The sequence below is a fragment of the Rhizobium sp. 01L410 genome, assembly GCF_056400165.1.
The window spans coordinates 54,127-253,708 of the sequence record NZ_JBFTST010000009.1; the positions used below are offsets into that span (position 1 = coordinate 54,127).

A 199,582-nucleotide genomic window follows, 5' to 3' on the forward strand; every position below is an offset into this window, starting at 1 on the left:
TTTCCTACGACCAGCTCGTCAGCCGCACCAAGGGTGTGCAGATCGACAAGTCGTCGCGCTTCACCGACTGGAGCCGCCGCCCGCTTTCCGAAAAGCAGCTCGATTACGCGCTGGCCGACGTCACGCATCTGCGCGACGCCTATCTCTATCTGAAGGACGAACTGGAGCGCGAAGGCCGCTCCTCGTGGCTTTCGGAAGAGATGGATGTGCTCGAGGCGCGTGAAACCTACGACATGCATCCTGACGATGCCTGGCAACGCCTGAAGATGCGCCTGCGCAAGCCGCAGGAACTGGCGATCCTGAAATATGTCGCCGCCTGGCGCGAGCGCGAGGCCCGCGCCCGCAATGTGCCGCGCTCGCGCGTATTGAAGGACGATGCCATTTACGAAATCGCCCAGCAGCAGCCCAAGGATACCGAGGCGCTCGGCCGCCTGCGAACCATCCCGAAGGGCTGGGAGCGCTCCTCGTCCGGCGCCGCTGTCCTCGAAGCCGTCAACGAGGCGCTGGCGCTGCCGAAGGCCGACATGCCGCATGTGCCGCGCCACACCCAGGCGCCGGAAGGCGCTGCGGCCGCCGTCGAGCTGCTCAAGGTCCTCTTGAAGCTGATCTCCGAAAAGCATGGCGTTGCGCCGAAGGTCATCGCCAATAGCGAGGATCTCGACAAGATCGCTGCCGAAGGCGAGAAGGCTGAGGTCTCTGCTCTGCATGGCTGGCGCCGCGAACTGTTCGGCGAGCCTGCGCTGCAGCTCATCAAGGGCGAGATCGCGCTGCGTTTTGCCGGCCGGAAGGTGGATACGGTCACTCTCTGAGGCTTCTTGCCTTTGAAATGCCTTGACCGGCCGCCTACATGGCCGGACACTATACGGCAAATCAAGGCGATAGCGCTGATGCGAGAAATATCACCGGTACAGAACTGGCTCCTGCTTTCGATTGTCATGGCCGGCAGCGGCGTTCTCTACGACGTGCTGTTCTATGGCGACAGCAGGCCGTTCATCGGGGCAACCTTCGCGCTGTTTATCGGCATGCCGATCCTCGCCTTCGAGCGCAAGGCGATCCTGCGTGGCCTCTCACGCCGGATCCAGCGGCTGCCGACGCTGACCTATTTCCTCGCGCAGCTGTTCATCTATGAAATCCTGATGAGCCTCGGCTTTGCCGTTGCCGGGCTTTTCCTGCGCGGCATCGGCGCCATCCCGTCGACATCCTGGGTCGAGGCGATCGTCCTGCCGTTCAACGTCTTCATGTATGCGCTCGTCGTCTGCGCCGCGGTCATCTTCGTCGTACGCGTCCGCGAACTGCTCGGCCGCGACGTCTTCCTTGCGATGCTGACCGGCCGCTACCGCAACCCTGTCAGCGAAGAGCGCATCTTCCTGTTCATCGACCTGGTGGATTCGACGCCCTTTGCCGAAAAGCATGGCGACCTGCGCGCCCAGCAGATGCTGAACTCGCTGTTTGCCGCCTTTGCAGAACCCGTCCGGCGCAACCGGGGCACGATCGACGATTATGTCGGCGATGCGGCGATCATCACCTGGCCGCTTGCCCGCGGCATGAAGAACGGCCGCTGCGTGCGTTGCGTCTTCGATATCCTGAACGCTATCGAAGACGAAGCGGAGGGCTGGCTGAAGCGCTACGGGCAGGTTCCGCGGTTGCGCGCCGCCCTGCATGGCGGCTTCGTCATCACCGCCGAGATCGGCGTCGATCATCACAAGATCACCTATTTCGGCGATACGGTGAACACCACGTCGCGGCTGGAATCGCTCTGCAAGGCGCTGAACCGGCCGATCCTCATCTCCAGCGAACTCGCCGGCCGGATGACGCTGCCGGATTTCGTCAATGCCGAGGATCTCGGCGTGCATGCCCTCAAGGGCCGCGGCCAAGGGCTCGGCGTCATGGCGCTGGCGCAAGCCATCCCGCTTTCGGCGCAGTCACCAAAGCTTCACTCAACAGTCAACTCGGCGACATAGATCGGCTGCTAATCGGGACCGCCACTTCATTTTTTGGGGGTCTCCATGAAAAAAGCTCTTTTCGCTTCCGTTTCCCTACTGCTTCTGATTGCCACGTCCGCTTCGGCCGACCAGCAGGAATTTGCTGCCACGCTCGCAGGCCAGGCAATCCTGCCTGCCAACACGATGACACCCGCTCCTGCCGATGCACCTGAATTCCTGAAGCATTCCGGCAAGTTCACGACTGTTGACCGCAAGCGAACCGAAGCGCTCGGCACCGTTCCGGGCAAAGATGGCGCCCGCGTCACCGACCTCAAGCTGCCGTTCGACGGCCAGCCGATCCAGGGCTTCTCCGGTATCAAGACGATGGCCGACGGCACCTTCTGGACGCTGTCCGACAACGGCTTCGGCTCCAAGTTCACCTCGTCAGACTCGATGCTTTTCCTGCATCAGATGAAGTTCGACTGGGCCTCCAACAAGGCCGAAGTCGTCAAGAACCTCTTCCTCTCCGACCCGAACAATATCGCCCCCTTCCCGATCGTCATGGAAGGCTCGGACACCCGTTATCTGACCGGCGCCGACTTCGACATCGAATCCGTGCAGCCGGTTGCCGACGGTTTCTGGGTCGGCGACGAGTTCGGTCCCTATCTGCTGAAGTTCGATGCCAAGGGCGCACTGGCGGAGGTCATCCCGACTGTTGTCGATGGCAAGCCAGTGATCTCGCCTGACAACGCGCTGATCCAGCTGCCGGGCACGCCCGTCGGCAAGAACCCGGTCTTCAACCTGAAGCGCTCCGGCGGCTTCGAGGGACTTGCGATGTCGAAGGATGGAGCCAAGCTCTACGGCCTTCTCGAAGGCGCGCTCTTCCAGGACGACGGCAAGATGGAGACGGTCGATGGCCATACCGCGATCCGCATCATCGAATTCGACGTCGCCTCAAAGAAGTGGACCGGCCGCAGCTGGTTCTACCCGTTCGAAGACAAGGGCGCGTCGATCGGCGACTTCAACATGCTGGACGAGACGACCGCTCTCGTCATCGAGCGCGACAACGGCGCGGGCACCAAGGACAAGGCCTGCGCCGATCCGAAGCAGCCGAAGCCGGATTGCTTCGAGGCTCCTGCAGAGCTGAAGCGTGTCTACAAGATCGAGTTCAACGATGCCAATGTTGGCAAGGCGGTCCGCAAGATCGGCTATATCGATCTCTTGAACATCAAGGACCCCGACAACAAGAAGAAGGCCGGCAGCAAGGACGGCGTCTACGACATGCCGTTCGTGACGATCGAAAACGTCGATCGCGTCGACGCCACGCATATCATCATCGGCAACGACAACAACCTGCCCTTCTCGGCCGGCCGCGCCGTCGACAAGGCTGACAACAACGAATTCAGCCTGCTCGAAGTGGGCGAGTTCCTGAACGCGAAGTAATTCGGGTCTCGAGATACGATGAGGGCGCCTGGTGAGAGCCGGGCGCCCTTATTTTATGGATTATGCGCCCTTGGCGGCTCCGATGCCGTCGAGCTTCGTCACAGCCTCGGCGGGCAGAACGATATCGGTGACCGCAAGGTTTTCGCGGAGATGGCCGCGCGACGATGTGCCGGGGATCAGCAGGATGTTCGGCGATCGCTGCAGCAACCATGCGAGCGCCACCTGCAACGGCGTTGCGCCGAGTTCGCTGGCGACCTCCGAAAGCGTCGATGACTGCAGCGGCGAGAAGCCGCCGAGCGGGAAGAACGGCACATAGGCCGTGCCCTCCGCGGCCAGCTGCGCGATCAGCGCATCGTCTTCACGATGGGCGAGATTATACTGGTTCTGAACGCAGACGATCTCGGTGATCTTTCGGCCGTCGGCAATCTGCCTGGCGGTCACGTTGGAAAGCCCGACATGCTTGACGAGGCCTTGGCGCTGGAGATCGGCCAGAACGGTCAGCGGCTCCTCCAGCGAGCCTTCCGCCGGACCGTGAACGTCGAACATCGCACGAAGGTTGACCACCTCGATGACCTCGCGGCCGAGGTTCTTCAGGTTGTCATGGATCGCCTGCGTCAGCGCTTCTTTCGAGAAGGCCGGATTCCACGAGGCATCGGCGCCGCGCGTCGCGCCGATCTTGGTGACGATGACGAGATCGTCCCGATACGGATGCAAGGCTTCCTTGATGATCTGGTTGGTGACGTGGGGGCCATAGAAATCGCTGGTATCGATGTGATCGACGCCGCTTTCGATTGCCTCGCGCAACACGGCAACCGCCTCGGCGCGGTCCTTCGGCGGGCCGAAAACGCCCTTGCCTGCGAGCTGCATGGCGCCGTAGCCGAGCCGCTTCACCTTGCGGTGGCCAAGAGCGTATGTGCCGGACTTTTCAAGATTGGACATGGTCTATCTCCGTTTGAATAACACGAGAGATAGGGCAAGCGGACCGAAGCGATAACCGCAGACAATCCGAACGGGCTGTCCGGATTTCCGGACAATGAATTACGCTTTCAGCGCAGCGACCTGCGGGCCGATAACCGCGGCGAAGAGTTCAGGCTTGTCCAAGGTCCGGGCGGAGAGCATGGCCCCGTGAACCGAAGCCATGAATATCTGTGCATGGGCTTCCGGCGAAGCGCTGAGGCGAAATGCATTCTGCCTAACCCCGGCTTCCAGAACCGTCTCCAGCCATTTGGCAAGATATTCGAAATGGCCGCGAACCAGTGCTGCGACATCAGGAGGAAGCATCTGGATCTCGCTTGCCAGCATGGCGCACATGCAGAATGGCAGCGAGGCATCAGCGATGCATTTCTGCCAATGGCCGACATAGGCATCCAGCTGTGCCGCAGGCTGCGGTATCTGCTCGAGCACTCCTCCGAGGCCGGACTTCACCTGCCCTGTATAGCGGCCGACAAGGGCGGAAACGAGTTCGGCCTTTGTCGGGAAGTGGTGATGGATGCTCGCCTTCCGAATACCGATCGCATCCGAAATATCCGCATAGCTGAAGCCATTATAGCCGCCGGCGATAATGCGGGATTGCGCGATATCGAGGATTTTTTCTGAGGTCGATTGCTCCATGAGCATCACCTACCTTTTGGTAGGCAAAAATGTCAAGCCGCCCACCCGTATCGAGAAAAACATCAAAACCATTGACTCCACAAGTTTGCCTACCTATTAGTTGGTAGGCATAAAAATAAGGAGCCTGACATGCAAGTTCAATCCTCATCGCAGACCACCTGGCTGCGGTCTTACTATTTCGCCCGCGCAATATTCTCGATTGCCTGGGTGGCCGCAGCCGTTGCCCTTGGTGCGTATCCTGCCATCGCGGCTATCCTGCTCGTCATCTATCCGGCCTGGGATGCCGCTGCCAATCTGGTCGATGCCAGAGCCAATGGCGGCCTCAAGGTAAACCCGTCCCAAAGCCTCAACGTCGTTGCCAGCACCGTCATGACAATCGTGGTCATTCTCGCGGTGATGAAGGACAATCATGCAGTTCTCGCAGCCTTCGGCATCTGGGCGATCCTGTCGGGGCTGCTGCAGCTCTATACCGGCGTACGCCGCTGGCGCTCGTACGGCGCGCAATGGGCGATGGTGCTGAGTGGTGCGCAATCGACGCTGGCCGGCGGCTTCATGATCAGCCAGTCTCTCGGCGCTCAGATGCCTGGCATCCTCGACATCGCGCCTTACGCAAGTTTCGGCGCATTCTACTTCCTCGTGTCAGCAATCTGGCTGACGGTCGCCGCCAATCGCGGGGCTGGCGCCAAGGCTTGAAATCCCTGCTGGAAAGAACAGTCTCGGCCGGTCTCCCGATACCGGCCGAAGACCCGCCCGCGAAGCGGACGGCAATCCACCTATGACAACGTGTCTCGCTCCTATATTGAACGGCAGTGACCGTGATCAGGGAGCATGTGATTGAGCCAGCGAATTTCCGATTTCGATTCCGGGCTGCTGATGACGCTCGATGCGCTTCTCAAGGAGCCGAATGTCACCCATGCGGCGGTCCGGCTGAATATCAGCCAATCGGCGCTCTCGGCACGATTGACTCGCTTGCGGCACCTGCTGAACGATCCGCTGTTCATTCCGTCTATTTCCGGCCGCGGCATGACCCCGACGCCGCACGCGATCGCCCTTCAGCCGGAGCTGGCGCGGCTGCTGGAGCGCTTCGAGGACTTCGTCAACACCGCCCACCTCTTCGATCCCCTGACGAGCAAGCGCGTCTTCCGGATCGCCGCAACCGACAATCCGGCGGCAATCCTGGCGCCCGATCTCATTCCGCTGATCAAAGCGCACGCGCCTGAGGTGAAGATCGCCTTTACCCTGCCCGACAAGTCGAGGATTGCCCGGCTGCTGGAACAGGGCGAGATCGACCTGTTCGTCGGGGCCGCAGAGGATGGCTCCAACGAGCTGATATCAAGCACATTGTTCGAAGAGAAGTTCATGACCGCCCAGCGGCGCGGTCATCCGCGCGGCGCGGGAGAGCTTGGTCTCGACGAGTTCTGCCGCCTCGATCACCTGCTGATCTCGACGACCGGCGGCCATTTTACCGGAATGATCGATAACGCGCTGGCGGAAATCGGCCGGGAGCGCCATGTTTCGGTATCGGTTCAGAGCTATGCAATGGCGCCTCTCGTGCTCGCCAGCACCGATTGCATCTGCACATTGCCGCTGCGGTTCCTCCAGCGCTTCACGCAATCGCTCGACCTGTTCGAGCCGCCGGTCGCGCTGTCCCCCTTCAGCATGAATGTTTTCTGGCACCCGAAGATGCGCACCGACCCCGCCCATATGTGGCTGCGCAAGATGGTGATGAGCGTCTCGCGGAAAGGCGGCACGTGAATGTCCGAAAGGCATCTATCCCGGCGCTAGGTGCGATCCACCGGATCGATTGGTAAGACGTCCCGGGCATCGGCATCTTCAGCCTGAACCTTCCATCGTCGAAGGTTGCGATCAGCGCTTATGAGGATTTCTGATGCTTGATTTCTATTTCCATGCGACACCGAACTCGATGAAGGTCGCGGTTCTGCTGCAAGAACTGAACCTTGCCTTCACCGTCCGCCCGGTCGATATCTTCAAGGGCGAGCAGCACGCGCCGGCATTTCTGAAGATCAATCCCAACGCCAAGGTTCCCGCTCTCGTCGATGACGGGGGCACGGTCGTCGATTCGCATGCCATCCTGCTGTATCTCGCGGAAAAGCACGGCCGCTTCATTCCAGTCGGCATCGGCGGCAAGGCAACGATGCTGTCATGGCTGCAGCTGGTGGCGACCGGCCTCTCGCCCTTCTCGGGACAGGCGATCCACTTCCTGCACTACGCGCCGGAAGATCTGCCCTATGCGAAGAACCGCTACGTCAAGGAACTGGAGCGGCACTACCGCGTCTTCGACGCCAGACTTTCGCAATCGCCCTGGCTCGCCGGCGACGAATACACGATCGCCGACATGGCCCTCTGGGGCTGGGCGGCTTCGGCCGGTTACGTGTTTGGCGAGAGAGGGCTTGAAGACTACCCGCACGTCGCGCGGTTCATGCAGCACATGGCGGAGCGGCCAGCCGTGCAGCGGGCGCTGGCGATGAAAGAGGACCATAGCTTCAAGCATACGCTGGATGAGGAAACCCGCCGCGCCCTCTTCCCGCAGAACGCGGCGTAACCGTCCAGGCGCCTACTCGAAAACGAAAGCCAGCCGCTTGTTGGTCAGCTTCGACAGCTGCTGCAGGCGGCCTTCGAGGCGTTCGCCGGTGAAGTCGTGATAATCGTGCGGGACGACCAGCTCGATATCGACATCCGGCTGTGAAGACTTGCGGAAATGCAGGTTCTTCACGACGCCGGGCATCGATGCCGAGAACAGATAGACGACCCTGAGCAGGCCGCCGAGCAGCTTGGCACGCTCGACGAATTGCGGGCCGGCGATCTTCGCCAGCGGCGCGGTCGAGCCATCGTCATGCAAGCCTTCGAAGCGGTAGTAGTTGGTGAGCGCGATGAAGGCTCTGCCCGGATGGCTGATACCGACAAAGGAGGAATGGGCGATCAGGTTCAGCGCCTGAAGGCCACGGTAATCGGGATGGGCGCGCCAGCTTATATCGGCGAGCAGACAGGCGGCCTGGCGGTAGCGCCCCTCTTCCTCCGTCTCCGAAATCCCGAAGGACGGGATCATCCGGCCGGTCCATTCGGCAAGCTCGCGGGCATGTTCCGGCGAGCGGGCGCGCAGGATCGCAAGTTCGCCTGCGGCCGCCAGCAGCGGATCGGCACGGCGTTCGCCTTCGGACAGCAGCGAATAGAGATAGCCTTCGCGCACGCCCTGCGCCGAGAAGGAAATGATCGAGGGCTTCATGGCGCTCAACACTTCCTTCATCGCCACGGCGCCGAAGGGCAAAAGCGCGCGGCGGTGTTTGGACACGGCCTGGAAAGCCGGATCCTTGCTGTCCCTTGCCACTTCCACCTGATCGAGAAACTGCATCATGCCTTCGAGTGTCACCTCGTATCCCTGCATCATGTGCAGCGGATATTGGCTGAGCTCCATATGCAGCTTGGCGATGTTTCGCCATGTGCCGCCGACGGCATAAAAGGTCCGGCCTGCCCCCTTTTCGAGGATCTTCCCGGCGCTGCGGACATGCTTGCGCGCGAAGGCGCGCGCCTTGTCGAGCGAGCCGCCGGCATATTCCGACAGACGAAGGCCACCGAGCGGCAGGGTAATACCCTTGCCGATCTCGCGCTCCCTGATATCGATGAGCTCGAGCGAGCCGCCGCCGAGGTCGCCGGCGATACCATCGGGATGGAAGAAGCCGCTGATGATGCCGAGCGCGGAGAAGCGGGCCTCTTCCTCGCCGGAGAGAACGCGCACCTTGCGCTTCAGAATGGTTTCGGCCTTGTGGATGAAATCGGGACCGTTGGACGCCTCGCGGGCCGCAGCCGTCGCCAGCACGTACATCGTCGCCGCACGCGCCTGATCGGAGAGAGCCTTGAAGCGATGAAGGGCGGCAAGCGCCCGTTCGACGCTCTGCTCATCCATCTTGCCGGTCAGCGCGATGCCTTTGCCGAGGCCGCACAGCACCTTTTCATTGAAAAGGATCGCCGGCGAGCGGGACATGCCTTCGTAGATCACCACGCGGATCGAGTTCGATCCGATATCGACGACGGAGACCGGGGCTATGCCTGGCAGGCGCCCCTGGGCTTCTGATTCAACCATGCAGGTCCAGTTATCTCTTGGTCCGGCCGGAAAGCAGACCGGCGATCAGCTTGGGCGCACTGGATTTCAACGCTTCACCGCGGCCGGAAAGGCTGGGGTTTGTCATGAAATACTGCTGCGCGTTGAACGGCTCCTCGCCCTTGCGCACCTCCATGCGCCTGGACGTTCCGTCGGGCAATATCTCGTAGCTTTGCTGATTGTCAATGATATTGCCCAGCATGATCTGGGACAGAACCTGTTCATGCACAGTCGGATTGGTGAGTGGCACCAGCGTTTCGACGCGTCGGTCGAGATTGCGCGGCATCATGTCGGCCGAGCCGATATAGACCAGCGCCTTGTCCGACGGCAGGCCGTAACCGTTGCCGAAGCAGAAGATGCGGCTGTGCTCCAGGAAGCGTCCGACGATCGATTTGACACGGATATTTTCCGACAGACCCGGCACCTGCGGCCGCAGGCAGCAGATGCCGCGCACGACAAGATCGATCTCGACGCCGGCATGGCTTGCCGTATAGAGCGCGTCGATGATCTCGGGGTCGACAAGCGCATTCATCTTCATCCAGATCGCCGCCGGGGCGCCGTTTCTGGCGTGCATGATCTCTTCGTCGATGTGACGCAGGATGCGCGAGCGTAGCGTATAGGGCGAGACCGCGAGCTTCATGCTCTCTTCCGGCTCACCATAGCCGGTGATGAAATTGAAGATGTTCGCCATGTCATGGGCGATGACGGGATTGCAGGTGAAGAACGACAGGTCGGTGTAGATCTTCGCGGTGATCGGGTGATAGTTGCCGGTGCCGAGATGGCAGTAGCTGCGCAGCTTGCCCTCCTCACGGCGTACGACCAGCGACATCTTCGAATGGGTCTTCAATTCGATGAAGCCGAAGACGACCTGCACGCCGGCGCGTTCGAGGTCGCGGGCCCAACGGATGTTGGCTTCCTCGTCGAAACGCGCCTTGAGCTCGACCAGCGCTGTCACCGACTTGCCGGATTCGGCGGCATCGATCAGTGCGCGCACGATCGGGCTGTCGTTGGAGGTGCGATAGAGCGTCTGCTTTATCGCCAGGACGTCAGGATCGCGCGCAGCCTGGAGCAGGAACTGGACGACCACGTCGAAAGACTCGTAAGGATGGTGGACCACCATGTCCTTTTCGCGGATGGCGGCGAAGCAATCACCGGCATGTTCGCGGACGCGCTCGGGAAATCGGGCGTTGTAAGGTTGAAAACGGAGATCGTCGCGCGGCGCCTTGGTGATCTCCGACAGCGTGTTCAGCGCCAGGAGACCTGGAAGAACGGCGACGCGATTGTCGGGAACTGCCATCGCCTGGACGACGAATTGGCGGAGCGAAGGCGGCATTTCGGAATCGGTCTCGATACGGATCGCCTTGCCGCGGCGGCGGCGCTTCAGCGCCGTCTCAAAGAAGCGCACAAGGTCTTCAGCTTCTTCCTCGACTTCGATATCGCTGTCTCTGATGATGCGGAAGGTACCAGAACCCTGCACCTCATATCCCGGGTAGAGCCGGTGGATAAAGATGTTCGCGACGTCTTCGAGCGTGATGTAGCGGATGGTGTTGCCGTCATCGGGCAGGCGGACGAAGCGGTCGAGCGCCGGCGGCAGGCGCAGCAGCGCCGTCATCGGCTCGCGGCCATGCTTGCTGGTCAGCTGCAAGCCGATCGAGAAGCCGAGGTTCGGAATGAACGGGAACGGATGCGCCGGGTCGATCGACAGCGGCGTCAGCACCGGGAAGATCGCCTGTTCGAATTCGGTCGCCAGCCACTGGCGATCAACGTCGCTCAGCGCGCCCGGGCGGACGATCAGGATGTCTTCGCGGGCCAGATATTGCTGAAGCACCGCGAGCGAGGCCTGCTGCTCCATCTGCAGATTGTCGATTTCCTGCAGGATGGCGTCCAGCTGCTCGGCCGGCGTCTTGCCGTCGGGCGTGCGGACCGCGATGTTCTGGCGGACCTGCGCCTCCAGGCCTGCAACCCGGACCATGAAAAATTCGTCGAGGTTGGCGGCCGAGATCGAAAGGAAGCGGACGCGCTCCAGCAGCGGATGCTCGGTATTCAGCGTTTCTTCAAGGACGCGGCGATTGAACTGCAGCCAGGAGAATTCACGGTTGATGAAGCGCTCCGGGCTTGAGAGCAACTCTTCCAGCGGGGGGACGGCGGACGGCGCTTCCGGCTTCGGTTCCTGATGCTCGGCAACTGCACTGTCCATATGTCGGTCCGTCCCGTTTATTCGTCCCTGCGAATTATATCAGTTTCACGACGGAACTGTGACAGTCAATCGAGCGGGCCTGAATTTCCCAATTCATTCAATACTTCAGCCGCCATCGCCCGGGTGATCTTAGTCCCCCGCGACCAGGCCAGCCGGTCGAGCCGCTCGACGATCGTCTGGGCGGCATTCAGCGAGCGTTCCATCCTGTTGACGATATAGAGCACGAGTTTGTCATCTATATTAAGCTGGCGGTCGGCAAACAGCTTGACGATGACCTGCGACAGCAGCTCTTCATCGGGTTCGCCGATCTCGACGACGGTCGCCGCCTTCAGCCGCGAGCGCAGATCGGCAAGCTCCACCGGCCAGGACATCGGCCAGAGGCGGCTCGTCATCATCAGGCTGTGGCCGTTTTCGCGCACGCTGTTGATGACATGGAAGAGCTCGGTATCGTCGAAGCCTTCGCGATCGACGTCCTCGAACAGCACCGGACCATTGGCGGCCGCGATCGCCGCCTGCGCCCCGGCCTTCGGATGAATGCTGGTGGCGTTGCTATGCTCTTTCCAGATGGTCGCCAGATGCGATTTCCCGGAGCCGACCGGACCGGCGAGGATGACGACCGGCGACGGCCATTGCGGCCAGGCATCGACGATGGTGACGGCGGCGCTCAGCCGGTCGGAGATCAGGAGATCGTCACGCCCGCTTGCGGTATCATGAGAAAAGACCAGCGGAAGCTGCTCTCCCGCCTTGCGCTTTACGTCGTTCATTTCGTGTCGGCTTTGGACTTGCGGATAACAGATGGCTTCGACTGACCCGCATAAAGATCGCTCTCAAGGTAGCGCGACAGCGCGAAGCGGACAAGAACGCCGACGGCGGCAGCGGCCGGTACGGCAATCAGCAGGCCGACGAAGCCGAACAGCGCACCGAAGGCAAAGAGCGCGAACATCAGCCAGACCGGATGCAGGCCGACGCTGTGGCCGACGAGCTTCGGCTGCAGGATATTGCCTTCGAGGAACTGGCCGCTGAAGAAGACCGCCAGCACGGCGCCGACCCAGATATAGTCCGGCCAGAATTGTACGATGGCGACGCCGACGGCAATCAGCAGGCCGAGCATCGAGCCGACGTAAGGGATGAAGCTGATCATCCCGGCGAAGAGGCCGATCAGCAAGCCGAAATTCAGGCCGACCAGCGACAGACCGACGGCATAATAGATGCCGAGGATCAGGCAGAGCGAGCCCTGCCCGCGAATGAACCCGGCAATCGCCTGATCGATCTCGCGGGCGATCTGATGGACGTTGGCGACGTAATCGCGCGGGATATAGCGGTCGATCTGCGCCACCATGCGGTCCCAGTCGAGCAGCATGTAGAAGGCGACGACGGGCGTGACGATCAGCAGCGAGATTAGGTTGACGACGGCGAGACCGGAGCTCCAGATCTGCGCGAAAAGGCCGGTCATGAAGCCGACGCCCTGCGACAGGATCTCGGAGAAATTGTTTTTGATGGTGCCGAGCTGGCTCTTGATCCAATCAGGTAGCAATGAATTCTGCGAGGTGGTGATGAACTGCTGCAGCTGATCGATATAGCCCGGGAATTTGCCGGCGAAGTCGGTGAACTGGCTGGCCAGGATCGGGATCAGCGTCATCAGCGCCACGACGATGACCAGAACGAAGGACACGAGAATGACGACCGTCGCCATCATGCGGCTGAGGCCGATCTTCTGCAGCCTGTCGGCGACCGGATCCAGGAAATAGGCGATCGCCATGCCCGCCAGGAACGGCAGCAGGATGGAGCTGAAAACCAGCAGGAAGAGGATGAAGAAAACGAGCACGCCGAGCCAGAAGAAGACCTGGCGCTTCAGACTCGTACCGCTGACCTGATTTGGCATCGATTACCCCGTTCATCCCGCATCGCGGCGCGATCTTGGCAGCGACCGCCTTTGAAGCACATAGGATGCGGCCCGGAAGATGGTCAACCCTGCTGCCGAAAAACCGCGCCGCGCCTATGAAAAGAGCGGGAAATTGGGGCTTTTCTCCATGCACCGCCTTGCATAAAGCGCACTCTCATGCAATTGCGACCCGCATGTGACACAGGGTTAAATCCCGCCTGAACCAGCCATCGGAGATCAGCATGAGCCAGTCTGGAAAAAACGGCCTGACCTATAGCGATGCGGGCGTCGATATCGATGCCGGCAACCTGATGGTGGAGAAGATCAAGCCCGCCGTGCGCTCGACGCGCCGCCCGGGCGCCGACGGCGAGATCGGCGGCTTCGGCGGTCTCTTCGATCTCAAGGCCGCAGGCTTCAAGGATCCGGTTCTCGTTGCCGCCAATGACGGCGTCGGCACCAAGCTGAAGATCGCCATCGACGCCGACTATCACGACACCGTCGGCATCGACCTCGTCGCCATGTGCGTCAACGACCTCGTCGTCCAGGGCGCCGAGCCGCTGTTCTTCCTCGACTATTTCGCCACCGGCAAGCTCGACCCGAACCAGGGTGCGGCGATCGTCGAAGGCATTGCCGCCGGCTGCCGCGACGCAGGCTGTGCGCTGATCGGCGGCGAAACCGCCGAAATGCCGGGCATGTATTCCTCCGGCGACTATGACCTTGCAGGCTTTGCCGTCGGTGCTGCCGAGCGCGGCGAACTGCTTCCGGCGGGCGACATTGCCGAAGGCGATATCATTCTCGGCCTCGCCTCCTCGGGCGTCCATTCCAACGGCTTCTCGCTGGTGCGCAAGATCGTCGAACTCTCCGGCCTCGGCTGGGATGCACCGGCACCCTTTGCCGAAGGCAAGAAGCTCGGCGAAGCGCTGCTGACCCCGACCCGCATCTATGTGAAGCCGCTCCTGAAGGCGATCCGCGAGACCAAGGCGATCAAGGCGCTCGCCCACATCACCGGCGGCGGCTTCCCCGAGAATATTCCGCGCGTGCTGCCGAAGCATCTGGCCGCCGAGATCGACCTGTCTGCCGTGAAAGTTCCGGCCGTCTTCTCATGGCTCGCCAAGACCGGCGGCGTCGAAGCCAAGGAAATGCTGCGCACCTTCAACTGCGGCATCGGCATGATCGCCGTTGTCTCGCCTGAAAACGTCGAAGCCGTCACCAAGGCCCTCGAAGCCGAAGGCGAAAAGATCGTCGTTCTCGGCCGGATGATTGCCCGCGCCGACGGTGCCACCGGCACGCAATACAAGGGTACGCTCGGCCTATGAGCACACCGCGCAAACGCGCTGTTGTCTTCATTTCCGGCAGCGGCTCCAACATGATGGCGCTGGTCGCGGCCGCCAAGGCTGCGGACTTTCCGGCCGAGATCGTCGGCGTCATCTCAGACAAGGCGGATGCGGGCGGTCTCGCCAAGGCCGCCGCCGAGGGCATCCCCACCTTCGCTTTCGTGCGCAAGGACTATGCCAGCAAGGAAGCCCACGAGGCGGCGATCTTCGAAGCCCTCGACACGCTGTCCCCTGATATCCTCTGCCTCGCCGGTTACATGCGCCTTTTGAGCGCCACCTTCATCCAGCGTTACGAGGGCCGGATGATCAACATCCACCCTTCGCTGCTGCCGCTCTTCCCGGGCCTCCACACCCACCAGCGCGCCATCGACGCCGGCATGCGGATTGCAGGATGTACCGTGCATTTCGTCACTGAAGGCATGGACGAAGGCCCGGTGATCGGTCAGGCAGCCGTACCGGTACTTTCGGGCGATACGGCAGATGCTCTGGCCGGCCGCGTGCTGACCGTCGAACACCAGCTCTATCCGCAGGCGCTCCGCCTGTTTGCCGAGGGCAAGGTGCGGATGGAAGGCGGCAAGGCTGTCGGCAACGGTAGTACGGCTTCGGCGGGGACAGATCGGGTGATTTCGCTGATTTGATGGATTGGCGGAGGCTTAGTCTCACACGGCAGCTACTTTTGCGCCAATGCTCCCGCCTCTTCCCTCATTCCTGTGCTTGTCACAGGAATCTAGCCACCGCGCGTCCGCGCGGTGAATGACTCACTACCCTTCAAAATAGTCTCCCGCGCCCCAGGACTGGGGCGCACTGGATTCCTGTGACAAGCACAGGAATGAGGGTGCGAGTGGAGTGAGCGCCTCTGGATAAGGCGCCCTTCTTCACCTGTCGGGAGGCCTGCTGCAGACCCTCAGGCCGCGATCGCCTGAAGCGGATGCAGCGTCCCGTCGCTATAGACGAACCGCCCCGCCCGGAACGTGGCGCGAATGCGGTGGACATCGCCCTTCTCCACCACCACCAGATCGGCGCGCTGGCCGATGGCGATCTCGCCGCGATCCAGAAGGCCCGCCGAACGGGCCGCGTTCGACGTTGCCATGGCAACCGCTGCCGGCAGATTGCCTTCCATCGCGTCGGCGATCTTGAAGATGCCGGGGACAAAGGCGGCCGGATGGTAGTCGGCGGCGATGACCGACAGGAGGCCCGCCTTGGCGGCATCGAGCGCGCTCAGATTGCCCGACATCGACTGACCGCGCAGCGCATTCGGCGCACCCATGAGTGTCCAGAGGCCGCGGCGGCGGGCTTCTTCAGCGGCATCGAGCGTCACCGGGAATTCGCTGATCGTGACGCCGAGATCATGCATTTCGGCGACCTTGGCGGCGCTGTCGTCGTCATGAGAGGCGAGGGACAACTTGTGGCGCAGCGACAGCGCGACGATCTCGCGCAGCTTGACGTCGATTGCCGGATCCTCGCGCATGGCGATGCGCTTCTGGACGACTTCGAGCGCCATTTCCCTGGTGATGGCGCGGCGCTCCGACATGCTGGTGACATAGGCTTCGATATTGTTGTATTGCCCCTGCCCCGGCGTGTGGTCGGTCAGCGACACCATGTCGACCTGATCGGCGGCGAGCAGCTTCTCCAGCGCTGGAGCAGCGCCGACATTGGTGATCTCGTAGCGGGCGTGAACCTTGTGGTCGATCAGCAGCGAATTACGCAGCCGGTTGATGCCTTCGATGACGGCGGAGGTTGTTTCCAGCGAACGGACGTGGCCATAGACACTTTCGCTGGCAAAGGAGATCGCCGCATAGGCCGTGGTGACGCCGGCGGCTGCGAGCTTCTTGTCGAGTTCATGAATACCGAAATCGATCGGCATCATCGCGTTCGGGCGCGGCGCGATCTCGCGCTCGATCATGTCGCCATGCAGATCGACGAAACCCGGCATCAGGAACCGTCCGCCGCCATCGATGGCAGCACCCGCGACAGCCTCGTCGCGAATTTCGGCGATGACGCCATCCTCGACCCGCACCGAGCCTTGGCTGATGATTTCACCGGGAAGGACGAGCGTGAAATTACTGAGCCACATGGTTTTCTCCTGATTGGGGCAAGGCGGGGACAAACCGCAGCGCATAGGCCGGATTCGTGACAGGCGGATGAAACGCCGGAGCGCGCCATTATTTTCCGGCTAACGCTACGTTCTCTCTGTTCATCGCTGCCCATTGCAGCAGGATGATCGTCTTCATATCCAAAATTTCGCCGCTTCCAATCATCGCCAGGGCGTCGTCGAGCGGGATTTCCAGCACTTCGATATCTTCATGCTCCTCCGCCAGCCCGCCGCCATCGGAAACGCGGTCCGTCGTGTCGATCCGGGCGGCGAAGAAGTGCACTACTTCGCTGTTGGAACCGGGAGAGCTATAGGCCTTGAACAGGAACCGGACGTCGCGGACCTGAAAGCCGGTCTCTTCCATCGCTTCGCGGCGGATCGCCGCTTCCGGTTCGTCGCCATCCAGAAGCCCGGCCGGGGCTTCAAACAGGAAGGGCGCCTCGCTGTGGAGATCCGGCGGCAGGCGGTATTGGCGCACGAGCACGACGGTGCCGCGTTTGGGATCATGGAGCAGGATCGTTGCGGCGGGCGTTCGGTGATAGACCTCGCGGTCGAGGCGCTGGGTGACGCCTTCCGAGTCCGTGTAGTCGATCTTGTACGCGCTGAGCTTGGTCCAGCCCCGCGAGAGCACGGTCTCGCTGACGATTTTCGCGCCAGCCTTCTCGAATTTCGTCATGCGGCGTCCTTGCGTAGCCAGACCTTGTTGTCGTGGACGGCAGCACCGCCATAGGGCGCAACAGGATCGGCGCCGGTCAGGACATTGATGCCCTCGCCGTCGACATGTGCCTTGTTCGGCCACAGTCCCTCGGCGATCAGAACGCCGGGCTTCACTTCCTCGGTGACCTTCACGTGGATACGCAGGTCGCCTCTGGTGTTGCCGATACGGACGAGATCACCGGCTTCCAAGCCATGTGCCAGCGCATCCTCAGGATTGACCATCAGTTCCGGGCGTCCCTCCTTCTGCCGCAAGGTCTTGGTCTCGGCGAAGCTCGAATTCAGGAAGTTGCGGGCTGGAGAGGTGGCGAGCCGGAACGGATGCTCGGCGTCGGCCAGTTCGATGACATCGACCTGATCCGGAAATTGCGGCAGCTCCTCGTGCGGGCCAAGGGCGCCGACGGCTGCTGGCGGCTTGTTCGGTGCGGCGCCGTTCACCCAGTCCGGACGGAAATGAAACTTTCTGTCGGCATGGGCGAAACCATTCAGGAAATGGGCGTCGTCGAAATCCGGCTGACGGTCGAACCACTTGTGTTCGAGGAAATAGTCGTAATCGGGAAGATCGCTGTCCTTGAGAACGCGATCGACCATGTCACGCGCCGTGAAGCCGAAGCCCGGGCGATCGGAGACGCCGAGTCGCTTGGCAAGCTCCTCGATGACGAAGAGGTTGCTGCGCACGGTTTCCGGCGGCTCGACCAGCTTGGGGCCGAGCAGGATGTGGTTCTGGCCGCCGGCGCGGTAGATGTCGTCGTGTTCGACGAACATCGTGGCGGGGATGACGATATCGGCCATCTCGGCGGTATCTGTCATGAACTGCTCGTGGACGGCAACAAAGAGATCGTCGCGGGCAAAGCCCTGCTTCACGAGGCGCTGTTCCGGGGCGATGTTCACCGGGTTTGTGTTCTGGATCAGCATCGCCGTGACAGGTCCGCGATGGCGAAGCGCCACGGCGTCGCCGGTCAGCGCCCGGCCAATCTGCGACTGGTCGATCATGCGGATATCCGCATCCTTCATCGACTTGCCGGTGAGTTCCGCGTTGTTCATGCGGAAGATATCGCTGTTCGAATGGAAGGCGCCGCCGCCCTCATATTGCCAGGAGCCGAGCACGGTGGCGATCGAGGCCGCCGCATGCATGGCGACCGCGCCGTTGCGCTGGCGGGTGAAGCCGTAGCCGAGGCGGAAGAAGGTCTTCCTGGTCTGGCCGACGAGGGCCGCGAACGCCTCGATCTCGTCGACGGAGAGACCAGTGATCGCAGCCGCCCATTCCGGCGTCTTGGTCTTCAGATGCGCTTCTAGACCGTCTGGGTCATCGGCATACTTCGCCATATAGCCACGGTCGGCATAGCCGTCGCGGAAGGCGACGTGCATGACGGCGCAGGCGAGTGCCGCATCGGTGCCCGGTCTGACGATCAGCGCCATATCGGCCTGCTTCATCGTCGGGTTGTCGTAGATATCGACGACGACGATCTTGGCGCCGCGTTCCTTGCGCGACTTGATGGCGTGGGTCATGACGTTGACCTGCGTCGCGACCGCATTGGTGCCCCAGATAACGACGCAATCGGTGCGGGCCATCTCGCGGGGATCCGGGCCGCGCAGCGTGCCGGTTGCCATGGTGAAGCCGGTCCAAGCGGGATTGGTGCAGATCGACGAGAAGAAGCCGGAATAGCGCTTGGCGTGGCGCAGGCGCTCGATCGAATCGCGCTGCACCCAGCCCATGGTCCCGGCATAGAAATAGGGCCAGACCGCTTCGCTGCCGTGCCTGGCTTCCGCCTTGACGAAGGCATTGGCGATTTCATCCAGCGCGTCGTCCCAGGAAATCTGCTGCCAGCTCCCTGCCCCCTTGGCGCCCTTGCGGCGCTGCGGGTGCATCAGTCTGTCGGGATGATAGAGCCGCTCCGCATAGCGCGCCACCTTGGCGCAGATGACGCCCGACGTGTAGCTGTGATCGCCCGCGCCGCGCACGCGCCCGATACGGCCGTCGTCCGTGATATCGACCTCCAGCGCGCAGGTGGAGGGACAGTCATGGGGACAGGCGGTGTGCCCGACCCGGGATTTGGCGTGAATGGGGGTCGCAATGTTCATGTGATTTCTATATGCCAACCGGAAAGCGGCCAAAAGCCGGAAAGTGCGCCGATCAGGCGAATTCATGACAGGCATCAGCAACGATGAACTACCGCCATATCTATCATGCGGGCAATTTTGCCGATGTGCTGAAACACGCCGTTCAGGCCCGGCTGATCCGCTATCTGCAGAAGAAGGACGCCGCCTTCCGCGTGCTCGATACGCATGGCGGCATCGGTCTTTACGACCTGTCTTCTGAAGAGGCGCAGAAGACCGGCGAATGGCAGACCGGCATCGGCAAACTCATGGAAGCCGATCTGGATCCGCAGGTCGCCGAATTGCTGGAGCCTTATCTCTCGGCGGTTCGCGAGCTCAATCCTGACGGCGGTATCCGCTATTATCCCGGTTCGCCGAAGCTTTCGCGCATGCTGTTCCGGCCGCAGGACCGGTTGTCGGCGATGGAGCTGCATCCCGAAGATTTCGCGCGGCTGCACCGCCTCTTCGAGGGCGATCATCATGTTCGCATCACCGAGCTCGACGGCTGGCTGTCGCTCGGCGGGCATCTGCCGCCGAAGGAAAAGCGCGGCATGGTTCTGGTCGATCCGCCCTTCGAAGAGGATGGCGAATACGACCGGCTGGTCGATGGACTGGTCAAGGGCTATCGCCGTTTTCCGGGCGGAACCTACTGCCTGTGGTACCCGCTGAAGAAGGGCGCACCGGTCAAGGAATTCCACGAGGCACTGCAGGCGACCGGCATTCCGAAGATTCTCTGCGCCGAACTCAGCGTGCGCAGCGACCGCGGCATCACCGGGTTGACCGGCTCGGGGCTGATCATCGTCAATCCGCCGTTCACGCTGAAGGACGAGCTGCACCGCATGCTCCCTGCCCTCAAGGATATCATGGCTCAGGACCGCTATGCGTCGCACCGTGCCTTCTGGCTTCGCGGTGAAGAGAAGGCTGTCGCAAACGATTGACCATGACGGCAGCGTGCGGAATAGTCCGCCGCGCCAATGCATTTTCACAGGTGAAACATGAAGCTTCTTTGCGCCACGACATCGCCCTACTCCAGCAAGGTGCGCATGGCGGCGCATTATCTCGAGCTCGATGTCACCGAGATTCGGGTCGACACCAATGCCGGTCCGGCGATCCTCGTCGATAACAATCCGCTCGGAAAGATCCCTACCCTTTTGACAGACGATGGCACGTCGGTTTTCGACAGCGTCGCCATCATGCACTATTTCCACCGGCTGAAGAAACGGAAGCTCTATCCGGAAAAGAACGGCAAGCGCACAGAGGCCGAGATTCTTGAAGCGCTCTGCGACGGGATCTGCGACTGCCTGCTCGCGATCGTCTATGAGCGCCGCTTCCGCGATGAGGAAAAAATCCACCAGCCCTGGATCGACCGGCAGTGGAAGAAGGCCGTCAGCGGCCTGAACCATATCAGCGCCCATCCTCCGAAACTTGGCAAGAAGCTGCATGGCGGCCATTTCGCTCTTGCCGCGACGATCGGCTATCTCGATCTGCGCTTCAAGGGACAGTGGGAGGCCGATCATTCGGAACTGATCGGCTGGCTGAGGACATTCGAGAAGAAATTCCCCACCTATTCCGATTTCAAGCCGCAATAACCAGACACAAAAAAGCCGAGGCAAAACCCCGGCTTTTTCGTTGATCAGATGATCTGGATTAGAACTTCACGCCGATACCGACCTTGACGCTCTGTTCGTCGTAGCCGCGCGATACGTTCGTGCCGCCCAGATTGTAGTCCTTGTCCTGGTAGTCGCTGAAGCGGTATTCGACGCGAGCCGTGATGTTGCTCGTGACGAAAGCTTCTGCACCAACGCCGACGGTGTAGCCGTAAGCCATCTTGCTATCGGAGTCGCCGAGACCGCTAACCTTGTTGTTGGTCGCAGCCAGACCGGCCGTGCCGTACAGCAGGAAGGGGTTCAGGTCGTAACCGACGCGGCCACGAACGGAGCCGTTGAAACGGTTCTTTTCGGTGATGCCGCCAGCCGAGTGATCAAGGCCGGAATAGCCGAGGTCGGCTTCAACACCGTAAACGATCTGGCCAGCCTGCCAGTTGTAGCCCGTGTACAGCTGACCGCCCATGGCGTAGCCGTTGCGGCTGTTGTTGAAGTCACCCATGTTGTAGGTGCCTGCACCGCCGAGGTAGAAGCCTTCCCAGTTACCGGCCGGGGTAACCGGCTCGTTCTGGGCTACCGGAGCTTCCGGGACCTGGTCAACTGCATCGGCAGCGTTTGCAGCGGTGAAGCCGGCTACGACGAAGGCAGAAGCCATCAGGCTAGCAATGAGTGTACGCATACTTGTCTCCTTTCAGTCTCGCGCTCTTCGTCAACTGTTTTACACCGAAGCATTCGCGAGCAATTACTAGATGTCCCTCTCGGATCGAGGGTGAAAGTGGAGCCCAATTGCGGATTTGAAAGAGCCAAATTGTGAAATGATTGTGGCGGCGGGGTGGCTGAAATTCGATGTTGCTATAGCGCAACAGACTGTTTGTTAACCATAACGAATGGTTAAATCATGAATACTTATTTTATGGATCTATATTCTCAAATAATACATAGAATATCACCACCCACAACGCAATCGCGGCACCCTATTTATCTAATGTGTACCCGCCCCTATATAGGAAGCACCTAGACTCACGGGTTAAGAAGGCAAGCTTTTGAGCGAGAAGAGACTTAGGGCAGCCCTGATAACGGGTGCAGCCAAAAGAATAGGACGCGCCATTGCCAAGGATTTGGCAGATAACGGCTTTTCGGTTGCCATCCATGCCAACGGCTCGCTCGCCGAGGCGGAGGAGTTTGCGGCGGAATTGCGGCAAAGTGGTCGTCGGGCCGTTGCGGTCCAGGGCGACCTCACAAAAATAAATGAGACGGAAAAGCTGATACAGAAGGCGTCCGACGCGCTTGGACCACTCGATCTGCTCGTCAACAACGCCTCGATTTTCCACGAGGATTCGCTGCGGACCTTCGATGCCGGCATTTGGGAAGAGCATTTTGCCGTCCATCTCAGGGCGCCGTCGATTCTCTCCGCGAAATTCGCCGAGCAGCTGCCGCAGTCTGCCGATGGGCTGATCGTCAACATCATCGATCAGCGCGTCTGGGCGCTCAGGCCGAGCTTCTACTCCTATACGCTGTCGAAATCGGCTCTCTGGACGGCGACGCAAACCATGGCGCAGGCGCTGGCGCCGCGCATCCGGGTCAATGCCATCGGGCCTGGACCGTCGATTCCAAGCGAGCGTCAGCTGCAAGAAGACTTCCAAGCGCAGGTCGCAGCCCTTATCTTGAAGAGGGGTCCTGAACTGGAGGAATTCGGAAGAACGATTCGTTTTCTGTTCGAAACGCCCTCGGTCACAGGCCAGATGATTGCACTCGACGGCGGCCAGCATCTCGCGTGGCAGACGCCCGACGTGCTGGAGATCAAGGAATGAATGCCAAGAAGCTGCCGGATGGCGGTGTTCTTTATGATGAGATCGACGAAACGGATGACGATATCGAGGTGGAGGGTGAACCTTCCGCCGCGCAGATTTCTGCCGGGATCGACTGGAACGAGGGCGGGATCAACGAGACCGGCCTGATCGGCCAGGAGCTGATCGGCGAGTTCGTCAAGCGGTTGCCGAACAGCCCCGGTGTCTATCGCATGTTCAATGCCGATGGCGACGTCCTCTATGTCGGCAAGGCGCGCAGCCTGAAGAAGCGCGTCAGCAATTATGCGATGGGGCGCGTCCACTCGAACCGCATCGCCCAGATGGTCCGCCAGACGGCCCATATGGAATTCGTGACAACCCGCACCGAAATCGAGGCGCTGCTTCTCGAAGCGAATCTGATCAAGCGCTTGCGGCCGCGCTTTAATGTGCTGTTGCGCGACGACAAGTCGTTTCCCTATATCCTGATCACCGGCGATCACCGGGCACCGGCGATCTTCAAGCATCGCGGCGCGCGTGCCCGCAAGGGCGAGTATTTCGGCCCCTTCGCTTCTGCCGGCGCCGTTGGCCGGACGATCAACTCGCTGCAGCGCGCCTTCCTGATCCGCACCTGTACCGACAGCGTCTTCGAGACGCGCACCCGCCCCTGTCTGCTCTACCAGATCAAGCGCTGTTCGGGTCCCTGCACCCACGAGATCAGCGATGCCGGTTATGGTGAGCTGGTGCAGGAGGCGAAGGACTTTCTCTCCGGCAAAAGCCAGAAGGTGAAGGCGCATATGGCGGAGGCCATGAACGCCGCCGCCGAGGATCTCGATTTCGAGCGCGCCGCCGTCTATCGCGATCGCCTCGCCTCGCTATCGCATGTCTCCAGCCACCAGGGCATCAACCCGGCCGGTGTCGACGAGGCCGATGTCTTCGCCATCCACCACGAAGGCGGGATTTCCTGCATCCAGGTGTTCTTCTTCCGCACCGGACAGAACTGGGGCAACCGCGCCTATTTCCCGAAGGCCGACCCGCAGCTGACCAGCGCCGAAGTGCTGAGCGCGTTCCTGGCGCAGTTCTACGACGACAAGCCGGTACCGAAACAGATCATGCTGTCGGAAACCGTCGATGAGATGGAGCTCCTGTCCGCCGCACTCGGCGAGAAGGCCGGGCACAAGGTCTCGATCCTCGTGCCGCAGCGCGGCGAGAAGCGCGATCTGGTCGATCACGTCGTCGGCAATGCCCGCGAGGCGCATGGGCGCAAGCTCGCCGAAACCGCATCGCAGTCACGGCTGCTCGATGGCTTCAAGACCACCTTCAACCTTCCCTATGTGCCGCAGCGCGTCGAGATCTACGACAACTCGCATATCATGGGCACCAATGCCGTTGGCGGCATGGTGGTCGCGGGGCCTGAGGGTTTCGTGAAGAACCAGTACCGGAAGTTCAATATCAAATCGACCGACATCACGCCCGGCGACGACTTCGGGATGATGAAGGAAGTGATGACGCGCCGCTTCTCGCGGCTGATCAAGGAAGAAGGGATTCCTGATCGTTCGCAGCCCGTTGCCGCAGGGATCGACGCCGCCGACATGCCCTTCCCGGCCTGGCCCGACGTTATCCTGATCGACGGCGGTCAGGGGCAGATGACGGCTGTCAGGGCGATCCTCGAAGAACTCGGCATCACCGACAGCGTGATCGCCATCGGCGTGGCCAAGGGTGTCGACCGCGAAGCCGGCCGCGAACGCTTCTTTCCGCCGGGCAAGGAAAGCTTCTCGCTGCCGCCGCGTGATCCGGTGCTCTATTTCATCCAGCGCATGCGCGACGAGGCGCACCGCTTCGCGATCGGTTCGCACCGGGCGCGGCGCAAGAAGGAGATGGTCAAGAACCCGCTGGACGAAATCGGTGGCATCGGGCCTTCGCGCAAACGCGCGCTGCTGCAGCATTTCGGTACGGCCAAGGCCGTCTCGCGCGCCGCGCTTTCCGATCTGATGGCGGTCGAGGGCATTTCGGAGGCCGTCGCGAAGGTGGTCTACAATCATTTTCACGACGACGCCGCGAAATAGGCCGTCACGGTCGCAAATTCCACGCAAAGGACAGCGAAAACCAGAAAGAATGTTGACGGTCGAGGGCCAAAGCCGTCATCTACGGGCACATCATTTCAGAGAACAGATTCATGGCATCGCGCGCATACAATATCCCGAACCTGCTGACCTACGGACGCATTCTTGCGGTGCCGCTGATCGTCATCTGCTTCTTCGTCGAGGGACGGCTGCAGAGCTCGGATCTCGCCCGCTGGGTCGCCTTCTGGATCTTCGTCATCGCCTCGGTCACCGACTTCCTCGATGGCTATCTGGCGCGCATCTGGAACCAGACGTCGAATATCGGCCGCATGCTCGATCCAATCGCCGACAAGCTGCTGGTCGCCTCGATCCTGCTGCTGGTTGCCGCCGACGGCACGATTGCCGGCTGGTCTATCTGGGCGGCGATCATCATTCTCTGCCGCGAAATCCTGGTCTCCGGGCTGCGCGAATATCTGGCCGCGTTGAAGGTCAGCGTTCCCGTGACGCGGATCGCCAAGTGGAAGACCACCTTGCAGCTGGTCGCCATCGCCTTCCTGCTGGCGGGCCCGGCCGGTGACGCCGTGCTGCCCTACACGACGCAGATCGGCATCGGCCTTCTCTGGGTCGCCGCCATCCTGACGATCTATACCGGCTACGATTATTTCCGCGCCGGCCTGAAGCATATCGTGGACGAAGAGTGATGACGCGTCTCGTCTATTTCGCCTGGGTGCGCGAGCGGATCGGCAAGAGCGAAGAAGAGATCGACCTCCCCGCCTCCGTCGTCACCGTCGCCGATCTTCTGAGTCATCTGAAAGGCTTGGGCGAAGAGTATGAGACCGCGCTTCAATATGAAAACGTCATCCGCGTGGCGCTCGACCAGGAGCATGTGGAGCACGACGAACCGATCGGCACGCCCCGCGAGATCGGGATCTTTCCGCCGATGACGGGTGGGTGAGAAGCGACGACTGCTCGCACCCGGAAAGCTGATGATGGGCAGGATCGCACACCCCAATCTCCCCCTCATTCCTGTGCTTGTCACAGGAATCCAGTGCGCCCAAGTCCTTGGGCGCGAGAGACATTTGTCTTCGTTCGGAGTCATTCACCGCGCAGACGCGCGGTGGCTGGATTCCTGTGACAAGCACAGGAATGAGGGAGAATCTGGCGAGCCCAGCGGATCAAGGCGAGAACTGCACTAATGACCACCTCCCCCACCATCCGCGTCCAGCGCGAAGACTTCGTCCTGCAGCGCGAGCTCGACCTGCTCTCCAAGGGCAAACCCGGCATCGGCGCCATCGTCACCTTCACCGGCCTCTGCCGCGACGAAGGGGGAACGCTGTCGGCGCTGGAGCTGGAACATTACCCCGGCATGGCCGAGGCCGAGATGCTCCGCATCGCCAATCTCGCGATCGAGCGCTTCGCCCTCAAGGGCCTGACCGCCATTCACCGTTTCGGCAAGATCGCCGCCGGTGAGAATATCGTCCTCGTCATCGCCGCCGCCCCGCATCGGCAAGCGGCCTTCGACGGCGCCAATTTCGTCATGGATTACCTGAAGACGTCTGCTCCCTTCTGGAAGAAGGAGCATGGCAAGGACGGCAAGACAGGCGAATGGATCGCCGCCAAGGACAGTGACGATGCCGCCCGCGACAAGTGGAAGTGACCGGGCTTCTTGCCTGAACGGCTCTAGGGAATCGCCCGCTCGCGCCTGCTCATGACCAACAGGAAGACCAGCAGCGAAAAGACGACGAAGTCGCGCCAGAGGAACGGGCCGTAGGCCGTCCAGAGGGTTTCGGCAAAGCCGATGCCTGCCGCCCCGCCCGCCGATTTCAACGGATCGGAATAGCCGCCTGCAGCCGAAATCATCAGCACCTTTAGGCCGAACAGCAGGCCGGCGCCGAAATCCATCGAGCCGTAATAGAAGGTGGTGAGGATGCCGCAGACCGTCGCCACGAAGGCAGCGGCGACATAAGCGACGAGGAATACCTTGCTGGCGCTGGTGCCGCCGAGTTCTGCGGCCATGGGATCGTCGGTGACAGCCCGCCAGATGCGCCCGAGCGATGTGCGGCGCAGGATTAGCGTTCCCACCGCGATCAGCAGCATCATCAATCCGGTATTGACCAGCTGGATATAGGTCAGCGTCACCTTGAAGGCCGCATCGCTCCAGAACACCACGGTACCATTCAGCAGCGGCGGCAGCCAGATCTCGCGGGTCTCCGATGCCAGCCGCGCCGTTTCCATCAACAGGATGGTGACACCGAGCGCGGCGACGATCACGGTGTTGGCGGAACGACGCACCAGCGGCTGCATGATGCTGCGGCCGATCCAGAAGCCGGTCAGCAGCGAATAGACGAAGGACATGGCAACGCCGATCGCCAGCGCCGCGGGCAGGATCAGCCACAGGCGGTTATAGGCAAAGTCGGTAAATAGCAGCAGCATCTGCCCGGCAAAGGCGAACATCGCACCATAGGTGATGTCAGCACGCTTGGTGACGCCGAAGGCGATCGCATAGCCGAAGGCCAGCGCGGCGTAGAGTGCCGCAAGAGGCACCGCATTCGCCAGCTGCTGCAGAAGATAGGCCATTCCAGTCCTCCGGATTTCCCGTAAAATAATAACTGGCAAAATGGCTTTTACCAGTTATATTTTCATCATGAGCTTTACATGGACCCAGCACCGCTTTTCCGGAGGCGCGCTCGCGCTTGATGTCGCCAACAGCGTGATCCTGCGCCATGACGCCGAACAAAGCATCGATCGCTTCGCAACGCCTGATCAGCTCGACAGCTTTCCGGCCGCCGCGGCGGCGTTTTGCGCCGAGCGGGCGCTGTTAGGTGATATGATGCCGGTTAAAGCAGCGAACCGCCCGGCCTTTATCGGCTTGCGCGAGGCTAGCGATCGCTATTTTCGCAGCCGCGTGGCCGGTGAGGATGATGATGGCCTTCTGGCCGATCTGCTCGAGCGGATTGCCGCCGCATTGCGCGGGGCTGCGCCCGGCGGGCTCGACGCGGCGACGGCGCATTCGGCGCTGCGGCTGATCGCCATGCCCGATCCCGAGAGAATGAAGATCTGCCGCAACTGCGGCTGGCTGTTCATCGACCGCAGCAAGAACAGAAGCCGCGCCTGGTGCGACATGACCGTCTGCGGCAACCGGGCGAAGGCCAGCCGCCACTACCGGCGCAAGAAGGAGGAGACGCCATGAAGATCAACGCGATTGCCGCGCTCGGCCTTTCGGCAATGCTGATCGCAGGCTGCCAGCGCGAGATGGAGAAGATGGTCGAGGTATCCGGCCACATCTTCGTCTTCAACTACCGCGTGGCGACCGCCACCTATCTGGTGACGCTGCGCAAGACTTCGCCGATCCCTGACGGCACTGTGGCGATCGCCGAATTTGAAAACCCGGCGGGCGGCGATCCGATCGTACTGCAGGAGAAGATCTTCCCCGCCTGGGACAAGATCACGCTGCAGAGCCCGGCGATCCATTGCGTGCGCAAGGACAAGCATTACGGCGCCAAGATCAAGCTGGTGGCCGCCGACGGCAAGACGCTGCAGGAACTGCAGACGCAGTTCGTCTCCGATGTCGATCAGGCGGCGATGCTGCCCAGCAAGCCGCTGGTGGTCGGGCCGTTCTACACGAAGAACCCGGACGTGTTTAAGGCCGACGGGACGGTGGATTATTCGAATACGGACAAGTGCCCGGCGGCTTGAGAGCTTTGCACGACGTCAAGTTCGCCGCGTCAGCCCAAACAAAAAGCCGGAGCAAAAGCCCCGGCTTCGAGAGTCATTTCAATCACATCAGCCCTCAGGCTGACATTCCGATTCAGCCGACGATTTCGGTGTCGGAGAACCAGTACTTGATTTCCTGGGCAGCGGTCTCAGGAGCGTCCGAGCCGTGAACCGAGTTCTCGCCGATCGAGAGAGCGTGAACCTTGCGGATCGTGCCTTCGTCAGCGTTTGCCGGGTTGGTCGCGCCCATGATTTCGCGGTTCTTCAGGATGGCGCCTTCGCCTTCCAGAACCTGAACGATGGTCGGGCCGGAGGTCATGCCTTCGACGAGTTCGCCGAAGAAGGGGCGTTCCTTGTGAACGGCGTAGAAGCCTTCAGCTTCGCGCTTGCTCATCCAGACGCGCTTGGAAGCGACGACGCGGAGGCCGGCATCTTCGAGCATCTTGGTGATAGCGCCCGTGAGGTTGCGCTTAGTTGCGTCCGGCTTGATCATCGAAAAGGTGCGTTCAATCGCCATTGGGTCAAATCCTCTGGTTTAGCGGGGAAAAGTGGGCGGTCTTTACCCGCCCCAACTCCCGAAAACAAGGGGGACGCGGCAATTTCACGCCGCTGTCACACCGCGTGCCCTGCCACCATGCAGGTCGAGGCAGCGATCGAGCCATGCGACGACCGGGTCATCGGCTGATAGCATCGACAATCCCGCCGTCACCCGCAGCCACTGCAGGGCGCCGAAGACGATGTAATCGGCAAAGAGCGGGCTCTCGCCGCCGATGAAGGGCTGGAACTTCAGCATGTGGCGCATGGGCTCGAGTTTGGCGGCAAAGGCCGCCTCTTCGGCGGCGCGTTCCGCGACGACATCCTCAAGCTTCCGGCCAAGCCGTTGTTCGCGGCTTTGGCGGAAATAAGCCTTGTCACCTTCGTCAAGCGCGCCGTGAATGTCCATCAGCGCCATCTTCATGATCGCCGTGTGGATCACCATCTGCGAATAGCCTTCGACCATCCGCGACAGCGCCTTGCCGCCCTCGCCGCCGAAGAGCGGCGGCCGGTCGGGATAGGCATCCTCGAGATAAAGCGCGATGGCAAAACTGTCGGAGACCAGATGGCCGTTGTCATCGAGCACCGGCAGGGTCGGCGAGAAACCGCCGCCGATCCTGACGATGCCGGCATAGGTCGTCGGGATCTCGTCGAATGCCAGCCCCTTGTGCGCCAGCGCCATCACCGCCTTCCAGCAATGCGGCGAGAAGAAATGCTGCGGCCGGGCGCCGCAGAGGGAATAGAGCGCAAGGGTCATGGCCGTCCTCTCGTGAATATCAGCCGCATTTCACGGCAAAGCGGCGCCGGGATCAAATGACGAAATCTGATGGGCGCCATCAGCTTCGGTGCTCGGCGCTTCAAGGTTGCATTAACCGCATTTTGCGCCTTTCCGGCGATGAGAGCCGGAGATACTGAAAATTCAAGCTATTTTAAAATCTGCAGTGCATAGCGAAAGGATAAGCCACCGCTAAAGCAAAGCCAGGGAACGGTGATGCAGACCACAACCAGAAATGCAGCACAGCGCGAGGGCGCCCGCCCTAGCCCGCAGAACGATGCGCAGAAGATCGCCGAGCATATGGCGCGGCTGAACATCGCCGGCCTGCCGCGGAATTACGAACTGCTGCACGAAGCCGTCTGCGTCCGCAACACGGCGCTTGCCACCGATATTTCCGCCCTCGGCAACCATCCGGCCCAGGCGCGGCTCGACGAACTCGGCCTCAAATACCGCCTCGTCAGCCATTGCGGCCTTGCCGCCGAAACCGCCGGCACCGAAGCGAGCAAGCTGTTGCGCGAAGCCGCCGACCGGCTGTCGGATGGGCTGAAGCAGAAATATGCCTTCGCGCGCGTCGCCGAGACGCTGCTGCAATCGCTCTCCGGCAATTCCGAACAGGGGCTCGATGCCTTCATGAGCGAGATGGAATATCTCGCCTCCTCGCTGGCGTCGGTCCTTGCCGCCGAGACCGAACTCGAAGCCAAGTTGCTCTCCGATGTCGAACGCATCGAAGCGCTGGAGCGCGGCGTGGCCGCGGTGCAGGCCGCCTCGGTCACGGATCCGCTGACCGGCCTGCCGAACCGCATCGCGCTCAGCAACGCCATCGGCGAGCTCTACGAGCGCGACGAAGGGGCTGCCGGCAGCGCGCTTATCATGGTCGATATAGACGACTTCCGGCAACTGAATGCCAAATATGGCGTGCAGGCCGGCAACAAGCTGATGAAGAAGCTGAGCAACCTGTTCCGCAAGTCGATCAAGAAGAACGACTTCGTCTCGCGTACCGAGGGCGACGAGTTCGCCTTCATCTTCGCCAATGTCGGCATGCGCGACGCTATCGCCATTGCCGAGCGGCTGCACCAGTCCGTCGAAGAGAACATGGTATTCGCGACGACGGACAAATCCGATCCGGGGACGCTCAGCATCTCGCTCGGCATCGCGCTCAGCGGCGATGCGGCAACCGGCGCGCAGCTGCAGGCCAATGCCCGCGTGGCACTGCTCGCCGCCCAATCCAACCGCCGCCAGCCCATCCAGGCCTTCGGCCGCTGACGGCGTCTGCCCCCTTGCCTTGACCGGCTGTTTCGGCCAAAACGCCGCGCATGATCACGATCACTGAAATCTCTGCCCGCATTGCCGGGCGCCTGCTTCTCGACCATGCCAGCGTGACGCTTCCGGCGGGCACCAAGGCCGGCCTTGTCGGGCGCAATGGCGCGGGCAAATCGACGCTCTTTCGCATCATCACCGGCGATCTCGGCGCCGAGACCGGGTCGGTCTCGATCCCCAAGAACGCCCGCATCGGCCAGGTGGCGCAGGAAGCGCCGGCCACCGAGCAGTCGCTGATCGAAATCGTGCTGTCGGCCGACAAGGAACGCGCGGCCCTTCTCAAGGAAGCCGAAACGGCGACCGACGCGCATCGCATCGCCGAAATCCAGACGCGCCTCGTCGATATCGACGCACACTCGGCCGAAGCCCGCGCTGCCAGCATTCTCGCCGGTCTCGGCTTCAACCAGGAAGCCCAGCTCAGGCCCGCCTCCTCCTTCTCCGGCGGCTGGCGCATGCGCGTGGCGCTTGCCTCGGTGCTGTTTGCCGAGCCCGACCTGCTTTTGCTCGACGAGCCGACCAACTATCTCGACCTCGAAGGAACGATGTGGCTCGAGGACTATGTGCGCCGCTACCCGCACACCGTCATCGTCATCAGCCACGACCGCGACATGCTGAACAACGCGGTCAATTCGATCGTCCATCTCGACCAGAAGAAGCTGACCTTCTACCGCGGCGGCTACGACCAGTTCGAGCGCCAGAAGGCGGAAGCTGACGAATTGCAGATGAAGGCCAAGGCGAAGAACGATGCGGCGCGCAAGCACCTGCAGAGCTTCATCGACCGCTTCAAGGCCAAGGCCTCCAAGGCACGCCAAGCGCAGTCGCGCGTCAAGGCGCTGGAGCGCATGGGAACGGTTGCCGCCGTGATCGAGGATCACGTCCAGCCGATCACCTTCCCCGAGCCCGAAAGACAGCCGGCCTCGCCGATCGTCGCGATCCAGGGCGGCGCCGTCGGCTACGAGCCCGGCAAGCCGATCCTCAAGAACATCACGCTGCGCATCGACAATGACGATCGCATCGCCCTGCTCGGCTCGAACGGCAATGGCAAATCGACCTTCGCGAAGTTCATTTCCGGACGCCTGGCGCCTGACGGTGGCGAGCTGAAAGTGGCATCGAACCTGAAGATCGGCTTCTTTGCCCAGCATCAGCTTGATGACCTCATTCCCAACGAGACGCCGGTCGAGCATGTGCGCCGGCTGATGCCGACCGAGCCCGAGGCCAAGGTCCGCGCCCGCGTGGCGCAGATGGGGCTGGCGACCGAAAAGATGGCGACGGCCGCGAAGGATCTCTCCGGCGGCGAGAAGGCACGGCTGCTAATGGGGCTGGCTGCCTTCCATGCGCCGAACCTGCTTATCCTCGACGAACCGACCAACCACCTAGATATCGACAGCCGCCGAGCGCTGATCGAGGCGCTGAACGACTATGAAGGCGCTGTCATCCTGATCTCGCACGATCGTCACCTGATCGAGGCGACCGTCGACCGGCTCTGGCTCGTCAACAACGGCACCGTTTCGAGCTTCGACGGCGACATGGACGAGTATCGCGACCTGATCGTCTCTTCCGGCAAGAAGAAGGACGAGAAGCCGCAGAATGCCGACGATCCGGCGACAAAGGCCGAACAGCGCAAGCTGAACGCCGACAAGCGCGCCTCCTTTGCGCCGCTGAAGAAAAAGATCAACGAAATCGAATCGTTGACGGCCAAGCTGGAGAAACAGATTCAGGCGCTTGATGCAGAGCTTGCGGATCCAGCGCTCTACGAGAAGACGCCGGCAAAGGCGGCCGAGAAGGCCAAGCAGCGCGGCGAGACGGCAGCGAAACTGGCCGCTGCCGAGGAGCAGTGGCTGGAACTCTCCTCCGAATACGAAGAGGCCATGGCAAGTTAGCCACAGACCCCTGAAAAGGCTGCGGCAGAACGGCACAAGTTAACGGCCGGGCATCCGATTTGAACCGATCGTTAACCATAATTCGAAAGGTTGTCTCAACATTCATTACTGATTTGTTGAGCCCCTTTCATGTCCCGTATCGCCCTTCTTTCGAGTGTCCTCATCTCGCTTGCCCTTTGCGGCTGCCAGACGACCAAGCAGCCTGCTCCCGACAAGACGATCAAGACGTCTTCGATCAAGACCGAGGAAAGCGAAGCCGGTTTCCCGAAGCCCGCCAATCTGGCCTTCGGCGAAACCCACCATCTGGCCGGCCGCGTGCTGACGGTTTCCTCGCTGAAGGATTTGAAGCTCGAGCCGAAGGAAGTCGTGCTTTCCTTCGACGACGGCCCGATCCCCGGCCGGACCGACCGGGTGCTGGCAACGCTCGACCGCTTCGGCGTCAAGGGCGCCTTCATGATGGTCGGCGAGATGGCCGCACTGCATCCGGAGCTGGCGCGCCGCGTTGCCATGGAAGGCAACACGATCGGCAGCCACACCTACAAGCATCCGAACCTCGACACATTGTCCTTCGACCAGGCGATCGCCGAGATCACCCGCGGCGAAGCAGCCGTGACCAAGGCGACCGGCACCGACGTCAATTTCTTCCGCTTCCCCTATCTCGCCGACAGCCGCAAGCTTCGCCGTGCCGTCGCGGCGCGCGAGATGATCGTCATGGATGTCGATGTCGATACCAAGGATTATTTCACCTCTACGCCGGAACAGGTTGCCGACCGGGCCATGAACCGGCTTCGCCAGCGCGGCCGCGGCATCATCCTGATGCACGACATCCACAAGCGCACCGCAGCGATGCTCCCTGCCCTGCTCGCGCGGCTGGAAGCCGAGGGCTACAAGGTGGTGACGCTGAAGTACAAGAAAGACAGCCGCGCCATCGAAATGGCCTCGCTTTGAGGGTGACATGACGGCTTGCCCGGCTGTAGCATTCTGATAAAACAAGCGCCCAATAAATCATACTTTTGAGCGAAACACCGGAGCGAACACCCGTCATGTCCCCCATCAACCTCGCCATCGTCGGCGTCGGCAAGATCGTCCGCGACCAGCATCTTCCTTCCATCGCCAAGAATGCCGATTACAAGCTCGTTGCCACGGCGAGCCGCCATGGCACCGTGGAGGGTATCCAGAGCTTTACGACGATCGAAGCGATGCTTGAGGCCGTGTCCGAGATCGACGCCGTCTCGCTCTGCATGCCGCCGCAGTACCGCTATGAAGCGGCCTACAAGGCGCTTTCGGCCGGCAAGCACGTCTTTCTCGAAAAGCCGCCGGGCGCAACGCTGAGCGAAGTGGCCGATCTCGAAGCGCTCGCCGCCAAGAAGGGTGTCTCTCTGTTTGCCAGCTGGCACTCGCGCTATGCCGCGGCCGTCGAGGCCGCCAAGGATTTTCTCGCCAAGACCGAGATCAAGAACGTCCACGTCATCTGGAAGGAAGATGTCCGTCACTGGCATCCGAACCAGGACTGGATCTGGCAGGCAGGCGGCCTTGGCGTCTTCGACCCTGGCATCAACGCTCTGTCGATCGTCACCCACATCCTGCCGCGGGCGATCTTCCTTACCGGCGCAACGCTGGAGTTTCCTGAAAACCGCGATGCGCCGATCGCTGCCGACCTGCATTTCCGCGACGCCGGAGCGATGACCGTCCACGGCGAATTCGACTGGCGCCAGACCGGCAAGCAGAGCTGGGATATCATCGTCGAGACGGCAGCGGGTCGGATGGAGCTTGCCGAAGGCGGCTCGAAGCTCTCGGTCAACGGCGAACTGACGTTCTCCGCACCGGAAGAGGAATATCCGTCGCTCTACCGCCGTTTTGCCGAGATCATCAAGGCCGGCCAGTCCGACGTCGATCTGGCACCGCTGCGCCATGTCGCCGATGCCTTCATGCTCGGCAAGCGCAAGTTCGTGGAAGCCTTCCACGATTGATCACAGAGCACTGCGGCCCATGCGCCGCATCTCTATCTGAAAGCGAGGGCGGAGATGGCCGAAAGCAAAGCGGAAATGACCGCCCTCCTCAAGGAAGTCGCAGACAGCCCCAAGCGCGACAACAGCGCCTATCACGCCGCCATGGCCGAGGCTCGGCACGCCTTCGAGAAGGCCGAAGCCGCAATCGGCGGGCCGGTGACGCTGAAAACCAAGACAAAGCTGAAGCGCAACGGCGACTATGTCGTGAAGTGGACGTTCAAGCGGGACGGCTGAGCGGCGCGGCTACGCCTTCTTCTCCCAGCGCCCCTCGGGCGTCTGCTGCCAGTATGTGAGGGTATGGCCCTCGCCCTTCAGCTTCTTCCACTGGGCGCGCGCGCCTTCAAGCTGCTCCTGATCGTAACCGTCGAACATGAAGACAATGCGCTCGTAGGTATCGGCCACCGGCGGCTCGGCGCCATCGACAATGAAGCGGACCGTGGCCTGGTTGGCGTTGTCGCCGGTTACCGTCAGGAGCACGGGCTGGTTTGCGGCCTGCTCGCTCTCATCCGTGCCGTGCGGCAGGAAGCTTTCTTCACGGTAGGTCCAGAGATGCGCATCGAGCGCATCACGCCGCGCCGGCTCCTTGAGCTGAATGGCGACGCGCCAGCCGCGCTCGACGCTCTTGTCGACGAGCGGCGGCAGGGCGTCTTCCAGCTTGGATTCCGTCAGATGGTAGAAAAGGACTTCGGTCATGCCTGCATTCCGGCCTGTGATCAGGCCTCGTAGTGGTCGCGGACGAGCTGGTCGAGCAGCCGGACGCCGAAGCCGGAGCCCCAGGACTGGTTGATCTCATCCTGCGGCGAGCCGAGCGCGGTGCCGGCAATATCGAGATGCGCCCAGGGCGTTTCCTGCACGAAACGCTTCAAGAAATGGGCGGCGGTGATCGAACCCGCATAGCGGCCGCCGGTATTCTTCATGTCGGCGAATTTGGAATCGATCATCTTGTCGTAGTCTCGCCCGAGCGGCATGCGCCAGAGCTTCTCGTTGGCCGTCAGACCGGCGGATGTCAGCTGCGCCGAAAGCGTGTCGTCATTCGAGAACAGGCCGGCATGGACATTGCCGAGCGCCACCATGATGGCGCCGGTCAGCGTCGCCAGATTAATCATGAAACGCGGCTTGAAGCGGTCATTGCAATACCAGAGGGCATCGCAAAGCACGAGGCGGCCTTCGGCATCGGTGTTGATGATCTCGATGGTCTGGCCGGACATCGAAGTGACGATGTCGCCCGGGCGCTGGGCGTTGCCATCCGGCATGTTCTCGACCAAGCCGATGATGCCGACGGCGTTGACGTCAGCCTTGCGGGCGGCGAGCACATGCATGAGGCCGATGACGGCGGCGGCACCGCCCATATCACCCTTCATGTCCTCCATGCCGGCAGCCGGCTTGATGGAAATGCCACCGGTGTCGAAGACGACGCCCTTTCCGATGAAGGCGATCGGCCGGTCCTTCGCCTTGCCGCCCTTCCAATGCATGATGGCAAGGCGCGGCGGGCGAACGGAGCCCTGCGCAACGCCGAGGAGCGCGCCCATGCCAAGCCGCTTCATCTCGCGCTCGGTGAGGATTTCGACTTCGACGCCGAGCTTTTCGAGCTCCTTGGCCTTGGCGGCGAATTCGACCGGACCCAAAACATTCGGCGGCTCGTTGACGAGATCACGGGCCAGATTGACACCTTCGGCAACCGCCTCGGAATCCGCCAGTGCCCTCTTGGCGCCGCTCGCATCCGCGGTGACGATGGTGATCTTCGCCGACTTGCCGTTGGCCTTTTCGTCTTCTTCCGACTTCTTCGTCTTGTAGGTGTCGAAGCTGTAGGCGCGCAACAGCATGCCGAGCGAGAAGTCGGCAGCCGCCTTGGCAGTGATGGCAGCGCCTGGCGCATCGATGAAGATAGTCGCCTTGTCGGCGCCCTTGATCTTGGCGGCGGCGATACCGCCGAGCTTCAGCCAATCATGAGACGTCAGGTCCTGCGGCTTGCCGATGCCGATGACGAACAGGCGGTCGGCGGGCGAGCCCTCGGGCGCGACGAGATCGAGCGCCGACATCGCCTTGGCCGAAAACTTGGCAATCTTGGAAGCCTTGGCAATGATGCCGGCCGGATCGGCTATGTCGGCACCGGCCGCCAGTTCGCCATCGCCTGCCTTCAGAAGGACGGCGAGACCGCCACTGATCTTGGCCGATTTCGCGAATGAAATATCGAATTTAACAGACATGTCTTCTCCCTGCGGATTCGCAAAGGAATCCCGTTTGGCGGCGATCATTCCGGGTTTCAGGGGCGAAAACAAGACGTGATCGGAAGCCCATGGACAAATCCACGCCGCCAAGGCAGAAAGCCACCGCGCCGCAGGAAGGCTCCGAGAACGGAAGACGTTACCAGTGATAGCAGCCCTCAAGACCTATATATCAGACCGGAGAATCGGCTTTCCGCCTGCAGCAACGGACATCTTCGTGGCGCTGTTCTGTCTCTGGTGGGTGCTGCTGATCATCTTCTCGGCATTCCCGCAGATCGACCTTGCCACCTCGCGCTATTTCTTCACACCTGCAACCTGCGACGCCACCTCGCAGGCCGGCGATATTTGCGGCGCGTTCATGGCGGCCAATAACTGGTTTCTGAAGAACCTGCGCATGATCTTCTTCCGGCTGCCCTATGTGGTCGCGATCATCCAGCTTTGTATGCTGATCGCCTGCTACACGCAGCATGGCTCGACCTTCAAGGCCGCACGGGCACGCAATCTGAAGATCGCATTGAGCTCGCTGCTGATCGGCCCGGGACTGATCGTCAATGTGATCCTGAAGGAGCATTGGGGCCGCCCTCGCCCTGTGTCCGTGATCGATTTCGGCGGCATGATGGATTTCGTGCGGGCCGGATCCTTTGCGGGAAAATGCGTCAGCAACTGTTCCTTCATCTCCGGCGAAGCGGCGAGCGCCGGATGGCTGCTCTGTCTGCTGATTTTCATCCCGCAACCGGCCAGAACAGGCCTTTTTCTGCCAATACTGGCGATTTCGCTGCTGACACCAGTGATGCGGCTTGCTTTCGGCGGTCATTTCCTCTCCGACATCGTGCTCGGCTGGCTGCTTGCGGTCGTCGTCTTTGCCGGGATCTATGCCTTCACAGATTCGTCACACCGGTCAAAAAATTCTGAAATTTGAATGAATTTTTCAAGCGGACAGGTCGCAAAAGCGAAACAAACATCGTAGATGGATTCCGCTGCAAGGCGCTCGCCTCGCAGACCGACCAAGGGCAGGCATGAAACTTCTCGAGATTTACATATTGCGGCGTGTCGGCCAGATGTTCCTCGTAGCGCTGTTGCCAGTGCTGGCGATCATCTGGACGACTCAGGTGCTGCAGCGCGTCAATCTCGTAACCGACAGTGGTCAGTCGGTTGGATCCTTCGCGATGCTCGCGACACTGATCCTTCCCTCGATCATTCCCGTCGTCCTGCCCTTCGCGCTCGTCATCGGGATTACCCAGACGCTGACGACGATGAACAACGATTCCGAACTGACGGTCATCGATGCGGCAGGCGCCAAGCGCAGCATCCTCGTGCGTCCCATTCTGCTGCTCGCCGCGCTGATCAGCGTCTTTTCGTTCTTTGTCGACAACGTCGTCGAGCCGAAGGCCAAGACCGGCGTGCGCCAGATGGTCGCCGAGACCTACGCCGACCTGCTCTCGACAGTCATCGAAGAGAAAAACTTCCGTAAAATCGATGACGGCCTCTTCGTTCAGATCTCCGAGCGCCTCGCAGGGCGCGTCTTGCGCGGCCTGTTCGTCGTCGATGAACGCGATCCCGCATTCGACATGATCTATTATGCCCGCGAGGGTGCCGTCGATCCGAGCGGCACGTCGCTGCTGATGAAGGACGGCGAAGTTCAGCGAAAGACGCGTGATGGGAACGTTTCGATCATTCGCTTCGATTCCTATTCGTTTGACCTGTCGGATCTGACTGAAAACCGTGGTCAGGCGACGCTGCGCGCCAGCGACCGGGACCTGGGATACCTGCTCAATCCCGATGTGACCGACAAGGATTATATCGCGAGACCAGGAGCTTACACTGCTGAGCTGCACCGGCGCCTGACGGATTGGACGCTGCCTTTCGTTTTCGCCCTGATATCGCTAGTGATTGCCGGCGATGCGCGCTCACACCGTCAAGCACGGCTCCACCCGATGATTGCAGCGCTCAGTCTTTCGTTTGCGCTTCGCTGGGCGTCCTTCTATGCGGCAAACGAGATCGATACCCGTCCCACATTTATCGCCATCCTCTATGGCATTCCGGTCATTGCGTCGGTGATCTCCATCGTGTTCATGAACCTTCACGGGCGCTTTTCTGTCGGCGGCGCGGTCGGGAGCCTTTGGCTTTGGATTCGAACGGCTGCCTCCTCCTATCTTCCCAGGAAGAATGGAAATTCGGGAGGGAACGCATGATTTTCGGGACACTCGGACGTTATTTCTTTCGCCGCTACATGACGACCACGATCTGGTTCTTCCTCGGCATCATCAGTATCGTCTTCCTGATCGACTTTAGCGAAACGGCGACGAGAATGTCCGGCCTGCCGGGCTATACGGTTGCCAGCGGACTTGTCATGACGGCTGTGCGGCTCCCTCTGCTGCTTCAGCAAACTATTCCCTTTATCGCACTGTTTGTCGGCATGACGGTTCTGATCGGGTTGAACCGAAAATATGAGCTTGTGGTGACACGTGCCGCCGGCATCTCGGTTTGGCAGTTCATGGCACCGTTTGCTGCCGGAGCCCTGCTGCTCGGCGCGTTCACGATCGCGGTCATCAATCCCATTGCCGCCTGGGGGCAGCGCCAAGCGGCATTGCTTGAGACTGATTGGCGCGGGGAGGACAAGATTGCCAGCGCGTCATCGCAGATTCCCTGGATTCGGCAGATCAGCGGCCAAGATGATGTGATCATCGGGGCAAAATCGATTGTCGAGAATGGAACGCTGCTGATGGACGCCGTGCTCGTCCACTTCAATTCCGATGGAGAAGTGATCCTCAGGCAGGACGCGAAATCGGCAAAGTTGGAAGATGGTTACTGGCTTCTTAAGGACGTCATCGAGCGTCGGCCCGGCGAAATCGTGCAGCGTAAGGATACGCTACAACTGCGTACCAATTTGAAGCAGGACTTTGTCAGAGAGCGCCTGACGCCACCTGAAACCATTGCTTTCTTTGACCTTTCAAACAGAATAGCGATCGCGAAGTCGTTCGGCGTACCGACCAAGGCGCTGGAGACCCAATTCCACTCACTGTTGTCGCAGCCACTGCTGCTGGTGGCGATGACTCTCATTGCTGCAACAGTGTCCCTAAAATTTAGCCGGTTCAACCAATCGAGGTCCGTGATTCTGGGTGGAATCCTCTCAGGCTTCGTGCTTTATGTGCTGACCGTGCTTGTAAAAGCATTTGGAAGCAGCGGAGTCGTGCCGCCTTTCGTGGCGGCCTGGATTCCAGTAGTCGTCGCGCTCGCATTCGGTGCAACGATTCTGCTTCATCAGGAGGATGGCTAGTGGCGGCAGGCAACCGCAAGACTTTGAGTAAACAGTTGGTTGCCCTGTTTGCAGGCGCAACTCTGCTTAGCTACTCCGGAAGCATTCCAGAAGTCTTCGCACAGGAAAATCAGGCATCGCAGACGCTCCAGCCAAAGGTTGAAGCTGGTCAAAAGCTTGTGCTTTCGGCCAACGAACTGATTTACAACAAGGACTCGCAGGTCGTTTCGGTGATCGGCGGCGTCCAGATCAATTACGCTGGCTACAAGCTTGTGGCCCAGCGCGTCGAATACAACCAGAAGACCGGCCGGATGATGGCGCTGGGCAACATCGAGATGATCAGTCCCGATGGTAACCGGATGTATTCTGACAAGCTCGATGTGACCGATGACTTCGCCAACGGTTTCGTCAACGCTCTGCGTATCGAGACGGCGGACAATACCCGAATCGTGGCCGAAAGCGGCGAGCGCGTCGGCGGCACCGAGATGATTCTTAACAAGGGTGTCTACACGGCCTGCCTTCCATGCGCCGAACAACCGGACAAGGCACCATTCTGGCAAGTCAAGGCCCGGCGCGTCATTCAGAACGGCGAAAAGCATACGATCCGCCTCGAACATGCGCGGCTGGAGCTTCTCGGTACGCCGATTGCCTATCTTCCCTGGATCGAAGTTCCAGACAACACGGTCAAGCGCAAGTCGGGCTTCCTGTTCCCGACCATGAGCACATCGGAGAATCTGGGCTTCGGCCTCTCTGTTCCGTATTACTACGTCTTCTCTCCGAGCATGGACGCAACGGTAACTGGCACCGGCTATACGCAGCAGGGCTTCCTGCTCGATACCGAGTTCCGGCAGCGCTTTGAAAACGGCACCCATACGCTTCGGATCGCGGGCATAAATCAGCTGAATCCGGAAAGCTTTACGCCAGGCACCAGCGACCAGCGCAGCGATCGCGGAATGATTGGCTCAAGTGCGAGCTTCAAGATCAATCCGCGTTGGAGTTTTGGCTGGGACGTCATGTACCAGTCGGACAACAACTTCTCGCGGACATACGAGCTGAAAGGCTATTCGGGATCGACGAAGACCAACCAAGTCTACCTGACCGGTCTTGGGAAGCGCAATTACTTCGATATGCGCGCCTTCTATTTCGACGTGCAAAATTCTGACCCTAAAAGCGAGTCCGAGAAGCAGCAGGCGATCGTCTACCCGACGATGGACTATCACTATGTAGCGCCGCAGCCGCTGGCTGGTGGCGAGTTGTCGCTCGATGTCAACCTGACCAACATCTCGCGCACGCACGACGACTTTTTTCAGAATCCTCTCGGCGAGGACCGTTTCTCGCTCAAGGGGCAATACAGCCGCCTGAGTGGCGAACTGGAATGGAAGCGTACTTTCGTGACGCCGGCTGGCGTTCTCATCACACCGTTGCTTGCTGCGCGTGCCGATGCCCTATCCGTGAATATGGATGGTCCCAATTCTATTGCTGGAGCCAATTACGCTGGCGACTTTGACAATGGCAACGCCGCAATGCGTGGGATGGTCACTGCAGGCATCGAGGCGCGCTATCCATTCCTGATCACGACTGCCAACAGCACGCATGTGATCGAGCCGATCGCGCAGATTTACGCGCGTCCCGATGAGCCTCTTTCAGGCGCATTGCCGAACGAAGACGCGCAGAGCTTCGTCTTCGACGCAACCAGCCTCTTCGATCGCGACAAGTTTTCGGGCTACGACCGCATCGAGGGCGGCACGCGCGCCAATATCGGCTTCCAGTATACCGGCTCGTTCGACAACGGCTACAAACTGCACGGCATCTTCGGCCAATCCTATCAGCTGGCCGGCGAGAACTCGTTTGCCAGCCCGGATCTGGTCAATGTCGGCAGTGAGTCCGGCCTTGAGACCGCACGTTCCGACTATGTCGGCCTCGGTGGCATAGAGACGCCACAGGGTCTGGCGCTGGCTGCCTCCTATCGTCTCGACGAAAAAGACCTGTCGTTCCGCCGTGGCGATTTCACCGCAGGCTTCCAGAATGACGCATTCCAGAGCCAGTTGATCTACACCCACATCACCGCGCAACCAGACTACGGTCTGTCCAGAGACGCGGATGAAATCCAGACGAAGGCGAGTGTCAAGTTCAAGGACTACTGGTCGATCTTCGGTGGTATTGCCTGGGATCTCAACAATGACGTCATTTCAAAGAAGAGCATCGGCCTCTCCTACGAGGACGAATGCACGATCTTCACGATCGCCTATACCGACAAGCGCGATACCAGCAATGAATCGGCAAGCGATTGGACAATCGGCGCACGGCTGACGTTGCGGACGCTCGGTGACATCAATCTCGGCGACTTCGACAACCCGAACACGAAAATCTATAACAACTAAGACAGATGACGTGGCGGCGAAAGAAAGAGAGCCTTTCTTTCGCCGCAACAGTTTTGCAGGACATTGCCGTCAGCAATTATCTGAGGCATAGGAAAGCATCATTTCTGCTGGAATGACTGTCCGGTTGCCGCGATGGAAGGAAATAGGCGCACATTGAACTGTGCCGTCTAGGGAAGGGTCGATAGATGTTTGGCGCCAGAAAGGCCGTAACGGCATTGTTTGCAGGAGCTGCGATGTGCTTCGCAGCGGCAGCCTACCAGCCCGCTTTTGCAGCGAGCGAAGTCAAGGCCGTCGTCAACGGGACGGCGATCACCAGCGGCGACGTCGCCAAGCGCGTCGCCTTTCTGCGGCTTCAGCATCAGAAGGCGGATGCAAAGACAGCGCAGGAATCCCTGGTCGATGAAACGCTGAAGCGTCAGGAGATCGCACGTATCCGCATGTCGGTCTCCAAGGATGAAGTCGATCAGTCCTTCGCGCGCTTCGCACAAGGCAACAAGCTGACCGTCGCCCAGCTGACCGATATTCTGACCAAAGCCGGCGTCGGCGCCGATCATTTCAAGCAGTTCATTGCCGTCCAGATGAGTTGGCCCCGGTTGGTCAACGCGCGCTACGGCTCCTCGGCCCGCATGTCGAGCAGCGATCTCGTGTCGCGCATGATGGACAACAACAAGCAGAAGCCTGAAACCACAGAATACATGCTGCAGCAGGTGATCTTCGTCGTCCCGCCGGCAAAAAAGGGCATCATGGCGAAGCGCAAGAGCGAGGCGGATGCGTCGCGTGCCAAATATCCGGGCTGCGATCAGGCCAAGGTCTTTGCGGCCACTATGCGTGACGTTTCCGTGCGCGATCTCGGCCGCATGCTGGCACCGCAGCTGCCGGCTGACTGGAAGCCGCTCATCGAGCAGGCGAAGGGCAACACGACCACGACACGCGTGACCGAGAAGGGCGTCGAGTATCTGGCGATCTGCAGCCAGCGTCAGGTGTCGGATGATACCGCTGCCGAAATGGTATTCCGCCAGGAAGATCTCGACAAGGCGAAGTCCAACAAGGAATCGCCGACCGACGATAACGCCAAGAAGTATCTCGACGAACTGCGCTCGAAAGCGCAGATCATCTATCGCTGACACCATGACAGTCCCGTTCTCGCGACCATTGGCGCTGACGCAGGGTGATCCGGCAGGTGTCGGCCCCGATATCACGCTGATGGCGTGGCTGCGCCGCCGCGAACTCGGCTTGGCGCCGTTCTTCTTCATCGGCGATCCGGATGTGCTTGCAGTCCGTGCACGGCAGCTGGATCTCACTGTGCCTGTCCGCCATGCCGATGCCGCGTCAGCGGCTGAGATATTCGCAGAAGCGCTGCCAGTACTTCCGATTCCTGCCGGTGTCGAAGTCGCTGCGGGTGAGCCGCATGTTTCCACGGCCGCCGGAACGATCGCGGCGATCGAGACCGCCGTGTCGCTGACCCAGAAAGGCGAGGCGCTCGGTGTCGTCACCAATCCGATCGCGAAGTCGGTTCTCTACGAAGCAGGCTTCAAGTTTCCCGGGCATACCGAGTTCCTGGCCGATCTCGCCGCACGCGCGATCGGAAAGCCTCTCACGCCCGTCATGATGCTCGCCGGACCGAAACTGCGCGCCATTCCCGTCACCATCCATATTCCAATCAAGGATGTGGCCCAGGCGCTCACTGGCGAATTGATCGCTGAAACCTGCCGCATCGCCCATGCCGATCTCAGAGACCGCTTTGGCATCGCGCAGCCGCGTCTTGCCGTCGCCGGGCTCAACCCGCACGCCGGCGAGAGTGGGCTGATGGGGCGCGAGGACGAGGATATCATCCATCCGGCGATCCAGCAGCTGCGTTCGGCGGGCATCGACGCCATCGGCCCCCTGCCCGCCGATACGATGTTCCACGACGAAGCCCGCGCCCGCTATGACGTCGCCATCTGCATGTATCACGATCAGGCGCTGATCCCGGCCAAGGCGCTCGGCTTCGACGATTCCGTCAACGTCACGCTCGGCCTCCCCTTCGTACGCACGTCGCCCGACCATGGCACCGCCTTCGGTATCGCAGGCAAGGGTATCGCCCGTGAGCACAGCCTCGTGGCAGCGCTGAAGCTCGCAGCACAGCTCGGGCGCAATGCCGAGAGCCATCGCTGATGGCTGCAATCGACGGCTTGCCGCCGCTGCGCGACGTCATCCAGCGTCACGGGCTCGATGCCCGCAAGGCACTCGGCCAAAACTTTCTTCTCGATCTCAATCTGACGCAGAAGGTTGCCCGCACCGCCGGCAACCTTGAGAATGCGACCGTCTTCGAGGTCGGCCCCGGCCCCGGCGGGCTGACGCGGGCGATCCTGGCGCTCGGCGCCAAGAAAGTGATCGCCGTCGAGCGCGACCCCCGCTGCCTGCCGGCGCTGGCCGAAATTGCCGATCACTATCCGGGCCGTCTTGAGGTCATGGAAGGCGATGCGTTGAAGACTGATTTCGAGTCCATGGCGCCTGAGGGTCCGGTCAAGATCATCGCCAACCTGCCCTATAATGTCGGTACGCAACTGCTGGTGAACTGGCTGCTGCCGAGACAATGGCCACCCTTCTGGGAATCGCTGACGCTGATGTTCCAGAAGGAGGTCGGCGAGCGGATCGTCGCGACCGAAGACGACGATCACTATGGCCGCCTCGGCGTGCTCGCCGGCTGGCGGACGCAGGCGCACATGGCCTTCGACATTTCTCCTCAGGCCTTCACGCCACCGCCGAAGGTGACGTCGACCGTCGTGCATCTGACGCCTCGCGAAAATCCGGTCCCCTGCTCCGTCACCAATCTGGAGCGCGTCACGCATGCCGCCTTCGGCCAGCGCCGCAAGATGCTGCGCCAGAGCTTGAAGCCTATTGGCGGAGAAGCATTGCTGGCCAAGGCCGGCATCGATCCACAGCGGCGGGCGGAGACGCTTTCCGTGGATGAGTTTTGTTTGTTGGCGAATAGCCTGTAAGGGGACTTTCTACGCCGTCCCCCTCATCCCTGTGCCCTTAGGGCTGCGGCCACGGGACATCACGGGGATCCAGTGCGCCCAAGTCCTTGGGGCAGAAGACACTTCTTCAAATTGGAAATGAGTCATTCACCGCGCAGACGCGCGGTGGCCGGATTCCTGTGACGAGCACAGGAATGAGGGAGGGAATCGGGCATGCCGTCGAAACCGGCGCTCCAGTCGACCTCAGAGAACCGGCGTCTCTTCCAGCAGCTTGGTGACGAAATCGAAGACGCCGTGGCCGCGGTCGCGGCGGAGACGCTCGGCCTTGACGATCGACTGCACGGAATCGAAAGCTTTGTCGAGATCGTCGTTGACGATCACATAGTCGTACTCCCGCCAGTGGCCGATTTCGGCGCGGGAATTGGCCAGCCGCTGGGCGATGACTTCTTCGGAGTCTTCGGCGCGGCGATGCAGGCGGGACTGCAGCTCGGTCATGGTCGGCGGCAGCACGAAGATCGAGACTACGTCGGCCGACATCTTTTCCTGCAATTGCTGGGCGCCCTGCCAGTCGATATCGAAGAGCATGTCGCGGCCCTCGCCCATCGCCTTTTCGACAGGCTGGCGCGGAGTGCCGTAGAAATTACCGTGGACCTCGGCCCATTCGAGCAGCGAATCGGAATCGCGCAGCACCTCGAATTCGCGGATGCTGACGAAGCGATAGTGGATGCCCTCGACCTCGCTCGGGCGGCGCTGACGCGTGGTGACGCTGACCGACAGACCGATCTGGCTATCCTGCGCCAGGAGCGTGCGGGCAATCGTCGATTTACCGGCGCCCGACGGCGACGAGATGACAAGCATCAGGCCGCGGCGTGCGATCTGAATGGGCGACGTTTTCGTCGGTTGCATGGATCACTCCAGATTCTGGACCTGTTCGCGGAACTGGTCGATGACGACTTTCAGTTCAATGCCGGCGGCGGTCACCGCCGAAGCATTCGATTTCGAACAGATCGTATTCGATTCCCGGTTAAATTCCTGTGCAAGGAAATCCAGCTTGCGGCCGACAGGGCCACCTTTTGCCAGCAATTCGCGGGCAGCGGCGACATGCGCCTTCAGCCGGTCGATTTCCTCGCGAAGATCGGCCCGCGTCGCCAGCAATGCGGCTTCCGCGTGAAGCCGGTCGCGGTCGAATGCGGCTGAACTTTCCAGTAGCAGGGAGACCTGCGCCTTCAGCCGCTCGGCGATTTCCTGCGGCGAGCGCGACGGATCGCTCTCGATAGTCCTGGTCAGTGTCTCGATGGTTGAGACATGATCGAGTAGGATGCGCGACAGCGCCGCGCCTTCGTGCTCGCGCATGAGCTTCAGATCGGCAAGGGCGGCAATGAGGCCGTTCATCACCTCAGCGTCGCGCGCCGCAACCGCTTCTTCGCTGTCTTCGGTTTCGCGGAATTCCACGAGACCGCGGATCGACAGCAGCGTATCGAGCTTCAGTGGCGCCGGATCGATGATGCCGGCCAGCTGATCGCGCATCGCCAGGACGGTCGCCAGCGCTTCCTGATTGAGGACGGTTTCGAAGCGGTTCTCACCGGCCGAGACGGAAAGGTTGGCCTGCATGTTGCCGCGGCTGAAGGCCTCGCCCGTCATGCGGCGGACATCCACCTCCATGCGCTCGAGGCCAGGCGGCAGGCGCAGGCGCAGGTCGAGGCCCTTGCCGTTGACGGACCGCAGCTCCCATGCCCAGCGCCAGCGGCCGCTCGTTCCCTCACGCCGCGCAAAACCGGTCATGGATTGCAAAGCCATCCGAATCTCCGAAATCAGTTGGTTTTCTTTTTCTTCTGGGCGGCAGGCGCATCCGCCTGTGCTTCGGGCTGACCGTCGACGGCGATGTTCGGGTCGGCGCCCTTGTCAGACTCCAGCTTGCGCCAGCGCTTGACGTTGGAATTGTGCTCGTCGAGCGTTGCTGCAAAGACGTGACCGCCTGTGCCGTCCGCGACGAAATAGAGATCCTCGGTCTTCCACGGGTTCGCAACGGCCTCCAGGGCATCACGGCCCGGATTGGCGATCGGCGACGGCGGCAGGCCCTTGATGATGTAGGTGTTGAAGGGCGTGTCCTTCTTCAGGTCCGACTGGTAGATCGGCCGGTCGGCCGGCTTTCCGTCGCCGCCGAAGAGACCGTAGATGATCGTCGGATCGGACTGCAGGCGCATGCCCTTGCCGAGACGGTTGAGGAAGACGGAGGCGACATGGGCGCGCTCATCCGGCACGCCGGTTTCCTTTTCGACGATCGAGGCGAGCGTCACCATCTCTTCCTTGGACTTCAGCTGCACCGAGGGGTCGCGCTTGTCCCAGATCTGGTCGAGCAGCTTGGTCTGGGCCGCCGCCATCTGATCGACGATCTCGCTGCGCTTGGTGCCACGGGAGAACTTGTAGGTATCGGGGCGCAGGCTACCTTCGGCCGGCAGCACGGTCGGCAGCTCGCCTTCCAGCACCTGGTCGTCATTCATGCGGTTGAACATCTGGCGGACGGTCAGGCCTTCGGGGAAGGAGATCGAATAGAGGATCGACTTGCCAGACTTCAGAAGCTCCATGATGTCGTTCATGGAGGCCTTGGCCTTGATCTCGTATTCACCGGCCTTCAGGCTCTCGCCCTCGTTCAGATGGGTCGCCGTCAGATAGCGGAAGATGCGGGCATCAGAGATGATGTTGTTGCGCTCGAGGTTGCTCGAGATCTCGGAGAGACCGGCGCCGCTGCGAACAATGAAATTGGTGTTGGTTTCCAGAGGACCGGGATCCTGGTAGCTCGAGATCGCGTAATAGAACGCGAAGACGGCCGCAGCGCAGCCGAGCACCACAATGGTCATGACGAAATTCAGGAAGATGACGACCTGGCTGCGAGCCTTCTTGGAGCGCTTCGGCGGCTCGGGAACGCGTTCCGGGCGCAGCGCTTCAGTCGGCGATTTCGGAATGATCCGGCCGTTCTGCGCCTGCTGGTCGCCCTGACCCGGCGTTTCGTTCCCTTGGTTCGTGTCGCTCACCCGGCAATCCTCTATATTTGGCCCCGTCTGCTTTTTAAGAAGCAATACGGCAAAAAACAGGTGGGCCGTCTCCACAAGGGGCCGGCCCTGCCTTCGTGCTGTGCCAAAAAGCGCCGTTACGCGCTGTAGCGGCGCAGAACCAGCGATGCATTGGTACCGCCGAATCCGAAGGAATTCGACAGTGCCACATTGATTTCCCGCTGACGAGCCTTGTGCGGCACGAGGTCGATCGCCGTTTCCCGCTCAGGGTTGTCGAGATTGAGCGTCGGCGGCGCGACATTGTCACGGATGGAAAGCGTCGCGAAGATCGCCTCGATGGCACCGGCGGCACCCAGCAGATGGCCGGTCGCCGACTTGGTCGAGGACATCGAGATCTTCGAGGCGGCATTGCCGACCAGCCGCTCGACAGCGCCGAGCTCGATCGTATCGGCCATGGTCGAGGTGCCGTGGGCGTTGATGTAATCGACATCGGCAGGCGTTAGGCCGGCGCGCTTCAGCGCCATGGTCATGCAGCGTTGTGCGCCCTCGCCGTCTTCCGACGGTGCGGTGATGTGATAGGCGTCGCCGGAGAGACCGTAGCCGACGACTTCGGCATAGATCTTGGCGCCGCGCGCGAGCGCATGCTCCAGCTCTTCGAGAACGACGATGCCCGCACCTTCTCCCATGACGAAACCGTCACGGTCCTTGTCGTAAGGGCGCGATGCCTTGGTGGGGCTGTCGTTGTGCTGCGTGGACAGCGCCTTGCAGGCGGCAAAGCCTGCGAGCGAAATGCGGCTGACGGGCGATTCCGTACCGCCGGCAACCATGACATCGGCATCGCCGAATGCGATCAGACGGGCAGCATCGCCGATGGCGTGCGCACCGGTCGAGCAGGCGGTGACGACGGAGTGGTTCGGACCGCGCAGCTTGTGGCGGATGGAAACCTGGCCGGACACGAGATTGATCAGACGGCCGGGAATGAAGAAGGGCGAAATGCGGCGCGGACCCTTGTCGCGCAGCGTGTAGCCGGCTTCGACAATGCCTTCGATGCCACCGATGCCGGAGCCGATCAGAACGCCGGTGGCGATCTGGTCTTCGTCGGTCTGCGGATGCCAGTTGGCATCCTTGAGCGCCATGTCGGCGGCCGCCATGCCGTAGATGATGAAGGGATCGACCTTGCGCTGCTCCTTCGGCTCCATCCACTCATCGACGTTGAATGTTCCGTTGGTGCCGTCGCCGACAGGAATGCGGCAGGCGATCTTGGCGGGAAGGTCTTCGACCTCGAATTCGGTCACCAGGCGGGCACCATTTTGACCTTCGAGCAGGCGCTTCCAGGTAATTTCAGTTCCGCATCCCAAGGGTGATACCATGCCGGTACCGGTGATAACGACCCGTCTCATCGAGTGCCCCCGCCTATCGTCTTTCTTTGAGTTGGGCCTAGCCCCAAATAAAAAGGGCGGACTCGTGGCCCGCCCTTTGAAAATCGCTCAGGATTAAGCCTGGGCCTTCTCGATGAACTTGACTGCATCGCCGACCGTCAGGATCGAGTCAGCTGCGTCGTCAGGAATTTCAACGCCGAATTCTTCTTCGAATGCCATGACCAGTTCGACGGTGTCGAGCGAGTCAGCGCCCAGATCGTCGATAAAGCTTGCGCCTTCGACAACCTTGTCGGCATCGACGCCAAGATGATCAATAACAATTTTCTTTACGCGTTCTGCGATATCGCTCATGTCGGTTTCCTCGACCTTATGTCCTGATCAGAGTGCCTTCTGGCACCCCTACCCTGTTTTCAGCCTACCGCGCCTTCTCGACGCGTTCAGCAAACTCGTTGGCCCGGCTTGCGGTGTCCCTGGCTGGCTGAAAGCCTGCCGGTTCGCCTTGTTTCCCGGGACGACTGTTCACAGTCATTGGCCCGCTTAACATGGTTTATGTCTGCCGCAAAGCCAGAAAATCAACCCCGCCAGATTGGTCAACACGCTATTGACGTGAAAATCGCCGAGAGGGGCGGTTTCCCGTTTCAGATCATGGCCATGCCGCCGTTTACGTGCAGCGTCTGGCCCGTCATGTAGCCCGCTTCGTTGGATGCGAGATAGGCGACGGCGGATGCCACTTCGGCGCCCGTACCCATGCGCTTCATCGGGATCGCGCCCATGATCGCGTCCTTCTGCTTGTCGTTCAGCTTGCCGGTCATGGCGCTTTCGATGAAGCCCGGCGCAACGCAGTTGACGGTGACGTTGCGGGTGGCGATTTCCTGCGCCAGCGACTTGGTGAAGCCGACCATGCCGGCCTTGGAGGCGCAGTAGTTGGCCTGGCCCGGATTGCCGGTGACGCCCACGATCGAGGTGATGTTGATGATGCGGCCGAAGCGGCGGCGCATCATCGGATGCGTCAGCTCGCGGGTCAGCAGGAAGGTCGAGGTCAGGTTGACCTGGATGACGCTGTCCCAGTCCTCATCGCTCATGCGCACGAACAGACCATCCTTGGTGATGCCGGCGTTGTTGACGAGGATATCGACGCCGCCGAGCTCTTCTTCGGCCTTGGCGCCGAGCGCCTTGACTTCGTCGCGGTTCGAAAGGTTCGCCGGGAAGATCTTGACCCGATCGCCGAGATCGGCCGCCAGCGCTTCCAGCTTCTCGACGCGCGTGCCGTGCAGGCCGACAATGGCACCCTGCTTGTGAAGGAGGCGGGCGATTTCCTCGCCGATGCCGCCGGATGCGCCTGTGACGAGAGCCTTGCGGCCGGTAAGATCGAGCATGGGGGCGTTCCTTATGTCTGGTGGGGCCGATCAGGCCATGAGGGCGGCGATGGCCGCGTCGATATCGGCGGCCGTGTTGACTGCGATGCCATTGACCGTCTTGTCGATGCGGCGCGCCAGACCCGTCAGCACCTTCCCGGAGCCGAGTTCATAGAGCGTCGTGACATTGTTGGCGGCAAACCATTCCACCGTTTCGCGCCAGCGGACCTGGCCAGTGACCTGCTCGACGAGCAGCTTGGCGATCTCATCGGCATTGGTGACCGGGGCTGCGCGCACATTGGCGATAACAGGCACAATGGGATCGGATTTGGAAACGCCGGCAAGCGCCTCGCGCATCGCATCGGCGGCAGGCGCCATCAGCGTCGAATGGAAGGGAGCGGAAACCGGCAGCAGGATGGCGCGCTTGGCGCCCTTTTCGGTGGCGAGCGCTGCCGCCTTTTCGACGGGCGCCTTCTCACCTGAAATCACCAGCTGGCCACCGCCATTGTCGTTGGCGATCTGCACCGAACCGAGGGCAGAGGCTTCTTCGCAAACGGCGATCACATCATGTTCGAGGCCGATGATCGCCGCCATGGCGCCGACGCCGACGGGCACGGCTGCCTGCATGGCATTGCCGCGGATGCGCAGCAGGCGCGCGGTATCGGCCAGCGAGAACGTGCCGGCGGCACAGAGAGCGGAATATTCACCGAGCGAGTGACCGGCGACATAGGAAACCTTCGACTTGAGATCGAGGCCCTTGGCCTGCAGCACGCGGATCACGGCCATGGAGACGGCCATCAGCGCCGGCTGGGCGTTTGCCGTCAGCGTCAGCGTCTCTTCGGGACCTTCGAACATGATGGACGACAGCTTCTCGCCGAGAGCCTCGTCGACTTCATCGAATACCGCGCGGGCTTCGGCGAAGTTTTCGGCAAGCTCCTTGCCCATGCCGACAGCCTGGCTGCCTTGGCCCGGAAATGTAAAAGCGACCGTCATTTCAATATCCCTATTATGTCATTTGGGCGATTTCGCCTCCAATTGACGTTCTTTCCTGAGGAGTCAATAGCCCGTCCGCGGTCTCCAGAGCCTTTTGCAGGTGCGAGAAACCGGGCTTTTTGCACTTGCGCTCGCTCAATTCCCGCCTAAATTTGCGCCGCCCTCCCGTAGAGTATCCCACTCTCACTGCTTTCAAGGTTTTCCGATGAAGTTCAATACATTAGGCCGTACCGGCATTTCCGTCTCGCAAATCTGCCTGGGCACCATGACCTGGGGCACGCAGAACAGCGAAGAAGAAGCTCATGAGCAGATGAATTACGCTGTCGAAAAAGGCGTAAACTTCTTCGATACGGCCGAACTCTACCCGACTACGCCGCTTTCGGCCGAAACATACGGCCACACCGAGCAATTTATCGGCAGCTGGTTCGAAAAGACCGGCAAGCGCAAGGACGTGGTTCTCGCCACCAAGGTTGCCGGTCATGGCCGCTCCTATATCCGCGGCGGCGAAGGTGCCGATGCCAAGAACATGACGCTCGCCGTCGAAGCGAGCCTCAAGCGGCTGAAGACCGACTATATCGACCTCTATCAGATCCACTGGCCGAACCGCGGCCATTTCCACTTCCGCCAGAACTGGCACTATGATCCCTTCAAGCAGGACCGCGCCAAGGCTGCCGCCAATATTCTGGAGATTCTGGAGACGGCGGGCACACTGGTGAAGGACGGCAAGGTGCGCGCCATCGGCCTTTCCAACGAGACGACCTGGGGCATCCAGAAATATCTGACGCTCTCGGAGCAGAAGGGCCTGCCGCGCGTCGCCAGCGTCCAGAACGAATACAACCTGCTCTATCGCCATTTCGATCTGGATCTGGCCGAGCTGTCGCATCATGAAGACGTAGGCTTGCTCGCCTATTCGCCGCTCGCCGCCGGCATTCTTTCCGGCAAGTACCAGAATGGCGAGAAGCCCGCGGGATCACGCGCCTCGATCAACGGCGACCTCGGCGGCCGCCTGCAGCCGCTACAGGAAGCGCCGACCAAGGCCTATCTCGAGATCGCCGCCAAGCACGGCCTCGACCCGTCGGCCATGGCACTCGCCTTCTGCCTCACCCGCCGCTTCATGGCCTCGGTGATCATCGGTGCGACGACGATGGACCAGCTGAAGACCGATATCGGCGCCACCGACATGAAGCTCTCGCATGAGGTCCTGGACGAGATCGAGAAGGTGCACCGGCAGTATCCGATGCCGCTGTAAGGCGCACTCTAGGTTATCGCAGATCGATCCCCTTATGCGGCTTTCTGTGTTCTGCGATAACCTGCTCAAGATCGATATCGTCCTCAACAAGATTTGCAAGGCGCCTATAAAACTGCTCGGCGGGCTCCCGCTGAGGCATGTCATCGTCCTGATTGCCTTTGCCGTCTTCGGAATTCTTCGTCTCGTTCAAGAGTGCCTCCCGCAATGCGCTTCGGACAGATATAGCACAGCCTGTCCATCAGCCCTTGCCTTCTCCCGAAAAACCCGTATAAGCGCCCCTGTTCGCAAACCCGGTCTTCTGGCTGGTGGCTGAACGGAGGGCCGGTTTCCGCGAGGGAATCGTCGGAACGGAAGCGTTCCAGCCTCCCGTGTCTCCGCTCTCGACCGTCTCGGAAACGCTTTTCTTGCCTGGGTTCGCCCATCAGGAGCAGTCGTTGAGGCTTAGCCGCCGAAGTTCGGGTTGAAACAAACGCAAGAAAGGCAAAGCTGTCATGGCTCTTTATGAACATGTATTCCTTGCCCGGCAGGATATTTCCGCTCAGCAGGTCGATGCCCTCGTAGAACAGTACAAGGGTGTCCTCGAAGCTAACGGTGGTAAAGTCGGGCGCGTCGAAAACTGGGGCCTCAAGTCCCTGACCTACCGCATCAAGAAGAACCGCAAGGCTCATTACGTTCTCGTCGACATCGACGCCCCGGCTGCTGCCGTGCAGGAAATGGAACGTCAGATGCGCATCAGCGAAGACGTCCTGCGCTACATGACGATCGCTGTTGAAAAGCACGAAGAAGGCCCGTCTGCCATGATGCAGAAGCGCGACCGCGACGACCGCGGCCCGCGTGAAGGCGGCGACCGTGGCCCGCGCCGCGACTTCGGCGACCGTCCGCCGCGCCGTGACGGCGACTTCCAGCGTGGCCCGCGTCCGGACCGCGCTCCCCGCGAAGACCGCGCTTAAGGAGATCTAATAATGTCTGAAGCTTCCTCCGCACCGGTTCGTCGCCCGTTCCACCGTCGTCGCAAGACTTGCCCCTTCTCTGGTGCAAACGCTCCGCGCATCGACTACAAGGACGTTCGTCTCCTGCAGCGCTACATTTCCGAGCGCGGCAAGATCGTTCCTTCCCGTATCACGGCTGTTTCGCAGAAGAAGCAGCGCGAACTCGCTCAGGCGATCAAGCGCGCCCGCTTCCTCGGCCTGCTGCCTTACGTCGTCGCCTAATCGGCTGACACGACCAAATCGAGGGAAGGCAGAAATGCCTTCCCTTCTCCCTTTCGCGATGGGCGCGGATCGGAACTCTTAAAACCCATGTTGAGGTCTTTCTGAAACCGATTCAGAAAAATCCCTCTAACTGCTTGATAAAGCAGGACAGCGATCGTGAACAAACTGAACTCTAAAACGCTATTGATCGGCGCTCTGGCCGGTTTGACCGCCGCACTTCTGGTGCTCGGCGCGAGCGTTCAATTGTCGTTCAGCGCCGTGCTTTACGCCGCTTCCGCGCTCCCCATTCTTCTCGTCGGCCTCGGCTGGGGCAATGCCGCCGCTATCTCCGCCGTCGTGACCGCCGGTGTTCTCGGCGCCGTAGCCATCTCGCCGACCTTCGCGCTGATGATGACTCTGGTGACGCTGCTGCCGGCCGGCTGGATCAGCCACCTCGCCAATCTCGCCCGCCCCGCCGCCGAACTTGGCGGCCCCGACAATCTGATGGCCTGGTACCCGCTCTCCGACATCCTGCTGCATCTCTGCGGCCTGGTGACGCTTGCGGTCATCGTCACCGGCTTCATGATCGGCTACGGCCCGGATCTCGTCAGCCAGATGGTCGATACGCTGTTCACCTCCTTTGCGCAGCAGCAGCCGGAGCTGAACATCGACGCGGCGGCGGCGGCGCAGACCAAGTCGCTGCTGGTGCTGATGCTGCCTGCCATCCAGGGCTCGATGTGGGTGGTTCTGCTGTTTGCGGCCTATTACATCGCCACGCGCATCGTGAATGCCTCCGGCCGCGCGCTTCGGCCGCGTGAAGACATTCCGTCGGCGCTGCGCATGAACCGCAATTCCATCTTCATCTTCCTCGCCGGTCTGGCCGCCACCTTCTTCGGCGGCGTTCCGGCGATGATCGGAGCAACCGTCGTCGGCACGTTCGGTGCGGGCTTCCTGCTCTCCGGCTTCGCCTCGCTGCATTTCCGCACGCGCGGCAAGGACTGGCGCCTGCCGGCGCTGATCCTTTGCTACCTGGCATCGCTTCTCCTGATGCTGCCAGCCTTTTTCATCCTGGTCGTCGGTCTGTCCGATACGCGCAAAGCGATTGCTCTGACCCCCAACAAGGATGGTGATGCCCCTAAACCAACAGATTCGAACATCTAAGAAAGGAACTCTAACATGGACGTCATTCTTCTCGAACGCATCTCCAAGCTCGGCCAGATGGGCGAAACCGTAAAGGTTCGCGACGGCTTTGCCCGTAACTACCTGCTGCCGCTTGGCAAGGCGCTGCGAGCCAACGAAGCCAACCGCAAGCGTTTCGAAGCTGAGCGTGCAACGCTCGAAGCCCGTAACCTCGAGCGCAAGTCGGAAGCCCAGAAGGTTGCCGACGTTCTCGACGGCAAGTCCTTCATCGTCGTCCGTTCGGCTGGCGAAACCGGCCAGATGTACGGCTCGGTCGCTGCTCGCGACGTCGTCGAAATCCTGGCTGCCGAAGGCTTCAACATCGGCCGTAATCAGGTTCACCTGAACACGCCGATCAAGGCAATCGGCCTGCACAAGGTTGCGATCCAGCTTCACGCCGAAGTCGAAATCCACGTCGAACTCAACGTTGCCCGTTCTGCCGAAGAAGCCGAACGCCAGCTCAAGGGCGAGACCCTGACCTCGGTTGACGCGATCTACGGCGTTGACGAAGACGCACTGCGTCCGGAAGACTTCTTCGATCCGGAAGCTGACGGCGTTGACGAAGACGAAGCATAAGCTTCGCATTCATCTGCTGATACGGAAAGCCCGGCCTTGCGCCGGGCTTTTTCGTTACTCGTTCTCCGCAACACTCTTCAGCGGTACGGCGCTCTTGTCGATGCGCACCTCCACCGAGAGGCCGGGTGCCAGATCCTTTGCCAGCTCCTGGCCGGGGTCGATGCTGATGCGGACACCGACGCGCTGGGCGACCTTGGTGAAATTGCCGGTGGCGTTGTCCGGCTTGATGACGGCGAATTCGGAACCGGCTGCCGGCGAGAAGCGCTCGACGCGACCGGTCAGGCGGTGATGGCCGAGTGCATCGACCGAGACGGATACTGGCTGGCCGACCTGCATGCCATCGAGCTGGGTTTCCTTGAAATTGGCGATCACCCAGACATCTTCGGGGACAATCGCCATCAGCTGCGTGCCTGACGTCACGTACTGGCCGATACGCACGCCGATCTCCCCGAGATGGCCGTCGCGCGGCGCAACGATCGACGTGTTCTGCAGGTCGATCTCGGCGAGCTGCACCGCTGCCTCGGCGCCCGCGACATTGGCTTCCAGAGAGGCGCGGTTGACGATGATCGTCGCCAGACTCTGCCTGGAGACCTCAAGAGCCGCCTGCGCCTGATTGAGCGCAGCCTTCGCCTGATCGAGGGTTGCCTGGGCGGCTTCGGATTCGCTGGCCGAGGCGATGCCGCGATTGCTGAGATTGTCGACGCGATCCCAGGCGAGCTGGGCACGTTTCAGCGCCGCGGTGGCGCTGTCGATCTGCGCCTGGCTGGAGGCGATCGTGGCCTGCGCGGAGAGTTCCTGCTGATGCGAATTGGCGAGCGAGGCCTTCTGGCCGTCGAGTGCGGCGCGCGACTGCGCCAGCTTCTGCGCATAGATGCGGTCGTCGATCTTGGCGAGGACCTGCCCCTGCTTGACGTGCTCGTAGTCCTTGACCGGGACGTCGACGACATAGCCGCTGACCTGCGGGCTCATCAGCGTGACGTAGCCACGGACATAGGCATTGTCCGTCGTCTCCACCGAGGTGACGAAGGGCGGCAGGCGCCAGGCATAGAGCACCAGCAGAATACCGGCGGCGCCGGCGATCAGCACGATCAGCGAGGTGGGCGAGCGGAGGGACTTGAACATGCGGACGGGGCCTCTGGCTCAGGATTGCGCAAGGGCTGCCTCCGGCCCGTTCTGCCAGGGCCGGCGCTTCCATGCGAGATGAAGAAGAAGGACGACGAGACCTGCCAGGCAGGACAGGAAGATCATGTAGAAGGCGTCGTTATAGGCAAGCACATAGGCTTCCCTCGTTACCTGCTGGCCAAGCAGCGAGAGGCCCTCGGCATTCAGCAGCGTCTTGTCGGTGATGACCTTGCCGTAGGCCGCCGAAAGCTGTGATACCCGCTGGGCGACGATCGGATCGGTGAGCAGGATATGCTCGACGAGAACGTTCGAATGAAACTTCTCGCGGATAACCACGAAGGTGCCGAGCACCGAGGAGGCAAACAACGAACCGATCGACTGGGTGAACAGGAAGATCACCAGGAAGTTGACGATATAGGGCATGCCCTTGGCGAGCACGGCGGCAAAGCCCTTGGACATCACCGGCGGCAGGAACATCGCCGCCCCGGCAGCGACCATCGCCTGGCTCAGATACATTTCCGGCGGGCGTGTCAGGCTGGTCGCCTGGCTGTCGATATAGGCACCAGCTGCAATCAGGATCAACGCCAGGACATGGGCGGTCTCGACATAGCGCGTCACCATCAGATAGGCGCAGAAGAGCCCGCCTGCGAGCGAAGACAAGAGAATGATCCCATAAAGGTGGATCGTCTGGTCGTTGAGCAGGCCGAGCTGCTGATAGAAATTCGCCGCCGTCGTCGATTGCTCCGAGGAGACGAAGCGGAAGAGCAGCAGCAGGCCGGCCATGCGCAGGTTCGGGCCTGACAGAACCCAACGCAGATCGATCATCGGATTGGCGCGCGGCAGCTCGATCAGGAACATCAGCGTCAGGGCGCCGATCGAGACAGCGAGCACGACGCCGAGCCAGGGCACTTCGAACCACCAGTATAGCCGCCCGAGCGTCAGAACGATGGCGAGGCAGCCGAAGCTTACGGCGAGCAGCAGATAGCTCAGGATATCGAGCCGCTGAATGACATTGGCGCGTGGCGGTGCCGTCAGCGACAGCAGGTAGATGACCGGCAGCGCAATCAGCGCCAACCCCATCTCGAACGTGTAAAGCGCGCTGTAACCGCCGAGATCGAGCAGCGAGGGAGAGATGATGCGGGCGATCGGCGCGGCAAACAGCGTGTTCATCAAGGCAAGGCTAAGCCCCACCGAAAGCTTCTTCTCCGGCGGGAAGGCTTCCAGCATATAGAGGAAGCCGAGCGTCGAGAGCGGAGCGGCCGCCATGCCGCTGATAGCGCGCACGACGATTGCCGAATGCAGATCGGTGATCAGCAGGTTCATCATCGAGGCGAAGAGGAAGCAGATGATGCTGAATTCCGCGAAGCGGCGAAGGCCATATTGCGTGCGGATCTTGAAGAGAGCGATAGCGAGGCTGGCATAGGGCGCCATATAAGCGGCGGAAAGCCAGGACACTTCGATCGTGGTCGCCGAGAACGAGCCCTGCAGCTGATAGATATTGGCCGTCAGCAGATTCATCCCCAACCCCTGGGTCAGGAAGAACAGCACCGACGACGCCATGTAGAGCGGCACCTTCCAGCGGACCAGCGGCGCCGGCAGGACAGGCGCTGCGGGCGGCGGCATAACGGCCTCTTCCTCGCCCTTGCGGGCAGGCCCGGCATTGTCATTGGCTGTCTCGGCGAGGCTCATGCGAGCATCCTCATTGCCCGCGAACGGCCGCCAGGTTTGCCTGCATCGCGCGGATAACATTCAAGGTAGTCCGGAGATCGCTTTCGGGAATACCGGAGATGATCTGGCCGCGAATATCCTCGGCCAGCGCCTCGACTTCGCCGGCAACCACCCGCCCGGAATCCGTCATGTAGATTTCCTTGGCGCGCCGATCCGAGCCGGCGACGCGGCGCTCGACATAGCCCTGCCCTTCCATGGCATCGAGAATGCGCACCAGCGTCGGGGTCTCCAGCTCCAGCCGGTCGGCGAGCTCGCGCTGGTTGATGCCGTCCTTCTTGTTGAGATTGAAGAACACCCGGGCGCGTGGCAGCGTCATGTTGCGCTCCCTCACCTTGGCGTCGAAAGTCGCTCTCAGCTTGCGGGTGAAGGCAGCGATGTCTTCGATCAGTTCGCGGCCAAGCAACTTATTCGCCATAGATTCCAGTCCATTTTTGTTAGTGCACTAATTATATTACTACTATCTAAATCAAAATTTGTATTTTTTCAAGTGCTAACTCCAGGCGCTTGCGGGTAAAATGACCGCTATGGAATAGGCGCCTGAGTCGCAGCCTTCCTGCCGTGTCCGCAGGGTGACACGATAGCATATTTTGTCCACAGGCTCGAAGCCGCTGTGGACAAGTCGAACAACGTGCAAAGCGCAATGGATTTTGACGACCGGCGGGCGCTGTTGCAGCCATGCACTTGCATTTGCGGGTGGCTGTCTTCAAATCCGGGATAGAAACGATAGAACGGATGACGATGAACGACGCAGCGCGAAAGATTGCAGCCGTTGCTCCTGCCGAGCAGCATTACCGCGAAGCCCCCAACAATATCGAGGCGGAGCAGGCGCTTCTGGGGGCGATCCTGATGAACAACGACGCCTATTACCGGGTGTCCGACTTCCTCAAGCCGATCCATCTCTACGAGCCGCTGCACCGGAAGATCTTCGAGGTCGCGGGCGACATCATCCGCATGGGCAAGATCGCCAATCCGGTGACGATCAAGACCTTCCTGAAGGCCGACGAGAAGGTCGGCGACATGACGGTCTCCGAGTATCTCGCCCGCCTCGCCCGCGAAGCCGTCACCATCATCAATGCCGAAGACTACGGCCGCGCCATCTACGACCTGGCGCTGCGCCGCGCGCTGATCACCATCGGCGAGGATGTCGTCAACATCGCCTATGACGCGCCGCTCGACATGCCGCCGCAGGCGCAGATCGAAGACACCGAGCGCCGGCTGTTCGAACTGGCCGAAAACGGCCGCTACGACGGCGGCTTCCAGTCGTTCAACGACGCCGTGGCGCTGGCGATCGACATGGCCGCCGTCGCCAAGGAACGTGACGGCGGTCTGTCCGGCATCTCCACCGGCATCCATTCGCTCGACGGCAAGATGGGCGGGTTGCAGCGCTCCGACTTGATCGTGCTCGCCGGACGTCCGGGTATGGGCAAGACCTCGCTCGCCACCAACATCGCCTATAACATCGCCGCCGCCTATGAGGGCGAAATCCAAGCGGACGGCAGCTACAAGGCGAAGAATGGCGGCGTCGTCGGCTTCTACTCGCTCGAAATGTCGTCCGAACAGCTGGCCACGCGTATCATCTCCGAGCAGACGGAAGTCTCCTCCTCGAAGATCCGCCGCGGCGACATCAACGACGCCGATTTCGAAAAGCTCGTCGCCTGCTCGATGATGATGCAGAAGGTGCCGCTCTATATCGACCAGACCGGTGGTATCTCGATCGCCCAGCTGTCGGCCCGCGCCCGCCGCCTGAAGCGCCAACGCGGCCTCGACTGCCTCGTGGTGGACTATATCCAGCTGATGACCGGCTCGGGCAAATCGGGCGAAAACCGCGTCCAGGAAATCACCCAGATCACCACGGGTCTGAAGGCGCTCGGCAAGGAACTCAATGTTCCGATCGTGGCGCTGTCGCAGCTGTCGCGTCAGGTCGAAAGCCGCGACGACAAGCGCCCGCAGCTCTCCGACCTTCGCGAATCGGGCTCGATCGAGCAGGACGCCGACGTCGTGCTCTTCGTGTTCCGCGAGGAATATTACGTGAAGAACCTCGAGCCCCGCGATCCCGCCGATCCGAAATACGCGGAATGGGAAGCGCTGTTCGACAAGGTCAAGGGCACCGCCGACGTCATCATCGCCAAGCAGCGTCACGGACCGACCGGCACCGTCAAGCTCGCCTTCCAGTCGGAGTTCACCCGCTTCGCCGACCTCGCCGAGCCTTCGTTCACACAGTACGAAGAGCATTGATCTTCGCCGTAATTTGACACTGAGCCCTCATGTTGGCACAATCGCCAACATGAGGGCTCAGTTGCTTCGGCGTTCGAAAACGATGCTGTCGGATGGTGCAATCGTCGAGATTGTGATCTGGAAATTGCCTCAGCCTCTGCTGGGAAGTCAGCATAGCTACAAATACAGCATGTTTTATGGATATCCGGGCAAACGTGTCGTCGGCTACGACAACGAAAGAGGCAAAGGCGACCACAAGCATCTCAAAGACCACGAAGAGCCCTATGACTTCACCACGATTAGGCAACTGATCGCTGACTTTCGTCGAGATGTAGAGATCAGGAGGCAACGCCGCCAATGACCACCGCTATCATCCGAATTCAACGGAACGACGAAACGGCTCTGCACGATGCGCTGGAGGGATTTGCCGCCGCGTGGGAGACCGGCGAAGAACAGGAACATGTCTTCAGCTTCGCCTCCCCTGAACAGTTGTTCAGCGTCTTGACGCCCAAGCGGTGGACGCTGATCGAGACACTGCAGAAACTCGGACCTTCAACCTATCGCGCCCTCGCCTCCGCGCTCTCCCGCGATATCAAACGGGTTCACGACGACACCGCGCCTCTCATCGAGTGGGGTCTCGTCGAACTTAATGACGAAGGCCGCATCCATGTACCCTATGACATCATCCACGCGGATTTCGACCTACGCAGCGTCGCGTGACGGAGATGACATTGCTGCGATGCAGCGCCGGGCTTCCCCTCTGACGTCATGAGCTTTAGACTGACCGGAGACTCCTCTCCGGCCTTTCTTTTTTGATGTGTGCGATGACCGATATTTCCGATGCCTTTGAAGACGATCATTTCGAATCCGCCGGTCTGCGGCTGACGGTGGATCTCTCCGCGCTGGCGCAGAACTGGCAGGACATGGCGCGGCGGTCCGGAAAGGCGCGGGCATCGGCAGTCGTCAAGGCGGACGCCTACGGCATGGGGATCGAGGATGCCGGCGAAGCGCTTTATCTGGCCGGCGCGCAGGATTTCTTCGTTGCTACTGTCGACGAGGGCGTGACGCTCCGGCTCTATGCGCCTGAAGCCCGTATTTTCGTGCTGTCGGGCATCTGGCCCGGGACGGAGCGGCGCTTCTTCGAGAACGATCTGGTGCCCGTTATCTCCTCCGAGGAACAACTCGCCTTCTGGATGGCGGTGCTGTCGGAATACGGCGACTATCCCTGCGCCCTGCATGTCGATACCGGCTTCAACCGGCTCGGCCTCCATATCGACGAGGCACTGGCGCTCGCCGCCGACGTGTCACGCCCGGCAAGCTTTGCGCCGGTCCTCGTCATGAGCCATCTTGCCTGCGGCGACGATCAGCTTTCGCCGATGAACAAGCAGCAGCTCGAATCATTCCGCAAGGTTACCGCCGCCTATGAAGGTATCGATTCAAGCCTGGCGGCCTCCGCCGGCATCTTCCTCGGCGACAACTACCACTTCGACCTGACCCGTCCCGGCATCGCGCTCTATGGCGGCGAGGCGGTCAACGGCATGGCAAACCCGATGCGTCCGGTCGCCACCGCCGAAGCGCGGGTGATCCAGGTGCGCACCGTGCGCGCCGGAGAGAGCGTCAGCTACGGGCGGGCGTTGAAACTCACCCGCGACAGCCGGCTGGCGATCGTCGCCGCCGGTTATGCGGACGGCTACATGCGCAGCCAGTCGAGCGGCGGCGTGCCGCTGCGCAATGCGCTGCCGCAGGGCGGCCAGGGCTTCTTCGAGGGATACACGGTGCCGGTTGCCGGGCGGATCACCATGGACCTGACGATCTTCGACGTCACCGACCTGCCGGACAATCTGATCCGCGCCGGAGACTATATCGAGCTGTTCGGCAAGAATATTCCCGTCGATGACGCGGCGCGTGCCGCAGGCACGATCGGCTACGAAATGCTGACCAGCGTCGGCCTTCGCCATGAGCGGAAATACGTCGTCGACGAAGAATAGCCGAACTTAGCGGGTGGTGAGCGCCAGGCGGACGCCGAGCGCCACCAAGAGCGCGCCGAGCCCGCGATCGAGCCACAGGCCGATCTTGCGATTGCCCTTGACGAGTTCGGCGAGCTTTCCGCCAGCAAGGATCAACGGCGGCTCGATGAGCATCGCCACCGCGATGATCAGAACGCCATGGACGGCAAGCTGTAGCCAGACCGGGCCAGCGCCTTCGACGACGAATTGCGGCAGGAAGGCGAGGAAGAAGATCGCCACCTTCGGATTGAGCAGCGAGACCAGCACGCCCTGCCGGTAGATCCGGTGCCAGCTCATCGTTTCCGCCGCCGCCTTGATGAAGCCCCCCTCGCCGCCCGACCGCAGAGCCTGAATGCCGAGCCAGACCAGATAGCCGGCGCCGACCCACTTGACCGCCGAAAAGGCAAAAGCCGATGCGGCCAGCACCGCCGACAGGCCGAAGGCGGCAAACAGCACATGCATGAAGGCGCCGCTCCAGACGCCGAAGACGGCAGAAAAACCGGCGCGCGTGCCGCTCTTGATCGTATGGCCGAGGATGAAGGCCATATCAGGCCCTGGCGACAGGTTCAAAAGAACGGCGGCTGTCAGGAAAGTAATCCAATGGGCGAGCGAATAATCGAGCATGAGCAATGTTCCATAAAATGAGCATTGCAACCTGCCACCGCGGCCGATGATAGGAAAATCATTAGTTTTGATTGGTGCCGCCAGCCTCAATTGAGGGAGCGCCGGCTGACGGCGGAGGCGGCGGGAAATAGGTGGCCGCGCTCTCGTGCGGCCACCCCGAATTCAGTTCTGGATTACTCTTCGTCCGAGCCGCCGTCTCCATCATCGCCAGAATCGTCGTCGCCGCCGTCATCGGCGCCGCTGGCATCATCCGCACTGGACTCGTCGTCCGTGGCAGACTCTTCCTGCGTCATCGCTTCTTCGACAACACTCTCCTCGCTCTCGTAGGAGGACTCGATGGTCTCCGATTCTTCGGACACGTATTCCGAATAGGAGAACGACGCATCGGAAGTGTCGCTTTCCCAGCTCGAAACCTCGGTTACCGATACGGCTTCGCTGTAGGATTCCATTGTGATGACGGCGGCAACCGCGACCACCGCGCCATCGCGCTCCAGCGAAAGCGCGACATCCGAATGACCTGCCTTCAGATCGCGACGAACCGCGACATCGACGTCGACTGGCTTATGAACCTTATGGCCATGGACCTCGGAAAGAACGTCGCCCGGCTTGATCCCTTGCTTGTCGGCAATGCCACCCGGCTTTACGGATAATACCAGAACGCCATGCTCTCCCTTGGCGAGCTTGAACTTCTTGACGACGGCCTTGTTGACCGGCAGCAGAAGCGCATCAAGCGCCTTGGAGATCGAGGGTTTCGGCAATCCGTCTGCAGGGGGCGTTGCAGCGGCTGCGGGATATATTGCGAGCGGCGAAGCGATGTTCGCGGCAATGACAAGCGCGCGAACAGCAAGGTATGATTTTCTCAAGTCAATCTCCACCATAGACACGAGCCGGCCGATGCCGGACTCCGCGTGCTATAAATGGCCCTCTCGGCTTAATAATTCGCCAATAGATCAGCAGATCATTAAACTAAAGTCGCATGCACGTGTGCTGCTCTGACCGCATGCCTATCGCCTGTTGCGTCGGGCGCCGAACGGACCGACATATGGATGAAAGAGCGAATCATCCGCGACCGGATGGCGGCGCCAACTCCAGAATTGAAAGTCCAACCTGATGGCGAAGGCCAGAACTCAATTCACCTGCCAGAACTGCGGCACGGTTCATAACCGCTGGGCCGGAAAGTGCGAAGGCTGCGGCGAGTGGAACACCATCGTCGAGGAAGATCCGATGGGCGGCATCGGCGGCGGACCGGCCAAGACGCCGAAGAAGGGGCGTCCCGTTGCCCTGACCGCGCTTTCCGGCGAGATCGAGGAAGCGCCGCGCATCCATACCGGCATCTCCGAACTCGACCGGGCGCTCGGCGGCGGTTTCGTGCGCGGCTCGGCCGTGCTCGTCGGCGGCGATCCCGGTATCGGCAAGTCGACGCTGCTGATGCAGGCGGCGGCGGCATTGTCGCGCGGCGGACACAAGATCATCTATGTCTCGGGCGAAGAGGCCGTCGCCCAGGTGCGCCTGCGCGCCCAGCGGCTGAATGCGGCCGATACCGCCGTGATGCTGGCTGCCGAGACCAATGTCGAGGACATCCTGGCGACGCTCGCCGAGGGCAAGCGCCCCGACCTGGTGATCATCGATTCCATCCAGACGCTTTGGAGCGACCTGGCGGAATCGGCGCCGGGCACCGTCACCCAGGTCAGAACCGGCGTTCAGGCGATGATCCGTTTCGCCAAGCAGACGGGAGCCGCCATGGTGCTCGTCGGCCATGTCACAAAGGACGGCCAGATCGCCGGACCGCGGGTCGTCGAACACATGGTCGACGCCGTCCTCTATTTCGAGGGCGATCGCGGCCACCACTATCGCATTTTGCGCACGGTCAAGAACCGCTTCGGACCGACCGACGAGATCGGCGTCTTCGAAATGTCCGACAAGGGCCTGCGCGAGGTTGCCAACCCTTCCGAGCTGTTCCTCGGAGAACGCAACGAAAAATCGCCGGGTGCGGCGGTGTTTGCGGGCATGGAAGGCACGCGGCCGATCCTCGTCGAGGTGCAGGCGCTGGTGGCGCCGACCTCGCTCGGCACGCCGCGCCGCGCCATCGTCGGATGGGACTCGGCCAGGCTTTCGATGATCCTTGCGGTGCTTGAAGCCCATTGCGGCGTGAAGCTCGGCCAGCACGACGTCTATCTGAACATCGCCGGCGGCTACCGGATCTCCGAGCCGGCAGCCGATCTAGCGGTCGCATCGGCCCTTGTTTCCTCGCTTGCCGGTATTGCTCTCCCGGCCGATTGCGTCTATTTCGGCGAAGTCAGTCTGTCGGGGGCCGTCCGACCGGTTGCGCACACCGCCCAGCGCCTCAAAGAAGCCGAGAAGCTGGGATTTTCTGCAGCGCTGCTTCCAACAGCGACCGCCGATCTGCCGAAGGGCACGGGCGGACGCTGGAACGAGATAGAGAGCCTGCCGGACCTGGTCGCGCGCATCGCCGGATCGAAGGGTGCGCTACGACGTGTGGAAGACGACGGTTGATCCTTTCATTGCCGCAAACGGTAGTGATATAGGATGCACACGAATGAGGCGCGGCCCGCTTGCGGAAACGTAAGGGCCCTGGAGTTGAATTTATATGCCCATTACGATTTTCGACGGTATTGTCATCGGCGTCGTACTCTTCTCCGCCGTATTGGCGATGGTCCGCGGTTTTTCCCGTGAGGTCCTGTCGATCGCAAGCTGGGGTGGCTCGGCTGCCGCAGCCTACTACCTCTACCACTACCTGGTGCCCTACGCGAAGAAGTACACCGATGACGACCGCATCGCGATCGTCGGCTCTGCCGCGGTCGTGTTCCTGATCGCGCTGATCGTCATCTCCTTCATCACCATGAAGATTGCCGATTTCATCATCGACAGCCGTATCGGCGCGCTTGACCGTACTTTGGGCTTCCTCTTCGGTGCTGCACGCGGCATACTGCTGCTCGTCGTTGCCGTCGCCTTCTGGAACTGGCTTGTCGATGCCGATCACCGTCCGGGCTGGGTCAACAACGCCAAGTCAAAGCCGTTCCTCGACTCGATGGTCGTGAAGCTGCAATCGGTCCTGCCGGAAGAATTCGCCCAAATGGTGCGCACGAGCGTGATGGACAAGGTTCTTCCGCCGAGCGAAAATACGGGCAACGCCAATGCACCGGCCGCCGATCAGGCGCCGGCGGACGATGCAGCACCGGCCGCACCCGCAGCCCCTGCGCAACCGCAGTCGAATTGACACAGTGTTCAACAGCTTGACCTGCGCAACGGCAATTGCCATTTGAGCGGGACGTACAGTAAAGGTCCGGCCGGGCAACCGCTCTGCCGGGCCTCAGCCGTTTAAAACGCATGATCACGGCGTCATGCTATGGAAAAGCCGATCCATTCTTGTGAGAGCAAAGGCCCGCATCGATGAACCAGTCCTATTCCCTGACGCTCAATGACGAACTCGACGGGGATACGCTCCACGAAGAGTGCGGCGTCTTCGGTATTCTCGGCCATCCCGATGCGGCAACGCTGACGGCGCTCGGGCTTCACGCCCTCCAGCACCGCGGACAGGAAGCCGCCGGTATCGTCTCCTTCGACGGACTGCGCTTCCATTCGGAACGGCATATGGGTCTGGTCGGCGACCACTACACCAATCCGACAACGCTGGCCCGCCTGCCCGGCAACATCTCGATCGGTCACAACCGCTATTCGACCACGGGCGAAGTGGCGCTGCGCAACGTGCAGCCGCTGTTTGCCGAACTCGAAGTCGGCGGCATCGCTATTGCCCATAACGGCAACTTCACCAACGGCCTGACCCTTCGCCGCCAGCTGATCGCCGGTGGCGCGATTTTCCAGGCGACGTCCGATACCGAAGTCGTTCTCCACCTCATCGCCCGCTCGCGCTACACCTCGACCGCCGACCGCTTCATCGACGCCATCCGCCAGATGGAAGGCGGCTATTCGATGGTGGCGATCACCCGCACGAAGCTCATCGCCGCCCGCGACCCCACTGGCATCCGCCCGCTGGTGATGGGCGAGCTCGACGGCAAGCCGATCTTCGCATCCGAAACCTGTGCGCTGGATATCATCGGCGCAAAGTTCATCCGTGACGTCGAGAATGGCGAAGTCATCATCTGTGAGATCCAGCCGGATGGCTCGATCACCATCGACGCCCGCAAGGCCGGCAACGGCCAGCCGGAGCGCCTCTGCCTGTTCGAATATGTCTATTTCGCCCGTCCGGATTCGGTCGTCAGCGGCCGCAGCGTCTATGTTGCCCGCAAGAACATGGGTATCAACCTCGCCAAGGAAGCGCCGATCGAAGCAGACGTCGTCGTTCCCGTTCCCGACGGCGGCACGCCGGCGGCACTCGGTTATGCGCAGGAGAGCGGTATTCCCTTCGAATACGGCATCATCCGCAACCATTATGTCGGCCGTACCTTCATCGAGCCGACGCAGCAGATCCGCGCCTTCGGCGTGAAGCTGAAGCATTCCGCCAACCGGGCGATGATCGAAGGCAAGCGCGTCGTGCTCGTCGACGACTCGGTCGTGCGTGGCACGACATCGCTGAAGATCGTGCAGATGATCCGCGATGCCGGCGCCAAGGAAGTGCATCTGCGCGTCGCCAGCCCGATGATCTACTATCCCGACTTCTATGGCATCGACACGCCGGATCGCGACAAGCTGCTCGCCAACCAGTACGAGAGCCTGGAAGCGATGTGCAAATATATCGGCGCCGATTCGCTTGAGTTCCTTTCGATCAACGGCCTCTACCGCGCCGTCGGCGGCGAAGACCGCAACAACGCCCGCCCGCAGTTCACCGACCATTATTTCACCGGCGACTACCCGACCCGCCTGCTCGACAAGGATGGCGAGACGGTAGGCCGCAAGGTCTCGCTGCTGGCGACCAACGGGTAAGGCTGGCTTCCCGGCCATCAGCCGGAGGTCATCACCCGGAGCCCCCTCACCCTACCCTCTCCCAAGGGGGAGAGGGGATTTGGCGCAAGCGGCTACCGCGGTTGTCCCTTCTCCCCTCGGGGAGAAGGTGCCCGAAGGGCGGATGAGGGGGCTGCAGATACTGACCTCTCCCTCTTGCATCATGAAAGACTCTCCTGCGCGCAAAGAACTTGCGCGCGCTGGATCCCTGTGACAAGCACAGGGATGCGGGAGGCGAGGTTGGCGGCTCGCCAGAGCGACCATTCAATCATCCCCACAAAGAACTCAAAGACGAGCCCGGCGCGGCATCAGGACGGCAGTATGACTATCAACCTTGAAGGCAAGATCGCACTCGTAACAGGCGCTTCGCGCGGCATCGGCTACTTCACCGCGCTCGAACTCGCCAAGGCCGGCGCGCATGTGATTGCCTGCGCCCGCACCGTCGGCGGCCTCGAGGATCTCGACGATGCGATCAAGGCGGCGGGCGGCAGCGCCACGCTGGTCCCCTTCGATCTTGCCGACATGGACGCCATCGACCGCCTCGGCGGCTCGATCTTCGAACGCTGGGGCAAGCTCGACATTCTCGTCGCCAATGCCGGCGTGCTCGGCGTCATCTCGCCGATCGGCCATGTCGAGGCGAAGACCTTCGAGAAGGTCATGAACATCAATGTCAACGCGACCTGGCGGCTGATCCGTTCCGTCGATCCGCTGCTGACGCGCGCCGAAGCCGGCCGCGCCGTGATCCTCTCCTCGGCCGCTGCCCACAAGTGTCGCCCGTTCTGGGGCCCCTACTCCGCCTCCAAGGCCGCCGTCGAGGCGCTGGCCCGCACCTGGGCCGGTGAAAGCCAGTCGACGCCGCTGCGCATCACCAGCGTCGATCCGGGCGCCACCCGCACCGCCATGCGCGCCCAGGCCGTTCCCGGCGAAGACCCGGCAAGCCTGCCGCATCCCTCCGAAGTCGCCAAGGCCATCCTGCCGCTCACCGGTCCCGATGTGACCGAAACCGGCAAGCTCTTCATCGTCCGCGAAAACAAGCTGGTCGACTATCACCTGCCGTCGTGAGCTAGCTCGACGGCCTGGAAAAATGCGGCGCCAACCCGCTCTCCGGGCATAGCGCGTTGAGATCGACCGCGCCCTTGATGCCTTCCACCTTCCCATCGTCGGCAAACTGCCAGAGCGACCAGCGGCTGCAATCCGGCCGGTGCGCGATGCTGCGAATCCAGAGGTCGTGCGGCGCGAAGCGGGTTTCGTTGCCGGCGAAATATTGCTCGAAGAAACTTTCGTTCATGTAGAACAGCGGCCGGCCGGGATAGCGGGTGCCGAGGCGCGTGTAGAAGGCCGATAGCTCGGCGCTGAGTTCGTCCAGCGTCGGCACCTTGCCGCAATTGCCGGTGAATTCGAGGTCGAGTGCCAGCGGCAGGGCATCAGCATCGGCGGGGATGGTGGCGAGTACGTTATCCGCCTGTTCTGCGCCCGGGCGGCAGAAGGTGAAGAAGTGATAGGCGCCGCGGATGATGCCTGCATCCTTGGCCGCCTGCCAATTGTCTGCGAATTTCCGGTCGCGATGATCGCCGCCTTCGGTCGCTTTCATGATGACGAAGCGGATGTTGGGTTGACCCTTCAGCCTAACCCAGTCGATATCGCCCTGATGGTGGCTGATGTCGATGCCCTGGATCGGATAGTCGGCAAGTGATGGCGGCGAGAATGGCGTCATGGCCCGATCGTATGCCAGATAGACGCTGGCGGCGACAGCCGTCAGGATGATGGCGGTGATGAGCAGGCGGAAGATGCGGCGCACGGGAATCTCTGCTTGGTTGGATGTGGTGATAGCATGAAATTGAGGCAGCGTTGACGCCCTGCCCTTCGCTTGCGCTTCGGGCGTTCGGCCCTGCGATCGATTCACAGGATCGATCGCTGCGGCTTTGCCGCACCGGGCCTCACCCCCCACTTGACCAATCACCGTTCCCGCGCCATAAAACGCGCCATGAAAACGGTTATCTGCATTAACTGCCGGAAGATTATTCGCTAGCGCGCTCGCTGGCCTGGCCGTTTTCGTCTCCCAAATACGCAAAGAGATAAACGCCCCGGCCCGCCGGTGGTGGCATTTTTCGGAACATTGCATTGGGAGAACAAGACATGGCCGGTCAGGCTGAACTTCGACTGTACAACACGCTGACGCGCGAAAAGACGGGTTTCGAGCCGATCGATCGCGATAATGTCCGCATGTATGTCTGCGGCCCGACCGTCTATGATTTCGCCCATATCGGCAATGCCCGCCCGGTCATCGTCTTCGACGTGCTGTTCCGGCTGCTGCGGCATGTCTACGGCGCCGACAAGGTCGTCTATGCGCGCAATATCACCGACGTCGACGACAAGATCAACGCCCGCGCCCTGCGCGACTATCCCGGCCTGCCCCTGAACGAAGCGATCCGCCGGGTCACCGAAAAGACCGAGACGCAGTTTCTGGACGACGCCAGATCGCTCGGCTGCCTGGAGCCGACGCATCAGCCGCGGGCGACCGAGAATATCGGCGGGATGATCGAGATCATCGAGAAGCTGCTGGCCAATGGCCACGCCTATCAGGCCGAGGGCGAAGTGCTGTTCGACACCCGATCGATGCGGGATTACGGCCAGCTGTCGAAGCGCAACCTCGATGAGCAGCAGGCGGGCGCGCGCATCGCCGTGGATGCCCACAAGAAGAACCCCGGCGATTTCGTGCTCTGGAAGCTCTCGTCGCATAACGAACCCGGCTGGGAGAGCCCCTGGGGCCGCGGCCGTCCGGGCTGGCATATCGAGTGCTCTGCGATGAGCCAGCGCTATGTCGGCGAGGTCTTCGACATTCACGGCGGCGGGCTGGACCTGATCTTCCCGCATCATGAGAACGAGATCGCCCAGTCGCGCTGCGCCCACGGCACCGAGGTGATGGCCAATGTCTGGATGCATAACGGCTTCCTGCAGGTCGAGGGCCGCAAGATGTCGAAATCCGAAGGCAATTTCGTCACCATCTATGAGCTGCTGCACACGGAAAAATTCGGCGGCCGTAAATGGCCGGGCGAAGTGCTGCGCCTAGCGATGCTGATGACGCATTACCGCGAGCCAATCGACTTCTCGATCAAGCGGCTGGAGGAAGCGGAGCGGCTGTTGGCCAAGTGGCCCGCGGCGGATGCCGGGGATGCCGAGGCGGATGCGGCGGTGCTGGCGGCGCTTGCGGATGACCTGAACACGGTTGCCGCAGTGCAGGCGCTGCATGCGCTGGCGCAAGGCGGCGATCCGGCAGTGTTTGCGGCAAGTGCGGCGCTGCTCGGTGTGTTGCCGGAGAAGACCGAGGTGGACGAGGCCGTCGCCCTCGACATCGACCGGCGCGTCGCGGCGAGGCTTGAGCTGTTGAAGGCGAAAAATTTCGCCGAGGCGGACAAGCTGCGTGACGAACTGCTGGCCGAGGGCGTGCAGCTGAAGGATGGCAAGGATGCGGCGAGTGGCGAGCGAGTGACGACCTGGGAGCTCAAGCGGTAAGATGGTTGGCGTTGCGGGCGTGTCTACCCCCCTCTGCCCTGCCGGGCATCTCCCCCTCAAGGGGGGAGATCGGCTAGACGCGCCCACATTGCCCAGCCATCACCGTTCTACAATCGTGTACGGAAAACTCCCGCTTGGATTGAGAACGAGGCATCGCTACTATCCAATCTCCTCCCTTGAGGGGGAGATGCCCGGCAGGGCAGAGGGGGGTAACCCACCCGCAACCGCCGCCAAGGAGCATGCGATGCCACATGCCCCTGTCCCATCCCAGCGGCGCGCCAACGCCCGGCGTATGCGCAAGGCGATGACCGACGCGGAGCTCAAGCTCTGGAACGAGCTACGTGCCCACCGGCTGATGGGACTGAGCTTTCGCCGGCAATTGCCGATCGCCGGCTACATCGTTGACTTTGCCTGCCCGGAGCATCGGCTGATCGTCGAGATCGATGGTTCTCAGCACGCAAACCCAGACAGCGCAGCCAATGACGCCGCCAGAACACATCGCCTCGAAGCCCACGGCTGGACCGTCCTCCGCTTCTGGAACGACGACATCCTGCGCGACATCGACAATGTCTGCCTGCACATCGTCACCGTCACCGGAAGGGATCGCGCATGACCAAGACCTACACCGGTGGATGCCAGTGCGGTGCCGTTCGCTTCCGGGTGGAGGGCGAGCTGACGCATTCGTCGATCTGTCATTGCCGCATGTGCCAGAAGGCGTCGGGCGGCTATTACGCGCCGCTGGTCTCTGTCCGCGGCGCCGAGCTCACCTGGACGCGCGGGGAGCGCAAGCGCTTCAAGTCTTCCAACTTCGCCTGGCGCGGTTTCTGCGGCGATTGCGGTACGCCGCTGACCTACGAGGCGCCGGATGGGCTGGCGATCACGGCTGGCGCCTTCGACGACCCGGCCGCGCTGCCGCCGACCATCCAATACGGCATCGAAGCCAAGCTTCCCTTTACCGACAGGCTGCATGATCTGCCTGGCATCCGCACCGAAGACGATCTCGAGGCGGCGGAGTTCATCAACGAGATCGTCTCCTACCAGCATCCCGACCACGACACCGATCATTGGCCCCTGGAGCATCAAGATGAGTGAACCCATTCGAACGGGCGGCTGCCAGTGCGGCGCGATCCGTTTCCGCATCTCCGGCAAGCTCGGCCGCCCGTCGATCTGCCATTGCCGCATGTGCCAGAAGCAGTTCGGCGGCTTCTTCTCGGCGCTGGTGACGGCGCCCGAGGACGGAATGGAATGGACGCGCGGCGAGATCAGCTATTTCCAGTCGTCGATCAATATCGAGCGCGGCTTCTGCAGCGATTGCGGCACGCCGATGACCTACCGGCATCCGGGCGGTCTGGAGCTGGCGATCGGCAGTTTCGACGAGCGGGACGATCTGCAGCCGCAGGTCCAGGTCAACCACGACGCCCGGCTTCCCTGGATCGAGAAGATCTTCGATGCGCCGGTTCACACGGACCCGGATTTCTACGCGCGCCAGGAAGCGATCATCTCCTTCCAGCATCCCGATCACGATACCGAAAACTGGCCGGCGAAAGGCTTCAAGGCATGACCGAAGTGTTGCGGACGCTCTATCCCGAAATCGAGGCCTATGCGTCGGGCCATCTCGATGTCGGTGACGGCCACAGGATCTACTGGGAGCGCTCGGGCACGCCGGGCGCCAAGCCGGCCGTCTTCCTGCATGGCGGCCCGGGCGGCGGCTTCTCGCCGGTTCATCGCCGCCTCTTCGATCCCAAGCTCTACGATGTGATGCTGTTCGACCAGCGAGGCTGCGGCAAGTCCACCCCGCATGCGAACCTTGACGCCAACACCACCTGGGATCTCGTCGCCGATATCGAACGGCTCCGCGAGATGGCCGGCGTCGACAAATGGCAGGTCTTCGGCGGCTCCTGGGGCTCGACGCTGGCGCTTGCCTATGCCGAAAAGCACCCGGAGCGGGTTTCGGAACTGATCGTGCGCGGCATCTACACGCTGACCAAGGCCGAGCTCGACTGGTATTATCAGTTCGGCGTCTCCGAGATGTTCCCGGACAAGTGGGAGCGCTTTATCGCGCCGATCCCGCCGGAAGAGCGCCACGAGATGATGCAGGCCTATCACCGCCGCCTCACCGGTTCGGACCGGGCGGTGGCGCTCGAGGCGGCGCATGCCTGGAGCATCTGGGAGGGCGAGACGATCACGCTCTTGCCGGAGAAATCGACCAGCGGCAAATTCGAGGAAGCCGAGTTCGCCTATGCCTTCGCGCGTATCGAGAACCACTTCTTCGTCAATGCCGGCTGGATGGACGAAGGGCAGCTGCTGCGTGATGCACACAAGCTGAAGGACATCCCGGGCGTCATCGTGCATGGCCGCTACGACATGCCCTGCCCGGCCAAATATGCGTGGCAGCTGCACAAGGCCTGGCCGAAGGCAGAGTTTCATCTGGTCGAGGGCGCGGGGCATGCGTTTTCGGAGCCGGGGATTCTCGATCAGCTGATCAGGGCGACGGACAGGTTTGCGGGGAAGGCCTGAGGTGGCCATCCTCGTCCTTCGAGGCCCTTCGGGCACCTCAGGATGAGGATGGAGAGCGCCTGCCAGGCGCCTCATTTCGAGGACCTTAAGCTTCGCGGGATGAGGATGGACGTTCGCGCCGCCGTGGATAGAGAGCCGGGTGCCACAGCGATCAACCCTCATGGTGAGGAGGCCCCAAGGGGCCGTCTCGAACCACAGGCCGGTGAGCGTGAAGACGACCAAGGTCATATCGAGGCCTGAGAGACATGCGTGCCCCAGGGCACAATGACCAGCCCTCATGGTGAGGAGGCCCGCAAGGGCCGTCTCGAACCACGAGGGCGGGTGACAGACACTCAACACCCGCTCAGCCGGGAGGAACGACAATGAGCAGAGAACGCATCTACCTCTTCGACACGACGCTCCGGGACGGACAGCAGACGCCCGGCATCGACTTTTCGGTCGAGGACAAGATTGCGATCGCGGCGATGCTCGATGAATTCGGCCTCGATTATGTCGAGGGCGGCTATCCCGGCGCCAATCCGACCGACACGGCGTTTTTCAGCGAGAAGCGCACCAAGGACGCCCGGTTCGTCGCCTTCGGCATGACCAAGCGCGCGGGGATCTCGACCTCCAACGATCCGGGACTGGCGACACTGCTGCAGGCCGAGAGCGACGCTATCTGTTTCGTCGCCAAGAGCTGGGACTACCATGTGAAGGTGGCGCTCGGCTGTACCAACGAGGAAAACCTGGAATCGATCGCCGAAAGCGTCAAGGCGGCGGTTGCAGCCGGCAAGGAGGCGATGGTCGATTGCGAGCATTTCTTCGATGGCTACAAGGCCAATCCTGAATATGCCATCGCCTGCGCCAAGGCCGCCTACGAGGCCGGCGCGCGCTGGGTGGTGCTCTGCGACACCAATGGCGGCACGCAGCCGCCTGAGATCCGGGCGATCGTCGAGGCGCTGATTTCGGCCGGCGTTCCCGGCGGCTGTCTCGGGATCCATGCGCATAACGATACCGGCCAGGCGGTCGCCAATTCGCTCGCCGCGGTCGAGGCCGGCGTGCGGCAGATCCAGGGCACGCTGAACGGCATCGGCGAGCGCTGCGGCAACGCCAATCTGGTGACGCTGATCCCGACGCTGGCGCTGAAGGACACCTACGCGACCCGTTTCGAAACGGCGATCGACGAGGAGCGGCTACTCAATCTCACCCGCCTGTCGCATGCCTTCGACGAGTTGCTGAACCGGTCGCCCGACCACCAGATGCCCTATGTCGGCGCCTCGGCCTTCGCCACCAAGGCTGGTATCCATGCCTCGGCGCTGCTCAAGGATCCCCGCACCTACGAGCATGTGCAGCCCGAAAGCGTCGGCAATTTCCGCAAGATCATGGTCTCCGACCAGGGCGGCAAGGCGAATTTCATCAATGCCCTGAAGCGCCGCGGCATCGAGGTCGGCAAGGACGATCCGAAGCTCGATCTCTTGATCTCCATCGTCAAGGAGCGCGAAGCGTCGGGTTACGCCTATGAGGGCGCCGACGCCAGCTTCGAGCTGCTCGCCCGCCGCACGCTCGGCACCATCCCGGAATTCTTCGGCATCGACGGTTTCCGGGTGATGATCGAGCGCCGCTTCGACAGCCTCGGCCGCGTGAAGATCGTCTCGGAAGCGGTGGTAAAGATCACCATCGATGGCCAGACGCTGATGTCGGTCGCCGAAGCCGAAGGCCCGGTCAACGCGCTCGACCTCGCGCTGCGCAAGGATTTCGGCAAGTACCAGCACGAGATCGACGACCTCGTGCTCGCCGACTTCAAGGTGCGTATCCTCAACGGCGGCACCGAGGCCATCACCCGCGTGCTGATCGAATCGGTCGATTCCAGCGGCGTCCGCTGGTGGACCGTCGGGGTGTCCGAAAACATCATCGACGCCTCGTTCCAGGCGCTGATGGACTCGGTCATTTACAAGCTGATGAAGAACCGGCAGCTGGCAGGCAAGATCGCGGCGGAGTGAGAGTTTTGGTTTCTGGCAAATCAAAACTCCTTCACATCCATTCACGGAAATGAATTGGCCTATTCATAGCGGTTAGGTTAGAGCGGGCTCCATAACGATAAATTATGGAAACGCCCCCATGTCCGTCGATGCGACCGCGCCGATCATCAAGAACGAAGACAGCCCGCGCGGCTTTGCCTTCGCGCTGACTGCCTATCTGCTGTGGGGGCTGCTGCCAATCTACATGAAGGCGCTGGCGCATATTTCGCCGGCCGAGGTTATCGCGCATCGCGTCCTCTGGTCGGTTCCGATCGCAGGCCTCGTGCTCCTGGTGCTTGGCCGCACGCAGGAAATCCGTGATGCGCTGCGCTCGCCGCGATTGATCGCCATGGCGACCCTGACCGCCGCCCTGATCACCGTCAACTGGGGCACCTATGTCTGGGCGATCGGCGCCGGGCATTCGCTGGATGCGGCGATGGGCTATTTCATCAATCCGCTGATCAGCATCTTCATGGGCTCGGTTCTGTTGAAGGAAAAGCTGCGGCCGCTGCAGATCGCGGCAATCGGCCTTGCTGCCGTTGCCGTCGTCGTGCTCGCCTTCGATGGCGGCGGCCTGCCGTGGATCGCGCTGACGCTCGCCTTCAGCTGGGCCTTCTACGCCTTCTTCCGCAAGACGCTGCCGCTCGGCCCGAACCAGGGTTTTCTGCTCGAAGTGCTGATCCTCAGCGTTCCCGCAATCCTCTACATCCTCTACCTGGAGCTTGTGACCGGCGAAGGCCATTTCATCGAGACCGGCTGGAGCGATACCGCCCTATTGCTCGGCTGCGGCCTCATCACTGCCGCGCCGCTGATGATCTATGCCAATGGCGCCAAGCTGCTGAAGCTCTCCACCATCGGCATCATGCAGTATATCGCCCCGACGATGATCTTCCTGATCGCCATCTTCGCCTTCCACGAGCCGCTCGGCACGGCGCGGATGATCGCCTTCCCGCTGATCTGGGCGGGCCTGGTGCTCTACACAGTGTCGATGCTGAATGCGACGCGCGGGCGCTGAAGCGCCCGCTCACCATCACATTTTCGAAAGAACCTCGTCCTCGCCGCCACGATCGGCGGCGATTTCGGCAGCCTGCGCCATGATCGCCGGAACGATATCGGCGATATTGTCGATGACCAGCGGCTGGACGCGATGGGCCGTGTGGATGAAGCCCTCGTCCGTCATGTGCTTCAGGAGCTCCATCATCGGATCCCAGAAGCCATTGATATTGGCGAAAACCATCGGCTTTTCGTGACGGGCGAGCTGCGCCCAGGTCATGATCTCGACGATCTCCTCCAGCGTGCCGATACCGCCCGGAAGCGCCACGAACGCATCGGAGCGCTCAAACATCATGTGTTTGCGCGCATGCATGTCAGGCGTTACAATCAGTTCGTTGAGCTGGCCGAGAGAATGGCGCGTCGCTTCCATGTCGATCAGGAATTCCGGGATGATCCCCGTCACCTGACCGCCCGCCGAAAGCACCCCGCTGGCAACCGCCCCCATGATGCCTTTGGTGCCGCCGCCGTAGATGAGCCTTAACCCATATTCGGCAATTTCCTTGCCGAGCGTGCGTCCGGCGGTCATGTATGCAGCGTCGCGTCCCGGCCTGGAGCCGCAGTAGACGCAGATGGATTTTATCGAGTGTGATTGATCGGTCATTGGGCCAAACAACTATTCCGGGGCTGAGCAGTCAAGAAAAATGAGGCAAAACCTACGTCTAAGCGTAGGTGACGGGCTTGGATGCTTGTGAAAAGCACAGGGAATCGCTAGCAATTTCTGATTACTACGGCACATTTGCCGCCTGGGGAGAATGAATGATGAGAAACCGCGCCGGCTTGCTGGCCCTCGCAGTGCTTGCAATTGCAATCCTTTTGATGGTCTTCGTGGTGATGCCCCGGATCGGCGGAGACGCGTCAAAAGTTGGTGATGCGATCAATCAGGCTGGCTCCGAAGTCAAGAATACGGTCGAAGAAGCCGGAAAGACGGCCCGTAACGCCGTTGCCGACGCTGCTGAAACCACCGGAAAGGTCGGCCGCCTGACGGCTGACGCCGGACAGTCTCTCACGGAACTTAAGGCGCTATTCGCCGACGGCAAGACCCCGGCTGCCGATGCGCTCACAGCCGCCAAGACCAAGGCGACCGGCGCGCTGCAGGCGATTGCCGATTTCGCCGCGCCTGACGGTATCGACCCGGCAACCTCTGCCATCATCACCAAGGCCAAGGATGGCGCTGCGAAGGCACTGGCGACGATCCAGGCGCTGCCTGAAAATGCTGCAGACGCGCTCGCCGCCCTCCTCAAGGCCGAAGCCGAACTGACAGGCGCTCCGGCGGCCCAGCCTGCCGCAACGCAGCCCACGGCCGACGCTACGGCCCAGCAGCCGGCAGCCGACGCGAATGCTCCGGCAACCGCGGCTCCGGCCGCCGCCGATCAGGCCAATGCCGGTCCGAAGGTCCCCGCCTTCGACGTTCTGCGCGTCGAGCCGGATGGTTCGACCGTCATTGCCGGCTCCGCTGAGCCGAACGGCAAGCTTGAAGTCGTTGATGGCGACAAGGTGGTCACCACGACCGATGTCGGCCCTTCTGGCGACTTCGCAGCCGTGCTCGACAATCCGCTCGGCCCCGGCGATCACCAGCTGGTTCTGAAGGTGACCGGCAAGGACGGCAAGGTTCAGACCTCGGAAGAAGTCGCGACAGTTTCCGTGCCGAAGGACGGCAGCGGCGCCGAGCTGCTGGCCATGGTTTCCAAGCCGGGTGAAGCAAGCCGCATCATCACCGCTCCGAAGGCCGAGCAGCAGACCGCTGCGGCAACGCCTGCAGCCAACGGTGCAACACCCGCCCTGCCCGCAGCTTCCACCGATATCGCCAATACGGCACCGGCCGTTCCGGCAACACCGGCTGAAGTCATGGTCAATGCCGTCGAGATCGAAGGCAACAAGATCTTCGTTGCAGGCACGGCCAAGGCCAATGCCAATGTGCTCGCCTATGCCGACGACAAGCTGATCGGCAAGGCGAAGGCCGGTGGCGACGGCCACTTCGTCATCGACGGCGCGATGGATCTCGCCGTCGGCGATCACAAGATCCGCGTCGATGTCGTCGATGGTGCCGGCAAGGTTCTCGTGCGCGCCGCCGTCAATTTCAACCGTCCGGAAGGCGACCAGGTGACCGTCGCGGCGCAGACCACGGCGCCTGCCACGGGTGCTGCGACCACCGCACCGTCGATGGTGCCGCTCGAAGAGGGTGAACTGACCAAGTTGCGCATGGATGCCGGCAAGGCGTTCGCGCTGCTGAAGGGTCTGTTTGCCGATGCCAAGGTGCCGGGAGCCGAACAGCTCGCCGCCGCCCGCTCTGCAACGGAATTCGCGCTGCGCTCGATCTCCGAGTTCCGTCCGTCGGTGGATGCAGGCGCACCGTTCAAGGAAACGGCAGCAAAGGCCTCGCAGTCGGCGGCATCCGCCTTGTCAACGCTGCAGGCCCTGCCCCGCGATGCGAAATCGGTCGGTGCAGCCCTCGAAAAGCTGTCGGCGATGATCGATACGCTGACCACCGTTCCGGCCGCGCCCGCAGCACCGGCTCCGGCGACAGCCGCCGCACCTGCTCCCGCCACCAACGAAGTGGCATCGGGCAACAGCGGCGAGCCGAAGACGATCGAACAGGCGCCGCTGACGACGAGCAACAACACCGTCATCATCCGCCGCGGCGATACGCTCTGGCAGATCTCGCGCCGCGTCTATGGCGCGGGCGTGCGCTACACGACGATCTACATGGCCAACGAGGACGAGATCAAAAACCCCGATCGCATCCTGCCCGGCCAGATCTTTGGCGTTCCCAAGGACGCGCTGCCGAATTCGGAAGAGCTGCACCGCAAGCTGAAGGCGGGCGAACACCTCTAACCAGTTCGAAAGATCTGCGACTATTGATAAAGGCCGGGCGAATATAGCGCCCGGCCTTTTCTCTTTGGCGGTTTGCCGTTGCATTCGCCGCCGTCAAATCCTATGTGGCGGGGGACGGCGAGACTGTCTGGCGGAGGCCCTCGAAAGGGCCGTTCCGCCTTTTGCAATTGCCGCTATCGAAACGATGCATTCGTGGTCAAAGCCCACCCCCGGGCTGGAGATGGGCATGGCAAACAAGACGGTTTCTGATTCCAATCTGCTGCGCACGCTGTTCAATCTCTGGCCCTATATGTGGCCGAATGAGCGGCCGGACCTTAAGATGCGCGTCGTCTGGGCGTCGGTCTACCTGCTGATCTCGAAATTCGTGCTGCTGCTCGTCCCCTATTTCTTCAAGTGGTCGACCGATGCGCTGAACGGCAAGACCGATCTCCACACCAGTCTTCCGCCGCTGCTGACCGGCGCAATCGCGCTGATCATCGCCTATAACCTGACGCGGCTGATCCAGCTTGCGCTCAACCAGCTGCGCGACGCGCTGTTTGCTAGTGTCGGCCAGTATGCGGTGCGCAAGCTCGCCTTCAAGACCTTCGTCCACATGCACGAGCTGTCGCTGCGCTTCCATCTGGAGCGCAAGACCGGCGGCCTGTCACGCATCATCGAGCGCGGCACCAAGGGCATCGAGACGATCGTCCGCTTCACGATCCTGAACTCGGTCCCGACGGTCATCGAATTCCTGCTGACGGCCTTCATCTTCTGGTGGGGCTACGGCTTCTCCTATCTCGCCGTCACCGCCTTCACGGTCTGGGCCTATATCTGGTTCACGATCCGGGCCAGCGACTGGCGCATCTCGATCCGCCGGTCGATGAACGACAGCGATACCGACGCCAATACCAAGGCGATCGATTCCCTCCTCAACTTCGAGACCGTCAAATATTTCGGCAACGAAGAGATGGAGGCCAAGCGCTTCGACAAGTCGATGGAGAAATACGAGAAGGCGGCGACCGACGTCTGGACCTCGCTCGGCTGGCTGAACTTCGGCCAGGGCGTGATCTTCGGCCTCGGCACCACCGTCATGCTGGTTCTCTCGGGCCTTGCCGTGCAGCGCGGCGAACAGACGGTCGGCGACTTCGTGTTCGTCAACTCGATGCTGCTGCAGCTTGCCGTGCCGCTGAACTTCATCGGCTTCGTCTATCGCGAAATCCGCCAGGGCCTCACCGATATCGAGCAGATGTTCGATCTTCTGGAGGTGAAGGCCGAGGTAACGGATGCACCGGATGCCAAGCCGCTCTCGATCGCGCAGGGCGCCATCAGCTTCAAGGACGTGCATTTCGCCTACGACGCGGCGCGGCCGATCCTGAAGGGCATTTCCTTCGACGTCCCGGCGGGCAAGACCGTCGCCGTCGTCGGGCCATCAGGGGCCGGCAAGTCGACGCTGTCGCGGCTGCTCTATCGTTTCTACGATATCCAGAGCGGGGCGATTACCGTCGATGGCCAGGATATCCGCGGCCTGACGCAGAAGAGCCTGCGCTCGGCGATCGGCATGGTTCCGCAGGATACCGTGCTCTTCAACGATACCGTGGCCTACAACATCCGCTATGGCCGCCCGGGCGCCAGCGACGCCGAGGTGAAGACTGCGGCCGAGATCGCGCAGATCGCCCATTTCATCGATCTTCTGCCTGAGGGTTTCGAGACCAAGGTCGGCGAACGCGGACTGAAGCTCTCGGGTGGGGAAAAGCAGCGCGTGGCGATCGCCCGGACCGTTTTGAAGGCGCCGCCGATCCTGATCCTCGACGAAGCGACATCGGCGCTCGACACGACGACCGAAGGCGAAATCCAGACGGCACTCGACGCCGTCTCGAAAAACCGCACGACGCTTGTCATCGCCCACCGCCTGTCGACCGTCATCGGCGCCGACGAGATCATCGTCTTGAAGAGCGGCGAGATCGCCGAGCGCGGAACGCATGCGGCGCTGCTCGCCAAGGACGGTCTCTACGCCTCGATGTGGAACCGCCAGCGCGAGGCGACACAGGCCGAGGAACATCTGAAGCAGGTGCGCGAGAGCGACGATCTGGGCGTTGTCACGCGCCTTGCTCCTGCCACTTAACCACCTGAACAAAACGGCCGATCCGCCGTTTTGCTGTTTAGAACCCTTTCATGAAGGCCGCCGCAGCGGCCACGGCATTGCCCCGGCCGGAGTTTTTCTATAACCAGCGGTAACGAAAAAACCGAGGAGACCGGCGCATATGAGCCTGCTTGATACCGTTCGAAACACCATCGTTCCGGTCCATAAGGAAGGCTATCCCTTTGTCGCCGCCTTCTTCGTCGCATCGCTGCTGCTTGGCTGGCTGTTCAAGCCGCTGTTCTGGGTCGGCCTGATCCTGACGCTGTGGTGCGCCTACTTCTTCCGCGACCCCGAGCGCATGACGCCGCAGGACGACGATCTGGTCATCTCGCCTGCTGACGGCAAGGTCTCGTCGATCCAGATGGTGACGCCGCCGGCCGAGCTCAATCTCGGCAGCGAGCCGATGCTGCGCATCTCCGTGTTCATGAACGTCTTCAACTGCCATGTGAACCGGTCCCCGGTGCGCGGCCGCATCGTCAGCATCAATTACCGCTCCGGCAGCTTCGTGAATGCCGAACTCGACAAGGCCAGCGAGGACAACGAGCGCAACGGCCTCGTCATCGAAACCGCCCATGGCAATATCGGCGTTGTGCAGATCGCCGGTCTGGTCGCGCGGCGCATTATCTGCTGGGCGAACACCAACGAGCCGCTGGCCGCCGGCGAGCGCTTCGGCCTGATCCGCTTCGGTTCGCGCCTCGACGTCTTCCTGCCTGCCGGTTCGGCGCCGCGCGTCGCGCTCGGCCAGACGGCGATTGCCGGTGAGACGGTGCTTGCCGAATTCGCCTCCGCCAAGGGTCCTGTCATCAGCCGCCGCAGCTAAGACGATCAGGAGCGCCACATGGAGACGCCTTTTCCGCCTTTCGAACCCAACGGCCCGAACGATTCAGCGCGCGGGCCGAGACTGCGTGAAATTCCGCTCCGGCTGGTCGTTCCCAATCTCATCACCATCCTGGCGATCTGCGCCGGCCTGACCGGCATCCGTCTTGCCTTCGAAGGGCGCTACGAGCTTGCCGTGATGATGGTGTTGCTCGCCGCCTTCCTCGACGGCATCGACGGACGTATCGCCCGGCTGATGAAGGCAACGTCGAAATTCGGCGCGCAGATGGATTCGCTGGCCGACATCGTCAATTTCGGTGTTGCCCCTGCCCTCGTCGTTTATGTCTATGCACTAGACCAAGCCCGCTCGATCGGCTGGATCGCGGCACTGATCTACACGATCGCGGCCGGCCTGCGGCTTGCGCGTTTCAACGTCATGTCGGAGCGCGAAAACCGTGCACCCTGGCAGTCGGAATATTTCGTCGGCGTGCCGGCCCCTGCCGGCGCCATGCTGGTGCTGCTGCCCGTCTATCTCGGCTTCCTGGGGATGGAGAGCGACCGGCTGTTTGCCTATATCTCTTCGGCCTACACCGTGCTGATCGCCTTCCTGCTGATCAGCCGCCTGCCGGTCTGGTCCGGCAAGCAGGAGGGCAGCAAGCTGCGCCGCGATCTGGTGCTGCCGCTGATGCTCGGCGTCGTTCTCTATGTCGCGCTGCTGATGAGCTTTACCTGGGAAATCATGGTCTTCACCGTGGTGATCTACCTCATCTCCCTGCCCTTCGGCGCCCACCGCTGGAAGAAGAAATACGGCACGCTGACGATCGAGGAACCCGGTGTCGGCGAAGACGACATGGGCCGCCACATCTGAGATTTAATTAGCACGCTACCCAAGCGTGCTTTTCTGCATCAAGCCTCGCGCAAAGTTTTCGCCTTACACACTTCCTGATGATCGATGCCTCTCTTTTGTCGTTTTTCGCGACAAAAGAGCAAATCAGAACACATCCAGGGAACACGTAAGGAGAGTATCGTGACCTCGAAGAAAACTGGTGCAGCGGAACAGCCGGCCAAGCAGGATCTCAGCACCCACTACCGCCCGCTCGGCCTGAAGGCCGTACTGGCAGCAGCTCTGATGCTGAAGAAGCCTGCCCTCATCAAGAAGCCTGCTTAAGCGGCCGCGAAGAAGCGCCAGAGCAGGCTGATTGCCAGCAGGCTCATGACGACGCCGATGATGACGTCGAGAACCCGCCAAGCGGCGGGTTTTGCGAAGACCGGCTGCAGCAGCCGCGCTCCATATCCCAGACCAAAGAACCAGACGAAAGACGCGATTGCGGCTCCCGCGCCGTACGCGGTCCGGTCCTGCCCCTGATAGGCGGCCGACAGGCTGCCCAGCAGCACCACCGTATCCAGATAGACATGCGGATTGAGAAAGGTGAAGGCGAGGCAGGTGGCAACCGCCGCCTTCAGCCCCAGCGCCTGCGGCGATCCCGCCTGCATGGCGCCCGGATGCAGCGCCCGGCGGAAGGCCATGAAAGCGTATGAGCCGAGGAAGACAGCGCCGCCGAGCGTCACCACCGAAATCAGCACCGGCGATTGCGAGACCAGCGTGCCCAGACCGCCAACACCGGCGGCGATCAGCAGCGCATCGGACAGCGCGCAGATCAGGCAGAGAATGAAGACATGCGAGCGCAGCAGCCCCTGGCGAAGAATGAAGGCATTCTGCGCGCCGATGGCGATGATCAGGGATGCGCCGAGGAAGAAGCCCGAAAGGGCAGCCGAAATCGAGATCATATTATGGTCCGGGAAATGAGAGAATTTGAGATCAGAAGAAGCTGAGCTGCCCGTCGCCGGGCTTGGCGGCAGCAGGCTTGGGGGGCTTTTCGAGGACGACAGGCGTCTGCAGGTCCTCACCCATGTTCGAAACCTTGTTGACCTTGTCGGACACCGGGATCGCTTCGAAGAAGTCTTCCTCCACCGGCCTCATCAGATCGGCAACCTCGCGCGGCTCCTGCGTCTTGCAATCCAGCCAGCGGGAAAATTCCTCCGGCTTGATGACGACAGGCATCCGGTCGTGGATTGGCGCGATCGCCGAATTGGCTGCGGTCGTGAGGATCGCGCCGGTATCGACTTCCGATCCGTCGGCGGAGGCCCAGGTTTCCATCAGTCCGGCAAAGGCGACGATGCCGCCATGCTTCGGCTTGATCCAGTAGGCCTGCGATTTCTCGCCGCTTTCCTTCGATGGACGATGCCATTCGTAGAAGCCGCTCGCGGGAACCAGAACGCGGCGATGACGCATGGCGGCGCGGAACGATGCCTTGCCGATCGCCGTCTCCGACCGTGCATTGATCAACAGTGGAAACTGCTTGGGATCCTTGACCCAGGAAGGCGTGAAGCCCCAGCGCACGAGGACGGCGCGGCGATCCGGCTGGTTGCTGCCCTTCTCCGGCGTCTCGCCTGAGACGACGACCAGGATCGGCTGCGTCGGGGCGATATTGTAGCGCGCCGGAAAGTCCTCCAGCTCGACCACTCCCAGCAGGTCCTGCAGCTCTTCCGGGGTCAATGTCAGGGCATAGCGTCCGCACATGAGATTGTCTTTGCACCCCGTCAGGCGACGGTCAAGGGTCGGTTGCGTCAGCTGCGCGGCGCAAAGAGGATGATCGCCGTGCCCGCCAGGCAGACCGCCGCGCCGCCGATATCCCAGCGATCGGGCACCCGGTTTTCGGCCAGCCAGAGCCAGAGGATCGAGGCTGCGATATAGATGCCGCCATAGGCCGCGAAGGTGCGCCCGGCCGCCTCGCTGGGCACGAGTGTCAGCAGCCAGGCAAACAGCGCCAGCGACACCATGCCAGGCGCCAGCCACCAGACGGACTTGCCCATTTTCAGCCAGGCCCAGAAGGCAAAGCAGCCGGCGATCTCGAAGAGTGCAGCAAAGGCATAGATCAGGTAGGTCAGCGGTCTTTCCTTCGAATCGAACGTCCGGTACTCAGGCTGATATCCACGTTCGGCGATCGGAACATGGGGCGCAACCTTGAAAGCAGCTGGGACATGACAGAGACGGCATCGACGGCCAAGGCGGCATCCTCTGCCATTCTCGAGCGTGACGGCAGGTTTCTGCTGGTGCTGCGCCGCAATCCCCCCTCTGCCGACATGTACGCCTTCCCCGGCGGCCGGGCGGAACCCGGAGAGACCCCGGATCAGACGGCGCTTCGCGAATTCCGCGAGGAAACCGGCATTGCAGCCCGCAATCCGAAGCTGTTTTCCGAGTATGATCTGAAGACCCACGCCCCCGACGGCAGCATCAGCAGCCATTTCTATCTTTCCGTCTTCACGGTGGAGGCAGATGCGGATGCAGTTGCGGAAGCTGCCGACGATGCGGCCGCAATCGGCTGGTACAGTCTCGACGAGATCCGGCGGCTGCCGGTTCCGCAATCGGTGCTCGAGTGCGTGGAACGGCTGGCGCTTCGACAATAACCGCGTGGAAACTTGGCGCTGCGCCTTGTTCCCGACATCGCTTGCGTATCAACTATCAGCATGATTCCCGTACGACGCGTTTTCTTGTCTCTGTTGTTATGCGCCGGTGCGGCCATGTCCGCACCTGTGTGGGCTCAGGGCAAGAAGGCACCGCCTGCGGTTCCCGAGGCGCCGCCGCCCCCACCGGCTGCTGTGCCCTATGACGACAAGCTGCTGCGCTTTGCCGAAGTGATCGGTTCGGTGCATTATCTGCGAACGCTGTGCAAGGCCCCGGGCGGGGACGAATGGCGCGATGAGATGCAGCAACTGCTTGATTCTGAAGCGAAAGACGAGCCTCAGCGCAAGGAAAGACTGACCGCGGCCTTCAACCGTGGATACCGTGCCTTCGCCTCCGTCTATACCGATTGCACGGCATCCGCGATCGTGGCAGAAGAGCGCTACCGTAACGAAGGTGCAACACTGGCTACAGAAATTACTTCGCGTTTTGGAAATTGACGTTTAATTAACCTGTTTTCACTCCCGCGCGTGTCGTTTTGGGAAAAGGCTGATAGAGTTGTTAACCAGGCAGTAAGGCATGCAGTTCGAGGAAAAGAAAATGGAACCAAGCCTCAACGACATCGACGACATGATCGTCCACGAAAAGATGCAGGCGGCTTTGGAGTACCACAACGAGGCTTGGGCTGACGGCATGGCCGACGGTATCGAGCCCGAAATCATTGCCGACACCGCCATCATCCATGCCCTGCGCGAGACGATTCGCCTCCACGGCGAGAACAACGCGGAAGCCTTGCTCGATTCGCTGCGCGAACGGATGCTTGCTGGTGAGTTTTCTCCCAACCGCAGACTGCAGTAGAATTAGAGAGCCCGATGCAAACCGGTAAGGACAAGGCCCCGCGGCGGCTGATGGCGCCGCTTCTCGTTGCTTTATGCGTTGGTGCCGGTGTTCTGCCAGCGCCGGTGGCGCATGCGCTTTCCGAGCTGCACAAGGCTCCGGGCCAGCCCGATCCGCAGGCGACCGATCAGAAAAACAGCCAGCAACAGCAGCAGACGCAGACCCCGCCGGCAACGGCGCCGGGCGTGCCGATGCCGGATCCGCTTGTTAACAAGGACAATGCCGGCAAGAGCACCGACAAGACGCCAGGCGCCACCGACGACGCCAAGCCTGTCGAGGTGATCTACGACATCAACAAGGCGCCGGAGCCGGTGCGCAAGATGCGCCAGCAGATCGTCGAGGCAGCGGCATCCGGCGATCTGGAGCGGCTTCGCCCGTTGATGGGGACCGGCGCTCAGCAGACGCAGGTGACTGTCGGCGAGCCGACGGACGACCCAATCGGAACGCTGAAGGATCTCTCCGGCGACCCTGATGGCGACGAAATCCTCGCCATCATGCTCGACGTCATCTCCACTGGCTTCGTACATGTGGGCGCAGGAACGACCGACGAAGCCTATGTCTGGCCCTATTTCGCCGAGAAGGACCTGAAGGCATTGACGCCTCCCGAGCGCGTCGAGCTTTTGCGCATCGTCACTGCTGGGGATCTCTCCGACATGCAGGAATTCGGCGGCTACAATTTCTACCGCCTAGGCATCACGCCTGACGGCAAGTGGAAGTTCTTCACCGCAGGCGATTGATCGCAAGCCCTCCCCCGCCGCTTGCAGCGGCGGCGCGGAAGACTTAACTCTGAGCGACAACGAACGCGACAGGTCTCACCATGCCATCCGTCTTTCTCCCGCACCGCGCGCTTTTCCGCATCGGCGGCGCGGATGCCGAATCCTTTCTGCAGAACCTGATCACCACCGATATCGTCTCGATGGCGCCGAACGAGGCGCGCCCCGGCGCGCTGCTGACGCCGCAGGGCAAGATTCTGTTCGACTTCATGATCTGGCGCGACGGCACGGATTTCATCATCGAGACCGATCGCGATCAGCATGATGCGCTGGTGAAGCGGCTGACGATGTACAAGCTGCGCGCCGCCGTGACGCTTTCGACCATCGAGGCCGATGGTGTGACCGTTTCCTGGGACGACGCGACCGCTGACGGCGCGGCCGACAGCCGCTTTGCCAAGGCTGGCATCACCCTGCGTCGCCGCGAGGGCAAGCATGGCGCGGATGACGCCTTGCTCTACGACGCCCTGCGGGCGGCACATGGCATCGTCACTTCGGGCCCCGATTACGCGCTGCAGGATATCTTCCCGCATGACGCGCTGATGGACCTCAATGGGGGCCTGTCGTTCAAGAAGGGCTGCTATGTCGGCCAGGAAGTCGTTTCCCGCATGCAGCACCGCGGCACCGCGCGCCGGCGTGTGGTGACCGTCAGTGCGGCTGGCGTCCTCCCAGCACCGGGCACGGAAATCACGGCCGCAGGCAAGCCTGTCGGCACACTCGGCACCGTCAGCGGCCGGACCGGCCTTGCCATCGTCCGTATCGATCGCGCCGGCGAAGCCATGGCTGCGGGTACGCAGCTGATGGCAGGCGACACCGCGGTGTCGTTGACGCTGCCCGCCTGGACCGGCCTTACCTTCCCGGCCGCCTCCGACGAGGCCAGCGCGTGACAAAGCCGCCCCGTGCCTGGCAACGCATGCTCTCCGGCAGGCGTCTCGATCTGCTCGACCCGTCGCCGCTGGATGTTGAGCTCAGCGACATCGCCCACGGCCTTGCGCGTGTCGCACGCTGGAACGGCCAGACCTCGGGTAATCATGCATTTTCGGTGGCGCAGCACAGTCTTGCCGTCGAGGATATCTTTCGCCGCCTCAATACAGCGAGCCCCGACGACTGCCTGATGGCCCTGCTGCACGATGCGCCGGAATATGTGATCGGCGACATGATCTCGCCGTTCAAATCCGTCGTCGGCGGTGGCTACAAGACGGTGGAGAAGCGGCTGGAAGCCGCCGTTCATCTGCGCTTCGGCCTGCCGCCGCACCCCTCGCGCGAGCTGAAGGACAAGATCAAGAAGGCCGACACGATCGCCGCCTATTTCGAGGCCACCTGCCTGGCAGGCTTCACACCAGCCGAGGCGCAAAAATTCTTCGGCCAGCCGCGCGGGATTACCCGCGAGATGTTACCGATGGAGCCGCTTCCGGCGGTCGAGGCGCAGCGGCTGTTCTGCGAACGGTTCGAGGCGATCGAAGCTCTCCGGAGCGCCAGGCCGTGACGCCCCATATCGTCGTTTCACCGCTCTCGCGGATCGCCGAGATGGCGGTGCGCCACGGCGCCCGCGAGATGGTGAGCCTGATGGCCAAGGAACAGGCCTTTCACCGGCCAGGCGTCATCGCCGCCGACCGCCATCTGCTGCTGCACATGAACGATATCGCCTTCAAGGGCACCGGCAATCTGGTCGCGCCCGATGAGGCCCATGTGCAGAAGATCATCGATTTCGCCGCCGGTTGGGATGAGAGCGCGCCGCTGCTTGTCCATTGCTGGATGGGCGTGTCGCGCTCGCCTGCCGCAGCACTCGTTGCCGCCCTTGCGCGGGTGCCCGATCAGGACGACCGGGAGCTTGTTCAGCGGCTGCGCACCGCCTCGCCCCATGCGACGCCGAATACCCGGATCATCGAGATCGGCGACGGGCTGCTGAAGCGCGATGGCAGGCTGATTTCCGCCGTTCGCGCCATCGGCCGCGGCGCCGATGCCGACGGCAACGCGCCTTTCGTGCTGTCCATTGCCCCTCATAAAACTGGTTGACGCCCCGGTACCCTGCCCCATCTAGCGAAGGGCAATGGAAATTCGAGGTATGACAGCAGGCATGGAACAGGCAACAGACGTCATCGTCGCAACGCGCACGGCGCTCAGCCAGGCAAGCGCGCTCGCAGTCCAATATTCCTTTTCGATTCTTGGCGCGATCATTCTGTTGATCGTCGGCTGGGCGATGGCGAGCTTTCTCAGCCGTTGGGCCTATGAGGGGATTTCCCGCGTTCGCGGCATCGACGAAACGCTGGCGCGCTTCTTCACCAATGTGCTGCGCTATGCGCTGCTCATCCTCGTCTTCATCACCGTGCTCGGCCAGTTCGGCGTGCAGACGGCCTCGATCATCGCCACACTCGGCGCTGCCGGTCTGGCCATCGGGCTGGCGCTGCAAGGCACGCTGCAGAATATCGCCGCGGGGATCATGCTGTTGATCCTCAGGCCGTTCCGGGTGGGCGAGTATATCGAAACCAGCAGCATCTCCGGCACAGTTCGTGAGATCGGCCTGTTTGCGACGGAGTTCAAGACCGGCGATGGGCTCTACAGGCTGGCGCCGAATTCCATTCTCTGGAACACGCCGATCACCAATTACAGCCGCGAACCGACGCGCCAGAACGAGGTGAAGGTCGCGGTCGCCTATGCCGACGACCTGGATGCGGCGATGGAACGGTTGGTGTCCCTGGCCAAGCAGGATCCGCGTGTGTTGAAATCGCCTGCACCCAGCGCTTTCGTCGATACGATCGGCGGCGCGACGATCAGCGTGACGCTGCGCTACTGGGCAAAGACCGGCGACTGGTGGCTGCTCAGCCGCGATATGGTGAAGCGGATCAAGCTCAGTTTCGACGAAGGCGGCCATCTGCTGCCGGTGACGGCGGCCAATGGCAACGCGCTTCCCGAAGCCGCTCCTGTCGAGGAGAAGACAACAGGTCCGAGCAGACGCGCAGCGGCCAAGAACCAGCCGTCTAGGCCATAGCGCGAACGGAACGTTTTGACTCGCTGCCGGTTAATCTTCCAAGGAGATTGATCGATGCCACTGCCGAACTACCGCGATACATTTTTGCAAAGCCTGCAGACGCTCAAGGGGCTGACCGGCGATTCCGGCGAGTATGTGCGGTTTCGCTGGCAGGCGATCTATCTGACGCGCGGCCAGTTCTCCTATTTCTTCCGCGGTGCGCTCGATGGCACCAGCGCCGGGTTTTCGGGCCAGCAGATCGACCTCGTCAGCGGCGAGGTCAGCGTCATCCCGGCGCAATCGGTCGGCCTCTATGGCGCGACCTTCGGGCTCAACGAAGCAATCACCGCCTATAGCGGGCCGCAGAAATCGGTCATCGAAGTCGCCCATGCCTTCACCGAGGCGAGCGAGATGGATTACCACCCGGAATTCTTCTACGTCAGGATGAACCTGCTACACACGTCCAACGACAGCAAGATGGGCTTCGCCCGCGACCCGCGGCTCAGGGAAAACACCAACCTGATCTTCGTCGGGCTGGAAGATCAGATGACGTCGGAACTGCTGGAGGAAAGCGACATCGCCCGCTGGGTGGCGCAGGAAAAGCCGATGGCATCGGCCGATTGGTATGCGGAGCGGTATTATTACGGATAAGGGAGATTATTTAATCACCCCACACGCCAGCCTCTCGCCCGCATCGCCCGACGGCTGGCTGCGATAGTCATCCGAATTTGCGTGGATCATCAGCGCCCTCCCGCGGATGCCGTCCTTCTTGCCATCCAGCGTCACCATGCTGTCGAAGACTTGGGCGCGAAGGATGCCGTCCTGACCGACATACTGGTTCGGCATATCGCCGGCATGCGGACCCTTTGCCGCCAGGAAGCCGTGTTCGGCATCTGTCGGGTTGAAATGCTTGCCGGCCGATTCGTGATGGGTGGCGGCGTCGCATTTGCCGGTTTCGTGGACGTGGAAGGCGACCCATTTATTGGCGGGCAGACCGGAGACCTCGACTTCGAGCATCACGCCGCCATTGGCGGCGGCGGTCAGCGTTGCCCGGCCGCTCTCCTTGCCCTTGCCGTCGACGAAATTGGCGGTCGCGGTCTGCTTGTCCTGCGCATTGGCGGCGAAGGCTGGTGCTGCGAGCGTCAGCGCAGCAATGACAATGGTCGTTTTCATGAGGGTTCCCTTCCGCTTGGCTGTCGTTGTCCAACGCCTCACTGCCGAAGGGGTTCCGGCAAAAACAAAAGCCGGCCAAATGGCCGGCTTCGTGAATACAATCTCCGTACGCCTCAGGAGGCGATATCGAGATCGTATTGGCCGTAGGTGCTGCGATAGAGATCGGGCGAACCATCATCATTGGATGCCGCGAAGGTCATATCGGTACCGGTCGTACGCATGCCCATCATCAGGGCAAGAACATTGTCGGTTGCTGTCGAGCGCGGCTCATGCTTCGGCTCTTCACTCAGTTCAGCGAGAATACCAGGCTTCTCGTCAGCTGCACGTTCGCCACGGCTCAAAACGCCGTCGCCATTCGTGTCGAGCCGGGAAAGCGTTGCCAAATAGGCATATGCCGTGTCTGAAACAGATGTAACTTGGGCCATACAAACCTCCGTCCACCGCCTTAATTCTTCGGTGCTGTCTGTACGCAATACAAATGGGGAAAATCGAACTGGTCCCGGGGATACCCCGAATAGTGAGTCGGGTCAACAAGCTGTTAACTTCCCATTAAGGAAGGTTGACAAAGCGTTCAGAGGTGATCCCGGCGCCGGGTTTTCCACGGCTTCGCCCCTCATGCGAAAGGCGCATTGCAACTCTCTGCCCGAAGCCCTATTCCGGGCCTCCATACCAACAATTGCGGTGACGAGAATGCATCAGGCCGAAGCCTTTGCCCCCTTCGAGAGCCTTGCGGCTGAGCTTATTCCATTTGCCACCGAGGGCGACGACGGTTCGCATGATCTGGCGCATGTGCTGCGCGTCTTCAAGAACGCCATGCGCATCCAGAAGAGCGAAGGCGGCGATGCGCGCATTCTGGCCGCTGCCGTGCTGCTGCATGATTGCGTCGCCGTCGAGAAGAGTTCGCCGCTCCGCTCCAAGGCCTCGGCGCTCGCGGCGCAGAAGGCATCCGGGATCCTGCAGAAGCTTGGCTGGACGGCAGAGGATATCGCAGCCGTTGCCCATGCGATCACCGCGCACAGCTTCTCCGCCAACGTGACGCCCGAGACGCTGGAAGCGAAGATGCTGCAGGATGCCGACCGGCTCGACGCGATCGGTGCTGTCGGCGCTGCCCGCTGTTTCTACATCGCCGGGCGCATGGTCTCCGGGCTCTACGACCCCTTCGACCCCGGCGCCAAAGGGCGCCCGCTCGACGACAAGCGCTATGCAATCGACCATTTCCAGACCAAACTGTTCAAATTGGCCGACGGCTTCCAGACCGGAGCCGGACGCGGGCTGGCGGCGGAACGCGACAAGCGGTTGCGTGATTTCCTCGCCGACTTCATGGACGAAATCTAGGCTTCAGGAGACAGCATGCAGGTCAGCGATCTCTTCATCTACCCGCTCAAGAGCGCCAGGGGCATTGCGCTTCCCTCTTCTGCGATCGACGCATTCGGCCTGCCGGGCGACCGGCGGGCGATGATCACGGACGCTGACGGACAATGCATCACCCAGCGCGAATTGCAGGATCTGGCGCGCATCGATGTCCGCCCGGAAGCCGCAGCGTTCCGTCTGCTGATGGATGGCAAGGGCGAGATCGCGGTTCCGCCGCCACAACCGGACAGGCGGATGGATGTCGTCATCTGGAAGACACCCGTGAATGCCGCCGTTGCCGATGACGGGAGCAACAGCAGGCTGTCAGAGTGGCTGGGGCGCGAGGTCAAGCTGGTGTTCTTCGACGCCGCCGCCGAGCGGATCGCCAGCCCCGAATGGGCCGGGCCGGACACGCCGGTGACCTTTGCCGACGGCTATCAGATCCTGGTGACGACGACGGGATCGCTGAAGGCGCTGAATGCCGATCTGGCCAGCCATGCGGAAGGCGAAATCGGCATGGAGCGTTTCCGCCCGAACATCGTCATCGATATCGACGAACCCTGGCCCGAGGACCGCTGGGCGGCGATCGAGATCGCCGGCATCAGGCTCGATCTCGTCAAGCCCTGCGCCCGCTGCATCATGACAACCCAGGACCAGGTCACCGGCTCGCGCGACGTGCCGAACCCGATGCCGGCGATGGGCCGTGTGCGCATGTCGGCGGACCGGCGCGTACCGGGGCCGCTGTTCGGCTGGAACGCAACGCCGCGCGGCACCGGCACGATCGCCATCGGCGACACCGTGACGGTGATCGAGGAACGGCCGGAAGGCTGGGCCTTCAAGGTGCGCAACCGCGCCTAGAGGCCGGAGAGCGCCTCGTCGATCCTGCTCATCACATCTGATGGCAACGGGCCCTTCGCCAGGGCGCCGGCATTTTCCTCGACCTGGGCGACCGTCCGGAAACCGGGGATCGGCAGGGTGCGGGGCGAGCGGGCCCAGAGCCAGGCGAGCGCGCCCTGCGTCAGCGTCCTGCCGCCATCGGTCAGGAGATTTCTGACGGCGGCGAGACGGGCGGCGAATTCGGGGGCGATCTTTCCGTCCTTGAAATAGATCATCCAGTCGAGGCTTGCGCCGCGGACGTCCTTTTCGCCGACAGTCTTGCCCGGCGTGAACTTGCCGCTGAGCAGCCCCATGGCCAGCGGGCCGCGGTTGATCGAGATCAGGCCGTTCTTCTCGATGAGCGCGATCATCTCCGGCACCGGCTCGAAGACATTCATCGTATGCTGCACGGAGACGAAGCCGTTGCGATCGAGATGGCGGGCCGCCCGGTCCGGATAGTCGGTGCTCCAGCCGAAAGCGTCGATCTTGCCCTCGGCCTTCAGGGTCTCGAGTGTCTCGAACACCTCGTCTGAGGCTTCCAGCGGAAAGTCGTTCAGATGGAACTGCAGCAGATCCAGCCGCTCGCGGCGCAGGCGACGCAGCGAGGTTTCCGCCGATTGCCGGATGAAGGCCGGGTCGGCAAAAGCGCCGGTCGCCTGCCTGGTCTTTTTGTCGGTCGCATGGCCGAACTTGGTGGCGATGACGATATCGTCGCGATTGCCGATGGCACGGCCGACCACCTCCTCGGAATGCCCTGCCCCGTAATTCGAGGCAGTATCGAAAAAGCGGATACCGAGATCGACCGCACGGTTGATGGCACGAATCGATTCGTCGTCGTCCACCTCCCCCCAGCCGAGCGGGACATCGCCGGCATAGAACGGCCCGCCGATCGCCCAGCAGCCCATGCCGAGGCGCGGAATATCACGTCCGTTCCAGAGAGTGATCGCGGTCGTGTTGTCAAGTTTGGTCAGCATATCGTTTTCCTCCACCATCTGCCGTTGCCGAAGAGATAGGGAGCCAGAGCGGCGTGGTAAACCGTCAAATCCGCAGCATATCTTTCACCGGTGAAAAACCGCGCTTCAGGCGGAGAGTTTGCCATCCGGCGGCAGGGCTGCTGCCGAGGCGTTGATCGCCTTCAGTGCCGACTGGATGAAACCGTCCCGGGCCGATGCCGCCTCGATGCCGCGCGGCTCGTAGACATGGCGGTGGAGAAAGAAGCTGGTCAGGCGGAAGGCGGCGGCAAGATTGTCGTAATCGGCGGCGTGATTGCCCTCGCCCGCCAGAAACGACGGCAGCAGCAGCATCTTGTCGGCATAGGGCCTGCCTGCTGCGCGGCAGACGGCGCGGCCGGATTTCGGCGAGACATAGGCGAGATCGGTCTTGACGCCGGTCGCCGCACATTCGCTGAGATCGATGCCGTAACCGAGGTCGTTCAGCACCGCGAGTTCGAAGCGAACGAAGAGCTCGCCGGCATCGGCGGGATTGTGGAGATTGTCGAGAATGACCTCAAGCGCGTCGTAGAGATGCGGATGCGGATCACGCTCGGGCAGCAGGCGCAGCAATGCACCCATCGCCTGCACGCCGTAGACGGCGGTGGCACTCTCCATCAGCCGCGCGGCGCGAAGCTGCAGCGGCTCGATCCTGAATTCGCCGAGATGCTCGTCGAGACGCGCGCGCCAGATGACATCGACTTCATTGCCCGGCTGCAGCACCGGCTGCATGCTTCGCGAACGGCCGGAGCGGACGAGACCGAGATGGCGGCCGCGATCGCGCGTCATCACCTCGGCGATGACGCTTGTCTCGCCGTGGCGCTTTACGCCCAGAACGATCGCATGATCCTGCCATTGCATCGGCAACAAACCTCAGACTTCAGGAATCGATCCTAGAGCAAGGCGTCGCAAATGTCATGGAAGCCGTCATTCGCCCGGAAAGAGCTTGTCCAGAAAATCGCGCATCGCGCCTTCGTCGAAGGGCTTTACGAGCAGAGGCACCTGCTGCAGGTCGGCTGGAAAATCCTGGCTGTCGGAATAGCCGCTGACGAAGCCGAAAGGAATGCCGCGGTCATTCAGATGGCGGGCAAAGCCGAAGCTCATGGATTCGCCGAGGTTCACATCGAGAAGCGCGAAATCGTAGCTCTCGGCGTTCACGGCCTCCATGGCCTGATCCAGGCTGTTGGCAATGTCGATTGTCTCGACACCGACGGCGCGCAGAATGTCTTCTGCTTCCATCGCAATGATAAGACTGTCTTCCAGAACCAGAACACGGGTTGCGTTCATGATTTATGCCCCTCGCTGTGCGCCGCTGACGGCGCGCACCGTCTTATCAAACCGCATTTTTACCTCAGATGCCCTCTTGGACGGGTGCTCGCCGCACCGGAGACGGTTCGGCCTGCAACCCGACGTCCCGTTCGCTCCATAAGACAGCGAACCGGGAGAAAAAGTGGCATGTCCGGACCTTATTTTCCATAGCACTGATTTGCATTTAAAAAAGACATAGTTGCTGAAACGCTTATATGAAAGGGCGTTTCCCGCCGGGCAGGCCTTCCCAGCCGGCGATATCCAGCAGCCCCTCGCCGTTCAGCACTTCGCAACCCCGTTCCTGCCAGCGGATCAGCCCCCGCTCGGCAAGCTTCTTCAACGTCTTGTTAGTGTGGACGATCGACAGGCCGAGCGTATCGGCGATGTGCTGCTGAGTGATCGGAATGAATTTCCGCCCGTTGAAGAGATTGAGCCGCTTGCCGCGTTCATAGAGGAAGGCGACGAGATAGGCGGCGCGCTCGAGCGCGGTGCGACGGCCGATGCTGAGCAGATGTTCGTCGAGGATGCGCTCCTCCTGCGCCGCGATCCAGGTGATGTCGAAGGCGAGCGAGGAATGCTTGTTATAGAGCGTCATCAGCTTATCGCGCTCGAAGACGCAGAGCGAGACCGGAGACAGGGCTTCGACGGAATGCTGCATCTCGCCCATGATCGTGCCCTGCAGACCGATCAGGTCACCAGGCATGATATAATTCAGGATCTGGCGGCGGCCGTCTTCCAGCGACTTGTAGCGGAAGCCCCAGCCCGAAAGCACCGTGAAGAGATGGGCGCTGTTGGCGCCCTCGACGAGGATCGTCGCACCGGCATCGGCGGCCAGTTCCCCCTTCTTGAAGCGCGAGACGAAATCCAGTTCGTCACCGCTGAATTCCCGGAAATGCGGCAAGGGCCGCAAGGGACACTGCTCGCACGGTGTCTTGAAGGAGTGTGTCGGTTTTGACGTTGCCATCCCAGCCCTGCGCCCGAAAAAGCGGCGCATCATGTCCAGCGCGCCGTTCAGGGCGCACAATGCGCGGGATGGCGGTTTTGTTCCGCGAACGGCTGGGATTTTTTATTGAAAAACAAGGATGTGGGTGGGGCTAGATGGTTTTCCTGCCAGCGGAGCGTGCGGAGCCCCCTCATCCGCCCTTCGGGCACCTTCTCCCCGCGGGGAGAAGGGATAGAGAGGTTGAGGCAAGTCCCCTTCTCCCCGGCGGGGAGAAGGTGGCGGCAGCCGGATGAGGGGGCTACTAACGCCAACTCACCTTTAACGCCGCTACTACCCCCTATCGCGGGAAATCCAGTCCCATTTCGCGGAACCGCTCGGGATCGTCGCCCCAGTTCTCGCGCACCTTCACGAACAGGAACAAGTGGACATTCTGCTCAAGGATTTCGGAGAGTTCGCGGCGGGAGGCAGACGAGATCGCCTTGATCGTTTCGCCGCCCTTGCCGAGAGCGATCTTCTTCTGGCTGTCGCGCTCGACATAGATGACCTGCTCGATGCGCACCGAGCCGTCCTTGCGCTCTTCCCACTTCTCGGTCTCGACGTGAGACGAATAGGGAAGCTCCTGATGCAGGCGCAGGAAGAGCTTCTCGCGGGTGATTTCGGCGGCCAGCTGGCGCATCGGCAGATCGGAGATTTGGTCTTCCGGATAGTACCAGGGTCCCTCGGGCAGGGTCTCGGCGAGATAGTTCATCACGTCGTCGCAACCCGAACCGTTCTCGGCCGAGATCATGAAGGTCTGGTCGAACTGGACCGTCTGGTTCGCCGTTGCCGCCAGCGCCAGAAGCAGTTCCCGGTTGACACGGTCGATCTTGTTTAGAACCAGGATCTTCCTCTGCGGAACGTCTTTCAGCCCTTCCAGAATGGCCTCGGCATCGCCGCGCAATCCGCGCTCGCTGTCGATCAGCAGCATGATGACGTCGGCATCCTTGGCCCCGCCCCAGGCTGAGGTGACCATGGCGCGGTCCAGCCTGCGGCGCGGCTTGAAGATACCGGGCGTGTCCATGAAGACGATCTGGGCGTTGTTGTGGATCGCGATGCCGCGGACAACGGCACGCGTCGTCTGCACCTTATGGCTGACGATTGATACCTTGGCGCCGACGAGGCGGTTCACCAGCGTCGACTTGCCGGCATTCGTCGGCCCGATCAGGGCAACGAAGCCGGAATGGGTCGGGCCATGCGTTTCTGCGGCGCCGTCAGGCGCGATGTCATTTTCTTCGGTCATTGTTCCGTCAATTCCCGGCAGAGGGTTTCTGCCAAATACCTTCACGTTCCAGCATCTTCGTCGCAGCCACCTGTTCGGCTGCGCGCTTGGAACGGTCCACGCCCGTTTCAGGAGCCACACCGGCCACTTCAACGGTCACTGTAAAGCGCGGATCATGATCCGGGCCGCTGCGTTCTTCAACACGATATAGGGGCGTCACGCCAAATTTCGCGTGCGCCCATTCCTGCAATTCGGTTTTCGCGTCGCGCCGGGCACCATCGGCCCTGACCGCACGCTTCTCCCAATACTTCAGAATGAAGCCGCGGGCGATCTCCAGCCCGCCGTCGAGATAGAGCGCGGCGATCAGGCTTTCGACCACGTCGGCGCGCACATTCATCATTCGCTTGCCGGTCAGCTTCTTCACATCCGAACCGGTGCGGATGAAAAGATGCAGATCGAGCTCGTCAGCAACGGAAGCGCAGGTATCGGCGCTGACCAGCTGGTTCAGCCGCACCGAGAGCTCGCCTTCCGCAGCATTGCCGAACGTCTTGAAAAGCAGCTCGGCGATGCAGAGGCCGAGCACTCTGTCGCCGAGGAATTCGAGACGTTCGTAATTGCCGCCCTTTTGCGTCCGGGCGCTGGCATGTGTCAAGGCACGGTCCAGGCGCCCCTTCTCGGCGAACTCATGACCGATCAAGCTTTCAAGCTTGGAACGGTCGGCCGCCGAGAGCGTCTGAGCCTTCGTCATTCAACAACCTTGAAGAGGCGGTCCCAACGCATGTTGGACGGCCATTTCCAGATTTCGCGGAACGACGTGTCGTTGCCGAGCGAGAAGAAGATGACGCTGGCGCGGCCGACGAGATTTTCGGCCGGAACGAAACCGACGTCGAAACGGCTGTCGAGCGAGTTGTCGCGGTTGTCGCCCATCATGAAATAGTGGCCTTCGGGGACGACGAATTCCTGGGTGTTGTCACCGCGCGAAACCGGCGACTGGTCGAGCGTGTCGTAGGTCTTGCCATCATCCAGCGTTTCGCGGAACACCGGAACGTCCTGGCCCGGATCCTGCGCATAGTCGGAATTGAAGGTGCCGTCGGCGACCTTCGGAACCGGCTTGCCGTTGATGAAGAGCACGCCGTTGGTCACCTGGATCTTGTCACCCGGCAGGCCGACGAGACGCTTGATGTAATCGACTTCCGGATTCGGCGGGAAGCGGAAGACGACGATATCGCCGCGCTTCGGCTCGCTTTCGAAGATGCGGCCGCTGAACAGGTTCGGCGAGAAAGGCAGCGAGTATTTCGAATAGCCGTAAGCGAACTTGTTGACGAAGATGTAGTCACCGACCAGGAGCGTCGGCATCATGGAGCCCGACGGGATGGTGAAAGGCTGGAAGAAGACGGTGCGGATCACCATCGCCAGCAGCAATGCCTGGATGATGACCTTGATGTTTTCCCACAGAGCGTTCGGCTTGGTTTCGGCTTTTTCGGACACGCAGTCTTATTCCTCAAAGGCGCCGAAGCGGCGCAATTCTATAGTTGCTTCTCTCTAGCGGCTTCGGCCGGTGGCGGCAATGGCGCGAACATTAAAAGCGACGACAGGCCGCGGCTCAGATGCCTTCCGGCAGCGCCTCGATGATCACGAATGCCTGAGCAAGCGGATAATCATCGGTTATTGTCAAATGAATGACCGGCCGGTGCGCTGCAGGCATCATTGCCTGCAGGATTTCGGCCGCCCCGCCCGTCAGGCGCATCGTCGGCTTGCCGCTCGGCAGATTGACGACGCCCATATCCTTCCAGAAGACACCCTGGGCGATGCCCGTTCCAAGAGCCTTCGAGCAGGCTTCCTTGGCGGCGAAGCGTTTGGCGTAGGATTCGGCCCGATTTGCCCGGCGGTCGGAGCGGGCCCGCTCGACATCGGTAAAGCAGCGGTTTGTGAAACGCTCGCCGAAACGCTCGATCGATTTCTCGACGCGCCTTATATCGATGAGATCGCTGCCAATGCCGATGATCATGAAAGGTCCTTCTGCGGGCGAGACGTCATACCGTCGGCACGTCATGCTCGGCGATGGCGAGACGGAGCTTGGCGCGATCCATCAACCGCGTGCGGCGGCGCGACTGAAAGCCACTGACGGTGTAGTATGTCAGCATATAAAGCACAACGGATGTGACGGCGGCGGGCGGGATGGCGCCGATCAGCATCGGCTCCAGCACCGGGCGCCAGAGCTCGGTGAAATGCAGCTGATGGAACATCTCGTGGAGATCGATCTGCTGGCCGGCCAGCGTATCCTTGCGCGCCAGCAGCAGATGCCCGATTTCCCAGGTGATGCCCCAGATGAAGGGATAGGTCAGCGGATTGCCGAAGGCGGCGCATCCGAGTGCGGCTGCCACCATGCTTCCCGACAGGAAGTAGGTGATGACGAAGGCCATGATGAAATGCACGCCGATGAATGGCGTCCAGGACACGAAGACGCCGGCAGCCACGCCCGCCGCAACGGCATGCGGCGAGGCCGTCAATCTGAGGACGCGCATCTTCAAGTAACGCATGGGGCGCAGAAAGCCTTTGCGGGGCCAAAAGGCCTCGCGCATTCTTTCTCGGAATCCTGCGGGTTTTCTACGGCGGAACAACATGGCGGCTATTTAGTGCAGGGCACCTCACCATGACAAGAGCGGCGAATAATCACGGTTACCGCCAGCCGCGCCGTCCAGTCTCTTCGCGCAGGGCGCACATCACATTGAGCGCCCCATCACAATTTCGGAAGTATTATTCGCAGATTAACGGGCGCGGAACAGACCGCGGTCAACCTGACGCTGACGATACTCAAGATCAATACGGTCATGCGAACCGTTCAGGTAGGCCATTTCACGTTCCTGGGCGCTCGGAGCGCGAAGGGCACGGGCGATTTTCTTGATAGGACCAAACATAGCGTTGTCTCTTTCTTTCGTTCATTCTCTGATGACACGGAAGATAGGTGCTGCAGCGCACAATTACCAACGCTCTAATACGAGTGCAGCCATGCGCCTTGCGCATACATGGCCTTATCGTCGTGCAATTTTGGTCACAAAACGATCATAAAATGTGCAGACGCCTCAGTCGTAGAGGCGCCGCACGGTGGCGATGCAGTCCAGTTCCTTGAGCTGAGCGAGCATCTGGTTCAGCTGGCGGAGGTCCCAGACTTCAATATCCAGCGTCATTTCGGTGAAATCGGCGGCAACACGCACCGTGTTCAGGATGCGGATGTTGACGTCGAGACCGCCAACCGTCTGCGCCACTTTTGCAAGGGTGCCCGGCTCGTTGAGGGCATTGACCAGGATGCGGGCCATGAAGCGCGACTTGTTGGCCTCGTCGAGATCCCAGCGGACATCGATCCAGCGATCCGGCTGGTCATCGAAATGCTGCAGGGCGGAGGACTGGATCGGATAGATGGTGATCCCCTTCCCCTTCTCCATGATGCCGACGATACGATCGCCGGGCACTGCACCTGTCGGCGCGAACTGGACGGCGATGTTGCTGGAGATACCGCGGATCGGAACCGCGTCGACACCGGGCTCGCCTGCGAGAAGGCCCGCTTCGGCGCCTTCCTTGTTCTTGCCCGGAACCTTGAAGATCATGCCCGAGGCGCTGCGGACGTTGAACCAGCCCTCGTCGCCGCTCGGCTTGACGGTGACGCGCTCGTCCTGGTGATCGGGATAGACGGCGCGCAGCACATCGAGCGACGACATCTCGCCGCGGCCGACGGCGGCGATCGCATCCTCGACATCCTTCTGGCCAAGGCGGTGCAGTGCAGGCTTCATCGCATCGCGCGAGAAGATCTTGCCGGCACGATCGAAGGTGCGCTCGAGAATACGGTGGCCGAGGCCGGCATATTGCTTGCGGATGGCCATGCGGGTGGCGCGGCGGATGGCGGCGCGCGCCTTGCCGGTGACGACGATCTCTTCCCAGGCGGCCGGCGGCACCTGCACGCCGGAACGGATGATTTCGACTTCGTCGCCATTCGCCAGCCGCGTCACCAGCGGCATGATGCGGCCGTTGATCTTGGCGCCGACAGTGGTGTCGCCGATATTGGTATGGACGGCATAGGCAAAATCGATCGGGGTAGCGCCGCGCGGCAGGGCGATCAGCTTTCCCTTGGGCGTGAAACAGAAGACCTGGTCCTGGAACAGTTCGAGCTTGGTGTGCTCAAGGAATTCTTCCGGGCTGTCGCCTTCGGCCAGCGCCTCGATCGTGTGGCGCAGCCAGGAATAGGCATTGGATTCACGCGACAGGATATCGCCGTCAGGCGTCGTCGCGCCGTCCTTGTAGAGTGTGTGGGCGGCGATACCGTATTCGGCGATTTCGTGCATGCGCTTGGTGCGGATCTGCAGCTCGATACGCTGCGAGGACGGGCCGACGATGGTGGTGTGCAGCGAACGGTAGTCGTTCTGCTTCGGCGTCGAGATATAATCCTTGAAGCGGCCGGGAACGACGCGCCAGCGGGTGTGGACGATGCCGAGCGCCCTGTAGCAGGCAGGGATTTCATCGACAAGGATGCGGAAACCGTAGACATCCGACAGCTGCTCGAAGGACAGCGACTTCGACTGCATCTTGCGGAAGACCGAATAGGGCTTCTTCTGGCGGCCCTTTACGTAAACGCTGGCCATGCCGTTTGCTACGAGCAGATCACGCAGTTCCGTCTCGATCTTCTTGACGAGGCCTTCATTGCGCTGGGAGAGCTCCTCCAGGCGCTTGGTGACGGTCTCGTAGGCTTCCGGGTTGATGTGGCGGAAGGAGAGCTCCTCGAGCTCGTCTCGCATGTCCTGCATACCCATGCGGCCGGCGAGCGGCGCATAGATATCCATCGTCTCTTCGGAAATGCGGGCGCGCTTGTCGGCGGCCATGTGGTCGAGCGTGCGCATATTGTGCAGACGGTCGGCCAGCTTGACGAGCAGCACGCGCACGTCGTCGGAAATGGCGAGCAGCAGCTTGCGTAGATTCTCGGCCTGCTTCGCCTTCTTGGTGACGAGGTCGAGCTTCTTGATCTTGGTGAGACCCTCGACGAGGCGGCCGATGTCTTCGCCGAACAGCTCGTCGATCTCGGCGCGCGTCGCCGTCGTGTCCTCGATCGTGTCATGCAGCAGGGCGACAGCGATCGTCGACTCGTCGAGATGCATGTCGGTCAGAATGGCTGCGACTTCGAGGGGATGGGAGATGTAGGGATCGCCGCTGGCACGCTTCTGCTGGCCATGCTTCTGCATGGCGTAGACATAGGCTTTGTTCAGCAGAGCTTCATTGGCATCGGGCTTGTATTTCTGCACCCGCTCCACGAGCTCGTACTGACGCATCATCCCGAAAATACTCCGACAAAAATAAAAGCGCGCCAATCAACGATTGGCGCACGGATCATCAATATTATGCCGTAGCAATAAAGGCGCAAGATTGACGATTGGTAATCGTCAAATCATTTGGCGCACCGGACAGGCAGCGACTTAGTAGTCGTCGCTCTTTTCCGGCGGCACGAGGCCTTCGATACCAGCCAGAAGCTCTTCTTCCGACATCTGGTCGAACGTGATGGTTTCCGGCTGATCGTCCTGATCTTCGCCATCGGCAGCCGATACGCCGCCGGCAGCAATCAGGCTGGCCGGATCGGGCTCGGGCTCGTCGACTTCGACATGCTTCTGCAGCGAATGGATCAGGTCTTCCTTCAGGTCGTCGGGAGACAGGGTCTCGTCTGCGATTTCGCGCAGAGCCACAACCGGGTTCTTGTCGTTGTCGCGATCGATGGTGATCGAGGCACCCTGGGAAATCAGCCGGGCGCGGTGGCTGGCAAGCAGAACCAGCTCGAAGCGGTTCTCTACTTTGTCGATGCAATCTTCAACTGTGACACGGGCCATTGCCTGTCCTTTGCGGTCGTGATCTCGGGATTGGTACGCCCGATACAATTAAAACCCGGCGAATTCAAGTTTTTCGTGCGTAAGCCTGCGGTTTACGGCCTATCCTGTTAAAATCGCACGGAGAATATGACATTTCCACCAATAGTTGCTTGGAATATGCCGAATCGTGCCCTAAATCTCCTGTATATGAATAATTCATAAATTACGGATTATTCCTCTCGCCAGTTAAGCCATTGTTTTTATGTGTTTTTGACGAGAGACTATTTGGATTACTCTAATTGGATTGGCAGGCGATGTTCGACCCACGGGAAAAAATTGCGCTCTTTATCGATGGCGCCAACCTTTATGCGGCATCCAAGAGCCTCGGCTTCGATATTGACTACCGCAAGCTGCTGAAAGCATTCCAGAAACGCGGCTACCTGCTGCGTGCTTACTATTATACGGCGTTGATCGAAGACCAGGAATATTCCTCGATCCGCCCGCTGATCGACTGGCTGGATTACAACGGCTACAAGGTTGTAACCAAGCCTGCGAAAGAATTCACCGACTCCATGGGCCGCCGCAAGATCAAGGGCAACATGGATATCGAACTCGCGATAGACGCGATGGAACAGTCCGAGACCGTCGATCACCTCGTCATCTTCTCCGGCGACGGCGATTTCACGACGCTGGTCGAAGCGCTGCAGCGCCGCGGCCGCAAGGTTTCGATCATCTCGACGATGGCAACCCAGCCGCCGATGATCGCCGACGATCTGCGCCGCCAGGCCGATCACTTCATCGATCTTCTGTCTCTCAAGGCGGAAATCGGCCGCGATCCTTCCGAGCGGCCGCAGAGGCAGGTCGAAGCTCCCGCAGCCGCCGAGACCGACGAATAAGGTCGGCTGGCCGGTTCACCCGCGTGATCCGGCTGCATCCTTCTTCCATGATGACTTTGTTCCATCGGACCGTGATCTTCGATTACGGTCCGATTGTCTTTATAGCGCGCGGGCAAGGCCCGAAGGCGCTGAGGATCAGCGATTGTCCTTGAGCAACCGGCTCTTCTGCCGGTTCCAATCGCGTTCCTTCTCCGTCTCGCGCTTGTCGTGCAGCTTCTTGCCCTTGGCGAGGGCGAGCTCCATCTTGGCGCGGCCCTGTTCGTTGAAGTAGATCTTCAACGGCACGAGCGTCATGCCTTCGCGGTTGATGCCGGAGCGCAAGCGATTGATTTCACGCGCAGACAGCAGCAGCTTGCGGCGGCGGCGCGGCTCGTGATTGAAGCGGTTGGCCTGCAGATATTCCGGCAAATACGAATTGATCAGCCAGATTTCGCCGCCTTCATCCGATGCGTAGGATTCAGCGATATTGGCCTTGCCGTCGCGCAGCGCCTTGACCTCGGTGCCCATCAGCATGAGCCCGGCCTCATAGGTATCGATGATCTCGTAGTTGAAGCGCGCCTTGCGGTTTTCGGCGACAACCTTCTTGACGATGCGCTGGCTGCCTTTGGGGGCCATGACGAAATTCCAACTGCTTGGGGCGCACGACGGCGCGCCCTCATTTCCTGCCACTTATGTAGGGGAACCACCCGTGCTTGTGAAGACGGGCGAGCCCGCCCTCACCTTTGGTTCAGTTCAACAGGCCGGCGTGACGGAGCGCTGCGTCCATGGCGGCTTCTGTGCCGGCTTCCAGCGAGGCGACCAGCGGCGAGCGAACGTTGCGGCTCATGCGGCCAAGCTTGGCCAGACCGTATTTCGCGCCACAGACGCCCGGCTCCATGAACACTGCCTTGTGCAGCGGCATCAGCCGGTCCTGATATTCCAACGCCTTGACGTAATCACCAGCTAGCGTTGCCGCCTGGAACTCCGCACAGAGGCGCGGCGCCACATTGGCAACGACCGAAATACAGCCGACGCCGCCATGAGCGTTGAAGCCCAGCGCCGTTGCGTCTTCACCCGAAAGCTGGCGGAAATCCTTGCCGCAGGTGATGCGCTGGTCGGAGACGCGCTCTATCTTGCCCGTCGCATCCTTGACGCCGACGATGTTCGAATGCGCCTTGGCGAGCGCACCCATCGTCTCCGGCGACATGTCGATGACCGAACGGCCCGGAATGTTGTAGATATAGATCGGCAGCTTGACCGCCTCGGCGATCGCCGAGAAATGCGCGATCAGGCCCTTCTGGGTCGGCTTGTTGTAATAGGGCGTAACGACGAGAACGGCATCCGCGCCTGCCTTTTCGGCATGCTGGGCAAGCTCGATCGCTTCGCGCGTGTTGTTCGATCCGGCACCCGCCATAACAGGAACGCGCTTGGCTGCCGCCTCGATGCAGAGTTCCACCACCCGTTTGTGCTCGGCATGCGACAGCGTCGGCGATTCGCCGGTCGTGCCGACAGGAACGAGGCCGCTGCTTCCTTCCTTGATCTGCCAATCGACATGGGCGGCGAAAGCCGCTTCATCGACATTGCCTGAATCCGTGAAGGGGGTAACGAGGGCGGGAATGGATCCCTTGAACATGCAGAACTCCCTAAGGCCGAAATCCACGCTTCGGCCGCATTCTTTGGATAAGAGTTGCGCACCATAGAGCGGTGAAAACGCCGCGACAAGCATGCTGAGATCGGTTTAGGGCAAATTCCGATATCAAATGTGAACGAAGTTTACCGGTTCCGGTAAGCTTTCATTAAGATGCCGTTTGCGAGACTTGGGGCCACGTTTTCGTTGCGAGTATCCCGGATGAGAAGAGCTGTCCTGACCCTGACCGCCCTCGGCCTGTCGGCCGCCGCGTGGAGCAGCGTCGCGTCGCCATTGCCGCAGACAGATGTTCCTGTCCCCGACGTCAAGCCGATCGGCTATGTGCCGCAGACATCCATGCCGGAATCGATCATGACCGGCGCCATTCCGCGCACGGTCGCGCCGGTCAGCGGCGATCTGAAAAACGGCCTCGACGCGCTGTCGGCCAAGGATCCGCAGCAGGCGATCTCCATTCGCGACGGCATGGCGAAGGGAACGCTCGACCGCCATATCCTGACCTGGGCGATCGCCATGTCCGGGCAGAAGGGTATCCCCTCCTACGAGATCGCCGGCGCCTCGCAGGAGCTGAAAGGCTGGCCCGGTCTTTCGCGGCTGCGCGCCAATTCGGAACGCGCGCTCTACGACGAAAACCCTGACCCGGCGGCTGTGTTTGCCGCTTTCGGCGATACCGCGCCGGAGACCAACGAAGGCGCCATCATCCTATCGCGCGCATTGGTTTCGGCCGGAAAGCAGGCGCAGGCGGCCAAATACATCCGCAAAGTCTGGCGCGGCCAGGGCCTGGACAAGCCAACCGAAGACAAGATCCTCGCCGAGTTTTCAGGCCTGATCACGCCTGCCGACCATAAGGCGCGCATGGACTATCTCATGTATCGCGGCCGCACGGCACAAGCCAAGCGCTTCGGCGACATGGGACAGGCGCAATCGCTCTACAAGGCCTGGGCGGCCGTCGCCGCCAAGGCGCCGAACGCCGCAGCTCTGCTCAACGGCGTCGACAAGACATGGGGCACCGACCCCGGATATCTCTTTGCCCGCATCGAATATCTGCGCAAACAGGAGAAATATGCCGAGGCCGCCAAGCTTCTGGCGCAGATGCCATCGAAGCGCGACGAGCTGGTGAATGCCGGCGAATGGTGGAACGAACAGCGGATCATCAGCCGCGGCTTGGTCGATCAGGGGCAGTTTGCCGCCGCCTATCGCATCGTTTCCAACAGCGTGGCGACGAGCCCGACAGATATCGTCGAGGCCGAATTCCATGCCGGATGGTATGCGCTGCGCGGCCTTCAGGACCCGAATGCCGCCGAACAGCATTTCCGTAAGATCCTGCAGATCTCCAGCGGGCCGCTCTCCGTGTCACGCGCCTGGTATTGGCTGGGACGCTCGGCGGAAGCCGGTGGCCCCGGTCAATCGAAGGAGTTCTACACCAAGGCTGCGAGCCTTCCGAGCACCTTCTACGGACAGCTCGCCAGCGAGCGGCTGGGCCGCAAGACGCTGAATGTTTCCTATCCGTCTCCGACCAATGAGGACCGTCAGAACCTGCAATCGCGCGAGGCGGTGCAGGCCATTGCGCGCCTAGAAGCGGCAGGTCACGGCTGGCGGGCCGCAGCACTCTATCTGGCGCTTGCCGACCAGATCCAGAGCCCCGGCGAACTGGCGATTCTCACCGCGCAGGCCGAGCGCTCCGGTGACCATCACCTGTCGCTGCAGATCGGCAAGATCGCCTATTCGCGCGGCATCGATGTCGCAGCGCTTGCCTTCCCCGTCGGCGTCATTCCCGCAAGCGCCAATATTTCAGGTTCCGGCAAGGCACTCGCCTATGCCATCGCCCGCCAGGAAAGCGCCTTTAATCCGGCCGCTGTCTCCGCCGCCAATGCCCGCGGCCTGCTGCAGCTCCTGCCGGGAACAGCCAAGGCCGTCGCCAAGCGGCACAACATCGCCTATTCCGCCGACAAGCTGACGGGTGATGCCGGCTATAACGCAACGCTCGGCGCCCATTATCTCGGCGAGCAGATCGACGCCTTCGGCGGCTCCTATATCCTGACCTTCATCGCCTATAATGCCGGGCCGAAGCGCGTTCCGGAGTGGATCGCCCGCTATGGCGACCCGCGCGGCAAGAATATCGACGAAATCGTCGACTGGATCGAGCGCATTCCCTTCCCCGAAACGCGCAACTACGTGCAGCGGGTGATGGAGAACTACGAGGTCTACAAAGCCCGCCTCGGACAGACGCCCGATATCGAGCGCGATCTGATCGGCGGCCGCTCCTCCTGAGATCGCTTGCAGAATGAAGCGCCGGCGCTAACCTCCCTGACAACAGGGAGATGGCGATGACGACGAATTTCGATAATGGTTTCACGGCCCAGACGATCACCACGGCCGACGGCCTTAGGCTGCATGCGCGAGATTACGGCAGTGCGCATGTAGGCACCCTCCCCGTCATCTGCCTACCCGGCCTGACGCGCAACTCCCGCGACTTCCACCAGCTGGCGACCATCCTCTCGACCAACCCGCAATCCCCCCGCCGCGTCATCGCCCTCGACTATCGCGGCCGCGGGCTCTCCGACTGGGATCACAACAAGGCGAATTACAACATCGCCGTCGAAGCGCGGGATGTGCTCACCCTCTGCGAGACCCTCGACATCCACCGCGCCATCTTTATCGGCACCTCCCGCGGAGGCCTGATCCTGCATCTGATTGCCGCAATGAAACCGGAACTGCTGGCCGGCGTGATGTTGAACGATGTCGGACCGGTGCTGGAGCTCGCAGGCTTGCGGCATATCCAGGACTATCTCGGCAAGGCACGGCAGCCAGATAGCTGGGACGACGCAGGAAGAATGCTGCGGGAGCTGCATGGCAGCCACTTTGCGGCACTCTCGGCAGCAGACTGGCAGGAGATGGCGCAGGCAATCTATCGCCAGACTGAAGATGGAATCGTGAGCGACTTCGATCCCGCTATCGCGGAAGCGATGACGGCCGCCGATTTCAGCAATCCATTGCCGGATCTTTGGACGCAGTTTGCGGCGATGACGGCTGCGCCGCTCTTGGTCGTGCGCGGCGAGAATTCAAAGCTTTTGTCCGAGGAGACAGTTACGGAGATGCTGAGGCGCCATCCTGACAGTGTGCGGTTGACCGCCCGGCAGCAGGGGCACGCGCCGCTGCTGCATATCGATTCCATTCCATCGCAGTTGGAGCGGTTTATCGAGGTTTGCACTTAGGCGACCATAGTCCACAGGCTCAGCGCTTAGATCTTGAACTACACAAAAGCAAAAAGCCCGGCTCGAGAGCCGGGCCTTCCTGATTAGACCGAAGTCAGATCAGATTAGAATGCGCGCTGCAGGCGGAAGAAGCCGTTTACGCCGTCCGTGCTGTTGCCAGCGCCGTCGTCAGCATTGCCGTAGTTGATTGCCAGCTTCGTGGAGAGGTTCTCTGCGATCTGGTAGTCGAGCGTTACGCCAGCGAGCCAGGTGTGGCCGTCGTCGTAGTTGCCGTCTGCGTCAAGTTCGGTGTTGCCGATGTACTGAACGCCAGGAGTGATGGTGAACTTGTCAGTAGCCTTGACAGCGTACTGAGCAGCAACCGACCATTCGCCAGCCGTGAAGTATGCGCTACGGCCGCTGGAGTAGATACCAGCGATACCGAAGGTACCTGGGCCGATGTCAGCACCGAGCTTAACGCGAACAGCGCCTTCTTCAGCGTCGATGTCGTAGCCGCCGATGACCTGGTACGTGAAGGCACCAGCAGTGCCGCCAACGCCAACGTCGATACCGACGTCGTTACCATTGGTTTCCCAAGCAAAGCCCTGGCCGCCGAGTTCTTCAACAGCGATACCAGCGTAGAAGTCGCCAGACTCATACTGGTAACGGATGGTGTTGAAGCTGGTCGTGCCGGAGTTCAGCGTGTCGAACTCGCCCGAGAAGTCATCATCCCACCAGTTAACGAACTTACCGACGCGGAGGCCAGCGATGTCGATGTAAGCGGTGTCGAGAACCGTCGAGTCCTGCGAGCCCTGATTGAGAGCGTCGCCAGCCGGGCGGTAGTTAGCCTGGTAGACGATAACGCCGGTGAGCGGGCCGTATTCGGTGTCGCTCTTGGCAGTGAACTGAACCTGACCGCGGGTGCGGACGTTCCAGTCTTCAGTCGCGCCAAGCGGTGTGCCGCTGGTTTCGTATGCGTCGCCGAAGCCGAAGTTTACGTCAAAACGAACGTAGCCTTCGATCTTGAGGCAGGTTTCGGTGCCCGGGATGTAGAAGTAGCCAGTGCCGTATGCGTCGCAAACGCGAACGTATTCTACTGCTTCCGGTTCAGCTGCAACGATAGCGTCGGCAGCCTGTGCACCGGATACTACTGCGAGAGCAGCAGCGGAGCCGAGAAGAAGGCTCTTGATTGTCATTGGTGACCTCCAATTCAAAGTTTCGATCGGGTCTGGGATTTTTCGCCGTTAGAGCAGCGTTCCCTGCCCCATCCCCATGTTTCAAGAAGTCGGACGATCAACCGCCCTCGCTTCCGAGGTTGAAAATACAAGACGCCGTCCGTCACGCAATCACCAACTGCCTCCTTTGTGCTGTTTGCATCTGCCTTCACAGACCCCTGTTGCTCAAAGGACACAAAATCGACATACGCCCCGCCGGCTTCTTTATACTTCGTTAAGAAACGCCCGGTTTTGCAGGGGTTTAGCGGCATCACACATGTGGATGAACCGGCGTTATGTGCCGCAATGATACCGATTTTCCGCCGGATTCGGGGCTTTCGGCACATCTTGCTTGTCGTGCCGGAGGATTTGGTTTGCGCCGATGACCAGAGATGGAGGCTGGTGAATCACATCCGGCCTGCGGTGATTCCCATTTTTGATTCTGCGGGGAACTGAATTCGATTCCATTTGAACGGCAAAACGCCCGATGCGGATTCGCAGCCGGACGTCACAAACGAAATGCTGAATGATCTGTTTTGGGAAGGATGGCGGAGAAGATGGGATTCGAACCCACGATACCCTCTCGGGTATACTCCCTTAGCAGGGGAGCGCCTTCGACCACTCGGCCACCTCTCCGGTTGGGAGCCTGATAGAGTCATTCGACTGGTGAATCAAGCGCTATTTCGGCTTTTCACAGTCGAGACCACAGGGCACCCGGTCTTTATGCCAAGAGCTGCTTCAGATCGGCAGCGCCGTCGGCCAGAATGGTCTTGTCCGGATTGATTCCGCTCTCCAGCATCTTCTTGCCCGTCACATAGGCCTTGGCATCGTTGATGGCATCGACGGCGATGAACTGGCCCTTGCGGAAATACCAGATCGAATGCGCGCCTTCGCGAGCGCCCGGGCGCAGCAGCGTTTCGTCGTAGCCGAGGTTGAAGCCGGCGATCTGCAGCTTCACGTCATACTGATCCGACCAGAACCACGGCTTCGGATCATAGGAGGCACTGCCGCCGGCAATCACCGCAGCGGCGGCATCGGCCTGGTCGACGGCGTTCTGCACCGACTCAAGACGGATCCTGCCGCCCTGCCAGGGAAGCACAGCGCAATCGCCTGCTGCATATATGGAGGGATCGGAGGTGCGGGCGAACTCGTCGACGATGATTCCATTGGCGACATCGAGGCCCGCTTCCTTAGCAAGCTGATCATTCGGGACGACGCCGATGCCGACGATGGCGAAATCGATGTCGATCACCGACCCGTCGGAAAGCTCGGCGCCGACAACACGGCCATCCCGGCCGATCAGATGCTTCAGGCCGGTCTTCTCGCGGATGACGACGTCGTGGGTTTCGTGGATGACACGGATGATGTCGGCTGTTTCCTTGGCGGCGACGCGCTGCAGGATTCGGTCGGCCATCTCGATGACGGTGACTTCAAGGCCAAGATGGCGGGCCACAGCCGCCGCTTCGAGGCCGATATAGCCGCCGCCTATAATAAGGACACGGCGGCCGGGGCGCATTTCGCCGGCAAGCAGGTCGGCATCGCGCTTGTCGCGGGCGACATAGACGCCTTCGAGATCGCCGCCGATGGCTGCCGGCAGCTTGCGCGGCGTCGAGCCCGTGGTCAGCGCCAGCGTTCCATATTCTATAGAGGAGCCGTCCTGCAGCAGCACCTGCTTGGTGTCGCGCTTGATCTGCTCGACCCAGGTCGACAGGCGGATCTCGACATTATTGTCCGGGTACCACTGCTCCGGGCGGAAGAGCAGGCGATCGAAGCTCATCTCGCCGAGCAGGTATTTCTTGGACAGCGGCGGACGCTGATAGGGCAGCACATCCTCGGCGCCGAGGATGGTGATCGGGCGCGTGTCCTTGAGGGCGCGGAGTTTCGCAGCCATGGCGAAACCCGCCTGCCCTGCGCCGATGATTACCAGTCTGTCCGTCACGGTCCCGCTCCCTGCAATCGTTGTTGGGGCGAGAGGTAGTCCCCGCCCCTTGCGCCGTCAACCGGAAGCGAATCTCTTCAGTCGATCTCGATCCAGCGGCGCTCGTGGAACGACTGTGCCATGGCGTGAACAGACTTCTCTATCCTAAGACCGTCTTCGAATGTCACCAAGGACGACGGCTCGCCCGAAATGGCGCGGATCAGTTCGCGGCATTCGATGATCTTCAGATCGTTGAAGCCGAGGCCGTGGCCCGGCGCGGGAATGAAGCGGTCATAGGGCTGGTGCGCGGGGGCCGCGAGAATCTTGCGGTAACCCTGCTCGGTGCCCCGTCCCGTCGCCTGATAGAGGTCGAACTCATTCATCCGCTCCTGGTCATAGGCGATCGAGCCCTTCGAGCCGTAGATCTGCAGAGCGATGCGGCCCTTGCGGCCCCAGGCGGCACGGTTGGCCATCAAGACCGCGGAGATCCCGCCGCCGAGGCGCATCAGCACATTGGCCGCATCGTGATTCTCGACGGCGCGGCGGCCGCCTTCCTTGACCGGACGATCAGCATAGGGCTTCACCATATCTGTAATGACGGCCTCGACATGGCCGAAGAGATACCAGAGCAGCGACAGCGGATGGACGGCGAAATCGTCGAGCGCGCCGTAGCCGGCCGAGAGTTCGCTCTTCCAATAGAAGAAGACATCAGGATCGGCCATGAAGTCTTCGTCCATCTCGACGCGGATATGGTTGACCGTTCCGATCGCACCTTCCTCGATCAGCGCCTTGATGTGCCGCATGATCGGGTTCTGGATATAATTGTAGCCGAGCACGGCGACCTTGCCCGATGCCTTGGCGACATCGAGCATGCGGCTGGCGTCCTTATAAGCAGGCGCCATCGGCTTTTCGCACCAGACGTGCTTGCCCGCTTCAAGCGCCGCGATCGCCATTTCGGCGTGAAACTGGTTGGGCGTCGTCACCGAGACGACGTCGACCTCAGGATTCGATATCAGCGTCCGCCAATCGGCGGTCGCCTTCTCGAAGCCGAATTCGGAGGCGCGCGAGCTGGCGAGATCGGGGTTGGCTTCGGCGAGATGCACGAGGCGCGGCCGCTCGACATCGCCGAAGACGGTCTTGACCGCATTCCAGGCCAGCGCGTGGCACTTGCCCATATAGCCGGTACCGATCAAACCTATGCCAAGTGGCCTCATTTTGCGTATCCTCCTCCGAAAGCGAGGCGATTTTTGGAATATTTAGATCATTTTGACAAGATGCTAATGTTGCGACATTTGCAGCATGGGCGCCGGATTTATGTCTAAAATACTGAAAATTAAGCAAATTAAAAACAATTAGAAACGCCGGGAGAAATCATCTATGGTGCGAAATATGGAATATATGTTTCATTTCTTGGATTGCCTGCATGGATAACGACGCCAAAGCGCAGACGCGCGTACCCCGCGATTTCGAGAGTCTGCGCAGCACGATCATCGAGCGGAAGGTGAGCATGCCGAAGCGCCTGGCGCAGGTCGCCGCCTTCGCGCTCAGCAATCCCGATGAAATCGCCTTCGGCACGACGGCCAGCATCGCCGCGGCCTCCGAGGTCCAACCGTCGACGCTGGTGCGGCTTGCGCATCATTTGGGTTACGAGGGCTTTTCCGATCTGCAGAGCATTTTCCGCGAGCGGCTGCGCGACCGGACGCTGAGCTATGAAGAGCGTCTGGTGACGCTGGAGCAATCCGGCGGTGACGATGAGGACGCCAATCTGCTGTCGGGCTTCATTGGCGCGGCCAGCCAGTCGATCAACCGGATGGCTTCGACGGTGCAGAGCGAGACATTCACCAAGGCGGTAGATATCCTGGCAAGCGCCGAGACGATCTACCTGATAGCCAAGCGCCGCTCCTACCCGCTGACGGCGCATATGACCTACGCCTTGTCGAAACTCGGCATCCGCCATCAGATCGTCGCCTCGCCGAATGGCGTCGACCCTGAAATGGTGCAGTTTGCAACGCCGAGAGATGCAGCGATCGCGGCAAGCTTCTCGCCCTACGCGGCCGACAGCCTGTCGCAAGCCGAAGCGCTTGCCGATCGCGGCGTGCCTGTCGTTGCCATTACCGATTCGGCCTTCTCGCCGCTGGCGTCCCGCGCCACCTGCTGGTTCGAGGTGGCGGAGGCGGATTTTGCCGGGTTCCGGTCGCTCTCGGCGTCGATGGCGCTGACCATGGCATTGCCGGTGGCGATCGCCGAGCGCCGGCGCAAGACACAGGGCCAAAAGCCGTCGAAAAGCAAAATGGAATAAATATTCCGAATTGACAACAAGACGGAACCGTTGTTTCATTATTGCCAATTCGCGGACATTTCAGACCGCATAAAAATGAGCGGGAGGACAATATGGTAGAATCGAATCCGGGTTCGCAGCCCGAGGCATCTCTCGATGTGATCACCATCGGCCGTTCCTCCGTTGACCTTTATGGCCAGCAGATCGGCACGCGGCTTGAAGATATCGGTTCCTTTGCGAAGTCCGTTGGCGGCTGCCCGGCGAATATCGCCATCGGCACGGCGCGGCTCGGGCTGAAATCGGCGCTGATCACTCGTGTCGGCAACGAGCAGATGGGCCGCTTCATCATCGAGCAGTCGGCGCGCGAAGGCGTCGAGACCAAGGGCATCAAGACGGATAAGGAGCGGCTGACGGCGCTCGTTCTGCTCGCCGTCGAGGCCGAAGGCGTTTCGCCGATGATCTTCTACCGTTCCGACTGCGCCGACATGGCGCTGGAAGAAAGCGATGTCGATGAGGGCTTCATCAAGTCGTCGCGCGCGGTTCTGGTCTCCGGCACGCATTTCTCCCGCCCGAACACCGAGGCAGCACAGCGCAAGGCGATCCGGATTGCCAAGGCGAACGGCCGCAAGGTGATCTTCGACATCGATTACCGCCCGAATCTCTGGGGCCTTGCCGGCCATGCCGAAGGCTTCGAGCGCTATGTGAAGTCCGACCGTGTCTCTTCCAAGATGAAGGAGACGCTACCGGATTGCGATCTGATCATCGGCACCGAAGAGGAAATTCTGATCGCTTCGGGCGCCGATGACGTGCTCGGCGCGCTCAAGGAAATCCGCCGCCTTTCATCGGCGACGATCGTGCTCAAGCGCGGCGCCATGGGCTGCATCGTCTATGACGGCCCGATCAGCGACAATCTGGAAGACGGCATTGTCGGCGAAGGTTTCCCGATCGAGGTGTTCAATGTTCTCGGCGCCGGCGACGCCTTCATGTCCGGCTTCCTGCGCGGATGGCTGAAGGACGAGCCGCTGAAGACCTGCGCCACCTGGGCCAATGCCTGCGGCGCTTTCGCGGTGTCCCGCCTGCTCTGCTCGCCTGAATATCCCACCTGGGCCGAGCTCGACTTCTTCCTGAAGAAGGGCAGCGAGCACCGGGCGCTGCGCAAGGACGAGGCGATCAACCACATTCACTGGGCCTCCACCCGCAAAGGTGACATTCCGCTGCTGATGGCGCTGGCGATCGATCATCGCTCTCAGCTCACCAGCGTCTGCGACGAACTCGGCGTCGATTACAAGAAGATCGTCGCCTTCAAGCGGTTGGCCGTCGAAGCCGCCGCCCGGGTTGCCAACAATCGCAGCGGCTACGGCATGCTGATCGACGAGCGCTTCGGCCGCGATGCCTTCTTCGACGCCGCGACCAAGAATTTCTCCTGGATCGGCCGTCCGGTCGAGCTGCCGGGTTCGAAACCGCTGCGCTTCGAGTTCAGCCAGGATATCGGCTCGCAGCTCGTCGAATGGCCGCTGAACCATTGCATCAAGTGCCTGTGCTTCTATCATCCCGATGATCCGGCCGAGCTGAAGCTCGAGCAGCAGGAAAAGCTGCGCACACTGTTCGAAGCCGCCCGCAAGGTCGGCCGCGAGCTGCTGGTCGAGATCATCGCCAGCAAGAATGCACCGCTGACCGACGATACCGTCTCCACAGCGATGGAAGAGCTCTATGCACTCGGCATCAAGCCGGACTGGTGGAAGCTCGAGCCGCAGGCATCGAGCGCCGCCTGGAAGAAGATCGATGCGGTGATCGCCAAAAATGATCCATGGTGCCGTGGTATCGTGCTGCTCGGGCTGGAAGCGCCCGCCGACGAATTGCTCAAGGGCTTCGAGGCAACACTGGCCGCTCCATCGGTCAAGGGCTTTGCCGTTGGACGGACGATCTTTGCCGATGCGGCTCGCAGCTGGCTGTCGGGCAAGATGAATGACGAGGATGCGATATCCGACATGGCGGGGCGTTTCCGCCAGCTGACCGAGGCCTGGCTGAAGACGCGCGGGCTGAACTGAGAATTTGAGGATTAGACCCCTCCTGGCCCTCTCGATTCGATGAGGGCTGGGAGGGGAAAAGTTAGAGCGAAGGTTCGGGAGGACCCGATGGGTAAGACAATCCGTTTGACGATGGCGCAGGCTGTTGCGCATTTCCTGAAGAAGCAGATGACCGTCGTCGACGGCAAGAAGGTGCCGATCTTCGGCGGCGTCTGGGCGATCTTCGGCCATGGCAACGTCGCCGGCATGGGCGAAGCGCTCTATCAGGTGCGCAGCGAACTGCCGACCTACCGCGCCCATAACGAGCAGGGCATGGCGCATGCGGCGATCGCCTATGCCAAGGCGAGCTTCCGCCAGCGCTTCATGGCCTGCACGACCTCGATCGGCCCCGGCGCGCTCAATATGGTGACGGCCGCCGGTGTGGCGCATGTCAACCGTATCCCGGTTCTCTTCCTGCCCGGCGATGTCTTCGCCAATCGCGCGCCCGATCCGGTGCTGCAGCAGATCGAAGACTGGGGCGACGGCACGGTATCGGCCAACGACGCCTTCCGCCCGGTTTCGCGCTATTTCGACCGCATCACCCGCCCCGAGCAGATCATCTCGGCGCTGAAGCGCGCCATGCAGGTGCTGACCGATCCGCTGGATTGCGGGCCGGTGACGCTTTCGCTCTGCCAGGATGTACAGGCCGAGGCCTTCGACTATCCGGAAAGCCTGTTCGAAGAGAAGGTCTGGGCTGTCAGGCGTCCGCAACCCGATGCCGACGAGCTTGCCTCGGCCATCGCGCTGATCAAGGCATCGCAGAAGCCGGTGATCATCGCCGGCGGCGGCGTGCTCTATTCGCAGGCGACCAAGGAACTGGCGGCCTTTGCCGATGCGCATGGCGTTCCCGTCGTGCTGACGCAGGCCGGAAAGTCGGCGATCGACGAGCGGCATCCGCTGGCGCTCGGCTCGGTCGGCGTCACAGGCACCTCGGCGGCGAATGCGATTGCCGAGGATACCGACCTCATCATCGCCGTCGGCACCCGCTGCCAGGACTTCACGACCGGCTCCTGGGCGCTCTTCAAGAATGACGGGCTGAAGATGCTCGGCCTCAATATCGCGGCCTACGACGCCTACAAGCATGACGGCCAGCCGCTGGTCGCCGATGCCCGCGAAGGCCTGAAGGCGCTGTCCAAGGGGCTTTCCGGCTGGAAGGCGCCGGCAGCACTTGCCGAGAAGGCAACGAAGGAAAAGAACGTCTGGATGGAGGCCGCCAGCAAGGCGATGGCTTCCACCAATGCGGCGCTCCCCTCCGACGCGCAGGTGATCGGCGCCGTGACGCGCTCGTTCGAGCTCGAAAAGGCGATCGGCCTTTGCGCCGCCGGCGGTCTTCCCGGCGAAATGCACAAGCTCTGGCCGGCAACGGCCCCGGGCAGCTATCACATGGAATACGGCTTCTCCTGCATGGGCTACGAGATCGCCGGCGGTCTCGGTGCCAAGATGGCGCATCCCGAGAAGGACGTTGTCGTGATGATCGGCGACGGTTCCTACATGATGCTGAATTCGGAGCTGGCGACATCGGTGATGATGGGCCTCAAGCTCAACATCGTGCTGCTGGATAACCGCGGCTACGGCTGCATCAACCGGCTGCAGATGGCAACCGGCGGCGCCAACTTCAACAACCTGCTGAAGGACTCCTATCACGAGGTGATGCCGGAGATCGATTTCAGGGCGCATGCCGAAGCGATGGGGGCGATTGCCGTCAAGGTCGCGTCGATTGCCGAGCTGGAGAAGGCGATCGCCGATTCGAAGGGCAACGACCGGACCTCGGTCTTCGTCATCGATACCGATCCGTTGATCACCACAGAAGCCGGTGGCCATTGGTGGGATGTCGCCGTTCCCGAGGTCAGCCCGCGCGGAGAGGTCAACAAGGCACATGATGCCTATCTGAAGGCCCGTCAGGCGCAGCGGGTCGGCTGATTTGAAACATTAGAGCCTGCAGCCCCCTCATCCCCGGCGCAACAAGTTGCGCCTGAGACCTTCGGGCACCTTCTCCCCACGGGGAGAAGGGGAAACGAGACGGCGCGGCATCGTCCCTTCTCCCCTCGGGGAGAAGGTGGCGGCAGCCGGATGAGGGGGCCGCACTCACTGATTTAAGAGAATGACGAGGAGAATACCAATGAAGGCCAAACTTGGCATGTCGCCCATCGCCTGGTGGAACGACGATCTTCCTAAACTGAGCGACGACGTATCGCTCGAAGAATGCCTGCGCCAGTCGCGCGGCGCTGGCTTTACCGGCATGGAACAGGGCCGTCGCTTCCCGAACAATCCCGGTGAAATGCTGCCGATCCTGCGCGCCGCCGACGTGACGCTCTGCGGCGGCTGGTTCTCGGGCACGCTCGTCAACGAGGAGCTTGCGGCCAACAAGGACCGCATTGCGCCAATGATCGAGCTGTTCAAGGCGGTCAACGCGCCCTGCATCGTCTATGGCGAAGTCGGCCGTTCCATCCAGGGCGACCGCTCCAAGCCGCTCGCCACCAAGCCGCGCCTTTCCGACGACGAAATGAAGGCCTATGCGGGCCGCGTGACCGAATTCGGCGAATGGTGCGCCGATCAGGGCATGCCCCTCTCCTACCACCACCACATGGCGGCCGTGGTCGAGACCGAACCGGAACTCGACGCCTTCATGAAGCATTCGGGCGCCGGCATTCCGCTGCTGCTCGACGCCGGTCACCTGGCCTTCGCCGGCGGCGACGTGCTGCGCGCCATCGACAATCACCACGCCCGCATCAACCACGTCCACGTCAAGGATATCCGCAAGCCTGTCGTCGATGGCCTCGACCGCAGCAAGCAGTCGTTCCTGGATGCCGTGGCGCTCGGCGCGTTTACTGTGCCCGGTGACGGCTCGCTCGATTTCGCCGCGATCGTCCAGCGCTTTGCCGATTACGGCTACGAGGGCTGGTTCGTCGTCGAAGCCGAACAGGACCCGCGCAAGGCGCCGCCGAAGAAGATGGCCGAGGTTGGCTATGCCGAACTGATGCGGGTGATGACGGCTGCGGGTTATACCGTGGAGACGGAAGGGTTCCCGAAGGGGTAATATCCGGCGCGAATTGCGGGTGGGGCACCCCCCTCTGCCCTGCCGGGCATCTCCCCCTCAAGGGGGGAGATCAGCTAGGAGCGTCCACTCGCTCCAACATTTATTGCCGACCGGGAGGTCAACACGAGTCGATCTCCCCCCTTGAGGGGGAGATGTCCGGCAGGACAGAGGGGGGGCCCCACCCTGAGTTCATCATATCGAGGAGAAACATCATGCCGAATCTCAAGGTAAAACCCGAAGGCACCAGCGGCCGCGTCACCCATGTGACGCCTGAAAGCGCCGGCTGGACCTATGTCGGTTTCGACATGTACCGGCTGAAGGCGGGCGAGACCGCATCGGGCGAAACGGGTGAGCGCGAGATCTGCCTCGTCTGGGTCAGCGGCAAGGGCAAGGCCTCGGCTGGCACCCGCGATTTCGGCACGCTCGGCGAGCGCATGAGCCCGTTCGACGGCGCACCGCATGCGCTCTACATCCCGATGGAATCGGCCTGGTCGGTGACCGCCGAGACCGATCTGGAACTTGCAGTCTGCTCGGCACCGGGCGGCGGCACCTATGAGGCGAAGGCGATCCCGCCGGGCACGCATCCACCGCTGACGCGCGGCAAGGGCACCAATGTCCGCCACGTCAACAACATCATGCCCGAGGACGATGCGTCGGCACATTCGCTGCTCGTCGTCGAGGTGATCACGCCGGGTGGGCACACCTCCTCCTACCCGCCGCACAAGCACGACCAGGACAATCTACCGAACGAGAGCTTCCTGGAAGAGACCTACTATCACCGTCTCAACCCGCCGCAGGGCTTCGGCTTCCAGCGCGTCTATACCGACGACCGTTCGCTCGACGAGGCGATGGTGCTGGAGGACGGCGACGTGACGCTGGTGCCGAAGGGCTATCACCCCTGTGCCGCGACGCATGGGTATGACCTCTATTACCTCAACGTGATGGCCGGGCCGAAGCGGGTGTGGAAGTTCTACAATGCGCCCGAGCATGAGTGGCTTTTGAAGGCGTAGCCCAGCCCTTCCCTCATTCCTGTGCTCGTCACAGGAATCCAGCCACCGAGCGTCCGCGCGGTGGAAAGAGTCTTTTCTGCCCAAGGACTTGGGCAGGCTGGATCCCTGTGACGAGCACAGGGATGAGGGAGACTGTGGTTAGCGCCGTGCGCCACCGCACCTTTTGCTCCTAACCAGCCGGCAACAGCCCATACCGCCACCCCAACCGCCGCGCATTCCGCGCCAGCACCGCAAACGCCAGCACGAACATGCAGGCCTCGGCAAACACAGGCACCATCCAGATCCCCATTTCGCCAAAGGCATGCGGCATCAGGAAGGTCAGCGGCAGGGTGAAGAGATAGGCGCGCGACAGGCCGAAGATCGCCGCACGCCTGGCATCGCCGATCGCCTGGAAGTAGCCTGACAGCACGATCATCTGGCCGAACAGGAAGTAGGCTCCGACAGTCCAGGGCAGGATGCGCGAGACCTCGGCGATCACAACGGGGTCGGCGACGAAGATGTGGCCGAGGCGGGTTGCCGAGAGCTCGACGATGATCTCCACGCCGGTGCAATAGACGAGCGCGGCGACCATCGCGATCTTCAGGCTCTGGCCGACGCGATCCCGCAGGCCTGCGCCGTAATTGTTGCCTGTGATCGTCTGCGAGGCGATGTTGAGGCCGAGCAGCGGCAGGTAGGCGACGGTCATGACGCGGGTGATGATGCCATAGGCACCGACGGTGGCGACATAATCGCCCTCGCCCCAGATCGACAAGTTGAAGATCACGGCTGCCGAGCAGAGCGAGATGCCGATGAAGCCGAGGCTCATCGGTGCGCCTAGCGCGAGGATCGGCTTCCAGTCAGAGAGCGGGAAGCGCGTTGAAGGCCGTAGTGCGGCAACGTTGCGCCACCGATAGATGATGACGGCCAGCAGGCAGATCGCCTGGGCGAGCACCGAACCCAGCGCCGAACCGGCCACACCCCAATGCAGCACCGCCATGAAGAACCAGTTGGCGGCGATGTTCAGCGCCGATGCGGCGAGCATGACCAGCGTCATGAAGCCGATCCGGCCTTCGCTGCGCAGAGCGTCGATGTTGAGCGACAGGAAGAAGGCGATGGGTGCGGCGCCGACCATGATGCCCATGAAAGTACGGGCGTTGGCCGCGACCGCCATATCGCCCACCGCGGCATTGCCGACGATCCGCCAGCCGATCGTCCAGTAGATCAGGTTGACGACGAGCACGACGGCGATCGCCAGCGCATGGGCGGCAGCGAAGGTGCGGCGTGCGGCATCGCGATTGCCGCCGCCGAGCTCGCGGGCCAGGATGCTGGCCATCCCGTTCGAGACCAGCGACTGCAGCGCCACGACCATCATCAGGCCGGGAAAGATCAGCGTTACCGCCGACAGCGCCCCGGCTCCGACATAGGCGCCGAGGAAATAGGCGTCGACCACGGCAAACAGGCCGTTGATGGTGGTGATCAGGATGATCGGCGCGGCCGTTCGGGCGAAAACCCTGGGCAGGGGCGCGGTGAGAAACGGATTGGCTGTGGATGCGGTGTTCATTGTTGATATCCCGGCCATCAGATATCGAGAACGAGCTGCGGCAGACCATTCGAGGTCTTGCGCGGCGAGATGCCGTTGCCGTCCACCTGCGCATTGACGCGCTGGCGGAACGCCGAGAAGCTCTCGAAGGTCACGACATCGACGGGTTCGTCGAAATGGAGGGTGATCTTGTGCAGTCCGCCATTGGTCTGCGCCAGCGCCAGCACCTTGCCTGTGAACGGCTGGTTCAGGTAGCGGCCGCGCACTTGGACGCCGACAGCGAGGAGCGAAATCGGTTCGGCATTCGGGCGGATGGCGAGCGCCGAGAGCGTGTTCCAGTCACGCGCGCCATATTGCTGGGCGATGAGTTCGAGCGCGGCACTATGGGAAATCGCGCTGCCGCGCGCTTCCATGGCCTGGCGCAGGCGCTTGGCCTGAGCCTTCAGCTCGTCGATGGATGGATAGGTCGTCGTCACAGGTTCAGCCTTTCGGAAGGCATGCCATTGTCGACTGTGAATGGGAGCTCGCCTTGCCGTCAGTCAGCATGCACCAAATGGCCGTGACTCATGTTTGCGAGGCTTCACCATGGACTTTCATCCGCGAGCGGCCGGTGCCTCGAACCGCAGCCTGTATGCGGCAGAGCGGCGGAACTGTCAAGAATGCCCCATAATGACCTGCCCGGCGGCGCCAGAAACGCCGGAAATACAGCGCTTTTCGCCGCCAGTCCCGCATAAGGCTCAAAATTTACCAATGCTTTTCACAACTTATCAGCATTCCCATATTACATTTCAACCAGACAACAAGCGGAGGCTGACATGGCCTTTCAGATGCACCTCAATGACGGCGATCAGGAGCAATCCTATCGTGACTTCCACTTGGACCGCCCCGGCAAGATCATCTTTGTCGGCCATCATCTCAGCACCGGCACACAGGTCCGCTGCCTGATCCGCACGATCAATCTCGGCGGCGCCGTGCTGGAAGTGAGCCCCTCGGTGGAGATGCCGAGCAATTTCTTCCTCGAGATCCTCGGCATCCACGACGAGATCGGCTCGACGGTGGTCAAGCGCGAGGGCGAGCTCGTGACGATCAGTTTCAACATGCTGATCAACGCCGAGTTCTTGCATCACGTACTGCGGCTGAGCTTCGAAACCGGCCTCTGATCTTCCCCCATGAAAACGGGCGGCCGAAGCCGCCCGCGATATCCTGCTTCGTTTCAGACGTTACGCCGCGAGGTGGCGCTCGATCTGGTCAACCGGCAGATTTGTATAGTCCTTTGCAACTTCGGCAGAGATTGCCGCCTGCGCACCGGCGCTGAGAACCGGGCGGAGCGTGCCGAGCGCCTTCGGCGGCGCGACGAGGACGATGCGGCGGGCATCCTTCTGATGCACAAGCTCATCGAGCTTGGCAGCGACCTGCTTCAGAAATTCGGCTTCCGCCCGGCCCTGCCAATCGGTTTGCTCGATGGCGCTGGCGCTCTGGCCATCCGGCGCCGAGGTCCGGCCCGGCTTGTCGGTGCCGAGTTCACGCGTCGGCTCGTTCGGCTGCGTCAGGGTTTCCTGAACCTGCAGGTTCATGATCTGGGCGTCGCCGGCATTCTGCATGAACAGCGCTTTCGCACCGTCGCAGACCACCACCCAGGACTCCCAAGGCACTCTGATATCAGCCATTTTTCATATCCTCTTGATTGTTTACCGAAGCGCGGAGCACTTCATCGACCAAGGCAAAACGCCTGGGAATTGAAAGAGTTCGCAGCCCGGGCCGAGAAAACGATTCAGTCAGGCAATCCAATTTCTCAATTCAGCGTAGAGATGATCAAACGGGAGAGACGCCGATGAAAACAGCGCTGATTGCCTATGCCGGGTCTTTCGCCACGCTGCTGGTGTTGGATGCGATCTGGCTCGGCCTCGTTGCCCGCACCTTCTACCGCGATCAGCTGGGCGACCTGATGCTGCCGCAGCCGGCACTCGGCATCGCGGCATTGTTCTATGTGTTCTTTGCAGTCGCCGTCGTGGTGCTCGCGGTGCTTCCGGCGGTCAGCGCGGCCTCGCTGACCACAGCCCTTGCCTATGGTGCCATTCTGGGACTGGCGGCCTACGGCACCTATGACATTACCAATCTGTCGACGCTGAAGAACTGGCCCGTGACAATGACCCTGGTGGACATGGCCTGGGGCACATTCGTCACCGCGGCAACGGCTGCGGGCGGCTATGCGGCTGCGCGGGCTTTTGGCGCATAGGCTTCCCGCTGCGGCACAGGACTGTGTCACGTAAGCACAAAATTCACATTCGCTAAAATTGTCTAAATCTCTTTGACGAATGCGCAAAACATTCATGTGAGGCTCTGCCAGAACGCGCCAGGATGACCTTGGCTCAGACGGAGGACTGCACGATGTCCATGGACCGGGCAACGCATCTCGCGACGGTGAAATCTGAGGTCTACGACCAGCGCTGGGAGCAATTCCAGGTCAGCCGGCCGGCGCGCATCATCGCGGTGCGCCCGTGTCTCACCGGCATGTCGCTTCGCAGTGCGGAGATCCTCGATATCTCGCGCGGCGGTGCCACCTTCCTCGTCGCGTCGACGGCCGGCCTTCCGAAACATTATTATCTGAACATTCTCGGGCTCGCCTACCGCATCGGCTGCGCCGAGGTGTACCGCAACAAGGAACGCATCGGCGTTCGCTTCATCAACGTGCTCGATCCGGAAGTACTGCGCCGCGTGGTGCGCGCCGACTTCATGGCCGGCAATGTCGAGGCGATCCAGGCTCGCCGCGCGGGCCGCATCACGGCGATGCAATAGGCCGGTTTCTGGAATAATCTTGCTTGCCTTGAAAAGAGCGGCGCCTATTGTTGGCGCCGCTTTCATTTTATCCGGGATTCAGCATTTCCATGTCCGCCTTTTCGCGCTTCACGCCGCTGGTCAGCTCCCTGCCCTCCACTGTTCCCTTCGTCGGCCCCGAAGCCATCGAGCGCCAGCGCGGCCTGAAGGTTGCTGCCCGCATCGGCGCCAATGAAAACGGCTTCGGCCCGGCGCCTTCCGTGCTCGCCGCAATGCGCGAGGCGGGCGGTGATATCTGGAAATACAACGATCCGGAGAATTTCGAGCTGCGCGAGGCGCTGGCCGCCCATCTCGGCGTCACATCAGCCAATATCGCCATCGGCGGCGGCATCGACGAACTGCTCGGCCAGATCGTCCGGCTGGTGATCGAACCCGGCATGCCCGTCGTCACCTCGCTGGGCGGCTATCCGACTTTCAACTTCCATGTTGCCGGTTTTGGCGGGCGCCTCGTCACCGTTCCCTATGTGAACGACCGGGAAGATCTCGATGGCCTGCTGGATGCGGTGAAGCGGGAGAATGCGCCGCTGGTCTATTTCGCCAATCCTGACAATCCGATGGGAAGCTGGTGGGACGCCGACAAGATCGTCGCCTTTGCCAGAGCGCTGCCCGAAACCTGCCTGATGGTGCTTGACGAGGCCTATAGCGAGACGGGACCGGCGAGTGCCCTGCCCTCGATCGAATCCCTGATCGACCTGCCGAACATCGTTCGCACCCGCACCTTCTCCAAGGCCTATGGTCTAGCCGGCGCCCGCGTCGGCTATGTGATCTCGACGCCGGGCACGGCGCAAGCCTTTGACAAGATCCGCAATCACTTCGGCATGAACCGGCTGGCGACTGCCGCAGCCCTCGCCGCCCTGAAGGACCAAGCCTATCTGACCAAAGTGGTCGGCAAGATCCACGCAGCGCGCGAGCGCATCTCCGACATTGCGCGGGCAAACCAGCTTTCGCCGCTGCCTTCGGCCACCAATTTCGTGGCTGTCGATGCCGGGCGTGACGGCACCTATGCGCGCGCCATCGTCGATGGACTGATGCAGCATGGCGTGTTCATCCGCATGCCGGGCGTCGCGCCGCTCAACCGCTGCATCCGCGTCAGTGTCGGACCGGAGCCGGATATGGACCGCTTCGAAGCCGCCTTGCCCGACGTCCTGCGCTCGCTCGACTGAAACAGAAAAAACCGCGCCGGCCTTGTTTCTGCCGGTCGCGGTTCCGTTCTCCTGGCGCAGGCCCGGTCAAGGTGCCCGCCATTCCCCTCGTTTCGAGGTTGTTATTCTTGTCTGATTTTTCGTTGCAGCTTAGTGGATGGTCATCCACTCGCGAGCGGCGCGGAGCGCCTCGACCAGCTGCATCTTGCTCATCGAAGCCGCGACGTCGGCGCGCAGGTCGACGGCCCGGTCGCTGCCCTTGATGGCGGCGATGTTCAGCCACTTGTGCGCGGCGACCAGATCGACTTCGCAGCCGCGGCCGGTTGCATACATCAGACCCATTTCGCAGAAGACGTCGGCGTTTCTGTCGCCACCCATGGTGGCCATTTCAGCATTGTGCATTTCAAAGCGTGCCATCGGTTTTATCCCTGTTTAGCCTGTTGTCGACTTGCCCTGTTTTACCCTCCAGGCCGTGCCGTCTATCGCAGCTTTCGGTCCCTTCGGTGCGGCGGGTTTGCCCCGCTCGTTTGATGGCTCCACTATGCCGCGGGGCTTTCAAAAAACGCCTAAAATGCATGATTAATTTGAGACAAACAAAGTCCAAACGCTTGGTAAACTTGGGTTTTTGTTAAACATCGCGATGCCTGCAAATTAAAGAGTTTCCAGACAATTTTACGAAAGATTCAGATTTGAAAATCAACGCTTCGTTCACCACGAAACGAGCTGCCCAAACGACAAATCGGAAAATCTGCAGCTTCAGCCCCCTTGAAAACCCGGCATTTCCCGGCTTTCCGATATTTACCTTTACGTTCGCGTCAGTTATTTTTCCCGCCGGTTTGGACATCAGGGAGGAAAAGATGATCCGCACATTTATTATCGCAAGCGCGCTGGCGCTTTCGGCAGGGCTCGCCCATGCGGACGAGCCGATCGTCGGCAATTGGAAGACAGCGTCTGGCGATACCGCCCAGATCGCGGCTTGCGGCGGCAGCTATTGCATAACGCTGAAAAGCGGCAAATTCTCGGGCAAGAAGATCGGCACGCTGGCGGGCACCGGCAGCACCTATGACGGCGAGATCACCGACCCCAAGGACGACAAGACCTATAGCGGCTCCGGCAGCGTGTCGGGCGATACGCTGCGGATGAAGGGCTGCGTGATGAAGGTGCTCTGCAAGTCGCAGACCTGGACGCGGCTGTAGGATGTGATCCGGGTCACGACCCTGTAACTTCCCTCATTCCTGTGCTCGTCACAGGAATCCAGTCGCCGCGCGTCGGCGCGGCGGGGAGAATCTTCAAGTTCGAAAGCAGGAAGGTTCATTCACGGCGCGGACGCGCCGTGGCTGGATTCCTGTGACAAGCACAGGAATGAGGGCTGAGCGGAAGGTTGCCCCGACCCCACTTCTCGAGCTTGCCCCACACCCACCCCATTTTCCTGAACGCCAAATGAACCGGCATCTCAGCACCCGTTCAGCCGCACCGTGTCAAAAGGAGGGCAACGATCAAGGGCGCATACGGGTTAGGGAACATGGACGTGCTCATTCTGGCAAGACGCTTCACCATCATCACACTCTCGGCAGCCGTCTTCGCGGTGGCGTTTTCGGCAGCGGTGGTTCGCGGTGGCGGCGGTGGCGCCCAGTCACATTTCGGGGCGAACTATACCTGCGCCGAAATCAGCAGCCCGTTCTGTTCAGGCGCTCCCAAATAATCTCATTTTCGCCTTCCGGGCGTCGCTTGCTTGTTAAAACCGGCGCTCTATAATGCGCCATGAGCACACGAATCTCTCCCCTAGCACCCCTCGACATCTCGTCTCCGCCCGCCTTTGAACCGCAAAGCTTCGACGATCCGGCCAAGGCCGTGGATGCGCTGACCGAGCTTTACGAGCGCAACACCGCCTTCCTGATCGAGAGTTTTGCGACGCTTGCCAAGGGCGCGCCGATCACCGCGCGGCACCGGGCCTTCTATCCGCAGGTCAGCATCGAGACGACGAGCTTCGGCCATGTCGACAGCCGCCTCTCCTATGGCCACGTGACATCGCCGGGCGTCTACACGACGACGGTGACGCGTCCCAAACTCTTCCGGCATTACCTCAAGGAACAGCTGGCGCTTCTGATGAAGAGCCACAATGTTCCGGTCATCGTCTCCGAATCCTCAACGCCGATCCCGCTGCATTTCGCCTTCGGCGAAGGCGCCCATGTCGAGGCCTCCGCATCGGCCTTCATGGATATTCCGATGCGTGATCTCTTCGACACGCCGGATCTAAACACCACAGACGACGAGATCGCCAACGGCGAATATATCCCGCCGCCCGGTGAGCCATCGCCGCTGGCGCCGTTCACCGCACAGCGCATCGACTATTCGCTCGCCCGCCTTTCCCACTACACGGCAACCGGCGCGCAGCACTTCCAGAATTTCGTTCTGTTCACCAACTACCAATTCTACATCGACGAATTCTGCAACTGGGCGCGTGGCGTGATGGCCAATGGCGGCGGCGAAGAGGGCTACACCGCCTTCGTCGAGCCCGGCAACATCATCACCCATGCGGGTTACAGCACGCCGGAAGGCGATGCGACGCCCGGCCGCCTGCCGCAGATGCCTGCCTATCACCTCAAGAAGAAGGGGCATGGCGGCATCACGATGATCAATATCGGCGTCGGCCCTTCCAACGCCAAGACCATCACCGATCACGTGGCCGTGCTGCGCCCGCATGCCTGGCTGATGCTTGGCCACTGCGCCGGTCTGCGCAACAGCCAGCGGCTCGGCGACTATGTACTGGCGCACGCCTATATGCGTGAGGATCACGTTCTCGACGACGACCTGCCGGTCTGGGTGCCGATCCCGGCGCTCGCCGAAGTGCAGGTAGCGCTGGAAGCGGCCGTTGCCGAAATCACCGGTTACGAGGGCTTCGAGCTGAAGCGTATCATGCGCACCGGCACCGTCGGCACGATCGACAACCGCAACTGGGAACTGCGCGATCAGGCAGGCCCGGTGAAGCGGCTCTCGCAAGCCCGCGCCATCGCGCTCGACATGGAATCGGCGACGATCGCCGCCAACGGCTTCCGCTTCCGCGTTCCCTACGGCACGCTGCTCTGCGTCTCCGACAAGCCGCTGCATGGCGAACTGAAGCTGCCGGGCATGGCGACGGCCTTCTATCGCACGCAGGTCAACCAGCATCTGCAGATCGGCATCCGGGCCATCCAGAAGCTGGCGGCCATGCCCCCCGAAACGCTCCATTCGCGCAAGCTGCGCAGCTTCTTCGAGACGGCCTTCCAGTAAGCTCAATCGTCAATGCTCCGGTCCGCAGTCATCTGTGGGCCGGTTTTCTCGCGCGGGACCATGTCCATCGCGCCGATGATGGCGATGAACAGCAGCACCGAGATAACACAGCGCGGCAGAAGCCATTGCTCTTGCTGCTCATAGAACTCGTCTGCCGTCATCTTCGGCTGACGTCTCGCCAACCAGCTGGCGATCGCGACCTCAAGAATTCCCATCGTCTCTGCTCCCTGATGTTATCGATGGAGCTTGTCGGCTGGCCGCTGCCGGTTTCGACATTGCGCCTCGAAGAAAGATTTTTTCTCCCGCTGTCGATTTGCGCTTAGTCTCGTCGTCCAGGAGCTGATGAGGCAGCCAGGAGGAAAGCCGCGATGCGATATCTGTGCCAGGTGTGGTTCGAGCCGTCGGTGCTCGAGCGGATGACGAATGAAGAAAAGCAGACGCTCGACCGAGATTCGGCGGCCTATGACCGCGACCTTGAAGCCAGCGGCCACATGATCCATGCCGAAGCTCTGCAGAAGCCGGGCGCGGCGGTCACCGTCAAGGTCCGCAACAGCGAAATGTCGATCACCGATGGCCCCTATGCCGAGACCAAGGAACAGCTCGGCGGCTTCATCCTCATCGAGGCGAAGGATCTGAACGACGCCATCCGGGTTGCCGCCGGCATTCCGCTTGCCAGATATGGCAGTATCGAAGTCCGCCCGATCCATGATTTCAAGAGCGGCCTTCGGGAGGCGACGCCATGAAATTTCTCTGCCAGATCTGGTTCGATACCGAGAAGAGCAAGCTGGTGCCCCAGGAAGAATGGGATGTGCTGACGCAGAAGTGCATCCTCAGCGACAACCGATGGCGTGACAGCGGCCATCTGATCACGGCGCTGGCGCTGCGCGATCCGGAAACCGCGGTTACGGTGCGGGTCCGCGATGGCGCTTTGTCTGCAACCGACGGGCCGTTTGCAGAAATCAAGGAGCATCTCGGCGGCTTCGTGCTGATCGAGGCGAAGGATATGAGGCAGGCCACCGAGATCGCCTCGGCCTTCCCGATCGCCGACTATGCCTCGATCGAGGTCCGGCCCGCCTATTCCATCCAGGACAGGGAGTGATCCGATGCGCTACGTCTGCCTGATCTACAATTCGGCCGATAGCGACGGGACGCTGACACAGGCCGAGACGGACGAATTGATCAAGGCGCATGTCAGTTTCGACGAGGAGCTTCGCAGCAAGGGCGTGATGATCCATGCCGACGCGCTGGAGATGCCTGACAAGGCGACGGTGCTGCGCGTGCGCGACGGCACGCTTCATGCGACCGACGGACCATATGTCGAGACCAAGGAGCATCTGGCCGGCCTCTACATTATCGAGGCATCCGACGACCACGCTGCCCGGCGGATTGCCGCGCGCATTCCCTCCGCCCGCTTCGGCGCCGTCGAACTGCGGCCGGTGCGGACGCTTGTGATCCCGGAGTAGCGCTTGGAGACTGTGATCGAGGAGATCTACCGGACGCAGTCGCGCCGGGTTCTGGCGACGCTGATCCGCCTGCTTGGCGATTTCGACCGGGCGGAGGAAGCGCTGCACGACGCCTTTGCGGAGGCGGCCCGCAGCTGGCCGCGTGACGGCGTTCCCGGCAATCCCTCCGCCTGGCTGATCTCGACAGGTCGATTCCGGGCGATCGATCACATCCGCCGCCGCGCCCGTTTCGATGCGTCGGCGAAGGACATCGAAGACAGCCTCTACGGCGCGGCGGAAACCATGGAGGCCGGCGAGATGGACGCGATCGGCGACGACATGCTGAGGCTGATCTTCACCTGCTGTCATCCCGCCATCCCCGCCGACGCGCAGATGGCCATGGCGCTGCGGGAAATCTGCGGATTGACGACGGAGGCGATCGCCCATGCCTTCCTGGTTCCTGCGCCGACGGTGGCACAGCGCATCGTTAGGGCGAAGAACAAAATTCGCGCGGCGAAGATCCCCTATGAGGTGCCGGAGCGCGCTGCGCTGCCCGAACGGCTGGATCGCGTCCTGCATGTCATCTATCTGGTTTTCAACGAGGGCTATTCGGCCTCATCCGGTAGTGAGATCGTCCGCGCCGATCTGACCGGCGAGGCGATCAGGCTCGCCCGGCTGATGACGACGCTTCTGCCGCACCCCGACATCGAGGGGCTGCTGGCGCTGATGCTGCTGCAGGATTCGCGCCGGACCGCGCGGCGCGGCGCGGATGGCGGCCTTGTCCTGCTTGCGGATCAGGACCGGGGCCTCTGGGACCGGAAAGAGATCGCCGAGGGCCTCGATCTGCTCGGCCGCGCCATGGCGCATCCGGAGATCGGCCTTTACACCGTGCAGGCGGCGATCGCCGCGGAACATGTCAAGGCCGGAACGCCCAAGGCGACCGACTGGCGGCGCATTGCCGCCTATTACGACCTCTTGATCGCGGCACAGCCCTCACCCGTTGCCGAGCTCAACCGTGCTGTGGCGATCGCCATGACCGAAGGCTATGCGCGCGGGATCGAAATCATCGACGGCATCCTGCAGGCGGGCGAACTCGAAACCTATCACCTGGCACATTGCGCACGCGCCGATTTCCTGCGCCAACTCGGCCGCAGGGAAGAGGCGATCAGCGCCTACCGGCGCGCCCTGTCGCTCTGCCAACAGGAGCCGGAAAAGCTGTTCCTCAGACAGCGGATATCAGAGCTTGCGGCGGCGGCCGAAGGGCAGTGAAATGGCCGTGCCTGTGAGGGCCGAGACAATGATCAGCAGATGCGCATTGACGCTCGCCTGCGCGAGGGCGGCAAGTGCTGCCTTTTCCCCGGAGGCACCGAAGGCAACGGCGCCGGCGGTGATGCCGGCCGGATAGGTGCCGACCCCGCCGGGTGCATGAACCGGGAGTACAGAGGACAACTCACCCCCCAGCGCGCCGCCGAAGCTTGCCGCTAGCGGCAGAACGCCCATGAGGCTGAGAGCCCAGGCGAGAACCAGCACCTTCACCAGCCAGTTCACCGCCGTCATCGCCCAGGCACGGGCAAAGGCGATGCCATTGACCGGAAGACCGTTTTCGATCTCGGCTAGAAAGCCCCGCGCTTTCTTCGGCGCCAGCTTGAAGCCCAGACGCAGCAGCGGCTTGCGAACGGCAAACGCGGCAACCGGCAGAAACAGGAAAGCGGCCCAAATGATCCATGCGATCAAGGCGTTGCCGGCCCCGCTTGCAAAACCGATTCCGGCTGCCGCAAGCAAAGCATGAAGATCGAGCAGCCGCATGACGAGCAGCGCGGAGGTGCCGCGGGCGAGCGGAATGCCGAACTCCGTGCGCATCAGCAGCGGGAAGCTGGTCTCGCCGCTGCGGAACGGCAGCATGATATTCAGGAGATTGTGGATCTGCGTGACGCGGAACAGTGTGCGGAACTGGCCCGCGGTTTCGCGTGGAAAATAATCGAGGATGCGCCAGGTGCGCAGGAAGTAGGTGCTGGTCAGCAGAACAAGCGCGATCAGGATCGGCAGCACGCCGACGGCAGCCCATTGTGCCAGGATCGAGGACCAGCCCCAGAACCATTCGATGAAAAGCGCATATGCTGCGACAATCACGACGGTCAGCAACGTCATGCGATTGCGTGCGAACCAGGATTGTCGGCTAGCGCCCGCCGGAGAGTTCATGTAGTAGGCATCCTGACTTTCGCGGCCGAAACAGCCGCCTGCTTGGCCATGACGGGCCTTTTAGGAGCAATAAGAGTTGCAGACAATGTCAGAGTCGCTCGTGAGCGCAAATGATACCCGCGCACCGCTTGAGCTTTCGCTCGTGGTACCGGTTTTCAACGAAGAAGAAAGCGTCGGCCCGCTCATCGAGCGCATCGTCGAAGCCATGGCCGGTTATGCGAGCCCGTGGGAACTGATCCTCGTTGACGACGGCAGCACGGATGCGACCCTGGTCAATGCGCGCCACTATGTCGGCCGCAACGGACTTGCCCTGCGCATCGTCGCGCTCCAGCGCAATTTCGGCCAGACAGCCGCCATGCAGGCAGGCATCGATGCCGCGCAGGGTCGCCTGATCGCCACCATGGACGGCGACCTGCAGAACGATCCGAAGGATATCCCTTCGATGGTCTCCGAGCTCGAACGCCGCGAACTCGACCTGCTGGTCGGCTGGCGGAAGAACCGTCAGGATGGCCTTTTGCTGCGCAAGATCCCCTCCTGGTGCGCCAATTACCTCATCGGCCGCATCACCGGCGTCAAGTTGCACGATTACGGCTGCAGCCTGAAGATCTATCGCGCCTCGATCATCAAGCAGGTCAAGCTGATGGGCGAGATGCACCGTTTCATTCCGGCCTGGGTCGCCGGCGTCGTGCCGAGCTCGCGCATCGGCGAAATGCCGGTTACCCATCACGCGCGTCAGCATGGCGTATCGAAATACGGCATTTCCCGCACGTTCCGGGTGATCCTCGACCTGCTCTCGGTGATGTTCTTCATGCGCTACAAGGCGCGGCCCGGCCACTTCTTCGGTTCGCTCGGCCTCGGCTTCGGCGCGATCGCAGCCCTGATCCTGTTTTATCTGTTCGTCGACAAATTCATCATGGGCCACGACATCGGCACCCGTCCGATGCTGATGGTCGGCGTCGTCTTCCTGCTGTCCTCGGTGCAGCTGATCACCACCGGCATCCTCGCCGAAATGATCGCCCGCACCTATTACCGCGACGACGCCTCGCCGAACTATATCGTCCGGCAGATCTTCGATGGAAACGAAGCTTGATCCATCAATGACCGCTTCAGGTCAGGCGAGGACAACAACGGTTCCCGCCTGGCTGTTTGCTCTGCTCGCCGCCTATTTCGCTGTCCACGTCGTCGTTCGCCTGATGTTGCCAGCTACGCTCGGCATCGACGAGGCCCAGCAGGTCTTCCGCCTGCAGTGGCTTGCAGCCGGCTATGGCGAACAGCCACCCTTCTACAATTGGCTCCAATACGCGGTTTTCTCCGCCGCCGGTGTTTCCGTGGCGACGCTGGCGATCGTCAAGAATGCGATGCTGTTTGGTGCCTATGTCTTCTTCGCGCTGACGGCACGGCTGTTGCTGCATGACCGGATGCTTGTCGTGGCCGCGACTCTGGGTCTGCTGACGATCCCGCAGGTCGCCTTCGAGATGCAACGCGATCTCACACACTCGGTCGCCCTGTTCTTCGCAAGCAGCATGTTCATCTACGGGTACGTCCTGACGCTGAAGCGCCCGAGCCTTGCCTCCTATGCGCTGACCGGCCTCGCAATCGGCATCGGAATGCTGTCCAAGTACAATTTCCCGCTCCTGCCGGCTGCCGCTTTTCTGGCAGCGCTGACCGGCAGCGGCATGCGGAAACGCATCTTCGACCGGCGGTTGCTGGTGACTGCTGCAATCGCGATCGCTCTGCCGCTGCCGCATGCGCTATGGCTGAAGGATCACCTGACGGCGGCATCCGAGGGAACGCTGGGCAAGCTGACGGAGAATGATGCCGCAAACTATCCGTTGCAGCTGCTGGCCGGGATGGGCTCGTTCGCAGAGGCTATTGCCGGATTTGTATTGGCCACAGCGCTGATCTTCGCAGTCACGTTCCGCAAAGCCCTGTTTAACAGCCTTACTGCCTCGTCACGCGACATCGCGCTCGTCGAACGCATTCTCTTGTTTTCGGCAGTCGCCATTCTCGCTCTGATCGTCTTCGGCCACGCCACCAACATCAAGGGTCGCTGGCTCATTCCGATTCTCTTCGTTGCTCCGCTCTATCTGTGCATGAAGATCGAGGCGGCCGGCGTTGATTCATCGCCGGGTGTGCAGCGGCTCATGGCCATCATCGTCTTCGCGATGGCCGCTCTGCCGATCGCCATGGCCGGGCGGATCGTGACTGCGGGTGTGACTCACAATTACGAACGAGGCAACGTCCCCTATCGCGGCCTTGCCGAGATGCTCAAGGCTCAGGGATCGCCAGGGCTGATCGTCGTCACCAAGGACTGGACGGGGGGCAATCTCCGGCTTCAGTTTCCCGATGTCCCCGTGATCTCGCCGCTCTACCCGCCAGGCGGCACGAAGATTGACGCCGCGGAAAACCAGCCAATGCTTCTAGTATGGAATATCGAAAGCAAGGATCAGCCGGTGATCCCGCTGAGCCTCAGGGAATGGCTCACATCGCAGAAGATCACGCCTGCCCCCCAGGCTGTCTCTGTCGACGTGCCATATCACTATGGGGCCGATGGCGACACCTATCGCTTCGGTTATGCCTGGGTGGACGGCTCGCGGAGCCGCTAGCCCCGCAACTCCTTCCACGCCGCATCGAGCGCGATCTTTGTGATCCTCGCCATCTCGTCCACCTCGGCGTGGCTGATCACCAGTGGCGGAGAGGCGAGCATGCGGTCGCCGGTGGCGCGAAGGATCAGGCCATTGGCGAGTGCGTGGTTGCGCACGAGGGCGCCGATGGCGTCGGGCTTTTCGAAGCGGGTGCGGGTCTTCTTGTCGGCGGTCAGCTGCAGCGCGGCCATGAGGCCGACGCTTGCGGCTTCGCCGACAAGGTCGTGATCGGCCAGTGCGGTCCAGGCCTTGGCGAAATAGGAGCCGATGTCGTCGCGGACGCGCTCGACCAGCTTTTCCTCTTCGATGATACGCAGGTTTTCGAGCGCGGCAGCGGCACAGACCGGGTGGCCGGAATAGGTGAAGCCGTGGTTGAAATCGCCGACATCGTTGATCAGCACATCGGCAACCCGATCCGAAACCAGTACGCCGCCGATCGGCAGATAGCCTGAGGAGAGGCCCTTGGCGATCGGGCAGAGATCGGGCTCGACGCCATAATATTGATGGCCGAACCATTCGCCGAGGCGGCCGAAGCCGCAGATCACTTCGTCAGTGACCAGCAGGATGTTGCGCGCCTTGCAGATGCGGGCGATCTCCGGCCAATAGGTTTCCGGTGGCACGATGACGCCGGCCGCTCCCTGGATCGGCTCGGCGACGAAGGCTGCGACATTCTCCTCGCCGAGTTCGTCGATCTTCGCTTCCAGCTCGCGCGCCACCTTGAGGCCGAATTCGGCCGGCGTAAGATCACCACCCTCGGCGTACCAATAGGGCTGGCCGATATGGACGATGCCAGGGATCGGCAGGTCGCCCTGCTCGTGCATGTACTTCATGCCGCCGAGGCTGGCGCCTGCTACCGTCGAGCCGTGGTAGCCGTTCTTGCGGGCGATGACGATCTTCTTGGACGGCTGGCCGATGGCGCTCCAGTAGACGCGGGCCATGCGGAACCAGGTGTCGTTGGCCTCGGAGCCGGAGCCGGTGAAGAAGACATGGTTGAAGCGCGGCCCGGCATGGGCGGTGACCTTCTCGGCGAGCAGCGTCGTCGGCGTGCTCGTGGTGCCGAAGAAGGTGTTGTAATAGGGCAGCTCGTTCATCTGCCTGGCGGCGGCGTCGGTGATTTCCTTGCGGCCATAGCCGACATTGACGCACCAGAGACCGGCAAATCCGTCCAGATATTTCTTGCCGCTGCTATCCCAGATATGGACGCCTTCGCCGCGCTCGATGATGCGCGTGCCGCCGGCATTCAGCTTTTTCATATCCGAGAAGGGATGCAGATGATGGGCGGCATCGAGGGCGGCGAGATTTGAGCGCTGGTAAGTATCGGACATGATTTGCGAAACACCTGCAGAGATTGAAAGGATCTTCCCAATGGGTTACGACCTTGGCCTGCTCAGAGGGGATTTTCAAGATCATGACGGCTGACAAGATGCACGGCAAAGCTGCGGCTGACGAGCCCTGGGTCGAAATCATGCTTGTCGGCATGAACGGCGACCTGCGCGGCAAGCGAATTCCGCTCGAGGCGCAGAAGAAAATCTGGACCGGCGACGTGCGCCTCCCCTCCTCGACGCAATCGCTTGATATCTGGGGCGACGACAACGACGACATTACCGGCCTGTCGCTGTCGATCGGCGATCCCGACGGAAACTGCATTCCCGACAAGCGCAGCCTGGCCCCGATGCCCTGGGCGCCGGAGGGATCGATGCAGGTCTTGGCGACGATGCACGAATTCGACGGTACGCCGAGCTTCATGGATCCGCGCGCCATCCTCGCTTCGGTCCTGAAGCGCTACGACGAGCGCGGCCTGACGCCCGTCGTGGCGACCGAGCTGGAATTCTACGTGGTCGAACAGGACTGGCTGGAGACCGGCTATCCCTCGGCGCCGAAGAAGCTCACCTATCGCGGCGAGCCGAACGGGTTCCAGCTTTACGACATGAGTGCCACCGATGCGCTCGACGATTATCTGCGGACCGTCCGCAGCTATGCGAGCGCGATGGACCTGCCGGCCGACGCGACGACGGCGGAATTCGGCCCCGGGCAATTCGAGATCAACCTGCTGCACCGGCCGGATGCGCTGGCGGCTGCCGACGACTGCATCTACCTGAAGCGCATCGCCGAGCAGGCCGCGAGACGGCACGGTTTGAAATCGACCTGCATGGCCAAGCCCTATTCCGATCATGCCGGGTCCGGCCTGCATGTGCATGCCAGCATCATCGACAAGGACGGCCGCAACATCCTGGATGCCAAGAGCGGCGATCCGAAGCGTCTGAAGTCCGTCACGGCAGGCATGCTGAAGACGATGCGCGAGGCGCAGCTGGTCTTTGCGCCCTTTGCCAATTCCTACCGCCGCTTCCAGCCGGGGTCCTTCGCGCCTGTCGACCTCACTTGGGGATACGGCCATCGCGGCACGGCGATCCGCATTCCGGATATGAACGGTCCGGCGGCGCGTGTCGAACACCGGGTCGCGGGGGCCGACGCCAATCCCTACCTGCTGCTCGCGGCCATTCTCGGTGGCATGCTGCTCGGACTCGACGAAGAGCTCGATCCCGGCGCCGAAACCACTCCGGCGCACGTGCCTGAGAATACCGAGCGCCTGACGCACGACTTCCTGACCGCGGTCGAAGCCTTCCGGGCCTCGCCCTTCATCAAGGACGTGTTCGGAGAGGGCTATCAGAAGCTCTATGGCGATACGAAATACAAGGAAGCGCTGATCTACCTGCGCACGGTCTCGGACTTCGACTACCGCACCTACCTGCCGCGCATTTAGACTAGGCGGCAGGCTCCCGGCGTTCGGTCTCGTGCTTCTGCGCGGCCAGCCCCTGGCGGACGAGAACCTTCAGCTCGCCCGGATGCAGTCTCAGCCGGATATCGCGCGCCAGCGGCAGCAATTCTCCGTCCATGACGCAATTGGCCTTTGCGCGCATCTTCGGGAAATGCAGGTTCACTTCGGCCGGATGCATGACCATGATATCGGCATTGTCGCGAACCTTGCCGCGCAGCATGTCGAAGGCGAGCTTGGCGACGCCGAGCGGCTTCAGCGGCTTGGCGGTGTAGAAGCCCAATTCGCCGCTGCGCAGATCGTCGGCATAAAGCAGCGCATTCTCGCCGAAGGGATTGTTGGAAACCGATACCGCCGAGACGCGGCGCCGTTCCCTCACCCCCAGCGCCTCGAACTCGACCTCGAATTCCGGCGGGTTCATCACTACGCCGAGGGCAGCACGGGTGCTGGCGCGCATCTTTCCGAGCCGGGAACGGAAACTGTAGGAATTGCGGTAGCGCACCATGCGCGCGTGCAGCCCGGCTGAAAACTGGTGGATGAAGGGCCGGTCGTTGGCGCTGGCGATATCCACATTGTCGACCTCGCCATAGGCCAGGACATCGAGTGCCTGCCAGATATCGAGCGGCACTTTCAGCGAGCGGGCGAAGAGGTTCATGGTGCCGGCGGGCACGACGCCGAGCGCCACGCCGTTCTTCCACGCGATAGACGCGGCCGCCGAGATCGTGCCGTCGCCGCCGCCGGCGACGATGCCATCGATATCGTCGCGGCGTGCTGCCCGCTCCATGGCCGGAACGATTTCCTTGCCCGGAAAGACGATCGCCTCGAAATCGTGGCCGGCTTCGCGGAACGTCGCCTCGGCCTTTTTCTCGTAGGCCTCCATATCTGTCGTCCGGAACGTTCCGCCATCCTTATTGAAAAAACCGACAAGCTTCATGCAGCGTTCCGTTCCCCGTGACACATCCCACCGATGTCACAGCTACAGATGGTCGCTAGCTCAATGATTTCAAGCGGCAAGGCGGCCGGGCTTAACACGGCCACACAGGTGAGGAATGCTAATATAGCAATGGACGTATGCACATAGCAGGACGCTGCACTGCAAAAAACGCACTCGACGCTCTAGGGCCAATCAGGGATAGAATGCAGAATGGAGGCACGTACCTCCCTTCCCGCCATAGACAGGCCGACATCCGCGCTGAACGCCCGGAATGAGAAGCCTTTGAGACATGCCCAGGAGCTCCCTTGAGCCAGATTGCCGTAAACGATTCTATTGATGCACCCGTTGCAGAAGCGCCGTCGCCGATGGCGGTCGCGCTGGTGCAGCTGGCGCTGGCCTGCGGCGGCTTCGGCATCGGCACCGGCGAATTCGCGATCATGGGCCTGCTGCCGAACGTGGCGAACACCTTCTCCGTCACGACGCCCCAGGCGGGCTACGTGATCAGCGCCTATGCGCTCGGCGTCGTCATCGGCGCGCCGGTGATTGCGGTGCTTGCCGCCAAGATGGCGCGGCGCTCGCTGCTGCTTCTGCTGATGGGCATCTTTGCGATCGGCAATATCCTCAGCGCGATGGCTCCGACCTTCGAGAGCTTCACCCTGATGCGCTTCATCACCGGCCTGCCGCATGGCGCCTATTTCGGTGTCGCGGCGATCGTCGCTGCCTCGATGGTGCCGGTGCACAAGCGGGCCCGCGCCGTCGGCCGGGTCATGCTCGGCCTGACGATTGCCACGCTGCTCGGCACGCCGCTCGCCACCTTCTTCGGCCAGTCTCTGGACTGGCGCGTCGCCTTCACCACGGTCGGCGTCATCGGCGTCGTGACGGTGGCGCTGATCTGGTATTACGTGCCGCGTGATCAGGTTGCCGAAGGCGCCAGCTTCATGCGCGAACTCGGTGCCTTCAAGCGGCCGCAGGTGCTGTTGACGCTCGCCATCGCCGCTGTCGGCTATGGCGGCATGTTCGCGATGTTCAGCTATATCGCCGATACGACGATGAAGGTTGCGATGCTGCCCGCCAGCATGGTCGCCGTGATGATGGTGCTCTTCGGCATCGGCATGAATGTCGGCAACGTGCTGGGATCCTGGCTTGCCGACAAGTCGCTGATGGGCACGATCGGCGGCTCGCTGATCTTTAACATTGTGGTGCTCAGCTGCTTTTCGCTGACGGCTGCCAATCCCGTGATGCTGGCCGCCTGCGTGTTCCTCACCGGTTGCGGCTTCGCGGCAGGCCCTGCCCTGCAGACGCGCCTGATGGACGTGGCAGCCGACGCGCAGACGCTGGCCGCAGCCTCCAACCATTCAGCCTTCAACATCGCCAACGCGCTCGGCGCGTGGCTCGGCGGCCTCGTCATCGCCTGGGGCTATGGATACGCCTCGACAGGCTATGTCGGCGCCTTCCTATCGTTCCTGGGGATCTTCGTCTTCGCCGCGTCGCTACGCCTGGAGCGCCGCAGCCGGAACGCCTGAGGCTTCGCGCAATTCCATGCCATCGGGGCGGCAGAACACGTGTTCGTCGCCCCAGGCTGCCAGCGCCTTGATGACCGGCTTCAGCGTTTCACCGAGCGGCGTCATCGCATATTCGACCCGCGGCGGCACGACCGGATAGACCTTTCGCGAGATCAGCCCGCAATCTTCCAGTTCCCTCAACTGCTTGGTCAGCATGCGCTGGGTAACCGCCGGCAGCTTGCGGCGCAGCTCATTGAAGCGCAGCGTTCCGTCCATGAGGTGGAACAGGATCACGCCCTTCCACTTGCCATCGAGAAAGCTCAGCGTCGCCTCCACCGGGCAGCCGGGAAAATTCTTCGTCAGCTTGGCACGGGGCAGAGACATTTGACGGTATCCTTTTGGGTACTACGTACAGAATTTGTGCATTCTTGCGTATCTTGAACATAAGACGCATTTAGCCTCTGTGCAACGAATACAGGAGTTTCCCATGCGCGCCGTCGCCTACAAGACGCCCCAGCCCATTGCTGCCGAAACCTCGCTCGTCGATGTCGAGCTGCCAGTGCCCGAAGCCAAGGGGCATGACCTGCTGGTCGAGATCAAGGCGATCTCCGTCAATCCCGTTGACGTGAAGATCCGCGCCAACGTCGCCCCTCCCTCGGGCGAACTCAAGGTCATCGGCTGGGATGCGGCGGGAGTGGTCACGGCCATCGGCCCCGATGTGACGCTATTCCAGCCGGGCGACGAAGTCTTCTATGCCGGCTCGATCACCCGCCCGGGGTCGAACGCCGAATTCCATCTCGTCGATGAGCGCATCGTCGGCCGCAAGCCGAAGACGCTCGACTTTGCCGCCGCCGCCGCCCTGCCGCTGACCTCGATCACCGCCTATGAAGCGCTGTTCGACCGCTTGAAGGTGCAGGATCCGGTCCCGGGTGCGGCCCGCTCGCTGCTCGTCATCGGCGGCGCCGGTGGGGTCGGCTCGATCACCATCCAGATCCTGCGGGCGCTGACCGATCTGACTGTCATCGCCACGGCGTCACGGCCGGAGACGCAGGCCTGGGTCAAGGAACTCGGCGCCCATCACGTCATCGATCATTCCAAGCCGATCGCCGCGGAGGTCGCTGCCCTTGGCCTTGGCGCACCGGGTTTCGTCTTCTCGACGACGAATACCGACCAGCATCTCGCCGACATCGCCGAGGCGATCGCGCCGCAGGGCCGTTTCGCGCTGATCGACGATCCGAAGGTACTCGACATCATGCCTTTCAAGCGCAAGGCGAATTCGGTGCACTGGGAACTGATGTTCACCCGGCCGATCTTCGGCACGCCCGATATGATCGAGCAGTATCATCTCCTGAACAAGATTGCCGAACTCGTCGATGCCGGGAAAATCCGCACGACGCTGACCGAGACTGTGGGCACGATCAATGCGGCGAACCTGAAAAAGGCGCATGCGATGATCGAGACGGGCAGGACGAAAGGCAAGGTCGTCCTGGCCGGATTCTGAGCCGGAAGCGCGCCTCGCAATCTCCCGTAAATCATGCCTTGAAGAATGCCGCGCTTAATGGTGCGGCATTCTGCCATTAACCGCATATCCCAGTTGACTTTTTTAGCGTTCGGGACCACCTACATCGCACGCGTACAGCAGCAATTGCCGGGCGCGGATATCAACGGAGCCATCATCACGATGCCAAGCGACAGTAGCAGTCGATTGCCTTTGCCGTACGCGGCCCTTTCGCGCTGACCTGGTAGCTCCGGGCTCGCCCGATCGGACGCTACGGCGGATCGACGGAAAGGCGAGCTAATGAACATCAATCGCTTCCCCCTGCGGGCCGGCAATGCCGCGCGCGCCTTCATGACCAACAACAAAGTTGCGACCATCGCCGAGCGCGTCGAGTCGTTGAATTCGCTCGCCCCTGCCGAGGCAGCCCGCATCTTGTCGAAGATGCCGCAGGAATATGCCGTCAACATCCTCGACCGGCCGGAACTGCGCCACGCCGCCTCGATCCTTGGCGTCATGGATCGCGCCGATGCCGCACGCCTGCTGCACGGCATGTCGAACGACCGCGTTGCCGACGTCCTGCTCGAGCTCGACATCGATACCCGCACCCGGCTCTTCAACAGCCTCGAAGAGCCTGTTCGTGTCGCCATCCAGCATTTGATGGGTTATCCGCCCCGCACGGCGGGCAGCATCATGACGACCGAGTTCGTCAGCGTGCCCGGCAACTGGACGGTGGAGCAGACGCTTGCCCATGTGCGCCACGTCGAGCGGTCGCGCGAGACTGTCTATGCCATCTATGTGCTGGATGAGAATTCCGGCGCGCTGATGCATGTCGTGACGCTCCGCCGCCTGATCACAGGCGAGCCTGATGCCTCGATCCTGACGGTCGCGCAGAAGGGAACGCCGGTTGCCGCCGATCCGCTGATGAAGCAGGAAGACGTGGCACGGCTGATCCGCAAGCACGACCTTCTGGCGCTGCCTGTCATCGACGATCACGGCCTGATCCTCGGCATCGTCACCGTCGATGACGTGATCGATACGATGATCGCCGATACGACCGATGGCGCCCAGCGCTTCGGCGGTATGGAGGCCCTCGGCAAGCCCTATATGAAGATCAGCTTCGGTGGCATGATCCGCAAGCGCGCCGGCTGGCTCTGTGCCCTCTTCCTCGGTGAAATGCTGACGGCAAGCGCCATGCAGCATTTCGAAGGCGAGCTTGAGAAGGCCGTCGTGCTGACGCTGTTCATTCCGCTGATCATGAGCTCGGGGGGTAATTCCGGCTCGCAGGCGACGTCCCTGATCATCCGGGCACTGGCTGTTGGCGAGTTGAAGCTTTCCGACTGGTGGCGGGTGCTGCTGCGCGAACTGCCGACCGGCATCGTGCTTGGCGCCATCCTGGGCCTCGTCGGCATGACCCGCGTGTTCTTCTGGCAGACGGCCGGGCTCTACGACTATGGCCCGCACTGGATCCTCGTCGGCTTCACGGTCTTCTCGGCGCTGATCGGCATCGTCACCTTCGGCTCGATCTCGGGCTCGATGCTGCCGTTCATCCTACAGCGCATGAAGCTCGATCCGGCAACGGCGTCGGCCCCGTTCGTCGCAACGCTGGTCGATGTGACCGGCCTGGTGATCTACTTCTCGGTCGCCCTGCTGATCCTCACCGGGACGCTTCTCTAGAAGCAATCGGCAGGCACAGCGGCGTGCCGTCAACCGGATGCGGCACCACCGCCGCATCCACTCCGAACACGGTCTTTATCAGCTCCGGCGTCAACAAGGCGCCGGGGCTTCCTGATGCGTGGATGCCGCCACCGGCAACGGCGATGATGTGATCTGCATATTGCGCCGCGTGGTTCAGATCATGGACGACCATGACGACGGTGCGGCCGCGATTGCGGTTCAGGTCGCGCAGCAGTTCCAGCACTTCCAGCTGGTGGGCGATGTCGAGATAGGTGGTCGGCTCGTCGAGCAACAGGATCGGCGTTTCCTGCGCCAGCGCCATGGCGATCCAGGCGCGCTGGCGCTGGCCGCCTGAGAGACGGTCGAGCGGGCGCGAAGCGAGATCGGCAAGACCGGTGGCGGCAAGCGCGTGATCGACGATCTCCTCGTCATGCGCGCTGGGGCGCGACAGCAGGCCCTTATGCGGGTGGCGGCCGAAACGGCAGAGCTGACGCACTGTCAGACCATCGGGAGAAACCGGGCTCTGCGGCAGGAGTGCCAGCTTCTGGGCGATCGCCCTGCCCTGCATCGACGATATTTCCTTGCCGTCGAGATAGACTGTGCCTGCCTCCGGCGCGATGATGCGGCCGAGCGCTTTCAGCAGCGTGGACTTGCCGCTGCCATTGGCACCGATCAGCGCGGTGATCTTTCCATCGGGAATCGCAACATCGATATTCTCGAGCACCCTGATCGCTGCGTATCCAAGCGTCAGCTTTTCTCCGGCAAGGCGGGATTGCGCGGCACTACTCATGGCGGCCGGTCTCCTTGATGAGCAGGAAAATCAGATAGGGTCCGCCGATCACGGCGGCGACGATCCCGGCCGGGATCTCGTTCGGCAGGGCAATGAGGCGTCCAGCGAGATCGGCAGCAGATAGAGCCAGCGCGCCCATCAGTGCGCTCGATGGCACCAGATGCCGCGCGCGCGGGCCGACAAGCAGCCGGGCGGCATGGGGCGCCAGCAGACCGAGGAAGCCCATGCTGCCAACGCTGGCGACGGCGCCTGCGCATAAAAGCACGGAAACGGCGATCAGGCCGCCCCGCAGCCGGGCCGGCGGCATGCCGAGGCTGACAAGCGTCTCATCGCCAAAGCCGCTGGCATCGAGACGTGCGGCAGCGAGGAGGACGAGCGGCAGGCAGGCGATGAGCCAGAGGCAAAGGACCAGAACGTCGGCCATCGAACTGCCATAGACGCTGCCGGCAAGCCAGACCATGGACTGGTCGGCACGGGTCGGGAAGATCACCATCACATATTGGATCAGCGCCTGCGCCAGCATGCCGAGCGCCACGCCCACCAGGGCCAGAGCCGCGATACCGCCGCCGAACGTGCGGCCGATCACGAGCAGGAGTGCCGCACCGAGGATCGCGCCTGAAACGACACCGGCCGGGATCGCCCAGATCGCCCAGGCGGGTGGCGCCATCATCCCTGCCAGGAAGGCGCCGAGCCCGGCGCATTTGGTGATGCCGACGACATCGGGAGAGGCCAGCGGATTGCGCAGCGCGCCCTGCAGGAAGACACCCGCCAGACCGAAGGACGCCCCGGCGAGGATGGAGACGGCGACGCGCGGGGCGCGGTATTGCATGACGATGAAGGCATTTTTGCCGCCGCCGATGCCATCAAGCACCTGGCCGATGCTCAGGGTCACGGCGCCGACAGTCATGCCGAGAATGGCGAGGACGGCAATGAGAACGGCGATGGTAACGCAGACCGTCAGCGCCCGCGTCTGTTTTCCGGCGAGTGTGCTCATCTGACCCTCTGGCGCCAGAGGATAAGCAGGAAGGCCGGCGCGCCGATCAGCGCCGTGACGATGCCGACAGGCATTTCCTGGGGATAGGCGGCAACGCGGCCGAGGAGATCGGCCGCATTCAGCAGCAACGGCCCGGCGATGGCGCTCAGCGCAATCAGCGTCAGCTGATCCCCGCCGACGAGCCGCCGGATGATATGCGGCACCAGCAGGCCGATGAAACCGATCGGGCCGCTGACGGCGACAGCGGAACCGGCCAGCACGACGATGAGAAAGGCCGCGAGTCCGCCGACGCGCCGCGCATTCTGCCCGAGCGACAGGCCGGTGGTTTCATCCAGCGCCAGCACGCCGAAATGGCGGCCGGCCAGAAATGCGATTCCGCCGCCGATAAGCGTGAAGGGCAGGATGATCCAGACTTTCTCCCATTGCGCGCCATTGATCGATCCGGCGAGCCAGTAGACGATATCCTGCGCGGCATTGTTGGCGATCAGGATCGCCTGAACGAGGGCTGCAAGTACAAGCTGAATGGAGATGCCTGCCAGCGCCAGCTTCATGTCATTCATGGCACCGGAGACGGAGAGCGCCCACATGGCGAGGCCGACTGCTGCTGCACCCACGAATGCCGGCCATACCGTTCCGGCGCCACGCAATTCCGGCAGGGCGATCAGGCAGAGAACGATGACGAGCGAAGCCCCGGCATTGATGCCGAAGGTTTGCGGCGAGGCGAGCGGATTGCGCGTCAGCGTCTGGATCAGCACACCTGCCACCGCCAGATTGGCCCCGATCATCACCGCCAGCAGCGCTCGCGGCAGGCGTACGTCCCAGACGAGCGCGCTATCAGGGGAGCCATCCGGCGACACAAGCAACGACAGCGCATGCCGTACCGGCAGTTCCGAAACGCCGAAGGAGACGGCAGCGACGATGACGGCGGCGAGCGCCATCAGCAGCAGGCAGCCGAGGGCGACCGGCTGCAACCGTCCCTGCCCTGCCATCGCTGCTGCCTTGCCGTCCACCAGCGGTTATCCGGCCTTGTAGACTTTGGCGAGGATTTCGCCAGCGATCATCTCGGCGGTCTTCAGGCCGCGGAAGCGCGAGAACTGGTTGCGGTCGACCTCGAAGAGGTTGCCGCTTTTGACAGCCGAGATGTTGGTGAAGGCGCTGTTGCTCTTCCACTGATCGAAGACCGTGCCGCCAGCATCGGTGGCGACCAGGAAGACGTCGGGATTGACGGCGATCAGACGCTCAAGGCTGGCGCCGCTCTCCACCGCATCCGTCGAGTCGATTGCCGGTGTCAGGCCCATGGCCTTGAATACAGAGCCGGTGAAGGATGCCGATGTGTGAAGGCTCATGGAATCGGCATTGGCAACCGCCAGCAGAAAGCGGCGTTTCTCGCCTGCCGGGATCTTGGCAACGAGGGCGGCGATCACCGCATCATGATCGGCAACGGCCTTTTCACCCTTGTCTTTTTCGCCGAGCGCATCGGCGATGGTCACCACGCCTTCCTTGATCGTCTGGTAACTGCCCTCCCAGCTGTTCAGCACGATCGTCGGCGCAATGGCGCTCAGCTGCGCGTAGATTGCCGAATGACGGAGCTGGTCGGCGATGATCAGATCTGGTGCGAGCGCGCTGACGAGTTCGAGATTCGGCTCAAGACGGGTACCGACGGAGCTGTACTCGACCTTCTTGCCGAGCAGCTGCTCGATGCGCTTCGGCTGGTTGTCGTCGGTAATGCCGACAGGCACGACGCCGAGCGCATCCAGCGACTGAACGAAGGAGAATTCGAGCGCCACGATGCGCTGCGGCTTGCCGGTGATTTCGGTCGAACCCAAGAGATGGGTGATGGTGCGTGCGGCGTTATCGGCCAGCGCCGGAGCGGCGACAGTGGCTGCGGCGGCAGCACCAAGGAGAAGGCCGAACTGGCGGCGAGAAATCGAATTCTGAAACAGGCCCATGTCAAACTCCCAGCTGAAAACAGCAGCGGGGCGTTGATCCCCGCTCTCAAATTTCCGCTACAGAATTGACGCCGACACTTCAAGTAAAGTTTACAAAAATAATCACCTTATTTTGCGTCCGGCAATTTCAGGGCTCCATGGGTCTTCATGCTGCGGATCGCGAAGTTCGAGCGGATGTCGCTGACATTCGGCAATGTCAGCAGCGTCTCGGTTAGCAGACGCTCGTAGGCGGCCAGATCTTCGACCACGACCTCGGCCAGGAAATCTGCCGTGCCCGATATCAGGAAGCAGGAGACGATTTCGGGAATGGCAAGGAGCGCCGCCTGCTGCGCCTCGGAATTCTCGCGGGTGTGGTGCGCCACCTTGAACTCGACGAAGACGGTGAGGCCGAGGCCGACTTCCTTGCGGTCGATATCGGCACGGTAACCGCGGATGACCCCTGCTTTTTCGAGGTTGCGGATGCGGCGAAGGCAGGGAGACGGCGAGAGGTTGACCTTCTCGGCAATCTCCACGTTGGTGGCCCGCGCATCCTCCTGAAGGCACTTCAGAATAGCGATATCGAATTTATCAAGATTTGGCATATCCGCTCATTTCCAGCGACCATGTTGGCATATCATTGCTGATACCATGATCTGGAAGCCATAGATAGCAAGGACATGCCCCGGCCTTCCGGCCTATCCTTTTCTCAACCGGAAATGATCCGGACGTGCGGAGGATAGCGCGATGACCAGCTTCACCATCACCAATGAAAAGTCTCCTTCCCTCATTCCCGGCTATATCGGCGGAACCGTCACGGTGCTCATCTGGGCGTCGTGGTTCCTGGCGACCCGCCATAGCGCCGCAACGCCGCTTGGCTCGCTCGATATCGGGCTGATCCGCTACGGCATTCCGGCGCTGGCGCTGGCGCCGGTGTGGCTGAGGACCGGGCTGTTGCCGAAGGGCGTGCCGCTGCATCTGCTGGCGCTGATGGTTGCCGGCGCCGGTGCCGCGTTTTTTCTGCTGACGACGCTAGCGATCCATTCGACGCCCGCCGCCTCATCCGGCATCCTGCTCGGCGGCTCGATGCCGCTGGCGACAGCCCTAATCGGCATCGTCATCTTCGGCGAACGGCCCGACCTGACCCGCAAGCTCGGCCTTGCCGCCATCGTCGGCGGTGTGCTGATCCTGCTGTTGCGCAGCCTGTCGGATGCCTCGCTGCCGTGGACGAGCTTCGTCCTGCTCCCGGCCGGCGCAGTGTTATGGGCGAGCTATACGCATGCCTTCCGCCGCAGCGGCCTGACCGCTCTGCAGGCAAGCGCCCTGATCGCCATCTGGTCGTTCCTCATCATCGGCGTGCTTGCGCTGATCTTCGGCACCTCGCTGTCAAAGGCGAGCACCGCCGATATCGGCCTGCAGGTGCTGAGCCAGGGCGTGCTTTCAGGCCTCGTCGCGATGCTTGCCTATGGCACGGCGGTCAAGACGCTCGGTGGCACGCAGGCTGCGGCTTTCACGGCGCTGACGCCCGTGCTGGCGACGATAGGCGGAAGCGTGTTTCTCGGAGAGCCGGTCGGCATTGCCGAAATTGCCGCCGCCGTCATGACGGGCATCGGCGTGGCGCTCTCGACCGGGATTGCCGCCAGACGGCATTGACCGAATCGAACAATGAAAGCCCGGCATTGCCGGGCTTTCCCGTTCAGGCCTGGATGACGATGACCTTGGCGCCGGGCAGCACGCGATCATAGAGATCGATGACATCGTGGTTCAGCATGCGGATGCAGCCGCTCGACATGGCGAGACCGATCGATTGCGGCTGGTTGGTGCCGTGAATGCGGAAATGGGTGTCGTTGCCACCGCGGTAGAGATACATGGCCCGCGCCCCGAGCGGATTGTTGGGGCCGCCCGGCATGCCGCCGGCGAGCTTGCGATAGCGCGCCTCGCGGCGCTGCATGTTTTCGGTCGGTGTCCAGGTCGGCCATTCGGCCTTGCGCCCGACATAGGCGTTGCCCGCCAGCGCCAGCCCTTCCCGGCCCACACCGACGCCATAGCGCATCGCCTGCCCATCACCCAGAATATAATAGAGACGGCGGGCCGGCGTATCGACGACGACCGTGCCCGCAGCCTGATCCGAGACATAAGCGACCTGCTGACGGCGCAGGTCGGGATCGAGCTTTTCGAGCGGCATTGCGGGAAGCGGAAATTTCTCTGCCGGAAGCGCTGCGTAATTGGCGCGATGATCAGGACCGCTGGAAGCGCATCCCGCCAGAAGAGCGGAGAGGCCCATTACGAAGCCACGGCGGGAGATCTGCATTCAGACGGTCCTTAACATCAGGTTGATGCCCTGAAGTTAAGGAAAACATGGTTAATACGCAGTTAAACAGATGCCGCGCGGCGCAACAAGTAAGGCCGAAAAGTGGCGATACCGGCAGTTTTCACGGGCATGTGATCAAGTCCCATGCGCCACCCTGAGGTGCAGCCTCACATATTCGGATAGACCGGCCCCTCACCGCCCTGCGGGGGAACCCAGTTGATGTTCTGGTTGGGATCCTTGATGTCGCAGGTCTTGCAGTGGACGCAGTTCTGGGCGTTGATGACGTAGGTCTCCTGGCCGTCCTTCTCCACCCATTCATAGACGCCGGCCGGACAGTAGCGGGTCGAGGGACCAGCATAGATGTCGTGCTCGGACGACTTCTGCAGCGCCATGTCCTTGACCTTGAGATGAACCGGCTGGTCCTCCTCGTGATTGGTGTTCGACAGGAACACCGAGGAGAGACGGTCGAAGGTGAGCACGCCATCCGGCTTTGGATAATCGATCTTCTTGTGCTGGGCGGCCGGTTCCAGCGACTGCGCATCGGTCTTGCCATGCTTCAGCGTGCCGAAGAAGGAGAAGCCGAACAGGGTGTTGGTCCACATGTCGAGACCGCCAAGGCCGATGCCGACGAGCGTGCCAAACTTCGACCACAGCGGCTTGACGTTGCGGACCTTCTTCAGGTCCTTGCCGATATCGGTCTTGCGCCATTCGTTCTCGATCTCGATGATCTCGTCATTGGCGCGGCCCGCCGCGATCGCCGCGGCGATCTTCTCGGCCGCCAGCATGCCAGACAGCACCGCATTGTGGCTGCCCTTGATGCGGGGAACGTTGACGAAACCGGCCGAGCAGCCGATCAGCGCTCCACCCGGGAAGGTCAGCTTCGGCACCGACTGGTAGCCGCCCTCGGTGATGGCGCGGGCGCCGTAGGAGAGCCGCTTGCCGCCTTCGAAGGTGGTGCGGATCGCCGGATGCGTCTTGAAGCGCTGGAATTCCTCGAAGGGATAGAGATAGGGGTTCTTGTAGTTCAAGTGTACGACGAAGCCGACGGCGACCATATTGTCTTCGAGATGGTAGAGGAACGAGCCGCCACCGGCGGCCATGCCGAGCGGCCAGCCGAAGGAGTGCTGCACCAGGCCCTGCCTGTGGTTCTCGGGCTTGACCTGCCAGAGTTCCTTGATGCCGATGCCGAATTTCTGCGGTTCGCGGTCTTTCTGCAGATCGAACTTGGCGATCAACTGCTTGGCAAGCGAGCCGCGCACGCCCTCGCCGATCAGCACATATTTGCCGAGCAGTTCCATGCCGCGGGTAAAGTTCGGGCCGGGCTCGCCGTTGCGCTCGACGCCCATGTCACCGGTGGCGACACCGATGACCGCGCCCTCGTCATTGTAGAGCACTTCGGTGGCGGCAAAGCCCGGATAGATCTCGACGCCGAGCGCTTCTGCGTGGCCCGCCAGCCAGCGACAGACGTTACCAAGCGAGACGATGTAGTTGCCGTGATTGTTCATCAGCGGCGGCATCAGCACGTTCGGCAGGCGGATCGAGCCGGCCGGGCCGAGCACTAGGAAATGGTCGGCATTCACTTCGGTCTTGAACGGATGGTCGCTCTCGCTGCGCCAGTCCGGCAGCAACCGGTCGATGCCGATCGGATCGACGACGGCGCCAGAGAGGATATGAGCACCGACTTCAGCACCCTTCTCCAGCACCACGACCGACAGTTCCGGATTGACCTGCTTCAGCCGGATCGCCGCAGACAGACCAGCCGGCCCGCCGCCGACGATCACAACGTCGAATTCCATGCTTTCGCGTTCCGGAAGCTCTGTCGTCTCGGTCATCTTCGTTCGGTCTCCGCTCGGCCGCCGCCGCGGCTCATTCCCCAATCTGGGCTAATCTCTTGTCAAAACCGGAAAGCATTGTCGAGCCGGTAAGCGACAGCCAATCTCCCAATTCGCACAATGATTTCCTTCATGCGCATAAACCTATTGAACGTTTACGTTCACGTCAATTATACGGCGTGATTTTCTCGTTGATCCGCTTTTCTTTCCGCCTGCCCGCGCCTTATACAAAGGCACACCATTGGAGGATATCATGGATCTCGCCATCAAGGGCAAACGCGCACTCGTTCTGGCATCGTCACGCGGATTGGGCCAAGGCATCGCGGTCGCCTTGGCGCGCGAAGGCGCGAATGTCCTGCTGTGCGGACGCAGCGGCGAGCAGCTGGACGCCAACTGCAAGGCGATCAATACCGAGGGCAATGGCAGAGCCGATTGGATCTGGGCCGACCTCGGCGACGAGAACTTCGTGCAAACGGTAACGTCAGCCGTCAGCGACAAGTTCGGCGGCCTCGATATCCTGGTCAACAACACCGGCGGACCGACGCCGGGCACCACCGAGGACATGACGGCCGAAAAGCTGGAAACCTATTTCTTCTCGATGGTGCTGCGGGTCATCACGCTGACCAATGCGCTGCTTCCCGGCATGAAGCAGCAGGGCTGGGGCCGCATCCTGACGGTCGCCTCCTCGGGCGTGATCGAACCGATCGCCAATTTGGCACTGTCGAACACGCTGCGCCCTGCCCTTGCCGGCTGGAGCAAGACGCTCGCCTCCGAAATCGCCAGCTACGGCGTCACCACCAATCTGCTGCTTCCCGGCAGCATCCTGACCGGCCGCCTCGACGAACTGGATGGTGCGGCAGCAAGACGCACCGGCCGCGCGATGGATGAAATCCGCTCGGAAAAGGAAGCGCGCATTCCCGTCGGGCGCTATGGAAAGGTCGATGAGTTCGCGGCCACCGCAGCATTTTTGTGCAGCGAACCAGCAAGTTACATCACAGGCTCGCTGATCCGTTGCGATGGTGGAGCGGCACGGTCGGTATAGTCGACCGATGTAGCGATCCAGTATATATTAGAGCCGGACTAATATTACCGAATGTTCATTACGAAAATTTAAGCTGTTATAAACGCTTAGTGATCGTAAGCGGCGAATAGTGTCTTTTTTGCGCCGCAAAATAGGCGGCTCATTTAGAGCATAAATTTCGCCCCATTCTGTTCAAAACCGGTCTCGCTCATGAAGAAATTCTGGATCACAGTCAGCATCGTCGCAATCGCCGCCGCCGGTATCTGGCAGTTCGGCAATCGCATCCCCTATGCACAGCAGGTTCCCTATCTTTCGAAACTGATCAAGCAACCTGCCGCCCATGGCCCAGGCAAGGGAGATGGCAGTGCCAAAGGCGGCGATCAGCAGGCAGCGGCCGGCGATACGGCAGCATCCGGCAGTCAGGCCGGCGGCAATGGCGGACATCGCCGCGGCGGTGCAGGCGGTCCGGCTGTGGTCAAGACTGTTGCCGCAGCTCAGGCGGCCCTGCCGATCGACGTTGCCGCTTCCGGCTGGGCGGTCGCCGACGACAACACGACGATCGCCGCGCAGGAGCAGGGCCAGATCGTCGGCGTCAGCGTCCAGGACGGCGCAACGGTCAAGGCCGACGATCTGATCGCCAAGCTCGACGACCGGTCGGCCAAGGCCGCCGTCGACAAGGATCGGGCAATGATCGTCCGCGATCAGGCAACACTCAGCGGCGCAGAGATCGCCTTGACCCGCGCACAGGACCTCGCCGACCAGAAGGCAGGCACCCAGCAAAGCTCCGATCAGGCCAAGGCGACCCGCGATAGCGCCGCCGCCACCGTCGAAGCCGACAAGGCCACCCTCGCCGCCGACCAGATCACGCTCGACCACACCGAAATCCGGGCGCCGTTCGACGGACGCCTCGGGGACGTGACGATCAGCAACGGCGCCTTCGTCAATGCAGGCTCGGCCATCGTCACCATCGCCAAATACGACCCGATCTATGTTCAGTTCAATCTGCAGGAACGCTATCTCAAGGAGCTGAAGACTGCGCTGGCTGCCGGTCCGGTCGATGTCAGCACTGCTCCGGATTCCACCAAAGGTGAAGTCCGCAAGGGCGCCGTCAGCTTCTACGACAATATCGTCGACAAAGCCTCCGGCACGATCGCCGTCAAGGCGCGTTTTGAAAACGCCTCGGGCGCGCTCTGGCCCGGCCAGTCGATCAACGTCGTCGTGCATTTCGACAACAAGGACCAGCAGATCGTCGTACCGACCGTGGCGGTCAACCCGGGACCGACCGGTTTCTTCGCCTTCGTCGCCAAGGACGGCAAGGTCCAGCTGACACCGGTGACGGTCGCCCGTTCCAATGGTGGTTTTTCGGCCATCTCGTCGGGGCTTTCGGCAGGCGACCACGTGGTCGTCGAGGGCCAGGGCAACTTGAACGACAAACAGGCGGTCAACGAACAGTTCGACGACAAGGCACTCAACGTGGCCTCGGCCGCCGACAGCTTGCAGCAGCAAACAGGCAACGCCACCGCGGGGACTGAGGAATGATTCCGAACTTCTGCATCCAGCGTCCCGTCGCCACGACGCTTCTGGCGATCGGCGCTATTCTGGCCGGCCTTGCGGGATACCAGCTGATCCCGGTCGCCGCCCTGCCACAGGTCGACTTCCCGACGATCAACGTTTCGGCCCAGCTGACCGGCGCCTCGCCACAGACAATGGCGACATCGGTTGCGACACCGCTGATCAAGCAATTCGAGACCATTCCCGGCATCAGCGAAATCAGCGCATCGAGCTCGCTCGGCAATACCAGCATCGTGCTGCAGTTCGATCTGAACCGTGACATCGATGCGGCTGCAGCCGACGTCCAGGCGGCGATCTCCCACGCCACCCGGCAGCTGCCTGACAACCTGACGACGCCGCCGAGCTATCGCAAGACCAACCCGGCCGACGCGCCCGTCATGCTGATGGCGGTGCAGAGCGATACGATGCCGCGTAGCAAGCTCGACGAGATTGCCGAAGACATCATTTCGCCGTCGCTCTCGACGCTGCCGGGCGTTGCCCAGGTATCGGTATTCGGCGCACAGACCTATGCCGTTCGCGTCGAGGTCGATCCCAGCAAGCTTCAGGCCCGTGGAATCGGCATCGACACGGTGAATAAGGCCATTGCCGCCGCCAACAATCAGAGCCCGGTCGGCACGCTGCAGAACAGCTCCCAGACGATGACGATCAATGCGAATACGCAGCGCGTCAACGCCGACCAATTCCGCACGCTGGTCATCGCCTCGCCGAATGGCGCAGCGATTCACCTCAGCGACGTGGCAAATGTCGAGGACAGCGTCGAGAACCAAAATACCGGCAGCTGGTATGACGGCAACCGCGGCATCATCCTGGCCATCCAGCGCCAGCCGGACGCCAATACCGTCGATGTCGTTGATGCGATCAATGCCAAGCTGCCGCAGTTGCATGCGGAAATTCCGCCATCGGTCAAAACCGTGGTGATGAACGACGCAGCAAAGCCGATCCGCGCAGCCATCACCGACGTCAAGTTTACGCTGTTGCTGACGATCGGCCTCGTCGTGCTCGTCATCTATCTGTTCACCGGTCATCTGACGGCGACAATCATTCCGGGCCTTGCCGTTCCGCTGTCGCTGATCTCGACCTTCGGCATGATGTATGTACTTGGCTACAGTATCGACAACATCTCGCTGCTCGGGCTGACGCTCGCGGTGGGTCTCGTGGTCGATGACGCGATCGTCATGCTCGAAAACATCCTGCGCCATGTCGAGGAGGGAATGCCCGTCCGCGAAGCGGCGATCAAGGGTTCCGGCGAAGTCAGCTACACGATCATCTCGATGTCGGTTTCGCTGATCGCCGTCTTCATTCCTATCCTGTTGATGGGTGGCGTCGTCGGACGCGTCTTCAACGAGTTCGGCATGGTCGTTGCCATCGCCATCGTCGCCTCGGCGATCGTCTCGCTGACGGTAACGCCGATGCTCGGCTCGCGGCTTTCCGAAGGCCACAGCCGCCCGCCGCTTCTGGTACGGCTCTTCGATGCGGGCTTCGAACGGACCCTTCACGGTTACGACCGCGCAGTCGCCTGGTGCCTTCGGCATACCATGACCGTCATCGGCGTGTTCTTCGCCTCGGTGGCGCTGACCATCTACCTGTTCATGACACTGCCTTCGAGCTTCTTCCCGCAGGAAGATATCGGACGCCTGCAGATCTCCACGCAGGCCCGCCAGGACATCTCCTATTCGGCCATGGAAGCCCTGCAGAAGCAGGCAGCCGCGGCCGTCAAGGCCAACAGTGCCGTCAATCATGTGATGTCCACGGTCGGCGGCAATGCGCAGAAGCCTCTGAACAACGGCACGATCTATGTCGAGCTGAAGGACAAGGACCAGCGCGTGCCGCTTGAGCAGACCCTGCGCGAACTGCGCTCGTCGCTCAACAAGATCCCCGGCCTGCAGGCCTTCGTCACCCCGAACCAGAGCCTGCGCTTCGGTGGCCGGCAGACGGCGAGCCAGTATCAGCTGATCGTTCAGGCACTCAGTGCCGACACGACCAATCTCTGGGCCGGCAAGATGGTGACCGCGCTCCGCCAGGATTCGCGTTTCACCGACGTGACGACCGACGCGCAGAACAATGCGCTGCAGGCCAACATCGTCATCGACAGCGAGAAGGCCGCAGCCTTCGGCATCGATAACGATCTGCTGCGCACCACGCTGCAGGAAGCCTTCAGCAGTTATACGGCAGCCGAGATACAGTCGACCGGCGACAGCTACGATGTCATCGTCGAATACGATACCGGCAAACCCTGGGACGATCAGAAGCTGTCGGAGATCAACGTCGCATCGGCCAACGGCACGCTGGTTCCGCTATCGAACTTCGCGCATGTCCAGCGGACCACCGGCCCCGTTACCATCAACCAGACCGGCCAGCTCGTCTCGACGACGGTCTCCTTCAACCTGCCCGCCGGCGAATCCCTCAGCGATGCGACGGCGGCAATCGACCAGATCAAGCATGATATGAACATGCCTGCCGACGTGTTCACCAGCTACGGCGGCACCGCGCAGATCTTCGAACAGTCGCAGGGCAACACGCCTTATCTGATCCTGGCGGCGATCCTGACGATCTATGTGGTGCTTGGCGTTCTCTACGAGAGCTTCATCCATCCGCTGACCATTCTGTCGGGCCTCCCGGCAGCGGCACTCGGCGCGCTTCTGGCCCTGAAGGTCATGGGGCTCGACCTGTCGATCATCGCGCTCATCGGCCTGCTGATGCTGATCGGTATCGTCAAGAAGAACGCGATCATGATGATCGACGTGGCGCTGGAGAACCTCCGATCGACCAAGATGTCACCGGCGGAAGCGATCCACGAGGCTTGCGTGCGGCGTTTCCGGCCGATCATGATGACGACCTTCTGCGCCATGCTCGGTGCCCTGCCGATCGCCCTCGGCTCGGGCGCCAGCTCGGAGCTGCGCCAGCCGCTCGGCATCGCCGTCGTCGGTGGTCTGATCGTCTCGCAGGCGCTGACGCTGTTCATCACGCCGGTGATCTTCGTCCAGATGGGCCGCTTCGAGACCTGGCTCAAGCAGCGCTTCAGCCGCAAGCCGGCACATGAGGCGCCCGCCAACGAGGATGGCGAACCGGAGACCCGGGCGGTTGCCGCCGAATAAGACGACAAGAAAGGGCGCCTCTCCGGGCGCCCTTTTCGCTTAACGGCCTTCGACCAGCTTCGGCAGATCGGCGATCAGCGCATCGCGCGTTTCGAAGCTGATCGGATTGCCACGATAGCGATGATTGCCGATAGAAAGCCTTGCGAAGACCAGACGCCGGTCGCCCCTCACCGCCCAGCCGACGAACCAGCCGAGCGGCCGCTCCAAATTGGTCTCGCCCTTGCTGTTGCGCAGCCAGCCGGAACCGGTCTTGCCCTGGATCGTCCAGCCATCGGCGGCTTGAAAGCGGGGAACGATCGCCTCCGTCTTCTGGCGCGCCTCCTCCGATATCGGCAGCTCGCCGCGCCGGAAACGCAGCAGGAAGCGTGCCTGCTCTTCCGCCGAAATCTTCAGCGACGACATCAGCCAGGCCTGCGTCAGCCCGCCGGACACATTCTCGTTGCCGTAGCCGAAGCCCGTGACATAGCGGGCAAAGGCGCGGTCTCCGAGCTTCGTCGTCAGATCCTGCGAGAACCAGACGACGGAATCACGCAGCCAGACTGCCGGATCGGTGTCCTTTCGCTCGATCTTGCGCTGCCGCTGCAGTTCCGGCCGGTAGCGCCAAAGGGGATTGTGCCCATCGACCAGAATACCAGCGTCATAGCCCATCATGGCCAAGGGCAGTTTGAACGTCGATTGCGGATAGAATCCCTGATCGCAATTGCCCTGGCGGAAAATGGTCTCGCCGGTCCTTTCGTCGAGAATAAGGGTGCAGCGGATCGGATCGCCGGCCAGGGCTGCATCCACATTGCCGAGAAGCGCCGAAATGCCGAGTGAAAAGGCGAGAATAAGAGATTTTAAAACTGCCACTGCCGTGCTCCATGTGGTTCGACACGGCTTTCTAGGCCGGCTTGCGAGGCCCGATCAAACGATGATATCTGCGGTCAGGCATGAATTGAATTAGGCCATCTCATGGTTCGACCCTACCTTCCCCTCAACGCCCTGCGCGCTTTCGAGGCAGCTTCCCGGCATCTGAGTTTTACCCGAGCGGCCATCGAACTCTGCGTCACGCAGGCCGCGGTCAGCCATCAGGTGAAGCTTCTGGAGCAGCGCCTCGGCGTTACCCTCTTCCGCCGCCTGCCGCGCGGGTTGATGATCACCGAGGAAGGACTGGCGCTGCTGCCGGTGCTGCGCGAATCCTTCGACCGGATGGCCGACATGCTGGAGCGTTTCGAGGGCGGGCAGCTGCGCGAGGTGCTGAAGCTCGGCGCCGTCGGCACGCTGGCGGTCGGCTGGCTGCTGCCGCGGCTGGCCGACTTCCGTGCGAAGTTTCCCTATATCGATCTCCGGCTTTCGACCAACAACAACCGGGTGGATATCGCCGCCGAGGGCCTCGACTACGCAATCCGCTTCGGCAACGGCGCCTGGCACGATATCGAGGCCGAAGCGCTGTTCGAGGCACCGCTCTCCGTGCTCTGCATTCCACCGATCGCCCGCACGCTGAAAACCCCTGACGACGTTGCCCGGCAGACGCTGCTGCGCTCCTACCGCACCGACGAATGGCCAAGCTGGTTCGAGGCCGCAGGCGTCGAGCCGCCACCGATCCTCGGGCTGGTCTTCGATTCGTCGGTACTGATGGTCGAGGCAGCGATGCAGGGCGCCGGTGTGGCGCTCGCCCCGCCGCTGATGTTCTCGCGGCAACTCGCCGCCGGCGAAATCGAGCAGCCTTTCCCTGTTTATATCTCCAAGGGCAGCTACTGGCTGACCCGCCTGAAATCGCGGCCGGTGACGCCGGCGATGGAGACCTTCCGCCGGTGGATGCAACAGATGTCGGAGGAGACGCAGACAGCCGCTCCGGCCTGATTCTGCGGGTTGCTTTCGCCGCCGTCCTATGCGATCACCCGCGCTCTCAAAAATTCGCAGGGCGCGCAGATGCGCCGCCCTTTTCGCATCCGGGCAGGTTCCCGGTCCAAGACATTTTGACGGATATTGAAGGAGCACGGCCATGGCACGGGCGCTCGGGCTTGATTTCGGCACGACCAATACGGTTCTGGCAATGGCGGATGGCGCCAATGCGACGCATTCCATGAGTTTCACCAGCGCGGCAGGCACGGCCGACAGCATGCGAACCGCCCTCTCCTTCATGAAGGACGCGCAGCTCGGCGCTTCGGCGCTCAAGGTCGAAGCGGGCGCGGCAGCGATCCGCCAGTTCATCGACAATCCCGGCGACTGCCGCTTCCTGCAGTCGATCAAGACCTTTGCTGCCAGCGCCCTCTTCCAGGGCACGCTGATCTACGGCAAGCGCCAGAGCTTCGAAGACCTGATGGAAGTCTTCATCCGGCGGCTGCGGGGCTATGCCGACGACAACTGGCCGTCCGATGTCAGCCGCATCGTCGCCGGCCGCCCGGTGCATTTTGCCGGCGCCTCCGCCGATCCCGCATTGGCGACGGACCGCTACAACGAGGCGCTGTCGCGCTTCGGCTTTCCTGAAATCCACTATGTCTACGAACCGGTCGCAGCCGCCTTCTACTTTGCGCAGAACCTGACGTCCGACGCCACGGTGCTGGTCGCCGACTTCGGCGGCGGCACGACGGACTATTCGCTGATCCGCTTTGAAACCATTGCCGGCAAGCTCACCGCCACGCCGATCGGCCATTCCGGCGTCGGCATCGCCGGCGATCACTTCGACTACCGCATGATCGACAATGTCGTCGCGCCGCAGATCGGCAAGGGGAGTCATTTCAAGAGCTTCGACAAGATCCTTGAGGTGCCGTCGAACTACTATTCCAGCTTCGGCCGCTGGAACCAGCTGTCGATCTTCAAGACCTCGCGCGAGTTCGAAGACCTGAGAAAGCTGGTGCGTACCGCGCTCGAGCCCGAGAAGCTGGAGATCTTCGTCGATCTCGTCGATCACGACGAGGGCTACCCGCTCTATCAGGCGGTGTCGGCGACGAAGATGGCGCTCTCGGCCGAAGAAGAAGCAGCCTTCGACTTCGCGCCGCTTGGCCGAGGCGGACAGCGCACCGTCAAACGCAAGGATTTTGAAACCTGGATCGCCGACGATCTCAGCCGCATCGAAGGCGCGCTTGATGACGTGCTGGAGAAGACGCAGACCAAAGCGGAAACTATCGACAAGGTCTTCCTCACCGGCGGCACATCCTTCGTACCAGCCGTTCGGCGGATCTTCACCGAGCGCTTCGACAGGGACAAGATCGAGAGCGGCGGCGAGCTGCTGTCAATCGCCCACGGTCTCGCGCTGATCGGCGAACGTGACGACATTTCGCAATGGACTGTGCAATAGGCCGCCCGGCCATTGGCAGCACTTTCATTGGCGCTGCCGCTCCGCTAAGGTCGCCAGATGATCTCCGCAAACGACCTCTCCCCGGCCGAGCTCGCAGCGCTTCTGCATTTCCATGCGGATGCGGGCGTCGAGTGGCTGCTGGAAGAGGAGGCGGTCGATCGCTTTGCCGAGTTCGAAGCGATGAAGGCGGCGAGACGGGCAGCAGCCCCGCAGCAATCCTCTCCTGCAAGCCAGCCTCAGCCTCAGGAACGGGCGGCACCGCAGCGCCAGGCGCCGGCCGCGGCAGCATCTTCGGCGTCGAGGCCTCAGCCTGCCATTCCGGACGGTGAAGCCGTGCAGCAGGCGCGCTTTGCCGCCGAAAGCGCCCGCTCGCTCGCCGAACTGAAAACTGCGCTCGAAGCCTTCAACGGCTGCAATCTGAAACACAGCGCCCGCTCGACCATCTTTGCGACCGGCGATGCGGCGCACGGCATCATGGTGATCGGATCGGCGCCGAGCGCCGAGGACGATCGCGAAGGACAGCCCTTCGCAGGCCGCCCAGGCACGCTGCTCGACAAGATGCTCGCAGCGATCGGCCTGGACCGTTCCAGCATCCTGCTGACCCAGGTCATCCCCTGGCGGCCGCCCGGCAACCGTGTGCCGTCGGCGGCGGAGATGGATATCTGCCGGCCCTTCATCGAGCGGCAGATCGCTCTGGCGGAGCCAAAAGCCATCCTGCTCTTCGGAAATTTCGCGGCTCGCGTCTTTTTCGGCGAGACGGACACCATTCATGGCCTGCGCGGCCAGTGGAAGGACATCGGTGCCGGCACCCTGACGGTTCCGGCTTTGGCGACATTGCATCCGCAGGACTTGCTGACCGCACCGGTCAATAAGCGCTTGGCCTGGAACGATCTTTTAGCGTTTCAGCAGAAACTGCGCGACCTCGATCTGATTACAAAATAGCCAATCTTAAAGATTTTATGAATGAACCCATGCGTAAGACGCATGCCTGCGTCTCGTTTAGGTGCATTGCAGAATCAATGCTGCGCTGCAATATATACTCGTGTCTTGGGAGGAATCTGACAGGAACCAAGGCAATGAACACACGTTTTCGTCCAATACACTGCGGGTTTGAAACCCTGCGCCTCGCCGGCGGCCCGATCCGCACCACGCAAGGCTATAGCCGTCTCGGCTTCGCAACCAACGAACAGATGATCGCCCGCGGCACCGGCATCACCGGCCGCACGACGCGTCCAGCTGCGATCTTCGCCGACTTCCAGGAATATTGAGTTACCGCGCCGCCCAACAGGGCGCGCGGATGGAGTTTAGCATGTCTGCCGTCATCATCTCGCTGCTTCGCAATATCGAAACCATCGAGCACATTCGTGCCGCGGTCTGCGCTGCAAAGGAATATGAGCGCGAGCTTAGCGCCAGCGAGCCCGTGACCCCAGTCAAGGACATTGCCGCGATCGCGCTCTAGGCGCAGACGGCAAACCTGACGGGATCCTGCTCGATCTGCGTCTTCGCAAATTCGAAAGCCTGATCGACATAGGCGAACTTGATCGCCTGCCAGCCGCAATAATTCTGCAGAAACGCCTTGGAAAGCCAGAGCTGTGTCTTCTTCGGCTCGTCGTACCAGCCGAGGCATCCCTGCTGCACGGCCTTGGCAAACAGCCGCTGCAGGTGCGTCCGCGACATCATGAAATCGCCTGCCAGATTGCGCGTCTCGATGCGTCCGACGCTGTAGCGTTCGCCGTCACAGCTCTGCAGATCGATCCTCGATATCAGATGATCGACCACCATGCCGCCAGCTTCGGTCCAAAGGAACAACCCCACCTGCTCCGGCGGCTCGCGCCAGCCGTCGTTGTGCAGGCAATTCTCCGCGATCAGCGGATGGGCAAGGCGCATCAGCTCCGGATTGGCTTGGAAACAGGCCGCACGGTTGCCCTCATCGATCAGATCGAGTGCAGTCAGGTTCGACAGAAACCATCCATACATCGCCTGATGACTGACCTCGGCAGGCTCGAAATGGCGCGGCCGCCGGCGTTCCTCGCCCGGCGTATGGGCAATGAAGCGATAGGTCAGCAGTTCATCGATGAAATTCAGCACCGTGTTGCGGCTCGCCACCTTGTAATCGGTGATGCGCGCGGTCAGTGCCACGGCGGTAAAGCCTGTCGATGCATCCTCGGGATCGTGCTGGAGGCTTAGCGCATAGGCGGTCTGGGTCAGCAGCCAGCGCTGGTGTGAAGCGAGAAGCCTGGCAAGACGCGGGGCGGCATCGAACATCCCGCGCATGTCGCCCGCGAGTAGCCGGATTGAAGCCAGGAAGTTCGGGTGGTGCGCCAGTTCGTCAGCCGAAAATGCCATAAGCGCCCCCGCTCGCAAGCCAGCTTCCGGAGCTACCAGCCTTCGGGACAATTCAGTCCTTTTTGGTGGCCATTCGCATATGCAAGGCTTTGAATAAATCAAACTTCGTCAGCTTCATCAATCATATTCAAGGCGGCTTTGGTATCCTAAAATTTCGCCAGTATATTCCCGCTGGAGAGGTGCAATAGGATCGGAATCAACTCCGTCCAGCAAGCGGTCAGCCGCCTGCGCGCCGGGCATTTCTGCGCTCCAGACCGAGCCGGTGTTCGCGGTGAATGATGTAGACACCGGCCGCGATGACGATAGCGGTGCCGACCATCATGTGGCCGCCGGGCACGTCGCCAAAGACGAAATAGCCGATGACGCCACCGAGCAAAATCGACGTATACTCGAATGGCGCGATGGTCGAGACATCGGCATGCCGGTAGCTCTCCGTCAGCAGGATCTGCGCCACCCCGCCGCAAAAGCCGGCACCGACGAGAAACAGCGTCGTCTCGAGATCCAGCGAGTACCAGCCGAAAGGCAGCGTCAGCAACGAGCAGAGCGAGGCGATCATCGAGAAGTAGAGAACGATCGTCGCCGTGCGCTCCTCCTCCACCAGCTTGCGAACCTGGATCATCGCCATGCCGGCGAGCACCGCCGAGAGCAGCACGCAGATGGCGCCGACCGCCTGTTCCGTCTCCATCCCGCCGGCGCGAAACAGCGTCAGCTTTGGCCAGGAAACGATCGCCACCCCGATAATGCCGAAGAACACCGCGCTCCAGCGGTAAAGCCGCACACGTTCCTTCAGGAACACCGCAGCGAAGATGACGGCAATCAGCGGCGTGGCGTAGCCCAGCGCAATCGCTTCAGGCAGCGGCAGGTGCATCAGCCCGTAGAAGCCGAAGCCCATAGAGATGATGCCGATCGTGCCGCGTTTCACATGACCGATCGGATTGGCGGTGTAGAAAGCAGCCTTCAACTGACCGCGATAGGCGAGATAGGCCATGATCGGAAACAGCGCGAAGAACGAGCGGTAGAAGGTCACCTGCCCCGGCGCGATACCGGTTCCCGTCAGCTTGATGAAGGTCTGCATGCCGAGAAAGACGACAACCGACGAGACCTTCATCAGGATCCCCCTCATCGGGTTTCTCAAAACCGATTCCATGTCTTCCCAAGCTCGATGGCGGCTGATGTTCCAAGGCAGGAGGATACCGCCCGACTCGGCGGCACGGTGGCGTGTGACGGCATGGTAACGAAAGAACGGCGGCGATGGGGAAAATTTCCAGCGAAAAGCGAAATTCGAGGAAGTGTCAGGAAAAGTCCGGCGCACGGGCCGAAAAGAAAGCTCAGTGGCCTTTGCTTTAAGTTTAGTTCAGACTTTAATGTAATCATCGCCCCCAAAATTTACGGCGGGGATTCCGTTCCTGTCACGGTCATATCGTTAAAGGTCTTCAGGGAACACTTATGCGTACAGACACAGGCCAGGTCATTAACCTGGCAGACTACCGGCCCACCGATTTCGTGCTTGAGCGCGTGGACCTGACCTTCGAACTCGACCCGACGGAGACCAAGGTCGAGTCGCGGCTGATCTTCCACCGGCGCGAAGGTGCAGATCCGAAGGCGCCGCTGATCCTTGACGGCGACGAACTTTCTCTGTCCGGCCTGCTGTTCGACCAGATCGAGATGCCCGCGGCGCAATATTCTGCGACGCCGGATGGTCTCACGGTTCGCGATCTCCCGGCCACCGAGCCTTTCGAACTGACGATCACCACGATCATCAATCCTTCCGAAAATACCCAGCTGATGGGCCTCTACCGCACCGGCGGTATCTACTGCACGCAGTGCGAGGCCGAAGGCTTCCGCCGCATCACCTATTTTCCGGATCGTCCCGACGTTCTGGCGCCCTACACGGTCAACATCATTGCCGAGAAGGCCGCTAACCCGTTGCTGCTGTCAAACGGCAACTTCCTGGGCGGCGCCGGTTATGGCGAAGGCAAGCATTTTGCCGCCTGGTTCGATCCGCATCCGAAGCCGAGCTATCTCTTCGCGCTGGTTGCCGGCGACCTCGGCATCATCGAAGACACGTTCACGACGAAAAGCGGCCGCGACGTCGCGCTGAAGATCTATGTCGAGCATGGCAAGGAGCCCCGCGCGGCCTACGCCATGGACGCGCTGAAGCGCTCGATGAAGTGGGACGAAGAGGTCTTCGGCCGCGAATACGATCTCGATATCTTCATGGTCGTCGCCGTCTCCGACTTCAACATGGGCGCCATGGAGAACAAGGGCCTCAACGTCTTCAACGACAAATACGTCCTTGCCGACCCCGAGACCGCGACCGATGCCGACTACGCCAATATCGAGGCGATCATCGCGCATGAATATTTCCACAACTGGACCGGCAACCGCATCACCTGCCGCGACTGGTTCCAGCTCTGCCTGAAAGAAGGCCTGACGGTTTATCGCGATCACGAGTTCTCCTCAGATCAGCGCTCCCGCCCGGTCAAGCGCATCGCCGAAGTGCGCCACCTGAAGTCCGAGCAGTTCCCGGAAGACGGCGGCCCGCTCGCCCATCCAGTTCGCCCGACGAAATACCGTGAAATCAACAACTTCTACACGACGACGGTCTACGAGAAGGGCAGCGAAGTCACGCGCATGATCGCGACGCTGCTCGGCAAGAAGCTCTTCAAGAAGGGCATGGACACCTATTTCAAGCGCCATGACGGCGAAGCGGTGACGATCGAGGATTTCGTCAAGTGCTTCGAGGACGCCAGCGGTCGCGATCTCGCGCAGTTCTCGCTCTGGTACCATCAGGCCGGCACGCCGCTCGTCACCGCCTCGGGCACCTATGACGCCAAGGCCAAGACCTTCACGCTGCAGCTCGAGCAGGTGGTTCCCGCAACGCCCGGCCAGGCCGACAAGAAGCCGATGCATATCCCGCTCAGCCTGGCGCTGTTTGCCGAGAGCGGCAAGGCGATCAAGCCGAAGTCGGTCGAAGGCGCCGAATATGCCAACGAGGTGCTGCACCTGACCGGCAAGACGCAGACCGCCGTCTTCCATGGCATCGCCTCGCGCCCGGTCGTGTCGATCAACCGCAGCTTCTCAGCGCCGATCAACCTGCATTTCGATCAGGCCCCGGCCGATCTCGCACTGCTCGCCCGCCACGAGACCGATCATTTCGCCCGCTGGCAGGCGCTGACCGATCTGGCCTTGCCAAACCTCCTCAAGGCCGCCCGCGACGCCCGTGATGGCACGGCGGTCGCCTGCGAACAGACCTTTGTCGACGCCCTGCTCGCAGCCGCCTCCGACGACGCGCTGGAGCCAGCATTCCGCGCCCAGGCGCTGGCGCTGCCGAGCGAAGCCGATATCGCCCGCGAACTCGGCGGCAATAACGATCCCGACGCGATCCATGCCGGCCGTCAGGCCGTGATGAAGCAGATCGCCGAACAGGGTGTCGCGATCTTTGCAAACCTCTTCGAGACTATGACGACATCGGGCGCCTTCAGCCCGGATGCAGCGAGTGCCGGACGGCGCGCGCTGCGCAATGCCGCCCTCACCTATCTCTCCTACGCAGAGAACACGCCGGTTCGTGCCAAGGCCGCCTTCGACGCCGCCAACAACATGACCGAGCAGTTGCACGCCCTGACACTCCTGGCACACCGTTTCCCTGACAGCGCCGAGGCCGTCAGCGCTCTGTCGGCCTTCCGCGACCGCTTTGAAGAGAATGCCCTCGTCGTCGACAAGTGGTTCTCGGTCCAGGCGACGATCCCGGGTGCGGCGACACTCGACCGCGTCAAGAAACTGATGGACAGCCCGCTCTTCAAGCGTACGAACCCGAACCGGGTCCGGTCGCTGATCGGCACCTTCGCCTTCACCAATCCGACCGGCTTCGGCCGTGCCGATGGCGAGGGCTATCGCTTCCTCGCTGGCGAGATCCTCGATATCGACCAGCGCAATCCGCAGCTGGCTGCCCGCATCCTCACATCGATGCGCTCCTGGCGCTCACTGGAGCCGGCGCGGGCCGATTTCGCCCGTTCGGCTCTGATGGAGATAGAACGCGCGCCTGGCCTTTCGAGCGACGTGCGCGATATCGTCGAGCGGACGCTCAAGGGGTGATTTGCGAAGGCGAGGTCCGGCAGCTTGTGCCCGGACCTCGCGAGACTCACCAAAAAATCAGCACTTATAAATAGTTAACAGATTTTTACCTTTGCCTCTGGACACGGCGAATCAGGAATGATTCATTGAGTCAGGTTCGAGCGAGCGGCGCATCGAATCACACGAGGGATCAAGGTTATCACGATGATGAACGTGCGGCGGGCAACTGCGGCCCAAGGACGGCTGCGTGTCGATTTGGGTTCGCTCCGGGCATGGCCGCAGGCCACCCGAGGCCCTCGTCCGGTCGCGCGCCAAGCCGGCGCACCGCGTCTTCCACAGGTCGAAACCATCTTGAAGCGTGCCATTCCGGCGCTGATCGTCGCCTTTCTGTCCGTTGTCGCCGCCTCGCACATCTTCGGGATGATGTCGGAATATTCGCGGATGGGCGCCGCCGCCCGTCATGCGACATCGCTTTCGGCCGCCGCCGCTGCAGCAGTCTTTTCCGACGCTGGTGACCTGTTCGACGCAGGCAATGGCGCCGAAGCGCAGGCGCGGCTTTCCAAGTTCCTTCCCCAGGACCGGCTCGACAGCGGCTCCTTCATCCTGCTGGTTCAGTCGAGTGGCAAGGTCTTTGCAGCCTCTGCAGCCGGCGTTTCGTATGTCGGTTCCGATGTCGGCGACTTCTTCCCCGAAGTCTCGGCGATCCGCCGCTTCGGCGATCGCGCCGGCGTCATCGAAACGACGATCAGCGGCGATCCCCACTATGCCGAGATCAGCCTCGTCGGCTCGTCCGGCGGCTATATCATCGCTGCCACCTCGCTGGATCAGATCGGCAAGCTCTGGCGCGAGGAGCTGACGCTCAACGTCACATTGTTTGCCGGCATTTCTTCGATCCTGCTCGTCATCCTCTATGCCTATTACATGCAGGTGAAGCGGGCCCGCGATGCCGACGATATCTTCGTCGAATCCAACCAGCGCGTCGAAACCGCACTGTCCCGCGGCCGTTGCGGCCTCTGGGATTTCGATTTCGAGAACCGCGAATTCTTCTGGTCGCGCTCGATGTACGACATGCTCGGCCTGCCCGGCTCCGACAAGACGATGTCCTTCAACGAGGCGGCCCGCCTGATGCACCCTGAGGACGGCGGCCTGCACGAGATCGCCCGTTCGATTGCCAAGGGCACGTCCGGCCAGGTCGACCAGATCTTCCGCATGCGCCATGCCGCCGGTCACTATGTCTGGATGCGCGCCCGCGCCCAGATGATCCGCAGCAATTCCGGCCGCATGCACATGATTGGCATCGCCATGGACGTCACCGAGCAACACCGCCTCGCCCAGCGCTATGCCGAAGCCGACCAGCGCCTCGCAGACGCCATCGAGTGCACCTCGGAAGCCTTCGTGCTCTGGGACAAGAACGACCGTCTGGTGATGTGCAACGCCCATTTCCAGCAAGCCTACGGTCTTCCTGACAGCGTGCTCGTGCCCGGCACCGAGCGCAGCGTCGTCAACGCCGCCGCCGCCCGCCCGGTGATCGAGCGCCGCATGGTCGATCCGCATGGCGCCGGCCACTCGCGCACCGCCGAAGTCCAACTTGCCGACGAGCGCTGGTTGCAGATCAACGAGCGCCGCACCCGCGACGGCGGCATGGTCTCCGTCGGCACCGACATCACGCTTCTGAAGCGCAACCAGGAACGCCTGCGCGACTCCGAGCGTCGCCACGTCGCGACGATCGGCGACCTCAAGTCCTACCGCGCCACGCTCGAAGACCAGAAGGCCGCGCTCTCTGTCGCCAACGCCAACTATCTCGCCGAAAAGGAACGCGCCGAGGCCGCCAACAAGGCCAAGTCGGAATTCCTCGCCAACATGTCGCATGAGCTGCGCACGCCGCTGAACGCCATCCTCGGCTTCTCCGAAATCCTGCAGGATCAGATGTTCGGCCCGCTCGGCTCGCTGAAATACGACGAATATGCCCGCGATATCCACGACAGCGGCAAGCACCTGCTGAATGTCATCAACGACATCCTCGACATGTCGAAGATCGAGGCCGGCCACATGAAGCTGCATCGCGAGACGATCGATCTCGCGCCGCTGATCGAGGAAAGCCTGCGCTTCACGGCCATCCCGGCCGCCGAAAAGAACATCGTCATCGAGCAGCGTCTCTGCGATGGCATGACGCTGACGGCCGACCGCCGCGCCATGAAGCAGATCATGCTCAACCTGCTCTCCAACGCCGTGAAGTTCACCAACGACGGCGGCCGTATCGCACTGCGCACCCGCCGCGATGCCAAGGGTGTTGTGATCACCATCGCCGATACCGGCATCGGCATTCCGCGCAAGGCGCTGTCGAAGATCGGCCAGCCCTTCGAGCAGGTGCAGAGCCAGTATGCCAAGAGCAAGGGCGGTTCGGGCCTCGGCCTGGCGATCTCCCGCTCGCTGGCGGCGCTGCATGGCGGCAACATGCGCATCCGTTCGCGCGAGGGCCGCGGTACCGCCATCACCTTCCGCATTCCCGATGTGATCCGCTAGGCCTTCAGGACCGCCTGAAAGATCTTGCGCACCGCCTTCGACAGCCGCTTCACTTCGCTTTCCAGCGTCTTGATATCCGGGCAGTCGCCGGCCCGGCAGACGAGCTCGACCAGCCCCGATGGGGCTTCCTTCGGATCGAACAGCCCGTCGATGCAGAGGCGGATCAGCTGCGAGAGCTCGGTGTAGAGGTTGAAAGCCTCAAGGCAGGTGTCGAGATCGGCAGGCGCCATCAGCCTGTCGCCAAGCGCCTTCAGCGCCTCGCCCGTATTCAGCCCGTTGACCTTCACGGCATCGCCCTTGGCAGGCGCAATCAGCGCCAGATATTGCGCGATGAACTCGATATCGATGACGCCGCCCGGGATGAGCTTCAGGTCCCAGCCGTTCTCCGGCGCCTTCTCCTTGTCGATCAGGTCACGCATCTCGCCGACATCGCGCGCCACCTTGGCCGTATCGCGCTTCTGCGACAGCACATCGGAAATGATCCGCTCGGCAGCTTCCGTTAAGCTCGCATCGCCGCAGATCAGCCGCGCCCGGCTGAGCGCCATGTGCTCCCAGGTCCAGGCTTCCTCGCGCTGGTATTTCTCGAAGGAATTGATCCGCGTCGCCACCGGCCCCTTGTTGCCGGAAGGGCGAAGCCGCATGTCGACCTCATAGAGAATGCCCTCTGCCGTCGGTGCCGAGAAGGCCGCGATCAGTCGTTGGGTGATACGGGTGAAATAGCGCACGGCATCGAGCGGCTTCTCGCCATCGGATTCGCCAGCGGTGTCGTCGTAGTCGTAGAGCAGGATCAGGTCGATATCGGATCCCGCAGTCAGCTCGAAGCTGCCGAGCTTGCCCATGCCGGCGACGGCCACCTTGCCGCCCGGGAAGCGGCCATGCGCCGCCTCGACCTCTTTCAAAACGCCGTCCAGCGCCGCCTCGATGATCAGGTCGGCAAGATGGGTAAAGGCCCGCGCCGCCATCGCGCCGTTGATGGCGCCTGTCAGCAGCCGGATACCGATCAGGAAGCGTTGCTCCGCCGCAAAGATGCGCAGCCGGTCGAGCAGTTCCTCATAATAGCGCGCCTGCACCAGAGACGCCTTCAGGCGTTCACCGAGATAATCGCGCGTCGGCAGCTCCGCCATCAGGCCGGGATCGAGCATGCCGTCGAAAACATGCGGCTTGGCGGCGATCACCTCGGCAAGCTTCGGCGCCGACGACATGATGTTGACGATCAGTGACAGCAGCGCCGGATTGCTGCCGAGCAGCGAGAAAAGCTGGATGCCCGAAGGCAGCCCTGAAATGAAGCTGTCGAAACGCAGCAGCGCCTCGTCCGCCCTCTTGCTCTCGCCGAAAACCCGCAGGAGCTGCGGCGTCAATTCCGTCAGCCGCTCGCGCGCCTCGACCGATTGCGTCGCCCTGTAGCGGCCATAGTGCCAGGTCCGGATGATGCGTGAAATATCCGACGGGCGCTGGAAGCCCATCTTCTTCAGCGTCTCCAGCGTATCCGGATCGTCGTTCTGGCCGGTGAAGACAAGATTGCCGGTGTCGGTCGAAAGCTTGTTTTCCTGTTCGAACAGCCGCGCATAGCGCCGCTCGACGGTCCTGAGCTTATCGACCAGCTTTTCCGAAAAACTCGACGTGTCACTGAAGCCCATCATGAAGGCGATGCGTTTCAGGTCGGCTTCGGTCTCCGGCAACAGATGCGTCTGCTCGTCGCGGACCATCTGGATGCGGTGCTCGACATCGCGCAGGAACCAGTAAGCATCCGTGAGCTCGTCGCGGGTCTCCGCATCGATCCACTTGGCCTTGGTCAGTTCGGCCAGCGTCTCCTCGGTGCCGCGGCTGCGCAGCACCGGCATGCGTCCGCCGGCAATCAGCTGCTGCGTCTGCGCGAAGAACTCGATCTCGCGGATCCCGCCACGCCCCAGTTTGACATTGTGCCCTTTGACAGCAATCGCCCCGTGGCCCTTGTGCGCGTGGATCTGCCGCTTGATCGAATGAATGTCGGCAATCGCCGCATAGTCGAGATATTTGCGGAAGACGAATGGCACCAGGCCGCGCAAAAAATCCTCGCCGGCCGCAAGGTCGCCCGCGACGGGCTTGGCCTTGATGAAGGCCGCACGCTCCCAATTCTGCCCCCTGCCCTCGTAATAGATCATCGCCGCATCGAAGGAGATCGCCAGCGGTGTGGATCCCGGATCCGGCCGGAGACGGAGATCGGTGCGGAATACATAGCCGTCGGCAGTGCGCTCCTGCAGGATGCGCACCAGCCGCCGCATCAGCCGCGGAAAGATCTCGATCGCATCGTCAGGGTCGGGAACGATCCCCGCCTGCTCGTCAAAAAACACGACAAGGTCGATATCGGAGGAATAGTTGAGTTCGGAGGCGCCGAGCTTGCCCATGCCGAGCACGATCAGGCCCGAGCCTTCGTTCGGCTTGCCGGTATCCTTGATCACAAGCTTGCCGCTCTCATGCGCCGACATCAGCAGATGATCGATCGCCGCGGCAACCGATGCTTCGGCGAGAGCGCTCAGCCAACCCGTCGTCTGGCGGCCGTCGAATATCCGCGCGAGATCGGCCAGCGCCACCAGGAAGGCCACCTTGCGCTTGATCCGCCGCAGGCGGGTCATCACCACGGATTCCGCCGGAAACACACCCTCCTCCGCCTGCCAGCTATCGCGCGCCTCTTTGATCAGCGCCTCGATCTGCGGCTCCAGCGGCGCGGAGATCGCCGCGGCCAGGATGTCGTTGTCGATATTGGCGGCGTCCCGGAGATAGGGCGACAGCGTGAAGGCCGCGGCGATGAAATCGCAGAGCGGACCACCTGCCTTCAGCATCGCGGCGACAGCCGGCTGCTCGCGGCCGATCTCGGCGAGATCGGTCATCGCCAGCTTCAGTTCGGACTGGTTGAGCGGCTTCAACGCCGCGCCTGCAGCGTCCTTCAGCAGATGTGTCGATTTCTTCAGCATCCCACCTCCCGGCAGCGCCACGCCGGAATCGCGTTTTGCCGTATGCCCTTAACCTAGGGCCACATGCGTCAGGAGCCAATACGTTTAACGGCGCATAGTCTGAGGAGGTTTTGGCTCAGGCAGGCTTTGCCGGGAAGCTCATCGTCACGGTCAGCCCGCGGCCCTCTTCCTTTCCGGGATTGGTGTCGGAGAGCTCCAGCGTCCCGCCGTGCAGCTCCATCACCGCTTCGACCAGCGAAAGCCCCAGCCCTGTCCCGGGCTTCGACCGGCTTTCGTCAAGCCGCACGAAACGCTTGATAACGGCTTCGCGCTTGTCGGCGGGAACGCCGACGCCGTGGTCCGCGACCGAAAGGCAGATCGCATCGGCCCGGCGCGCCAGCTTGATAACAATCTGGCCGTGGCCGTCGCAATCGACGGAATATTTGATCGCGTTGTCGATGAGATTGAACAGCGCCTGGCCGATCAGCTCGCGATTGCCCTGCACGGAAATGCCAGGCTCGACCTCGGCGGTCAGCGTCAACCCCGCCTCATCGGCAACAGGCTCGTAGAGTTCGGCACAATCAGCGACGATCGCCGAAATCTCGATTGTCGACATTTCCGCAGCCGCCGATCCTGCCTCGACGCGCGAGATCATCAGCAGCGCGTTGAAGGTGCGGATCAGCTGGTCGGATTCGGAGATGATGCCCTCGAGCGCACCGCGGCGCTGTTCGGCGTCATCGGTATCCAGCGCGTCGGCCGCCTTGTTGCGCAGCCGCGTCAGCGGCGTCTTCAGGTCGTGGGCGATGTTGTCGGAGACCTGCCGCAGCCCCTCGTTCAGCTTCTCGATACGCTCCAGCATGGTGTTCAGCGACACCGAGAGACGGTCGAATTCGTCGCCGGAGCCACCGACCGGCAGACGTTGAGAGAGATCGCCCGCCATGATCTTCTTGCTGGCGCCCGACATGCGATCGATGCGCTTCAGGGCATTGCGGCCGATGCCGAACCAGATGATCAGCGCGCCCAGGCCCATGATCGCCAGCGCCACCATCAGCGCCTGGCGCACCAGCACCCGGAATCGCTCCGGTTCGCCAAGGTCGCGGCCAACGAGAATACGCAGCCCATTGTCGAGCACGAAGATATTGGCGATCGCCATATGCCGCCGATCGAGGCCGCTTTCAGCATAGCGCTGGTAGAAGAACGGCACCGAAGTCCAGCCGGTCTCTTCGAAGACGCCGGGCTGCACCGAGGCGACGTTGCCTGCGAGGATGTCGCCGGAGGGGCCGGCAATGATGTAGAGATTGGCGCCCGGCTGGCGCGACCGGCGCTCCATCGAGCGCAGCAGCGCGTTGATGCCACCGGTATCGTAGGCGCGCTTGACCTGATCGACCTCCTGCTGCACCGCCTCGCGAATCTGGCCCGTCAGCAGACGCTGCGACATCGCCGTCACATAGATGACGAGCGTCGCGGCGCAGATGGCGAAGAGCAGGATGTAAAGAGCCGAAAGGCGGACTGCGGTAGAGCGGAAGAGAAACCAGAAACGGTTCATCCTTCGTCCTTGATCATGTAACCCGCCCCGCGAATCGTCTTCAGCAGCGGCTGGCTGAAATCCTTCTCGATCTTCGAGCGCAGGCGCGAGACATGCACGTCGATGACGTTGGTCTGCGGATCGAAGTGGTAATCCCAGACATTTTCGAGAAGCATGGTGCGGGTCACGACCTGACCGGCATTCTTCATCAGATATTCGAGCAGACGGAATTCGCGCGGCTGCAGCGGGATTTCCTTGCCGCCACGGCGCACTTCGTGGGAGAGCCGGTCGAGTTCCAGATCGCCAACGCGGTAGACAACATCTTGCTCCGGCGTGCCCTTGCGGCGGCCGAGAACCTCGACGCGGGCAAGCAGCTCGCTGAAGGCATAGGGCTTCGGCAGATAGTCGTCGCCGCCGGCGCGAAGACCGGTGACGCGATCGTCGACCTGGCCGAGAGCCGAAAGAATGAGAACCGGGGTGTGGATCGCCTTGCGGCGCAGCTCGCTGATGACGGAAAGCCCGTCGCGGCGCGGCAGCATACGGTCGATGACGATAACGTCGTAGGTGTTTTCCGAGCCCATGAACAGGCCGCTCTCGCCGTCGCTCGCATGATCGACGACGATCCCCGCCTCACGAAAGGCTTTCGTCAGGTAAACCGCAGCTTCGAGGTCATCCTCGATAATCAGAATCTTCATGCGGCTGACATTACCTGCCGGTTTCGTTTCGGCAAGGCTCAATACGTCTTCCTGTTGCGCTTGGGTCATCGCGGCCACCTAGGGATGGAGTGGAAGGGAGCCGCACGGGCTGGTGCGCGGCTCCCGTCTCGGGCGCATCATGGGGATGCGCCGGTCAAGGCTGTGGGGGATCAGCCTTGGCTATTGATCGGAAGGGCGACGAAGCGGCTGCCGTCCTTCGACTGGATCTGGAAGAGCGCCCGGGTGCGGCCGTCCTTCTTCGCCTGGTTCAGAACCTTGACGACGTCGTCGGCAGACGTGATGTCCTGATTGTTCACCGAGGTAATCTTCTCGCCCGCCTTGATGCCCTTGTCGGCAGCGTCGGAGTTCGGGTCGATATTGGTGATCTGCAGGCCCTTGCCGTCATCGGCAGGGCCAACCGTCAGGCCGAGATCGGCAAGCGCCTTCTCGGACGCCGGTGCCTGCGGTTCCTGCGGCTGGTCGCTGTCGTCGGTCGAGGCGTCCTTCTGATCGGCCGGCAGCGTGCCGAGCTCGACGGTCAGAGACTGTGCCTTGCCATCGCGCCAGATCGATACTTCGACCTTCTTGCCCGGCTGCATTGCGCCGATACGGCGGCTGAGATCGCGGGCATCCTTGACCGTTTCGCCGTTGACGGCGGTGACGACATCGCCAGCCTTCATGCCGGCCTTCTGGCCAGGCGTTCCATCCTGAGCCGAAACGACGAGCGCGCCATTGGCTTCGGAAAGGCCGAGCGAGTCAGCGATATCCTTGGTCACCGGCTGGATCTGCACGCCGAGATAGCCACGCGAAACCGTACCGTCCTTCATCAGGTCGGCAACGACGTCCTTGGCGGTCGAGGCCGGAATGGCGAAGGCGATGCCGACGCTGCCGCCCGACGGGGAGAAGATCGCGGTGTTGATGCCGACGACCTGACCGTTGAGGTTAAAGGTCGGGCCACCGGAGTTGCCGCGGTTCACAGCAGCGTCCACCTGGAGATAGTCGTCATAGGGACCGGAGCCGATGTCGCGGCCGCGGGCCGAAACGATACCGGCGGTCACTGTGCCGCCAAGGCCGAACGGATTACCGACAGCGACGACCCAGTCGCCGACGCGGACATTGTTGTCGTCGGCCCAGTTGACGTAGGTGAACTTCTTGTCCTTGCCGTCGACCTTCAGCACGGCGAGGTCGGTGCGCGGATCCTTGCCGATCAGCTTGGCATCAAGCTCGGTGCCGTCGTTCATGACAGCAACGAAAGCCGAGCCGTCGGAAACGACGTGGTTGTTGGTGACGATATAGCCGTCTTCGGAGATGAAGAAGCCGGAGCCCTGAGCGACAGGACGCAGACGGCCGGGACCGCCAGGGCCACCCGGGCCCGGACCACGCTCACCGAAGTGGCGCGGCGGACGCTGCTGGCCATCCTGGCCCTCGCCGCCATTCGGACCCTGTTCACCGAACTGCTTGAAGAAGCGCTTCAGGGGATGATCGTCCGGCAGGTCGTCGAAACCGCGGCCATTGAAGTCAAAGGAAAAACCGTTGCCGTCGTCGGACGCCGGCTTGATGCGGGATTCGACGCGGACGGAGACGACGGCCGGCGAAACGGCGTCGACGACATTGGCAAAGCTCGGCACGGCCGGCGCCTGAACGTTGACGGCCTCAGCATAGGAACGGGTGATCTCAAGCGGCACGCCAGTGGCTAGCACGGCAGCGGCGAGACCTGCGACGGTCGAGGCCTTCAGCGCAGTGGCAAGGGAGGGAGTCTTGAACATTATAGGCACCTTCTCTTCATCATTTAGTCGGTCCGGCCCCCGGTCGGGAACGGCTGATGGATGAAGATATAGGATGCGGGACCTTACTGCGAACTGTCCGGCCAATGAAAAATTTGTAATGTCGGGATTGTGACCAGCCGCGACTTTTTGTCCAAGGCCCGCCGGATATGGCCTCGCAGCTGCCCTTAAGCTACTTGCTCAGCAACTCGTCAAGCTTCGCCTGCTCGTCATCCGTCAGCCGGCTTCCCGTCGGCTTGCCCACCCTGCGGCGCGCAAAAACCAGCATCGATATGCCGCCCGCCAGGATCAGCACCACAGGCGCACCCCAGAGCAGCACGGTGCGGATACTGAACCGCGGCTTCAGCAGCACGAATTCGCCGTAGCGCGAGACGATGTAGTTCAACACCTGCTCGTCACTGTCGCCATCCTTGATGCGCTCGCGCACCAGAAGCCGGAGATCCTTGGCAAGCTCGGCATTGGAATCGTCGATAGACTGGTTCTGGCAAACCATGCACCGCAACTCCGCCGACAGCGTCCGCGCGCGCGTTTCCATCGCGGGGTCGGCCAGTACTTCGTCGGGGTTCACGGCGAAGGCGGGAAGCGGCGCCAAGGCGATAAAGGCGATAGCCAGCAAGCGTGCGGCGAACATCGACAACCGAGAGAGACGCCAAGCCTCTCCTCCCCTCATTCCTGTGCTCGTCACAGGAATCCAGCCACTGCGCGTCTGCGCGGTGAATGACTCTTGTCGGCAAAGGGCCTCTCCCGCGCCCAAGGACTTGGGCGCACTGGATTCCTGTGACAAGCACAGGAATGAGGGAGAAAGTAGGTCCCTCATTCCGCAGGCTCCATCGCCGGAGCAGACGGCTTCGCGGCCTTTGCTTTCCGCCGGGGAGCACCAACCCGCAGCCGCCGGTCGCTGAGCGACACGAACCCGCCGAGCGACATCACAAGCGCCCCACCCCAGATGCAGAGAATGAACGGCTTCCACCAGATCCGCACGACAATACCGCCGTCATTGGTGGGATCGCCCAGCGAGACATATAGCTGGCTGAGCCCGAAGGTCACGATCCCGGCCTCCGTCGTCGGCATCTGCTGGGCGACATAGATGCGCTTGGCCGACCAGACATCGGCAACTTCGACACCGCCGCGGCGGATGCTGAAATGCCCGCGGTCTTCCTTGTAGTTCGGCCCGTTTGCCGGCTGCATGCCGTCGAAATGCAGCGTATAGCCGCCGGCATCGGTGGTTTCCCCGGGTTTCATCTCTAGCACATGCTCGGTCGCAAAGGTCGAGACCGCGACAATGCCGAGTACGGTGATCCCGAGCCCCGCGTGCGCCAGCGCCGTACCGAAGGCCGAGCGCGGAAGCCCGGAGAGCCTGCGCCACGCAACATTGGCCGCGACCTTGCCGATACCGGCGCGATACCAGAGATCAGCCGCAGCCCCAAATACCAGGAAGAGACCCGCCGCAAGGCCGAGTACGGAGAGAACCGGCCCGCCATGCTCGATGTAAAAGAAGATCACCGCCGCAGCGAAGGCGAGGCCCGCCACCACATAGATCCGCTGCAGCACGCCGAGCAGATCGCCGCGCTTCCACGCCAGCAGCGGCCCGAAGGGCACCACCAGCAAGAGCGGAATCATCAGCAGCCCGAAGGTCATGTTGAAGAACGGCGGACCGACGGAGATCTTGTCGCCGGTCAGCGTTTCCAGGAGCAGCGGATAGAGCGTGCCCGTCAGCACCGTGCCGCAGGCCACCGTCAGGATCAGGTTGTTCAGCACCAGCGCGCCTTCGCGCGACACCGGCGCGAAGAGACCGCCCGCAGACAGAAGCGGTGCGCGGAAGGCAAACAGCGACAGCGCCCCGCCTATGAAGATCATCAGGATGCAGAGAATGAAGACACCGCGGCTCGGGTCGCTGGCAAAGGCATGGACCGAGGTCAGCACGCCCGAGCGCACCAGAAAGGTGCCCATCAGCGACAGCGAGAAGGTGAGGATCGCGAGCAGCACGGTCCAAATCTTCAGCGCCTCGCGCTTCTCCATGACCAGCGCCGAATGCAGCAATGCTGTCCCTGCCAGCCAGGGCATGAAGGAGGCGTTCTCGACCGGATCCCAGAACCACCAGCCGCCCCAGCCGAGCTCGTAATAGGCCCAGTAGGAGCCCATGGCGATGCCGAGCGTCAGGAAGGTCCAGGCGGCCAGCGTCCAGGGGCGCACCCAGCGCGCCCAGGCGGCATCGATCCGCCCTTCCATCAGCGCCGCGACCGCAAAGGAGAAGCAGACAGAGAAACCGACATAGCCGAGGTAGAGCATCGGCGGATGGATCGCCAGCCCGATATCCTGCAGCACCGGGTTCAGGTCACGCCCCTCCGCCGGTGCCGGATCGAGCCGGGTGAACGGATTGGACGTCAGCAGAATGAAAAGGATGAAGGCAACCGAGATCCAGGCCTGCACCGACAAGACATTGGCGCGCAGCGTATCTGGCAGATTGCGGCCGAACAGCGCCACCATGGCGCTGAACAGCGCCAGGATCAGCAGCCAGAGCATCATCGATCCCTCGTGATTGCCCCAGACGCCCGAATATTTGTAGATCAGCGGCACCAGCGAATGCGAGTTCTCCCAGACGTTCTTCACCGAGAAGTCGGAGACCACATGCGCATAGGTCAGCACGGCGAAGGACAGGGTGACGAGCGCGAAAAGCACGATCGAGCCGAGCGGCGCGACATCCATCATCGCCTGGTCGCGGCGGCGCGCGCCGATAACCGGCACGATCGAGAGAATGACCGCCGTCGCCAGCGCCAGCACCAATGCGTAATGGCCGATCTCGATGATCATTGCACGCCCTCGCCCTCTTTCCAGAGCCCCTGGGATTTCAGGCGGTCGGCAACATCCTTCGGCATATATTTCTCGTCATGCTTGGCGAGCACGGTATCGGCGATGAACTCGTGGCTGGCGGCCTCGAACATGCCTTCGGTGACGACGCCCTGTCCCTCGCGGAACAGGTCGGGCAGGATGCCCGTATATTTGACCTTCACCGGCTGATTGCTGCCGTCGGTCACGGCGAACTCGACCGTCGAGCCGACACCGCGGATGACGCTGCCCTCGCCCACCAGACCACCGAGACGGATGCGCGTTTCCGGCGGCACCGGCGTCTTGGCAAGATCGGCCGGCATGTAGAAATAGGCAACGGACTGGCTGAAGGCGAACATCACCAGCAGCACCGCGGCGATGATGAAGCTCATGCCCCCGCCGATAGCTGCCAGGCGCTTCTGCTTGCGCGTCATTCCGTTACCCCCTCTGCCGCAACACCCAGCTCACGCCCCAGTGCGAGCAACTGCTTGCCTTGATCACCATCGGCCGGAAACGCCGCCAGCCCGCGTTTCAGCGCATCGGCAGCACGATCCTTGTCGTTCAATACGGCATAAGAGCGGACGAGCCGCACCCAGCCCTCGAAATTGTTGGGATCGGCCTTCAGCTTGGCATCCAGGCTTTCAACCATGCCGCGGATCATCTGCTGTTGGTCGCCGGCGTTCATCGTCTGCGCCGCCGCCACGTCTTTCGCGGTCGGTCCGCCCGGCGCCTTGTTGGCGGCAGCGACATCAGGCGTGCCGCCATTCTTGGCGATGTGATCGTTGACCATTGGCAGCCACGGCGCGTCGGCGGGCGATTCCTTGGCGATCGCCTCGAAGGCCGCCCTCGCCTCGCCGGTCTGGCCGGCCTGCTCCATGCTCAGTGCCACGTAGAACTTTGCCCGCGGATTGTCGGGCTCGAGCGCCAGCGACTGCTCCAGCGCCTGGCGCGCATCCGCGGTAATAGCCCCGTTCGAACCGGCCATCAGCGTTTCCGCCAGGCCATCCAGCCGGATGGCGCTGGGCCCGAGAAGGCGGATGGCATTGCGATAGGCCTTCTCGGCATCGTCAATACGCATGGCGTTGAAATAGATCGGCGCCAGCACATCCCAGCCCTTGCCGTCTTCAGGGTTCTGCGCCAGATGCCGCTCGGCCTTGGAGACCAGGATCGCCATGTCGTTGCCGGGATTTTCGAGCCGGGCCTGAAGCGGTTGCGATGGCAGGTCAGGCCGTCCCATCGCAACGTAAAGACAGAGCCCCGTCAACGGCAGAAGAAGAAGGATGAAGGCCTCGCTGAAGCGATGGTGGCGCGCCGCCTTCGGCGCTGCGGCCGGACCTGCCGCCGAAACGGCGATCAGCCGCCGGCCGATCTCGGCCCGCGCGTAGTCCGCTTCGTCGGCCGTGATCAGTCCGCCGGAGAGGTCGCGGTCGAGCTCGCGCAGCTGGTCGCGATAGACGGCAACCTCGCCCTCGCGCCCGTCGTCAAGCGCCTTCGCTCCGCGCAGGAGCGGATAAAGCAGCAGCGCGGCCACAGCCGCCGTCATTGCGGCAACAAGAATCCAGAAAAGCATAACGGCCCAATACTTGAAGCGCGCCGCCATTCCAACTGGCAAAGCCGGAATGACGAAGATTTGAGGCGTTTCGCCGCAAGATTGGTGCGGCCATGACCAATCGGCACTCAGTTCAGGCTGCGGCGAAAATGGTGATTTTACACGACCCGGAGCGGAGCGTACTCAACGTACGTGAGCACCGGAAGCGTGGAAAAGCGCCATTTGCAGCCCAGCATGGGCTGAATGCCGGTTGGTCTAGCCAAGCGGCGACCAGCTTCCGTCGCTGTTGCGGCAGGCCGATCCGCGCACTGCGGTATCCTTGCCATCGACTGTCAGCGTGTGAGTGTATTGGCGGCAATTCTGCGAGCCGACCTGATAGGGCGCTGCGGCAACGACCTTGCCGCTGACATTGCGGCCGCTCCAGACGACCGGCTGACCGACCGCGGCACCCTCGAGCGCCCGGTATTCCGCTTCGAGCGCCCGCTGTTTGTCGCTGTCGCTGAGTTCTATGCCGCTGCGTCCGGCAATACCGCCCTGCAGCGCGGAGATGAAGCTCGCCGAGGCAGAGGGCTTGCGGGAGAACATGCCGCCTGAAGTGCTGCTCTTCGTTGTCGTGCAGCCGCTCACCGCAACGGCAACCAAAAGCGAGGAGACGATCATGGCATTCGCGCGTAACATCATTCTGTCGAACCAGCAGAAAAGAACAAATCAACGCCGCCAGATGCACATGTGCTCGTGTCGGCTTTAAGGCAAAGCATGCTATGCACTTGCCTATGTCTTTGTGACATCAAGCAATTGCTCACGCAACATCCTTTGTAAGACCCGGCAAAATTAGCCGTGCCCGCAGACCGCCCGCCTCACCGCGGGAGAGTTCCAGCCGACCCTGATACTCGTTGGCGATCTCGGTGACGATCGAAAGGCCAAGCCCGGTTCCCGGCTTGCTTTCGTCCAGCCGCTTGCCGCGCTTCAGCGCTTCCTTCATCTGATCGGGCTCCAGACCCGGCCCGTCGTCCTCGACGACCAGTTCCACCCAATGCTTGCGGCCGCTGCTTTCGGCGCCTTTGACGTCGTCGGCAGCTTCCACCGCCGTGAGCCTGATCTTGTGAACGGCGAAGCGCGCTGCATTCTCCAGCAGATTACCGACCGTCTCTTCCAGATCCTGCTGCTCCATCGCCACCGCCAGATGCGGCGGAGCGACCGACAGCTCGAATTCCTTGTCGACGTTGAGGCGGCGCATGACGCGCACCAGCCGCTCGAGCGCCGGCTCCGCATCAGTACGCGCCAGCACGCTTTCGCGCTGCGCGGCGATGCGGGCGCGGTTGAGATAGGATTGCACCTGCCCCTGCATCGCCTCGGCCTGGCTCTTCACCAGTTCGCCATGCGAGCGCTCCAGCACGCGGGCTTCGTTGAGCAGCACAGCGATCGGCGTCTTCAGCGAATGCGCCAGATTGCCGACCTGCATGCGGGCGCGCTCGACGATGCGGCGGTTGCTGTCGATCAATGCGTTGACCTCATTGGCGAGCGGTAGGATTTCGCGCGGGAAATCGCCCTTCAGCTGTTCGCTCTCGCCGGCGCGGATGCGCTCCAGCGCCGCGCGCGCCTTATCCAGCGGCTTGAGGCCAAAGAGAATGGCGAGCGCGTTGACGATCAGACTGCCGACCCCGAAGCCGGCAAGCGCCAGATAAAGACTGTGGGAGAAGTTGCTGACGTCGCTTTCGACGACTTCGACATTGCCGCTGACGCGAAAGCGCGCCGCGCGCCCGTCGGTATCGAGCACCACTTCCGTTTCGGCCACCTGCACCCGGTTTCCGCTGGCATCGGTCACCTGGTAATAGCGCTCGTAGTTCTTGTCGAAAGGCGCTTCGAGCACCGAAGGAACGGGAATGGTCGCTGAGCCGAGAGAGGGCGAGACCAGCGGCGCCGCCGTATAGGTGCCGAGCGGCTCCACCACCCAGTACCAGCCGGTGCGCGGCTGGGCGAAACGCAGGTCGCCGAGCTGCGGGCTACCCGAAAGAGCACCCTGGTCACCGATGGTGACGGAATTGATGACGTTATAGAGCTGAGCGCGTAGAAGATCCTGGAACCCACGCTCGGCACTGCGCCGGTAGAGCGTCGAGATCAACAGCCCGATCACCACAAGTGCCACGGTCGACCATACGGTCGTCAACAAGAGAACGCGTGCGGTGAGCGACTTTATGCGCATCAGGCCGGCGCTTGAATGCGGTATCCGAGACCGCGCACCGTTTCGATTAGGTCGACGCCCATCTTCTTGCGCAGACGTCCGACGAAGACTTCGATCGTATTGGAATCACGGTCGAAATCCTGGTCATACATATGCTCGACCAGTTCCGAGCGGGAGACGACCTCGCCCATGTGATGCATGAGATAGGAGAGCAGCCGGTATTCGTGCGAGGTCAGCTTCAGCGCCACGCCGTTGACGACGGCTTTCGAGGTCTTGGTATCGAGCCGGACAGGTCCGCAGACGATCTCCGAGGAGGAATGACCGGCGGCGCGGCGGATCAGTGCGCGAATACGCGCCAGCACTTCTTCCACGTGGAAAGGCTTGGTCACGTAGTCGTCGGCGCCGGCGTCGATGCCCGCCACCTTGTCGCTCCAGCGGTCGCGCGCCGTCAGGATCAGCACCGGCATGCCGCGCCCCGCACCGCGCCACTTTTCGAGAACGCTGACGCCATCCAGTTCCGGCAGGCCGATATCGAGAATGATCGCGTCATAGGGCTCGGTGTCGCCGAGGAAATGTCCTTCTTCGCCGTCGAAAGCCTGATCGACGACATAGCCCGCCTCTTTCAGCGTGTCGCTCAGCTGCCGGTTCAGATTGACGTCGTCTTCGACTACCAGAATGCGCATCGGTCCGCTCTCACCTCGATTGTGTCACTGGAGTTTCATAGGCCGATTCCGCCTACATCGGAACCCTGACGGTTACCTTGCGGGGGCGCTGGCCGTTGCCCTGAACGAGCACGGTGATGATGCAGGTGTCGCCCGAGGGCTGAACCGAAAGCAGCTGGCCACCCGTCTGCTCGACGACCTGCTGCGCGGCCGCGCTGCAATCGCCCGAGACGCGCACCACGAGAGTGCGGGAGTCGTCCGGTGAGGGCGCCGATACAGCCAGCCCTGCGGCCAAGGCTACGACGCTCAGAGGAGAGGCCATGTGCAATGCTTCCAACGTGGTTCCAACTTGGCCCGACTATGTACTCACGTGACCTGAATGGCAAATGAATGCACTGTAATGACGGAGGTTTAGAACAATTCTTGACTGTATTTCTCTAACGATATTCACAGCCGAAAGATGAGGCGGCAGAAGCTCTTGATGCCGCTGCCGGCCTCTTTCTCGAAACACCGTTTCAGCGGATCGCCGCATTCGCCGTCAGCCGTCCGTAGATGGCCAGAAGCCCGCCGATCGCGCCGGAAATATTGACGAGAGAATCGACGATCTGAGTCTGGTCGCCCGCCTCGATATCGATTCCCGCCACATGCAGAACCGACGCGCCGATGGCGATCAGCGCACCCCAGATCGTCTTTGAATGATACCAGTTCTTCAAATCACCCATGACCATTCCTTCCGTTGAAAATCACGTCGTCATCGTTGCCACCGCCGGAAGCCCGAGCGGCATGCGCTGGCCCATCTGCCGCACGCGTATCGTCAGCTCGGCCTGCGGACTGCCAAAATCGGCAATCTCGTCGGCCAACGGATAGGTCCAGGCCGCGGCAGAGACCTCGACCAGCCGCTTGACCTCCGCCCCGCTCATCACCTCGACCCGGTAGCGCTCGAAGGGTTCGTCGAGGGGAAGATCCGCAGCCATCCAGTTATCGGCGTCGACACGCCCGCGCCGGATCCAGGAGAAGCACGCAGCACCCGCAGCGTCTCTCGCCGCGCGCAGATGAACGGGAGAAAGCGGCGTCTCCGCCCTCATCCCGCCCTCGAAGACAAAGGGACCTATCTTTCCTGGTACCCCTGACGCCTCGACGATCCAGTTGAGCCGCAGCCCCATCTCGTCGCCGCCGAGCCCGAGCGGCACCACCGCCTCGTCGAGCACGACGATAGAAGCACCCGCCTCCGCCCCGGCGCCCATCGCATCCTCGGACCCCGCCAGCCCTCTCAGCAGTCCGCTCAACCGCCAGCGCCCGGCCGCAATCTCCTCGGCCTGTTGAAAAGCCAGAACCTCCCAGCTGCCATTGCCCGAAAGCACCGTAAGCATGTTCGCCCCGTTCAGCACGGCGATCGCCGATGCCGACGACAGCTCCCCGAACGGCAGCTCCAGCTCCACGTCTGCCGACCAGTCGAAACGCCCCGGCACCCCGGCCGATAGCGGCGCCGCAAGCACCCCGATCCGCGCCGGCCGTTCGATCAGCGCCCGCCCACGATAGCCTTCCCCGGTCACCGAGGATGACAGCCCGACCATCTTCCAGGGACGCGCGAAGACCGCGGCCCTTGCAAAACTTGCCGCCTCGCCCGCCGCAAACCGCGGCAGATCCATCAGCTGAACCACCGGATCGAACAGGCTCGATGGCTGGCCGCTGCCGTTCCTGCCGCCGGCCTCTTCAGCTGGTGCCGCGCCCGCCGATGGCGCAAACTCGCGCGCCTCGACCTCTCTCGTACCCCCGTCTTCGATCGACGCGATCAGGAACCGCCCCGGCGGCCCACCGGTGATCGCCACCACATCGCCCGGCTGAAACTGCCGCGCGCCAGGCGGCAGCGCAAAGCGCACCGACCGTCTGCCGATCCGGTTGTCGCGCAGCAGTGCTTCGGCGGCATTCAACGCCGTCTCCTCCGCAAGCACTGCCGGAAGATCGCTCTTCAGCACACGGCTCGTCGCCGATTGTGCCCTGTGCGAACGCACCCCCGCCTGCTCGTAGGCGGCATCGGGATTGTAAAAGGTGATGACAGCCTCGGCAGCGTGATCGCTGTCATGTCCGCGGGTTTCCTGCCACAGCGGGCGATCCTCGATATCGGCAAGCACAGCGATATCAGTAGGAGGCAGGCTCGCCCGCGCTCTCGAGCGAAACCGCAGCAAACCGCCATCCTCGAAGGCGTCGATCTGGAAGGCTTCCAGCAGCGGCTCGATCAGGCTGCGCGCCGAAGTCATGTCGCCCTGCGCATAGCCTGTCAGGTCGCCTGATACCGCCGAGACATCGAAATCTTCGAAACCATGATCGCGAAACACCGCCGCTATCACATCCGCCAGACTTCCGGCCCCCAACCGGCCATTGAGCCAATGACCGCTGCGCCAGTTTGCGCCATCGCTCCAGATATCCGTTTCCAGTGGAAAGGCCGGATAGGGCCGTGCATCCCACGACCACGGGAAAATATGGGCGGGATCGACCATGCCGGCTGCAGCGCCGGGACGGCTCCACCAGGCATGATGCGCCTCCAGAAACCGCCGCTGCATGGCATCGGAGCGCGCCCGGCTAGAGAAATAGGGCGCCGCATTCTCCGCCGACTTCGGATCGGCAAAGACATTCGGCTGATTGCCGCCCTTGTCGATCGCCGCGCAGCCGAGCTCGGTGAACCAGACCGGCTTCATCCCCGCCTGCCAGCCGGTCGGCGCCGCCTTTTCAACCCCGCTGACGCGGTCGTAGTGCCGGTTCGCCCACCAGCCCTCGATATCCTTGTACCTGTAGACCCAGGGCTTGCCTGCAAGACCGTCGGTAATCGGCGTTCGCACCCGCGCCTTCCGGTCGGCATCACCGGCATAATACCAGTCGAACCCCTCGCCGCCTGCAATCGCCGCTATCAATCCGGCCTTGTCGTCCGCGGCCCGCATCCCGTCCGGGCTCGCAGCCGCCAGATCGCCGTCGCGCCAATCGGAAAGCGGCATGTAATTGTCGATGCCGACAGCATCGATCGCACTCGAAGCCCAGAGCGGATCGAGATTGAAACAGACGTCACCACTGCCATCATCCGGCCGGTAGCCCGAATATTCGCTCCAGTCGGCGGCATAGGTCAGCTTCACCTGCGGCAGCAGGGCTTTCACGTCGGCTGCCAGAGCCACCAGCGCATTGACGAACGGAAACGCGCCGGTCTCATCGCGCACCTGCGTCAGACCGCGCATTTCCGAGCCGATGATGAAACCCGAAACGCCGCCTGCCGCCTTTGCGAGCTGCGCATAATGCAGGATGAACCGGCGGTAGCTCTCCTCGCCGCCGTTATAGATCACCCGCTGCCCGGCGTAGCTGAAGTCTCCGGCCTGCGCCGCGCCTCTGAACGCCTCGATCTGCGCCCCCGCTGCCGCCGTCCGGTCCGCCGATCCCGGCTGGCCGATCGCTGGATGGCATGTTACCCGCCCGCGCCAGGGATAGGCCGCCTGGCCGCTGCCGCCATAGGGATCCGGCAACGCATTGCCGCTTTCGATATCCATCATCACGAACGGATAGAGATAGACCTCCAGCCCTCGCGCTTTGAGATCGGCGATCGCCGAGACGACGCTCAGATCATCCGGCGTCCCGCCATAGGCCGGCCCGCCGTCGCGGCGGCTGACCAGATGGGCTTGCGCCCGCGAGACGCCCGACACCGACCATTGACTGCTTTCGGCATTGCGCGCCTGCACTTCGACACCGGGCACGATCCGGCAATTGCCGGCCCGCAAGTCCGTTCCGAACCAGGAGACGACAAGCGCCACCCGCTTGAGGTTTGGGCAGACCGCCGTCAGCTCGCTGATCGAAACGTCCCAGTCGGTCAACCCCTGCAGGCTGTTTCGGTTGAGCAGCCGGGCGCTTCCCGCACCGGTCTTTTCCGAGACCGCCACGGTCCGGTAGCCATGCTCCGTCGCCCCCGGAATGATGCAGACCGCCTGGACCTGCGCCTCCAATTCTCCGACCGCCCGCACCACTTCGAACTGCATCAGCGGGATGCGATTGCCGTAGCTGTCGAGCGACAGCCGCTCGAACACGACGTAGGCGAGCCCGCGATAGGCCGGTGCCATTCCCGTTCCCTGCTTGGCCTCGATCAGCGGATCGGGCAGCTGTTCCGCGTCACCCGGATAGAACCGCATCTCGATCGCCGTCAGGTCGAGTTCCTTGCCGTCGGCCCATATGCGTCTGACACAGGCAACCGGGCCCTCGCAGAGCCCGATCGCGAAATTGGCGAAGTAGCGGAACGTCTCGACCTTCGGCCCCGACGAGGACTTGCCTCCCGTCCGTTCGGTGGTCACCACTTCCTCGAAGCGCGTCGCCCAGATCATCGTCCCGCCGATCCTGACGGCGCCATAGACCCGGTTGATCGACGTTCCCTCGTCGGCGCCCGGAATGCGTGCCGTCGAAAGCCGCGCACCGCGCACCGTCTGGCCGCCGCCGATCAGCGCCCGGTCGAGCGCATTGCCCGCCAGCGCCCCCGCCGCCCGGCCGATGATCGCGCCCACGGGACCGAAAACGCTGCCCAGCGCGGCACCCGCCGCCTGAAGAAGGAGAGTGGCCATGCAAACCTCGCAGCGAGCCGCCAGCGCCGTTCACACGGCACTTACTTTTTCCCGCAATGATTGTGTTAGATTGCTGCAGTCGTGAGCAGAAGCAGAAGCGCCGAGACCAGCCGGCGCACTGGAAAGGACGGGCCTCTCCAGCCTCGGCAAGGGCCTTGCTCTCGATCAAGGAGGTGATGCTATGTGGTTCTTGCCATTCGGTATCACGCTTAGTGTGAGGAAAACCCGGACGGGCTGGTCAATAGCCATCCGGGTTCAATTCCACACATAAGCAAAGGGTGGGCGGAGTTACAGCTCCGCTCACCACTCCCAAAACATACATACATGCGCTTCAATTTTCAAGTTTCGCTGCAACCTCCGGAAACCGGAACACGGCCGTCACACGCCGCCGCCAGCTCGGCACCAATACCGACCGGATAACCTCCGCCTGTTCATAGGCATGGATAAAACTCTTCTCACCGGCAAAGATGCCGGCATGTTTGGCCGCTACATCCGGCCGCCAGCGAAACAGTAGCAGATCGCCCGGCATCATCGCCTCCACCGGAACCGGCGCACCGAAATGCCGGACCGCTGCATCAAGCAGCCGGTCCTCGCCACTCCGCTCGGCCCAGTCGCGCGCATAGGGTGGCGGCATCTCCGGCTCGACGCCGTAAAGCTCGCGCCAGATGCCGCGGATGAGGCCAAGGCAGTCGCAGCCGATGCCTTTGGCGGACGCCTGGTGCCTGTAGGGCGTGCCGATCCAGCTCTCGGCGGCCGAGAGCGCCCGTTGGTTCATTGCAGTCATTTGAAGAGCGCGCTCCCGTCATGGATGCTGCCGCCATCCGCATAGGTATAGGCAAAGTCGGCGCCCGGCATATGCGGGAAGCCGCGGAAATTCCGCTGGTTGGCGAACTTGGCCCGGCAGGTGCCGAAGGCCTTGTCGCAACCCGCCGTCAACAGCACCCGGCAGCCCGCGTCCGGCGACCGCGCCATCGGCAGCCACAGCGTCACCTCGACCTCGGCCCCTGCCCCGCCATGCACCTCGATATCCAGCCTTTCGCCGGCACTTTCCCGGTCAAGAAAGGCAATCGTCCCATAGCGAAAGAAGTCATCCGGAAAGGCGCTCAGCCCCGATACGGAGATCCGTGTCGCATCGATGACCGTAGCCAGCACACCCTCGCGGCAGAACTGACTTTGCGTCACATCGATCCCGCATCTGGCATCGCCGAGCGCCGCATCGCAGCGGCGGCCATAGAGCCGTCCCTGCGGCTGGTTCAGCCGGTGCGCGAAACTGCGCAGCTCGGCGCGAAACTGCCCGCCGCTGCGTGTCACTTCGCCGATCTCCTGCACCTTCAGCAGCAGATGCTGATCCGGCATCGCCCAGTTGACCAGAAACACCTCGACGCGCGCGCCATCATAAAGCCCGCGCTGCAGATCCGCCTCGCTGATCGCCGCATTCGAAAAACCACCAGTCACCTCGCTCGTCGCCGCAGGCAAGCCTGTACTCTCCTCGGTACCACTTGCCGAAAAGCCGCTGGCCGCCAGAAACACCGTGCCTGCGAAAGTCAGGTCGTGGTCATGCTCGGTAAAGCCCAGCACCACGCCATCGCTGCGCGCCACGCGCCAGGCATGACAGACCGTCGTCGCGTCGCCATCGAGATGCGCCCTGAGTTCCGTGCCGATCGTCCTCATGGCAGGATCTCGGTCAGCGGAATGGCCGGGATCCGTCCGGCATTGAAGGCCGTCAGGTTCACGTCGATCCGCCCGGTCGCAAAGCGCACCGGCACATCGAACTCGAAGCCCGCGGTCACCCGCGCCCCGGCCGCCGGAATACTGCCCGGCAGAAAGGTCACGATCCCCGCCACAACGTCGCAGTCGTATGCGCTTCCTGCCATCACCTCCCCATCGACGGCGATCGTCACGCTGCCAGCCACGGGCTTGGCAATCCGCCGCGCATTGCTTGCCGCCGCATCGCCATAGGTCTTCACCAGCTGAAACGCCGCCTTCGCCCCGTCGCCGGTGCCCAGCATCTGGTCGAGCGCCGTTACCGGCTGGTCAGGCCTTCCGGATTTCCAGTCGAGCGGATCGCGGAACCGGAAGCCATAGAGTTCGCCGCTCCGCGCCTCGAAAAACTCCAGCACTTCGTAGAGATCACCGGCCGAGCGAACGCCCGACCCGGCATCATAGCTCCGCCGCGCATTGCGCCAGCGGCTGTTGCGGCTTTCGCGGCCATTCGACAGATTGACGATATCGGTCCGCCGCACCGGACCACCGCTCGTCGAAAGCGACAGCCGTAGCGGAAATCGTACCTCATGAAACCCGCTCATCTCAGCCTCACAGATTGCGCTGGCCGCGCATCGCCGTGCGCGCCAGCATCGCCGAAATCTGCGCCTCGCTCTTCTGGAAGCTCTGCGCATCGGTGGCCGTCACATTGAAGACGATCTGCGTCCCGCCGCCGCCCGCTGCCGCCACGCCCAGCGCCCCATCCGGCCCGCGCCTTAGCGGCAGGACCGCCTCGCTGCCCGCCTCGCCCATCAGCCCGACATTGCCGCCGAGAGGGAAATAGCTCGGCGCCGAAACCACCCCGCCATCGGCGAAGGGAACGATCTTGCCAAGCCCCCCCGCAAGCCCGGATACGGCGCCGCCGATCAGCCCCTCCAGCGGCTTCATTCCCGCCGAAAGAGCGATATCGGCCAGCCGTTTTCCAAGCCCGCGCAGGATATCGTCGAGCCCCTTGCCGCCGCTGACGGCGCTTCGGAGCGCACCGCTGAGCGCCGATCCGAAAGACCGCGACCGGCCCTCCAGATCCTCGAGCGCACGGCGCAGTTCATCGGCCTGCCCGGCCATCTGGCCAAGCCCGGTGTCGTCACCTTCCATCGATGTCTCCTGAAAACTGTGAAGCTCAGCCCCGTTGCGGCATCGCCGAAAGCGCCAGCCGCAGGATCTCGCCCATCTGCACATGGCTGACGCCGCGGCCAGCCCGCAGCGCCGTCGCCGAGCGGTGCACGATGACGAGATCGAGCTCCGGCAGCACGATCAGATACCGCCCGCCCCAGCCGCTGGCGTAAAACATCGGCACATGCACCGCCATCGGATCGTCTTCGGCATCCGCCTCCGTCACCCACCATAGCAATCCATACGCTCGCCCGGCGCCAACCTCCGAATGCGGCCGCGTGCTTTCCCGCACCCAGCTCTGCGGCACGAGCTGCTTTGCGCCCCACCGCCCATGCCGGAGATAGAGAAGCCCGACGCGCGCCAGATCCCGCGCCGACATCTGGATCTTGTAGACCGGATGCATGGACTCCGGCCCATTCTGAAACCACCCGTCACCCGGCGCGCAGTCCTGCATGCGCAATGGCTTCACCAGGCGGGACGCAAGCGCCTCCAGCACATTCTCGCCCGTCGCCCGCTCGACGATCGTACCGAGAACGTTGAAATCCCAGTTGTTGTAGAACCAGTGCGCTCCAGGCGGATGGCTGCCTCTGTCAGGCCTGCCGTTCGCCGTATCGTAGACCGACGGCAGGTAGACGCCCGAGCGTGCGCGCAGCAGATCCATGACCGTCGCCTTGCGCTCACTCGCCGTCAGCGGCGTCATGTCGTCAATATTGAAATCGGCAAGCGTCTGCTGCGGATCGATCCGCCCTTCGGCGATCAGCATGCCGTAGAGCACATTGACCAGGCTCTTGCGCACCGATGCGACGCTCGACTTGAAGGCGATGTCGCCCCAGCGGTAGATCAGACGCCCGTCCCGGACGATCATGAATGCGCTGCTTTCGCCCTTCGCCAGTTCAGCGGAGAGCATGTCCAGCCGCTCGCTCGACCAGCCGAACATCTCCGCCGGCCGCTCGTCCCAATCCGTGAAGGGAAAGGTGATCGTTCCCTTCGCGAAGATGCCGTCCGCTTGCCCCATCTCAGCTCCGAATCCGGTGACCTCGGGAGCATAGCATGATGCCGTCACCCCACCCCATCCGGAAACCGCGCCATCATTTCCGCCAGCCCGTCGCGCGAAAACCCCGCGGCCCACGGCACCATTCCGCCGGCCGCGGCGAAGAACTCCACCGGCGTCATCGCCCAGAAGGCATCTGGAGAAAGCCGCAGCAGGCAGAGACCGGTATGCAGCACGCGCGCCCAGGGAAATGGCCCGGCGCGTGCTGCGGCCCCGCCCGCTGCGGTTAGAGGGGGCGGAGGGAGGAGCCGCCCGCCTCTGTCTGCGGTTCTGCAAAAGTCGCGATCAGCAGTTCGCCGACGACAGCCGCAAAACCGGCAATGCCGCCCTCGACGCTCGCCTCGGCGACATCTTGATCGGAATAGAGATTGCCGCCGCCGCGAAGGCCGGCGCCAATGATGCGGATCATGTCCTCAGCCTTCAGCCGCCCGGCCGAAAATCGCTCGGCGAGCCCTGTGAGATCGTCGGCCGCGAAAGCCGTCTCCAGCTCCGCCAGCGCCCCAAGCGTGAGGCACAAAATCCGCCGCTCGCCATCGACGACAGCCTCGATCTCGCCGCGCCTGCGGTTCGCTCTCGCCCCCGCCGCCCGCATCAGAGCGCTCCAAAGGTCAGTGCACCGGCCGATTCCAGCGCCAGCTCGAACAGGATCTCGCCATCATGCTGCCCGGAATATTCGAGCGCCGTCACCTGGAATGCTCCGGTCACGCTGCCGAAATCGGGCACGACAATCTGCCAGTTCAAGATCGACGCATTGAAAAACGCGCCCCGCACCAGCCCGTCGGACGCCGCATCCTTGAAGATGCCCGCGCCCGAAACCGAAGCCCGCTGCGCGCCCGCCCCACCCAGCAGCTCCCGCCATCGCCCGGCGCTCTCTGCATCGGTGACATCGACCGTCTCGGCATTGAACGCCAAGCGCTTCGACCTCAGCCCCGCGACCGTCTCGTAACCAGTCCCGTTGTGGATCTTCAACAGCAGATCCTTGCCCTTCTGCGCCACCATGCCCTTGCCCTCCTGAAACCCAAACCGCCTGCCCAAACCACGCATCCGCGCGTCTGCGCGGCGAGAGACTCACGTCACACAGCAACCGGAGCCCCCTCATCCGCCCTTCGGGCACCTTCTCCCCGCGGGGAGAAGGGAAGTACCGCGACGCCGAGCCATGAAAGCAAGTCAAGCTCGCGGTTTCCCCTTCTCCCATGGGGGAGAAGGTGCCCGTAGGGCGGATGAGGGGGCCACAATCGAAACGCTCTCGATCGTCAGACTCCAACCTTCCCTCACCCCCACCAAACCTGCTAAACCCCACCCCTATTTCCAGCCCCGAAGCCTTTCAGCACCAATGCCAACATTCCCCCTCCGCTCGGCGCAGACGATCGCCGTCCTCGCGATCACCCAGCTCATCGGCTGGGGCACCACATTCGACATGCTCGGCGTCATGGGCCGCGTCATCGCGCCCGAGCTCGGCCTGCCGAATGAGATCATCTTTGCCGGCATCACCATCATGATGGTGGTCACCGCCTTCGCCAGCCCAGGTACCGGCCGCCTGCTGACGCGCCATGGTGCCGCCAAAGTGCTCGCCGCCTCGTCCGTGATCTTCGCCACCGGCCTCGTCATGCTCTCGGCTGCGCACGACATCATCCTCTATGCGCTCGCCTGGATCGTCATCGGCCTCGGCGGCGCGCTCGGCCTGTCGGCGCCCGCCTATACCGCCGTCGTCGAGCGCGAGGGGATGAACGGCAAGCGCGTCATCGCCATCCTCATGCTGTTCACCGGCCTGTCGGCGACCATCTTCTGGCCTCTGCTGACGTGGCTCAACGACGCCTTCGGCTGGCGCGCCGCCTTCCGGATTTCGGCCGCCCTCCACCTCTTCATCTGCCTGCCGCTGCACCTTTTCGCGCTGCCAAAACCGGTCGCCACGCATACACAGGGCCCTGCCGCAGAAACGCCGCCGATCGCGCTGTCGAGCAAGCAGCGCCGCACCGCCTTCCTGCTGCTGGCAGCCTCCACGACGCTCTGCACCTTCGTCAGTTTCGGCGTCGCGCCGTCGCTGATCGAAATCTTCCGCCAGTCCGGCGCCTCGCCCGCCTTTGCGCTGCAGCTCGGCTCCGCGCGCGGCATCATCGGCATTTCGGCCCGCGGGCTCGACATGCTGCTCGGCAAGCGCGGCAATCCGATCCTGACCTCGATCGTCGGCATCAGCCTGATGCTCGCAAGCTTCGCGATGCTGCTCACGTTCAGCGGCTCGACCCCTGTGCTCGTCACCTTCATCCTGATGTACGGCTTCGGTTCCGGCATCCTCGCCGTCGCCCGCGCGCTGCTGCCGCTGTCCTTCTTCTCGGCCAGGGAATACGGGTTGCAAGCGGCCCGCCTGTCGATGCCGCAAAACCTCGCCAATGCCGCAGCACCCGTCATCTTCACCGCCACGCTCGACCGCGCCGGTACCGGCCTGACGCTTATCATCTGCGCCGTGCTCGCGGCCATCGCGCTCGCCCTTGTCTTGATGCTCGCCGCCATGGTCAGGCAGGCGGCGCGTCAACCAGTTCCGTCACTGCCCTGAAGCGCATCTCGGCCATGTGCATGCGCGTCTTCGCCTCGCGCCGCGACCGCGTCAAAAGGTGCTGCAGGCCGACAAGATGATGCCCCTGCAGCGTCAGCGCCGCATCGTCGAGCAACCTCAAGACCATCGCCACGATCTCACCCGCCGCCTTGCGGCCGCCCTCCTCGCAGCAGATGTCGAGCGAGAACCGATGCTCATCACCCGCCTCGCCCTCGAGAATGCTGCCGCCCGTCATCTCGCCGATCACGATGCAGGGCAGCCGCTTGCCGCTCACCAGCCTGTCGCGGATACCATCCGCCCCGATCAACCCGCGAAGCCCGGCATCGCCGGTTAGCCGCGCATGGATCGCCGTCAGCAGTTCATTTGCCGCGCTCATCGCCAGTCTCCTTCGGCCGCTTGCCGCCATCCCGCGCCAGTTTCGCCAGAAAGGCCGCGAGATCGGCTATCGTCTGCACCACCGCCGTCATCGCCCGTCCTCCTCGCAGAGGCATACGAGATAGCGCCCGCCCTCATCGGGATCACGCAGACTCCGGATCGCGAAGATGCGCTCGCCCTTGCGCAGCCGCATGCCGCTTGAAACGCCGGAACGAAACCTGAGCCAGATCCTGTGCGTCACCGTCACGATCTCGGCGCCCGCCCGCTCCTCGCGGCTCTCGCCCAGCGGCTCGATGCAGGCCCAGACCAAGCAGACCGGCTCAAACGAAACCGCCGCCCCGCCCTGCCCGTCCGCCGTCTCGACCTGCCGCTCCAGCTGCAGGCGCGCCGTCATCTGCCCGGGATCGAACATCACCGCCCGCATCAGAGCCGCCTCATCAGGAAGGGCGCGATCAGCCGGTCGTATCCATCGGGAATATCCGCCGGCTGATCGGCCACCGCGATAGCACCGCGGAACGCAAACATCTGCGCCACATGCATCAGCATCGCCCGCTTCAGGGCATCAGGCACATCCGCCGCCGTTTCGCCGAAGCCCGCCGAAAAATCGATCTCGATGCCATTGATCGCCCGCCCGGCCTCTGCAGGGCGCCCGAGGATCAGCCGCGCCGGCCGCGCGCCTCGATCCAGCACATGCCCATCCAGCGGGAGCGAGATCTCCTCGCCACCGGCATCGTAAAGCGTCACGCTTTCAATCGCTTGCACCGGCCCCCTGGCAATCTGAATCACCCCGTCTTCAGGAACTGAATCAAGATAAAGCCGCCAGCCCTGCCCCATCAGACAAAGCCCCGTCACCCGCTCCAGGTGCTCGCGGGCAACGCCGATCAGCGACGTCAGCAACCCGTCCTCCTCGTCCCCATCCAGTCGCAAATGCGCCTTCACCTCGCCAAGCGCCAGCGCCTCCGCCAGTGGCGGAGTGATCAATGCATAGGTCATTGGAAATTCCTTTTGAAAGACGCAGGAGAGATGGGACGCCCCACCCCAATCTCCCTCATCCCTGTGCCCGTCACAGGGATCCAGCGCGCCCAAGTCCTTGGGCGCAGGAGACTCTTCATAGTGTCGCAAGTCATTCACCGCGCAGACGCGCGGTGGCCTGGTTCCCTGTAACATCCCGTGGGCTCAGCCCTAAGGGCACAGCAATGAGGGAGTGGGGATAACCAGAATCCTAGTTGGCTTTGAAGCCCGGAGCCCCCTCATCCGACCCTTCGGGCCACCTTTGTAACTTCCCTTTATCCGCTATCGAGGCTGTAATGCCTATCGCGGTGGCGGATGGAAGACCGATGCACCTTTGGGACACCAAGCCCGTGGGAGAGCCTGGGTCTCCGTCCGCCGTTCCATTGGACCCGAACAGTCGCCAGGG

Annotated in this window: 196 protein-coding genes, 1 tRNA gene and 3 pseudogenes (1 of these 200 cut by a window edge); 102 read left to right on the forward strand and 98 right to left on the reverse strand. The window is 62.0% G+C overall.

Annotated features, from left to right (window positions below; all coding sequences use genetic code 11):
- The 3 genes from rnd to AC1DV9_RS19855 form a co-directional block, all read left to right on the forward strand.
- Nucleotides 1–809 carry the 3' portion of a ribonuclease D gene (gene rnd, locus AC1DV9_RS19845; protein WP_477949774.1) on the forward strand. The gene continues 337 nt to the left of window position 1, outside the view, so the window shows 809 of its 1,146 coding nt (coding positions 338–1,146); its start codon lies beyond the left edge, outside the window; it ends in the stop codon at nucleotides 807–809.
- 78 nt (nucleotides 810–887) lie between these two features.
- Nucleotides 888–1,961 (forward strand): adenylate/guanylate cyclase domain-containing protein, encoded by a 1,074-nt coding sequence (locus AC1DV9_RS19850; RefSeq protein ID WP_112537491.1) that lies wholly within the window; start codon nucleotides 888–890, stop codon nucleotides 1,959–1,961.
- A 45-nt stretch (nucleotides 1,962–2,006) separates the two neighbouring features.
- Nucleotides 2,007–3,365 carry an esterase-like activity of phytase family protein gene (locus AC1DV9_RS19855; RefSeq protein WP_477949775.1) on the forward strand — a complete coding sequence of 453 codons (1,359 nt, stop codon included), beginning with the start codon at nucleotides 2,007–2,009 and terminating at the stop codon, nucleotides 3,363–3,365.
- 60 nt (nucleotides 3,366–3,425) lie between these two features.
- On the opposite strand, the gene AC1DV9_RS19860 is transcribed toward AC1DV9_RS19855, so the two are convergent.
- Nucleotides 3,426–4,304 (reverse strand): aldo/keto reductase family oxidoreductase, encoded by an 879-nt coding sequence (locus tag AC1DV9_RS19860; protein WP_477949776.1) that lies wholly within the window; start codon nucleotides 4,302–4,304, stop codon nucleotides 3,426–3,428.
- 99 nt (nucleotides 4,305–4,403) lie between these two features.
- The gene (locus tag AC1DV9_RS19865; RefSeq protein WP_477949777.1) at nucleotides 4,404–4,982 is read right to left on the reverse strand and encodes a TetR/AcrR family transcriptional regulator; all 579 of its coding nucleotides are present in this window, start codon (nucleotides 4,980–4,982) and stop codon (nucleotides 4,404–4,406) included.
- Nucleotides 4,983–5,105: 123 nt separating this feature from the next.
- Here AC1DV9_RS19865 and AC1DV9_RS19870 point away from each other — a divergent pair, with 123 nt between their 5' ends.
- The 3 genes from AC1DV9_RS19870 (at nucleotide 5,106) to AC1DV9_RS19880 (ending at nucleotide 7,539) form a co-directional block, all read left to right on the forward strand.
- Entirely contained in the window at nucleotides 5,106–5,669 is a 564-nt protein-coding gene (locus tag AC1DV9_RS19870) for a DUF308 domain-containing protein (protein ID WP_477949778.1), read from the forward strand.
- A 141-nt stretch (nucleotides 5,670–5,810) separates the two neighbouring features.
- Complete coding sequence (locus AC1DV9_RS19875) at nucleotides 5,811–6,731, forward strand: LysR family transcriptional regulator (protein ID WP_477949779.1); 921 nt, start codon at nucleotides 5,811–5,813, stop codon at nucleotides 6,729–6,731.
- A gap of 133 nt (nucleotides 6,732–6,864) precedes the next feature.
- Nucleotides 6,865–7,539: a glutathione S-transferase family protein gene (locus AC1DV9_RS19880; RefSeq protein WP_477949780.1), complete on the forward strand. Its 675-nt coding sequence runs from the start codon at nucleotides 6,865–6,867 to the stop codon at nucleotides 7,537–7,539.
- Between the two features lie 12 nt (nucleotides 7,540–7,551).
- Here the strand turns inward: AC1DV9_RS19880 and ppx are convergent, their stop codons facing one another.
- The 4 genes from ppx to AC1DV9_RS19900 form a co-directional block, all read right to left on the reverse strand.
- Nucleotides 7,552–9,075 carry an exopolyphosphatase gene (gene ppx / locus AC1DV9_RS19885; protein ID WP_477949781.1) on the reverse strand — a complete coding sequence of 508 codons (1,524 nt, stop codon included), beginning with the start codon at nucleotides 9,073–9,075 and terminating at the stop codon, nucleotides 7,552–7,554.
- A 10-nt stretch (nucleotides 9,076–9,085) separates the two neighbouring features.
- Complete coding sequence (locus tag AC1DV9_RS19890) at nucleotides 9,086–11,290, reverse strand: RNA degradosome polyphosphate kinase (protein ID WP_112537497.1); 2,205 nt, start codon at nucleotides 11,288–11,290, stop codon at nucleotides 9,086–9,088.
- A gap of 65 nt (nucleotides 11,291–11,355) precedes the next feature.
- Complete coding sequence (gene hdaA / locus AC1DV9_RS19895; protein ID WP_477949782.1) at nucleotides 11,356–12,054, reverse strand: DnaA regulatory inactivator HdaA; 699 nt, start codon at nucleotides 12,052–12,054, stop codon at nucleotides 11,356–11,358.
- Nucleotides 12,051–13,172, reverse strand: a complete 1,122-nt coding sequence (locus AC1DV9_RS19900) for an AI-2E family transporter (protein WP_477941957.1) — start codon at nucleotides 13,170–13,172, stop codon at nucleotides 12,051–12,053. The genes hdaA and AC1DV9_RS19900 overlap by 4 nt, the downstream gene beginning before the upstream one ends.
- Nucleotides 13,173–13,414: 242 nt before the next feature.
- Here AC1DV9_RS19900 and purM point away from each other — a divergent pair, with 242 nt between their 5' ends.
- Both purM and purN read left to right on the forward strand, forming a co-directional pair.
- The gene (gene purM, locus AC1DV9_RS19905; protein WP_477949783.1) at nucleotides 13,415–14,488 is read left to right on the forward strand and encodes a phosphoribosylformylglycinamidine cyclo-ligase; all 1,074 of its coding nucleotides are present in this window, start codon (nucleotides 13,415–13,417) and stop codon (nucleotides 14,486–14,488) included.
- Nucleotides 14,485–15,144 carry a phosphoribosylglycinamide formyltransferase gene (gene purN / locus AC1DV9_RS19910; RefSeq protein ID WP_477949784.1) on the forward strand — a complete coding sequence of 220 codons (660 nt, stop codon included), beginning with the start codon at nucleotides 14,485–14,487 and terminating at the stop codon, nucleotides 15,142–15,144. Before purM ends, purN begins: the two co-directional genes overlap by 4 nt.
- Nucleotides 15,145–15,410: 266 nt before the next feature.
- Here the strand turns inward: purN and AC1DV9_RS19915 are convergent, their stop codons facing one another.
- From AC1DV9_RS19915 to AC1DV9_RS19925, 3 genes are all read right to left on the reverse strand, one after another.
- Nucleotides 15,411–16,580, reverse strand: coding sequence for an alpha-D-ribose 1-methylphosphonate 5-triphosphate diphosphatase (locus AC1DV9_RS19915; protein ID WP_477949785.1), 1,170 nt, complete (start codon nucleotides 16,578–16,580; stop codon nucleotides 15,411–15,413).
- Between the two features lie 88 nt (nucleotides 16,581–16,668).
- Nucleotides 16,669–17,274, reverse strand: coding sequence for an NUDIX domain-containing protein (locus AC1DV9_RS19920; RefSeq protein WP_477949786.1), 606 nt, complete (start codon nucleotides 17,272–17,274; stop codon nucleotides 16,669–16,671).
- The gene (locus tag AC1DV9_RS19925; protein ID WP_477949787.1) at nucleotides 17,271–19,394 is read right to left on the reverse strand and encodes a molybdopterin-containing oxidoreductase family protein; all 2,124 of its coding nucleotides are present in this window, start codon (nucleotides 19,392–19,394) and stop codon (nucleotides 17,271–17,273) included. The genes AC1DV9_RS19920 and AC1DV9_RS19925 overlap by 4 nt, the downstream gene beginning before the upstream one ends.
- An 83-nt stretch (nucleotides 19,395–19,477) precedes the next feature.
- Between AC1DV9_RS19925 and AC1DV9_RS19930 the strand changes: the two genes are divergently transcribed.
- Both AC1DV9_RS19930 and AC1DV9_RS19935 read left to right on the forward strand, forming a co-directional pair.
- The gene (locus AC1DV9_RS19930; RefSeq protein ID WP_477949788.1) at nucleotides 19,478–20,347 is read left to right on the forward strand and encodes a 23S rRNA (adenine(2030)-N(6))-methyltransferase RlmJ; all 870 of its coding nucleotides are present in this window, start codon (nucleotides 19,478–19,480) and stop codon (nucleotides 20,345–20,347) included.
- A 57-nt stretch (nucleotides 20,348–20,404) separates the two neighbouring features.
- The gene (locus AC1DV9_RS19935) at nucleotides 20,405–20,998 is read left to right on the forward strand and encodes a glutathione S-transferase (protein ID WP_477949789.1); all 594 of its coding nucleotides are present in this window, start codon (nucleotides 20,405–20,407) and stop codon (nucleotides 20,996–20,998) included.
- 58 nt (nucleotides 20,999–21,056) lie between these two features.
- On the opposite strand, the gene AC1DV9_RS19940 is transcribed toward AC1DV9_RS19935, so the two are convergent.
- Nucleotides 21,057–21,692, reverse strand: coding sequence for an outer membrane protein (locus AC1DV9_RS19940; RefSeq protein WP_112389558.1), 636 nt, complete (start codon nucleotides 21,690–21,692; stop codon nucleotides 21,057–21,059).
- A gap of 364 nt (nucleotides 21,693–22,056) precedes the next feature.
- Here AC1DV9_RS19940 and AC1DV9_RS19945 point away from each other — a divergent pair, with 364 nt between their 5' ends.
- From AC1DV9_RS19945 to AC1DV9_RS19965, 5 genes are all read left to right on the forward strand, one after another.
- A complete protein-coding gene (locus AC1DV9_RS19945; protein WP_477949790.1) occupies nucleotides 22,057–22,824 on the forward strand; it encodes an SDR family oxidoreductase in 768 nt (255 codons plus the stop codon).
- Entirely contained in the window at nucleotides 22,821–24,863 is a 2,043-nt protein-coding gene (gene uvrC, locus AC1DV9_RS19950; RefSeq protein ID WP_477949791.1) for an excinuclease ABC subunit UvrC, read from the forward strand. Before AC1DV9_RS19945 ends, uvrC begins: the two co-directional genes overlap by 4 nt.
- A 110-nt stretch (nucleotides 24,864–24,973) precedes the next feature.
- Entirely contained in the window at nucleotides 24,974–25,561 is a 588-nt protein-coding gene (gene pgsA, locus AC1DV9_RS19955) for a CDP-diacylglycerol--glycerol-3-phosphate 3-phosphatidyltransferase (RefSeq protein WP_112389555.1), read from the forward strand.
- Nucleotides 25,561–25,815: a molybdopterin converting factor subunit 1 gene (gene moaD / locus AC1DV9_RS19960; protein WP_310298185.1), complete on the forward strand. Its 255-nt coding sequence runs from the start codon at nucleotides 25,561–25,563 to the stop codon at nucleotides 25,813–25,815. The genes pgsA and moaD overlap by 1 nt, the downstream gene beginning before the upstream one ends.
- A gap of 240 nt (nucleotides 25,816–26,055) precedes the next feature.
- A complete protein-coding gene (locus tag AC1DV9_RS19965) occupies nucleotides 26,056–26,517 on the forward strand; it encodes a molybdenum cofactor biosynthesis protein MoaE (protein ID WP_477949792.1) in 462 nt (153 codons plus the stop codon).
- Between the two features lie 23 nt (nucleotides 26,518–26,540).
- Here the strand turns inward: AC1DV9_RS19965 and AC1DV9_RS19970 are convergent, their stop codons facing one another.
- Entirely contained in the window at nucleotides 26,541–27,437 is an 897-nt protein-coding gene (locus AC1DV9_RS19970) for an ABC transporter permease subunit (protein WP_477949793.1), read from the reverse strand.
- Nucleotides 27,438–27,504: 67 nt separating this feature from the next.
- Between AC1DV9_RS19970 and AC1DV9_RS19975 the strand changes: the two genes are divergently transcribed.
- Together AC1DV9_RS19975 and AC1DV9_RS19980 are read left to right on the forward strand one after the other, a co-directional pair.
- A complete protein-coding gene (locus AC1DV9_RS19975) occupies nucleotides 27,505–28,050 on the forward strand; it encodes a CGNR zinc finger domain-containing protein (RefSeq protein WP_477942187.1) in 546 nt (181 codons plus the stop codon).
- Nucleotides 28,047–28,556, forward strand: coding sequence for a hypothetical protein (locus tag AC1DV9_RS19980; RefSeq protein WP_477941941.1), 510 nt, complete (start codon nucleotides 28,047–28,049; stop codon nucleotides 28,554–28,556). The genes AC1DV9_RS19975 and AC1DV9_RS19980 overlap by 4 nt, the downstream gene beginning before the upstream one ends.
- A gap of 112 nt (nucleotides 28,557–28,668) precedes the next feature.
- Here the strand turns inward: AC1DV9_RS19980 and ndk are convergent, their stop codons facing one another.
- On the reverse strand, nucleotides 28,669–29,091 hold the full coding sequence (gene ndk / locus AC1DV9_RS19985) for a nucleoside-diphosphate kinase (protein WP_016553456.1): 423 nt from the start codon (nucleotides 29,089–29,091) through the stop codon (nucleotides 28,669–28,671).
- 84 nt (nucleotides 29,092–29,175) lie between these two features.
- Complete coding sequence (locus AC1DV9_RS19990; protein WP_477941940.1) at nucleotides 29,176–29,865, reverse strand: glutathione S-transferase family protein; 690 nt, start codon at nucleotides 29,863–29,865, stop codon at nucleotides 29,176–29,178.
- 234 nt (nucleotides 29,866–30,099) lie between these two features.
- Between AC1DV9_RS19990 and AC1DV9_RS19995 the strand changes: the two genes are divergently transcribed.
- The 5 genes from AC1DV9_RS19995 (at nucleotide 30,100) to AC1DV9_RS20015 (ending at nucleotide 35,323) form a co-directional block, all read left to right on the forward strand.
- Nucleotides 30,100–31,146 (forward strand): GGDEF domain-containing protein, encoded by a 1,047-nt coding sequence (locus tag AC1DV9_RS19995; protein WP_477949794.1) that lies wholly within the window; start codon nucleotides 30,100–30,102, stop codon nucleotides 31,144–31,146.
- A gap of 50 nt (nucleotides 31,147–31,196) precedes the next feature.
- Nucleotides 31,197–33,080: an ABC-F family ATP-binding cassette domain-containing protein gene (locus tag AC1DV9_RS20000; RefSeq protein WP_477949795.1), complete on the forward strand. Its 1,884-nt coding sequence runs from the start codon at nucleotides 31,197–31,199 to the stop codon at nucleotides 33,078–33,080.
- A gap of 129 nt (nucleotides 33,081–33,209) precedes the next feature.
- On the forward strand, nucleotides 33,210–34,028 hold the full coding sequence (locus AC1DV9_RS20005; RefSeq protein WP_477949796.1) for a polysaccharide deacetylase family protein: 819 nt from the start codon (nucleotides 33,210–33,212) through the stop codon (nucleotides 34,026–34,028).
- A gap of 95 nt (nucleotides 34,029–34,123) precedes the next feature.
- The gene (locus AC1DV9_RS20010; protein WP_112537515.1) at nucleotides 34,124–35,050 is read left to right on the forward strand and encodes a Gfo/Idh/MocA family protein; all 927 of its coding nucleotides are present in this window, start codon (nucleotides 34,124–34,126) and stop codon (nucleotides 35,048–35,050) included.
- A 54-nt stretch (nucleotides 35,051–35,104) separates the two neighbouring features.
- On the forward strand, nucleotides 35,105–35,323 hold the full coding sequence (locus tag AC1DV9_RS20015) for a hypothetical protein (protein WP_477949797.1): 219 nt from the start codon (nucleotides 35,105–35,107) through the stop codon (nucleotides 35,321–35,323).
- Nucleotides 35,324–35,332: 9 nt separating this feature from the next.
- Here AC1DV9_RS20015 and AC1DV9_RS20020 read toward each other — a convergent pair whose 3' ends face one another.
- Complete coding sequence (locus AC1DV9_RS20020) at nucleotides 35,333–35,782, reverse strand: DNA polymerase III subunit chi (RefSeq protein ID WP_112390874.1); 450 nt, start codon at nucleotides 35,780–35,782, stop codon at nucleotides 35,333–35,335.
- A 20-nt stretch (nucleotides 35,783–35,802) separates the two neighbouring features.
- Nucleotides 35,803–37,296, reverse strand: a complete 1,494-nt coding sequence (locus AC1DV9_RS20025) for a leucyl aminopeptidase (RefSeq protein WP_477949798.1) — start codon at nucleotides 37,294–37,296, stop codon at nucleotides 35,803–35,805.
- Nucleotides 37,297–37,531: 235 nt separating this feature from the next.
- On the opposite strand from AC1DV9_RS20025, the gene AC1DV9_RS20030 reads away from it, so the two are divergent.
- From AC1DV9_RS20030 to rsmA, 7 genes are all read left to right on the forward strand, one after another.
- Nucleotides 37,532–38,233 carry a phosphatase PAP2 family protein gene (locus AC1DV9_RS20030; RefSeq protein ID WP_477949799.1) on the forward strand — a complete coding sequence of 234 codons (702 nt, stop codon included), beginning with the start codon at nucleotides 37,532–37,534 and terminating at the stop codon, nucleotides 38,231–38,233.
- A gap of 97 nt (nucleotides 38,234–38,330) precedes the next feature.
- On the forward strand, nucleotides 38,331–39,506 hold the full coding sequence (locus tag AC1DV9_RS20035; protein WP_477949800.1) for an LptF/LptG family permease: 1,176 nt from the start codon (nucleotides 38,331–38,333) through the stop codon (nucleotides 39,504–39,506).
- The gene (lptG, locus tag AC1DV9_RS20040; protein ID WP_477949801.1) at nucleotides 39,503–40,591 is read left to right on the forward strand and encodes an LPS export ABC transporter permease LptG; all 1,089 of its coding nucleotides are present in this window, start codon (nucleotides 39,503–39,505) and stop codon (nucleotides 40,589–40,591) included. Before AC1DV9_RS20035 ends, lptG begins: the two co-directional genes overlap by 4 nt.
- Nucleotides 40,591–42,951 (forward strand): LPS-assembly protein LptD, encoded by a 2,361-nt coding sequence (locus tag AC1DV9_RS20045; RefSeq protein WP_477949802.1) that lies wholly within the window; start codon nucleotides 40,591–40,593, stop codon nucleotides 42,949–42,951. Before lptG ends, AC1DV9_RS20045 begins: the two co-directional genes overlap by 1 nt.
- Before the next feature lie 185 nt (nucleotides 42,952–43,136).
- Nucleotides 43,137–44,075 (forward strand): SurA N-terminal domain-containing protein, encoded by a 939-nt coding sequence (locus AC1DV9_RS20050; protein ID WP_477949803.1) that lies wholly within the window; start codon nucleotides 43,137–43,139, stop codon nucleotides 44,073–44,075.
- A 4-nt stretch (nucleotides 44,076–44,079) separates the two neighbouring features.
- Nucleotides 44,080–45,105, forward strand: a complete 1,026-nt coding sequence (pdxA, locus tag AC1DV9_RS20055; RefSeq protein WP_477949804.1) for a 4-hydroxythreonine-4-phosphate dehydrogenase PdxA — start codon at nucleotides 44,080–44,082, stop codon at nucleotides 45,103–45,105.
- Nucleotides 45,105–45,932 (forward strand): 16S rRNA (adenine(1518)-N(6)/adenine(1519)-N(6))-dimethyltransferase RsmA, encoded by an 828-nt coding sequence (gene rsmA / locus AC1DV9_RS20060; RefSeq protein ID WP_477949805.1) that lies wholly within the window; start codon nucleotides 45,105–45,107, stop codon nucleotides 45,930–45,932. Before pdxA ends, rsmA begins: the two co-directional genes overlap by 1 nt.
- A 222-nt stretch (nucleotides 45,933–46,154) precedes the next feature.
- Here the strand turns inward: rsmA and gmk are convergent, their stop codons facing one another.
- The 7 genes from gmk to fabD form a co-directional block, all read right to left on the reverse strand.
- Nucleotides 46,155–46,817, reverse strand: coding sequence for a guanylate kinase (gene gmk / locus AC1DV9_RS20065; RefSeq protein WP_112537523.1), 663 nt, complete (start codon nucleotides 46,815–46,817; stop codon nucleotides 46,155–46,157).
- A 3-nt stretch (nucleotides 46,818–46,820) separates the two neighbouring features.
- Complete coding sequence (locus AC1DV9_RS20070; RefSeq protein ID WP_112390866.1) at nucleotides 46,821–47,708, reverse strand: YicC/YloC family endoribonuclease; 888 nt, start codon at nucleotides 47,706–47,708, stop codon at nucleotides 46,821–46,823.
- A 14-nt stretch (nucleotides 47,709–47,722) separates the two neighbouring features.
- Nucleotides 47,723–48,943: an endolytic transglycosylase MltG gene (mltG, locus tag AC1DV9_RS20075; RefSeq protein ID WP_112390865.1), complete on the reverse strand. Its 1,221-nt coding sequence runs from the start codon at nucleotides 48,941–48,943 to the stop codon at nucleotides 47,723–47,725.
- Nucleotides 48,944–49,059: 116 nt separating this feature from the next.
- Nucleotides 49,060–50,322 carry a beta-ketoacyl-ACP synthase II gene (fabF, locus tag AC1DV9_RS20080; protein WP_112537525.1) on the reverse strand — a complete coding sequence of 421 codons (1,263 nt, stop codon included), beginning with the start codon at nucleotides 50,320–50,322 and terminating at the stop codon, nucleotides 49,060–49,062.
- 93 nt (nucleotides 50,323–50,415) lie between these two features.
- Entirely contained in the window at nucleotides 50,416–50,652 is a 237-nt protein-coding gene (locus AC1DV9_RS20085; RefSeq protein ID WP_003502080.1) for an acyl carrier protein, read from the reverse strand.
- A 287-nt stretch (nucleotides 50,653–50,939) separates the two neighbouring features.
- Nucleotides 50,940–51,677: a 3-oxoacyl-[acyl-carrier-protein] reductase gene (fabG, locus tag AC1DV9_RS20090; RefSeq protein ID WP_112390863.1), complete on the reverse strand. Its 738-nt coding sequence runs from the start codon at nucleotides 51,675–51,677 to the stop codon at nucleotides 50,940–50,942.
- Between the two features lie 30 nt (nucleotides 51,678–51,707).
- Nucleotides 51,708–52,649: an ACP S-malonyltransferase gene (gene fabD / locus AC1DV9_RS20095; protein WP_477949806.1), complete on the reverse strand. Its 942-nt coding sequence runs from the start codon at nucleotides 52,647–52,649 to the stop codon at nucleotides 51,708–51,710.
- 205 nt (nucleotides 52,650–52,854) lie between these two features.
- On the opposite strand from fabD, the gene AC1DV9_RS20100 reads away from it, so the two are divergent.
- Complete coding sequence (locus tag AC1DV9_RS20100) at nucleotides 52,855–53,898, forward strand: aldo/keto reductase (RefSeq protein ID WP_477949807.1); 1,044 nt, start codon at nucleotides 52,855–52,857, stop codon at nucleotides 53,896–53,898.
- 13 nt (nucleotides 53,899–53,911) lie between these two features.
- On the opposite strand, the gene AC1DV9_RS20105 is transcribed toward AC1DV9_RS20100, so the two are convergent.
- Nucleotides 53,912–54,088 carry a hypothetical protein gene (locus AC1DV9_RS20105; protein ID WP_477949808.1) on the reverse strand — a complete coding sequence of 59 codons (177 nt, stop codon included), beginning with the start codon at nucleotides 54,086–54,088 and terminating at the stop codon, nucleotides 53,912–53,914.
- Nucleotides 54,089–54,389: 301 nt separating this feature from the next.
- Here AC1DV9_RS20105 and rpsF point away from each other — a divergent pair, with 301 nt between their 5' ends.
- From rpsF to rplI, 4 genes are all read left to right on the forward strand, one after another.
- A complete protein-coding gene (gene rpsF, locus AC1DV9_RS20110; protein ID WP_112390859.1) occupies nucleotides 54,390–54,848 on the forward strand; it encodes a 30S ribosomal protein S6 in 459 nt (152 codons plus the stop codon).
- 12 nt (nucleotides 54,849–54,860) lie between these two features.
- Complete coding sequence (gene rpsR, locus AC1DV9_RS20115) at nucleotides 54,861–55,109, forward strand: 30S ribosomal protein S18 (protein WP_004680498.1); 249 nt, start codon at nucleotides 54,861–54,863, stop codon at nucleotides 55,107–55,109.
- Between the two features lie 156 nt (nucleotides 55,110–55,265).
- On the forward strand, nucleotides 55,266–56,249 hold the full coding sequence (locus tag AC1DV9_RS20120; RefSeq protein ID WP_477949809.1) for a DUF2232 domain-containing protein: 984 nt from the start codon (nucleotides 55,266–55,268) through the stop codon (nucleotides 56,247–56,249).
- A gap of 15 nt (nucleotides 56,250–56,264) precedes the next feature.
- A complete protein-coding gene (gene rplI / locus AC1DV9_RS20125) occupies nucleotides 56,265–56,843 on the forward strand; it encodes a 50S ribosomal protein L9 (protein ID WP_112517079.1) in 579 nt (192 codons plus the stop codon).
- 54 nt (nucleotides 56,844–56,897) lie between these two features.
- Here rplI and AC1DV9_RS20130 read toward each other — a convergent pair whose 3' ends face one another.
- Genes AC1DV9_RS20130 through AC1DV9_RS20140 form a run of 3 tightly spaced genes read right to left on the reverse strand, consistent with a single transcriptional unit; the run spans nucleotide 56,898 to nucleotide 60,108 of the window.
- Nucleotides 56,898–57,965 (reverse strand): HlyD family secretion protein, encoded by a 1,068-nt coding sequence (locus AC1DV9_RS20130; RefSeq protein WP_477949810.1) that lies wholly within the window; start codon nucleotides 57,963–57,965, stop codon nucleotides 56,898–56,900.
- An 18-nt stretch (nucleotides 57,966–57,983) separates the two neighbouring features.
- Nucleotides 57,984–59,654, reverse strand: a complete 1,671-nt coding sequence (locus AC1DV9_RS20135) for an MFS transporter (protein WP_477949811.1) — start codon at nucleotides 59,652–59,654, stop codon at nucleotides 57,984–57,986.
- Between the two features lie 10 nt (nucleotides 59,655–59,664).
- On the reverse strand, nucleotides 59,665–60,108 hold the full coding sequence (locus AC1DV9_RS20140; RefSeq protein WP_112390854.1) for a MarR family transcriptional regulator: 444 nt from the start codon (nucleotides 60,106–60,108) through the stop codon (nucleotides 59,665–59,667).
- 323 nt (nucleotides 60,109–60,431) lie between these two features.
- On the opposite strand from AC1DV9_RS20140, the gene AC1DV9_RS20145 reads away from it, so the two are divergent.
- The 4 genes from AC1DV9_RS20145 to alr all read left to right on the forward strand — a co-directional run bounded on the left by AC1DV9_RS20145 (nucleotide 60,432) and on the right by alr (nucleotide 63,895).
- Nucleotides 60,432–61,928, forward strand: coding sequence for a replicative DNA helicase (locus tag AC1DV9_RS20145; protein WP_310298694.1), 1,497 nt, complete (start codon nucleotides 60,432–60,434; stop codon nucleotides 61,926–61,928).
- A gap of 49 nt (nucleotides 61,929–61,977) precedes the next feature.
- A complete protein-coding gene (locus tag AC1DV9_RS20150) occupies nucleotides 61,978–62,268 on the forward strand; it encodes a toxin-antitoxin system TumE family protein (RefSeq protein ID WP_477949812.1) in 291 nt (96 codons plus the stop codon).
- Nucleotides 62,265–62,627 carry an HVO_A0114 family putative DNA-binding protein gene (locus tag AC1DV9_RS20155; RefSeq protein ID WP_477949813.1) on the forward strand — a complete coding sequence of 121 codons (363 nt, stop codon included), beginning with the start codon at nucleotides 62,265–62,267 and terminating at the stop codon, nucleotides 62,625–62,627. The genes AC1DV9_RS20150 and AC1DV9_RS20155 overlap by 4 nt, the downstream gene beginning before the upstream one ends.
- 104 nt (nucleotides 62,628–62,731) lie before the next feature.
- Nucleotides 62,732–63,895 (forward strand): alanine racemase, encoded by a 1,164-nt coding sequence (alr, locus tag AC1DV9_RS20160; protein ID WP_477949814.1) that lies wholly within the window; start codon nucleotides 62,732–62,734, stop codon nucleotides 63,893–63,895.
- A 6-nt stretch (nucleotides 63,896–63,901) separates the two neighbouring features.
- Here the strand turns inward: alr and AC1DV9_RS20165 are convergent, their stop codons facing one another.
- Both AC1DV9_RS20165 and AC1DV9_RS20170 read right to left on the reverse strand, forming a co-directional pair.
- On the reverse strand, nucleotides 63,902–64,537 hold the full coding sequence (locus AC1DV9_RS20165) for a LysE family translocator (protein WP_112390851.1): 636 nt from the start codon (nucleotides 64,535–64,537) through the stop codon (nucleotides 63,902–63,904).
- 173 nt (nucleotides 64,538–64,710) lie between these two features.
- On the reverse strand, nucleotides 64,711–65,400 hold the full coding sequence (locus AC1DV9_RS20170) for a PDZ domain-containing protein (RefSeq protein ID WP_477949815.1): 690 nt from the start codon (nucleotides 65,398–65,400) through the stop codon (nucleotides 64,711–64,713).
- A 247-nt stretch (nucleotides 65,401–65,647) separates the two neighbouring features.
- On the opposite strand from AC1DV9_RS20170, the gene radA reads away from it, so the two are divergent.
- The 4 genes from radA to AC1DV9_RS20190 all read left to right on the forward strand — a co-directional run bounded on the left by radA (nucleotide 65,648) and on the right by AC1DV9_RS20190 (nucleotide 70,519).
- Nucleotides 65,648–67,051: a DNA repair protein RadA gene (radA, locus tag AC1DV9_RS20175; RefSeq protein ID WP_477941897.1), complete on the forward strand. Its 1,404-nt coding sequence runs from the start codon at nucleotides 65,648–65,650 to the stop codon at nucleotides 67,049–67,051.
- A 94-nt stretch (nucleotides 67,052–67,145) separates the two neighbouring features.
- The gene (locus AC1DV9_RS20180) at nucleotides 67,146–67,775 is read left to right on the forward strand and encodes a CvpA family protein (RefSeq protein ID WP_112390848.1); all 630 of its coding nucleotides are present in this window, start codon (nucleotides 67,146–67,148) and stop codon (nucleotides 67,773–67,775) included.
- Between the two features lie 173 nt (nucleotides 67,776–67,948).
- Nucleotides 67,949–69,439 (forward strand): amidophosphoribosyltransferase, encoded by a 1,491-nt coding sequence (gene purF / locus AC1DV9_RS20185; protein WP_112517084.1) that lies wholly within the window; start codon nucleotides 67,949–67,951, stop codon nucleotides 69,437–69,439.
- A 339-nt stretch (nucleotides 69,440–69,778) separates the two neighbouring features.
- Nucleotides 69,779–70,519, forward strand: coding sequence for an SDR family NAD(P)-dependent oxidoreductase (locus tag AC1DV9_RS20190; RefSeq protein WP_112517085.1), 741 nt, complete (start codon nucleotides 69,779–69,781; stop codon nucleotides 70,517–70,519).
- A gap of 1 nt (nucleotide 70,520) precedes the next feature.
- Here AC1DV9_RS20190 and AC1DV9_RS20195 read toward each other — a convergent pair whose 3' ends face one another.
- Nucleotides 70,521–71,255: a GH25 family lysozyme gene (locus tag AC1DV9_RS20195; protein ID WP_477949816.1), complete on the reverse strand. Its 735-nt coding sequence runs from the start codon at nucleotides 71,253–71,255 to the stop codon at nucleotides 70,521–70,523.
- A 338-nt stretch (nucleotides 71,256–71,593) separates the two neighbouring features.
- Between AC1DV9_RS20195 and cysS the strand changes: the two genes are divergently transcribed.
- From cysS to rarD, 7 genes are all read left to right on the forward strand, one after another.
- Entirely contained in the window at nucleotides 71,594–72,970 is a 1,377-nt protein-coding gene (cysS, locus tag AC1DV9_RS20200; RefSeq protein ID WP_477949817.1) for a cysteine--tRNA ligase, read from the forward strand.
- Nucleotides 72,971–73,214: 244 nt separating this feature from the next.
- Nucleotides 73,215–73,583 (forward strand): endonuclease domain-containing protein, encoded by a 369-nt coding sequence (locus tag AC1DV9_RS20205; protein WP_477949818.1) that lies wholly within the window; start codon nucleotides 73,215–73,217, stop codon nucleotides 73,581–73,583.
- On the forward strand, nucleotides 73,580–74,062 hold the full coding sequence (locus tag AC1DV9_RS20210; RefSeq protein ID WP_477949819.1) for a GFA family protein: 483 nt from the start codon (nucleotides 73,580–73,582) through the stop codon (nucleotides 74,060–74,062). The genes AC1DV9_RS20205 and AC1DV9_RS20210 overlap by 4 nt, the downstream gene beginning before the upstream one ends.
- Nucleotides 74,055–74,531 (forward strand): GFA family protein, encoded by a 477-nt coding sequence (locus AC1DV9_RS20215; RefSeq protein ID WP_477949820.1) that lies wholly within the window; start codon nucleotides 74,055–74,057, stop codon nucleotides 74,529–74,531. Before AC1DV9_RS20210 ends, AC1DV9_RS20215 begins: the two co-directional genes overlap by 8 nt.
- Entirely contained in the window at nucleotides 74,528–75,487 is a 960-nt protein-coding gene (gene pip, locus AC1DV9_RS20220; protein ID WP_477949821.1) for a prolyl aminopeptidase, read from the forward strand. The genes AC1DV9_RS20215 and pip overlap by 4 nt, the downstream gene beginning before the upstream one ends.
- Nucleotides 75,488–75,849: 362 nt before the next feature.
- Nucleotides 75,850–77,466 carry a citramalate synthase gene (gene cimA / locus AC1DV9_RS20225; protein ID WP_477949822.1) on the forward strand — a complete coding sequence of 539 codons (1,617 nt, stop codon included), beginning with the start codon at nucleotides 75,850–75,852 and terminating at the stop codon, nucleotides 77,464–77,466.
- Nucleotides 77,467–77,584: 118 nt separating this feature from the next.
- Nucleotides 77,585–78,499: an EamA family transporter RarD gene (rarD, locus tag AC1DV9_RS20230; RefSeq protein ID WP_477949823.1), complete on the forward strand. Its 915-nt coding sequence runs from the start codon at nucleotides 77,585–77,587 to the stop codon at nucleotides 78,497–78,499.
- Nucleotides 78,500–78,514: 15 nt separating this feature from the next.
- On the opposite strand, the gene AC1DV9_RS20235 is transcribed toward rarD, so the two are convergent.
- Complete coding sequence (locus AC1DV9_RS20235) at nucleotides 78,515–79,138, reverse strand: LOG family protein (RefSeq protein WP_112390837.1); 624 nt, start codon at nucleotides 79,136–79,138, stop codon at nucleotides 78,515–78,517.
- 155 nt (nucleotides 79,139–79,293) lie between these two features.
- Here AC1DV9_RS20235 and AC1DV9_RS20240 point away from each other — a divergent pair, with 155 nt between their 5' ends.
- The 5 genes and pseudogenes from AC1DV9_RS20240 to AC1DV9_RS20260 all read left to right on the forward strand — a co-directional run bounded on the left by AC1DV9_RS20240 (nucleotide 79,294) and on the right by AC1DV9_RS20260 (nucleotide 85,472).
- The gene (locus AC1DV9_RS20240) at nucleotides 79,294–81,369 is read left to right on the forward strand and encodes a LysM peptidoglycan-binding domain-containing protein (RefSeq protein ID WP_477949824.1); all 2,076 of its coding nucleotides are present in this window, start codon (nucleotides 79,294–79,296) and stop codon (nucleotides 81,367–81,369) included.
- Nucleotides 81,370–81,595: 226 nt separating this feature from the next.
- Nucleotides 81,596–83,470 (forward strand): ABCB family ABC transporter ATP-binding protein/permease, encoded by a 1,875-nt coding sequence (locus AC1DV9_RS20245; protein WP_112537546.1) that lies wholly within the window; start codon nucleotides 81,596–81,598, stop codon nucleotides 83,468–83,470.
- Between the two features lie 136 nt (nucleotides 83,471–83,606).
- Nucleotides 83,607–84,308, forward strand: a pseudogene (locus tag AC1DV9_RS20250) (phosphatidylserine decarboxylase); the annotation flags it as partial.
- Nucleotides 84,309–84,326: 18 nt separating this feature from the next.
- The gene (gene pssA / locus AC1DV9_RS20255) at nucleotides 84,327–85,172 is read left to right on the forward strand and encodes a CDP-diacylglycerol--serine O-phosphatidyltransferase (protein WP_112517094.1); all 846 of its coding nucleotides are present in this window, start codon (nucleotides 84,327–84,329) and stop codon (nucleotides 85,170–85,172) included.
- Between the two features lie 159 nt (nucleotides 85,173–85,331).
- On the forward strand, nucleotides 85,332–85,472 hold the full coding sequence (locus AC1DV9_RS20260) for a hypothetical protein (protein WP_310298710.1): 141 nt from the start codon (nucleotides 85,332–85,334) through the stop codon (nucleotides 85,470–85,472).
- Here the strand turns inward: AC1DV9_RS20260 and AC1DV9_RS20265 are convergent.
- Genes AC1DV9_RS20265 through AC1DV9_RS20275 form a run of 3 tightly spaced genes read right to left on the reverse strand, consistent with a single transcriptional unit; the run spans nucleotide 85,469 to nucleotide 87,253 of the window.
- Nucleotides 85,469–86,092: a LysE/ArgO family amino acid transporter gene (locus AC1DV9_RS20265; protein WP_477949825.1), complete on the reverse strand. Its 624-nt coding sequence runs from the start codon at nucleotides 86,090–86,092 to the stop codon at nucleotides 85,469–85,471. The genes AC1DV9_RS20260 and AC1DV9_RS20265 overlap by 4 nt on opposite strands.
- Before the next feature lie 31 nt (nucleotides 86,093–86,123).
- Complete coding sequence (locus tag AC1DV9_RS20270; protein WP_477949826.1) at nucleotides 86,124–86,885, reverse strand: SOS response-associated peptidase; 762 nt, start codon at nucleotides 86,883–86,885, stop codon at nucleotides 86,124–86,126.
- A 47-nt stretch (nucleotides 86,886–86,932) separates the two neighbouring features.
- Complete coding sequence (locus tag AC1DV9_RS20275) at nucleotides 86,933–87,253, reverse strand: YnfA family protein (protein WP_477942185.1); 321 nt, start codon at nucleotides 87,251–87,253, stop codon at nucleotides 86,933–86,935.
- 93 nt (nucleotides 87,254–87,346) lie between these two features.
- Between AC1DV9_RS20275 and AC1DV9_RS20280 the strand changes: the two genes are divergently transcribed.
- The 9 genes from AC1DV9_RS20280 (at nucleotide 87,347) to AC1DV9_RS20320 (ending at nucleotide 93,053) form a co-directional block, all read left to right on the forward strand.
- Nucleotides 87,347–87,772, forward strand: coding sequence for an NUDIX hydrolase (locus tag AC1DV9_RS20280; RefSeq protein WP_477949893.1), 426 nt, complete (start codon nucleotides 87,347–87,349; stop codon nucleotides 87,770–87,772).
- Between the two features lie 36 nt (nucleotides 87,773–87,808).
- The gene (locus AC1DV9_RS20285) at nucleotides 87,809–88,267 is read left to right on the forward strand and encodes a TIGR02301 family protein (protein WP_477949894.1); all 459 of its coding nucleotides are present in this window, start codon (nucleotides 87,809–87,811) and stop codon (nucleotides 88,265–88,267) included.
- A 100-nt stretch (nucleotides 88,268–88,367) separates the two neighbouring features.
- On the forward strand, nucleotides 88,368–88,625 hold the full coding sequence (locus AC1DV9_RS20290) for a hypothetical protein (protein ID WP_112390884.1): 258 nt from the start codon (nucleotides 88,368–88,370) through the stop codon (nucleotides 88,623–88,625).
- 14 nt (nucleotides 88,626–88,639) lie between these two features.
- Nucleotides 88,640–89,401 (forward strand): hypothetical protein, encoded by a 762-nt coding sequence (locus AC1DV9_RS20295; RefSeq protein ID WP_477949827.1) that lies wholly within the window; start codon nucleotides 88,640–88,642, stop codon nucleotides 89,399–89,401.
- 80 nt (nucleotides 89,402–89,481) lie between these two features.
- The gene (gene ygfZ, locus AC1DV9_RS20300) at nucleotides 89,482–90,321 is read left to right on the forward strand and encodes a CAF17-like 4Fe-4S cluster assembly/insertion protein YgfZ (RefSeq protein ID WP_477949828.1); all 840 of its coding nucleotides are present in this window, start codon (nucleotides 89,482–89,484) and stop codon (nucleotides 90,319–90,321) included.
- Nucleotides 90,322–90,347: 26 nt separating this feature from the next.
- Nucleotides 90,348–90,920, forward strand: a complete 573-nt coding sequence (locus AC1DV9_RS20305; protein ID WP_112390826.1) for a YfbR-like 5'-deoxynucleotidase — start codon at nucleotides 90,348–90,350, stop codon at nucleotides 90,918–90,920.
- A gap of 41 nt (nucleotides 90,921–90,961) precedes the next feature.
- Complete coding sequence (locus AC1DV9_RS20310; protein ID WP_477949895.1) at nucleotides 90,962–91,450, forward strand: tyrosine phosphatase family protein; 489 nt, start codon at nucleotides 90,962–90,964, stop codon at nucleotides 91,448–91,450.
- Between the two features lie 61 nt (nucleotides 91,451–91,511).
- Nucleotides 91,512–92,423 (forward strand): mechanosensitive ion channel domain-containing protein, encoded by a 912-nt coding sequence (locus AC1DV9_RS20315; protein ID WP_112517101.1) that lies wholly within the window; start codon nucleotides 91,512–91,514, stop codon nucleotides 92,421–92,423.
- Between the two features lie 54 nt (nucleotides 92,424–92,477).
- Nucleotides 92,478–93,053: a hypothetical protein gene (locus tag AC1DV9_RS20320; protein WP_477949829.1), complete on the forward strand. Its 576-nt coding sequence runs from the start codon at nucleotides 92,478–92,480 to the stop codon at nucleotides 93,051–93,053.
- Between the two features lie 6 nt (nucleotides 93,054–93,059).
- Here the strand turns inward: AC1DV9_RS20320 and AC1DV9_RS20325 are convergent, their stop codons facing one another.
- Both AC1DV9_RS20325 and AC1DV9_RS20330 read right to left on the reverse strand, forming a co-directional pair.
- Nucleotides 93,060–93,575: a superoxide dismutase family protein gene (locus AC1DV9_RS20325; protein WP_112390824.1), complete on the reverse strand. Its 516-nt coding sequence runs from the start codon at nucleotides 93,573–93,575 to the stop codon at nucleotides 93,060–93,062.
- Nucleotides 93,576–93,688: 113 nt separating this feature from the next.
- Nucleotides 93,689–94,000: a hypothetical protein gene (locus AC1DV9_RS20330; RefSeq protein WP_112390823.1), complete on the reverse strand. Its 312-nt coding sequence runs from the start codon at nucleotides 93,998–94,000 to the stop codon at nucleotides 93,689–93,691.
- A gap of 265 nt (nucleotides 94,001–94,265) precedes the next feature.
- On the opposite strand from AC1DV9_RS20330, the gene AC1DV9_RS20335 reads away from it, so the two are divergent.
- Together AC1DV9_RS20335 and AC1DV9_RS20340 are read left to right on the forward strand one after the other, a co-directional pair.
- Complete coding sequence (locus tag AC1DV9_RS20335) at nucleotides 94,266–94,910, forward strand: HD domain-containing protein (RefSeq protein WP_477949830.1); 645 nt, start codon at nucleotides 94,266–94,268, stop codon at nucleotides 94,908–94,910.
- 15 nt (nucleotides 94,911–94,925) lie between these two features.
- On the forward strand, nucleotides 94,926–95,783 hold the full coding sequence (locus AC1DV9_RS20340; RefSeq protein ID WP_112517104.1) for an MOSC domain-containing protein: 858 nt from the start codon (nucleotides 94,926–94,928) through the stop codon (nucleotides 95,781–95,783).
- Here the strand turns inward: AC1DV9_RS20340 and AC1DV9_RS20345 are convergent.
- The 13 genes and pseudogenes from AC1DV9_RS20345 to rpoZ form a co-directional block, all read right to left on the reverse strand.
- The gene (locus AC1DV9_RS20345; protein ID WP_477949831.1) at nucleotides 95,780–96,775 is read right to left on the reverse strand and encodes an aldo/keto reductase; all 996 of its coding nucleotides are present in this window, start codon (nucleotides 96,773–96,775) and stop codon (nucleotides 95,780–95,782) included. The two genes, AC1DV9_RS20340 and AC1DV9_RS20345, sit on opposite strands and share 4 nt — an antisense overlap.
- 105 nt (nucleotides 96,776–96,880) lie before the next feature.
- Entirely contained in the window at nucleotides 96,881–97,651 is a 771-nt protein-coding gene (gene recO / locus AC1DV9_RS20350; RefSeq protein ID WP_477949832.1) for a DNA repair protein RecO, read from the reverse strand.
- Between the two features lie 66 nt (nucleotides 97,652–97,717).
- The gene (locus tag AC1DV9_RS20355; protein ID WP_112537558.1) at nucleotides 97,718–98,077 is read right to left on the reverse strand and encodes a response regulator; all 360 of its coding nucleotides are present in this window, start codon (nucleotides 98,075–98,077) and stop codon (nucleotides 97,718–97,720) included.
- A gap of 232 nt (nucleotides 98,078–98,309) precedes the next feature.
- Complete coding sequence (locus AC1DV9_RS20360) at nucleotides 98,310–99,062, reverse strand: Crp/Fnr family transcriptional regulator (protein WP_112390880.1); 753 nt, start codon at nucleotides 99,060–99,062, stop codon at nucleotides 98,310–98,312.
- A gap of 153 nt (nucleotides 99,063–99,215) precedes the next feature.
- Nucleotides 99,216–99,352: pseudogene (locus AC1DV9_RS20365) on the reverse strand (endonuclease domain-containing protein); the annotation flags it as partial.
- 26 nt (nucleotides 99,353–99,378) lie between these two features.
- Complete coding sequence (gene era / locus AC1DV9_RS20370) at nucleotides 99,379–100,320, reverse strand: GTPase Era (RefSeq protein WP_112517110.1); 942 nt, start codon at nucleotides 100,318–100,320, stop codon at nucleotides 99,379–99,381.
- A 7-nt stretch (nucleotides 100,321–100,327) separates the two neighbouring features.
- On the reverse strand, nucleotides 100,328–101,047 hold the full coding sequence (rnc, locus tag AC1DV9_RS20375; protein ID WP_112390795.1) for a ribonuclease III: 720 nt from the start codon (nucleotides 101,045–101,047) through the stop codon (nucleotides 100,328–100,330).
- Nucleotides 101,044–101,787: a signal peptidase I gene (gene lepB / locus AC1DV9_RS20380; RefSeq protein WP_477949833.1), complete on the reverse strand. Its 744-nt coding sequence runs from the start codon at nucleotides 101,785–101,787 to the stop codon at nucleotides 101,044–101,046. Before lepB ends, rnc begins: the two co-directional genes overlap by 4 nt.
- A 115-nt stretch (nucleotides 101,788–101,902) precedes the next feature.
- A complete protein-coding gene (gene acpS / locus AC1DV9_RS20385; RefSeq protein ID WP_112390793.1) occupies nucleotides 101,903–102,307 on the reverse strand; it encodes a holo-ACP synthase in 405 nt (134 codons plus the stop codon).
- 25 nt (nucleotides 102,308–102,332) lie between these two features.
- Nucleotides 102,333–102,923 (reverse strand): DUF2062 domain-containing protein, encoded by a 591-nt coding sequence (locus AC1DV9_RS20390; RefSeq protein ID WP_112390792.1) that lies wholly within the window; start codon nucleotides 102,921–102,923, stop codon nucleotides 102,333–102,335.
- Between the two features lie 144 nt (nucleotides 102,924–103,067).
- The gene (locus AC1DV9_RS20395) at nucleotides 103,068–103,217 is read right to left on the reverse strand and encodes a DUF3563 family protein (protein WP_112390791.1); all 150 of its coding nucleotides are present in this window, start codon (nucleotides 103,215–103,217) and stop codon (nucleotides 103,068–103,070) included.
- Nucleotides 103,218–103,382: 165 nt separating this feature from the next.
- Nucleotides 103,383–105,617, reverse strand: coding sequence for a RelA/SpoT family protein (locus AC1DV9_RS20400; protein ID WP_112390790.1), 2,235 nt, complete (start codon nucleotides 105,615–105,617; stop codon nucleotides 103,383–103,385).
- A 141-nt stretch (nucleotides 105,618–105,758) separates the two neighbouring features.
- Nucleotides 105,759–106,163, reverse strand: a complete 405-nt coding sequence (gene rpoZ, locus AC1DV9_RS20405; protein WP_112390789.1) for a DNA-directed RNA polymerase subunit omega — start codon at nucleotides 106,161–106,163, stop codon at nucleotides 105,759–105,761.
- Nucleotides 106,164–106,456: 293 nt separating this feature from the next.
- On the opposite strand from rpoZ, the gene AC1DV9_RS20410 reads away from it, so the two are divergent.
- The gene (locus tag AC1DV9_RS20410; protein ID WP_112517113.1) at nucleotides 106,457–107,038 is read left to right on the forward strand and encodes a LabA-like NYN domain-containing protein; all 582 of its coding nucleotides are present in this window, start codon (nucleotides 106,457–106,459) and stop codon (nucleotides 107,036–107,038) included.
- A gap of 135 nt (nucleotides 107,039–107,173) precedes the next feature.
- Here AC1DV9_RS20410 and smpB read toward each other — a convergent pair whose 3' ends face one another.
- Both smpB and dapA read right to left on the reverse strand, forming a co-directional pair.
- The gene (smpB, locus tag AC1DV9_RS20415; RefSeq protein ID WP_112390788.1) at nucleotides 107,174–107,653 is read right to left on the reverse strand and encodes an SsrA-binding protein SmpB; all 480 of its coding nucleotides are present in this window, start codon (nucleotides 107,651–107,653) and stop codon (nucleotides 107,174–107,176) included.
- A gap of 112 nt (nucleotides 107,654–107,765) precedes the next feature.
- Complete coding sequence (gene dapA, locus AC1DV9_RS20420; protein WP_112390787.1) at nucleotides 107,766–108,650, reverse strand: 4-hydroxy-tetrahydrodipicolinate synthase; 885 nt, start codon at nucleotides 108,648–108,650, stop codon at nucleotides 107,766–107,768.
- Nucleotides 108,651–108,866: 216 nt separating this feature from the next.
- Here dapA and AC1DV9_RS20425 point away from each other — a divergent pair, with 216 nt between their 5' ends.
- Both AC1DV9_RS20425 and AC1DV9_RS20430 read left to right on the forward strand, forming a co-directional pair.
- Nucleotides 108,867–110,933 carry a lytic transglycosylase domain-containing protein gene (locus AC1DV9_RS20425; protein WP_477949834.1) on the forward strand — a complete coding sequence of 689 codons (2,067 nt, stop codon included), beginning with the start codon at nucleotides 108,867–108,869 and terminating at the stop codon, nucleotides 110,931–110,933.
- Between the two features lie 56 nt (nucleotides 110,934–110,989).
- A complete protein-coding gene (locus tag AC1DV9_RS20430; protein ID WP_477949835.1) occupies nucleotides 110,990–111,877 on the forward strand; it encodes an alpha/beta fold hydrolase in 888 nt (295 codons plus the stop codon).
- A gap of 104 nt (nucleotides 111,878–111,981) precedes the next feature.
- Here AC1DV9_RS20430 and AC1DV9_RS20435 read toward each other — a convergent pair whose 3' ends face one another.
- From AC1DV9_RS20435 to AC1DV9_RS20450, 4 genes are all read right to left on the reverse strand, one after another.
- Entirely contained in the window at nucleotides 111,982–113,052 is a 1,071-nt protein-coding gene (locus AC1DV9_RS20435) for a porin (RefSeq protein ID WP_477949836.1), read from the reverse strand.
- Nucleotides 113,053–113,616: 564 nt separating this feature from the next.
- Nucleotides 113,617–113,706 (reverse strand) — tRNA-Ser (locus AC1DV9_RS20440).
- Nucleotides 113,707–113,791: 85 nt separating this feature from the next.
- On the reverse strand, nucleotides 113,792–115,009 hold the full coding sequence (locus AC1DV9_RS20445; protein ID WP_477949837.1) for an NAD(P)/FAD-dependent oxidoreductase: 1,218 nt from the start codon (nucleotides 115,007–115,009) through the stop codon (nucleotides 113,792–113,794).
- Nucleotides 115,010–115,086: 77 nt separating this feature from the next.
- Complete coding sequence (locus tag AC1DV9_RS20450; protein ID WP_477949838.1) at nucleotides 115,087–116,202, reverse strand: Gfo/Idh/MocA family protein; 1,116 nt, start codon at nucleotides 116,200–116,202, stop codon at nucleotides 115,087–115,089.
- Between the two features lie 209 nt (nucleotides 116,203–116,411).
- On the opposite strand from AC1DV9_RS20450, the gene AC1DV9_RS20455 reads away from it, so the two are divergent.
- From AC1DV9_RS20455 to iolB, 5 genes are all read left to right on the forward strand, one after another.
- Nucleotides 116,412–117,287, forward strand: a complete 876-nt coding sequence (locus AC1DV9_RS20455) for a MurR/RpiR family transcriptional regulator (RefSeq protein WP_477949839.1) — start codon at nucleotides 116,412–116,414, stop codon at nucleotides 117,285–117,287.
- Between the two features lie 92 nt (nucleotides 117,288–117,379).
- The gene (locus AC1DV9_RS20460) at nucleotides 117,380–119,314 is read left to right on the forward strand and encodes a bifunctional 5-dehydro-2-deoxygluconokinase/5-dehydro-2-deoxyphosphogluconate aldolase (protein WP_477949840.1); all 1,935 of its coding nucleotides are present in this window, start codon (nucleotides 117,380–117,382) and stop codon (nucleotides 119,312–119,314) included.
- 87 nt (nucleotides 119,315–119,401) lie between these two features.
- Nucleotides 119,402–121,252, forward strand: a complete 1,851-nt coding sequence (gene iolD / locus AC1DV9_RS20465) for a 3D-(3,5/4)-trihydroxycyclohexane-1,2-dione acylhydrolase (decyclizing) (protein ID WP_477949841.1) — start codon at nucleotides 119,402–119,404, stop codon at nucleotides 121,250–121,252.
- A 199-nt stretch (nucleotides 121,253–121,451) separates the two neighbouring features.
- Nucleotides 121,452–122,369: a myo-inosose-2 dehydratase gene (gene iolE, locus AC1DV9_RS20470; protein WP_477949842.1), complete on the forward strand. Its 918-nt coding sequence runs from the start codon at nucleotides 121,452–121,454 to the stop codon at nucleotides 122,367–122,369.
- A gap of 212 nt (nucleotides 122,370–122,581) precedes the next feature.
- The gene (iolB, locus tag AC1DV9_RS20475) at nucleotides 122,582–123,379 is read left to right on the forward strand and encodes a 5-deoxy-glucuronate isomerase (RefSeq protein ID WP_477949843.1); all 798 of its coding nucleotides are present in this window, start codon (nucleotides 122,582–122,584) and stop codon (nucleotides 123,377–123,379) included.
- 169 nt (nucleotides 123,380–123,548) lie between these two features.
- Here iolB and AC1DV9_RS20480 read toward each other — a convergent pair whose 3' ends face one another.
- Together AC1DV9_RS20480 and AC1DV9_RS20485 are read right to left on the reverse strand one after the other, a co-directional pair.
- A complete protein-coding gene (locus AC1DV9_RS20480; protein WP_477949844.1) occupies nucleotides 123,549–124,919 on the reverse strand; it encodes an MATE family efflux transporter in 1,371 nt (456 codons plus the stop codon).
- 17 nt (nucleotides 124,920–124,936) lie between these two features.
- Nucleotides 124,937–125,374 (reverse strand): glyoxalase superfamily protein, encoded by a 438-nt coding sequence (locus AC1DV9_RS20485; protein WP_477949845.1) that lies wholly within the window; start codon nucleotides 125,372–125,374, stop codon nucleotides 124,937–124,939.
- A gap of 339 nt (nucleotides 125,375–125,713) precedes the next feature.
- Between AC1DV9_RS20485 and AC1DV9_RS20490 the strand changes: the two genes are divergently transcribed.
- On the forward strand, nucleotides 125,714–126,058 hold the full coding sequence (locus AC1DV9_RS20490; protein ID WP_112390773.1) for a hypothetical protein: 345 nt from the start codon (nucleotides 125,714–125,716) through the stop codon (nucleotides 126,056–126,058).
- Nucleotides 126,059–126,118: 60 nt separating this feature from the next.
- Here AC1DV9_RS20490 and AC1DV9_RS20495 read toward each other — a convergent pair whose 3' ends face one another.
- Nucleotides 126,119–126,565: a baeRF12 domain-containing protein gene (locus AC1DV9_RS20495; protein ID WP_112537572.1), complete on the reverse strand. Its 447-nt coding sequence runs from the start codon at nucleotides 126,563–126,565 to the stop codon at nucleotides 126,119–126,121.
- A gap of 164 nt (nucleotides 126,566–126,729) precedes the next feature.
- Between AC1DV9_RS20495 and AC1DV9_RS20500 the strand changes: the two genes are divergently transcribed.
- The 3 genes from AC1DV9_RS20500 to AC1DV9_RS20510 all read left to right on the forward strand — a co-directional run bounded on the left by AC1DV9_RS20500 (nucleotide 126,730) and on the right by AC1DV9_RS20510 (nucleotide 128,896).
- Nucleotides 126,730–127,134, forward strand: a complete 405-nt coding sequence (locus AC1DV9_RS20500) for a DUF2177 family protein (protein WP_112390771.1) — start codon at nucleotides 126,730–126,732, stop codon at nucleotides 127,132–127,134.
- 152 nt (nucleotides 127,135–127,286) lie between these two features.
- Nucleotides 127,287–127,694 carry a PilZ domain-containing protein gene (locus tag AC1DV9_RS20505; RefSeq protein WP_112390770.1) on the forward strand — a complete coding sequence of 136 codons (408 nt, stop codon included), beginning with the start codon at nucleotides 127,287–127,289 and terminating at the stop codon, nucleotides 127,692–127,694.
- An 89-nt stretch (nucleotides 127,695–127,783) separates the two neighbouring features.
- A complete protein-coding gene (locus tag AC1DV9_RS20510; RefSeq protein WP_477949846.1) occupies nucleotides 127,784–128,896 on the forward strand; it encodes a pyridoxal phosphate-dependent aminotransferase in 1,113 nt (370 codons plus the stop codon).
- 129 nt (nucleotides 128,897–129,025) lie between these two features.
- Here AC1DV9_RS20510 and AC1DV9_RS20515 read toward each other — a convergent pair whose 3' ends face one another.
- The gene (locus tag AC1DV9_RS20515) at nucleotides 129,026–129,292 is read right to left on the reverse strand and encodes an SEL1-like repeat protein (RefSeq protein WP_112517129.1); all 267 of its coding nucleotides are present in this window, start codon (nucleotides 129,290–129,292) and stop codon (nucleotides 129,026–129,028) included.
- A gap of 440 nt (nucleotides 129,293–129,732) precedes the next feature.
- On the opposite strand from AC1DV9_RS20515, the gene AC1DV9_RS20520 reads away from it, so the two are divergent.
- The 3 genes from AC1DV9_RS20520 (at nucleotide 129,733) to AC1DV9_RS20530 (ending at nucleotide 132,145) form a co-directional block, all read left to right on the forward strand.
- The gene (locus AC1DV9_RS20520; RefSeq protein ID WP_112537575.1) at nucleotides 129,733–130,071 is read left to right on the forward strand and encodes a DUF2147 domain-containing protein; all 339 of its coding nucleotides are present in this window, start codon (nucleotides 129,733–129,735) and stop codon (nucleotides 130,069–130,071) included.
- Between the two features lie 326 nt (nucleotides 130,072–130,397).
- A complete protein-coding gene (locus AC1DV9_RS20525) occupies nucleotides 130,398–130,577 on the forward strand; it encodes a hypothetical protein (protein WP_112390767.1) in 180 nt (59 codons plus the stop codon).
- Nucleotides 130,578–130,636: 59 nt separating this feature from the next.
- Nucleotides 130,637–132,145, forward strand: a complete 1,509-nt coding sequence (locus tag AC1DV9_RS20530; protein WP_477949847.1) for an AMP nucleosidase — start codon at nucleotides 130,637–130,639, stop codon at nucleotides 132,143–132,145.
- Nucleotides 132,146–132,147: 2 nt separating this feature from the next.
- Here AC1DV9_RS20530 and AC1DV9_RS20535 read toward each other — a convergent pair whose 3' ends face one another.
- Complete coding sequence (locus AC1DV9_RS20535; RefSeq protein WP_112517131.1) at nucleotides 132,148–132,360, reverse strand: hypothetical protein; 213 nt, start codon at nucleotides 132,358–132,360, stop codon at nucleotides 132,148–132,150.
- Between the two features lie 153 nt (nucleotides 132,361–132,513).
- On the opposite strand from AC1DV9_RS20535, the gene AC1DV9_RS20540 reads away from it, so the two are divergent.
- Genes AC1DV9_RS20540 through AC1DV9_RS20555 form a run of 4 tightly spaced genes read left to right on the forward strand, consistent with a single transcriptional unit; the run spans nucleotide 132,514 to nucleotide 134,856 of the window.
- Nucleotides 132,514–132,888, forward strand: a complete 375-nt coding sequence (locus AC1DV9_RS20540; RefSeq protein ID WP_112517132.1) for a YciI family protein — start codon at nucleotides 132,514–132,516, stop codon at nucleotides 132,886–132,888.
- Entirely contained in the window at nucleotides 132,885–133,244 is a 360-nt protein-coding gene (locus AC1DV9_RS20545; RefSeq protein ID WP_112517133.1) for a YciI family protein, read from the forward strand. Before AC1DV9_RS20540 ends, AC1DV9_RS20545 begins: the two co-directional genes overlap by 4 nt.
- 4 nt (nucleotides 133,245–133,248) lie before the next feature.
- A complete protein-coding gene (locus tag AC1DV9_RS20550) occupies nucleotides 133,249–133,608 on the forward strand; it encodes a YciI family protein (RefSeq protein WP_112390762.1) in 360 nt (119 codons plus the stop codon).
- Nucleotides 133,609–133,611: 3 nt separating this feature from the next.
- On the forward strand, nucleotides 133,612–134,856 hold the full coding sequence (locus AC1DV9_RS20555) for an RNA polymerase sigma factor (protein WP_477949848.1): 1,245 nt from the start codon (nucleotides 133,612–133,614) through the stop codon (nucleotides 134,854–134,856).
- Here AC1DV9_RS20555 and AC1DV9_RS20560 read toward each other — a convergent pair.
- Nucleotides 134,824–135,786, reverse strand: coding sequence for a lysylphosphatidylglycerol synthase domain-containing protein (locus tag AC1DV9_RS20560; protein WP_477949849.1), 963 nt, complete (start codon nucleotides 135,784–135,786; stop codon nucleotides 134,824–134,826). The two genes, AC1DV9_RS20555 and AC1DV9_RS20560, sit on opposite strands and share 33 nt — an antisense overlap.
- Nucleotides 135,787–135,871: 85 nt before the next feature.
- Here AC1DV9_RS20560 and AC1DV9_RS20565 point away from each other — a divergent pair, with 85 nt between their 5' ends.
- Nucleotides 135,872–136,876, forward strand: coding sequence for a glycosyltransferase family 2 protein (locus tag AC1DV9_RS20565; protein WP_477949850.1), 1,005 nt, complete (start codon nucleotides 135,872–135,874; stop codon nucleotides 136,874–136,876).
- 7 nt (nucleotides 136,877–136,883) lie between these two features.
- On the forward strand, nucleotides 136,884–138,392 hold the full coding sequence (locus AC1DV9_RS20570) for a glycosyltransferase family 39 protein (protein ID WP_477949896.1): 1,509 nt from the start codon (nucleotides 136,884–136,886) through the stop codon (nucleotides 138,390–138,392).
- Here the strand turns inward: AC1DV9_RS20570 and AC1DV9_RS20575 are convergent.
- A complete protein-coding gene (locus AC1DV9_RS20575; protein WP_477949851.1) occupies nucleotides 138,389–139,756 on the reverse strand; it encodes an aspartate aminotransferase family protein in 1,368 nt (455 codons plus the stop codon). The two genes, AC1DV9_RS20570 and AC1DV9_RS20575, sit on opposite strands and share 4 nt — an antisense overlap.
- 83 nt (nucleotides 139,757–139,839) lie before the next feature.
- Here AC1DV9_RS20575 and AC1DV9_RS20580 point away from each other — a divergent pair, with 83 nt between their 5' ends.
- Nucleotides 139,840–141,192, forward strand: a complete 1,353-nt coding sequence (locus tag AC1DV9_RS20580; protein WP_477949852.1) for a glutamine synthetase family protein — start codon at nucleotides 139,840–139,842, stop codon at nucleotides 141,190–141,192.
- Nucleotide 141,193: 1 nt separating this feature from the next.
- On the opposite strand, the gene AC1DV9_RS20585 is transcribed toward AC1DV9_RS20580, so the two are convergent.
- Nucleotides 141,194–142,138 (reverse strand): diacylglycerol/lipid kinase family protein, encoded by a 945-nt coding sequence (locus tag AC1DV9_RS20585; RefSeq protein WP_310297853.1) that lies wholly within the window; start codon nucleotides 142,136–142,138, stop codon nucleotides 141,194–141,196.
- 305 nt (nucleotides 142,139–142,443) lie between these two features.
- Between AC1DV9_RS20585 and AC1DV9_RS20590 the strand changes: the two genes are divergently transcribed.
- Entirely contained in the window at nucleotides 142,444–143,661 is a 1,218-nt protein-coding gene (locus tag AC1DV9_RS20590) for an MFS transporter (RefSeq protein ID WP_477949853.1), read from the forward strand.
- On the opposite strand, the gene AC1DV9_RS20595 is transcribed toward AC1DV9_RS20590, so the two are convergent.
- Nucleotides 143,629–144,024 (reverse strand): winged helix-turn-helix transcriptional regulator, encoded by a 396-nt coding sequence (locus tag AC1DV9_RS20595; protein ID WP_477949854.1) that lies wholly within the window; start codon nucleotides 144,022–144,024, stop codon nucleotides 143,629–143,631. The genes AC1DV9_RS20590 and AC1DV9_RS20595 overlap by 33 nt on opposite strands.
- 103 nt (nucleotides 144,025–144,127) lie before the next feature.
- Between AC1DV9_RS20595 and AC1DV9_RS20600 the strand changes: the two genes are divergently transcribed.
- Together AC1DV9_RS20600 and mgtE are read left to right on the forward strand one after the other, a co-directional pair.
- On the forward strand, nucleotides 144,128–145,141 hold the full coding sequence (locus AC1DV9_RS20600) for a zinc-binding alcohol dehydrogenase family protein (RefSeq protein ID WP_477949855.1): 1,014 nt from the start codon (nucleotides 144,128–144,130) through the stop codon (nucleotides 145,139–145,141).
- A 297-nt stretch (nucleotides 145,142–145,438) separates the two neighbouring features.
- A complete protein-coding gene (gene mgtE, locus AC1DV9_RS20605; protein WP_477949856.1) occupies nucleotides 145,439–146,812 on the forward strand; it encodes a magnesium transporter in 1,374 nt (457 codons plus the stop codon).
- On the opposite strand, the gene AC1DV9_RS20610 is transcribed toward mgtE, so the two are convergent.
- From AC1DV9_RS20610 to AC1DV9_RS20630, 5 genes are all read right to left on the reverse strand, one after another.
- Nucleotides 146,793–147,602, reverse strand: a complete 810-nt coding sequence (locus AC1DV9_RS20610) for an ABC transporter ATP-binding protein (RefSeq protein ID WP_477949857.1) — start codon at nucleotides 147,600–147,602, stop codon at nucleotides 146,793–146,795. The genes mgtE and AC1DV9_RS20610 overlap by 20 nt on opposite strands.
- On the reverse strand, nucleotides 147,595–148,596 hold the full coding sequence (locus tag AC1DV9_RS20615; RefSeq protein WP_477949858.1) for a FecCD family ABC transporter permease: 1,002 nt from the start codon (nucleotides 148,594–148,596) through the stop codon (nucleotides 147,595–147,597). The genes AC1DV9_RS20610 and AC1DV9_RS20615 overlap by 8 nt, the downstream gene beginning before the upstream one ends.
- Complete coding sequence (locus AC1DV9_RS20620; RefSeq protein WP_477949859.1) at nucleotides 148,593–149,606, reverse strand: FecCD family ABC transporter permease; 1,014 nt, start codon at nucleotides 149,604–149,606, stop codon at nucleotides 148,593–148,595. Before AC1DV9_RS20620 ends, AC1DV9_RS20615 begins: the two co-directional genes overlap by 4 nt.
- 6 nt (nucleotides 149,607–149,612) lie before the next feature.
- Nucleotides 149,613–150,545, reverse strand: coding sequence for an ABC transporter substrate-binding protein (locus AC1DV9_RS20625; protein ID WP_477949860.1), 933 nt, complete (start codon nucleotides 150,543–150,545; stop codon nucleotides 149,613–149,615).
- 107 nt (nucleotides 150,546–150,652) lie between these two features.
- Nucleotides 150,653–151,126, reverse strand: coding sequence for an Lrp/AsnC family transcriptional regulator (locus AC1DV9_RS20630; RefSeq protein ID WP_112390747.1), 474 nt, complete (start codon nucleotides 151,124–151,126; stop codon nucleotides 150,653–150,655).
- A 142-nt stretch (nucleotides 151,127–151,268) separates the two neighbouring features.
- Here AC1DV9_RS20630 and AC1DV9_RS20635 point away from each other — a divergent pair, with 142 nt between their 5' ends.
- Nucleotides 151,269–152,174, forward strand: coding sequence for a DMT family transporter (locus AC1DV9_RS20635; protein ID WP_112390746.1), 906 nt, complete (start codon nucleotides 151,269–151,271; stop codon nucleotides 152,172–152,174).
- Nucleotides 152,175–152,217: 43 nt separating this feature from the next.
- Here the strand turns inward: AC1DV9_RS20635 and AC1DV9_RS20640 are convergent, their stop codons facing one another.
- Complete coding sequence (locus AC1DV9_RS20640) at nucleotides 152,218–152,832, reverse strand: L,D-transpeptidase (protein WP_112390745.1); 615 nt, start codon at nucleotides 152,830–152,832, stop codon at nucleotides 152,218–152,220.
- 167 nt (nucleotides 152,833–152,999) lie between these two features.
- Nucleotides 153,000–154,664, reverse strand: a complete 1,665-nt coding sequence (locus AC1DV9_RS20645; RefSeq protein ID WP_477949861.1) for an electron transfer flavoprotein-ubiquinone oxidoreductase — start codon at nucleotides 154,662–154,664, stop codon at nucleotides 153,000–153,002.
- A gap of 253 nt (nucleotides 154,665–154,917) precedes the next feature.
- On the opposite strand from AC1DV9_RS20645, the gene AC1DV9_RS20650 reads away from it, so the two are divergent.
- From AC1DV9_RS20650 to AC1DV9_RS20660, 3 genes are all read left to right on the forward strand, one after another.
- Nucleotides 154,918–155,706, forward strand: a complete 789-nt coding sequence (locus tag AC1DV9_RS20650; protein ID WP_477949862.1) for an SDR family oxidoreductase — start codon at nucleotides 154,918–154,920, stop codon at nucleotides 155,704–155,706.
- A 189-nt stretch (nucleotides 155,707–155,895) separates the two neighbouring features.
- Nucleotides 155,896–157,224, forward strand: a complete 1,329-nt coding sequence (locus tag AC1DV9_RS20655) for an efflux RND transporter periplasmic adaptor subunit (protein WP_477949863.1) — start codon at nucleotides 155,896–155,898, stop codon at nucleotides 157,222–157,224.
- On the forward strand, nucleotides 157,221–160,352 hold the full coding sequence (locus tag AC1DV9_RS20660) for an efflux RND transporter permease subunit (protein WP_477949864.1): 3,132 nt from the start codon (nucleotides 157,221–157,223) through the stop codon (nucleotides 160,350–160,352). The genes AC1DV9_RS20655 and AC1DV9_RS20660 overlap by 4 nt, the downstream gene beginning before the upstream one ends.
- A gap of 39 nt (nucleotides 160,353–160,391) precedes the next feature.
- On the opposite strand, the gene blaOXA is transcribed toward AC1DV9_RS20660, so the two are convergent.
- Nucleotides 160,392–161,201 carry a class D beta-lactamase gene (blaOXA, locus tag AC1DV9_RS20665; RefSeq protein ID WP_477949865.1) on the reverse strand — a complete coding sequence of 270 codons (810 nt, stop codon included), beginning with the start codon at nucleotides 161,199–161,201 and terminating at the stop codon, nucleotides 160,392–160,394.
- A 102-nt stretch (nucleotides 161,202–161,303) separates the two neighbouring features.
- Here blaOXA and AC1DV9_RS20670 point away from each other — a divergent pair, with 102 nt between their 5' ends.
- The 5 genes from AC1DV9_RS20670 to AC1DV9_RS20690 all read left to right on the forward strand — a co-directional run bounded on the left by AC1DV9_RS20670 (nucleotide 161,304) and on the right by AC1DV9_RS20690 (nucleotide 165,091).
- On the forward strand, nucleotides 161,304–162,194 hold the full coding sequence (locus tag AC1DV9_RS20670) for a LysR family transcriptional regulator (protein ID WP_112540574.1): 891 nt from the start codon (nucleotides 161,304–161,306) through the stop codon (nucleotides 162,192–162,194).
- A 142-nt stretch (nucleotides 162,195–162,336) separates the two neighbouring features.
- Entirely contained in the window at nucleotides 162,337–163,632 is a 1,296-nt protein-coding gene (locus tag AC1DV9_RS20675; protein ID WP_477949866.1) for an Hsp70 family protein, read from the forward strand.
- 57 nt (nucleotides 163,633–163,689) lie between these two features.
- Nucleotides 163,690–164,574 carry a uracil-DNA glycosylase gene (locus tag AC1DV9_RS20680; RefSeq protein ID WP_477949867.1) on the forward strand — a complete coding sequence of 295 codons (885 nt, stop codon included), beginning with the start codon at nucleotides 163,690–163,692 and terminating at the stop codon, nucleotides 164,572–164,574.
- 134 nt (nucleotides 164,575–164,708) lie between these two features.
- Entirely contained in the window at nucleotides 164,709–164,900 is a 192-nt protein-coding gene (locus AC1DV9_RS20685) for a hypothetical protein (protein WP_112390736.1), read from the forward strand.
- 41 nt (nucleotides 164,901–164,941) lie between these two features.
- Entirely contained in the window at nucleotides 164,942–165,091 is a 150-nt protein-coding gene (locus AC1DV9_RS20690; protein ID WP_477939725.1) for a hypothetical protein, read from the forward strand.
- Here AC1DV9_RS20690 and AC1DV9_RS20695 read toward each other — a convergent pair.
- Both AC1DV9_RS20695 and AC1DV9_RS20700 read right to left on the reverse strand, forming a co-directional pair.
- Complete coding sequence (locus AC1DV9_RS20695) at nucleotides 165,088–165,978, reverse strand: hypothetical protein (protein ID WP_310297798.1); 891 nt, start codon at nucleotides 165,976–165,978, stop codon at nucleotides 165,088–165,090. The genes AC1DV9_RS20690 and AC1DV9_RS20695 overlap by 4 nt on opposite strands.
- A gap of 217 nt (nucleotides 165,979–166,195) precedes the next feature.
- Nucleotides 166,196–167,125, reverse strand: a complete 930-nt coding sequence (locus AC1DV9_RS20700; protein WP_477949868.1) for a DMT family transporter — start codon at nucleotides 167,123–167,125, stop codon at nucleotides 166,196–166,198.
- Between the two features lie 299 nt (nucleotides 167,126–167,424).
- On the opposite strand from AC1DV9_RS20700, the gene pepN reads away from it, so the two are divergent.
- Both pepN and AC1DV9_RS20710 read left to right on the forward strand, forming a co-directional pair.
- Nucleotides 167,425–170,073 carry an aminopeptidase N gene (gene pepN, locus AC1DV9_RS20705; RefSeq protein ID WP_477949869.1) on the forward strand — a complete coding sequence of 883 codons (2,649 nt, stop codon included), beginning with the start codon at nucleotides 167,425–167,427 and terminating at the stop codon, nucleotides 170,071–170,073.
- 183 nt (nucleotides 170,074–170,256) lie between these two features.
- The gene (locus AC1DV9_RS20710; RefSeq protein WP_477949870.1) at nucleotides 170,257–172,575 is read left to right on the forward strand and encodes a PAS domain-containing sensor histidine kinase; all 2,319 of its coding nucleotides are present in this window, start codon (nucleotides 170,257–170,259) and stop codon (nucleotides 172,573–172,575) included.
- Here AC1DV9_RS20710 and AC1DV9_RS20715 read toward each other — a convergent pair.
- The 22 genes and pseudogenes from AC1DV9_RS20715 to AC1DV9_RS20820 form a co-directional block, all read right to left on the reverse strand.
- A complete protein-coding gene (locus AC1DV9_RS20715) occupies nucleotides 172,572–175,526 on the reverse strand; it encodes a bifunctional [glutamine synthetase] adenylyltransferase/[glutamine synthetase]-adenylyl-L-tyrosine phosphorylase (protein ID WP_477949871.1) in 2,955 nt (984 codons plus the stop codon). The two genes, AC1DV9_RS20710 and AC1DV9_RS20715, sit on opposite strands and share 4 nt — an antisense overlap.
- Before the next feature lie 115 nt (nucleotides 175,527–175,641).
- Nucleotides 175,642–177,051, reverse strand: a complete 1,410-nt coding sequence (locus AC1DV9_RS20720) for a sensor histidine kinase (protein ID WP_477949872.1) — start codon at nucleotides 177,049–177,051, stop codon at nucleotides 175,642–175,644.
- Complete coding sequence (locus tag AC1DV9_RS20725) at nucleotides 177,048–177,794, reverse strand: response regulator transcription factor (RefSeq protein WP_112390729.1); 747 nt, start codon at nucleotides 177,792–177,794, stop codon at nucleotides 177,048–177,050. The genes AC1DV9_RS20720 and AC1DV9_RS20725 overlap by 4 nt, the downstream gene beginning before the upstream one ends.
- A gap of 101 nt (nucleotides 177,795–177,895) precedes the next feature.
- Nucleotides 177,896–179,491: a Do family serine endopeptidase gene (locus AC1DV9_RS20730; RefSeq protein ID WP_477949873.1), complete on the reverse strand. Its 1,596-nt coding sequence runs from the start codon at nucleotides 179,489–179,491 to the stop codon at nucleotides 177,896–177,898.
- A 190-nt stretch (nucleotides 179,492–179,681) separates the two neighbouring features.
- Nucleotides 179,682–180,140 (reverse strand): cytochrome c-type biogenesis protein, encoded by a 459-nt coding sequence (locus tag AC1DV9_RS20735; RefSeq protein WP_477949874.1) that lies wholly within the window; start codon nucleotides 180,138–180,140, stop codon nucleotides 179,682–179,684.
- A gap of 182 nt (nucleotides 180,141–180,322) precedes the next feature.
- Nucleotides 180,323–182,320 carry a heme lyase CcmF/NrfE family subunit gene (locus tag AC1DV9_RS20740; protein ID WP_477949875.1) on the reverse strand — a complete coding sequence of 666 codons (1,998 nt, stop codon included), beginning with the start codon at nucleotides 182,318–182,320 and terminating at the stop codon, nucleotides 180,323–180,325.
- Nucleotides 182,317–182,769, reverse strand: a complete 453-nt coding sequence (ccmE, locus tag AC1DV9_RS20745; RefSeq protein ID WP_477949876.1) for a cytochrome c maturation protein CcmE — start codon at nucleotides 182,767–182,769, stop codon at nucleotides 182,317–182,319. Before ccmE ends, AC1DV9_RS20740 begins: the two co-directional genes overlap by 4 nt.
- On the reverse strand, nucleotides 182,766–183,905 hold the full coding sequence (gene ccmI, locus AC1DV9_RS20750) for a c-type cytochrome biogenesis protein CcmI (protein ID WP_477949877.1): 1,140 nt from the start codon (nucleotides 183,903–183,905) through the stop codon (nucleotides 182,766–182,768). The genes ccmE and ccmI overlap by 4 nt, the downstream gene beginning before the upstream one ends.
- 234 nt (nucleotides 183,906–184,139) lie before the next feature.
- Nucleotides 184,140–184,565: a hypothetical protein gene (locus tag AC1DV9_RS20755; protein ID WP_112390725.1), complete on the reverse strand. Its 426-nt coding sequence runs from the start codon at nucleotides 184,563–184,565 to the stop codon at nucleotides 184,140–184,142.
- Nucleotides 184,566–184,683: 118 nt separating this feature from the next.
- Nucleotides 184,684–186,087: an ATP-binding protein gene (locus AC1DV9_RS20760; protein ID WP_477949878.1), complete on the reverse strand. Its 1,404-nt coding sequence runs from the start codon at nucleotides 186,085–186,087 to the stop codon at nucleotides 184,684–184,686.
- Nucleotides 186,087–186,749, reverse strand: coding sequence for a response regulator transcription factor (locus AC1DV9_RS20765; protein WP_112390723.1), 663 nt, complete (start codon nucleotides 186,747–186,749; stop codon nucleotides 186,087–186,089). The genes AC1DV9_RS20760 and AC1DV9_RS20765 overlap by 1 nt, the downstream gene beginning before the upstream one ends.
- Before the next feature lie 52 nt (nucleotides 186,750–186,801).
- On the reverse strand, nucleotides 186,802–187,050 hold the full coding sequence (locus AC1DV9_RS20770) for a hypothetical protein (RefSeq protein ID WP_112390722.1): 249 nt from the start codon (nucleotides 187,048–187,050) through the stop codon (nucleotides 186,802–186,804).
- A gap of 193 nt (nucleotides 187,051–187,243) precedes the next feature.
- Entirely contained in the window at nucleotides 187,244–187,450 is a 207-nt protein-coding gene (locus AC1DV9_RS20775; RefSeq protein ID WP_477949879.1) for a hypothetical protein, read from the reverse strand.
- A gap of 21 nt (nucleotides 187,451–187,471) precedes the next feature.
- Nucleotides 187,472–191,314: a baseplate multidomain protein megatron gene (locus AC1DV9_RS20780; protein WP_477949880.1), complete on the reverse strand. Its 3,843-nt coding sequence runs from the start codon at nucleotides 191,312–191,314 to the stop codon at nucleotides 187,472–187,474.
- Nucleotides 191,315–191,645: 331 nt separating this feature from the next.
- The gene (locus AC1DV9_RS20785) at nucleotides 191,646–192,098 is read right to left on the reverse strand and encodes an NlpC/P60 family protein (protein WP_477949881.1); all 453 of its coding nucleotides are present in this window, start codon (nucleotides 192,096–192,098) and stop codon (nucleotides 191,646–191,648) included.
- Nucleotides 192,095–192,985 carry a DUF2163 domain-containing protein gene (locus AC1DV9_RS20790; RefSeq protein ID WP_477949882.1) on the reverse strand — a complete coding sequence of 297 codons (891 nt, stop codon included), beginning with the start codon at nucleotides 192,983–192,985 and terminating at the stop codon, nucleotides 192,095–192,097. The genes AC1DV9_RS20785 and AC1DV9_RS20790 overlap by 4 nt, the downstream gene beginning before the upstream one ends.
- Nucleotides 192,982–193,620 (reverse strand): phage distal tail protein, Rcc01695 family, encoded by a 639-nt coding sequence (locus tag AC1DV9_RS20795; RefSeq protein WP_477949883.1) that lies wholly within the window; start codon nucleotides 193,618–193,620, stop codon nucleotides 192,982–192,984. The genes AC1DV9_RS20790 and AC1DV9_RS20795 overlap by 4 nt, the downstream gene beginning before the upstream one ends.
- 7 nt (nucleotides 193,621–193,627) lie before the next feature.
- Nucleotides 193,628–194,170: a phage tail tape measure protein gene (locus AC1DV9_RS20800; RefSeq protein ID WP_477949884.1), complete on the reverse strand. Its 543-nt coding sequence runs from the start codon at nucleotides 194,168–194,170 to the stop codon at nucleotides 193,628–193,630.
- A gap of 25 nt (nucleotides 194,171–194,195) precedes the next feature.
- Nucleotides 194,196–195,203 carry a serine hydrolase domain-containing protein gene (locus AC1DV9_RS20805; RefSeq protein WP_477949885.1) on the reverse strand — a complete coding sequence of 336 codons (1,008 nt, stop codon included), beginning with the start codon at nucleotides 195,201–195,203 and terminating at the stop codon, nucleotides 194,196–194,198.
- 44 nt (nucleotides 195,204–195,247) lie between these two features.
- A pseudogene (locus AC1DV9_RS20810) lies at nucleotides 195,248–195,421 on the reverse strand (rcc01693 family protein); the annotation flags it as partial.
- 44 nt (nucleotides 195,422–195,465) lie between these two features.
- A complete protein-coding gene (locus AC1DV9_RS20815; protein WP_112390714.1) occupies nucleotides 195,466–195,831 on the reverse strand; it encodes a gene transfer agent family protein in 366 nt (121 codons plus the stop codon).
- Nucleotides 195,831–196,238, reverse strand: a complete 408-nt coding sequence (locus AC1DV9_RS20820; protein WP_477949886.1) for a phage major tail protein, TP901-1 family — start codon at nucleotides 196,236–196,238, stop codon at nucleotides 195,831–195,833. Before AC1DV9_RS20820 ends, AC1DV9_RS20815 begins: the two co-directional genes overlap by 1 nt.
- Before the next feature lie 334 nt (nucleotides 196,239–196,572).
- On the opposite strand from AC1DV9_RS20820, the gene AC1DV9_RS20825 reads away from it, so the two are divergent.
- Nucleotides 196,573–197,790: an MFS transporter gene (locus AC1DV9_RS20825; RefSeq protein WP_477949887.1), complete on the forward strand. Its 1,218-nt coding sequence runs from the start codon at nucleotides 196,573–196,575 to the stop codon at nucleotides 197,788–197,790.
- Here AC1DV9_RS20825 and AC1DV9_RS20830 read toward each other — a convergent pair.
- The 3 genes from AC1DV9_RS20830 to AC1DV9_RS20840 form a co-directional block, all read right to left on the reverse strand.
- Nucleotides 197,750–198,166: a DUF3168 domain-containing protein gene (locus AC1DV9_RS20830; RefSeq protein ID WP_477949888.1), complete on the reverse strand. Its 417-nt coding sequence runs from the start codon at nucleotides 198,164–198,166 to the stop codon at nucleotides 197,750–197,752. The two genes, AC1DV9_RS20825 and AC1DV9_RS20830, sit on opposite strands and share 41 nt — an antisense overlap.
- Before the next feature lie 87 nt (nucleotides 198,167–198,253).
- The gene (locus tag AC1DV9_RS20835; protein WP_477949889.1) at nucleotides 198,254–198,589 is read right to left on the reverse strand and encodes a phage head closure protein; all 336 of its coding nucleotides are present in this window, start codon (nucleotides 198,587–198,589) and stop codon (nucleotides 198,254–198,256) included.
- A complete protein-coding gene (locus AC1DV9_RS20840; RefSeq protein WP_477949890.1) occupies nucleotides 198,589–199,158 on the reverse strand; it encodes a head-tail connector protein in 570 nt (189 codons plus the stop codon). The genes AC1DV9_RS20835 and AC1DV9_RS20840 overlap by 1 nt, the downstream gene beginning before the upstream one ends.
- Nucleotides 199,159–199,582: the final 424 nt, after the last annotated feature.

Bases quoted from the DNA above. Each gene is read 5' to 3' on its own strand.
- AC1DV9_RS20330 (WP_112390823.1), bottom strand. From the start codon at position 94,000: ATGGCCCAAGTTACATCTGTTTCAGACACGGCATATGCCTATTTGGCA.
- AC1DV9_RS20710 (WP_477949870.1), top strand. From the start codon at position 170,257: ATGATGAACGTGCGGCGGGCAACTGCGGCCCAAGGACGGCTGCGTGTC.
- AC1DV9_RS19940 (WP_112389558.1), bottom strand. From the start codon at position 21,692: ATGCGTACACTCATTGCTAGCCTGATGGCTTCTGCCTTCGTCGTAGCC.
- AC1DV9_RS20325 (WP_112390824.1), bottom strand. From the start codon at position 93,575: ATGAAAACGACCATTGTCATTGCTGCGCTGACGCTCGCAGCACCAGCC.
- pssA (WP_112517094.1), top strand. From the start codon at position 84,327: ATGGAGACGCCTTTTCCGCCTTTCGAACCCAACGGCCCGAACGATTCA.
- AC1DV9_RS20495 (WP_112537572.1), bottom strand. From the start codon at position 126,565: ATGGCTGATATCAGAGTGCCTTGGGAGTCCTGGGTGGTGGTCTGCGAC.
- AC1DV9_RS20570 (WP_477949896.1), top strand. From the start codon at position 136,884: ATGACCGCTTCAGGTCAGGCGAGGACAACAACGGTTCCCGCCTGGCTG.
- fabG (WP_112390863.1), bottom strand. From the start codon at position 51,677: ATGCTCGATCTTACCGGCCGCAAGGCTCTCGTCACAGGCGCATCCGGC.
- AC1DV9_RS20650 (WP_477949862.1), top strand. From the start codon at position 154,918: ATGGATCTCGCCATCAAGGGCAAACGCGCACTCGTTCTGGCATCGTCA.
- AC1DV9_RS20460 (WP_477949840.1), top strand. From the start codon at position 117,380: ATGGTAGAATCGAATCCGGGTTCGCAGCCCGAGGCATCTCTCGATGTG.
- AC1DV9_RS20150 (WP_477949812.1), top strand. From the start codon at position 61,978: ATGAGGGCTCAGTTGCTTCGGCGTTCGAAAACGATGCTGTCGGATGGT.
- AC1DV9_RS20735 (WP_477949874.1), bottom strand. From the start codon at position 180,140: ATGTTCGCCGCACGCTTGCTGGCTATCGCCTTTATCGCCTTGGCGCCG.
- AC1DV9_RS20340 (WP_112517104.1), top strand. From the start codon at position 94,926: ATGCAGGTCAGCGATCTCTTCATCTACCCGCTCAAGAGCGCCAGGGGC.
- AC1DV9_RS20410 (WP_112517113.1), top strand. From the start codon at position 106,457: ATGTTCGACCCACGGGAAAAAATTGCGCTCTTTATCGATGGCGCCAAC.
- AC1DV9_RS20670 (WP_112540574.1), top strand. From the start codon at position 161,304: ATGGTTCGACCCTACCTTCCCCTCAACGCCCTGCGCGCTTTCGAGGCA.
- pgsA (WP_112389555.1), top strand. From the start codon at position 24,974: ATGGCATCGCGCGCATACAATATCCCGAACCTGCTGACCTACGGACGC.
- rpsF (WP_112390859.1), top strand. From the start codon at position 54,390: ATGGCTCTTTATGAACATGTATTCCTTGCCCGGCAGGATATTTCCGCT.
- AC1DV9_RS20595 (WP_477949854.1), bottom strand. From the start codon at position 144,024: ATGTCTCTGCCCCGTGCCAAGCTGACGAAGAATTTTCCCGGCTGCCCG.
- AC1DV9_RS19980 (WP_477941941.1), top strand. From the start codon at position 28,047: ATGAAGATCAACGCGATTGCCGCGCTCGGCCTTTCGGCAATGCTGATC.
- AC1DV9_RS20625 (WP_477949860.1), bottom strand. From the start codon at position 150,545: ATGGGCCTGTTTCAGAATTCGATTTCTCGCCGCCAGTTCGGCCTTCTC.
- AC1DV9_RS19975 (WP_477942187.1), top strand. From the start codon at position 27,505: ATGAGCTTTACATGGACCCAGCACCGCTTTTCCGGAGGCGCGCTCGCG.
- AC1DV9_RS20215 (WP_477949820.1), top strand. From the start codon at position 74,055: ATGAGTGAACCCATTCGAACGGGCGGCTGCCAGTGCGGCGCGATCCGT.
- AC1DV9_RS19900 (WP_477941957.1), bottom strand. From the start codon at position 13,172: ATGCCAAATCAGGTCAGCGGTACGAGTCTGAAGCGCCAGGTCTTCTTC.
- AC1DV9_RS19925 (WP_477949787.1), bottom strand. From the start codon at position 19,394: ATGAACATTGCGACCCCCATTCACGCCAAATCCCGGGTCGGGCACACC.
- AC1DV9_RS20190 (WP_112517085.1), top strand. From the start codon at position 69,779: ATGACTATCAACCTTGAAGGCAAGATCGCACTCGTAACAGGCGCTTCG.
- AC1DV9_RS20765 (WP_112390723.1), bottom strand. From the start codon at position 186,749: ATGCGCATTCTGGTAGTCGAAGACGACGTCAATCTGAACCGGCAGCTG.
- AC1DV9_RS20600 (WP_477949855.1), top strand. From the start codon at position 144,128: ATGCGCGCCGTCGCCTACAAGACGCCCCAGCCCATTGCTGCCGAAACC.
- AC1DV9_RS20395 (WP_112390791.1), bottom strand. From the start codon at position 103,217: ATGTTTGGTCCTATCAAGAAAATCGCCCGTGCCCTTCGCGCTCCGAGC.
- AC1DV9_RS20005 (WP_477949796.1), top strand. From the start codon at position 33,210: ATGTCCCGTATCGCCCTTCTTTCGAGTGTCCTCATCTCGCTTGCCCTT.
- AC1DV9_RS20780 (WP_477949880.1), bottom strand. From the start codon at position 191,314: ATGGCCACTCTCCTTCTTCAGGCGGCGGGTGCCGCGCTGGGCAGCGTT.
- AC1DV9_RS19865 (WP_477949777.1), bottom strand. From the start codon at position 4,982: ATGCTCATGGAGCAATCGACCTCAGAAAAAATCCTCGATATCGCGCAA.
- pip (WP_477949821.1), top strand. From the start codon at position 74,528: ATGACCGAAGTGTTGCGGACGCTCTATCCCGAAATCGAGGCCTATGCG.
- AC1DV9_RS20840 (WP_477949890.1), bottom strand. From the start codon at position 199,158: ATGACCTATGCATTGATCACTCCGCCACTGGCGGAGGCGCTGGCGCTT.
- AC1DV9_RS20580 (WP_477949852.1), top strand. From the start codon at position 139,840: ATGACGGCTGACAAGATGCACGGCAAAGCTGCGGCTGACGAGCCCTGG.
- AC1DV9_RS20265 (WP_477949825.1), bottom strand. From the start codon at position 86,092: ATGATCTCGATTTCGGCTGCCCTTTCGGGCTTCTTCCTCGGCGCATCC.
- AC1DV9_RS20425 (WP_477949834.1), top strand. From the start codon at position 108,867: ATGAGAAGAGCTGTCCTGACCCTGACCGCCCTCGGCCTGTCGGCCGCC.
- AC1DV9_RS20140 (WP_112390854.1), bottom strand. From the start codon at position 60,108: ATGGCGAATAAGTTGCTTGGCCGCGAACTGATCGAAGACATCGCTGCC.
- AC1DV9_RS20825 (WP_477949887.1), top strand. From the start codon at position 196,573: ATGCCAACATTCCCCCTCCGCTCGGCGCAGACGATCGCCGTCCTCGCG.
- AC1DV9_RS19995 (WP_477949794.1), top strand. From the start codon at position 30,100: ATGCAGACCACAACCAGAAATGCAGCACAGCGCGAGGGCGCCCGCCCT.
- AC1DV9_RS20430 (WP_477949835.1), top strand. From the start codon at position 110,990: ATGACGACGAATTTCGATAATGGTTTCACGGCCCAGACGATCACCACG.
- AC1DV9_RS20740 (WP_477949875.1), bottom strand. From the start codon at position 182,320: ATGATCATCGAGATCGGCCATTACGCATTGGTGCTGGCGCTGGCGACG.
- AC1DV9_RS20540 (WP_112517132.1), top strand. From the start codon at position 132,514: ATGCGATATCTGTGCCAGGTGTGGTTCGAGCCGTCGGTGCTCGAGCGG.
- AC1DV9_RS20760 (WP_477949878.1), bottom strand. From the start codon at position 186,087: ATGCGCATAAAGTCGCTCACCGCACGCGTTCTCTTGTTGACGACCGTA.
- AC1DV9_RS20755 (WP_112390725.1), bottom strand. From the start codon at position 184,565: ATGATGTTACGCGCGAATGCCATGATCGTCTCCTCGCTTTTGGTTGCC.
- AC1DV9_RS20480 (WP_477949844.1), bottom strand. From the start codon at position 124,919: ATGAACACCGCATCCACAGCCAATCCGTTTCTCACCGCGCCCCTGCCC.
- AC1DV9_RS20725 (WP_112390729.1), bottom strand. From the start codon at position 177,794: ATGACCCAAGCGCAACAGGAAGACGTATTGAGCCTTGCCGAAACGAAA.
- AC1DV9_RS20155 (WP_477949813.1), top strand. From the start codon at position 62,265: ATGACCACCGCTATCATCCGAATTCAACGGAACGACGAAACGGCTCTG.
- AC1DV9_RS20240 (WP_477949824.1), top strand. From the start codon at position 79,294: ATGATGAGAAACCGCGCCGGCTTGCTGGCCCTCGCAGTGCTTGCAATT.
- AC1DV9_RS20835 (WP_477949889.1), bottom strand. From the start codon at position 198,589: ATGCGGGCGGTGATGTTCGATCCCGGGCAGATGACGGCGCGCCTGCAG.
- AC1DV9_RS20520 (WP_112537575.1), top strand. From the start codon at position 129,733: ATGATCCGCACATTTATTATCGCAAGCGCGCTGGCGCTTTCGGCAGGG.
- AC1DV9_RS20660 (WP_477949864.1), top strand. From the start codon at position 157,221: ATGATTCCGAACTTCTGCATCCAGCGTCCCGTCGCCACGACGCTTCTG.
- AC1DV9_RS20320 (WP_477949829.1), top strand. From the start codon at position 92,478: ATGCCACTGCCGAACTACCGCGATACATTTTTGCAAAGCCTGCAGACG.
- AC1DV9_RS20805 (WP_477949885.1), bottom strand. From the start codon at position 195,203: ATGGGGCAAGCGGACGGCATCTTCGCGAAGGGAACGATCACCTTTCCC.
- cysS (WP_477949817.1), top strand. From the start codon at position 71,594: ATGGCCGGTCAGGCTGAACTTCGACTGTACAACACGCTGACGCGCGAA.
- AC1DV9_RS19850 (WP_112537491.1), top strand. From the start codon at position 888: ATGCGAGAAATATCACCGGTACAGAACTGGCTCCTGCTTTCGATTGTC.
- AC1DV9_RS20820 (WP_477949886.1), bottom strand. From the start codon at position 196,238: ATGGTGGCGCAGAAGGGCAAGGATCTGCTGTTGAAGATCCACAACGGG.
- dapA (WP_112390787.1), bottom strand. From the start codon at position 108,650: ATGTTCAAGGGATCCATTCCCGCCCTCGTTACCCCCTTCACGGATTCA.
- iolD (WP_477949841.1), top strand. From the start codon at position 119,402: ATGGGTAAGACAATCCGTTTGACGATGGCGCAGGCTGTTGCGCATTTC.
- ppx (WP_477949781.1), bottom strand. From the start codon at position 9,075: ATGGTTGAATCAGAAGCCCAGGGGCGCCTGCCAGGCATAGCCCCGGTC.
- AC1DV9_RS20020 (WP_112390874.1), bottom strand. From the start codon at position 35,782: ATGACCGAAGTCCTTTTCTACCATCTGACGGAATCCAAGCTGGAAGAC.
- AC1DV9_RS20795 (WP_477949883.1), bottom strand. From the start codon at position 193,620: ATGAGCGGGTTTCATGAGGTACGATTTCCGCTACGGCTGTCGCTTTCG.
- mgtE (WP_477949856.1), top strand. From the start codon at position 145,439: ATGAACATCAATCGCTTCCCCCTGCGGGCCGGCAATGCCGCGCGCGCC.
- pepN (WP_477949869.1), top strand. From the start codon at position 167,425: ATGCGTACAGACACAGGCCAGGTCATTAACCTGGCAGACTACCGGCCC.
- moaD (WP_310298185.1), top strand. From the start codon at position 25,561: ATGACGCGTCTCGTCTATTTCGCCTGGGTGCGCGAGCGGATCGGCAAG.
- hdaA (WP_477949782.1), bottom strand. From the start codon at position 12,054: ATGAACGACGTAAAGCGCAAGGCGGGAGAGCAGCTTCCGCTGGTCTTT.
- AC1DV9_RS20560 (WP_477949849.1), bottom strand. From the start codon at position 135,786: ATGAACTCTCCGGCGGGCGCTAGCCGACAATCCTGGTTCGCACGCAAT.
- purF (WP_112517084.1), top strand. From the start codon at position 67,949: ATGAACCAGTCCTATTCCCTGACGCTCAATGACGAACTCGACGGGGAT.
- AC1DV9_RS20290 (WP_112390884.1), top strand. From the start codon at position 88,368: ATGGAACCAAGCCTCAACGACATCGACGACATGATCGTCCACGAAAAG.
- AC1DV9_RS19870 (WP_477949778.1), top strand. From the start codon at position 5,106: ATGCAAGTTCAATCCTCATCGCAGACCACCTGGCTGCGGTCTTACTAT.
- AC1DV9_RS20490 (WP_112390773.1), top strand. From the start codon at position 125,714: ATGGCCTTTCAGATGCACCTCAATGACGGCGATCAGGAGCAATCCTAT.
- AC1DV9_RS20435 (WP_477949836.1), bottom strand. From the start codon at position 113,052: ATGACAATCAAGAGCCTTCTTCTCGGCTCCGCTGCTGCTCTCGCAGTA.
- smpB (WP_112390788.1), bottom strand. From the start codon at position 107,653: ATGGCCCCCAAAGGCAGCCAGCGCATCGTCAAGAAGGTTGTCGCCGAA.
- fabD (WP_477949806.1), bottom strand. From the start codon at position 52,649: ATGACGGTCGCTTTTACATTTCCGGGCCAAGGCAGCCAGGCTGTCGGC.
- AC1DV9_RS20310 (WP_477949895.1), top strand. From the start codon at position 90,962: ATGGCGGTGCGCCACGGCGCCCGCGAGATGGTGAGCCTGATGGCCAAG.
- AC1DV9_RS20550 (WP_112390762.1), top strand. From the start codon at position 133,249: ATGCGCTACGTCTGCCTGATCTACAATTCGGCCGATAGCGACGGGACG.
- AC1DV9_RS20690 (WP_477939725.1), top strand. From the start codon at position 164,942: ATGTCTGCCGTCATCATCTCGCTGCTTCGCAATATCGAAACCATCGAG.
- AC1DV9_RS19890 (WP_112537497.1), bottom strand. From the start codon at position 11,290: ATGGACAGTGCAGTTGCCGAGCATCAGGAACCGAAGCCGGAAGCGCCG.
- fabF (WP_112537525.1), bottom strand. From the start codon at position 50,322: ATGAGACGGGTCGTTATCACCGGTACCGGCATGGTATCACCCTTGGGA.
- AC1DV9_RS20010 (WP_112537515.1), top strand. From the start codon at position 34,124: ATGTCCCCCATCAACCTCGCCATCGTCGGCGTCGGCAAGATCGTCCGC.
- AC1DV9_RS20775 (WP_477949879.1), bottom strand. From the start codon at position 187,450: ATGGGTGATTTGAAGAACTGGTATCATTCAAAGACGATCTGGGGTGCG.
- alr (WP_477949814.1), top strand. From the start codon at position 62,732: ATGACCGATATTTCCGATGCCTTTGAAGACGATCATTTCGAATCCGCC.
- AC1DV9_RS19920 (WP_477949786.1), bottom strand. From the start codon at position 17,274: ATGACGAAATTCGAGAAGGCTGGCGCGAAAATCGTCAGCGAGACCGTG.
- AC1DV9_RS20335 (WP_477949830.1), top strand. From the start codon at position 94,266: ATGCATCAGGCCGAAGCCTTTGCCCCCTTCGAGAGCCTTGCGGCTGAG.
- ccmE (WP_477949876.1), bottom strand. From the start codon at position 182,769: ATGACGCGCAAGCAGAAGCGCCTGGCAGCTATCGGCGGGGGCATGAGC.
- AC1DV9_RS20450 (WP_477949838.1), bottom strand. From the start codon at position 116,202: ATGAGGCCACTTGGCATAGGTTTGATCGGTACCGGCTATATGGGCAAG.
- AC1DV9_RS20630 (WP_112390747.1), bottom strand. From the start codon at position 151,126: ATGCCAAATCTTGATAAATTCGATATCGCTATTCTGAAGTGCCTTCAG.
- AC1DV9_RS20000 (WP_477949795.1), top strand. From the start codon at position 31,197: ATGATCACGATCACTGAAATCTCTGCCCGCATTGCCGGGCGCCTGCTT.
- rarD (WP_477949823.1), top strand. From the start codon at position 77,585: ATGTCCGTCGATGCGACCGCGCCGATCATCAAGAACGAAGACAGCCCG.
- AC1DV9_RS20720 (WP_477949872.1), bottom strand. From the start codon at position 177,051: ATGAACCGTTTCTGGTTTCTCTTCCGCTCTACCGCAGTCCGCCTTTCG.
- AC1DV9_RS20635 (WP_112390746.1), top strand. From the start codon at position 151,269: ATGACCAGCTTCACCATCACCAATGAAAAGTCTCCTTCCCTCATTCCC.
- AC1DV9_RS19990 (WP_477941940.1), bottom strand. From the start codon at position 29,865: ATGACCCTTGCGCTCTATTCCCTCTGCGGCGCCCGGCCGCAGCATTTC.
- AC1DV9_RS20305 (WP_112390826.1), top strand. From the start codon at position 90,348: ATGCTCTCCGGCAGGCGTCTCGATCTGCTCGACCCGTCGCCGCTGGAT.
- rnc (WP_112390795.1), bottom strand. From the start codon at position 101,047: ATGACGAAGGCTCAGACGCTCTCGGCGGCCGACCGTTCCAAGCTTGAA.
- AC1DV9_RS20685 (WP_112390736.1), top strand. From the start codon at position 164,709: ATGAACACACGTTTTCGTCCAATACACTGCGGGTTTGAAACCCTGCGC.
- AC1DV9_RS19965 (WP_477949792.1), top strand. From the start codon at position 26,056: ATGACCACCTCCCCCACCATCCGCGTCCAGCGCGAAGACTTCGTCCTG.
- AC1DV9_RS20610 (WP_477949857.1), bottom strand. From the start codon at position 147,602: ATGAGTAGTGCCGCGCAATCCCGCCTTGCCGGAGAAAAGCTGACGCTT.
- ndk (WP_016553456.1), bottom strand. From the start codon at position 29,091: ATGGCGATTGAACGCACCTTTTCGATGATCAAGCCGGACGCAACTAAG.
- ccmI (WP_477949877.1), bottom strand. From the start codon at position 183,905: ATGCTTTTCTGGATTCTTGTTGCCGCAATGACGGCGGCTGTGGCCGCG.
- AC1DV9_RS20025 (WP_477949798.1), bottom strand. From the start codon at position 37,296: ATGTCTGTTAAATTCGATATTTCATTCGCGAAATCGGCCAAGATCAGT.
- pdxA (WP_477949804.1), top strand. From the start codon at position 44,080: ATGACAGTCCCGTTCTCGCGACCATTGGCGCTGACGCAGGGTGATCCG.
- AC1DV9_RS20455 (WP_477949839.1), top strand. From the start codon at position 116,412: ATGGATAACGACGCCAAAGCGCAGACGCGCGTACCCCGCGATTTCGAG.
- AC1DV9_RS20715 (WP_477949871.1), bottom strand. From the start codon at position 175,526: ATGCTGAAGAAATCGACACATCTGCTGAAGGACGCTGCAGGCGCGGCG.
- AC1DV9_RS20505 (WP_112390770.1), top strand. From the start codon at position 127,287: ATGTCCATGGACCGGGCAACGCATCTCGCGACGGTGAAATCTGAGGTC.
- AC1DV9_RS19935 (WP_477949789.1), top strand. From the start codon at position 20,405: ATGAAGCTTCTTTGCGCCACGACATCGCCCTACTCCAGCAAGGTGCGC.
- AC1DV9_RS20640 (WP_112390745.1), bottom strand. From the start codon at position 152,832: ATGCAGATCTCCCGCCGTGGCTTCGTAATGGGCCTCTCCGCTCTTCTG.
- AC1DV9_RS20070 (WP_112390866.1), bottom strand. From the start codon at position 47,708: ATGGCTTTGCAATCCATGACCGGTTTTGCGCGGCGTGAGGGAACGAGC.
- AC1DV9_RS20675 (WP_477949866.1), top strand. From the start codon at position 162,337: ATGGCACGGGCGCTCGGGCTTGATTTCGGCACGACCAATACGGTTCTG.
- radA (WP_477941897.1), top strand. From the start codon at position 65,648: ATGGCGAAGGCCAGAACTCAATTCACCTGCCAGAACTGCGGCACGGTT.
- AC1DV9_RS19915 (WP_477949785.1), bottom strand. From the start codon at position 16,580: ATGTGGCTCAGTAATTTCACGCTCGTCCTTCCCGGTGAAATCATCAGC.
- AC1DV9_RS20400 (WP_112390790.1), bottom strand. From the start codon at position 105,617: ATGATGCGTCAGTACGAGCTCGTGGAGCGGGTGCAGAAATACAAGCCC.
- rsmA (WP_477949805.1), top strand. From the start codon at position 45,105: ATGGCTGCAATCGACGGCTTGCCGCCGCTGCGCGACGTCATCCAGCGT.
- AC1DV9_RS20700 (WP_477949868.1), bottom strand. From the start codon at position 167,125: ATGGAATCGGTTTTGAGAAACCCGATGAGGGGGATCCTGATGAAGGTC.
- AC1DV9_RS19970 (WP_477949793.1), bottom strand. From the start codon at position 27,437: ATGGCCTATCTTCTGCAGCAGCTGGCGAATGCGGTGCCTCTTGCGGCA.
- AC1DV9_RS19855 (WP_477949775.1), top strand. From the start codon at position 2,007: ATGAAAAAAGCTCTTTTCGCTTCCGTTTCCCTACTGCTTCTGATTGCC.
- AC1DV9_RS20100 (WP_477949807.1), top strand. From the start codon at position 52,855: ATGAAGTTCAATACATTAGGCCGTACCGGCATTTCCGTCTCGCAAATC.
- AC1DV9_RS20530 (WP_477949847.1), top strand. From the start codon at position 130,637: ATGAGCACACGAATCTCTCCCCTAGCACCCCTCGACATCTCGTCTCCG.
- AC1DV9_RS19880 (WP_477949780.1), top strand. From the start codon at position 6,865: ATGCTTGATTTCTATTTCCATGCGACACCGAACTCGATGAAGGTCGCG.
- cimA (WP_477949822.1), top strand. From the start codon at position 75,850: ATGAGCAGAGAACGCATCTACCTCTTCGACACGACGCTCCGGGACGGA.
- uvrC (WP_477949791.1), top strand. From the start codon at position 22,821: ATGAATGCCAAGAAGCTGCCGGATGGCGGTGTTCTTTATGATGAGATC.
- gmk (WP_112537523.1), bottom strand. From the start codon at position 46,817: ATGCAACCGACGAAAACGTCGCCCATTCAGATCGCACGCCGCGGCCTG.
- rpoZ (WP_112390789.1), bottom strand. From the start codon at position 106,163: ATGGCCCGTGTCACAGTTGAAGATTGCATCGACAAAGTAGAGAACCGC.
- AC1DV9_RS20830 (WP_477949888.1), bottom strand. From the start codon at position 198,166: ATGAGCGCGGCAAATGAACTGCTGACGGCGATCCATGCGCGGCTAACC.
- AC1DV9_RS20360 (WP_112390880.1), bottom strand. From the start codon at position 99,062: ATGGCAACGTCAAAACCGACACACTCCTTCAAGACACCGTGCGAGCAG.
- AC1DV9_RS20245 (WP_112537546.1), top strand. From the start codon at position 81,596: ATGGCAAACAAGACGGTTTCTGATTCCAATCTGCTGCGCACGCTGTTC.
- acpS (WP_112390793.1), bottom strand. From the start codon at position 102,307: ATGATCATCGGCATTGGCAGCGATCTCATCGATATAAGGCGCGTCGAG.
- AC1DV9_RS20085 (WP_003502080.1), bottom strand. From the start codon at position 50,652: ATGAGCGATATCGCAGAACGCGTAAAGAAAATTGTTATTGATCATCTT.
- ygfZ (WP_477949828.1), top strand. From the start codon at position 89,482: ATGCCATCCGTCTTTCTCCCGCACCGCGCGCTTTTCCGCATCGGCGGC.
- rplI (WP_112517079.1), top strand. From the start codon at position 56,265: ATGGACGTCATTCTTCTCGAACGCATCTCCAAGCTCGGCCAGATGGGC.
- AC1DV9_RS20165 (WP_112390851.1), bottom strand. From the start codon at position 64,537: ATGCTCGATTATTCGCTCGCCCATTGGATTACTTTCCTGACAGCCGCC.
- AC1DV9_RS20785 (WP_477949881.1), bottom strand. From the start codon at position 192,098: ATGACTGCAATGAACCAACGGGCGCTCTCGGCCGCCGAGAGCTGGATC.
- purM (WP_477949783.1), top strand. From the start codon at position 13,415: ATGAGCCAGTCTGGAAAAAACGGCCTGACCTATAGCGATGCGGGCGTC.
- AC1DV9_RS20680 (WP_477949867.1), top strand. From the start codon at position 163,690: ATGATCTCCGCAAACGACCTCTCCCCGGCCGAGCTCGCAGCGCTTCTG.
- era (WP_112517110.1), bottom strand. From the start codon at position 100,320: ATGACCGAAGAAAATGACATCGCGCCTGACGGCGCCGCAGAAACGCAT.
- AC1DV9_RS19860 (WP_477949776.1), bottom strand. From the start codon at position 4,304: ATGTCCAATCTTGAAAAGTCCGGCACATACGCTCTTGGCCACCGCAAG.
- AC1DV9_RS20545 (WP_112517133.1), top strand. From the start codon at position 132,885: ATGAAATTTCTCTGCCAGATCTGGTTCGATACCGAGAAGAGCAAGCTG.
- recO (WP_477949832.1), bottom strand. From the start codon at position 97,651: ATGCAATGGCAGGATCATGCGATCGTTCTGGGCGTAAAGCGCCACGGC.
- AC1DV9_RS19930 (WP_477949788.1), top strand. From the start codon at position 19,478: ATGAACTACCGCCATATCTATCATGCGGGCAATTTTGCCGATGTGCTG.
- AC1DV9_RS20135 (WP_477949811.1), bottom strand. From the start codon at position 59,654: ATGAGCCTCGCCGAGACAGCCAATGACAATGCCGGGCCTGCCCGCAAG.
- AC1DV9_RS20235 (WP_112390837.1), bottom strand. From the start codon at position 79,138: ATGACCGATCAATCACACTCGATAAAATCCATCTGCGTCTACTGCGGC.
- AC1DV9_RS20575 (WP_477949851.1), bottom strand. From the start codon at position 139,756: ATGTCCGATACTTACCAGCGCTCAAATCTCGCCGCCCTCGATGCCGCC.
- AC1DV9_RS20565 (WP_477949850.1), top strand. From the start codon at position 135,872: ATGTCAGAGTCGCTCGTGAGCGCAAATGATACCCGCGCACCGCTTGAG.
- AC1DV9_RS20015 (WP_477949797.1), top strand. From the start codon at position 35,105: ATGGCCGAAAGCAAAGCGGAAATGACCGCCCTCCTCAAGGAAGTCGCA.
- AC1DV9_RS20205 (WP_477949818.1), top strand. From the start codon at position 73,215: ATGCCACATGCCCCTGTCCCATCCCAGCGGCGCGCCAACGCCCGGCGT.
- iolB (WP_477949843.1), top strand. From the start codon at position 122,582: ATGCCGAATCTCAAGGTAAAACCCGAAGGCACCAGCGGCCGCGTCACC.
- AC1DV9_RS20315 (WP_112517101.1), top strand. From the start codon at position 91,512: ATGGAACAGGCAACAGACGTCATCGTCGCAACGCGCACGGCGCTCAGC.
- AC1DV9_RS20730 (WP_477949873.1), bottom strand. From the start codon at position 179,491: ATGTTCAAGACTCCCTCCCTTGCCACTGCGCTGAAGGCCTCGACCGTC.
- AC1DV9_RS20535 (WP_112517131.1), bottom strand. From the start codon at position 132,360: ATGGGAATTCTTGAGGTCGCGATCGCCAGCTGGTTGGCGAGACGTCAG.
- AC1DV9_RS20515 (WP_112517129.1), bottom strand. From the start codon at position 129,292: ATGGCACGCTTTGAAATGCACAATGCTGAAATGGCCACCATGGGTGGC.
- AC1DV9_RS20355 (WP_112537558.1), bottom strand. From the start codon at position 98,077: ATGAACGCAACCCGTGTTCTGGTTCTGGAAGACAGTCTTATCATTGCG.
- AC1DV9_RS20510 (WP_477949846.1), top strand. From the start codon at position 127,784: ATGTCCGCCTTTTCGCGCTTCACGCCGCTGGTCAGCTCCCTGCCCTCC.
- AC1DV9_RS20295 (WP_477949827.1), top strand. From the start codon at position 88,640: ATGCAAACCGGTAAGGACAAGGCCCCGCGGCGGCTGATGGCGCCGCTT.
- AC1DV9_RS20695 (WP_310297798.1), bottom strand. From the start codon at position 165,978: ATGGCATTTTCGGCTGACGAACTGGCGCACCACCCGAACTTCCTGGCT.
- AC1DV9_RS20050 (WP_477949803.1), top strand. From the start codon at position 43,137: ATGTTTGGCGCCAGAAAGGCCGTAACGGCATTGTTTGCAGGAGCTGCG.
- AC1DV9_RS20270 (WP_477949826.1), bottom strand. From the start codon at position 86,885: ATGTGCGGACGCTATGCCCTGACATTGACCCCGGAAGAGCTGCAGGAC.
- AC1DV9_RS20180 (WP_112390848.1), top strand. From the start codon at position 67,146: ATGCCCATTACGATTTTCGACGGTATTGTCATCGGCGTCGTACTCTTC.
- AC1DV9_RS20815 (WP_112390714.1), bottom strand. From the start codon at position 195,831: ATGCGGGCGGCGGGGGCGAGAGCGAACCGCAGGCGCGGCGAGATCGAG.
- AC1DV9_RS20345 (WP_477949831.1), bottom strand. From the start codon at position 96,775: ATGCTGACCAAACTTGACAACACGACCGCGATCACTCTCTGGAACGGA.
- AC1DV9_RS20585 (WP_310297853.1), bottom strand. From the start codon at position 142,138: ATGAAGCTTGTCGGTTTTTTCAATAAGGATGGCGGAACGTTCCGGACG.
- AC1DV9_RS20615 (WP_477949858.1), bottom strand. From the start codon at position 148,596: ATGAGCACACTCGCCGGAAAACAGACGCGGGCGCTGACGGTCTGCGTT.
- AC1DV9_RS20790 (WP_477949882.1), bottom strand. From the start codon at position 192,985: ATGAGGACGATCGGCACGGAACTCAGGGCGCATCTCGATGGCGACGCG.
- iolE (WP_477949842.1), top strand. From the start codon at position 121,452: ATGAAGGCCAAACTTGGCATGTCGCCCATCGCCTGGTGGAACGACGAT.
- AC1DV9_RS20130 (WP_477949810.1), bottom strand. From the start codon at position 57,965: ATGTTCAAGTCCCTCCGCTCGCCCACCTCGCTGATCGTGCTGATCGCC.
- AC1DV9_RS20655 (WP_477949863.1), top strand. From the start codon at position 155,896: ATGAAGAAATTCTGGATCACAGTCAGCATCGTCGCAATCGCCGCCGCC.
- AC1DV9_RS20645 (WP_477949861.1), bottom strand. From the start codon at position 154,664: ATGACCGAGACGACAGAGCTTCCGGAACGCGAAAGCATGGAATTCGAC.
- purN (WP_477949784.1), top strand. From the start codon at position 14,485: ATGAGCACACCGCGCAAACGCGCTGTTGTCTTCATTTCCGGCAGCGGC.
- rpsR (WP_004680498.1), top strand. From the start codon at position 54,861: ATGTCTGAAGCTTCCTCCGCACCGGTTCGTCGCCCGTTCCACCGTCGT.
- lptG (WP_477949801.1), top strand. From the start codon at position 39,503: ATGATTTTCGGGACACTCGGACGTTATTTCTTTCGCCGCTACATGACG.
- AC1DV9_RS20525 (WP_112390767.1), top strand. From the start codon at position 130,398: ATGGACGTGCTCATTCTGGCAAGACGCTTCACCATCATCACACTCTCG.
- AC1DV9_RS20390 (WP_112390792.1), bottom strand. From the start codon at position 102,923: ATGTTGTTCCGCCGTAGAAAACCCGCAGGATTCCGAGAAAGAATGCGC.
- AC1DV9_RS20800 (WP_477949884.1), bottom strand. From the start codon at position 194,170: ATGGAAGGTGACGACACCGGGCTTGGCCAGATGGCCGGGCAGGCCGAT.
- AC1DV9_RS20210 (WP_477949819.1), top strand. From the start codon at position 73,580: ATGACCAAGACCTACACCGGTGGATGCCAGTGCGGTGCCGTTCGCTTC.
- AC1DV9_RS20145 (WP_310298694.1), top strand. From the start codon at position 60,432: ATGAACGACGCAGCGCGAAAGATTGCAGCCGTTGCTCCTGCCGAGCAG.
- AC1DV9_RS20035 (WP_477949800.1), top strand. From the start codon at position 38,331: ATGAAACTTCTCGAGATTTACATATTGCGGCGTGTCGGCCAGATGTTC.
- AC1DV9_RS20770 (WP_112390722.1), bottom strand. From the start codon at position 187,050: ATGGCCTCTCCTCTGAGCGTCGTAGCCTTGGCCGCAGGGCTGGCTGTA.
- AC1DV9_RS20280 (WP_477949893.1), top strand. From the start codon at position 87,347: ATGACAGAGACGGCATCGACGGCCAAGGCGGCATCCTCTGCCATTCTC.
- AC1DV9_RS20500 (WP_112390771.1), top strand. From the start codon at position 126,730: ATGAAAACAGCGCTGATTGCCTATGCCGGGTCTTTCGCCACGCTGCTG.